This window comes from Bacillus sp. 105MF (genome assembly GCF_000374885.1).
In the GTDB taxonomy this organism is placed as follows: domain Bacteria; phylum Bacillota; class Bacilli; order Bacillales; family Bacillaceae_G; genus Bacillus_A; species Bacillus_A pseudomycoides.
Window position 1 is genome coordinate 68,982 of record NZ_KB895570.1, and the last position, 179,894, is coordinate 248,875.

Sequence of the window (179,894 nt, forward strand, 5' to 3'; positions counted from 1 at the left end):
CCTTGCTCGCCGTGAAGTCCTTGTTCGCCTTGAATACCTTGCTCGCCTTGAGGTCCTTGTTCGCCTTGAGGTCCTTGTTCGCCTTGAGGTCCTTGTTCGCCTTGAGGCCCTGGTTCGCCCTGAGGTCCCTGCTCGCCCTGAGGCCCCTGTTCGCCCTGAAACCCTTGTTCACCTTGAGATCCTTGTTCGCCTTGAGGTCCAGTCATTTCAATTGACGCAATTTGTAGTAAAGTAATTTGTAAATTTTCTATTTGCATGATGATTTTTTGGAACACAAGATGATTGATTCTAAATAATTTAGTGATATACAGTGAAAAGTTGAGTAGGTTTTGTAATTCAATATATGTTGCATTTGCTACAAAAGGTTGATTATCCAAAATAGTAATTAAATTTTCGACAATTGCAATGCCAGCTTCTCGCTGTGTAAGCGTTAAGTTTAAACGTTCCAGGAACCCCTTTATTATTTCTAATAAGGTTATAAGTTCTTTTGTGTTAGATTCTGTCGGATTGGAAAATACAGCTGGAATAATATTAGTTAGGTCACTTAAAGTATCGGAAAAAAGATTCGCGTATAATTTAGGAATAGGGGTATAATGGACTGTCGGAATACGATGAGGTTGTGTTGGAAAATACGGTTTTGAAATCTTTTTTTGGTTATCATTAAAATAAGACATTAAAATGCTCCTTTCTAATTGAGATGGTGAAAAACCTATCATAGTAGATGCAAGTTAAAGATAAAAAGGAATAGGGAAACGGGCAGTTTATGTGAAAAATAGTAAAAACGCCCATTTATAAGGCGTTTTCTTTTTGTTTTGCATATTGATAATACCTTTTTAATGAAATTTTTGATTTGAAACCAACGCGTTTCATGATTTCTTGCTCTGGGATGTGCTGTTTAATTAACCGTAAAATAAATGTATTTCGAAAGTGTTGGCCGGAAATGCCTTTCCGTAAATTTGCCCGTGCCACCTCAAGACGAATCATTTTTTGGACGGCTATTTCTGTTAGTGCTTTTGGAGCATCATTTTCGTACACCCACCGATATGTGTTACGGTTGAAATCGAATGCCACAAATAGCGGGTCATCACTATGGTATTTGGGACGAACTGGTTCAGGGATTTTTTTATAATAGTTATATAGTTGTTGTTTGTCGTCGTGAGTTAAATTAATGGTTCTTTCAACACCTGCTACTGCTGGAATGGAAATTGTATTCGTTTCAAAATGAACGTGATGCATATTTAATGATACAAGTTCTTGTAGGGATAAGCCGTAGTCAATGAGTAAATTTACAATAGAAATATTACGATCCATTAGTAATGGACGGACAGGGCGTTGTTTCTCTGATAATCCTTCTAATGAAGTCAGAGTATGTTTTAAGCGTTTTTCGTCCTCTTTTGAAATGAAATCTTCATCACGTAACGCGCGATTAGGTTGGATGACGAGTTTCATGTCCTTTAATGGGTTTGGGAGGTTTAAAAACTGATATAGTCTATTTAAGACAATAAAAACACGGTGCATTGTTTTTTCAGAATAATGCCGTTTCTTTTTTAAGTCGGAAAAATAATCTTCATAGTCTTTTGTACAAAGTGTAGCCCATATATTACTAGAGGAAAGTTTTTTATTTTTTTCTAACCAATGCCCAAAATCTTCAATATCATAGACGTAACGTTTAATGGTTGAAGGTTTTCTTCCTTTATTTAATAAAAAGGAAGAAAAAGCTTGTACCGTATCATGAATTTCCTTTGTTTCCATATTCCCACCACCCTGTTTTTTCTTATATTATAACAAATTTTTCTGAAAACAGTTATTTGTATGGGAAGTGGAAAAATTAATGATATTTTTTGGTGAGTCGATAAAAAGAGGTGATTGTATGGAACAATCAATGCGAAAGAAAAATAATAATCAAATTAATATTGTGTTAAATCACCGAAAAAAAATTTCAGTACCTGCTCCAGAAAAGAAATCGGTAATTTCAAGTGAAACGTCTACGAAGCATGAGATGCTGCAGCGGATTGAAGAAGAAATGGGTAAACTTGTTGGAATGGAAGATATAAAAAAAATCATAAAAGAAATTTATGCATGGATTTATGTAAATAAGAAAAGGCAAGAAATTGGCTTAAAGTCAGAAAAGCAAGTGCTTCATATGTTATTTAAAGGAAATCCAGGAACGGGGAAAACAACTGTTGCAAGAATGATTGGGAAATTATTATTTGAGATGAACATTTTATCAAAAGGGCATTTAGTCGAAGCGGAACGCGCGGATCTTGTGGGAGAATATATCGGGCATACAGCACAAAAAACAAGAGATTTAATAAAAAAAGCCATGGGTGGAATATTGTTCATTGATGAAGCATATTCGCTAGCGCGTGGTGGAGAGAAAGATTTTGGAAAAGAAGCGATCGATACGCTTGTCAAACATATGGAAGATAAGCAACATGGATTTGTTTTGATTTTAGCGGGATATTCAAGAGAGATGAATCATTTCCTTTCTTTAAATCCAGGTTTGCAATCGCGTTTTCCATTTATTATTGAGTTTGCGGATTATACAGTGAATCAGTTGCTTGAAATTGGGAAGAGAATGTATGATGAACGAGAATATCAATTATCAAAAGAGGCGGAATGGAAATTCCGTGATCATTTACATGCGGTGAAATATTCATCACAAATTACATCATTTAGTAATGGACGCTATGTCCGGAATATTGTTGAGAAATCCATTCGTACACAGGCAATGCGCTTATTGCAAGAGGATGCATACGATAAGTATGATTTAATTGGGATATCAAGTAGTGATTTAACGCTTGAAGAAGAGACGCACAGTTCATAAACTGTGCGTTTACTTTATTATGGAAGAGAAACGTAATGCATCGTATTCTATTTTGTATTTTTTGTTTTTGCTCGTTGTTCTAATTTGCTTTTTGGACTTGTATCAGCTACATCTGATGCAAGTCCTTGTGGATTAACGCTACTACTTTGTCCGCGATTGCGGTTGTTGTTTCCTTTTGCCATTCTTTATCACCTCTATTCTTCTTTAGCTTTTTGTTGATATGCCCTATGATATCGCTCCATCTTTTTGCTTTTTTCATGGGCGGATTTTGGGTCGAAGCTAATTTGGTTGACTGAGCTTTTTTGAGCGCCTTTGTTTACGTGGTTTGTCATTATGTTCACCTCGCTTTAAAGTTTAGTATGGACACTCTGAACAGAAAAAAACGTTGGAAAAGAAAAACCTCTTTACGTCATGTAAAGAGGTGAATTTACTATTTATGCAAGGAACGCTCTTTATTCTCTAAGCGTCTGTGCGGTAAATGCCATTTGTAATGAATGGAAATCATGCGGAAGCAAACAATAAAAATAAATAAGGTGTATAGAGCCCAGTCACTGACAATAATCTTGGCACCGATTAAAAATCCTGCTAAAATCGTCCAAAATGCATATACTTCTGCGCGAAGGACGAGAGGTTTGCGGCGTGCTAATAAATCACGAATGATACCACCGCCAATCCCTGTTAAAACAGCTGCAACAATTGTAGCGCTAATAGGTAAGTTGAGCTTTTGTGCATAAAGTGCTCCTTGTACAGCGAATGCTGATAAGCCGATAGCATCTGTGATGTTCTCCCATCTTTTCCAATGTTTAATTAATTTATTTGGAAATAGAAAGATAATCGTCATTGATAAAAGTGCAATTTGAAATAACATGTCTTGTTGCCAAAAAGCGCCGATTGGATAACCGATTAATAAATTACGAAGGGCACCTCCTCCAAAGGCAGTTGCCATCCCTAAAATATATACCCCGAAAATATCGTAATCTTCTTCCATTGCGACAATAGCTCCGCTGAGTGCGAAGGCAATTGTACCGATGATGCTAAAAATCTCCCATGCCATGAATTTTCTCCCTCGCTAACTAGATGAAATGTGCTTCCTCTGCTATTATATTAGAAGGTTTAATTTTCGAAAAGGGTGAGTGAACATATTTGATGGAAGAAAAAGAAAAAGTCATATTAGTTGGCTGTCAATTGCCGCAAGATGATGATGAACGGTTTATGCATTCCATGAAAGAACTCGCATCGCTAGCGAAGACGGCACGTGCAGAAGTTTTGGTATCTACAACGCAAAAACGTCCGAAATTTCACCCTGCTACTTACATAGGTAAGGGGAAATTAGAAGAACTTGCAGCGCTGACGGAAGAATTAGAACCAGCTGTTATTATATTTAATAATGAATTAACACCGAGCCAAATTCGTAATTTATCAGCTATGTTAGATGCGAGAGTAATCGATCGAACGCAACTAATATTGGATATTTTTGCTCAGCGTGCGAAATCAAGAGAAGGTAAGCTTCAAGTGGAATTAGCTCAGCTACAATACACGATGCCACGTCTTATGGGGCAAGGGCTAGCGCTATCGCGTCTTGGAGGCGGGATTGGTACGAGAGGTCCTGGTGAAACGAAGCTAGAAACAGATCGTCGTCACATTCGCTCTCGTATTGATGAGATTAAGAAGCAGTTAGCGATTGTTGTGGAGCACCGGAAAAGATATCGTGAGCGCCGAAAGGATAATCAAGTATTTCAAGTTTCGTTAATTGGGTATACAAATGCTGGGAAATCGACGTTATTTAACAGATTAACAGAAGCAGATACATTTGAAGAGAATTTGCTGTTTGCGACGTTAGATCCAACAACAAGAAAAATGCAATTGCCGTGTGGGTATACGGTGCTATTAACTGATACGGTGGGGTTTATTCAAGATTTACCAACATCATTGGTTGCTGCGTTTCGCTCTACACTGGAAGAAGCGAGGGAAGCGGATGTGATTTTACATGTCGTTGATTCTGCAGATCCAAATTATGTAGGTCATGAACAGACGGTGAAAAAATTACTACAAGACCTTGAAATTGACCACATTCCAATTATTACGGTTTACAATAAGAAGGATAGATTACATCAGAATTTTATTCCGTTTCCAAAAAATGATTTTCTTATGACAAGTGCTTTTGAAGAAACAGATTTATTAAGCTTGAAAGAATCGGTAGAAACGAAGATGATGGAAGAGATGGAATCGTATAAGGTCATGATTCCTCCGGGTGAAGGTAGATTACTAACGCTTTTAAAAACAGAAACGGTATTAACTGGGATGGAATTTAAAGAAGATGGATTCTTGTATGAGTGTACAGGTTATATCTTTGCTCATTCACCGCTGAATGGACAGTTAAAGAGATTTTTAGTGGAAAAAGGAGAAGAGAATAAAAATGTTTGATCGTTTGAAAAATGGAGAAAGAATCGCTCCTATTGTAAAAGAAGTAGAAGAACAAATTACCGGTGTACATAAACGTATTGATACAATAATTGAAAGTAATCAATTCCGTGTATTAGAAAGTTTTCGTAAACATAAAATTAGTGATTCACACTTTATTCCAACAACAGGTTATGGCTATGATGACATTGGTCGTGACACATTAGAAAAGGTGTATGCTGATGTATTTGGAGCAGAAGCAGGGCTTGTTCGTCCGCAAATTATTTCAGGTACACATGCGATTTCAACAGCTTTATTTGGTATTTTGCGCCCTGGTGACGAATTATTATATATAACAGGGAAGCCATATGACACGTTAGAAGAGATTGTTGGTGTGCGCGGGAAAGGTGTTGGTTCTTTTAAAGAATATAACATTGGTTATAATGCTGTACCGTTAACGGCGGAAGGACGCGTTGACTTTAAAGTTGTAGAAGCAGCTATTCAGGAAAATACGAAAATGATTGGTATTCAGCGTTCAAAAGGGTATGCGACTCGTCCGTCATTTACAATTGCAGAAATTAAAGAGATGATTTCTTTTGTAAAAGAGATTAAATCAGATGTTGTTGTATTTGTAGATAACTGCTACGGAGAATTTGTTGAAGAGTTAGAACCGTGCCATGTCGGGGCAGATTTAATGGCAGGGTCTCTAATTAAAAACCCGGGTGGTGGAATTGTAAAAACAGGTGGCTACATTGTTGGGAAAGAACAATATGTAGAAGCTTGTGCATATCGTTTAACATCTCCAGGTATTGGAGCAGAAGCAGGGGCATCTTTATATAGCTTACAAGAAATGTATCAAGGTTTCTTCTTAGCTCCTCATGTTGCTGGTCAAGCGTTAAAAGGGGCGGTCTTTACAGCTGCATTTTTAGAAAAGTTAGGAATGAATACATCACCAACTTGGAATGCTGCAAGAACAGATTTAATTCAGTCTGTTCAATTTGATGACAAAGAGCGTATGATTGCATTTTGCCAAGCAATTCAATACGCATCTCCAATTAATTCTCACTTTACACCGTATCCAAGCTATATGCCAGGTTATGAAGATGATGTCATTATGGCTGCAGGTACGTTTATTCAAGGTGCAAGTATTGAGCTATCAGCAGATGGTCCAATTCGTCCTCCGTATGTTGCCTATGTGCAAGGTGGATTAACTTATTCTCACGTGAAGATTGCGATTTGTTCTGCGATCGATGCGTTAATTGAAAAAAATCTATTAACAATTTCGTAAGGGAAAGCTGTCGATTTCGGCAGCTTTTTTGTATAGAAAAAGGTATTTATGCCATTTTAAAAAAGAATGAAAAAAATTCATAAAAAAATCATGTCAGAAAAGCTAACATCTGTTGACATCAAACATAACATGATATAAAATGAGAAACAGTTAAGGCGAAGGAGGAACTGAAACAATGAAAGAAGATAGACGTTCTGCCCCGCTGTTTCCTATTGGTATTGTAATGGATTTAACACAATTATCTGCTCGTCAAATTCGTTACTATGAAGAGCACAATTTAATTTTCCCAACCCGTACAAAGGGAAATCGTAGATTGTTTTCATTTAATGATGTAGATAAGTTGTTAGAAATTAAAGATTTGTTAGATCAAGGCTTAAATATGGCTGGTATTAAACAAGTGTTACAAATGAAAGAAAATCAAACAGAAGCAGTGAAAGTAAAAGAAGAAACGAAAGAAATTTCAAAATCCGAGCTTCGTAAAATTCTTCGAGATGAATTGCAACATACAGGTAGGTTCAATCGAACTTCATTACGGCAAGGTGATATTTCAAGGTTTTTTCACTAAAGATTACTGATTCTGAAGGTGTTTAGAGGGACTAAGGAGGAATATATAATGGCAAAGTACACAAAAGAAGATATTTTTCGTTTAGCGAAAGAAGAGAATGTAAAATATATCCGTCTACAATTTACGGATCTTTTAGGGATTATTAAAAACGTAGAGATTCCAGTTAGTCAGTTAACGAAAGCTCTAGATAACAAAATGATGTTTGATGGATCTTCAATTGAAGGATTTGTTCGTATTGAAGAGTCTGACATGTACTTATATCCAGACTTAGATACTTGGGTAGTATTCCCTTGGACTGCTGAAAAAGGTAAAGTAGCTCGTTTAATCTGCGATATCTACAATGCTGATGGCACTCCATTTGAAGGTGACCCACGTAACAATTTAAAACGTATGTTAAAAGAAATGGAAGCACTAGGATTTACAGAATTCAACCTTGGACCGGAACCGGAGTTCTTCTTATTCAAAGTTGATGAAAAAGGAAATCCAACATTAGAACTAAACGATAACGGTGGATACTTCGACCTTGCGCCGATGGATCTAGGGGAAAACTGTCGTCGTGATATCGTTCTTGAACTTGAAGAAATGGGTTTTGAAATTGAAGCATCTCACCATGAAGTTGCACCAGGACAGCACGAAATTGATTTTAAATATGCGAATGCACTTCGTTCATGTGATGACATTCAAACATTCAAACTTGTTGTAAAAACAATCGCTCGTAAACACGGTTTACACGCAACATTTATGCCGAAACCATTATTCGGAGTGAACGGTTCTGGTATGCACTGTAACTTATCTCTATTCAAAAATGGAGAAAACGTATTCTACGATCAAAATGGTGAATTACAATTAAGTGATGATGCGCGTCACTTTATCGCAGGTATTTTAAAACATGCCCCGGCATTTACAGCGGTAGCTAACCCAACTGTAAACTCTTACAAACGTTTAGTACCTGGATATGAAGCGCCTTGTTACGTAGCATGGTCTGCACAAAACCGTAGTCCATTAGTGCGTATTCCAGCATCTCGCGGTATCAGTACACGTGTAGAAGTACGTAGTGTTGACCCAGCTGCAAACCCATATTTAGTAATGGCAACATTATTAGCAGCAGGTCTTGACGGAATTAAAAATAAATTAACTCCGCCAGCTGCAGTGGATCGTAACATCTATGTAATGACTAAAGAAGAACGTGAAGAAGCAGGTATCGTTGACTTACCAGCAACATTAGCACAAGCGTTAGTTACACTACAATCTAACGAAATTGTATGTGGTGCATTAGGTGAACATTTACTTGAGCACTTCATCGAAGCGAAAGAAATTGAGTGGGATATGTTCCGCACGCAAGTTCACCAATGGGAACGCGATCAATATATGTCTCTTTACTAAGAGTCTCAAACCCTTGATACATAATGTGTTGAGGGTTTTTTGTATGCGTGGATAAAGGGAGAAGTATCAAGTGTTTTTAGCTTATGACCATATTTTGACCATATTTATTTCATGACCATACCATGACCTTTTTAAAGTAGGTTACGTTTCGCAAACGCTTCGTATTTATTAAGACTCTTTTTGTTCATCTCTTTTGAAATGTGGGCATATATGTCAGAAGTAATTTGAATTGAATCATGTCCTAATCTTTCTTGCACTTCTTTCATTGAATATCCGGCGTCTAACAAAAGAACGGCATGTGTATGACGTAAACCATGAATCGTGATATTTGTTACATTAGCTTTTTTTAAAATGCGAGTCATAGCTCTTTGTAAAGTAGACTTTGGATAAGGAAGTCCATTTTCACGTGCGAATACTAATGAAAGATCAGGGTATAACCCTCCTAATTTCAGTTTACATTTATTCTGTTCAAGTTTATGATTCTTTAAGATTTGGATTAAAAAATCTGCTAAGATTATCGTGCGGTAAGATGCTTTTGTTTTGGGTTTAGCGAATAGATTATCTAGGTTTTTATAATCATAAGTGAAGGTGTGACGGATACTTATTGTTCCTTCTTCTAAATCAATATCATCCCATCGTAAAGCCAGTGCCTCACCTTTGCGTATTCCTGTGTGAAGTAGTGTAAAGAACAACGAGAAATAATGAGGTTCTGTTTCTTTTAATTTTTGAACAAATGTATTCACTTCTTGTCCTTCTAAATGCTTGATTTTTTTGTCTTCAGTATCACTTTTAGCAATGACAATTCCGCGGAAAGGTGTTTGTTGAATAAGCTGCAAATCAACAGCTTTGAGCAAAGCTCCTTTTAAAGGTGCAGTGTAATTCTTAACACTATTTTCACTATACCCTTCTTCTAAGAGGTGATTCACGAATTTTTGACAGAGTGAAGGTGTAATATCGAATACCTTATACGATCCGAAAAACGGAACGATATGTTTGTTTATTGCTGTTTTGTGAAGATTGTATGTATGATTTCTAACCTTTCCTTTTTTGTAGGTTATAAGCCAATCATTCAAAAATGTAGAAATCATCACATTTTTATCTTCTATAAAAGTCCCGTTACTTAATTCTGTTTCAGCCTTCGCAGCATGAAGTTGAGCTTCTTTCTTTGTTTTAAAACCACGTTTTGTTGTTTGTTTTTTCTTTCCTGTTTTCGGATCAATAGTGGTGTAAATTTTGTAGAGCCATTTAGCTCCATCTTTTGTTTGGTATTTTTGGAAAGACGCCATGATTTTCCCTCCTTTATTTTTCTTTTAACCAAGAAACAGGTGTGTCTATATATCCTTCTATTTCGTATTTAATTTCTCCATCTTCTTCGTAAACTCGCGTAACGATAGGCAATTTTACAAGTTAATTTTCTTTTTGTTTCTGTCTTTTTTCTCTTTCAATCGCTAAATCAATAATCAAAACAACTTCCTCTTTTAATAAATTTTATAAAACTTTAAGAGTTCTATAGGAATGTTATTTTTATATGCTATACATTTTTTTGTATCACCTGGAATAATGGTATTTTTGTCTATTAATAAAAATGCAGCAAAGGTATTTGCTTCTATTTCTAATCTATCAACAGATAAAAAAGTATTTTTTCGTAAGAATAGAGTATTTACTTCTTCGTGAAGGACAGCATGTCCCAATTCGTGAGCACAAACTGTCCTTTGCATAGTTTCTGATAAATTATTATTAATAGCGATAAACTTATTTCCTTCTTCACATTTGTAAAAACCATTAATCTCTTCATGTAAATCATGAAAAAATACAATGATATTTAAACAATCAGCAAGCTCAAAGGGATTTTTCGTGTTATATTTTGTGCAAAGTTGTGTGACTAGATCTCTTATGACGAATTTCAATGTTTTCCCTCCTAATCTCGCATCAGTTATTGTCGTTATTACGATATTTCTTAGGAACGTATTTTTTATTGATTATTTTTGTTTGTTTCACGATGTACTCCATTGCATCTAATAATGATTCAACAGCTTCCTCACTCATAGGTTCACCAGAGAACATTAAGCCGTCTTCACCTTGAAGGTCTCTTTTTATTTCTTCCATTCTTTTTGCTATATCTTTCTCATCTTTTTGTGTTAATTGCTCTTTTGGTTGATCCGTAACAGCTCTACCTAATAAATAGTCGGTGGAGATTGAAAAGCAATCAGCTAATTTAGTTAGCACATCATGTGGAGGAAATCTTTCTTCGGATTCATAATAGCCTATCATTCTTTGGGAGACTCCGATCTTTTCAGCTAGTTGTTTTTGTGTTAAATTTTCTTTTTTTCTCAAAGATTTTATTCTAAGACCTATCATATTGTTCACCTCTCTAATTGAACTAATTGTTCACTTTTTTTAAAGTTTAGCACAAAATGTTCTTTTTTGTATCGACATAGAACAAAAAGTTCTACATTCTGTATTTAGAACATATAGTTCTTTTTTGGGGGTGATTACATGAAAAATAAAATAAGCTTCTCACAAGTAAACTTATATAAAGAAATTGCAATCTATTGTGGAGTTACTGAAAGATATATCCGAATGATTGATCGAAAAGAAAGGAATCCATCAATGGAAACAGCTAAGAAAATTGCAAAATTCTTTGATATGAACATTGATGATATTTTTTTTAGTAACAAATCGAACTTTAAGTTCTTTTTAGTTTCCTGTTGGGCTGAAAAAAATAATGGTAACAAGGAGGTTTCATAATGGGAAATTTAGCGGTAGTAAATGACGAAATACAAAATAATAAATTAGTTTTTGACAATAATGGAGAGGCTGTAACGGATAGTTTAACTGTTGCTGAAATGTTTGGAAAAGAGCATAAAAATGTAATTCGTGATATCGAGGTTCAATTAGAAAAGCTAGCGGAAGCTAATGAAATAAAATGGGGGATGCTCAACTTTGGGCAGACCCAATAGCAACATCCTCAAAATAAACAGTGGTATAAAAAATATCTTTTAACAGAAGATGCGTTCGTAATTGTTGCGATGTCATATGTGACTCCAGAAGCTATGAAAATAAAAGTAGAATTTCTGCGAGAATTTAAAAGGATGAAAGAACATATTGAAAAAAAGATGAAAATTCCTGGGGATACATTCGATCAAATAGAGTTGTTAGCGGCAGGAACTAGTAACTTGAATAAAAGAGTTTCTTCATTGGAACAGGTAGTTGAAAAGCAACTTACTGTTGATTATGGGCAACAACGAGTAATTGAAAAAGTAAAAGCTAAACGGATCTATTTCTTATGGGAAAACGGACATGTAGATAGAGACGTACATGATTCTACTCGTAAGTTATTCGGATTGCTAGGACGTAATTTGAAAGATGCATTCAATGTAAACAGTTATCGTGACATCTTGAAGAAAGATTTCAATGAAGCACTGAACTTTATTAACGGTTGGAGACCGATGGTTTAAGGGAGGATACCTAATGAACGGAACAGCAGTTGTAAATGTTGCTATTGACGAAGAATATGTTCGGAATCTAGCGGAACAAAAGGTTCAAAGTATTTTAGAAGGAATAGGGATCGGAACATGGAACGCTTAAAGCTAGAAACAAATCGTAAGTATGACTGGATAGCGGAAAACATTTTATTTAATCCAAGGTTCCAAAATGAAATGAAAGAAATTTCGAATAATAAAAGCAGTGGGCGTTGGATGTTCAAGGCGAAAGAAATGCGCGAGTTCTTAGAACCAAACTTTCATTATCTCAATGGAAGAGGTAATAACCAATGAATCTAACTATCAACTACAACAACGTAAAAGTAGCTGACTATCTTAAACTACTGGCTCATTACAAATTACCAAATAAAAAGTAGCGACGTCTCATTGAGAATCGGTTCGTGTGCTTAAACGCTCTTATTCGAAAAAGTGGCGAACATCATTGAATATGTGCAAAATGCATAAAAAAGAAACCCACGGCAATGGGTATCTTAGAAAAAACACTTTAATTTAGTATATCACGGAAAGTGAGTAAGTAGTACATGCAGATAAATCTAGTTCCTTATCAAGTACTGTTACCTCGGAAATTTTGGGAGCGAACAAATAGCAAAGAAGAGTTAAATCAGATGATTGAGCGATATTTCAGTGTTGGTTATCCACATTACGAGATTCAAGAAATCATTGGAAGTGAACAAGCATATGTGGCAGTTTGTGTAAGGAGGTAAACGAATGGCAACATTTCGGGTTAATAAAAACAAAAATTATACGACCATTAATAATACAGGTCTTCGAGATGAACGTTTGAGTTGGAAGGCAAAAGGAATATTAGCTTACATTTTATCATTGCCTGATGATTGGGTGTTTTACATGGAAGAAATAGCGACTCATGCGAAAGATAAAATTAGTAGCTTGTACTCAGGGATGAAGGAACTTAAAAAGTATGGTTATGTAAAAAGATTTCCTATAAAAGATGAAAAGGGAAAAATTCTTAAATGGGAAACGGTCATTTATGAAGTCCCACAAACAGAAAACACACATGTAGAAAATCCACATATAGAAAATCAAACACTACTAAATACTAAAGAACTAAGTACTAATAAACAAAATACTAAATTACAAAGTAGTAGTAATATCTTCTCATTCTATGAAAATAATTTTGGGGTTTTAAATCCATTCGTAGCCGATAGTATTACCCAATGGGCAAACGATACAAGCGAAGAACTTGTACAAGCAGCCATGGAACGGGCATTGAAACAACAGAAAAAATGGAACTACGCTGAGGGTATTTTAAAACAGTGGGTTAATAAAAATATTCGTACATTAGCAGATGTACATGCTTCGGAAGCTGAGTTTAAAAACAAAGGTAAAAAAGGAGTGAAGAGAGATGATCGCAACACCAATGCAAAAGGTAGCTCAATCCCTGGAATTGAAGGTGAATTACCATTCTGATCAATGCATGAAACACTCTTATGAAATAAGTGGTCAAAAAATTATTAAGCCTGTCCAGATGATCGAATATAAAGGACAAGTTGTTTGCCCGAGATGTGTAGTTGAACAAAACGACAAGATTTTAGAAGAGCAAGCGAATGCTCATTATAAAAAAGTTGATCGTTTACAGAAATTCAATATGTTAGAAAAAGCAAGTGTTATTACAAATAAGAAAATTCCACTTTCAAGGTTATCGGATTATAGAGTTGGATGTGCAGAAACAAAAAGTCATAAGCAGGCTATAGAAGAAACTTTAGAAGAGTTAAAGAACGGAAAGATCCAAAAGGTAGTATTCACAGGAAATCAAGGTACAGCAAAAAGCTTCTTAGCATACAGCATGCTTTACGAATTAAATCAGCATTTTTGGAAAATTAGTCAAGAAGAAGAAAATTACCATTTAATGAAAAGCTGCTTATACATTGAGTTAGAAGCAATCACGAGAATGATTATGGATTCATTTGATGATAAGAGCAGTAAGTACACACTTCAATATTTTGTTCAATTAATTTCTAAAGCAGATTTTGTAGTTTTAGATGATTTAGGGGCAGAAAGTGGCTCAACAAATTCGAATAAACAGGCTTCAGATTTTATACAACGGCTCCTATACGCGGTATCAAACGCTAGACAAGGAATGAGTACATTTACGACAACTAACTTTACCGGAAAACAGCTTTTTAATAAATATGATGCTAAAACAGGTAGTCGTTTATTAGGGTATTCAAGAGTATTGAAATTCACTACAGCAGATCAAAGGCTTGCAAATTTAGGATTCTAATAAGGAGGAATTAAAATGTGTGCATTATGCAACGGTATGGGAATTATTCGTAAAGAAACTTATCCAGGTGTAATTGAAACAAATGGTTGTAATTGTGAAGTGGCAATACAGCAGCAAGAAGTAAACCAAAAGCGCTGGGAAGCATGGTTAGTACGTTTTGAATCGATGGTCCAAAAAATTGAATCGGATAGAAACAAAAAAGCTAGTTAATAAGGGGGACTAATAATGAAAAATCCAGGTGTTGTAAGAAAAGTGGACGAACTAGGGCGTGTGGTAATTCCTGTTGAGTTACGCAGAATCTTAGGTATCGATACAGGATCGGCATTAGAGTTTCATGTCGATGGGGAAAATGTTGTTTTGAGAAAGCAAGAGAAGTCTTGCTTTGTAACTGGTGAAGTATCTGAAGATAACGTGGAATTGTTGAAAGGAAGAATATTTTTAAGTAGACAAGGCGCAAATGATTTAATGAAACTCATCATGTTGAACGGTGAGGAAAAAGGATGGCTTGGCAAATAAATCAAGTATTAATAGTTTAATAAGGAGCTGGGATGCAAATGGCTAAACAGTTAAATATTTTCGATGTAGAACCAGAAATTATTCAATTTGATATCTCAAAAGCTAATGTGAAAAAAGGGTCTGGAAGAGTTACATATACAGATGTGCGTGTCCAGATACCTAAGAATGCAAAAAGTACAGATGAGCTTCCTCGCACAACAAATGCTGATGATCGATATGAAATCTTTGAGAATTACACAATGGGAATATGGCGTTTCCAGAGAGCACGAGACAAATTATTTAACTGGGAAGCTGCTGAAGAGTTATGTAAAGCAGCAAGAAATCGTAAAGAAGCTATTCCAGTAAGGATTTATCTAGGAAGTGGATTTAAACCGAATGTTATTGAGTATATGAATTAGGAAAAGAGAGATGTACTTGTGAAAGCTGAGATTGATGTAACAAATAATAAAATCTACGTTGTAAAGGATGGACGTGTAATTGCTGTAGAGCCACCAGCTAGTGGATACGGTGAGCAAGTTGCTGTTTGGCAAAATGGGAAAGTTGATCGTGTGGATACTAAGTTTACTGAAAAGATAAAATAATCATTTTTAGAAGGTAGGTTCGCTTATGAGCGTATCAAGAAATCATGAAGCGATGAAGGAATTACGTTTGAAAATATACATCGCTTTAGAAGAAGCTAACTTCATTTGGGATGAGCGAGACATTATACGCTTTCGGGATATGTGGAAACAAAATATGAGTTTGCCAGAAATGGCTAAGGCATTAAGAAGGCATCAATCGGAAGTTGCGCTTCTTGTTATAGACCAAGCTGATAAGTATATGATTAAAAATCGTCCAATGGGATTAGGAATTTAAACACGAGAATATTACTGAACCTTGTATCATCGCTTCTACAGAATACTAAAAGAGCAGCTAGCAAAAGCTAACTGCTCAGCCCTCGGGGAAAGGGAGAAAGAAAATTACAAAGGTCACTGTGAATTCAAGCTGTATCAGCCCATTTATAGTATTGGACAGAATTTAGAATTTTATTCGGACAAACTCAAAAAGAGCAGCTAGCAAATGCTAACTGCTCAGCCCTTGGGGAAAGGGGAAAAGCCTAACATCACAGATGAGAATCTGGATGTAAGTATAGTATGATCGAGGTTTTGAATTTTATTCAAACAACCAAAAGAACAGCTAGCTAAAGCTAACTGCTCTCTCGGGATGGGAACTCAGATTGCTGGAGGCTCATTTAAATGGGTTATGGCTATCGCCTATATACATTATATGCAGAATATTGAGATTTATTCGAGGGGGGATGAGGAAATGATTAATGAATTGAAAGTAGGAAATGTATTACCATTTTGGGTACCAGTTAACTTAGGGTTTGCACAATCTATACAAAGAGCAGAAGGTGAGTATTTAGGGAAACACGATGGAATACATTTAATGACTCATTTCGATGAAGATTTGTGCATGTATGTTGTATCTGAATTGACTACTGGATTTGGAATCACTAATGGTTTCAAAAAATGGTTTGCTATCGAAAAAGCAAAAAGAAGAATAGATAAAAATAAAGATCGTGTTGATTTATGGATTAAAACAGTTAATGCGAAACATGGTGCATTGAATGAAGTGATTTCAACAAAATAATCCTTTTAATAGAAAGTGAGGTTTAGAGAAATGGCTAAATTAAAGAAAAAGAAAACCAGAAAAGCTATTGCTCGACGTGCGAAAGCTTTTGAAAAATATAGAGTTGAAAATGCATGGAGAAACATTTTTGTACAGGTTGGTATTTTAAAGTGAAAAGCAAATGAATATAGTCCGGCTAGAAAACTAGAGGACACCAATTTTTAGAGCAGCAATAAAGCTGTTTTAAGAAATGGTGTCCTCTTTATTTTTGAAAGGGGATGTGGGGAATGAAAGCATTAAAAGATCAATTACGTGAATGGAAAGAGCAATCGGATCAAACAAAAAAGAAAAAGAAGAAAAAAAGAAAAGAAAAATTAAGCACACGTGACATTGAGGATTTAATGGGGATTCGTGGACCACGTTATGAACGTAGACGTGGCGCATTAAGACAAAAATAATTAATAAATAAAAGGAGTGGTCTTACATGACTAAACAATTATCTTTCTTACCAAAAATCGATAGAACAGCAACACAAGAGAAACTAGAAGAGATTCTTGAGGAAGTACGTATTTATAGACAGTTTGGAATGATTCGCCAAGAAATGAAAGTCACCCCTTCTTATGAAGTAAGATATCATGGTCCTACAAATGTAGTTGGCAATCCTCTAGAAGATGTTGCATTAGCAAATGTTCAACAAAGCAAACGAGAAAAATGGTTAGAGAACATGTCTTTCCGCATTGACCAAGCATTAATTCGCTTCGGAAATAGTCGTGCAGGGCAAAACCAAAGAGATATTATTAAGAAGCGTTATTTAGAAGAAGATGATATGTGTGACTATATGGTTTATAACGAAATTGGTATGAGTGAGCGTACATATCGACGTTGGAAGTCTAAGGCGTTTTATAATCTTGCTTTTGCTCTTAGATTAGAAGTTTATGAGACAGAACAATCTGGAGGTGACGAATAATGAACTTTGTTCAGCCAATACGTGATCCAGAGCAAATCCAAAATCTAAAGGAGTACTTTAAGGAAAAGAGTGACCGTAATTACATTTTGTTTATTATGGGAATTAATACAGGATTAAGAATTAGTGACATTCTAAAGTTGAAGGTAGTAGATGTAAAAGGAAGTCATATATCTATGCGTGAAAAGAAAACAGGAAAGCAAAAGCGTATTCAAATCACAGCATCATTAAAAAGAGAACTTAAATGGTTTAATGAAGAAAGAGATGATGGCGAGTATTTATTGCAAAGTAGACAAGGGAAGAATCGCCCTATTGGTCGTAGCATGGCATATAAGATATTAAGTGGAGCAGCAGCAGAGTTTGGATTAGATGAGATAGGCACACATACATTAAGAAAGACCTATGGATATCACATGTACATGCAAACGAAGAACATAGCATTACTTATGGAGATATTCAATCATTCGTCTGAGAAAGTAACACTACGTTATATAGGTGTAAACCAAGATGCAATGGATAAAGCAATGACTAGGTTTAAAATCTAATCATTGTTTTTTCTTTTTTAATTTATACAGTTACTCATAATTTTTGTACTGTGTAACTCAAAAGAGAAAGTATTATGAATTCAATGATAGCAAGGGATCTCGCAATCGGGTCAGTTACACACAATATAAGATATGGGTAAGTCGTAGGAGATATTCTATCTCTAATATTTTAATGATAAAATATTAGGTGAGAAGGGGTGTGTTACTAATGGGGAAGAAACCAAGATATCTGAAGAAGAGGATTGAGGAGAAAAAGAGTGAACAGAACAAACACATAATTGATGTTACGATGGCATGGTATGAACAAAACAAACAAACAATTGATGTTGCGATGGCATGGCATGAACAAAACAAACAAGCAATTGATGTTGCGATGGCATGGCATGAACAAAACAAACAAGCAATTGATGTTGCGATGGCATGGCATGAACAAAACAAACAATTGATGTTGCGATGGTATGGCATGAACAAAATAGACAAACAATTGATATAGCAATGGCGTGGCATAAGCAAATCCAATCAATAATTGAGATGTGTGATAATATTGATTGGGATTTAATAGGTGAAGAAACCGCAGAACGAATAAAAGAAATTGATGGGATATTGAAAAAACATGAAGAAAATTATTGGTGTCTAGACTTTGAAATTCTTGATGCATTTGAAGGGAGTGAGATAACTCACGAACTTGTATCAGAATATGTAAGTAGAAATCTTGATGCGTACATAGAACAAATTATAAATGCTCCTATGTATGAACTACATGCAACTTTAATAAAGGAAACTTATGAAGCTTTTAAAGGGGGATACTATAAATTATGTGCTATGCCATTATTTGCTGCATTTGAACATGTTCTTGCAACTTGGGGTGATGGTAACGTAAATGCTGATTTGGTATCTGTTAGAAAAAAACCAAAAATATATAGTGTTAAAGCTGCAATTCAGCCTGAACAATATAGTGAGATAGAGGAAGAGCAATTTACTAAAGTTTTTGTCCTTTCGATAATTCGGATGTTACAAAGAACATTTGTTAGGGTTCCTGTTAAATTGTGCCAAGAACTTAATCGTAATTCAATAGCGCATGGCTTCCATGATTATGATTCTATAACTAAGATTGATATATTAAAGCTGTTTCAATTACTTAAATCCACATTAATAATAAGACATTTTGATACGGGTTTGGTAAAAAAATGATGGCAGAGTCGTGACCGCTTTTTGGCAGTAAATGTGCCGGTTGTTTTGGAATAGTCGTGTTATATTTGTATTGTGAGTAGTGGTGGAAAACATTAATCACGGGTTCCTGATATACTCGAAAATGGATTGCCATGACCGGTGGCAATGGTTGCAGATTGGATGGACGGTAGTTTCTTGATTTCTCATTCAATTGCAATTTAAGTTGTGTAAAAGGAGAGGGGCTTTTGCTCTTCTTCCAGTTACTTAATAATGTTGGTGTAGATGAACATAGTAACATTAAGTGATTGGAAGAAGAATAAAACTTCATTTACCGTATTTATAGTAATAATATAAGATTTTGACGAAAGGGCAACTGGTGCACGGTTGCTTTTTGTTTTATTATTTATGGTTTTCATTGTTTTAATTTGGAAGTGAATGATAAAATTGTGTTAAAACAATATGGAGGATAAGTAATGGATAATCAAAATAAAGATAAAACCTGATTTATTATCACACCAATTGGTGATGATCAATCTGATATAAGAAGAGCGGCTGAAGGGGTAATAGATGCTGTAATTGTTCCGGCCTTAGTTAATATGGGATTTGAGGAAAAGAATATTAATGTAGCTCATAGGATGCCGAGTCCTGGTTCGATAAATAGACAAGTCATTACGAGTGTTTTAGAATGTGATCTGGCTATAGCGAATCTTACAAATTTAAATCCAAATGTAATGTATGAACTTGCCATCAGACATGCTGCAAGAAAACCAGTCATTCAAATTTGTCAAAAGGGTACAAGGCTACCATTTGATATCACGGAGGAACGTACTATTTTCTATACTAATGATATGGCTGGGGTAATAGAATTAAGTGAAAATTTTAAAGGGATGATTATGGAAGCCATGGGTGAGGAAGAACCAGATAATCCTATTTATAGAGTAGTAGAAAGTAATACTATCATGAAGAATGTTGATGCCAGTGATCCGTCAAGATACATATTGGATCGTATGAGCTCATTAGAGAATAATTTTACTGATTTAATAAATAGTTTAAATTCTAATAATAAAAGACAGTCTAATGTCGAAAAAGATTATTTTAATAACAGAAATAAAGTTAGAATTCCTTTTGAAATGGAAGATAGAGTTGACGGACGTGAATCAATAAGAGAGTTGTTAGACAATGAGAAGAAAACAAATTCCGGGATTGCAATGTCTGCAACTTTTATTGGTGATTCAGGTGAAATTGAGATTAAAACTAAAGATTTTGAATATGTAGGAGAAGTTGTTGGAAAGTTATATAACCTAGTAGGTATTAGCAAACCAGAGCCGATTTTGCATAGAAGTTAGAGGGGAACTATTTTAAATGTCACATTATTAATGTGACATTTTTTATTTTGGAGGAGGATGAATGATGAGTATATTCCATTTGTTCATTGCATGTATGATTAGTAGTTTCACTACAATGTTTTTGTTAAAGTTGTTTAATAAAAATGCCAAGTAAACCGGAAGGAAGTGATGAGATGTTTTTACTTGAAGGTCTCATTGGATATTTCTTAGGTACGTTTGTTACTTTGCTAGTAATGTACTTTGGTTATCGTATTGGTGAGTAGAAAGAATGAGGACTAGGAAATGGCAAAGGAATACGCAAAGAAGTTTTATAAGTCAACAGTGTGGAAGAAGTGTAGGGATTCATATTTTAAATTTAAATATGGATTATGTGAGAGGTGTAAAGGGACGGGGAAGATTGTTCAGTACAAGGATCACAATAGGCAAAATAATAGTATTTCAAACTTAGAAGTAATGAGCTCCTCCGAACACACGAGAATGCATAATGAAAAAAAGAAATCATCAGATGTGAAAGGACAGGAAGAATATTGAGTGTAAAGGTTATAGCGCCAGTGGAAACAGCTTATTTTGTTGAAGTGGACGAGCTGTCGGATAGTAAAAGAGGCGTTGGTGGATTTGGTAGCACGGGAGCAAAGTAGTATCAAATTTGAATTTTATTCAGAATGAAAATTTAGTGAAAAAAAAGTAATAAAAAAGGAAAAACCCCTGGGGGACAGGGATTCACTAAGGGAGATATTGTTGTCGTGCAATGTCGAAATTCGGCATATTCAACAAATTAATATTATCACGAATTTTCAGGATAGAGTGGTAGTAGATGTGTCAAAAATGTGTATGGGTTTCATATAAAAGCGTTATCTTACAGAAAAAGAACAACTAGCAAAAGCTAATTGCTGTGCTTAATTTATGGCTGATTCCAAAAAAGTGACATACCAACAAAATATAAAATTATTAAAAGGAAAAGTGCTATGAAAATAATTAAAGAAATCTTTAGCCATAAATTTTTCATCAGTAGACCTCCTTTATTAAGAATATTAACATCTATCTAAAATTTGAACAAAATAGTTATTTAAATAAAAGAACCCCCGTTTATCTACGGGGCTTCTAAGGGTCATTGTCAAGTAATGACGTACTCGACTAATTAACCGTAACATGAACTTTTTGGGAATAATACTGGTAAATGCATCCAAATGATTAAGTGTTATTATTTTGAACAAAAACGTTACTTTAGTGGCAAATAAAAAAAGAGCACATTCATATGTGTGCTCTTAGAAAGGTAGGTTTCTCTGTGAGTAGGGATCTCCATACAACAACATATGCTTGTCACATTTAAATGTGTAAAAAATCAACAAAAACGCTATTTTATACAACAAAACAGCTAGCTCGATTGGCTAACTGCTTTGTTAGAAAGAAGCTCACGCTTAGCAAGTGATGAGTTGTAACTTTAAATTACAGCTATAGTATAAACCGGTGTGGAAATGTTATTCATGAATGAAAGGAACATGATAAAAACTTCATTTGAGAACAAAAACTTTGTCCCACTTCTGTTTAGGAGAACAGCTTTTAAAGCTATTCTCCTAAACAGAAGTGGGATAAAGCAGAGAGCCTCTCAAATGACAATTAATTAAGCCCTACAAAGGTAGTATGTACTTACATTGAAAATTTATACAAAAAAGCAGCTGGCTTAATAAACCAACTGCTCTATTGTTTCAATTACCTCATAAGGAGAAAAAATTTAGCGCAATTTCACGGGAATAGAATTCTGGCTGGTAGCCTATCCATAATATGCACGATATTTAAAGAAGTATTCACGAATTTTAGAGAACTTAATAAAAATTTCATTTTGTATAAATCAAGACCCTAGTCTCCTAGGGTAATGGGTATAACAGTTCGCTTTATTTGAACAATTATTATAATAACGCAATATTAAATTAATAACATCAAGTAAATGTTTCCAATAAAAGAGCAGCTAGCAAAAGCTAACTGCTCTACTCCAAGGGGGTTGGAGAAAGATTATTGTATCTGCAGTATTGACGGAATATTGAGTTTTATTCAAGTGAATCGAATTAGTATATGTATAAGTTGTAAGTTAAATGAAAAATAACATAGTTGCAGCATAGCAAGATAAAACTGAAATGATAGAAAACATGGTTTTAAGTTTTCGACGTTCTTTTTCATCTTTGGTAGCAAACGAAATATATTTTCGCATTCCAAATCCGAATATCCAAATGCCAAATGTTAATCCACATATCCCAACAAAAAATTGAGGATTTGGAAATGAAGTAGGAGTCGTAGCAGATAAAAGTACAGTTTTTATGGATAAATAACAAAATGTTGTTAAAAGAGAGCAATATATGATAGTGATAATCCATTTATTCATAATCGTTACCTCCTTTTATATAATAGTAAATTTATGTAAGTTAAAAATATTATATCATGAAGAACTTTTAATTGTATGTAATGAAAAACTCAACAAAATAATCCTTTTAATAGAAAGCGAGGAATAACAATGGGCTTAGGAAACCGAGGAATGGCATTTGAGATGCTTATTAATCTATCGAATGAAATGTACCAAAGGGAAGGAGTGGCGCTTATAAACAAGCGTCCGACTCCTGTGAAGGTGTTAAAAAGCGCGGGCGGGCGAGTACTAAATGGATTCTATGAATCTAAAAGCACAGTGGATTATGACGGCGTGTATAAAGGACGAGCTGTTGCATTTGAAGCGAAGTCAACACAGAGTCTCACGCGATTCGATTTAAGTAACATTGCGCAGCACCAGTTAGATTACCTGGAGAAAGCTGAGAAGATGGGAGCGGTGTGTTTCTTCCTTATAGAATTCAGTAAGGATCATACAGTGTTTCTTGTACCGGCATCAGTGATTCAATCTTATGTAAGGATGTCTCATCAACCGAATGGGAAGAAGTCTATACCAAGAGCAGACTTCGATATTTATGGATACTTAGTGGACCAGACAGAACGAGCACCAGTTGATTATTTACGATATGTTGGTGAATTAGCGGTTTAATGGATAACGGAACGATGATGAGTAGATGGTGGGGCTGCTTACTAGTCATCGTTCCCTTATTCAGAAGATAGGTATTAAAATTTCACATACCTTACAGGAAGTGAAAATAACAAAATTACAATAGGGGGATTCTAACTTGGGACAACAAAATTTAATCACTGAAGAAGACATTAGAACACTGGTTATCGAGGAATTACAGAAATATCGTGTTCTTAAGGTGCGTTTTCAAAATCAACAAGAAAGAACAGCATTCGGAGCAGAATTATTATTCCCTGAATTAAAGCCAAAACAAAACGATCAAGATAAAAAGTATATTCGTTATATTCAAGTAAAGAGGGTACTAGAAGAAGCGCTCGATGAGGATGAAAGTAGAATACTAGAAATGAAATATATGAATACAAAGGTACTAAATGATGATTATATTTACACAGTGCTTGGAATAAAACGAAGAACGTTTTATAGGAAGAAAAAGTCTGCTGTAATTAACTTTGCAGATGCGTTAGGGATGATATAAAATGGCACTTTTGGGATACCATATTGGGTACCTTTCGATAAGCAAATCAACGGTAATCTTAGTACTAGAAGGGGAACACAATCCCTTCTGGTGACTAAGCGTTCTACCAGAACAGAACGCACTCGGGCTACCGTATAGTGATGCTTCCATAGATCACCATGCACTTTGTTTGCGTAGGTAGCTAGCGGGGCGAGGAGTTAAGAGCACTCCTATATATTATTGTATTTATCATTCAGCTCAGGAGTCGTCCCCTGGGTTGATAATAAATATAATACTAGATGCCATGTTTATGATTTCCACATTTGAAAATGAAATGGGGTGGTTCATTTGATTGAATGACCATCACGTTCCCGGCACATTTCAAAACCAAAGTAATAAGTAATAAGAATAATAATGTATCGTTATTTGAGCACATTACACTTTCTAGTGATTACTGCGAATCTTCACTAGGCAGAGAGCTTCCGCTCTTTGTTTGAGCAAACATGAGGCAGTTCCCCCTCTGTCACCTCCACATGTTTGTTCACACAAGAAGCGGAAACTTCTTGATACAAATCATTTTCATGGGTTGAAAATGATGTCTACGGACGTAAAACGAGGAGAGCTTTCGCTCTTTTCTCGGTCACCGACGTAAAGCGCGTAGCTTAAATGATGATTGCGGTGATCGAGAAAAGAATGAGAGTAATCTTATTCTTGAAGAGATACTTTTGCCATTTGTTATCTCTCTTCCCCTTTAGGAGCTGTCACCTTTCGGTGATGGCTTTTTGTTTTGTAGGATATTCTTCTTTTCTGTCGAATAGATAAAGGGAAAGGGGAGGATCGTATGAGGGTATTTTTTAGGAATGAATCTGGAGAAATGATTCTTGATGCGAAGAATGAGGATGTAGCTAGTTTAATGGCTGTTTTGAAAGAAACTAAAAGTATTAAGATTGGCCTCTTTAATTATGATGTAAAGAAATATAAATTAGAGTATTATCGACATCCAAAAAATGAGGAAGCAGAAAGAGAATTAAACATTATATTGGAACGTAACTATAATGATAATAATTGATAGCATCCATAACGGGTTCTTGTTTCTTTGTTATATAGAAGTTACATAATAAGCATCTTTAAAGTATTAGGTATAGTTAGGATTGAACATCATATAATGATACAGAAAGGTCTTTTCTAACGTGTTAGTTACCTCACTGTGTATTATTAGCGCCTGGACGAGGGTGCTTTTTTTTATTGCACCTTTTGAGATGGACAAGCATATATTGTAGTGTAGGACAACCTCTCTCAGGTCCTATTCAATACTCATTGAACCCTCCTACACATTTGGGCATCTACTGATGATGTGGATGCTCTCTTTTTATGCACGATTTGAATAGGACAAGCATATACTGCTTATACCTCATTAACTTTAGTAATCTTGACTTTTGTTAATGAGATTCTCATAATCCTTTAAAGGGTGCTCGCGGAAACGGGTGCTCTTTTTTATTGAATAAAATGGACATTTGAATAGACAATCCTTCCTTAAAATAACCTTAATTAAATTATAGGTTTAAGAATATCCGGAAAACAAATGGTATAATTTTCTAAAACCACCTAAATAAAGTTGATTTTAGAAAAGGAGTAGAGGGGAAATGTTTCAGAAGTTCAAATTTTATTTAATCAGCCTTGTAATTAGTTCAATGTTAGGCGGAATTATCATAGGTGCTAATTTCTTGGTCCATAACATCTATTATTTAGTTGTAGGTAAAGAATTTCATTTTAATATGTGGTCTTCCATTATTATATTTAGTATCGTATTTATTTCAGGTTTCGCGTATATGTTGAAGAAGGGTCCAGATATACTTGTTAATAATTAAACCAATAGCAATTATCGTAGGCGCTGCCGTGATCGGTTTAGCGTCTTATTTTATTTTGCATAGAAAAAGGAACCATAATAGGCTCCTTAATTCGATTCAGAAGTTGTGTAGTTTTTCTTAATGATATCTTTTATGTTGATAATTAAGGATATAAGGAATCCCACAGCTAGGACACCGTTTACCCAGTAATATGTATTACCTGATGTAAATTTATTATAAAAGGAATCGACATTATAATATACTAGGAGCGCTGAAAAGACAGTAGAGAGTACTAACATACCAAAACTTTTCATGATGTTCACCTCAATTCTAAAAGTTGTGACTTTTAATACAATTATACATATAGATAAAGAGATTTACAAAAGTGATTAAAAATATAATAAGGAATTACCGCGAGGAGGAGTTAGAGAAATGAAACTAAGTAAACAAGAACAAACAGTTATTATCGATCAGTTAACAAATAATGTTATTGGTATGGATTTAGAACACATTGATCCTCAGAAATTAGAAAAGGCTGTAGCTATGCATAATGAAATAAGTGATGATATGACACCGAAGCAAACGAGAGAGGCGCTAATTAGTGTGTTAGATAAAACAATTGATGAATTCCTAAAAGCTTAAATATAAAAAAACTAATAGAGTCTATCGTGAGGTGGTGGTCGTGGCACGACAACGTAGCCCGGACAGAGATAAAGCATTTGAAATATATAAAGCAAGTAAAGGTGAGAGGCCATTAATTGATATTGCTGCTGAGTTAAACCTCAAGCCTTCGCAAATCAGAAAGTGGAAATCACAAGATAAATGGGATGAGCAATTTAATGGTAACGTTACTATTGCAAAAAGGAGCGTTACTAATGTTAAAAATCCCAAAACGAAAGAAAAATTAAAAGAGATTTTAGAGGATGAAGAGCTGACCGAAAAGGAACGGCTCTTTTGTTTATATTACGTAAAATACTTCAATGGTACGCAAGCTGCTATAAAGGCAGGATACACCAAAGAGAGTGCTCATGTTCAAAGTAGTCGATTATTAAGACGTGAACGAGTTGCTTCCTAAGCTATGACAGAATGGGAACTATTATGCTCTTCTTATTAAACGATAATGATGAGATTGTAGCTCAATTAGGGATGAAAGATGAATACTACTCCCACGCAATCACAAAAGCATACACTACCATAAATGACGGACCAGATGAGCGGACACTGATAGATGATACTGGTAGGACAAATGAGTCATTCACAGACTTTAGAGGTCATGTGATGTTAACCAGAGAGGGGAATGTCTGGACGGCTTATTCTGCTTTATACAAGAAAGAGACATACCAGGACTACGAAACTATCATTGAAACCTGGAGAGATACAAATAATTCTAATCCTGCTACTGCTGCAGTGGTAACGAAAGTAGCCGTAGGAGTATTTAAATACGGAGATTACAACCCACTAGACGCAACCTTTATAGAAGACTTGAAAGTGTACAAGAAGTTCAGTGTACCTGTAGATGCTACTCCTTATATTGTGGACCAGGGAGACAGTATTGTAATTGATACAGAGAGGGCTCTTGTAACGATAAACGGGAAGAACGCTATAAGTATTAAAGACCTATTCAGTGACTTTCCTGTCATAAAGAGAGGAGCAAATGAGGTTATTGTACGTCCTAAGGCTATAGGTACCGCAAAAATAACATATATGGAGAGATACAGATAATGAGAAAGCAAAGCGGAGATTTACACATAGTTGACTTTAAAACAAAGCTAGTAATAGGAGTTATACGCGCTCATGAATATGTAGAGGACAAAAGACACTGGGAAATTAAAAACTCCGTAGATATGTTAGACTTCAAAATACTCGAGAGCTCTCCTTATGAGCCTCTCTTGCAGCAACAAAATATCATCGTAAAAGAAACCCGTCCTGGTGTAATGACTCCTTATGTAATCACTGAGACGGAAAAAGACGCTGTATCTAAGACAGTTACAGTTTGTGCTAGTGGGGAATGGACCTTGCTTGCAGGGGAATCTTATATAGCTCCTCAAAAGATTCCTTCAATGAATGCTAGACAATATTTAGCTATGTCCTTAAACGGATCAGATTGGACTGTAGGTGACGTTGAAGCTACAGGGACTCATAGTATGACTATTACGGAGTTTATTTCACCTCTACAGTTTAATAACATGATTACTTCTGCTTTTGGAGGCTATGAACTTCAATACAGAGTTATTGTCCAGGGAGCATTTATTGTTAAGAAATATGCGGACCTGGTAGAAAAGCGAGGCAGATTCACTGCTAAGGAGATAAATGTAGGAAAAGACCTGCAGGGAATTGTTCGTAAAGAGAACTCAGAGGGAGTTATCACTACACTTATAGGCTATGTAACTGTAAAGGGAGCAGATGGAGAGGAAAAAGTTATCACTGTAGCAGATGCTAACGGAGGTATCCCCTACGTAGTAGATGAGGAAGCCTTTCAACGATGGAGCATAAATGGGAAGCATCGCTTTGGATTCTATACTCCAGAGACTGATAATCAGAATATGACTCCAGAGCGCCTGCTCGCTTTGACCAAGACGGCTCTTAAGAAGCGAATAGATACTAATGTAGTCTATGAAGTTGACGCCGTCTCACTGGCTAAATTAACAGGTCTGACTCATGAGACAATCAATGAAGGAGACACTGTATACATTAAAGACAAAACAATTAGTCCTCCTATCTTCTTAGAGGCTAGAGCTATTGCTGCAGATGAGTCTTATAAAGATCCTAGGCAGGACAAGTTTTACTTTGGTAACTATAGAGAGCTATTAAATCGAGATGACGCCTTACAGCGTGCTTATCAACGTATATTAGCTAGTTTACAAGACAAGGTACCTAGTGAGATGTTTAATCAATTACAGGAGAAAGTAAACAGTCAGACTGATGCTATCACTGAGGCAGGAAAGAAAGCAGATGAGGCTCACCAGGAATCACAAACTGCAAAGGACCTTGCTACACAGGTGCAAGATAACATAGATAAAATGCAGACGGCTATTATTGAAAGCCCTACTGCTCCTGCAGAAGACTTAGAAGCAGGTAAAACTTTATGGTTAGACTCTAGCGATCCGATTGCTAAGATATTAAAACTTTAGAATGGCACTGACTGGGAACCTCTTGTACCAGATACTGTAGGGATTACTACAGAGATTACAAACATCAAAGGTGAACTAGGTACAAAAGTATCTGAGAAGCAAATGCAGGAGTATATTGGTGAACTTGGAGCGGATAATCTCCTAATGAATACTCAGTTTGTAAAGCATACACTAGATAGCTTCGGGAATATCTCCTTATCAACTCCTTCTCTAGAGAGGTGGAACGCTGACAAAGACAGTACAGATAGAAAAATCACAGTAGATGAAACTCGCAGGTATGGGAACAGCAGATCTGTTAAGATTGAAACAACTCACACTGATACAAATATCTGGCATGGTATCTATCAAGATGTACCTGCTTATCAGAATCAAGGAAAGTTCCAATTCTCTGCTATGCTCTACACTACAGATAAATATAATATTTCCTTAGGAGCTGCATACAAAATAGAGTTCTTTAATGGGACAACTTCTGTAGGAACTTACAAGCAAGTTGAGTTCCAAGACTCATTAATTGATAATCAATGGGTTAGATTTACTATGGAGCATACAGCACCAGACGCTCCTATCACACATGCTCGTATAGAGATATGGATTAGAAGAGCAGGGACTGTCTGGGTATCAGAACCTCAATGTAACGTAGGAGAAAAGCTCCCTACTTACTTAGAGAACCCTAAAGACATCGTAAACTATGACGCTATGGTTAAAGAGGTTGCTGATCGTGTTACTAAGACGGAATACAATACTCGTAACACCTCTTACGATACACAGTTTCAACAAACTACACAGGAGATAAACTTGAGAGCAAAATCTACGGATGTATACTCTAAACAAGAGGCTAACGGGACATTTGGTAGTAAAGCTATTGTAGAGAGACACGAGACAGAGATTAAATTGAACTCACAGAATATCTCTCTTAAAGTTGACGCTAACAGAGTAATAGGAGCTATCAATCTTTCAAGTGAAGCCGCAGTAATTCAAGCTAAAAAGATTTACTTAGATGGTTACGTAGAAGCTAAACATATCCGCTCTGGTTCCCTTAAAGGCGTAGTAATTATGACAGAGGACCCGTCTAGCTCTAATAACCATATGAGACTAGAGAAGCAGAACCTTACTCTATATGGGACTGGAAGGTCACGTGGGTACCTAGGATTCGTACCTACCACAGATGGCTCCTTTACAGAGGCTCTTGTACTCGGAAATGATTACTCTGGAGCAGGTGGTAGCGTCAATGACTCGTTAGTAATAGATCATACGTCACCTAGTGCTACAAACTTCACAGATTCTGTAGCTAGTATAGGTCTTGCTTCTGGGAAGGACGCTAAGGGGAATATTCTTAAGAGTTCACATATCTCATTTACAAGATATGGTGGCACTAAAATGACTCTTAATTCCACTGGGAGTATAGATGTGGTTGCGAAGGATGATATTTATCTCAATGCAAGTAATTTAGGTGATGTTCGCATGAGAGGAGGAAATTATGATTTCCTATCTATAAGTGGCACGTTCACATTTAGAAAAGAACGTACGCAGATAACAAATGACTTCATATTAAGATTAGATGACACGGATGGATATGAAGCAGTTGCTACAACGTACCACAATATGCATATCAAGGTTCACATAGGAACAAGAAACAAAGAAGGGTTCTATTTTCTTGAGAGATATGATCCAGCTCAGGGGATATATACGATGTATGCAAACGTAAACTGTAATAATCTATGGGCGGCTTATGATGTATCTGGTGTTACTTGGACTCAGCGCTCAACTAGAGAGATAAAAGCAGACATCCAAGAAATCCAAAGCGATGAAGTAGACGCTTTAATGTTGTTGAAACCTAGTCAATATTTCTTGAATAAGGATGTAGAAGAGTACGGGATTGAATACTTGAGAGAACATTCTAGTGATTTCCTACAATATGGTTTCGTTGCAGAGGAAACTCCAGAGCAATTCCAAGGCAGAGACAAGAGATCTGTAGTACCTTACTCATTGATTACTGTAAACATTGCAGCTACTCAGCAGATTATGTTAAGACAGAACGAACAACAAAAAGAAATAAACTCTTTGAAAGAACAAAACATAGCTCAAGAGGAAAGAATATCCAAACTCGAGGCACTTGTACAACAATTATTAGCTAATTAAGTGAGAGAGCAGCAATAAGCTGGTCTTTTTTATTTTGGAAGGAGTGAAAACGATGCAAGAAATTATTGAGTTAAAGCAAGAGATCCAACAAATTAAATCAGATCAAAAAGATATAAAGAATGACATTCGAAACTTAGAGTCTCGTACTTTAGGGAACGAAAAAGACATCGTTAATATAAATAAGCAACTTGATAAAAGCAGTGCTAATACCACATGGATTCTCCGCATCATAATTGGTGCGATTGTAACTGCACTAATTGGATTGTTATTGAAAGGAGGTGTATAAGACTTGCCACTTACAAAAGAAAATATTTTAAAACATTTGCGCAACTGGAAAATATGGGTTGCGCTTTTTTCATGCTTTGGATTAATTTTATCAGTCTTTGGAATGACCGGATTCGAAGGTAACTTGGATAAGGTGGAAAAAGCTGTTTATGTATTGGGAATCGCTCTAGGTATTTGGACAGATCACGAAGATAAAGGAGAAGATGCTTAATGAAAAAATCAATTAAACTAGCTTCCTCTGTATTTATGACTCTATTGCTCCTGTTAAGTTTCACTACAGGGGCTTTTGCTGATAGAACACTTATTATTCCTGATTTACCAAAGCAACCATACCGTTATGGTGTTGGAGCTTACGAGGGCGTTGTGGCGCATAGTACAGCAACACCTGAAGCGCCAGCTATTAATATTCAAAAGTATGAAACTGGTACATGGAGAAATGCATTCGTACACTATGCAGTCGATTGGAACGAAACAATTCAAATTGCGGATACAAAGTACATTGCTTATGGCGGTGGACCTGGTGCGAATAAACGTTTTGTACACGTAGAGTTATGCGAGACGGCAGATTATGATAAATTCAAACGTTCATATGATAAATATGTGAAGTTACTGGCTAAAATTTTACGTGACCGCGGATTAACTGTAGAAAAAGGATTATGGACTCACTATGATGTAACAAAATACCTTGGCGGTACAGATCACGAAGACCCACTTGATTATTTACGTAGTCATGGCGTTTCTGAAGCTCAATTCCGTGCAGATGTGAAGCGTGCATACAATAACTCTAGTGTGGAAGTTTCTGTGCCTGAGAAGCCATCTAAACCTGCTGAAATTCCAACGGCTGTAACAGATGGTATCGCTTATATTGAAGGATACAACATTAACTTACGTAAAGGACCTGGTACAAGCTATTCTAAGATTCGTCAGTTAAACAAACCAGAATCATATGTTGTGTGGGCTCAAAAAGATGGATGGTTAAATCTTGGTGGTGAGCAATGGATTAAATACGATCCTTCTTATGTGAAGTTCGATAAGAAAAGCACAGTGGATTCATCTATTGTAGGTAAACGTGTTGTTTCTAAAGTGGACAACCTACGTTTCTATGATTCTTCATCTTGGCAGGATAAAGACGTTGCTGGTACTGTAGATACAGGGTTAGGATTCAAGTTTATTGATAAAGTGTCTGTAAATGGTTCACCACAGTATAAAGTGCAAAACGACAGAGATAATGTATATTACATTACAGCTAGTCCGTATTATGTACAAGTAAAATAAAACAGCCGATTCCTATGTGAAACGCACCCCAATTGTTAATTGTGTCTAACAATTGGGGTGCACTTCATATGAGTCGGTTTTTTATTTATGAAGCTTTATTCTCATTTAACATAGTTCCATACTGTACAGCTTTATTTGCATTCACTCTACCATTCTTCCAATAAGTTCCTGTTCCGGAGATTTTATCAGATGTGGCTTCAATAATTTGGCGAATTTGTAGGTTAGTGTAGCCTTGATTTGCTAATAATCCTGCAACTCCTGCCACCTGTGGGGTTGCCATAGATGTACCACTTAATGATCGGTACGTGTTGCCTTTATACGTAGAGTAGATACTGGAACCAGGAGCTGCTACATCCACCCAACTTCCATAATTTGAGAAATAAGATTTTTGGTCATTTTGATCTGTAGATGCAACTGCAATTACTTCATTGTAATAAGCAGGATAATTTGGCCTTGTATTTCCATCATTTCCTGCAGCTGCAACTATCACAGCGCCTTTATTCCAAGCGTATTGAATGGCTTGTTGTAATGCAGTTCCTCCATTAGAAGCTCCTAAACTTAAGCTAATGACTTTTGCTCCAGCATCGGCAGATTCTCTGATACCTTTTGCTACAGCATCAAGAGTCCCACTTCCTTGACTATCAAGTACTCGGACTGCATATATAGAGGATTGTGGAGCAACTCCTGCAATTCCAATATTATTGTTTGTAAGAGCACCTGCAATACCCGCACAGTGTGTACCATGACCATTTCCATCATCTGATTGACTATCATTATCTACATAATCGTGGCCGTATATAACTTTAGAGGATAAATCTGGATGATTACCTTGTACACCGGTATCGACAATAGCGATTTTGACAGCGGGAGCACTTCTCTGTGCATCCCATGCCTGAGGTGCTTGAATTTTTAGTAGCCCATATTGATTACTAAAATAGGGATCATTAGGAGTCCAAAATGCATGAAAATAATAGTTTGGCTCTGCATATTCTACATCAGGATTATTCTCATAAATTTTTATTTTATCTTTGACAGTACCTTTAGTAAATTTAATAACTTCAAACTTCAAGACATCATCTTTTGATACAACGTCAGCTCCTACTGATTTATGAAATTCTTGAGTTTTACTAAGAGACGTATTGTCTTTAAATTTTACAATAATTTGGTTCGGAACATATTCCTTGGATAAGGAGTCTGCATTCGATACAGAGGGGTTATAAAGGATGCAACCAAAAACCAAAGATAACACAAGTAAAAAAACACCAATTTTACTTTTCAATAGAAAATTCCTCCCTATTATTTTATCTTTGTTGATGCACATTTCTTTTCAACTATATAGTTAGGTCAAGCGATGTATGATTATTTTTTAAATTTCAGAAAATTCCTTCTAATAAAGCGAGCTATTAATGCAGAAGTTGTCCAAAGGATATTTCAATTACCAAGATGGTATTTTAAAGATAAATTTCAAAAGAAATCATGGTTTGGAATTATTTTCATTTCAAAAAGGTGTTTGGAAAAGTAAAGAAAGAATGAGAAAGTAACAGTGAACGGTTCACCACAATACAAAGTACACAACAGTAAAGGAACAACATACTATGTAACTGCAAATAAAGCCTATGTATATGTGAAGTAATATGAAAAGCCGGTCCCTATTAAAGGAGCCGGCTTATATATTTGTTCATTTCATTATGCTTCATATGCCATGCTATCAGGAAAGTCTTCGTTTTTTTTAAGACAACGCACAATTCTAGTACATGCACAATCAAAATAATATTTTCTCATTGTTTCTGAGTCTACTGAAGCTTGCTCTAAATCATAAAACATTCTTTCTTTTTTATTATAATACATTTTCCCTACCTTATCGGGTAATTCAGAAGGGTAGTATTGATAAACGACAATTTCTTCATTTTCAAATTCTTTAGTCATTAATAAACATACAGCCATATATATAAGCCTCCTAATTTATTCTTTATCTATTTTTGGTATATCCCATGGTCGACCGGATCTCACAGTAGCATCATGTGCTTCTCTATATGTTGTTTTAAATATTCCTTCAAATCTTGCCTCAAATACCTCATGACGAATTAAATCCATGTCTTCTTTTAAGAAATTACCGCTTTCAAGACGCTGCCATCCTTGAGCTATTGGATAATCGGGATTAAATCTATTATATCCTTCGATAAGAAGAGCACTGTCGATTCATCTATTGTAGGCAAACGCGTTGTTTCTAAAGTGGACAACCTACGTTTCTATGATTCTCCTTCTTGGCAGGATAAAGATGTAGCTGGCACAGTTGATGTAGGATTAGGATTTACCATTGACGCAAAAGTAACTGTCAATGGATTACCACAATACAAAGTTCACAACAGGAAAGGTAAGACATACTATGTAACAGCAAATGAAGCTTATGTATATGTAAAGTAATATGAAAAGCCGATCCTTATTAAAGGATTCGGCTTATACATTTTTCATTTCATTATACTCCATATTCCATTTTTTCCAAGAATTCTCCACCACTCTTGATACATTGCATTATTCTGCTACATGCACAATAAAAGTAATGTTCACTTGTTGCAGTTGATTTTACCGGAACTGGATCTATTTCATAAAACATTTCCTCTTTTTTATGAAAATACATTTTCCCAACTTTTTCTGGTGATTCTGATGGATAATATTGATATACAACTATTTCCTCATCTTCAAATTCTTTATTCATTGTAATATGAATTGCCATAATTTATCTCCTTTATTTTTGTTCCCTGTCTATTTCAGGTATTTTCCAAGGACGACCTGATCTTACTTATGTAAATTGGCTTAGATAATTAATAAGGTTGGCTCTTATGAGTCAGCTCTTTTTATTAGGGGGTGGGGGAGGTTTTCGGAATTTTGGTTCGCTAGGTGTCTGGGAAATCCGTGCAAAATTTAAAACTTCGGGGCTTGAAGTCGCTGATATATTCGTTGTATTTTTTACTCCTTTCGTTTTTTGAACATGAAAAAAGGTTAACGCCTTTTATATCAGCGTTAGCCTTCATTATTATTGTGATATATATTTGATTTATACTTTTGTTTATACATTGAATTTATTTAATGTTTTGTAGTTAGCTTTTATTATTTATTGATTTTATTAATGATATTATTTATCCTCTCAAACAGTGTATCTCTGACTACTTCAGTATAATTACTATAATTATCATTCTTGTCTATTATTATATCCATGACTTGCTTTAATTTCCCATCAACTATAATTGTTAATCCTTACACTTTTTCACCGGTTTTATCATTTTCGAATTCCTCATTTAATATAGTTACTACATTTTCATTACTCATTCTATCACCATCTTTATCCTTTTTAAATTATAGTAAAAATAGATTATTATTAAACTCATCTATCCAGTATTTCTTCGATTTAGGTATTAACTTAGTAAAATCTTCATATTTACCATTCCAATCTTTTGGTACATATTCTTCATATGATGCTGGCTCTGGAAACATTGAATATAGTATTTTATCATCAAAGTTAATTAGTAAAACCGGACTGAAATCTAATAAATCTTCTCCTTCAATTTTATTTTTAATATTTTCAAGTAATAAATAACTTAACTCCTCTTTAGTTGTTATATATTTATTAATCCTTGGTAAAAACACTTCTACATTTTCAGTATCTAATACTTTTATTCCATTTCTTTCTTCATCTTCGTCATTATCTTCAATGCTTATGTCTAAATTTTCATATGCATTATCTAACTTATTATAATCTAAAAACCATAATTCTTTATCTGTTACATACCATTTAAATTCATTATTATAGATGACTGCTACTATAATATTTTCTGCATAAAGTGGTTCTAATACCATAATATCCTCCTTTTATTATCGCTTTATAATCCTGCCATTCTTGGCATATTCTTCTATCCATTCAATCCAAGGTGCTGGCAATTCATAAGAAATTCCTGGCGTTGTTGGGTCAACTATTTTCGGTGCAGTTCTTCCTTGATTTCGTGGATTTGATTTATCTTTTTTTTGTTTTATTGCAGTTTCATCTATAAAATCATCTAACCATTTAGGTATATCAAATTCAACTATCTTTGCATTACTTTCTCTTTTATTTAAGAAATATTTTGCATGCTCATCATTACGTGTACTTACATTTAAATTAGCTTTCTTATTAGGTATTTTTACATTACCATTTTCATCTATAGTTATTCTAATTCTACTTGCATTTGGAGGGGTTCCACCTTGAACACGTCTATAAGTGACCATTTCCTCTTCAGCCGCTCTCTCGGCATTCTTAACACCCTCAACTGCCTTAGCGGTCATTTTCGCACCTTTACCAACCTTTGCAATCTTTCCAAAAGGTGTAAGACCAGCCACTGCCATTCCACCAGCTAAAAATCTGTCCCAAGTAGACAATTTTTCTTCAGTAGATGGATCAACACCTTCCCAAGCACGACGAACATCATATTCACCACTTATCTCACCAACTATATCCCTAGCTAACTTTTTACCATCAAACTCATCTTTTTCCTCCTACCGTTTTACCTTTACGAAGGTGGTCACATTAGCGAAAAGTGTTGTGAAGTTCGTTATCCATTCTCTCAAACTCTTTAGCTACCGAATGAATATTATCGACCGCTTGTTGAAAGGCGGCGGAAAATTGTTTCGTCAAATCTAACATTTGTTGATTTGCTTCTTGGGCTTGTGAGTTAACAGATAGCGTAGTACGTTTTGACTTTTTAATAGACTTATTTGTCGTACTTTGGATTGTATCCGAAGCATTTCTCATTTGAGTAGCGATTTGTTGTGCCGCTTGAAAATTACTTTGAAATTGTCCCATCGCTCAAATCCTTTCTATATTTCTATGAACGTATTAAGGAAGGGGAGCGCCTAGTATGTATGTCCATTACCTTACTGTTCTTCATAGGAACACTCCTGGAAAAAATACTGCGGATATAATTATAACAATAATTGGTTAAACTTCCCTCAAAAAAACACAGTTTATGCCACATGTGTTTCTCGTAGTTCTCAACAGGGGGACAAGAGTTAATGTAGAAAGCAGGGGTAAAGAAGGGGAAGGAAATTATAATAGAAGAAATATAAAAAAGTGCTAACAAGTTTGCAAATGAACTTGCTAACACTTATACGAAATAGGTATAAATTATCGCTGATATGTCACTTTGAAAATTCGCGTTCTATCATATAGAAGAGACTTATACAAACTACTTAAAACGTACATACTAAAATATGTCTCTTTATTAAGAGTTTTGAAGCCTTGATACTTAGGTATCAAGGCTTTTTATTTGTGGGTAATGATTCATTCCTCGACAAACGTTGATATTACACATCTGATAAGGTGAAACTTTTAAAAATTTTTCGCTCTAATTATAGAAATCACTTTAAACAATCAAATGAACGTATCGAATTCATTCGACTTGGGTGGAGAGGATGCTTTTTTCATGAGTTTTTCCCATAATTGTATGGACTTGCTCCATTCCGATGTAGCAGGATTGTTTTGATAAATAACATTTTCATAACTAAGAGTGAGTTTTTGCATATCAGTCGAATTGTAAAGGTTATCTACATGGATTGCATATTCTCTCAATGTTTGGCTTTCGTTGCGTGAGATGCCGGTTCTTTCCAGTTGTTTTAAAAGTGCATCATAAGCTTTTGCATAAACATCATCTCCTTTTCGGTATTTATAGGAGAGAATGATAAAAAATGCGAACCACTTTATTTTAGTAGTAAAGAGGGCATAGCCAGTTATGCTAATTGATATGATACAAAGGAACAAGTATCCCCATGAAAATCCTTTTTTGGAATCCATAATCTTTCCGTTAGAGAGGACTTCGGTATCTTCTATTAAATTTTTTTGTTTTGCTTCTGCATTTCGCTGTGGAGTTTGTTCGTTACTAGGTATCGTAGTTTCGCTATTTGGTGAAGTGGCAGTTGGAGCAGAAGTGTCGTGTGTAAAGTTATATGGGTTGCTGAAACCTTTTGTTGGCTCGAACGGGACCCACCCGTATTCTGGAAAGTATACTTCAACCCAAGAATGTGCATTGTTATTAGTGATTGTGTACATGTTTTCATACTCTGAATTCGTTGATTTGTTTTCAAGAGTGCCCCCGGTATATCCCTTTACCCAGCGTGCTGGAATCCCGATAGAGCGAAGTAAAACAATCATAGAAGTTGAAAAATTATTGCAGTATCCACTTTTTGTATCAAATATAAATTGATCTGCATAATCTTGATCCTTTCCAGGAACCTTAACATGTTCTGTTTCATATACAAAAGAATTATTTGCGAAGTAGCTTTCAACAGCTAATACTTGATCGTATCGATTGTTTTTATCTTTTGTAAGATTTACCGCTAAGTCTTTTACCCTCTTTGGTAATGAGTCGGGTAGTTGAGTATATTTTTTTATGAAATAAGAGCTTGCCTCTAGACTTTCAGCCGTTTTTACAGCTTTTAAGTTTTCGATAGAAAAATGAGGAGCCTTATAAGTCACCTTATATTTATTTAAGGTAGTAGAGGAGCCTTCTTTCATCATATCGATTTTTTCCGAAAAGGGATCTGCACGGAATGATATACCTGAAGCAGCCTCAACCGATACTAATCCCGCGGGATAAATAAGGTGAGGGGAGTCTTTTTGCATGGTGATAATCGCTTCGGCAGTTTCCGTTTTTGTATGCTGTTCATACCAACTCAATACGTTGTTTTTATTCTTAAAAGAAATTTTTTTTTGGTTATCAGAAATTTCCCAACCCTTTCCGGTATAAAAGTCTTTCGTTTCAACTCTCCAATATTGACTATTTTGTACTTGCGCTGTGAAAACAGCTGTGTCATCCCATTTAAAAGGACCGCCTAATTGAGAGTCATCTATACCGTAACCGACTTTGTTGATTGTTGACTCTTTATTTGCTGAAGGTATATCGAATTTTAAGAAAGTATCAACATTGGACCATTGAGGACCGGGTTTGGGAGCGAAATATCCAATAGTTATCGTAAATATAATAGATACCACAATTGGGATGAGCAATTGCGGTGTGGATTTGGTATGCTTTTGTAAGTTCTCGAACGCTTTTATACGTTCAATCTGGAGAAGGCTAAGCATGAAAAGACCCGTTATAATTGTACGAATAATCGCCTTGTTCATGTCATATAAGCCGAATATATCAAAAATTGTAATATAAATAACGGTTAACGTAAGAAATAAGAGTCCGCGTTTTTGGTGAATCAGCCAATAAAGGGTGAGGAAGCACGAAAACCAAAGAACTAAAAAAAATAAAAAGGTCTGAAAAGATTTGGAAAGATCCCACCAATTTGCTTGAAAGAGAAGGGGGATATTGTGAAAAAAATCAGATAAGAATTCTACCAACCAAGCAGGATGAATAAAAGGTCCCTTATAATCTACCGAATGAATCATAAATAAGATGACTAAAATCTTTATCGAAATTTGGAATCGCGTTTGAAAAAAAGAGAGAATGAAGCAAATTCCTATAAATCCTGTAAAGAGGTTCAATCTCACCATGTCTGTAATTTCTATAAGTGGTCGCAACCATTCTAATAAAATGAGAAAACCAAATAAATGCATTAGGAAACTACTGATATCCCATTTATTATTTAAAGGTAATATGGTCATTTGTTCACCTCAAAAAATACATTTGTATAATGATTCTCATAAACTGCTTTCACGAATACTTTTTGTTTTCTTAGCGTTTCGAGTAGGCTTAGTTCCAATTTTGAGAATTGATGTACTTTTTCCTTGACGACAAATATCATTAGCTTACTGCTTTTCAGTGATATACTGTCAGCAACTTTTTGAATATCGGGAGAAAGATTACTTGTTACAAGTATGAATGTTACTGGTTGATAGATTTTCTTTAACTCTATTTCTACAGTTTGAGAGAGCGGAAACATATTGTCTGCTTGTACTTTTGCTAAATGGTGAAAAATTTGTTGTAATTGTGTCTCACCATGACGTAAAGGAAGAACGGTTTGTTCTTTTCCGGCGGATATAAATGATGCTTGTGAATCTTGTTTTAGGATAGACCTCACGAGAGAAGCTGTAAACGTAACAACCAATTCGAACAGGGGAGAGGGGGTTCTGTCCATGAAAATCACGGCATCATGACTTCGTTGTTGTTCAAACTCTTTCGTCATAATCTTGTTTTTTCGAGCAGTTGCCTTCCAATAGATCCATGAAAAACGGTCACCAGGTTTATAGTCTCTGACACCAGATGAGACTGTTGCATCTCTTGCTACATTCACATTTGATGAGAGTGTTCCTTGTTCGAAATCGTTTTCTAATTGTCTATAAGTTATGTCTACATATTGGGGATAAACTAAAAATCTATCGGGAACTGAAAAGATTGTCTCTTTTTCGATAATCCCGAATACATCACCAGTTTTTACACGCACACTCGAAAAGGTGTGTTCTCCTCTTGGGATTGCGTCGATTACATATTGATATGAAATATTTCGCTTGAATCCTGGAAATAATAACACTTTTGCATTTTTTGATTGTTTGCGAGTTTTGAACTCCATGGGTAGCACTTCTTCTACAATTAAATAAAGCAAGGGGAAGGGGATTTTTCGTTTTATTGTAATAGTGCATAAGAACTGCTGTCCTGCTGTAAACTCTTTTTGATTTGTTATGCGTTTCACCTCGGCGTTCCACAAGGCACAAAAGGGTAACAATAATGAGTAAAGACCGAAAGGACTAAAGGTGTAAAATAGAAACCAGCTTACAAATTCTCCTTGTAACATGGTGTATACAAATGTTAAAGCGATGAATAAAGCAAGCAACGATAGCTTCCCGGCGTGACGACCATTTCGTAGTAGCTGTTTCATTAGGAGTTTTTCGCCTTTTGAGCCGGTACTGGAGTCCGGGCGATAATTTTTATGATAACGCTTTCTGGTGTTATTCCTTCAAATTTCGTCTCTATTTTTAAAATGAGTCTATGGGCTAAAACATATGGAGCTAAACATTTAACATCATCTGGAATGACAAAATCCCTGCCATTTATGAGCGCATAAGCTTGTGCAGCTTTCATCAAAGCAATGGAGCCACGGGGGCTAGCCCCTAGCTGTACGGAATTATAAGATCGGGTTTGATTAACGATTTTTACGATGTAGTGTTTGATGGCCTTGTCTGTATATATTGCCCGTACGTTTTGTTGTAAGTGTAGTAATTCTTCTATTGTAATAACGGCTTGTAAATGAGAGATAGGCTTTGTTTTTTCTGTCCGATTTAAAATTTCAAATTCTTCTTCCGGTGTGGGATAGCCCATTTTTAGCTTTAGTAAGAAACGGTCGAGCTGGGCCTCTGGTAAAGGATACGTTCCTTCATACTCAATTGGATTTTGTGTAGCTATTACAAAAAATGGCTTTGGTAAAGGTCTTGTTATACCATCTACTGTTAAATTGCCTTCCTCCATACTTTCAAGCAAGGCTGACTGCGTTTTTGGTGATGTACGGTTAATTTCATCAGCTAGCACGATATTTCCCATAATAGGTCCTGCCATAAATTCAAATTGATATTCTTTCGGATTATAAATAGAAACACCTGTTACATCTGATGGCAGTAAATCAGGAGTAAATTGAATCCGTTTGAAATTTGCATCGATGGATTTTGCAAGGGCTTGTACCATCATTGTTTTCCCGACACCTGGTACATCTTCTAATAGTACATGGCCTTCGGTTAAGAGAGCCGCTAAGGTAAGAATGATTTCCTTTCGCTTTCCGACAATCACTTTTTCAATATTATTGATTATCTTTTCTACAATTGGGTGCAAAGAATCGAGTTGCGTCATCGTACTCCTCCCAATTTCATTTTTATAGTTGATTCAATTTATTGTGAAAATTATGTTTCGTGTAAAATAAAATTTGCTTTTTTGATTTTTGTTGCAAGAAAAAACCAATCTACGGGGAAATTGAAGGGGATTTGAAGGGAATTTGGTTGAAATGGTTGGTATTGTTGAGGAAATTACCCCTTTTTGTCACTTTATATAATTTCTATGTCATTTAAGGAAATCCTACTCTACGTTTTTAAATTATTTTGTTTTGACTCTAGTCCTATGTGCATGAAATTTGTTTCCAGTGTAAAAATATTTCACTAGAAACATAGATTAACAATATTCTAGTAACTATGGGATTTAACAACTAATTGACAAGTTCAATAAAATTACACTTATCCCAACGTATTATTCAGAAGTATTATAGATTTTGAGGTTGAATATTTCATTTGTAAAATAGGGACAAGCAATTGTATGAGCTGTCCCTAACAAACATCACTCTGAGTAGTGTTTGTATTAAAAATTATTGTTTGTTTAATGTTCTATTAAGTTGGATAAAGGAATTTCCTGCTCATTTTGAGGCTCATTAAGGGGGTAAATTCTAGCTGTTTCATTATTTTCATCTACATTTTGAATATAAATCGGAACTCCATTATAGGTTACATTAGCCATAACCGGTGAAGATGCAATCTCTTGTGCTCGTTGTTTGTTCATGATAATGACCTCCTTTTGACTTATAACAGTAATAATATGTACTTTAAATTACTTAATTATTCTTATTACTCAACAGTAAGCACATAGGGAACTAATAGGTATTAATTTTGATTTTAAGCATATAAGTTTATAAAGTTTATCCTGATGGCCAAGGAGTGAGCAGAGTGAACAGGGTAGGAAAAGATGATTTTGTTTCAGGATTTGTACCTAATCATAATCATGGTTCTGTTGATTATACATCTGTTGAGGCGGGGCATGTACATCAATGCTTAGATGTAACCTCTCCACCAATTTCGGTACAGGACGGAGGACATATACACTATACAGAAGGATATGTAGTATTCGAAGATGGACATACACATTATTATAAGGCGCACTCAGGACCAGCTATTCCAGTTGGAAATGGAATGCATGTCCATTATTACGATTTTTATACAACAGAAGATAATGGACATAAACATCGTATTAAGGGAGTGGACCAGCCTGCGCCAGGTAATAAATAAAAAGATATTTTTTAAAAGGAAAACTCACGTCCTAATGAGATATGAGTTTTTTTATCTTTTCTTTACAAAATATTAGATTTACAGTTCTTAATGATGCAGTTTAAGTATGATGGGTATCGTCTATTCATATACATGGTGTAGTAGTGAAATTTTTACAAATGAGGTGGGATTTTAATGACTAACGGACAACAACCAATTCCTGATCATTTTGTCATGGATAAGCAAAGGGCTATGCTGCTTCCGCCCGAATTGAAAGCCGCACCTTCTGAATCATTAACAGAACAATTATTTATCGAAAGGTCCTTAACTGAAAATCGATTTTGGTTACGGATTATGAAGGAACATGCGCTTTTTCTTGGTGAAGGGTTTAATCGAAAAGATAAAAATCTAATTCAGCAAGTAGATCAGTTTTTTCAGCTTTTTGATCGACATCTACAAAAAGCATTCTCTATTCCTCAAACTGTTCAAGCAGTCAGGCAATTAAATGAAGAAAGTATTCAGCTAGTTTATGCGTTTCGTAATTATAAAAGAAATCTTTTAATTTTAATTATTAATTGTAAGGTAAGTGGTTTTAATTTTCCTTTATTAGTAGATCATGTTGCGCGAGAAGCGGAATATTTTATAAGAACGCTTCAGAAATTTAATGAAGGAAAAATGGATCCAATTCAAGATGCGATAATTAGTGAAAATGTGTTTTGGCTAAAAATTATGATGGAGCACTCTCGTTTTATTGCCTCTTTGCTTGATCAATCAGAGCGAAATTTAGTTCATACTGCTTTAAAATTTGGTGATGATTTTGAAATTCTTCTTAATCAAGCTAGGGATGTTGAATCGATGTTATATCAGAAGGAACCAACATATCCGATAATCGGAAAGCTAAATAAAGATAGTGAAAATGCCACAGTTGAATTGAGAAATTTCAAAAAGGCGGGATTGGAACTTATTCAAACATGCCAAATTCGAAATGTAATTAATCCATTACTAGCTGATCATGTTACAAGAGAAGCTGAGCATTTCTTATTTATGATTCATGTGTTGGAAGAAAGGTTGAAACAAAAACAAATGCAGCAATCGATGGAATGAGTGCTTTGTTATCATGATGGATACATACTAGAGTATTCATTTGTTAAAAAAATCCATTTGGTGGTTCGCTTTTTTATCATGCAACAACTCAGGTCATTTTCATCGTGAAAAGGTCGGTAATTCTTGTACTAAGGAATTATCGGCCTTTTCTACTCTTACATTACAAACCATGTATGAGAAATATTATTTTTTCTTTCTATATGGGAATTATAGATAAAAAAGGATGGTGAAAATATGACAATTGATCGAATTTGTACAATTGGACCGGCGAGTAATAATAAGGATACTTTGTCTCAGTTAATAAGAAATGGTATGAATATTATCCGCCTTAATTTATCGCATGGTTCCCATGAAAGCCATAAGGAAATAATTCAATTAGTAAAATCTTTAGATGATTCCATCAAAATTTTAGGGGATTTACAAGGACCCAAGATAAGATTGGGAGTTATTGAAGAAAATGGAGTTACTCTTCAAGCAGGAGATACTTTTACTTTATACATTCATTCTATTTCTGGAAACAAAGAAGAAGCAAGTGTTGATTATCCAGGGATTATTAATGACGTGAAAGTTGGAAATAGAATTCTTATTAATGATGGACAAGTTGAGTTAACGGTTGAAAAGATAAGCGAGGATAAAATAGAAACAAAAGTAAAGGTAGGTGGCGATATAGCTTCTCATAAGGGGGTGAATTTACCAGGTACAATCGTTAGCTTACCAGCTATTACAGAGAAGGATAAAAAAGATATTCAGTTTCTTTTAAGTGAGAACGTTGATTTTATTGCTTGCTCATTTGTTAGAAAACCTTCTCATATACAGGAAATTCGGAACTTTATCCGCCTAAAAAATGAAACTTCACCAAATCTAATTGCTAAGGTGGAAACGATGGAGGCCATCGAGAATTTTCAGGAGATATGTAAAGAAGTGGAGGGTATTATGATTGCCAGGGGCGATTTAGGCGTAGAATTACCGTACCAATTTATTCCGCTTTTACAAAAAATGATGATTCATGAGTGTAATCGCACAAATACATATGTGATTACGGCAACGCAAATGCTTCAATCCATGGTGGATTATTCTATTCCTACAAGAGCTGAGGTGACTGATGTATTTCAAGCTGTATTGGATGGAACGAATGCTGTTATGCTTTCTGCTGAAAGTGCATCAGGTGATCATCCGATTGAAAGTATTAAAACATTGCGTCTAGTTTCTGAGTTTGCTGAGCATGTAAAAAAAGATGCCCCCTTTGTTATGAAAGATGTGCTGGAATTATTACATAAATCCATTTAGTGTATAGAATTGTATGATATTATTTATCACGATTTCTCCATGTTTAGGTAAGGGGAATCGTGATTCTTTAATTTGTTTGGTATAAAGAAAAGAGAGGTGGAAAACGGTATTTTATTAAATACACAACAAACGGTACCTTGCAATAAACAATAGTGGATGGTATATTATGGGTAACGCAAGTACCTTGCATTGAGTGGTACTGATTGGAAAGGAGGATTATCTTTGAACGTCCAGTTTAAAAAAGGTGTGCTAGAACTTTGTGTACTGGCACTTGTCAAACGAAAAGATTGCTACGGTTATGAGCTCGTTCAGCAAATCTCCAATAAATTTTTAATATCGGAAGGGTCTGTATATCCGTTATTACGTCGATTAACAAAAGAGGGCTATTTTCAAACATATTTAAAAGAATCAACAGAAGGGCCACCGCGTAAATATTATCAATTAACAAATCAAGGTGAAGAACAACTCCATTTACTTGTAACGGATTGGCGTGATTTTGCTAGAGGGGTACAAGAAATTATTGAAGAGGTGTAATGAGATGAACAAAGAACAGTTTCTTCGAGATCTATCAGGACATCTTAGAAAGTTATCAGAAGAAGAAAGACAGGATATTTTATACCATTATGAGGAGCATTTTCAGTTTGGATTAGAGGAAGGGAAGACAGAGGTAGAAATTATAAAAGGACTCGGTTCGCCAAAAGCAATTGCGAAAGAGATGTTAGCGTTATATCGTTTTGATGAGATGAAAAAGGATCCATCTGCTTCGAATATAACAAGAGCTGTAATGGCGGCAATTGGTCTTAGTTTATTAAATTTTATTCTTGTATTAGGTCCTTTAGTCGCAATTATAAGTTTTATATTTGCACTTTGGGTTGGTGGGGTTGCTAGCGTTGTGGCACCACTATTTGTAGTAATTAAAATCCTAACTGGTACTTTTTTGTGGCTTGAGGTATTCGTTTCTATTACGTTTGTTGGTGTTGGATTATTGTTATGTATAGGTGCTTACTACTGTACAAAATGGTTTGAAAAATTTTGTGTGCGCTATGTCAATTGGAATCTCAAAATGATTAGAGGGGAATAGATGAGATGAAAAAGATATTATTAATAGCTGTCGCTTGTATCATTATTGGTGTTATTGGTATATCGCAAACATATTCAAAAACAGTAGATGCGGCGGAAGAGGGAGAAACTGAAAGAGTTATAAAAAATGAAGCAATTAAAAGTCTAGAAATTGATTTGGATGCTGAGGATGTTACAGTTCAAAAAGGGAATGATTCTTCTTTTCATATAAAACAATCAGGAAATACTACGAAGCAAAAAATAAGCATTGATGAAGAAGGAGATATATTAAAAGTTCAAGGTAAGATAAAAAAGGAATTTCATTAGATTTTTCATTTTTATCATTTGGGTTTAAATCGTCGGGGGTAACAATTGTTGTTCCAGAACGTGCTTATCAAGACATAAAAGTAAGTTCTTCTGCTGGTGAGATAACAGTAAATGATGTGAAGAGTGAACGCATAGAAGCAGCAACGCTTGGTGGAGATGTAGAAATAGAGCGGGTGACAGCGAAGAAAGTAGAAGGATCTTCAAAAGCGGGCGGAATTAAAATGAAAAAAGTAAGTGGGAAAGTTGTTGCGAAAACAACAAGTGGAGATGTGGACGTTATTGATCATGACTCTAAATATGATGTGGAAGCAAGCTCGACTGCAGGAGATGTTGATATTCGGCTACTTGAAAAGCCTCAAGATGCGACTGTAAGTGGGAAAACATTTGCTGGTGAAGTTAAGGTTTTCAAGGAGGAAGAAAGAAATGTAGTAGTAGGGAATGGGAGCGTAAAAATTAGCGGACAAACATCTGCAGGAGACGTGATAATTGAAGCGAATTAAAAAATAGACCAGTTTAACTGGTCTATTTTTTAATGTAAATCGCGATATACCCCGATTACTTTTCCAATAACAGAGACTTTATCTAAAATGATTGGCTCTAAAGAAGAGTTTTCGGGTTGTAAGCGGAAATGATCTTTTTCTTTGTAAAAACGTTTTACAGTTGCTTCATTATCTTCTGTTAAAGCAACAACGATTTCTCCATTGTATGCAGAATGTTGTTGGCGAACAACAACTAAGTCTCCATCCAGAATACCAGCTTCGATCATACTATCTCCAGAGATTCGTAGCATAAACACCTGGTCTGCTCCAGCAACAACGCTTGCAGGAAGTGGGAAGTGTTCTTCTACACTTTCAACTGCTGTAATTGGTAAACCAGCTGTAACTTTTCCGACAATTGGGACTTGAACAACTGATTGTGTGTCTGTTTCGATTCTTACTTCTCCTAAAATTTCAATAGCTCTTGGTTTTGTTGGATCACGTCGAATATAACCTTTTTCTTCTAGACGTGATAAATGTCCGTGCACCGTAGAACTAGAAGCAAGGCCAACCGCTTGACCGATTTCGCGTACGGAAGGTGGATAACCTTTTTCTTGTACTTTTAGTTTAATGAAGTCGAGAATGTCTTGCTGGCGTTTTGTTAACTTTTCCATGTTTTTTTACACCTCGTTTTCTTTCAATTTTCTTACTTATAAGTATAACATGCAAAAAAACATTCTACAAACATAAGTTCGAACAAAAGGGCGATTTGTGATACACTAAAGGAAAAATTGAAATGAGGAAGAAGGTTTTAAAATGAATGCAATCATTTATGCCCGTGTAAGCACAACGAAAGAAGCGCAGGAAACTTCATTATCACGCCAAAAAGATGAATTATTGCATTTAGCTGAGCGGTATCAAATGAATGTTATAAAGGTGATTGAGGAGAAGGCAAGCGGCTATACGATTGAACGAGACGGTATATTAGAAGTGTTAGATATGATTCGAGATGAACAGGTCGATGTGCTTCTCATTCAAGATGAAACGCGGCTTGGAAGAGGGAATGCAAAAATTGCTTTAATGCACTGTTTACATAAAGAAGGAATAAAAGTATATACACATACGCATAATGGTGAATTACAGCTTTCTGATTCGGATTCTATGGTACTAGATATTATTGGTATAGTTGAAGAGTATCAGAGAAAGATTCATAATTTGAAGATTAAACGTGGAATGCAGAGAGCGGTAGAAAGAGGGTTTCGTCCAGAAAAAAACTTAAAAAACCGACATTTAAGTACAGGACGTGAAAAGAAAGAAGTGCCGATTGAAGAAATTGTACGTCTGCGTCGCAATGAATTAACATTTGAGGAAATTGCAGCGACGCTTCGTGGTTTTGGACACGATGTATCTAAAGCAACAGTACATCGCAGATACGTGGAATACACGAAGCAATTGCTTGATAAACAAGACTAACTATTGTATGATAATAATCAGTTTTAAGTAGAAAGGGGATTCGAGATGCTAAGTCACGAACTCATTGAACGCATTAACTTCTTAGCGAAAAAAGCGAAAGCTGAAGGATTAACTGAAGAAGAACAACGTGAGCGCCAATCGCTCCGTGAACAATATTTAAAAGGATTTCGTCAAAATATGTTAAACGAATTAAAAGGCATTAAAGTCGTTAACGAAGAAGGTAAAGATATTACACCGACGAAATTAAAAGCATTGAAAAAACAAGATAATACAAAGTTAAATTAAGAGGTGGGCGCAGCCCATCTTTTTTGATTTTAATAGAATGGTTTATTTGGTAACTTTCCAATTACGATTGGTAGTCGCTTCAATTGTCCCACGCTCTAATATGTAATTTGCGATAAGTTCAGACATATCAATTGGTATGTCTTTTATGATGGGTTTATTTTGGTACATAAAATAATTTCCGCCACCACTTGCACGATAATTATTCATAACTACGTCATATTCTTGATCAAAGTGAATGGGAGATCCGTCATATTGTAAGGAAACTACTCGTTCACCAACTGGTTTTGAAATGTTTAATATGTATGAAACTCCTTCCCACATATCGTAATTGTAATGCTGTGGTTTTGGCGTAGTGTAAGCGGGGTTTACAATAATATCTCCTTCGTTATTTAATGTGAAATATTCAGCGGATAATTCAAGAGCATCTTTAATATCTTTTCCTGTAATACGTATGACCTTTAATGTGTTTGGATAAATATAATTTGATACAATATCTCTCATTGTAATTTGATTTGGAAAGCCAGAAGATTCATTATGAAATAGGCTTGTACAAGAAATATGGACTCCAGCTACCTCCATTTGTACTTTGTTTATAAATTCAATAAAAGGATTGTCTTGTAAACGTGTTTGTATCGGAGTGTGAATTTGCATGTCACCAATAATGGTGCCGATTGGTTGATCTAGCCATTGTTGCGTTTGATTTTCGTAGTCAGATACAAGTGAAAGTGCTTTTTCGTCTGTTTGAACGTCTTTGACAGATAACAGTTCCGATTGACACTTTTTAATGATCCTTCGATCTTTATTTTGTTCTAACTCTACTCGAACTTTTCCTAATGAATGGCCATTAGATCCGGGTTGTACAACGGTTACACCATTTACTTTCGTATTTGCAATAGAGCGATGTTGGTGACCTGTTAGTAATATATCAATACCATCTATTTCTTGGCACATCGCATATCCTTGATTCTCACCGGTTAAAATTTCTGTTGGTTCTCCAGATTGTAAATCCCTTTCAAAGCCACCATGATATGCTACGACTAATAAGTCAGGTTGCTCTTGGTTATGGATGAGAGAAACCCATTTTTTTGTTGTTTCTAGTGCATCTTCAAATAGTAAATCTTTAATATGAGGTGGCTGCTCCCAATTTGGGATGTAATGTGTTGTAACTCCCAAGATAGCGACTTTTATATTAGGATGTATGTGTTTAATAATATAGGGTTTCCCAAAGTAAGGATCTTTTGTATGTTTATTTAAAATATTTGCAGATAGATAAGGCATATTCGCGTTTAATATAGCTTTGTTTAATACATCCATTCCATAGTTGAATTCGTGATTTCCGATAACGGCCGCATCATATCCAATGTAATTCGCGATAAGTGACATTGGGTTCTTTTTATGCTGTATATATTTAGCGTAGTAATAGGTGAATGGAGTTCCTTGTATAAAATCGCCGTTATCGATCACAATTACATGTTCATGTTGGTTACGCTCTTGGGTGATACGTGTTGCAAGTTTGGCTAATCCTATTTCTGCTGGCTCGTTATTTCGATAATGAATTGGATAAATCGTACCGTGTATATCGCTTGTTAGTAGAATGTTTATATGAACAATGTTGTTCTTATTCAAGCTTATCAACCTTCTTTTTTTGTTATCTTATGATAAATCATAACAAATAATCTAGGTTTATTTTTTGTCAAATGTTTAGAAAATATAAAAATATATAATGAAGAAAATGAAAATGTTTTTGGAGTATCGTATGATGACAGGAGAAGGAGGCGAATACTATGGCTTTGCAACATGAATTTGTATTTGTTTCAAATGAAAAAGGAGAGCTAAGTTCTGAAGATTTTTCTTGGCATGACAGGGAGTTTTTTTATAAAGATGGAACGGTTGTTGAAGAATGCGTGATATTCAGTGATGAAATTGTTTTGTATGTGTCAGATTTTTTACAGTGGATTCCAACATATAATCCTTTTAAGAAAGAGAAAGGGTTTGGTATCCATTATTATGGTATTACAAAAATCGAGAAAGAGGGAGCAGAAATAGCGATCAACCTATTTCGCTCATTAGTCAATCTCCTTTCATTGGGACCTGAAAAAATAGAACTCACAGGCTCATTTCAATGGACGGTAGAGTGTGATACGGATGGAGAGTATGAACACATTAGTTTTAATCGAGATATTCTTTGTACAGAGTTAGAGTCTTTAATTAGACTACTCTATAAAGTGGAAGCGGGAGAAGGACACCTTTTGCATTTTGGAATTTAATTTTTTATCGAGCGTAGTGCTCAGATATAACAAATGTTAATTTTTTCTAAATAAAGCTAAAATAAAAGAAATAGCAATTGCTATGAATAAAGAAATACTGGCGATAAGTAACAAGAGGATTGCAATGAGACTATATAAATAACCTAATCCTTCACTCGTTATCATTATACCTCGATCAAAATATAGTATGCTGAACGTGCCAATGGAGAGAATAAGCATGACAACACCTGGGAGGTATTTATAAGGTGACTTTAATTTTACTGAAAGGTAAATAGAACTAATTGTAATAAGGGAAAAAACAATTAAAAAGGTGTAGGAAACCACCTGTTCACTTATCATTTCTCCTCCCGCAGTTTTTATTTGATATATACGACGAAAATTAATATATATTCATTTCTATTATATATGTTGTGAATAAATGGTAAATAGAGGAGTGGTATGGAGGGGGGAGAATATTTGCTAAAGATTTTTATGAGCCACGTATGAAAATACAGATAATTCCCTTTATTATCAATAAATGAATAATGAAAAAGTATAGCAGATTGAAACCCTATACATTGTGAAATTTAGTATGTTTTTTGAACAAATTCGAAAAAACATCAACATATTTGTCGATACATGTTGTATAATCTTGCGTGGGAAGCTATCATATAAATGTGTAAAACGTTTACTAATATAAGCGAAGGGAAGAATAGCATGTCACATTCAATCGAACAACTTTCTATCAACACGATTCGCACATTATCCATTGATGCGATTGAAAAAGCAAACTCTGGTCACCCAGGAATGCCAATGGGTGCAGCACCAATGGCTTATACATTATGGACGCAATTTATGAAACATAATCCAAATAACCCAACGTGGTTTAACCGCGATCGTTTCGTATTATCTGCAGGCCATGGTTCAATGTTATTATACAGCCTACTTCATCTATCTGGTTACGACGTAACAATGGATGATTTAAAGAATTTCCGTCAATGGGGAAGCAAAACTCCAGGACATCCTGAGTATGGTCACACAGCAGGCGTAGATGCAACAACTGGTCCACTTGGACAAGGTATTTCGACAGCTGTTGGTATGGCAATGGCTGAGAGACATTTAGCAGCGAAGTATAACCGTGATGCATACAATGTAGTTGACCATTATACATACGCAATTTGCGGTGATGGCGATTTAATGGAAGGCGTTTCTGCTGAAGCATCTTCATTAGCTGCTCACTTAGGATTAGGTCGACTTGTTGTATTATACGATTCTAATGATATTTCATTAGATGGCGATTTAAATCGTTCATTCTCTGAAAGTGTAGAAGATCGTTATAAAGCATATGGTTGGCAAGTAATCCGTGTTGAGGATGGAAACGATGTTGCAGCAATTGCGAAAGCAATTGAGGAAGCGAAAGCTGACGAAAAACGCCCAACGCTAATCGAAGTAAGAACAACAATCGGTTTCGGTTCTCCAAACAAATCAGGAAAATCAGCTTCACACGGTTCTCCACTAGGTGTAGACGAAACAAAATTAACAAAAGAAGCGTATGCTTGGACAGCTGAACAAGACTTCCATGTATCAGAAGAAGTATATGATAACTTCCGTAAAACGGTACAAGATGTTGGCGAAACAGCTCAAGCTGAGTGGAACACAATGCTTGGTGAATACGCACAAGCATATCCAGAATTAGCAAATGAATTACAAACAGCGATGAAGGGTCTTCTTCCAGAAGGTTGGGATCAAAACTTACCAACTTATGAATTAGGATCAAAAACAGCAACTCGTTCTTCTTCAGGTACTGTAATTAACGCGATTGCAGAAGCGGTACCATCATTCTTTGGTGGATCTGCAGACCTTGCTGGTTCTAACAAAACATACATGAATAACGAAAAAGACTTTACAAGAGCTGACTACAGCGGTAAAAATATTTGGTACGGTGTACGTGAGTTCGCAATGGGTGCAGCAATGAACGGTATCGCACTTCATGGCGGCTTAAAAACTTACGGTGGTACGTTCTTCGTATTCTCTGATTACTTACGTCCAGCAATCCGTCTTGCAGCATTAATGCAATTGCCTGTAACATATGTGTTTACACATGACAGTATCGCTGTTGGTGAAGATGGTCCAACACATGAACCGGTCGAGCAGTTAGCGGCGCTTCGTGCAATGCCAAATGTATCTGTTATTCGTCCTGCTGACGGTAACGAATCTGTTGCAGCTTGGAAGTTAGCTTTAGGGTCTACAAACACACCAACTGCATTAATTTTAACTCGTCAAGATCTTCCAACATTAGAAGGTGCAAAAGACGATACGTATGAAAAAGTTGCAAAAGGAGCGTATGTAATTTCTGCAAGCAAGAAAGAAATTGCTGATGTAATCTTACTTGCAACTGGTTCTGAAGTAAGCTTAGCGATTGAAGCGCAAAAAGCATTAGCAGAAGATGGTGTTGATGCAGCTGTTGTCAGCATGCCATCTATGGATCGCTTTGAAGCGCAATCTGCTGAATATAAAGAATCTGTATTACCAAAAGCAGTAACAAAACGTTTCGCAATTGAAATGGGTGCGACTTTCGGATGGCACCGTTACGTTGGTCTTGAAGGAGATGTACTAGGTATCGATACATTCGGTGCTTCTGCTCCTGGTGAAAAGATCATGGAAGAGTATGGATTCACTGTAGAAAATGTTGTTCGTAAAGTAAAAGAAATGCTTTAATGGTTTGTGAAAAATCTCTCCGGCATGGAGAGATTTTTCTATGTAAATGAGTTTATTCGACAGAAAAAGTTTTTTCTTTCTCCGTAGTCAGACAATCATTGCATATTTTCTTCTATATAATGAAGAGAAAAGGTTGTCCAGAGCGGGAGGGAAAGTATGAAAACGTATGAATTGTATTTAATTCAAGAAGATGTTGCGAAGGCATACTTTGGTCGGGAGTATTTGTTTTTCGATTTATTTGCTCGATTTTCAGAATCTGATTCCCTTTCGGAAAAGAAAGTGTTATATAAGCAGATGATGTATATTACGACACCATTACAAGTAATGAGAATTCACCATAAATTAGAACAGGTTTTACGTAGTTTTGGGAAGTATAATAGAACACATCATACGCACATGCTTTATACTGGGGCAGAATACGGCGAAATAACGGTGAAATCACAATATATTCAAATGAGTACATCCGGAAATGTGTCGATGGAAACGACTTTCTTTGAGGTTCTCAGGAAATGCGAATTGACATTTTTAGCAATGGATTATGAAAATAAAAAGTATGGTTGGTTAAATCCTCTGAAACAAGCACGAACATATGTGTAAAAAATGTCGAATACAATCTTGTCTTATTGAAAAGGTTTTAGTACACTGTAAGGTAGACAACATGAAGGAGGAAAATATATGTCAATTTGGGTAGTTGTTCTAGTGGGCGTATTAGCACTAGTAGCAGGCGTGGCGTTAGGATTTTTCATCGCCCGCAAATATATGATGAATTACTTGCAAAAAAATCCACCAATCAATGAACAAATGTTAAAAATGATGATGATGCAAATGGGACAAAAACCATCCCAAAAGAAAATCAATCAAATGATGAGCGCAATGAACAAACAACAAATGAAATAAGCGCTAAAGGGGGCACTCGATAAGAGTGTCCTTTTCTTTTGGAAAACTTTAGTGTTTAAAACTTTTAAAAATTCTGTATTTTTGATAAACTGAAAACATCGCTCATTTCAAGGGAGGGGGATATAATGAAGGTATTTTTTAATTTAGCGTGGTTTTTTAAACAAGAAAAACGGGCGTACATAACGGGAATTATTTTGTTATTTGGTGTAGCACTTCTTGAGCTTGTTACACCAAAAGTAATTGGAGTTGTTGTAGACCAAATTAATAACCAAACGCTAACATCTGAAAAGTTGTTACAATGGGTTGTTCTTTTAGTAGTTGTCGGGATTACAATGTATATATTACGTTACATATGGCGTATTATGATTTTTGGGTCTTCTTTAAAGCTCGCGCGCCAATTACGAAAGAAATTATATGAACATTTTACAAACATGAGTCCATCTTTTTATCAATCACATCGTACAGGGGACTTAATGGCCCATGCAACGAATGATATTCAAGCAATCCAACAGACAGCTGGAGCGGGCGTTTTGACGCTTGTTGATTCGTTAGCCGTAGGTGGATGCGTGCTAGTGGCTATGGGGTTTACGATTAGTTGGAAGTTAACATTGTTAAGTTTAATCCCAATGCCGATTGTAGCGATTTCAACTAATTATTATGGTACTTTATTACACAGACGTTTTCATAAAGCACAGCAAGCGTTTTCTGAGATCAATGATAAAGTACAAGAAAGTATGAGTGGAATGAAGGTGATTCGCTCAATTGGTCAAGAAAAGGAAGATTTACAAGCATTTCGAAAAAAGTCAGAAGATGTTGTGCATAAAAATATGTTAGTTGCGCGTATCGATTCATTATTTGATCCAACAATTTCTTTTATTGTCGGTTTTTCATTCTTAATCGCTGTGTGCTATGGATCACTATTAGTTGTTCGCGGAGAACTGACAGTTGGTGAGTTAATTACATTTACAACATATTTAGGGACGCTTGTTTGGCCGATGCTCGCATTTGGTTGGCTATTTAATATTATGGAACGTGGTCATGCTTCATATGACCGTGTGGAAAAAATATTATCTCAAACTTCAGATGTTGTGAACAAAGATGGAGCGGTAGATAAAGAGGCAAGCGGTGATATAACGTTTGCAATTGATACATTTTCCTATAAGAAAAATGAAACTCTCCATTTAGAAGATATTCATTTCACACTGAAAAAGGGTGAAACATTAGGTATTGTTGGCCGCACTGGTGCAGGGAAAACGACATTGTTAAAATGTTTAATCAGGGAATATGATCATTTTAATGGATCGCTGCAAGTTGGTGGGAAAGATATTCGTGATATGACGCTGCATGGCGTTCGATCTGCTATTTCGTATGTTCCTCAAGACCATTTCCTATTTTCAGCAAGTATAGGGGAAAATATTGCATTTGGAAAGGCTGATGCTACATATAAAGAAATTGCATGTGCTGCTGATATTGCTTGTATTCATGATGATATTGTTCAATTTCCAGTAGGATACGATACGGTAGTAGGGGAACGAGGAGTGTCTTTATCAGGTGGGCAAAAACAAAGGATTTCTATTGCACGTGCTTTACTAACGAATGCTGAAATTTTAATTTTAGATGATTGTTTATCAGCAGTTGATGCAAAGACAGAAGAAACAATTTTAACAGCGCTGAAACGAGAAAGAGAGCAAAAAACAACGATTATTACAGCACATCGGTTAAGTGCCATTCAACATGCAAATCTTATTCTTGTTGTTGATGAAGGGAAAATTGTAGAGCGTGGTACACATGAACAACTAATGAGGCAAGAAGGTTGGTATAAAGAGATGTATGAAAGTCAGCAGTTAGAAGCGTTAGTTGAGAAGGGAGGCATATAATGGCTGAGAAAAAAAGAAGCGATTTATGGCGATTACTTTCTTATATGAAACCATATAAAGGCTTATTGTCACTAGCATTTCTATTTCTAGTTGGTGCAACTGTTACAGAAATGATGGGTCCGTTTTTAATTAAACAGTTTCTTGATGAACATTTAGTTCCCCGTAACTTTGAACAATCAGCACTTGTAACCTTATTTGTTGTATATATGATTGCTCATTTATTAAAGGTTTTATTTACGTATTTAAATTTATTATATTTCCAAAATATAGCTTTCAAAATTGTGCAAGATATGCGAGTGGAAGTGTATGAACATGTACAACGGTTGTCATTAAGCTTTTTTGACCGTACACCAATTGGTACCCTCGTATCTCGTATAACAAATGATACAGAAGCAATTAAAGATTTCTATGTGAGTGTGTTATCAACATTTGTAAAAAATGTAGTATTTTTAATTGGAATTTTAGTGGCTATGTTTTTACTTAATGTGAAACTTACATTGTTTTCTCTTTTATTAATACCAATTATGTTGACGATTATGACCATGTATCGCAGGAAAAGCTCTGTTTTTTATTTAGAACTTCGCAATCAATTAAGTATTTTAAATGCAAAGCTTAATGAATCGATTCAAGGGATGAACATTGTGCAAGTGTTTCGTCAAGAAAAACGGATGCGAAAAGAATTTGAAGAAGTGAATAATAAGCATTACAGTGCTGGGCGCCGTACGTTAAAATTAGATGCATTGTTTTTACGACCGGCAACAGATCTTGTTCATATTGTGGCGATTGCATTGGTGCTCGCATTATTTGGAATTGACGCTTTGAATAGTCCAGTTGAAGTTGGGGTATTATATGCTTTTGTTAACTATATTCATCGTTTTTTCCAACCTGTAAATGAAATGATGATGAAATTATCTTTCTTCCAACAAGCACTTGTTTCTTCATCACGTGTCTTTCATTTGATGGATGAAAAAGATTTAGCGCCTATTCAACAAGGGAATAGAGAGCCGAAAGTACATGAAGGAGAAATTGAATTTAAAGATGTTACATTTTCATACGACGGAAAACGTGATGTTTTAAAAAATGTATCTTTTCATGTAAAACCTGGGCAAACAGTTGCTTTTGTTGGGCATACCGGAAGTGGGAAAAGTACAATTATGAACTTGTTGATGCGGTTTTATGATATTAAAGCGGGTCATATTTTAATAGACGGTGTAAACTTAGAAAAGTTTGAAGAGAAGGAAATTCGAAAGAGAATTGGGCTCGTATTGCAAGATGCCTTCTTGTTTGCCGGAAATGTGAAACAAAACATTCGCATGTATAATGAAAGTATTACGGATGAAGAAATAAAAGAAGCAGCACGTTTTGTTCAAGCAAATACGTTTATTGAAAAGTTACCAGAACAGTATGATACAGAAGTAGTAGAAAGGGGAGCGGCATTCTCAAGTGGACAAAGGCAACTCATCGCGTTTGCTAGAACGATTGCGACAAATCCGAAAGTATTGGTATTAGATGAAGCAACGGCCAATATTGATACAGAAACGGAAGAGGCCATTCAAACAGCGTTGCAGCGTATGCGAAAAGGTAGAACAACAATTGCGATTGCACATCGCTTATCTACTATTCAAGATTCTGACCAAATCTTTGTTATGCATGATGGAGAAATTATAGAAAGAGGAACACATCAAGAGTTACTGAGTAAGCAAGGGTTATATTACAATATGTATTTACTTCAGAATAAAGGAAGCCTTCAGAAAGCCTTGTAGTATTAAGGTTTTGAAGGCCTCTTTTTTATTCTTTTAAAAATGATCACATTGCTGTAATTTCTGTTACGCCTCACATACTGAATTGGTAATGATATTCTGTTCTTTCAATACATACACCAACTTCTAAATCATCTCCAACTAATATAAAATCTTCATCATACAAATTATAACTTCTTTTTCTAGTGGGTTTTCTTAACTCAGTATTATTACCGATAAAATCTGTAAGTTTTTTGTTGAGAAACATTTGTACTATTGATGAATGAAAGGAATTAAGGAGCATAGGAAGAATATCGTTTATAAAGAATAAGACGATGCTATCAAATTATCATACTTATTAATGGAATAAATATGAATCTTAGAAACTTTAGAAGAAAATGAGATTTGGAAATAATAGCAGTTATTGTATTGCAACAGCATAGCAATCTATAAACTCTGCGTCATCTTTCTAAAAAAGGAGGGAGTATTATGCAAGCGATGTTTAAAAGATGTATGGTGTTGATTGCTGCATTCATTTTACTGGTTACTTCTGTTGGTGGTATTGCAACTGCTGAGACCAATGCTACGCCAATTTATAGGGAGATGCTTCCACCGAAAGAAACATTCAATCCAGGAGATTGGTTTTTAGGTGAGAAGCCTTTAAATTATGATGAAAATAGGCCACCTATTGTTTTTGTGCAAGGGAGAAATGGAAGTGCGGATAGTTGGTATGGAAAAACAGTTTATCACGATGCAAACGATATGTATGATTATGCTTATCGTGCAGGATATCAAACTGTGTTTGTTCAACTATATGATGCAGCTGGGAAGGGATCTGCAAGTCAGTGGGATAATGGCAAATTGTTGGCTGCAAAGCTAGAAGAGATTTATAATCATTTTGGTAAAAAAGTGAATATTGTGGCTCATAGTAAAGGTGGAATTGACACTCAAGCAGCACTCATTCAATATGGTGCGAATCGTTTTGTAGGAAAAGTCATTACACTGGCTTCGCCGCATTATGGATCAAATTTAGCAGACTTATCGTATAGTTGGTGGGCTGGTTGGCTGGCTTCATTACTTGGACAAAGAGACGATGGCACTTATTCTTTACAAACAGGTGAAATGGCACAATTTCGTTCTGTAATAGATAACAATCCAAATGTTAAATTAAATCGTTACTATACAGTTGCAGGTACAAGTTGGGGACCGGCTTTCTCTGCTCTATCTTTAGGTGGGCTATACCTTTCCGCGTATGGCTCCAATGATGGATTAGTGAATGAATGGAGTGCAAAATTACCTTATGGAACACACTTATTTACCGATTCTAGATTTGATCATGATGATATACGAAAAGGTTCGGCGGTGTTTTCTCGAATTGAACCGTATTTACGTACTTCTACCGCCACGTTCGTTCCTTATACTTCAAATAATAATGCTAGAGAACTTGTTAATGATTTAAATACTACTTCTAATCAAACCGTTTTAGGTGGAGAACTAATACAGAATAAATGGATTGATCAAACGTTTGCTGTAGATACAAAAACAGAGGGCGTTGTCTCGGTGTTAACAGCATCTTCAGAAGTGAAAATACAACTTATTTCTCCGTCGGGAAAAGTATATACAAACGAAGATAGTAAGGTCACGATAGGAGATGAAACTTCCTACTTTAAGGGTGCGTCTATTCGGACATTTAAAATAAATCGAATGGAAATAGGGGAATGGCATGTTAAACTAATGACAGCACATGCAAAAGATGCTTATATGATTGTTAGTGATTATAAACAAAAAGCACCGTTTACTTTGAAAATGCCAGGGAAAATCAAAGCTGATAAAGTTGAATTTCAATTGAAACAATCTACTAAAGAACTAGGAAAACAAGAGGATCTTTCTTTCACTGTCCGAGTTGTTGATCGAGAAGGGAATTTAGTATCGCAATCGAATCAGTTGCAAAGGTTAGATGAGGCTGCATTCACAGGCCTTTTGAATCATATTAAAAAGTCAGATGTATATAATGTGACGATTGATATTAAAGGTATTAACTCAGAAGGTAAAGCTTATACTCGTACGATTGTACGTTCGGTGTATATTGAAAAATAAAAAGTATGGAGGTATTACAGTTTAAAGCGTATTTTATGATTCAATTATTGAGTATATTCTTTTCAAAAAGATATAGAAATATGGAAAGGAAATGGATTATAGTAAATAATCAGGTCTAAATGTAGTAAGGCAAAGAATTATAAATTAAAATATATATTTACTTCAAAATATAAGAGGTCTTCAGGAAAAACTGCGAGAACAAGGTTTTCCTGAAGGCTTTTTTATACTATCATATCTGATTATCGATATTTTTACTCTACTTTTAAAAATTCAATATGTATTCTATCAACTTCAATTTCAACATATTTGTTAAACCATTTGCTATATTCCGAGAGATACCCATCGCTATCTGTGAAAAGTATATCCAAATTTTACAGAGAGTTATTTTAATACGTAGTATAATAGAATAAAATTGATTTTAAAAGTTTAGGTAATATTTTACTAAGCCATAAAGGAGAAAAAAGATGGAATATGTACTTATATGTGCAATTTTAGCTTTATTAGCTGGAGTATTTGTACTGTTTTATAAGAATAAACAGTTAGAATCAGAAAACCAACAAGTGGAATTTGAAAAGACAAAGTCAATAGAAAACTATCAGAGTGAGATGGCTGCAGCTGTAGCGGATTATGAAGAAAAGCAGGAGACATTAAAAAACATAGAGCGTAAAAAGTACAATAATTTAAAAGAGAGTGCAGCTAGAGAAGTAGAAAACATGAGAGTGATGAAGAATCAATTAGCGATGCAGCATAGTAAAGAGCGTAGTGAAATGCAACAGAAACACAGTAATGAGATACATATGTTACAAGATCTAATTACAGAATTAAGAGCGTATTCTAGAAATGGTGAAGAAATGAATACGCATGAAATATTACATTATATGAAACGGGGATTTGTTCAGGAAGGAATCATAACTGAAGACGAACTACATATTATTCCAAATATATTTCTTCCCAAAGTACATAGTAGAAGAGGAAATAAAATGGGGAATACTCGAGTTGATCATATATTGTTATCGACAACCGGAATATATGTAATTGAGACAACAGAATGGCAAGGAAGAATGATACACGGATTGACGAAAGAAAATGCAGGGGTATATTCATTTATGATTGATGAGATTGGTAAGTATCAAAATGAATATGAGAAGGAAGAGACATTTGTTTTTATGAAAAAGGGAGATTCAATGACTCTAATGGTAGAAAACGTAGGAAACCCCGTTTATAAAGCAAAACATCTTTCAACAATTGTATATGATTACTTGAAAGAGGTTCATTCGCAAGCTCTAAAAGAAGAAGTTAAGCCCACTGTATATTTCGGCAATGAGACAAATGGAAGTGGAAATGAAATGATCGATCTTTCCAATGAAGTACTTCCGAGGTTGAAGGATAGAGAGCAACTTGTTACGTATTTTAGAAAGGAAAGATTGGAAGGGAAAGTACTATATACAGTGCAAGAATTACAAGGGATAAAAGAAATGATTGAATGTATGGGAGAAGTGAAGTTGTAAAAAACCTGATGTGATAAAGGTGATTTTTCATTGGGAGCGTATAGAGATTTTTTATTACGGGCAACATTGTATGTTTATGTTTTTTTATATTTGTTTATATGTATCGCTTTCATATTCATCATTAGCATGACTCATTCGTCTTATAATACTGTGAGTATTTTAGTGGTATCAATTCCGTTTATTCTTTTACTGGCTCTTCAGTGGATCGTTTTTCATTTTTCTGGTGGTAATAATAAGGGCATATTTAAAAGTATTACAATTGTGGGAGCGATATTATTCAGTATTTGTATCGTACAACTAGGTGTAAATGAGTATAATTCAAAGTTTCAAACAGATAGATGGCTAAAAGATGAACGGAAACGAGTATATATGATAGATGATCTTCTAACGAAACATAAACTAGTGGGAAAACCTAAGAAAGAGATTGTACAATTGTTAGGAAAACCAACTGAGACAAGGCGTTTTGAGGAAATGAATCAAACTATTTATTACCTTGGAGATGAAAGAGGGTTTATTCCTATAGATAGTGAATGGCTCATTCTTCAATTTGATAATGATGATAAGGTGGTAGAGCATAGGTTATATAAAGATTGAAATGAAAAGCAGAAGATCATTATGAGTTATGGTCTTCTGTTTTTTTGTTAATGAATGTAAAAAAGTGAAAAATGGGATTTCTTGTCTATGTGAATTGGGAAAATTTCATTATACTTTAAACTAGTTTTGTAATATAGAAGTTTATTAGATTACTAAATAACTTTTATTATGTTAGAAAAGGAGGGAAGTTAACACGAAATGATTCAATATATAACGCGTTAAACAAGTATCATGAAAAAAAGGAATTTATAATGTTTTAGCAATGTTAATTGCACTTTAAGTTGTAAGGGTGCCAACTTCTTCATTTGCAGCCCCAGTAGAAAAAACAGTAGCAATATCGACGGATGAATAAGCGTTAAAAAGCATTGAGGAACATATGAAAGAGTATATGGAAGGCGAGGTTAGCCGAGGAGATAATCAAGTGGTTGAAAGTGAAGTGTAAGGAGAATTTCTCGTACATATTATAAAATCAACTCCTTTATACGATTCTGTTGATTTGCAGCATGTAACAGGTGCAGAGCTTTCTGAACCAGTAGTCCAAGCTTCAAAATTCAGTGAAAACAAAGAAGTTAGATGGGAAATCAACTGCCCGTAAAAGTCTCATTGGTGAGAGCTGAAGAAAAGTATCCGCTGATTAAAGTTTCACTTTATTGGTCAGAGGGACGCTGGAAAGTTAGAATTTTCTAAAAATAAATGGAATTAAAATAGGGAATGATATACAATTGATTTATTTAATATGAAGATAACACGAAAAGAGGATATACATATGGAAGATTTACAAACACTCGGTTCATTCTTTTTAGGCCTAGGTACAATGTTTGCGGGGCTAGGGGTATTGCTTGCAGGTATTGGTGTGTATACAAAATTTTCACGTGAATCAAACTGATGAAAGCATCCGTACAGGATGCTTTTTTATTTTTTTTTCAATATGCTACAAAAAGGAATCGTATATTCTTTATGGAATAAGGAATGAAAATGGCAGGGGGAGTGTATATATGGATGCATTGGAACAATTTCATAATCTTACATGCCAGATTCATGACAAGATATTACTGATATAAGGTAACAAGAATGAAAAGGAGGTAAGACGGTGAAAAAAATACCAACTGAAGCCTTGAGTAAGGAATTGATGGAAAGAGAAGGGGTTATATCTATTACAGTTAAAGAATTTGAAAAAATTGAAGTCGCTGGAGTGGTAGTATCTGGGCCAGCAGTCATTTTAATTAATCAAGATTAACAGAGTACATATAATGAATATAGAAAAATAGTGAAAAGCATCCTATGTGGATGCTTTTTTATTTGCTAAAAAAGAAATATATAAGATAATAGAGCCATTGGAGGGGAAAGAAAGTGGCTATTATTATTACAATGTTTCTAATGGGGATTTTATTAGGGTTTGTTGGAGCAGGTGGAGCTGGGTTTATTATTGCAGTGCACACTCTCGTATTTCATGTGCCAATTCACATAGCGCTCGCGACATCATTAACAGCAATGGCATTTACAACACTTTCTGGAGTGATAAGTCATTATCGAGAAAGAAATGTTGTCATGAAAATTGGCTGTGTTGTAGGAGGATTTGGTGCGCTTGGATCATATGTTGGATCTAAAATTGGTGCTGGGATTCCTGCACAGCTCCTTCATTGGTTTACGGCTGGTATGTTATTTTTATCAGCGATATGCATGTTAGTTCGTTTGTTTTTTGTGCAAAATCAAAAAGAGTGGTCTGCTAGTTTATCAGATCAGTTATCTCCATATGTATTAGGAAAAGGAGCTATGTTAGGAATTGCAACTGGGATATTAGCAGGAGCATTTGGAATTGGTTCAGCACCTTTCATTCAACTAGGATTAATGGTATTACTAGGCTTATCAATTCATCAGTCAGTAGGGACTACAATGCTTGTTATTTTACCAATTGCAATTGGTGGAGGAGTTGGATATACTTCAGCAGGATATTTAGATTACATGTTATTAGTACAAGTTTTAATGGGAACAATGCTCGGGGCATATATAGGCGCGAAGTTTACAAATTATGCACCTCGTATTATTTTGAGGTTTTCGATGATCATGACACCTGTTTTAGCTGGATGTATGTTATTAATGGAATAAGAAATAAAGTACTGGGGGGAAGAGGTGTGTCTGCTCATTTTCATAAATTGTTATGTGTAGGTTTTTGGATTGCATTACTTATATCAGGAATATATCCAAAGGATTCTTTTACATGGGTTTTAGAGGTCGCACCTGCAGCTATTTTAGTACTCATTTTAATGATTACATATCGACGTTTTCGATTTACAACGTTCACATACGTATGGATTTGGATTCATATGTTGATATTGCTCATTGGAGGCCATTATACATATGCAGAAGTACCATTATTCAATTGGCTACGCGATGCTTATGATTTAGAAAGAAATTACTATGATCGTGTTGGGCATTTTATGCAAGGCTTTGTTCCAGCATTATTAACACGAGAAGTACTTATAAAGGTAGTTGAGATTCAAAAAAAAGGATGGCTAGAACTACTTGTAATATCAGTTTGTTTAGCATTTAGTGCATTATATGAGTTGTTAGAGTTTGCAGTTGCAAAATTAACGGGGACAGGAGCAGAAGCATTCCTTGGAACACAAGGAGATGTTTGGGACACACAGTGGGATATGACACTTGCATTAATTGGGGCGATGTTGGCAATGCTATTATTTCGTAATGTTAAAAATATAAAAGGATGGATTAATATGTTTTACGTATGAATTATGTAAGTAATTCATATTTCCCATATAAAAGGATTTACTATAATATAATGAGTGTAGCGTCCGAGTATTCGACGCATTACTAGTATTATATCCCTATCCCTTTTCTAAAAATGCGAACAAGTTTTGCCCTATTCTATTCAATGTTTGATTGTATAGAAATATATTGTTCGATGCCCATTATGGAGCGTACATAATGGGGAAATCCCGATCCTTAAAGAGGATGCCCCTAATCTTCATGTGAAAATATGATCGGATGAAGAAAGCTGACCAATGTATGGTCAGCTTTCTTTTTTGTGTAAAAATAATTCTTCTGTAATTTCGGTTTGTAATAGCAGTGTTTTTCCAAAGCGGCGTTTGCATTCATCTCTTACTTTTTGAATGGCAAGTGTATGAGAAGTGGCAGACACGGTGACAGTTGCTTGACGAGATTTTCGGTTTTCTTCACAAAAGACACACTCCACAACATATTTAGAAATCATACTCTCATCCTTCCGCTTGAATTTCTAGGAATGAGTTGTCTTTGAAGTTGATATAATCTTTCGTTACAAATTCAGCATTTTCCTCTATTTTCAAGGAGAAGAACAGGATAAGAAAGAATATTAGGTATGGGAGGAGAGACACATGAAAAGATGGATTGGAACAGCAGCTATATGTGTGAATGAAAAAAATGAAATCTTGATGGTATTACAGGGGAAGAAAGAGGAACCGAAAAGGTGGTCAGTACCAAGTGGTGGACAAGAAGAAGGAGAAACATTAGAAGAGTGTTGTATCCGAGAAGTTGTTGTTTTTATTTTTAGAAAATTCGATAATTAAATTGATTTCAGTTTGAATTTTTGTTAAATTGATAGTTAATTAAGGATACTAACATATTACAAGTAAAGTTGAGGCGAGTTATGGTACAATCCATTGATCGAGCAATAAGTATTATTAAGTTATTGAATTCTATAAATGACAAAGAATATTGGGCTATTTCTGATATAGCTGATAGAACACATCTCCCAGTTAGTACAGTACATAGGTTACTTAACTCTCTAATGGAGCATGGATTAGTTACGCAAGTTTCAGAAACAAAACAGTATACAACTGGACCAATGTGGATGGAAATAGGGTTACGTCAATTAGAGAAGGTAGACTACAGATCTGTTGCAAGAGAAGTGATGAAGCGTTTGGCCTTTGAAGTTGAAGAAAGTGTTTACTTGAACATTCCAAATGGAACACATTCTATTATTATTGAAAGAATGGATAGCCCTTTAAAAATTCGAGTTATCGATAACTTAGGGGAACAGATTCCTCTTTCGATTGGCGCCGCAAATAAAACGATGCTTGCCAATATGAAAACAAATGAAATGGAATATATCGTAGAACAGTTACTTTCTTCTTTACCAGAACAAAAGCAAATGCTTTTTGATCAACTCGCAATGATAAGAAATGAAGGATATGCTGTGAGTTATGGTGAGAAAACAGAAGGAACAGCTTCAGTAGCTGCATCTATTATAGGATTTAATCATAAAGTAGTAGGAGCACTAAGTATTGGATTAATTAATCATCGTATTAACGATGATCGACTATCTTTTCTTATTAGTAAGGTCAAACAAGCGGCTAATGAAATATCAATAAAAATCGGCAGAACATCGGAATAATAATTTTGATAGTCTGTCGTCATTTTTTTATTCATATAGTGGAAATGAATTTCATTATGTGGAAAAACAGGGGGATTTATATGTCAAAATGGCAATCAAAAGAACAATTGGTTCAATTATTAAGCGATCTTGTTGAAATTCCTAGTATTACTGGCTCGGAAGCTGAGATTATATTGCCAGATTTTGTTGTTGGCCAACTTACGGATCTAGATTATTTCAAACAAAATTCCAATCATGTGCAAAAAAATCCGACGAGGGATGGACGATATTTTGTTACTGCTCTAATAAAGAAAAATAATAATACAAAAAATACAGTAATTCTTGTTAGTCACTTTGATGTTGTAGATGTGCAAGATTATGGGGTTTGGAAAGCGGATGCATTTAGCCCTAAAAAATTAACATCTATGTTTTATTCTCATAAAGATGAGCTACCGAATCATGTACGTGAAGATATAGAAAAAGGGGATTGGCTATTTGGTAGAGGAACAATGGATATGAAATGTGGTCTAGCTTTGCAAATGGCAATGGTTGAGCAAGCTTGTGAAGGGAAGTTTGACGGAAATGTCCTTTTATTAGCTGTTCCAGATGAAGAAGTGAACTCTGTAGGAATGAGAGCTGCTGTTCCAAGATTATTAGATTTAGCAAAAGAACATAACCTAGAATATAAAACGGTTTTAAATTCAGAGCCTATGTTTACGCGTCATCCTGGTGATCAAAATAAGTATATTTACACAGGTTCTATTGGTAAGGTGTTACCTGGTTTCCTTTGTTATGGAAAGGAAACACATGTAGGCGAACCTTTTGCGGGATTAAATGCTAATTATATGGCTTCATTATTAACAGCTGAATTAGAATTGAATACGGAACTTTGTGATATTGTAGAAGGCGAAGCGAGCCCTCCACCAACTAATTTGTTTCAAAGAGACTTAAAGGAGGATTATTCTGTACAAATTCCTCATCGTGCAGTCACATTGTTTAATTTATTTTTACTAGAAAAAACGATGACAGATGTAATTTCGTTGTTACATCAAAAAGTAACGAAAGTAGCAGAAAAAATCGAAGACTCGTATGAGAAGCAAGCGTATCGTTTTTCTAAGTATAATCCGTTCATACCGCCTAATCTCAAAGTAAATGTATTAACGTATGAAGAGCTTATCGCTTATGCAATTGAACAACATGGGCAAGAAAAAATAGCTGATATTCAATCTACTGTTATAAAAAATAGAGAAGATAAAGATGATCGTGCGGTAACAATTGATTTAGTTGATAAATTAGCTATTTTATGTAAAGAAAAGGCACCAATGATTGTGCTTTTCTTTGCCCCACCGTACTATCCAGCTGTGAGTTCACGTCACAATCCTTTAATTAAAGAAGTAGTTGGGGAAATGGAAAGATATGCTCACTACAATCATGGAATTACATTTGAAAATCAAAATTATTTTGGAGGAATTTCAGATTTAAGCTATGTAGGCTTACAGTATCCAGTTGATTCAATGAGCTCACTTGTAGAAAATATGCCATTATGGGATAAAGGCTATTCAATTCCGCTCCAGGAGTTAGAAGAGTTTGATGTTCCGGTATTAAATATGGGACCAGTAGGAAAAGATGCACATCAATGGACAGAACGTCTGGACATAAATTACGCATTTGAAACGCTATTAGATATGTTGCCTATATGTATTGAAAAATTACTTGTTTCAAATAAAATTACACAGTCATAGTTATGTTTGTGTAGGAGAGAAGGGAATTAAGAAAAGGATAGAAATTGTAGCGTTATACTACAGTTCCTATTCTTTTTCTTGTAATGATTTATTTTTATTCAAAGCCCGATTGATCGGGATAAATAAAATAAGAGTATAGTGTTGTTTAATGTAACCAGGATAAGAAAAGTGGTACAATGACTAAACTTGCGCCAGCTGTTAGAAGCATGGATAAACTTGCAATTGTACCTTCCACTGGTCCGATTTCGAATGCTTTTGAAGTACCTGTACCGTTTGCACTAGTACCTAGCATAATACCTTTCGCGATGGCGGTTTTAATACGGCATATGCGAATAAGAGAAGGGCCTAAGAGTGCTCCAGTTAGTGCTGTAAGTACAACGAATACGGCTGTTAATTGTGACATACCGCCAATCATTTCTGAGATTGCCATGGCAATTGGTGTTGTGACAATGTGCGGTGCTAAGCTATGTTCTAGTGATGAATCAATGTGAAAAGCATCTGCTAGAAGAGCTGAAGTAATAACAGATAATAATGAACCGACAATGACGTTAATTAAAATTGCACTCGCATGTTTTTTTAATAAATCAAAGTATTTATAGATGGGCCATGCAAAAGCTACGGTTGCTGGTTTTAATAGTTCAGTTAACCAATGGCCACCAGAATCGTATGTTTCATAAGATGTATCTAGTCCAAGTAATAACACGATTAAAACAATTGGACAAACGAGAAGGGGTGAAAGTATACTCCAATTCCAGCGCTGATATAGTTTCTTAGAAATCCAATATGTTAATAGTGTTAATGGTAAACAAAAAAAGCCGATCATTGTGCTGATCCTTTCCGCTTTAATAGCAGTTCTGTTAAGATTCCAGTGACGAGTGTTACACAAAGGGTACTAATCATGATAATCAAAATGAGATCGATACCATATTGTGATAATGTATCTTTGTAGCGGATAACAGCGACGGCAGAAGGAATAAAAAATAAAATAAGTTCTTTTAATAAAAAATCCGCTCCGTCTTGAATCCACTCTTTTTTCACCAAGTTAAATTTTAATGACATTAATAATAAAAAAATTCCGATAATACTTCCTGGAATTAGGAGGTGTGCCTGCTTTGCGATCCATTCACCTGTCCAAGCGAAACAAAATAATAGTAAGATTTGTCCGCTTAATTTCCACCATTTCATACAGTAACACCTCTTTCGATTTTTTTCATAAAAATTGTAAAAAGAATTAACAATTTCTACTATACGTCCTTTCAAAATATTTGTCTAATATATAAATTATATGTTATTAATTTATTATACATATTAATCGAAAAGGGGATCTCAAATGGAATTACGGCATTTGCAATATTTTGTTGTTCTAGCAGAAGAGCTACATTTTGGACGAGCAGCTGCTCGCTTACAAATGACACAGCCACCGCTAAGTCAACAAATTCAGCAATTAGAGAAAGAGATGGGAGTTACATTATTTTCAAGAACGAAGCGGAAAGTTGAGATGACAGAAGCAGGAGAGATGTTTTTAAAAGAAGTGAAAAAAGCATTTGATCAAATTGAGAAGGCAGTAGAAGTCGCGCAAAGTGCACAAAGGGGAGAAGTTGGATCACTTTCAATTGGATTTGTAGGGGCAGCGATATATGATATTTTACCGTCTATTGTTAGGGAGTATCGAAAGAAGTTTCCAAGAGTATCTGTTGCACTGCATGAATTATCGACACCGGATCAAGTTCATGCGCTTCATGATAATCGTATTGATGTTGGATTTTTACGTCCACCAATTAATACACAATTGCTAGAATTAGAACCAATTCAAAAGCTTTCGTGTACACTATGTTTACCAAAAGCGCATCCATTAGCAGAGAAAGAAGAAATTCATATTGAAGATTTGCAAGATGAACCATTTGTATTTATAACAAGACCTGTTTGGCCTGCGTTATACGATACAATTTTATCGTTATGCAGGAATGCTGGATTCAGTCCACACATTGTGCAAGAGGCAACAGAGTATCAAACCGTTATGGGACTTGTAGCTGCAGGAATTGGTATAACCGTTATTCCGGTATCGGCAAATAAGTTATATAAAACAGAAGTGGTGTACAAGGCAATATTTGATTCTAAATTTGTAGCTGAAATGTCAGTGGCATATCGGAAAACAAATAGTAATCCTGAGCTGTTAGAGTTTTTAAAAATTGCGAGAGAAAAAAAACGAATTGAAGTTGAAAATGATAAGTAAGGTGACAGAAATGTGATAAAAGAGGAGATGCTATTGTGATGCATCTCCTCTTTTTATTTCAATAATGAATAAGTAGACATGTTCATTTTCTTGAATTAATCGTTGGCGTGAGCTTTCATCTTCTATAGAGAGTGAAGATATATGATTTTTATTTGTTTTTATCCAAGCAGCAAGAACTGTTCTTTTATTATATTTTATTTTTTTAGAGCTGCTAATTTCTTCAAATGCAGACCCATTAATATTAGGTAAGCTATTTTCAGAAACAGTCATTGAACTATCGTCAATACCCATGAACCATTGCCAAGTCTCGTTGTTCGTATGTTGAAACATTTGTTGACCAACGGCTAATCTTATTTTTTTGTCTTTAAAGTCGAAAGAAGAAAACCCACCCATATCTTTTACCTTTTCTCCATTCTGGTAAATTAGATTTTTATGGGAATCTTCCTGTTTCAGTGTAACCTTAGACATAAAGTCATTTTTCTGCGACTTAAGACCTAGTAGAGACTCCGATTGTAGTTCGATGTTAAAAAAGTCATATTTTTATACACTAGTAGTATGGAATACTGGACGTTAAGAAGTAAGGTAGGGGAATCAATTATGTCTTTATTTCGGTTAGCAAAGAAAAATATACAAAACTATGCTGCCCAACGATTAAAGCAATTTATATGGATTGCAATGAGTACAATGCTATATTTTTTCATTATATCTATCCGATCTAATGAAGCGGTAGTAGAAAAAATACAGCATATACCGTCTTTGTTAGCTACACTATATTATGGGGAAGTACTGTTGTTTTTTGTATGCACTGCTGTTACATACCAAATGACAAAAAGATTTTTAAAAAATAGGAAACAAGAATTACTGTTGTATGAAACTGCCGGTATGAAAAAAAGAAAAATATTTTGTTTGTTATGTCAGGAGCAGTTTTTGATTTACGGTGGAGCGATTCTTTTTGGTTTTATTCATGGGATGCTGTTTTTGAAATTATTTACAGTGATTTTTATAAAGTTAATAGGAGTTCATGGAATAAATAGCGCACCGATTACGTTATACGCAGTATCAGTAACGACAGTGTTGATCGTTATAATCATCTTATTATCAATATGGCAATGTTATAAATTTATTCAAGAATTTAAATATGAACAATTAAATAAAGTCGAGGAAAAGGCATGAGGCATCATGTCTTTTTGTTCGTTTTACAGCAGAAAATAATCATGATACAGTGTAAAGAACTGAAAAAAGTGTTAGAGAGAAAGGTTGTATAAAATGGTAAATAAACAATCTATAGTGAGAGTAGAACAACTAACAAAGCGAATCGGCTCAAAGACATTAGTAGAAAATATAAGTTTTGAAGTAAAGAAAGGCGAAGTTGTTGGTTTATTAGGGCCAAACGGTGCCGGGAAAACAACATTAATGCGAATGATGGTTGGTATGATTCGCATGACGGAAGGTGAAGTCTGGATAGATGGTCAATCTGTAAAACAGCAATTTGAAAGTACAGCTGCAAAAATTGGTGCTGTAATCGAAAATCCAGAATTCTATCCTTTTTTAAGTGGTTATGAAAATTTGACATATTTTGGGCGTATGAATAGTAACGTTACAGAAGATCGCATTGATGAAGTTGTCCAATTACTAGGTATGGGACAGGTTATTGACCGAAAAGTAAAAGCATATTCACTTGGTATGAGGCAACGCTTAGGAATTGCACAAGCACTTATACATAACCCGGATGTACTTATTTTAGATGAACCAACAAACGGGTTAGATCCAAATGGTATCCATGAGATGCGTATGTACATAAAGAAAATTGCACATGAACAAGGAAAGGCAGTTCTTGTATCGAGTCATTTATTATCTGAAGTTGAATTAATGTGTGATCGCGTCATTATCATTCAACATGGAGAATATGTAACGACGCAAAGTATTCAACGAGATGGAAGTTTGGAAATGGAGACGATTCATATACGTGTTGATGATGTGAAGCGGGCAGCGGATCTTTTAACGTATGATGCCGTAATTCAAGATAATGAATTAATTCTTACTGTGGAAAATGAAGAAATTCCAAATGTGATTCGTACATTAACAGAAAAAAGTATTCGTATTTATCGTGTTTATGAAGAAAGAAAAACATTAGAAGAGAAGTTTTTAGAATTAACAGGAGGCAAGGATATTGTTTAATTTAGTTTATAACGAACTGTATAAAATCTTTAAGCGAAAGCGAACAATGATACCGTTTGTTGTTATTGCAATTTTAGTTATTGGTTTAGGATGGGTTTCTGTTAAATACTTTCCGTCTTTATCAGGAGATTGGAAAACAGAGTATACGGAGCGAACGGCAGAAATTGAAAAGAAACTTGGAAGTACGAAACAGGATATTATAAATCAAAAATCAGGAGATGAGCTCGTTAAAGAGTATCAGCTTAAAATGAAGCACTTAGATACGAATACACCACCTGCAGATGCTTCACCTCTAACTTTTATGAGAGATACCGGATTAATTATTTTTCCGATTTTATTACCATTTATTCTTGTATATGCTAGTACAATTTTTGCAAATGAGTACAACTGGGGAACTTATAAATTCTTAATGATTCGCCCGGCGAATCGATTTAAAATTTTAACAGCGAAATATGTTGCGATTGTTATTTTTTCTGGATTACTATTTATATTTAATATGCTTTTCTCACTGTTATGTGGGTTTGTTATTTATAAGTTTCAACAGCCAGCATGGACGGAATTTATTGTACAAAATGGTAGTATTATTGAGCGGAATATCTTTGGTGATGTGAGCCAGTATTATCTATTAGAATGGCTACCAACTCTTGTGTATGCAGCGCTTGCTTTTATGATTTCTGTTCTAACAAGATCAAGTGGGGGTGCAATAGGTATTTCTTTATTTGTGGCATTATCTGGTGGAATCATTTTAATGCCAGCATCTAGATATGAATGGATGAAATTTTTGTTACCGGCAAATACAGATTTATATGGAATATTACAACATGGAAGCTTAGTTTCAGGGATAACATTCCCATTTGCCTCTTGTATTCTGATGATTTATTTACTTGTTTTCCTAGGTATTTCCTATACTGTATTTTCAAAGCGCGATTTAACATAATAATAGATGGAAAAGCCGTTAAGAAGAATGATCTTAACGGCTTTTTTATCGTAATTTGTTAATAGCTTCTTGAGCTAATAAAGCAAAATATTGTGCGCTTATAGGTAATGCTCCTTCATCTAATGTAAAAGCAGGGTGATGCCATTCTTGTGTCCCAGCTGTTCCCATAAAGACGAATGAACCAGGTATGTTTTGTTGATAAAATGAAAAATCTTCTCCTGCCATAGAAGGTTTTGGTGAAATAATTTGGAGGCCCATTACTTGAGCAATATGGGTAGATAATTCTGTAAGTTTTATATCGTTATGAACGGCAGGAGGACCTGGATACCAATGCAATTTCGTTTCAACACCTAGTGCATCAGAAACCCCTTTAATAATACGTTCCATCAGTTCTGGTATTCTTTGGCGTGTTTCAGGTTGGAATGTACGAACGGTTCCTTCTAAAGTTGCTTTTTCAGGGATAACGTTCCATGTATTTCCTGAATGAATGTTTGTTACACTCACGACAGCGTTATGAAAAGAGCTTACATTTCGGCTTACAATTGTTTGTAGTGCCATAACAATTTGAGAAGAGGCAACAATTGGATCAACACCAGCATCAGGTACAGCTGCATGTGTTCCAACTCCATGTATTTCAATCTCAAAACGATCAACGCCGGCCATAAGTGGTCCATCTTTTATACCAATTGTACCAACTGGTAAATCGGGCTTATTGTGCATACCAAAAATGGCTTGTACGTTTTCTAAATGACCAGCTTCTATTACTTTGCATGCTCCGTCTCCGCTTTCTTCAGCAGCTTGGAATATGAATCTAACAGTTCCGTTAAGTGAAGATTCATTTTCTTTTAATAAGTAGGCAGCGCCGAGAATAGATGCTGTGTGAAAATCATGTCCACATGCATGCATTTTACCAGGATTTTTAGAAGCATAAGATAAATTAGTTTCTTCATGTATAGGAAGAGCATCAATATCAGCACGGAGCACAATAATTGGTCCATTCTTATCACCGGAAACTTCTGCGATTACGCCAGTTTTTAAATTAGAACTAATAATTGTGATGTTAGCTTCGTTTAACCAGTTCTGTATCGCTTTTGTTGTTTCTGTTTCTTCATAAGATAGTTCTGGATATTGATGTAAATGACGGCGGATGGAGATTAGCTTCTCTGTTAATTGATTTGTGATGGGTTTCATCTATTTTGCCTTCTTTCTCAGGATAAACTTCAATTTATATTTTAAGTATATAAAAATAAAAAATCTATTCATTAGTAATTATATAGGAGTTTAGTGTTTTTAATGAATCTGTAAGAGAAAAATATCCCTTAAATTAATTTTGAAATTTTTCACATGTTATTATTTACAAGGAATTCATAAATACAAGATATACTAAAAAAGAGGTTTCTCAAATGAGAAGCCTCTTTTCGCTTATGCAGCAACTTTCTTATGTGTATGATGTTTTCGATATCGTCCGCGCATTGCATATGCAATTTGTGGAATTGCAATACCAACCAAGATAAGTGATACACCAAGCCATTGAGAAGAGAGTACCGCTTCTTTTAAAACGAATACAGACATAATTGTTGTAACAGGTAATTCGGCTGCACCAAGAATAGTGGCTAAGCCGGAACCGATTTTTGGAATTCCGATTGTAAAGGCGATTGATGGAATAACAATACTGAATGTTCCTAATCCTAAACCGTATTTCCAAAGTCCTTGTGAAATAGCCCCATTAAAAATAAATGTTGGTGGGAATACTACCATTACTAAAGTTAAAGCACCAGCCATTAAGAGGACGCCTCTTGGTAATGAGGGCACTTCGACAGCGACCTTACCACTTACAAAAATGTAGGTTGCAAATGTAACAGCAGATAGTAAACCTAATATGATTCCAGTTGTATCGAAGTCACCTGCTGATTTTTCTAATAATCCGCTCGATAAGAATGTACCCGCAAGTAAAAAGAGAACAGAAATGACTTTTTCTCTTGACGGTAATGTTTTTGTTGCTACAGCTTCAATGATAATGCCAACCCACACGAATTGGAATAATAGTATAATGGCAATAGATGCCGGTACAGTTTTCAGTGAAGCATAATAAAAGATACCGGTAAAACTAGCTGATGTTCCAGCGACAAATAAAATAAGCATTTGTTTAAGTGGAACGCGGTGTCTAGAAAAAAGAAGAGTAATTCCAAGTAAAATAAACCAACCGAACAAATATTGACTACCAATTACTTCTCCAAGTGAAAAACCTTCTGCGTATGCAAGTTTAACAAAGATAGCTAAAATTCCATAGCTACATGCTCCTAATAAAACTAAAAGAGAATAACGAAGCATGAAAATTCCTCCCATCCTATATATTAAGTTGTTCCAAAACGGACATATATAACTAGATGGAAGTATACAAAATTAAAAATGAAGGGTCAAATGAAAGAAAAGTGTGACATTTTATAGCGTAATAATAAAAGTATGATATTTATGCATAATCTTGAAATTTATAATTATAGAAGTATTGTAAGATAGGGAACGAGTTGTATAAAGTTATCATTTGAAAAAAATATTTTTCACAGGAAATACCTAGCGTATAGGGGGAAAGTATACAAATGATTTGTTGTTTAGAAAAAGCTTTGAAATGTTAATGAATGACAGAATATATTTATAATAGAAGGAAAATGAAACCGCTTCAGAAAGAATATATAAATCCATTTTGATTTTTCGACATATAAGCCATGGTTATGGATAACAAAAGGTGACTGCTACTTGTTTTCTCTTTTTGTTTTCACTTGGCATGGGGCAGGAAAAGGATCGGACCGCTTCTATGCATGGCGGGATGCTCTCTCCCACCTGAAAAGAAGGATTTTATTTCGGCTTTTTAATTTGTATTTATATAGCAGTGTGCAGCTATTTTTTCTTATTAAAATGTTGTAAATAGTGAATTCATGAATTGTACATAGTATTTTCTTTCATTTTTGCTACAATATTGTAGAAGAGAGGAGTGAAACGATGCAAGATATTAATATTTTTTTAGCGTTTGGTGCGGGATTCTTATCATTTATTTCCCCTTGTTGCTTACCGCTTTATCCAGCATTTTTATCTTACATAACGGGAATGTCAGTTTCTGAATTAAAAGAAGAAAATGCGATGCTTCGTAAAAGAAGTATGATACATACGGCGTTTTTCTTACTTGGATTTTCAATTGTCTTTATCGCAATTGGTTTTGGTACGAGTTTTATCGGATCATTTTTCCAAGATTATAAAGATTTAATCAGACAGTTAGGGGCACTATTCATCATTGTATTTGGACTTGTAATTGTGGGGGTATTTAAACCAAAGTTTTTAATGCAAGATCGAAAATTTACATTTAAAAGTCGTCCTAGTGGTTATATTGGATCTATTTTAATTGGCTTGGCATTTGCTGCTGGCTGGACACCTTGTACAGGACCCATTTTAGTAGCTGTAATTGGACTGGCTACTACGAATCCAGAATCAGCAATGCTATATATGATTGCTTACATACTTGGGTTTGCAATACCATTTTTTATACTTTCATTTTTTATTACGAAAATGTCTTGGATTAAACGACATAGTGGGACGTTTGTGAAAGTAGGCGGATATATCATGATTGTTATGGGTATATTCTTATACTTTAATTGGATGACAAAAATTATAGCGTATTTCTCAAGTTTATTTGGTGGTTTCACCGGTTTTTAGTATTATCCTGTGAAAATGTTGGAAATACTAACAGAAAAGCATATAATGAAACTAGATTTTCATATTGCCACAAAAAAGGATGAGAAAGTATGAACATAGTTCTTTTGTCGAGTATTGTTGCCGTTTGTATGGCTGTTGGTGCGATGTTCATTCGTTTAAAAGCAGCGAAGAAACCTGCAACATTGAAAAAAATCATTCTCCCACCATTTTTTATGAGTACGGGAGCATTGATGTACATTTTTCCGGAATTTCGCCTAACGCCAGCAGAAATGTTAGAAGCAATCGGTGTAGGTTTGTTTTTCTCAATTTTTCTTATTAAAACATCTAAATTTGAAGTGCGTGGACAAGAAATTTATTTAAAACGCTCCAAAGCTTTCGTATTTATTTTAATTGGTTTGCTCGTGGTACGTATTGTCTTTAAAACATATTTAAGTCAATCGCTTGATTTAGGGCAACTAAGTGGTATGTTCTTCTTACTTGCTTTTGCAATGATTGTATCTTGGAGAATCGCAATGTATCGCTCATTCACGAAATTGCAAAAGGAAATGGAAAAAGAAGATGGATTTTATAATGAGAAAGATATGAAATTAACGTAAAAAACCTCAAGATTCCTTGAGGTTTTTTATTATGTTAACCGAGAAGATCCCCTCCTCTAAACGAAGTGAAGGTAGGGGTAGGTCAATTAGCCAGCAGTGATTGATAACGGGAATAGTCAATTTGCTTTTCTTGTAATTTTTTAATTAAAAACTTATGATCTCGTTTTGGAGTTGCTACAATATATCCTTTAATAATTAAATCTTCAGTTATTTTTGTGGCTTTTTCTTTTAACGCTAGCTCTCCGATTTTACCAGCAATTTTAGATCTTGCGACATCGCGGAAAAGTTCAGGGACCGGACTTACAAGTTCTTCTAATAATTGTTTTTGCTCATCATCCCATAAATGCCGTGTGTGATCGATATAGTGTTGTTCCCAATCTAAAATAGACATGCCGTCTTCTTTCGGTAGACGTTTCAAGAATTTTCGGAACATGAAATATCCACCAATAGACATAAAGCCTAGTAAAATAACAGTCCAAGTAACAATAAACCAACTAAACCATCCTTCGAGCAAGTGTATACCCCCTTTACGATAGCAGTTTTCCTTTACTAGTATTATAATCGGTGAAATTGATAGAAAGCAAGAACGCTTGGCCATTTTGACCAAGCGTTCTGAATTAAACGAAGTATAGTTGTTCAACACGTAATAGGTCATTATCATCTTCTAAATATTCAATAATAAGTGTGCCGACTTTACGATCTTTATCTTCAGTTGTGAAAATAGAGTAAGAAGTAAAACGTTTTGTTGATAGGCCGCTAATATGTGTAGGAAGAGAAATGTAGTCGTTATCGCGGAAAAACTCCATGAGTTCAACATCTTCAAATTGTTTTCGATCTACTGCTTGATTTGTGTAGCGACGTTGTAGTTGTTTTAAAGATTCGTTCCAAGAAATTACTTTTGTATCGTATACCATTTGTTCTATCTCCTTACTATATGTAATTATTCAGAACGTATGTTCCAATCTAGTATACCCTGTTTCTAATAAAAGGGAAAGCAAAAAATAATGTAAGCTTGGATTTCCAAGCTTACATAAAAGGCGTCCATAATCATCTCTGTTTTTTATTATAAGCTAGATAGAAATAGGAAACAAGGTAGGGAGTATTTTGTTGATAGTTTATAAAATTCCGTTTATTGTAAAAAAGAAGTTTATTTTAGATTGAAGCGAAAATAAAAGAAATTCAGAATGCGCGAGGGCGTATTGTGATATTTGATCGTGGTTCAGAAGATATTGAATTTTATACAATATATTTTCCGAAATTGATAGGGATGGATTGGGATATCGAAAACGAACTAAAAGATGAATTGTATAAATTAAGAAGATGCCGTTCAGATGCGATTTTTTATTTGGATGTTTCTAAAAAGATATTGCAAGAGAGAAAGAAGAATGATAATACGAGAAGACGCAGTACGTTTGAAAAACAGCTAGAATTAGCAGAAATAGAAAAACAATGGTATAAACAATTCCCGGTTATATATGTGAATACTGATGAAGCGACAGTAGAGGAAACAGAGAGATATTTTATGAAATGGGTGAAGGAGAAAAGCATATGAAGAAATTGCTCTTAAACAAGGGCTTTAATATAGAGTGAAAGGTCATATTAATTCAACGCTTCTAATGGTATTCTAGTAAATTCATGTGAGGAGATGGAGGCCATTATGATACTAAAAAAGTCAATCTCCTATTGGAGATCGACTTTAAAGCTTTTCTTTAAGAAAAGCACCTGTTTAGCTTAATAACTAAGACTTTATTGCATCTATAATTAACGATGGAAAAACAAGTTTATCCCCTTGATTTCGTGGATCATATTTTTTTGAACGAAAAATAACCCCATCGGCTCCATCCCACTCATTGTAATGAAAATTCCCCTCTTCATCACAATATTCAAGTAATTTCACTTCGAATCCAACAGTTTCAAACATTTTCCTTAAAGTTTCATAATTATGAACTATTTTATGACTAGCTGCGGGATGGTCTTTAGGTCCAGGTCCCCCAACTTGTACACCCTCTTGGTATTCTTCATCTGGGAAAAATGCATCAGGAACGGCGCATCGAATATAACCACCATGATTTAAAAATTCATAACATACTTTCGCCGCTTCTATGCCTTCTTCATATGATAAATGTTCCCATACATGCTCCGCTAAAATTACCGCTAAAGAATTAGGATCAAACCTTTTTATCCAATCTTCCCTTTTTAATAAATTCAATTCTTCCTCATTCGTATGTAACCAGCCAGGATTATTATTATATTCCCCTGCACCAATTACCAGCTTAATTTTCTTTTGTTTTATAGCCAACAGTTTCACCTCTTGTATTTTTGTCTATTGTTATATTTATAATATGTAATTTTCTTCTTAGGGTATCGCCATATCAACATCAACCTAAGATAAATTTGAAGAATTTGTTACAAAGTAGATTCAAGCTTATTTTGTACACCGATAAATAGCAAGTGTTTTTGGATCACGCCATACTCCGCCATGAAGAGATAATTCATTTTCTATTTCAATGGTCAGCCATTCTTTCATTTCTGAATGAAGATGAATGTCATCAGGTATGTTTAAAGATGGAAACATACTAGAGATATAGTTAACGATAGGTGTAGCATGATGAAATAGAAGTGCATTATGAATAACTGTTTCTTCCACAGTTTGAAAAACAGATTGTAATAATTGTTTTCCGTTTTCTAAACAAAATGGAGAAGCTGATGGTGATTTTTCGGGTAAATCGAATGCGACTAACATTTTGTTACACATCTCATCCATACGGGGTAATGAGATTTTGGAATTTGTCGTGGCTAGGAATCTGCCTTCAGGAAAAATTACTTTATGGAATCTTTGAATTGTTTTTTCAACATCCGTCATGTGATACAGCATATGTCTTGCGATGATCCAATCATAAGAATCAGCTGGGAAAGGAAGTTTGGTAGCGTCTCCAAGTTTCCATTCAATATTTACATGTTGCTGTGCTGCATTCATAGCAGCTTCTCGCAGCATAGTTGTAGATTGATCCAGACCAGTGAGATGTCCCTTATGACCGTTTTTTTGTAGCAGTGCAAGGAATTTCCCGTTAGCGCATCCAACCTCTAATATCTTTTCTGTTCCTTGTAATTGTAAATGCTCAATTACAACTGCATCTAAGTCTACTCGTTTTTCTTCATATTTTTTATGGGTATCAATCCGTGTTTGAAGATGATTACTTACAGCGTATTGTCTTTTTACGTCATTCATTTTTTCTGATTCCACCTTTATGCAAAATTGCTGAATAGCATGTGTTAAAACATCTGTTTTATTTAGGCCTTCATAATGAAGTGTTGCTTCAAATCTTTCTAGTAATCTTTCGTCAATTCGAAAGTGAATATCTTTTCTCTTAACCAATTTTGGGTCCCCCTTACAGCTGTTAGTGAGACTATAGCACGCTTTGGGATTTTCTGTAAATGAAGTGTGTACACAATGGTAACAGAGTATTGAAAAAAATTATTCAAATAATCGTTTAAACTATTGACGATTAAACCGTTTTCATATATTCTTAAATTAGGTAATATTCAAACAATTCACAAGAAATGAGAGAGTCACATGCTTCTTCAAGGAACACATCGAATTGGTCGTATGGCCATGTTGTTGGCGCTTGCGGACGAGAATGAAAGCCCTGTATTATCCATTCCAAAAGGTTGGAAATATTGTACTGGGAAAGTTGGTTCTATGAATTCGCAAAAGGTTGTCGCAGCAATGGAAACAGCGGCTAAAAGCAACCAAGTTATTGAAACAGACGTTTACAGAGAAACGCATGCACTTTATCATGCAATCATGGAAGCATTGTACGGAGTGACGAGAGGTCAAATTCAGTTAGCAGACGTTCTTCGTACGGTAGGTCTTCGGTTTGCAATTGTGCGCGGTACACCATACGACGGGAAAAAAGAAGGCGAATGGCTTGCTGTTGCACTTTATGGAACGATAGGTGCGCCTGTAAAAGGATCTGAGCATGAGGCGATTGGTTTAGGAATTAATCACATATGATTTGCCCATAGTCTATTAGTTAGAAGGGGGCCTTGCTTTTTGGGACAGAAGTCTGTCTTAAAAAGGTAAGGTCCCCTTTTGCTCTTTTAAGGAGGAAAAAGGATGATTACGTTAACAGGACATTCATTGACAGTAGAAGAAATGAAACGTTTGTTGTTTGAAGGGGAAGGGGTAACAGCTTGCCCAAACAGCATGAAAAAAGTGGCTGAGTGCCGTGAAGTTGTAGAAAAAATCGTAGAGGATGGAAAAGTTGTTTACGGTATTACAACTGGGTTTGGAAAGTTTAGTGATGTACTCATTCAGAAAGATGATGTAAAGGCACTTCAACATAACTTAATTCAATCACATGCATGCGGAATTGGCGATCCATTCCCTGAAGAAGTATCGCGAGGAATGTTGATTTTACGCGCTAATACGATGTTAAAAGGTGTATCTGGTGTTCGTCCACTTGTTGTAAATAGGCTGTTAGAGTTTGTAAATCGTAAAATTCATCCAGTTGTCCCGCAGCAAGGTTCATTAGGCGCGAGCGGTGATTTAGCTCCATTATCCCATCTTGCTCTTGTTCTATTGGGAGAAGGTGAAGTGTTCTATAAGGGGAAACGCGTTCATGCGATGGTAGCTCTGACAGAAGAAGGACTAGAGCCAATCGAATTAGAAGCGAAAGAAGGGCTTGCGTTAATCAATGGTACGCAAGCGATGACAGCGCAAGGAATCCTTTCTTATATCGAAGCTGAAGCGATTGCTTATCAATCAGAATTAATTGCTTCAATGACAATTGAAGGATTGCGCGGCATTATCGATGCATTTGATGAAAATGTGCATAAAGCACGTGGATATAAAGAACAAGTGGAAGTTGCAAAGCGTATTCGCGATGTACTTCAAGATAGTAAACTTGTAACAAGGCAAGGGGAGCTTCGTGTACAAGATGCATACTCACTTCGCTGTATCCCGCAGGTACACGGTGCTTCTTGGCAAGTTTTAAATTATGTTAAAGAAAAATTAGAAATTGAAATGAACGCAGCAACAGATAATCCACTTATTTTTGATGGAGGAGAAAAAGTAATTTCTGGTGGGAACTTCCACGGACAACCAATTGCGTTTGCAATGGACTTTTTGAAGGTCGGGATGGCAGAACTTGCGAATATTTCTGAACGCCGTATTGAACGTCTTGTGAACCCGCAATTAAATGATTTACCACCATTTTTAAGTCCGGAGCCAGGACTCCAGTCTGGTGCAATGATTATGCAATATGCGGCAGCTTCACTTGTTTCAGAAAATAAAACGCTAGCTCATCCAGCAAGTGTTGATTCGATTCCATCATCAGCTAACCAAGAAGATCATGTAAGTATGGGAACAATTGCTTCACGTCATGCACATCAAATCATTCAAAATGTAAGACGCGTTCTTGCAATTGAAATGATTTGTGCAATGCAAGCGGCGGAATATCGTGGTATTGAAGAGATGAGTACAGTAACGAAAGCGTTTTATCACCAAGGACGTCAGCAAGTACCGTCAATTACAAATGACCGTATTTTCTCAACAGATATTGAAAATATTGCACATTGGTTAAAAACAAGTCGCTTTACGAAGGAACGAATGGATGTAAATGCAGCATTATAAAAAGGGAAAAGGGAGAGATTAAAATGGAAAACGTAAAACAAACAATTCGCGCGCCAAGAGGAACAGAATTACAAACTAAGGGCTGGATTCAAGAAGCAGCCCTCCGTATGTTAATGAATAATTTAGATCCTGAAGTAGCTGAAAAGCCAGAAGAATTAGTTGTATATGGCGGCATTGGTCGTGCAGCTCGTAACTGGGATAGCTATCATGCAATTGTTGATTCGTTAAAAACATTAGAGAGTGATGAAACATTACTTGTTCAATCTGGTAAACCAGTTGCAATTTTTAAATCACATGAAGATGCACCACGCGTTCTTCTAGCAAATTCAAACTTAGTACCAAAGTGGGCAAATTGGGATCACTTCCGTGAACTTGAGAAAAAGGGTCTTATGATGTATGGACAAATGACAGCTGGTAGCTGGATTTATATTGGCACACAAGGAATTTTACAAGGAACATATGAAACGTTTGGAGAGGCAGCACGCCAACATTTTGGTGGCTCATTAAAAGGTACATTAACACTTACAGCTGGTTTAGGTGGTATGGGTGGTGCACAACCTCTTGCTGTTACGATGAACGGTGGGGTAGTCATTGCTATTGATGTAGATAAGCGCAGCATCGATCGCCGTATTGAAAAAAGGTATTGTGATATGTACACAGAATCTTTAGAAGAGGCACTAGCTGTTGCGAAAGAATATAAAGAGAAGAAAGAACCAATTTCAATTGGACTATTAGGAAATGCCGCAGAAATTTTACCAGAGCTTGTGAAACGTGATATTACACCAGACTTAGTGACAGATCAAACGTCTGCACATGATCCATTAAATGGTTATGTTCCAGTAAGCTATTCATTAGAAGAAGCGGCAAAACTTCGTGAAGAAGACCCAGAACGCTACGTACAATTATCAAAAGAAAGCATGAAAAAACATGTAGAAGCAATGCTTGCAATGCAACAAAAAGGTGCAATTACATTTGATTATGGTAATAACATTCGCCAAGTTGCTTTCGATGAAGGGTTAAAAAATGCATTTGATTTCCCAGGATTCGTTCCAGCGTTTATTCGTCCATTATTCTGTGAAGGAAAAGGACCATTCCGCTGGGTGGCACTTTCTGGCGATCCAGAAGATATTTATAAAACAGATGAAGTAATTTTACGTGAATTTGCTGATAATGAGCATTTATGTAACTGGATTCGTATGGCACGTCAGCAAGTTGAGTTCCAAGGTCTTCCATCACGTATTTGTTGGCTTGGTTACGGAGAGCGTGCAAAATTCGGGCGTATTATCAATGAAATGGTTGCAAACGGTGAATTATCAGCACCAATCGTTATCGGTCGTGACCATTTAGATTGTGGATCTGTAGCTTCACCGAACCGTGAAACAGAAGCAATGAAAGATGGCAGTGATGCAGTAGCGGATTGGCCAATTTTAAATGCATTAATCAATAGTGTTAATGGTGCAAGCTGGGTATCTGTTCACCACGGTGGTGGCGTTGGTATGGGGTATTCACTTCACGCTGGAATGGTTATTGTTGCAGACGGAACAGAAGAAGCGGGAAAACGCATTGAACGCGTATTAACTTCTGATCCTGGAATGGGAGTTGTTCGCCACGTTGACGCAGGGTATGACTTAGCTGTTGAAACAGCAAAAGAAAAAGGCGTTAACATTCCAATGATGAAATAAGGAGGAAGAAACATGCTGGACATTTTACTAACGAATATCGGTCAATTGCTAACAATGGATCAAGAAGATGGCTTGTTAAGACAGGAAGCGATGAACACGCTTCCTGTTATCGAAAAAGGTGCAGTGGGTATTGAAAATGGTATTGTTACTTTCATTGGCACAGCGGAAGAAGCAAAAGGGTTGCAAGCAAAAGAAACCATCGATTGCGAAGGGAAAATGGTTTCTCCAGGGCTTGTTGATCCGCATACGCACCTTGTATTTGGTGGATCTCGTGAAAATGAAATTGCTCTTAAATTACAGGGAGTGCCGTATTTAGAAATTTTAGAGCAAGGCGGCGGTATTCTTTCAACTGTGAATGCAACAAAACAAGCGTCGAAAGAAGAGCTCGTACAAAAGGCGAAGTTTCATTTAGATCGCATGTTGTCATTTGGTGTTACGACAGTGGAAGCAAAGAGTGGCTATGGATTGGACGATGAAACAGAGTGGAAACAATTAGAAGCGACGGCACAATTGCAAAAAGAGCATCCAATTGATTTAGTTTCAACATTCTTAGGAGCACATGCAGTTCCAAAAGAGTATAAAGGAAAATCAAAAGAGTTTTTACAATGGATGTTAGAGTTATTACCAGAGATGAAAGAAAAACAATTAGCTGAGTTTGTTGATATTTTCTGTGAAACAGGGGTATTCTCTGTAGAAGAATCGAAAGACTTTTTATTAAAAGCAAAAGAACTTGGATTTGATGTGAAGATTCATGCAGATGAAATTGATCCACTTGGCGGTGCAGAAGCTGCAGCAGAAATTGGTGCGGCATCAGCGGACCATTTAGTTGGAGCATCAGATAAAGGGATTGAAATGCTAGCGAATTCCAATACAGTTGCAACGTTACTCCCAGGAACGACTTTCTACTTAAATAAAGAAAGCTTTGCACGTGGGCGTAAAATGATTGATGAAGGTGTAGCGGTTGCGTTAGCGACAGATTTTAATCCAGGTAGTTGCCCAACTGAAAATATTCAACTTATTATGAGCATTGCGATGTTGAAATTGAAAATGACACCAGAAGAAGTCTGGAATGCTGTAACAGTTAACTCAGCGTATGCGATCAATCGCGGCGATGTTGCTGGGAAAATTCGTGTTGGACGTAAGGCTGACCTAGTTTTATGGGATGCATATAATTATGCGTATGTACCATATCATTATGGTGTGAGTCATGTAAATACAGTATGGAAGAATGGTAATCTTGCATATACAAGAGGTGACAAAACGTGGAGCAAGGCCACTATTTAAAGAAAAATGCAAAGTTTATTGATCGTGAAGTAACGAAATGGAGTGATATGATTAAAGGCTGGGAAGAGGGAGAAGAAATCTTTGGTGCAGCATTAATTGGCGCACCGCTTTCTAAGCCGTCTATTAGTCATTCTGGTGCATGTTTTGCACCGAAAATCATTCGCGCAATGCTAGATGCATATAGCACATATGCGATTACAGAAGAGCACGATATGAAAGAAAGTGTCTTGTATGATTGTGGTGATATTACCATGCATGTTACAGACATAAAAGAAAGTCATGCTCGTATTGCTAAAACGCTCGGCAGTTTGACGAAATTGAATCCACAAATGGTACCAATTATTCTTGGAGGAGATCATTCCATTAGTTTTCCTAGTATAAGTGGTTTTGCAAGTAGTAAAGGGAAAGTTGGCATTATTCAATTCGATGCGCATCATGATTTGCGTAATTTAGAAGACGGAGGACCGTCTAATGGAACACCATTTCGTAGCTTACTAGAGAATGATGTGATTGCAGGAAAACAGCTTGTTCAAATTGGTATTCGTAATTTTTCCAATGCTCGTACGTATCATGAGTATGCAAAAGAACATGGTGTCACAGTATATACAATGAAACATGTTCGCGAGGTAGCGATTAAAGATATCATTACAGAAAGCATTGAGATTTTACGTAGACAAGGAGTTACAGCTATTTATGTTTCTGTCGATATGGACGTATTAGATCAAGCATTTGCCCCAGGTTGTCCAGCAATTGGCCCAGGTGGTATGGATAGTACGACTTTACTCGATGCGATTACGACACTTGGTCAAGAACCACTTGTTCAGGGTATGGACATTGTAGAAATTGACCCAACACTTGATTTTCGGGATATGACGAGTCGTGTAGCTGCACAAGTTATTATGAGTTTCCTATTAGCAAGGGAAACGGTTAGTAAGCAGGTTAGTATATAGGAAAAAAAGTCTTTCCTAATCTGTAATATTAAAGATAAGTGATAGCATATGAAGGTTTTTAAAGCTAATATCTTGTCTATCCTGTTGAACATTATATTAAAATGGTACATCACTCTTATATGTAGTGGTGTACTTTTTATTTTATAAGATTTCTAAATGACCTCATTTCCTATAATAGTAACACAAACTAGTTAAGTATTTATAAGAACTCTTGCAAGGGTGGGAATAAAAGCATGTCAAAAAATAGGAGTACCACACAAGAAAAGATACAAGAGTAAACTGGTTTTGTATAAGGAAAAACGAATCTACGTTTTAACCGAGATTTCAGAATGCAAGTAGACAAAGAACAATAATCACCATATACATCCCCTGATTAATATAATGCATTATTTAGGTGGTGAATTAGAGTTTTGAACCCGAAATGCATAGAGGTTTCTGATGAAGGAATTGTAGAATAAAAAGGATAGTGTTTTTCGCAAATTGAACTTTGTTTTGCTAGTAATGGGAAGTTGTTTTTATTGAATTATTATTATTATTTCTCAATCTTATTTTTCAAGAGGAAATAAGTTGACGCGAAAAATAATTTTGTGATAATATAAAAATTTTGCTAAAAAAATAAATGTATGTTAAGCTTGAGAAGGTTACCATATATGGAGGTGGATTATTTGTTTCAAATTGGCGATAACATTGTTTATCCAATGCAAGGAGCAGGTATAATTAAAGCCATAGAAGAAAAGGAAATCTCAGGAGAAAAACAACAGTATTATGTCATAAAAATGTCGGCCAGTAATATGGAAGTAATGATTCCTACGGGAAAAATATTGAGTTCAAATATACGACCAGTTACGGATATAACGGCATTAACACACATCATAGATATTTTTCAGCATGGAGAATCAGATAGATTACTTACGTGGAAACAAAGGTATAAAGTGAACACAGATAAAATAAAAACGGGTAAAATACAAGAAGGTGCTGAAGTTGTACGTGATTTAATGCGTATGCAGAAAGAAAAAGCACTTAATGCAAGCGAAAAGAAAATGTTAGATAACGCACATGAATTTTTGATTAGTGAACTGGGATTGATTAAAGGTATCACAGAAAATCAAATGAAAAGCTTTTGTTAAGGTTCATTATAGATAATGTATTACATCCCAAAAAAAGATTTTGAATTTTTTGGGAATATAATTATAAAGAATCAATCATTTCAAAGACATTCAACTCTTTCAAACCACTTTTAGAGCATTAACCTCTTTTGTTATTTCTACAATCTAATCCATTTTTATTTTTTAATTTCTTTTACGAATGTTCGAAATTTTATTAAATAACTCGATAAAATAGTTGCTTGATTTTTGTAATCCTGATTCACACTGGCACGGACAAGGAGCCGTAAGGATGAAAGAGAGGTAGGGCTTTCATTGTTTTAGGTATATATAAGTTATTATTTCTAGAAGAATAATTAATCAATCTCACTTCTATCGTTAAGAATTTTTCACATCTGAGGAGATAGTAATTATTTAATCTTCTTTGCGTAAAAAAGATAAATAAATTGCTAGCGTCATATGGTCAACTATAAAAATGGTTTCCTAATTAGGAAACCATTTTTAATTTTATCTACATAACAATAATCAATTGAGAAGTAAAAAAGGAGTACAGCTATGGAGAAATAGGTATTATCGATGTTTAATATACGGATATTCTACAATAGGGGCGTGTAAATTGACGTTGTTATATAGGAGGAACTATGATGCGTGTATAGTTAGTTTTTTAATGATTTATTGAAATAATATTGAATTAAGGGGGAAACAGGATGGCAAGTTCAAATAGTAAAACAGCAAGTATATATGAAGGCACGAATATAAACAATTGGGGATCTTTTCAAAATATTGAAGAGACAAAGCTGTTTGATCCAATTCAAATGAGTGCTTGGTCTCTTCGGAATCGCGTGGCAATGGCACCGATGACTCGTTGTTTTGCTAATGATGAAACAGGAGTAGTTGGAGCTGACGTAGTCCAGTATTACCGTAAACGTGCGGCAGATGGTGTTGGTCTAATTATTACAGAAGGAATTATAATTAGCCCAAGAGCGAAGGGGAATCCAGGTGTCCCAGGTATTTATACAGGGGAGCAAATTGATTCTTGGAAGTTAGTAACAGATGCAGTACATAAAGAAGGTGGAACAATTATTGCGCAAATATGGCATGTAGGACGTATGAGCCATCATGAACTAACAGGTGGATTCTTACCACAAGCACCTTCTGCGATTGCTGCTCAAGGAAATGTCCCACGTTTTCGGAAGCCTTTTGATAAGCCAGAAGCGATGACGATAGAAGAAATTCAAGAGACTATCGAACAGTATGCGCAAGCTGCTAGGAATGCGATAGAAGCAGGCTTCGATGGGGTAGAAATTCATGGGGCACATGGGTATTTAATTGATCAATTTGCTTATGAATTTGCGAATCATCGAAAGGATCAATATGGCGGAGACTTAAAACAAAGGTTAACGTTTATGAAAGAAGTATTACAAGCTGTTATAAGCGCAGTTGGTGCAGATAAAACACTTATTCGTTTTTCTGCATTTAAAGGTGATAATCCTAGCTATATGTGGGAAGATCCTGAAGAGGCAATTCAAACTTTCGTAGAGATGTTCCATGAAGTAGGACTAAAGATGATCCACCCTTCCACAATGAATTATACGCAAGTTATAGCTGACGGAAAAAACTTACATCAATTAGTTCGTAAATATTGGAATGGTATAATTGTAGGAGTGGGGAATTTAAATCCAAAAGAGGCAGAAGAAGCACTACAAGAAGGAACAATTGATGTAGCAGCATTTGGTAGACCATTGATTTCTAATCCGGATTTTGTTCACCGTGTTAAACGCGGGGAAAGTTTAGAGGAATACGATGCAAAACAGCATCTTGCTACATTGATATGAATAATAATAAAAGAAGAGCACATAAGGTGTTCTTCTTTTATTATGTAAGCAAAAAATATAAGAGAATGGCATGATAGGGGGGAAGCGAAAATGAATGAAACGCTACTCGTTATTATTAGTATATTACTATTGTTAATCTTGCTGTTCATTATCTTTTTTATGGCTACATTTTTTATTAAGAAACGAACACATCATTCTATATTGAAACTCCATCCGTATCTAGGAAGGATGCGTTTTTTACTGGAGAAGATAGGGCCTGAATTTCGGCAATATTGGTTTGATAATGATACAGATGGAAAACCTTTTTCACGTTATGATTTTCAAAGTGTAATGTTTTTAGCAAAATATCGATCTGAAGTTCTAGGTTTTGGCTCGAAACGGGATTTTGATGCATCTGGATATTATATTGCAAACACTCTATTTCCAGTTCTTACAGAAGAACTCAATGTGGACATTTCTGAAGAGCGTGCTGCAAAAAAATATGTAATTCATAAAGAAGGTGTGTTTTCTAGAAAAGAAAAATTAACTGCAGATGAAACAAATCTTTGGCTATATGAGGAAGATGATGCAATTGTAGTTGGAGAGAATCGTAAATTTCCATGGAAAATATATGGAATGTTTGGGGCATCTGCTACTTCTTATGGTGCAATTGGTGAAAATTATATTTTATCTACAGGATATGGATCAAAAATGGCAGGGGGGTCATGGATTAATACAGGTGAGGGTGGTGTAATTCCAGAGCATATACAAACAGGTGCAAATATTATTGCTCAAATCGGTCCAGGTTTATTTGGATATCGTGATGAAGAGGGGAATTTTTCAATGGATGAGTTCGTAGTTAAAGCTAAAGAACCGAATATTAAAGCATTCGAACTGAAATTTGGGCAAGGTGCAAAAATACGCGGTGGACATTTAGAGGGACAAAAAGTGAATCGGAAAATAGCTGCTGTTCGAAAAGTAAAAGAAGGGGAAACGATAAATTCGCCAAATCGTTTTGCGTTTTTACATCATGCTAAAGACGCCTTACGTTTTATTCATGATTTGCAAGAAAAAGGTGGTAAACCAGTTGGAATGAAAATAGTTATCGGGCAACAAAAACCGCTAGAAGAGTTATTACAAACGATGAAGGAATTAAATGTTTATCCAGATTTTATTACAATTGATGGCTCGGAAGGAGGTTCTGGTGCCACTTATAAATCGATGGCAGATAGTATGGGGATACCACTTATACCAGCACTCATTACGTTTGTTGATACAGCCTGTCGTTTTGATGTTCGAGATAAGTTGAAAGTTTTTGCATCAGGAAAATTAGTAACACCTGATAAAGTAGCAATAGCCTTAGCAATTGGTGCCGATGCAGTAAATTCTGCGCGCGGATTTATGATGGCAAGTGGGTGTATTATGGCACTTCAGTGTCATTCCGGACAATGTCCTTCGGGGGTTGCGACAACGAATCCACATTATCAAAAAGCATTAGACCACAATGAAAAAAAGTGGCGCGTGATGAATTATATTGTGAGCATGAGATATAGTTTGTTTGCGTTATCAGCAGCGGCAGGGGTGAAAAGTCCACGGCATTTAACAAGGGATCACATTGTATTTAAAGATGAAACAGGTAGAGTTATTCCGTTATCGAAATTATTTCCAGTAGTAGGTGAAAAGTGAGAGAAATAGCGCGAAACATTAAATCGTTGGTGCTGTGGCAGTCATTGCTTGGGTATAAATTCCAAGTCTAAAAGAAATGATGTATGAAATGGTACCAGGATTTTCTTCAAGTTTACTAGCTATGATAATAGTCAGCTTGCTAACAAACGAATTTGAAAAAGTTGTACATCACGAATTTGATGAGATGTAAACAATACTGGAGCAAGCGACAGAATAAAATATTAGTAAATTACTATAAAAAGAGTAAATAGAAAGATCTATTTACTCTTTTTCCATTTCGTTATTATTTGGCAGCGGTGAAATGGGTAATCGAATATCTACAGTTGTTCCTTTATTTAACTCACTTGAGATTTGAAGTTTACCGTAATGTTCTTCGATTATTTTGTAGCACATCATTAAGCCTAATCCAGTTCCTTTTTCTTTCAAACTATAAAAAGGTTCTCCTAAACGAGAAATACGATCTTCTGGAATACCACACCCTTCATCTATAATACGGATTAAAATGAAATTCTCATCTACTTGCTTTGTTTGGATGAAAATATTTCCTCCGCGAGGCATGGCTTCAATCGCATTTTTAAGTACATTAATAAAGACTTGCTTTAGTTGATTACCATCACATTGAATTTCTGGCATAGTCGAAAGATGATCCATAATAATATGTGTACTATGCATGATGGCGGTAGGTAAAATAAAGGTTACTACTTCTTCAATTAATGATTGGATTTGGTGAGAATGAATAGATAACACTTGTGGCTTAGACATTGCCATAAATTGACTTGTAATGGATTCCATTTGTGAAATTTCGCTTAGCATAACATCTATATACCATTTGTTTTGTTCGCTAATATCGGGTTGCAATAATGTTAAGAATCCCTTTAAGGCCGTTAACGGGTTGCGGATTTCATGAGCGATTCCTGCTGTTAGTTGTCCGACTACTGCTAATTTTTCAGATTTTCGTAGTAATTTTTCTGTTTTCTTTAATTCAGTAACATCCCTGCCCATAACAATAAGGCCTTTTCGTGAGCCGTCAGGATGGAAGAGTGGAACTTTTGAAAGATCCAAGATAAGGTTGGACGTACTTTTATGAATAATAAATTCTTCGCCATGAATAATTTTCTTTTGTTGCCATGCGAGTTCATCAATTTGTTCACAATGTAAAAATGCTTCGCGGTACGCTTCATTATATTGAACGAGTTCACTATCTTTTTTTCCGTGATAAGGAACATCATGAAAATCAAAGCAAGAAAGTGCGTAATCATTTGCTTCAAGCCAGCGCCCTTCATGATCTTTAAAGATGACAAAGGCAGGCATTGAGTCCATCAATGTGCGCAATCGTTTTTCGCTCTCTTTTAACATTTTTTCGATTCTTTCAGATTTCTCGAGTGGCTTCATAATTGCATATACACCTGAGAGATGCTTTTGAATAAAAATAGGGACTAATTTTGTAACTACATCTATTTGATATCCATCTTTATGGTGGATAGAAAGTATGTATTCCTCTTGATTATCAGCTGTAGTATTTTTTATAAATTGCAGTACTTGATCAGAAATATGTGCTTCTATAATAGAAGTAATTGTTTTTCTTTCTAATTCCTCTGAAGTATATCCCAATATTTTTTTCGCAGAGGGATTAATATGTAATATGATTCCTTGTAAGTTCAATGAAATAATACCATCAGGATTATGTTCAAAAAGAGATGCGTACATTTCTGTTAAAGTACAATTTTGAATATGATTTCGCAAACGGCGGGGTATAGCCGAATGACGACTTTTTTGAATAGATGAGAACTTTTTCCGACTCATAATTTTTCCTCCGTGCAACTAGCATCTAAAACAGATTCAATACCTATTATAAATATAATATATGAAAAACATTATATATTTCTATAAAAAACAAATTTACAGAATAATATGTATTTTCATTCTTTTTGATTAAGTTGTTATTAAAACACCTTCTTCATTATAGAACAAATGATATGCCTGTGGCTGTTAAGTAAATCTTATGGAGTTTTATAAAATTTATATAAGTTATTTTTAAAGCAGTATACTATAAAATGAAAATATAAAGGAGGAGAGAGATGTGGCAGGTGATATTCAAGGGATTGACCATGTACAAGTAGCAGCACCTGTAGGGTGTGAAGAAGAGGCAAGAGACTTTTATGGATATAAAATAGGTTTAGAAGAAATTCCGAAACCAGAAGAATTAAGAAAACGTGGCGGTTGTTGGTTTCGTTGTGGAAATCAAGAAATTCATATAGGAGTTGAACAAACTTTTTCTCCGGCTAAAAAAGCGCATCCAGCTTTTTATGTTCAGGGGATCGATGAATTTAAGGAAAAACTAATCGGGCAAGGGATTCAAGTCATAGATGATTATGCTCGTCCAGATATAATTAGATTTTATGTTTCAGATCCATTTGGGAATAGACTAGAATTTATGGAGAATAAATAAAAAACTAGGTGGAACTTCACCTAGTTTTTTAACCTCTCCTAAATAACCCTAATACTTCAACAGTCTCCGTAATATTAACGAATGCTTGTGGATCAATTTCAGAAATGGCTAGTTTCATACCAGCAAGCTCTTCACGTGAAACAACAGTCATAAGTACACGTTTTTTCTCACTTGAATACGCACCTTCACCATCAAGAAGTGTAATTCCTCGCACAACAGTTGAAAGGAGTTTCTTTTTCATTTCTTCAGCTTGATTTGTTACAATCATAAGTGTAACTTTACGATGTTTCGTATGAATAGCATCAATTACTTTACCTGTTACATAGATTGAAAGTAAACTCGTTAATGCTACATCCCAATCAAAGAAAAATCCAGCAATGACAACAACGACTGTATTTAAAATAATGAGGAGTCCACCAAGTTTAATATCTTTTTTGCGAGATAGTAGCATACCGATAATATCAAATCCACCTGTGGAACCATGACAATTAAAGACAAGGCCAATTCCTGCCCCTGCAATTACGCCGCCAAATATGGAAGAAAGAAGGGGGTCTTTTGCGACGATTTGTACTGGAATCCAGTATAATGCTGCAGATAATACTACAACAGAGACAACTGTATTAAAAATTACTTTTTTTCCAAGACCTATGTACCCTAAAATAAGAATAGGTAAGTTTAATGCAAAGTTAATAATTCCTGTGTTTACAGGGGTTACAATTCCTAAGATAATAGCAATTCCACCAATTCCACTACTCAAAATCTTGTGGGGGATAAGGAAAAGATTAAAGGCAACTGCAATAATGATAGAACCAATGATAACTCCAAGAAATCTGACCATCTTTTTCCCGTCCTTCCCTAAAAAATCATATTATTTCAAGATTATATATGAAATTGAAAGTATTAGGGGAAAACAGTTTATTTTGGGAAGTTAGACTGATTCGAAAAATCAAATTATTTTTACATATTTCATTAAAGGGGTGTAAAAATATGAAAATTCAAATGTATCAACAGAAAAGTCCTTTGAAGCAGGAGTGTGAGGATTCGTTTTTTTGTAATGAAGGATTGAAAATCTATGGTGTATGCGATGGTGCAACGCCACTTGTCCCGTTTCAAGATGAAGAGGGGCATAATGGAGCATATCTAGCTTCAAACGTGTTTGCAAGTCATTTTACATCGCTAAAAGAAGTGACAAGTTTGCAAAAAGCAATTGCAAGCGTAAACGAAGTGTTACAAGAAAAAATGATAGATTATGAGATTGATATAACAAAGAAAGATCATGTATGGTGTACATGTATTGCTGTAGTTCGTATAAAGGATAGATGCATTCAATATGCTCAACTTGGTGACTGTATGATTGTTGTTACATTGCGTGATGAAACCATAAAGGTGTTAACAAAAGATACAGTGAAAGGAATTAGTGCACGAGCGAAAAGAAAGCGTGAAGAAGATAGGAAAAAGGGACTTCTTGTACCGGAAGAATATATATTTAATGACATTAGGCAGCAACTAAAATATAATCGTTATCTTGCCAATATGCCAAATGGGTATTCAGTAGCAAATGGGATGTCGGAAGCAATTACTTGGATCCAACAAGGAGAATTTCCACTTTCTGAAATGAAAGGAATATTTATTTGTTCGGATGGATTATTTCACCCAGACTGGTCACTTGAGCAAACAGTACAATATGTAAGCATGCATGGTATAAAAGAATATGTTTCTATAATAGAAGAATTAGAAGAACAAAAACGGATTCGACCAGATGATAAAACGATAATCATGATTGAGTTGTAAAGGAGGATCCTGAATGGAATTTAAGCAAGCAAAACTGACGTTTCAAGATGAATTGCAGCCTTTACAAAACGTAACAAAACTCATCATTCATCACACTGCTGAAGATGGATGGGATGTGTATAAAACACATGAATTCCATCAAAAGGTACGAGGATGGAGTGGCATCGGATATAATTATTTTATTGAAGAAGATGGGACGGTGTTTGAAGGTAGAGGATTATACATTGGAGCCCATGCAAAAGGATATAATAGCAAAACGATAGGGATTTGTATGACAGGTAATTTTGATAAATATGATCCGACTTTAGCGCAAATCGATTCTTTACATTCACTATGTAAGTGGTTTATGAAGAAGTTTTCTATATGTGAAGAACATATACTTGGTCATCGGGAATTAGAAGGTGTCACAAAAACTTGCCCAGGAACACGTTTTTCTATGGTAGAGTTAAGGAAAACATTATCTCAAATATAGAGGAGAAGAGGATTCATGATGAATGTAAAAATACCAAATGAAAAGAAAGATGAGCTTGTAGAACAAATTCAGAAGTTTTTTGAAGAGGAAGACTTAGATACAATCGGACGTTTTCAAGCAGAGCGTTTAATAGAAGAAATGATAAAATTACTTGGACCATATGCATATAACCAAGCGATTGGAGATGCGAGAAAGTTAATTACAGATAAGTTGTCGAACATAGAAGAGGATTTATACGTGCTAGAAAAACAGGATGGTAAATAAAACGGGCCTTAAATAGGCTCGTTTTATTTATGTTCATGTACTTTCTCTGTTACATTACCCACAGTATGCTTCATGGTGCCTTTTATCTTATCCCATTTACCTGTAGCTTGTAATTCCTTATTGTCAGTTACTTTCCCAACAACTTCTTTTACTTCACCTTTTACTGTATTAAAGGAAGGCCCGGAAATAATTTTTGATGAAAATGCAGTCGCATTTTCAAATTGCTTGATATCTACTTGCACTGGATTTTTTTCCATTGTTTGCAAAGCTAATAATCTAGCGGATAACATGTTGATTTCTGCTTGTTCGATTACTTTTGCTGAATGAAGTGTAATAGTTCAATATTTTACCTCCAAAAAATAATGTAATATGTATTTACAATGTATGAATACGACCCTAAGGTTATTTTTCCTTTTAAAATTTAGGAGAAGTAGGATTTTTTTATGGAAGGAAATTGGAAGATTGCTGTCGAAAGGAGTAGAAACAGAACGAAGGTGGTGCTCTCATGCGAAAGAAAGAGATACATACATGCTCTTATTGTGGCTCTAGCAATATTGGGGAAGGTGAGTTTGTTGGATATGCGCAAATAAGAAAAAAAGAAACGATGTTTACGTCTTCTCCAGTAGATGCTTATATTTGTACGGATTGTGGAAGTATACTTTTGTTGAAAGTGCGAAATTATCAAAAGTTCAAGCAGAAACCAATATAAATAGAAGAAAAGCATTCATATCCAATGCCTTATACAAATCGATTAATATTATGTCTGATACATATACGAGATATTCTTGATATATTCGAATATAATTCAAAAAAATAATTAAAAATGATGTATTTGTAAAAAGAACATGTCGTGATATGAAGAGGTATGCGATTTTGTGTGATACATATGTTCAAAAAGACAGAGAGTGGTTTATAAAGGAGTCACTCTCTGTTTTCTATGAGAGGTGTGTGCTAGAAGAAATATTTCTTCGGAAATAATTCAGAAAATACAGGAAAATAAAACTTATAAGTGCGAAAGTTTGGTATAATGTCTAAAAATGAAAACGCTTTAATGGGAGGTTGGGAGAAATATGATGATGAATGTACCATTAACAATTAGTTCAATGATAGAAAGGGCAGAAAAGTTGTTTCCAAAAAAAGAAATTGTTTCGCGTACACATGATACTATAACAACTTTAACATACAAGCAATTAGGAGAAAGAACAAGGAGACTCTCTAGTGCGTTACAGAAATTAGGGATAAAAGAGGGAGAACGAGTTGGGACTTTAGCGTGGAATCATCATCGTCATGTGGAAGCGTATTTTGCTATTCCGAGTATTGGATCTGTCTTGCACACTATTAATATTCGTTTATCTGCACAGCATATTTCCTATATTATTGGACATGCGGAAGATCGCATTTTACTCGTTGATGAAGATCTCGTACCCCTCGTTGAAAAAATTCAAAGTGAATTATTGACTGTACAAGCATACATCATTATGACCGACAAAAAAGAACTTCCAGAAACTTCACTAGAGCCGGTCTATCACTACGAACAGCTTCTTACAGAAGGGGATCCTGATTTCCAATTCTTAAAAGATATTGATGAAAACACACCGGCAGGTATGTGTTATACGTCAGCGACAACAGGTAACCCAAAAGGTGTTGTATATACACATCGTAGTACGGTACTTCATTGTATGACTCTAGGATTAGCAGATACAGCTGCATTATCTGAAAGTGATGCAGCAATGGCAATTGTTCCAATGTTTCATGTGAATGCTTGGGGATTACCTTTTGCAGCAACGTGGTTTGGATCAAAACAAGTTTTACCTGGTCCGATGTTTACACCGAAAATATTACTTGAAATGATCCAGGATGAAAAAGTGACGTTGGCTGCTGGTGTACCAACGATTTGGCTTGGTGTTTTACAAGAATTAGAAAATAATAACTATGATTTATCAAGTATGAAGCGGATTTTATGTGGGGGTGCTGCTGCACCTAAAAGTGTGATAGCTGCATTCGAACAAAAACATAGTGTTCCTTTTGTGCATGCATACGGTATGACGGAAACAAGTCCACTTGTGACACTTGCACGGTTAAAAAGCTATGAAACAGATTTATCCTATGAAGAGCAACTGGAAATTCGATCAAAGCAAGGATATCTTGTACCAGGCGTTGAAATGAAAGTAGTGGGAGTAAATGGGGAAGTGAAATGGGACGGAGCTGAAATGGGAGAATTATGTTTACGAGCACCATGGATAGCTGCAAGTTACTATAATGACGAACGCACTATAGAAGGTTTCCGTGATGGTTGGTTATATACAGGGGATGTTGTTACAGTTGATGAGGAGGGCTGCGTTAAAATTGTTGATCGCGCAAAAGATGTTATTAAAAGTGGGGGTGAGTGGATTTCATCTGTAGATTTAGAAAATGCTTTAATGGCACATGAGGCTATATTTGAAGCTGCAGTTGTCGCAGTACCTCATCCTCAGTGGCAGGAGAGACCTGTTGCATGTGTTGTGCAAAAACAAAATAGTTCTGTAACGAAAGAAGAATTATATGAATTTTTACGACCGCAGTTTGCGAAGTGGTGGTTGCCGGATGATATCGTTTTTATGGAGGAGATCCCTAAAACATCAGTTGGTAAATTTTTGAAACAAGAGTTACGAAAAGAATTAGAGCATTTGCATAAAGATATCGAAAAGTAATTAAGAAAAGGCTCATAAACTTGGGTACAAACCAATTCTTCGGTTTGTTCATAGTGCTGTTATTGGTGTAAATCAGCATTTACCAGGGGGTGGACCTATATTTGCTGTGCAAAAGTTATTGCAAGATCAGAACTTATCAATAGACGATGTTGATTATATTGAAATGAATGAGGCCTTTGCTGCTAAGATCGTGGCCTGTGCGCAAGAATTACAAATTTCCTATGAAAAGTTAAATGTAAACGGTGGAGCAATTACACTCGGTCATCCTTACGGTGCATCAGGAGCTATGCTTGCGACTCGTTTATTCCATTAGTATGTTTCTTGTTAAAGGCGGACGCATAGAAATCACTTCTTTCTTCCATAATTTTCTTTAATTATAAAACGTACGTTCTTTTTGTGGAAGGGGTTTAGCTAATAATCTAGAATTATATAGCTTGGAAGTCATATGTATAGAATGAAAAGAGGAGACTATATGAATCATTTGTTACAAGTTCGAGTAACTGGAATTTTGATTGAGAAAGAAAACCTTTTAATTGTAAAACAAAAAGTTTCTGATCGAAATTGGTCTTTACCAGGCGGAAGAGTAGAGGGGGGAGAAATGTTAGAAGAAGCTATGATTTGAGAAATGAGAGAAGAGACGGGATTGGAAACTAGAATTAAGGAATTACTATATATTTGTGATAAACCGGATGTTACGCCATCACTAGTACATATTACGTTTTTACTTGAAAGGGTGTCGGGAGAAATAAAGCTACCGTCTAATGAATTCGATCATAATCCAATCCATGATGTGAAGATGGTACCAATAACAGAATTACGAAATTATCATTTTTCTGAGACATTTATAGGACTTATTGAAAAAGGATTTCCTAATGCAGGAACTTATCAAGGATTGAAACAAAATATTGGCTTGTAAGTAGATAAAAATCTAAAGGATAGCAACAGGCTATCCTTTAGATTGTACTTTAAAATGTTTCTTGTGATAAATGAATAAGATGAGCTAGAAATTCTTCACCCGTAATAATTGCTTTTCCTCCGCCGCGAGCGCTTTTTTGATTACCGCCGCCTTTTCCTTCAATAGTAGGAAGAGCATTTTTCAAAATTGTATTCATGTTTGCTGTTACCGCTTTCCCGCATGCAAGAACGCATTGTAATTTTTCTTCATTTCCGGTAACTAGGTATGTAATAGAGTTTTCATTTTGTTCGGTAATGATAGCTGATAATTTCGTGATTTCCTGCATGGAACGATGTGTAAAGACTTTAGAAATGAGTGTTCCAGCATGTATGTCTATGGATTGTTGCAACAATTTATTTGCTTCTACGAAAAGTAGTTTTTCGTTCATAGTTTGTAGTGCTTTTTCGTTTTCTTTTTGAGAAGTAAGAAGCTGGGTTACTTTATTTGGAATATCATTTTCACTACTATTTAACTGTTTGGAAACGTCTTTAATAATTTGTTGATGACGCTCCATTAACCTGAGTACACGCCATCCTGCAACCAATGTTAAACGGATACCACCTTTATTCCGCTCCCACCCTATTATATGAATTGGCCCCACTTCACCTGTATATTTTGGGTGTGTGCCACCACAACCGTTGTAATCGTAGTTTTCAATGATTACAACGCGAATATTTTCTGTAATTGTTGGTTCTTTTCGGAGAGGTAACTGTTTTGCTTCCTCTAAGTTCATCCATTTAATATGGATAGGATGATTTTCAAAGACAATCTGATTTGCAATTTGGAGTGCGCTAGTAGCTGTTTCTATCGAAAGTTCAGGTGTATCTAAATCAATTGTTATCGTTTCTTTTCCAAGATGAAAACCAATTGTGGGAATGTCAAAATGATCCCAAAATGCAGCGGATAGAATATGCTGAGCTGTATGTTGTTGCATATGATCAAAACGACGCTGCCAATTAATTTTACCCGTTACCTCTTTTGTATATAATTCACTTGATATAAAATGACGGATTTCGCCCTCAACTTCCTCAACATTGACGACGGAAGCTTCATTTAATGTTCCTGTATCATGTGGTTGCCCACCGCCAGTTGGGTAAAATGCTGTTTCTGTCAAAGTAACATATAATTTTTCTTCGCTATCATAGGCCTGTTTAATAATTTGTGCTGTAAATGTTTGCTGATAGGCATCGATGTAATATAATTTTTGGTTCACTTTCGTACTCCTTTCTATCTCACTAGTTTCATTGTAAAACAATCTAAATAAGTTTCCTAATATTTCAGAAGAAAAAATCTCTTTTTTAGAATTTTCTTGCTATAATAAGAAAAAGGGAATATACGGGGGTGGATGAAATGCTGTATGAAAATGGCGTAGACAAATTGATTCGTCTCAATACAAATATTTCTGAACTATATCGAGAATTACATGGAATGACTCGGACTTTAATGGAGTGTAATCGAGAAAGTATAATATTCGATCGGTTATATGTGAAAGAGTTATTATGGAAAAAAGAAGATGTGTCCGCTATGTATGATCAGCTTCTCGTTCAGCTTTGTATCAATGAATGCTTTGATTTAAAAAGTGTCATCACTGGTGAATACAAATATACGTATGAGGAAGTGGAAAATGCGGTTCTTGAATTTAATGAAAAGTATGATGTGAACATCCTAATCAAAGACGTTTGCAAAGAGTTACAGTTTACATATGGTATTGACATGGAATTATCTAGGATAGCCAAGGTGTAATCATATTTACTATAAAAACAGGGAGAAGAAAGCTGTTAGTTTGCTTTCTTTTTCTATGCATATGCATGAAATAGGGTTAGAAGCTTAATTTTACCCCGCATTAACGGACAGTAATCCTCCCTATCTCAAGGTTCAGAGAGAAGAAAGGAAGATAGGTAGGGGATAACTGCTCGTAAAAGCTCGAGTGGTGAAGGCTTTCCATCAGTGGGAGATGAAGAAAACCCACACTGATGGAAGTTTCACTTTATATAAAATAAAGAAAAAACAGGGTAGGAAAAATTAGTAACAAACTTTTTCCACTCTGTTTTTATATAACGTTTTAATTAAAAAAAAGAACTTTTTTCTCATGTTCATTTGCAACTTCAGTTTTTGAAATGTGTATGGCAAGAAAGCCATTTTCTAAACAGGCTAGCATTTTTTTATAGATGATGTTAGCAGGTAAAGAAATTGTTCGTTGCAAGGACGAGTTCTTATGAAATATATGAATTGCTAGGCCTGTCTCCATCTTGTTTATAAGTACATCTTGTTCTGACACATTAGGGATATCAGTTTCTAAAATATACTCTTGCTCCGTTTCGCAAAGATCAATGTGAATGTGATTAGGGAAACTGAAGTTGTCGTATGAATCAGAGCAAAACTGATCCATCCATTCTTCAAAACCATCAACATGAAAAAGACAGTTTTTCTTTTTCTTGCCCATGTAAGACACCCTCCGTAAAGTCTCAATTCATATTATAATATGCATTAAGAAATTAGAGGTGAAAAACAAACTAGAAAATATGTTGAGTGGTTTGTTGTAAATAGCTTAAGTGAGAAGGACAATGCATGCGCATTGTCCTTCTTTTACATATCGTGATGCGCGTGATTTTTTTGTCTTGAATGATTTCGGTTTTTTACTTTATGTGACCCACTTAGCGGCTCAGGTTGCCCAGAAGGCTGTCCTTTTTTTGTGTTTTGACGAATAGACTTGCTATTGTTTTTTTCCATGTTGTGTTGCACCTCCTTCTTGTATTTAGAATGAGAGAACTTTGTAAATTTATACGAGAATGTTTTTATGAAAAAAGGTAAAGCTAAGTGAGACTAACTATAACAGAAAGGGGAAAGCGTATGCCGTATCATAAAGATAAACAGCAAGCTTTTCAAGCCGCACAACAAGGAGTCGTACAAGCGGAAAATTTATACAACAATATTGTAAAAAATGATCCGAATTATGGTCAGGATTTAAAGCATTTACGCCAAGAAGTTCAAGAGGCATATGAACAAATTCAAAATGCATTGGAAGTAGCATCTGAAACACAACGTCCACAACTTGAGCAGTATGAAAGTAATTTGCAAAACATTATACGAGATGTGGATCTGCTAGGCGATTGAACAGGTTGTATGAGTTCAACAACCTGTTCAAGTTTGGAGTCGATATGTTGAAAAGAAAAATTTCTGTAATAATCATTTGTTTGGTTTGTGTAGTACATATATTTCAAGTGGACAAAGTAGAAGCAAAAATGCTGATGAGAAAAGAATTAGAGCCTACGGGTTATGTAACGTGGGAGGTACCAAATAACGAGAAGATAATTGCAATTACATTTGATGATGGTCCGGATCCTACGTATACTCCGCAGGTGTTAAAGCTATTACACCAATATAAAGCTGAGGCAACTTTTTTTATGATTGGTTTTCGGATTCAGCGGAATCCGTATTTAGTTAAGCAGGTGCTAAAGGAAGGACATGAGATTGGAAATCATACGATGAATCATTTATATGCTAGAAGTGCATCTGATGAAAGATTAAAAGATGATATTTTAGCGGGGAAAAAGTATTTACAAAAGTGGGTAAAGGAGCCGCTACTTTTCCGTCCACCAGGTGGATATATTAACGATGCAGTTTTTACAACGGCAAAAGAAGCGGGTTATCAAACCGTTTTATGGTCTTGGCATCAAGATCCAAAAGATTGGACAAATCCAGGAACTGAGTCCATTGTGAATCATGTTGTGAAAAATGCGAAGAGCGGAGATATTGTGTTACTGCATGACGGAGGAAATGATCGTAGTCAAACGGTAGCTGCATTAGAAAAAATCCTGTCGGCCCTTCAAAAGGAAGGGTATCGATTTGTAAAAGTTTCGGAATTGTTACGTTATAAACATTAAATAAAAATCCCAAAAGGAGTACCTTTTGGGATTTTTCATTACTGATTCTTTTTACGTTTTTTATTATTTTGACGCTGAGCTGGTGTTAGTGGCTCGTTTGCGAATTCTTCATTATAGCCAGTTCCTTGTCCTTGTGCGGATGCAGCATTCATTCCTGAAATTACATGATTTGCTTTACGTTTACCCATTTATTTTCACCTCTACAATGTTTTCTTTATAAAAATACTGAGCTGTTCATTACATGTATGAACAGAGAAGAAAAGCTCTAAAAAGAAAGCTTTACTTTATGGTAATAGTATTCATAAGGAGAGCGAAGACTATTCAAAATTCCAGAGATAAAGAAAACTTATGATAAACTATAAGTTTCTTATTATTTACTTATTTAGAAAGTTGTAATAAGATATTATCGTAAGGTATTGAAAAGTTTGTCTACATTTTATATTCAGACAACTCAGTCATGTTTAACAGGGGGGAAACATAATGGTCAAACATAATCCATTTCAATCTCGTGAAACATTTGAAGTAGATGGAAAAACGTATCATTATTATCAATTGAAAGCGCTTGAAAACGCAGGGGTTGGCAACGTATCACAATTACCGTATTCAATTAAAGTTTTGCTTGAATCTGTACTTCGTCAAGTTGATGGACGTGTAATTACAGAAGAGCATGTTACAAATTTAGCGAAGTGGGGAACGAAAGGTGTTCAAGATATCGATGTTCCATTTAAACCATCTCGCGTAATTTTACAAGACTTCACAGGTGTTCCAGCTGTCGTTGATTTGGCTTCACTTCGAAAAGCAATGGCGGACATGGGTGGAGATCCTGATAAAATTAATCCGGAAATTACTGTAGACCTTGTAATCGATCACTCTGTACAGGTTGATAGAGCGGGTACAGCAGACGCGCTTGAATTCAACATGGACTTAGAGTTTAAACGTAATGAAGAACGTTATAAATTTTTAAGCTGGGCACAAAAATCGTTTGATAACTATCGTGCAGTGCCACCAGCAACAGGTATTGTACACCAAGTAAACCTTGAGTATTTAGCACCAGTTGTTCATGCGGTGAAAAATGCTGAAGGTGAATTAGTTGCATACCCAGATTCATTAGTGGGAACAGACTCTCATACTACAATGATTAATGGTATCGGTGTCCTTGGATGGGGCGTTGGTGGTATTGAGGCAGAAGCAGGGATGCTTGGACAACCTTCATACTTCCCAGTACCAGAAGTAATCGGTGTTAAATTAACTGGTACACTTCCAAGTGGTACAACAGCAACAGACGTTGCGTTAAAAGTAACACAAGTGTTACGTCAGAAAGGTGTAGTTGGTAAATTTGTTGAGTTCTTTGGTAGCGGACTACAAAGCATGCCTTTAGCTGACCGTGCAACAATTTCAAACATGGCACCAGAATACGGTGCAACTTGTGGATTCTTCCCAATTGATGAAATTTCATTAGATTACTTACGTTTAACAGGAAGAGACGAAGAACAAATTCGCATTGTTGAAGAATACTGTAAAGCAAACGGTTTATTCTATACAGCAGACAGCAAAGATCCAATTTATACAGATCTTGTTGAAATTGATTTAAATACAATTGAATCTAACCTTTCAGGACCAAAACGTCCACAAGATTTAATCCCTCTTTCAAACATGAAAGATGAGTTCCATAAAGCGGTTGTGGCACCAGTTGGAACGCAAGGACTTGGGTTCAATGAACAAGAATTTGATAAAGAAGTGAAAGTTGCATTAAAAGATCAAGAAGTAACGATGAAAACAGGTGCAATTGCAATCGCTGCGATTACAAGCTGTACAAATACATCTAACCCATATGTATTAATTGGTGCAGGCTTAGTTGCGAAAAAAGCAATTGAAAAAGGACTTAAAGTACCTAGTTATGTAAAAACATCATTAGCACCAGGATCTAAAGTAGTAACGGAATACTTAGATAAATCAGGCCTAACAACTTATTTAGATCAATTAGGATTCCAAACAGTTGGTTACGGATGTACAACTTGTATTGGTAACTCTGGCCCATTAGAACCAGAATTAGAAGAAGCAATTGCGGCAAATGACCTATTAGTAACATCTGTTTTATCTGGTAACCGTAACTTTGAAGGTCGTATTCATCCGCTTGTAAAAGCGAACTACTTAGCATCACCACCACTTGTTGTGGCGTATGCACTTGCTGGTACAGTGGATATCGACTTGAAAAATGATGCAATCGGTAAAGATGCAAACGGTAACCCGATTTACTTTAACGACATTTGGCCATCAGCTAAAGAAATTGAAGAAGTGGTTCAAAGCGTCGTAACGTCTGAATTGTTCAAAAAAGAATATGCACAAGTATTTAACAGCAATGAACGCTGGAATGAAATTCAAACTTCAAATGAAGCGTTATATACTTGGGATAATGACTCAACATACATTCAAAATCCACCGTTCTTTGAAGGATTATCAAAAGAACCAGGTGAAGTAGAAACACTTTCAGGTTTACGCGTAGTTGGTAAATTTGGTGACTCTGTAACAACAGACCATATTTCACCAGCAGGTTCAATTGGTAAACATACACCAGCAGGCCGCTATTTATTAGAAAATGGTGTACAGCCAGTTGACTTTAACTCTTATGGTTCTCGCCGTGGTAATCATGAAGTTATGATGCGTGGTACATTCGCAAATATCCGTATCAAAAACCAAATCGCACCAGGAACAGAAGGTGGATATACAACTTACTGGCCAACTGGTGAAGTAACATCTATCTATGATGCTGCGATGAAATATAAAGAAGATGGCACTGGACTTCTTGTAGTTGCTGGTAAAGATTACGGTATGGGAAGTTCTCGTGACTGGGCTGCGAAAGGTACAAACCTTTTAGGTATTAAAGCAGTAATCGCAGAAAGCTTCGAGCGTATTCACCGTAGTAACCTTGTATTAATGGGTGTATTACCGTTACAATTTAAAGAAGGCGAAAGTACTGAAACATTAGGTCTTGTTGGTAACGAATCATTTGAAATTCAAATTGATAAAACAGTTAAACCACGCGATCTTGTAAAAGTAGTTGCAATTGACCCAGAAGGAAACGAAAAACAATTTGAAGTAGTAGCACGTTTCGATAGTGAAGTAGAAATTGACTACTACCGTCATGGTGGTATCTTACAAATGGTGCTTCGTGAGAAAATTGAAGAGTCTAAGGTGTCAAACTAAGTAAAATGTTGTAGTAAACGAGAAAAGTAAATAGTTTCAATCAAAATTAGGAAGCTGACTGATGTTAGCTTCCTAATTTTATGTAAAAAGAAAGGAAAGGGATGCAATCATATGGTTGCATCTCTTTCCTTTTCTTATATAAAGAACTGGAGGTATAACAATGAAAGAATATAAAAGAAATGTTGATAAAATAGGTTTATTTTTTTACAAACAGGGATTAGAGTAATACCCCTGTTTGTACATACACAGTTTTCATTCTGCTTTATTTAGTTGATATTCATATGTAGAAGAGTTTTCAGTATTAAATTCTTTCACTAATGTGACTATATTTGTTTCTGGATTATATTTAAATATTTTAATGGTATGCTTATCGCCACTTTCAGGATCATTTTCCTGTAAAGCAAATGTATTTTCTGCAATTTGCGTCATATTACTAGTTGGTATATTAACTGGAGAAGAGTCGTGGTTGGTAGAAACTTCAACAATCTTTCCTCTGTCAAAAAATATAAGGACTAAAATTAAGATGACAAAACATATGCGCATATAGCGTAGTTCTTTACTAATTGGATGCTCTCCCATAGCATTTATCCTTACTATGATTATTATAAACTAGAGATTGTTGTAATTGAGTAGAAGCTAATAATGCCAAGTGTAGTGAATAAAATAAACGATATCAAAGCTGTATAAATGCAAACACGGCCGATTTTTCTTCTTTCAGGATCTTTACTAAATAGGGATATAATCCATCCGATAATACCAATAGGATAAAATATGAAACTAAAAATATAGAGAACAGCTTTTTCAAATGAGTGCATAAGAAACCTCCTTTTTAAAAGGAAGGTATTTGCACAAAACAGTACAAACATCTTCTTTATTGTAATTTTTTTCGTCTTATAATTATTACTGTGATATAGGAAAGAATGGAGTAGAAAGTGCCGTACAGTATCCAAGCATCGAAGTTGAGGGAAACGACACGTAAATCCTATCCAGATACGATAATGAAAAAAATAGGTGGAATAAGAAAAGAAATAAGAACAGGAATCCATTTGAATTTATAGAATAAGGCTCCAAAAGCAATAGATAACAATGATAAAATAACAAAAATAAAAGTAATGGGATAGGTGAGTAATTGTAGAATGAATATCACCTCATATGTTTATATTTTTGCGTAAACGTATTTGATGAGAGAGCTTAGTTACAACTAGCCCTGTCATATAAAGAAAAGTTAGAATGAGAACTGTACTAATGATAGGAGACTTTTGAAATGCGTATAACAACCTATCAATATAATAAATTTGATTTACATCTGTAATTGATTTTGGTGAAAAGACTAAATATTTCTCCCAATTCTTTTCCACAGCAATTATCGCACCTGTAGAATGTGTGACAAGTAATGTGTAAAGAAAAATAGGAAGAACAATCATGAGTTGTAAACCGATTAATCCTGTTTTATGTTTTCTCCAGTATAACCAGCGAGTTATCATAATTCCTATTAAATAGACAATTGATAATACAAAAATTGTCGTAAAAACTGGATTATACTTAAAGGCATACAACAGTTTGTCAATTTCATAAATTTGATTGGAGTCTTCTGCTGTTTGGGGAGTGAAGACGATATGTTGTTTCCAGTCCTCTGAAATACTTAAGTAGCTAGCAGTCCAGCTTGTAATAAACAATGAGAAAAATAAGATGGGGAGAATGATAACATATTGTAACCAATGTAAAACGGTTTTATTCATAAATAATGACACCCTTTCCAAATTATAACTATTATAATTATATGATAAAAAGAAACGGTTTTCATTGTTATTAAGAATATTCTATTTATTTATCAGGAGAATATTTCCAAGGTTGTCCGTATAAGCTAAAATAAAGTATAAATACTATTGTTATTTTTAAGTGATATATAAAATGAGATAAGCGATAAGGATGATGTATATGTGGCGAAAGCTTACCATTGTTGTAGTGTTGCTTTGTTTAGCGAGCTATGCAGTTTATGAACAGCTCGGAAAGAATGAGAAACAAGTAAGGGAAGAACCAGTGAAAAGCGAAGCGGCGATGAAAGAAGTCATTGCAAAAAATGGGATTGAGGTAGGCAAGATTGCACCGGATTTTGAGCTATCAAAATTAGATGGCACAAAAGTAAAATTATCGGATTTTAAGGGGAAGAAAGTTATTTTAAATTTCTGGGCAACGTGGTGTGGACCTTGTCAGCAAGAAATGCCGGATATGGAAGCTTTCTATAAGAAGCATAAAGATGATGTAGAAATCCTTGCTGTAAATTATACGGTTTCTGAACGTGCTAACGGAGAAGAAAAAGTGAAAAAGTTTGCAGAAGAGAAGGGATTGACATTCCCTATTTTACTTGATAAAGATATAAATGTTACAACAATGTATAAAGTAATTACCATTCCAACTTCTTATTTTGTGGATACAAAAGGTGTGATTCAAGATAAATTTATCGGACCGATGACGCAAAAAGAAATGGAGAAGAGAATTACGAAAATAAAATAATGAAAGAGGACAGAATTGGCTATTTGTCATTTCTGTCTTTTCTTTTTCATTAAGCAGCTTGTTCGTGATATGATGAAAGAAATTTCATCGAAAATAATGATTGGAGAGCGTATATTGTGGGGAATTTACCATTGACAGGAGACTATGTTGTTATTGATTTTGAAACGACAGGATTTAATCCTTATAATGATCGAATAATTCAAGTGGCAGCGGTTCGGTATCGTAATCATGAGCTGGCAGATCAATTTGTTTCTTTTGTAAATCCAGAGCGATTTATTCCTAATCGAATTACGAGTTTAACAGGGATTACAAATTATCGCGTTTCGGATGCTCCAACGATTCAGGAAGTTTTGCCGTTATTTTTAGCGTTTTTAGGAGAAGATACCATTGTTGCTCATAATGCTTCGTTTGATATGCGTTTTTTAAAGAGTAATGCAAATATGCTTAGATTGCCAGAACCTAAAAATATAGTAATTGATACCGTCTTTTTAGCGAAAAGATATATGAAGCATGCCCCGAACCATAAGTTAGAAACTTTAAAAAGAATGCTCGGAATTTGTTTAAGTTCTCATAATGCACTTGACGACTGTATCACATGTGCAGCTGTGTATCAAAAATGTGCTGCTATTCAAGAAGAAGGACAAAAGAAAACAAAAAAAGAAACGGTTGAAGAAGACGAAGTGTACACACTAATAAAAGAAATGCTTGTAAAGCATAATCGCGATATAGAATGGATTCGCAATGTGAGTGTTGGAAGTTATCTAGATATAAAGGCTTTTTATCCGATTATAAGGGTGAAGGTAAAAGGGCGAAAAAAATATGTTTTAACTGAAAAGACAGAACAAGAAATATTAGGGATATATCCTACTTTAAAATGTGAGCCGGCTTTAAAAAGTGAAATAGGGACAACTAGAATTATGATTGAAAGCATAGAGGACTTTACAAAATTAGAAAATTATATTTTAGAGAGTTATGATGCAGTCATGCAAGCGCTGAATGAGTACAAAGAAATGAAAGATAATGCGGATGAAGAAATTAAAAAGTATTTAAGTATAACGAAATGATAAAGTGAAACTTTAATCAGTGGGGGAATTCTTCATCTCCTACTTAAGTTGTTTCATTTTACTGAATTTTGAGAGGATATTACTTGTTTGTGAATAGCAGGATAAAATGCTTGGAAATCCATTAGTTGTTTAAGAACAGCTAATGGACTTTTTTGTTAACAAAAGACTTTTCTTTGACAAAACATAAAATTTTCTTACAAATCTGATTAAAGAGTTTTTCATTTGCTCATACTAACTATAGTAAGAAAGAGAAGGAGAAAGGATGAGCAGCATGAGAAGAAATCGTCGAAGAACGTTTGAAGAACTTGTGAAGGAAAATAAGCGGCAACTACTAAACGATCGTGATGCAATTGAACGGATTGAGGAACGAATCGAGAAGCGTTATGAAATGCAATTTTTTAAGCAGGCTGAATAATTCTTATCACTAGTATGATACTAGTGATAAGGAGGCGATAAGAATGGGAAATCCAAAGAAGAATTCCAAAGATTTTACACCAGATCATATTGGAACACAGTCGAAAAAAGCCGGTGGAAACAAAGGGAAGCAAATGCAAGACCAAACAGGGAAACAACCGATTGTTGATAACGGTTAAAAAAAGGAGAATGTTTTCATTCTCCTTTTTTTATGTGTATACATAATCTAATTCGTTTTTGGAAAACTAACATGGTATGTATATTTCAACTAGGAGGGAAATCGTATGACAGAGCAATATAAAGCGAATCCAGATGATAGAAGTGATAATGTAGAAAAACTACAAGAAATGGTACAAAATACGATTGATAACTTTAATGAGGCAAAAGAAACTGCAGAGGTTTCGAATGAAAAAGATCGCGCTGCAATTGAAGCGAAAAATCAACGCCGTTTAGAAAGTATTGATTCATTGAAAAGTGAAATAAAAGATGAATCTGAATATGATGCGTAAAAAAGGCTGACAGTTGTCAGCCTTTTTTTGTAATCGAGAAATTTTCCACAAGTAAACGCCAATTTTGCGGGAAAGGAAGCCCGATTTTCCAATAGCTAATCCCGCGAATGCCTTGTTCTTTTACTAAATTAAACTTACTCTGAACAGACCTGGCATCTTCAAACCATACTTCATGCTGTACACCATTTTCATCAAAGTAATTAAAGTGTGGTGCTTGTGCTGTAAAATCATAACGAATTGGAACATTATATTTACGAGCAAGTGCAACGGCTGCGACAGAGCTAATTGCTTTTGCTGGTGGATTTCCTTCTTTAAAGGGAAGCTTCCAGTCGAATCCATATAAATTTTGTCCCATCATAATTTTTCGCGGGGGCATTTGAGATTTTGCATATTGGATTACCTGTTTTACAGGGCCAATAGGAGAAACTGCCATGGGTGGTCCACCTTGCCATCCCCAGTCATATGTCATAATCACGACAAAATCAACAATTTCCCCCTGGGCTTTGTAATCGTGTGCTTCGAAAAATTTTCCTTTTTGCTTCGAACTTGTTTTTGGAACAAGTGTTGTGCTTAACGTATATCCTTCAGGTAGTCGTGTTTTTACATTTCGTAAAAATCGGTTATATGCTTCGCGATCTTCGGGTGCAACATTTTCAAAGTCAAAATGAATATCACGCATATTATATTTTTTAGCTGTTTGGAGGATATTTGTAATGAATTTATTTTGAATAGTAGCGTTTCTTAGAAGAACAGAGGCTAATTCAGAGCTAAAATTTCCATTTTCAATATTTGTAATAACGAGCATTGGGATTGTTTGACCTTGTACTGCAATTTGAGCAATTCTTGCGGTTTCAGTCGGCTCTTTTAACGTTCCATCACGCAATGCTTCAAAGCTAAAGTAAGCTAGATATGTGAGATAAGGATTGATGGCCCGCGTAGCATTCACTAAACTTTCTTTAATTGGAATGGTAGAAGGTTGTAAGTAGGCAATAGATTCTATCGTTCGTTTAGAGCCCTTTGGTACATATAGTTGTTGACCAACATGAAGAATGGATTTTAATGATAGATTGTTAACTTTTGCTAAGCTAGCAAGAGGAACGTTATATGTTTGAGAAATTCGATAAAGACTGTCTCCGGGTTGTACATAATAATTATTACCTCTCGTATTTACAATCAGTGCCTGACCGACAACAAGTGTCTCAGCTGGATTAAGTCCGTTGTCTTTTACAATTTCTTCGGGCGTAGAGCCATATTTTGACGCTAAGCTATATACGCTATCACCACTACGAACGGTTACAATTTGAATCATATATTCGCTCCTTTCAGTTAAAAAGATCCACCGTTTCTATTTTATTTTTGATTTCACTGTATTATGATTAAATGTATGTGAGGAAACAGAAGTGAGAAGGAGATAAAGATATGTTTGTAGCAGAACACGAAATTGAGATCCGCTATGCGGAAACAGATCAAATGGGCGTTGTTTACCATTCGAATTATTTAGTATGGCTTGAATTAGGGCGTACAAGATTGATACAAGAATTAGGATTTTCATATATTGAAATGGAGAAAGAAGGGGTTATTTCTCCCGTATTAGATTTGCAAATTTCATATCGGAAAGCAATGCGTTATGGAGAGAAAGCAATTGTGAAAACATGGATTGATTCAGTTAGTCCCCTTCGCGTTATATATGGATATGAAATTTATAACGGTGATGGAGATCTTTGTATTACAGCTACAACAACAAATATTTGTGCGAAAAAAGAAGGTTTTCGTCCTGTGTCCTTTAAGAAACTATATCCAGAGTGGTATGCGAAATATGAGGAAATTAAGAAAAAATGAAAAAGCGTGGCAAAAGCCACGCTTTTTTATTTTTCGTAATTAAATTGAGGGAAGTCATCACCGTCGTTAAAGGTAACGGATAAGTCATGTCCATCAAAGAACCATTCATCATCACCTTCAACGAAGAAAGTAATGCCGTCTTCTTGAATTTGAACAGCAGGATGTGCAGGATCGTCTTTACGGATTCCTAAAGAAAGTCCTTTTTGAACAGTACTGCAACCGCCATATTGTACGAAAAAGCGAAGTGTATCGCCAGATTGTAAGTTTAATTCATCTTTATACCAATTTACTGCTTCTTTTGTTACGGAAAGATTCATGTATAGTTCCTCCAAGTTATGTTGCCTTTTCTTTAGTATAAAAAATAACGCAAAAAGACGCTATTAATATGCTTTGCGTTTTCTTTTTGCGTTATGTGGGTCACAACCTTACTTTTGTTTCTTTGTCAAATTTGCTTTTGGTTCAGTTTTATTTATAATTCGTCCAATATTTGCACGGTGTCTATAAATAACCATACCAGCTAATAAACACATCGCAACAATGAAGATTTTATCCCCGTCAATAATTGATGCAATAACAGCTACGATAGCTGTTACCATAGAAGAAAGCGATACGTATCTCGTTGTAAATAGAAGGGTGAAAAAGATAACAGCTAATATTGCAAAAATAACTGGCGCATAGCATAAGAGTACTCCAGCAGAAGTTGCAACTGCTTTTCCGCCGCGGAATTTTGCAAAGATTGGGTATACATGTCCAAGAACTGCAGCTAATCCAAACCAAAGGGGATGGATATCTAAGGCGAAAATTAACGGCAGAGCTGTCGCTAACGTTCCCTTTAAAATGTCAGCAATTGTAACGATAAAACCTGCTTTTTTCCCTAGCGTCCGAAATGTATTCGTTCCTCCTAAATTACCGCTACCATGCTCGCGAATGTCGATTCCGTAACCAATTTTTCCAACAACAAGTGCAAATGGAATCGAGCCAAGTAAATAGGCAACGATAAATAAAAGATATGTAATAAGCATAAGTTCAGTCTCCTTTATTCAAATGTGTTGATAAAGGGTAAAAAGAGTTTTTCCCATATATTGTACCATACATTTGTAAAGAGCACATTTCTTTTTTGTAAATGAAAAATTCAAAGTTTCTTAAAAAAACTTTCACAAGAATGTTATATTTCTCACAGATCTACTATAACTATATGTTGTATCATTTTGTTAGTGAATTAACAAGATGTTGTTGGAGGTTTGAAAAATGATGAAACAAAGTGCACGTGGAGAAGAATTAATGAAGATTTTTGAAACAATTGTCCACGGGAATGAGCAAGATTTAATGCAAGAAAATGCAAATGTCGATGGGCGGTCTCCTATGGGGATGATGGGAACATTTGCATCTGAGAGTGCAAAATATTATGCAATGGAACACTTACTTTCTGAACAAGTAAAAAAAGCAATAGATCAAAATATATTATACCCACATGATTTAGATTTTTATGCGACAGGTACAACAACATGTTCGCAGATTCCTTTAGCGCAACTGCTTGAAAAAGGATTTCATACCGGGCATGGGCATATGAGGCAACCACAAGATATTAAAAGTGCATTGGCACTTTCTTCGATTATTTTCCAAGCGAATCAAAACATGCAGCACGGTGGTCAATCAGCTGCGTTATTTGACATTGATTTAGCACCGTATGTGAGAAAAACATTTGAGAAAAATAAGAAAAGATTAGAAACGTATCCATTAACAAAAGAGCAAGTAGAAGAGTTTGCGTGGAAAGAAACAGAGAATGATACGTATCAAGCTTGTGAAGCTTTTATTCATAATTCCAATAGTATGCATAGCAGAGGCGGTGGGCAAGTTCCGTTTATTTCTATTAACTACGGAACGGACACGTCGAAAGAAGGAAGATTGTTAATTAGACAATTATTACGGGCGACGCAAGCTGGATTAGGAAAAGGTGAAACACCCATTTTCCCTATTCAAATCTTTAAACTAAAAAAAGGTGTGAATTTTGAAGAAAGTGATCCGAACTATGATTTATTTGAATTGGCGTTAGAGACGACAGCAGAACGATTATTCCCGAACTTTTCATTTTTAGATGCGCCATTTAATGCAGTTCATTATGATGGTCGCCCAGAAAGCGAAGTATGTTATATGGGCTGTCGTACGCGTGTTATGTCTAATATTCATGGGGAAGAGACCGCGATTGGAAGAGGGAATTTATCGTTTACTTCTATTAACTTAGTAAAATTAGCATTGATTAGCGGTTCAAAAGAAGCATTTTTTGAAGCTTTAAATTATTATATAGATCTTGGTATTCGTCAACTATTAGAAAGATTTGCTTACCAATGTACGAAAAAGGCAAGAGATTTTCACTTTTTATATTCGCAAGGAGTATGGCGGGGCGGAGAAAAACTGCATCCTGAAGATTCTGTTGCTGAGATTTTAAAACAAGGAACATTAAGTATTGGTTTTATTGGCCTTGCAGAATGTTTAGTTGTTTTAACAGGAAAACATCATGGAGAAGATAAAGAATCATGGAATCTTGGATATGAGATTGTTACCTTTATGAGACAGAAAATGGATGCAGCAACGGAAGAACATCAATTGAATTTCTCTTTAATTGCAACGCCTGCAGAAGGACTATCAGGTAAGTTTGTTAAAAAAGATCGAGAAGAATTTGGAATGATTAGCGGTATAACAAATCATAATTATTATACAAATTCATTTCATATTCCGGTGTATTATAACATCCAAGCGATAGATAAAATACGTTTAGAAGGGCCATTTCATACGCTTTGTAATGGCGGACATATAACGTATATTGAATTAGATGGAGCGGCGGTTCATAACCAAAAAGCATTAAAACAAATTGTGCAGGCAATGGCAGAGTATGGAGTTGGATATGGCTCCATTAATCACCCTGTGGATCGTTGTAAATGCTGTGGCTATCATGGTGTCATCAAAAATGAATGTCCAAGTTGTGGAAACGAGGATGAGAATGATATCGAAAGAATTCGCCGTATAACAGGATATCTTGTAGGTGATATGTCTAAATGGAATAGTGCAAAGCGCAGTGAAGAAGCGGATCGGGTGAAACATAAATGAGAGTAATGAATATTATTCATGATAGTGTAGTAGATGGTGACGGATTGCGGACAGTCGTGTTTTTTGCGGGCTGTCCGCATCGTTGTTTAGGATGTCATAATCCTAAGTCATGGAATATTTGTAATGGAACTGAAATGACCGTAGAAGAAATTGTGAAAGAGATTGCCAAAAACCCGCTTACTGATGTAACATTTTCAGGTGGAGATCCATTTTTTCAAGCTGCTGAAGTGAAGAAGGTAGCAAATGCGGTGAAGGCTTTGAAAAAAAACTTATGGATTTACACAGGTTATACATTAGAAGAGATACAGAGTTCTCAAAATAATGATATGATAGAGTTGTTACACTATGGGGATGTTCTGGTCGATGGAAGGTTTGAACTTCAAAAAAGAGACTTGACACTTCCGTTTCGCGGAAGCTCCAATCAACGTATTATTCGATTGAAAGAGTAAAAAGGCGGGATAGGTCAGATGAACAAAACAGTATTACTTGTTGAAGACGAAAGAAGGCTACGCGAAATTGTTAGTGATTATTTTCGTAATGAAGGTTTTGAAGTGATAGAAGCTGAAGATGGAAAACAAGCGTTAGAATTATTTGCTGAACATACAATTGATTTAATTATGTTAGATATCATGTTGCCAGAGATAGATGGTTGGTCTGTTTGTCGTCGTATTAGAAAAGAGTCAGCGGTACCAATTATTATGCTTACAGCTCGTTCTGACGAGGATGATACATTGTTAGGTTTTGAACTTGGGGCTGATGAATATGTAACAAAGCCTTTTAGTCCTAAAGTACTAGTAGCTAGGGCGAAAACTTTATTAAAGCGTGCTGATGGGGCAGTAGGCTTTGCAGAAGAGAATGCACTTTCTATGGCTGGAATCGATGTGAATCGTCTTTCGCGTACGGTATCGGTAAACGGAGAAGAAATTATATTAACGCATAAAGAATTTGAACTTCTTGTTTATTTAATGGAGAATAAAGGAATCGTATTATCACGCCAGCATTTATTAGATCAACTTTGGGGATATGATTATTATGGTGATGATCGTACTGTAGATACACATATAAAAAAATTGCGAAATAAGTTAGGGGATAAAGCAAAACATATCGGAACTGTTATTCGAGTTGGATATAAGTTTGAGGAATAGTTTTTAAATACTATGTAATAAAAAAAACGATAGAAAAGCTTTCCTTTTGGTTGGAAGAGAGAATCCGCCCATGGATAGAAGCGGTCGGTACCTTTTTTAGCCCCATGCCGAGTGAAAACAGAGGGAGAAAACGAGTGGAGATCTCTTTTTGTTTTCGTAGCAGCAACTTATAGGTTGAAAATATAGTACATTTACACTCTCTTTTGTAGATGGAAATGTACAAATTACAGATTTTTTGTCTACAATAATGAATAAAAGTATTTTTTTAATTGGATTTCACGATGAGTTCACAAGAAGGACACAAAATGTGACTATACTAAAAATACGAATTCAGCAGAGAGGGGATATCAATTATGGGATATTATGACGGACCAAATATGAATGAAGAGCATAGTGAAACGAGAGAAGTAAAAAAATCAGGTAGTAAAAAAGGTTACTTTTTTACAGGTTTAGTTGGAGCAGTTATCGGAGCTGTTTCCATTAGTTTTGCAGCACCGTATATGCCATGGACAAATGGAAATGGGACGGCGTTAACTTCTAATTCAAAAGTAGAGGGAACTGTGGTTCCTGTTGCAAATAAAGTAAAGGGTGAAACGGATTTACCTGGTATGATTGAAGGGGCGAAAGAAGTAGTTGTAGGTGTTATCAATATGCAACAGAACATAGATCCATTTGCAATGGAGCAAGCAGGGCAGGAACAAACAGCTGGAACAGGATCTGGTGTAATTTATAAAAAAGCTGGGAATAAAGCTCTCATTGTAACAAATAATCATGTGGTAGACGGAGCAAACAAACTGGCAGTGAAACTAAGTGATGGTAAAACAGTAGATGCAAAATTAGTTGGGAAAGATCCATGGTTAGATTTAGCTGTTGTAGAGATTGATGGATCTAATATTAATAAAGTAGCCACACTTGGTGATTCCAGTAAAATTCGCGCTGGTGAATCGGCTATTGCAATTGGGAATCCATTAGGTTTTGATGGTAGTGTAACAGAAGGGATTATTAGTAGTAAAGAACGCGAAATTCCAGTGGATATTAATGGTGACAAACAGCCGGATTGGCAAGCACAAGTGATTCAAACAGATGCAGCAATTAACCCAGGGAACAGTGGTGGCGCATTATTCAATCAAAATGGTCAAGTCATCGGTATTAACTCTAGTAAGATTGCACAGCAAGAAGTAGAGGGTATTGGCTTTGCTATCCCAATTAATGTGGCAAAACCAGTCATTGAATCTCTTGAAAAAGATGGAACAGTAAAACGTCCAGCGATGGGAGTAGGAGTTGCATCTCTTGAGGATTACCCACCGTATGCATTAGGACAATTAAAATTACCAAAAGATGTTACAAAGGGTGTTCTCTTAAGCAAAATTTATCCCGTCTCACCAGCTGAAAAAGCAGGACTTCAGCAGTATGACGTTGTTGTAGCATTAGATGGCCAAACAGTAGAAAACTCACTTCAATTCCGTAAATATTTATATGAAAAGAAAAAAGTTGGCGATAAAATTGAAGTAACATTCTATCGAAATGGTGAAAAAATGACGAAGACAGCTACTTTAGCAGATAACTCTTCTGCTAAGAATTAATAAAGAAAGTCTCTTTCGTATTGAAAGAGACTTTCTTTATCGGCTATACTAAAAGAATAGGAGGGATTTAATATGACAATTGAAAACCCAACTCGTACGGAAATTGGTGAAGTATTGAAAAATAGCAAAACAATTGCGGTTGTTGGATTATCTAACAAACCAGAACGTACATCCTATATGGTTTCAAAAGCAATGCAGGATGCAGGGTATCGTATTATCCCAGTAAACCCAGTCGTAGATGAGGTACTGGGAGAAAAAGCTGTTCCGTCATTAAAAGATATTAAGGAGCATGTCGATATCGTAAATGTATTCCGTCGTTCTGAATTTTTAATGGACGTCGCAAAGGAATTTGTGGAGATTGATGCGGATGTTTTTTGGGCACAATTAGGAGTACAAGATGAAGATACATATAAATTTTTAAAGGAAAAGGGATATACTGTTATTATGGATCGTTGTATAAAAGTAGAACATGCAATGACGAGGTAGTATAGACATTGTAAACGAAAGATCGATTCAGCTCGGGAGAATACTTGAAGACTGGGTAGATGAACGAGGTGTTCATCATGAGATTTTTTAAAGGCTGTTTTTGGGGATTGCTACTTGTTATCCCATTTTGGATAATTGTCATTTGGTTAATTGCCAAATGGTGGAGTGTGTAATTGGAATACATATCCATTTTTCGTTGACAAACGATTATTTTTCTGAAATAGTAGCCTAGAGGAATCCTTGTGAAAAAACAAGGATTTTTCTATTGAAAATAGTATATAAAAGACATAACATAACTTGCCAAAAGGATGGTTAAGGCGTTATTCTATAATAGAAACATATGTTCTGATTTGATTAGGAAAGGGGCAAGGAGTTTGGCAAAGCATCAGTTTCAATATAATGAAGATGCCATTCAAGTGCTTGAAGGTCTTGAAGCCGTTCGAAAACGCCCGGGTATGTATATCGGGAGCACGGACAGCCGTGGATTGCATCATTTAGTATACGAAATAGTAGATAACTCAGTTGATGAAGCATTAGCGGGGTTTGGCGACGAAATTTCTGTCGTAATACATAAGGATAATAGTATTAGTGTTATTGATAAAGGGCGCGGGATGCCTACGGGAATGCATAAACTTGGAAAACCTACACCTGAAGTGATTTTAACTGTACTTCATGCAGGGGGGAAGTTTGGACAAGGAGGTTATAAAACGAGTGGCGGTTTACACGGTGTTGGTGCATCTGTTGTAAATGCATTATCAGAATGGCTCGTTGTAACCATTAAACGCGATGGGTATATATATGAACAACGTTTTGAAAATGGTGGTGTTCCTGCAACGACACTAGAGAAAATTGGAAAAACAAAACAATCTGGAACAACGATGCATTTTAAACCAGATCCATCAATTTTCAGTACAACAAATTATAATTATGAAACGTTATGTGAGAGATTACGTGAATCTGCATTTCTGTTAAAAGGTATGAAAATCACTATAAGAGATGAACGAAATGATTTAGAAGATGTTTTTCATTATGAAACAGGAATTGAAGCATTTGTTTCTTACTTAAACGAAGAAAAGGACTCTATACATCCAGTTGTTTACTTCACTGGTGAACAAAATGGGATTGAAGCAGAACTTGCATTTCAATTTAACGATGGCTATTCAGAAAATATTCTTTCATTCGTAAACAATGTACGTACGAAAGATGGGGGGACACATGAGGCAGGATTTAAAACAGCGATGACACGTGTCTTTAATGAATATGCTCGTAAAGTCTCTTTGCTAAAAGAAAAAGATAAAAACCTAGAAGGTACAGATATTCGCGAAGGGTTAGCGGCGATTGTTTCTGTACGTGTACCGGAGGATTTATTGCAATTTGAAGGTCAAACAAAAGGTAAGCTTGGTACAAGTGAAGGACGTTCATCTGTCGATGCAATTGTTTCGGAACATTTAGCATACTTTTTAGAAGAAAATCCAGATGTAGCAACACTTCTTGTGAGAAAAGCAATTAAAGCAGCACAAGCCCGTGAAGCAGCGCGTAAGGCTAGAGAAGAAGCTCGTACTGGTAAGAAGAAAAAACGTTCAGAAGGAACGTTGAGTGGGAAGTTAACACCTGCGCAATCACGTAATCCACAGAAGAACGAACTATATTTAGTAGAGGGTGACTCTGCTGGTGGCTCTGCAAAGCAAGGGCGTGATCGCCGTTTCCAAGCTGTCTTGCCACTGCGAGGTAAAGTCATTAACACGGAAAAAGCAAAGCTTGCTGATATTTTCAAAAATGAAGAAATCAATACAATTATTTATGCAATTGGTGGCGGCGTTGGAAATGAATTTACTGTCGAAGATATCAACTATGATAAAGTCGTAATTATGACCGATGCTGATACGGATGGCGCACATATTCAAGTGTTACTACTTACGTTTTTCTACCGCTATATGAAGCCGTTAATTGAAGCTGGTAAAGTATTTATTGCTCTTCCACCTTTATATAAAGTAAGTAAAGGAAAAGGGAAAAGCGAAGTCATTGAATATGCATGGTCAGATGAAGAATTAGATGGCGTAACGAAAAAGGTCGGTAAAGGATATATGTTGCAGCGCTATAAAGGTCTTGGCGAAATGAACGCGGATCAATTATGGGAAACAACAATGAATCCAGAAACGCGTACGCTAATTCGCGTAAAAATTGATGATGCAGCAAGAGCAGAACGCCGCGTGACGACATTGATGGGTGATAAAGTAGAACCACGTCGGAAATGGATTGAGCGTAATGTACAGTTTGGTATGCAAGAAGAAGGTAATATTTTAGAGAATGAAATGATTATGGAGACGGAGGTGGAATAACATGCAGGCAGAGAAGTTTCATGACCTCCCGCTTGAAGACGTGTTAGGTGACCGCTTTGCACGTTATAGTAAATATATTATTCAAGATCGCGCGCTACCAGATGCTCGTGATGGTTTAAAGCCAGTACAACGTCGGATTTTATATTCAATGTATGTAGAAGGAAACGTACATGATAAACCATTTCGTAAATCAGCTAAAACAGTTGGTAATGTTATTGGTAACTATCATCCACACGGTGATTCTTCTGTATATGAAGCGATGGTACGTTTAAGCCAAGATTGGAAAGTACGTAACGTATTAGTTGAAATGCACGGAAATAATGGTAGTGTTGACGGTGATCCAGCGGCAGCAATGCGTTATACAGAAGCTCGTTTATCGCCAATTGCATCTGAGTTACTCCGTGATATTGATAAAGAGACAGTAGAATTTGTATCAAACTTTGACGATACAAGTGAAGAACCTGTTGTATTACCAGCAATGTTCCCGAATTTATTGGTAAACGGTTCAACAGGGATTTCAGCTGGATATGCAACAGAAATTCCACCGCATCACCTTGGAGAAGTAATTGATGCAACAATGATGCGTATCGATAAGCCAAATAGTTCCGTAGATGATTTATTAACAGTTATAAAAGGACCTGATTTCCCAACAGGTGGCATTATTCAAGGGCTTGATGGAATTAAAAAAGCATATGAAACAGGAAAAGGGAAAATCATCATTCGTGGAAAAGCGGAAGTTGAAACGATTCGCGGTGGCAAACAGCAAATTGTCATTACAGAAATTCCATACGAAGTCAATAAAGCAAACCTTGTAAAGAAAATGGATGAACTACGTCTAGATAAAAAGCTAGATGGAATTGCGGAAGTACGTGATGAGACAGATCGTACAGGTCTTCGTATTGTTGTGGAACTAAAAAAAGAAGCAAACGCAGAAGGTATTTTAAATTACTTATATAAAAATACTGATTTACAAGTTCCATATAACTTCAATATGGTGGCTATAAATAATCGTCGTCCAACATTAATGACGTTACCCAAGATTTTAGATGCGTACATTGGGCATCAAAAAGAAGTTGTTACACGTCGTTCGGAATATGAGTTGCGAAAAGCTGAAAATCGTCAACATATTGTGGCAGGTTTAATGAAAGCATTATCGATTTTAGATGAGGTAATTGAAACAATTCGAGCATCTAAAGATAAGCGTAATGCAAAAGATAATTTAAGTGCAAAATTTGGATTCACAGAAGCGCAGGCAGAAGCAATTGTATCCTTGCAACTGTATCGTTTAACAAATACAGATATTACAGCACTAGAAAAAGAAGCGGAAGAACTAGAGAAGAAAATTACAGAATTACAAGCGATTTTACAAAGTGAGAAAAAGCTCCTTCAGGTCATTAAAGCAGATCTAAAGAGAGTAAAGAAAACGTATAGCGATAATCGCCGTGCTGTTATTGAAGAGGAAATTGAAGAAATTAAAATTGATGTGGAAGTTATGATTCCACAGGAGGATGTCATCGTTACTGTAACGAAAGAAGGTTATGTGAAGCGAACTGGTTGGCGCTCACATAATGCATCGAACGGGAAAGACTTCGGTATGAAAGAGGGCGACATCTTACTCGAGCGTTTCGATACAAATACAACAGAAATAGTTCTCTTATTTACGAATAAAGGAAATTATATTTATCTTCCAGTATACGAAATGCCGGACATTCGTTGGAAAGATTTAGGTCAGCATGTGGCAAATATCGTTTCACTTGATAGGGACGAGACATTAATTTGGGCAACCGTTGTACCGAATTTCGAGGAAGAAAAGCGATTTATTGTGTTTGTTACACGAAATGGTATGATTAAGAAAACGGAATTAAATCAGTATAAAGTTCAGCGCTATTCAAGAGCGTTTGTAGCCGTAAACTTGAAAAAAGATGATGAAGTTGTCGATATCTTCGCAACAGATGGAACAAGTGATATTGTTCTTGCAACACATGGTGCATATGCACTTATTTTTAATGAAGAAGAAGTAAGCCCAGTTGGTGTAAGAGCAGCTGGGGTAAAAGGGATTAATTTAAAAGAAGATGATTATGTTGCTTCTGGTAGACCGTTAAATAGTGAAAAAGATCAATTGATTCTCGTAACGCAGCGCGGTGCAGTTAAGCGATTAAAAGCTTCCGAAATTGAGAAATCAACAAGGGCGAAGCGAGGCCTTGTTATCTTCAAAGAGTTAAAACGTAATCCGTACCGTATTGTCGGTATTGAAATTGTTCGTGATGATGAACTTGTTTATATGAAAACAGAAAAACAGATTGTAGAAGAAATAGATCCAAAAGCATTTCGTAATAAAGACCGGTATAGTAACGGTAGTTTAGTACTAGATGTTACTGATACGGGTGAAGTGGTTGAGACGTGGACGAAGAAACGGATATAGTGAATAAACGATAGTAAGTATTTCAATTAAATATACTTATCTTATTAGTGAAACCCATGTTCTATATAGAACATGGGTTTCTTGGAGTAGTAGGGCTTTAAATTCACCACTATTCTAATTTTTTTAGTTTTTTCATGAAAGTAAACCAAAAAGAATTAGGATGAAAAATAAGGGGGATTATGTATTGATAGAAACGGGGGACAGTACGTCATCATCATATTAAGACGATAAGAAACTCTCGAAAATATATTGTTTCAAGTTATAATCTTTTGTTAAAATCTTAGACTGTTGCGAAGCACAAAAAAGCACTATTCTTTCTGTGAAAATATACAGAAAGAATAGTGCTTTTTTATATTATTTTTAAAATCCCTGTTGCACGCAATAAATATCTTTAATTTTAGCTATAATCTCATCAACAGCGTATAAAATTTCTTCTTCACTTAAATATGGACTAATGGATATACGAATAGAACTATTGGCTTCTTCTTTGGATAATCCAATCTCTTGTAATACATATGACGGTTCTAAACTGTTTGAATTACAAGCAGATCCTGAAGAAATAGAAACAGTTCTCATACCTGCTATAAGTGTTTCTGAACTAATATTTGGGATCATTATATTTATGATATGAGGTATGCTATTTTCCATACATACATTTATGCGAGAAAGGGCTATTTCTTGTTGAATTTGATTTATAACAATTGTTCTTAATTTCAGTGCTTTTTCATAATTCTCTTTTAGTTCTAATATAGCTATATCACTAGCTACGCCCATGCCAGCTATTAGTGAAGTGGGTAATGTTCCACTCCGTAAATATGTTTGTTCACCACCAAACAATAAAGGACGAAAATATTCCTGTTTGTGCTGATTTACATATAAAATGCCTATACCTTTTGGTCCGTAAATTTTATGTCCAGATAAAGATAAAGCATCTATGTCCAATTTTTTCACATCTATTGGTATTTTTCCAAAAGCTTGAACAGCATCTACATGTATCAATGTTTTATATTTTCTGCATAAAGCAGAAATCTCATTGATTGGTTGAATTGTTCCCACCTCAGAATTAACATATGCAAAACTAACAACTCTTGTATCATCATCTAATAAGCGACTCAATGAATCTAAGCAAATGGTTCCATCACGTTTAATGTCCACATATTTTACGATAATACCTCTTCTTTGTAACTCTTTTCCAACCTCTAAAATCGATTTATGGTCTATAGGTGAGAGAATTACATTTACGGGTTCTTTTTCATGATAATCAATTGCTCCTAACAACGCCAAGTTGTTACTTTCTGTTGCACCCGAAGTAAATATTATTTCTTCTTTATGAGCACCAATAGAAATTGCAATCTTACTTTTCGCTTGATACACCGCATACTGTGCTTTTTTTCCCATCACATGCTGAGATGAAGGGTTTGCAAATTCTGTTTTCATGTACTTTTCTACAACTTCGATCACTTTATTATGACATGGAGTAGTAGCAGCATAATCTAAGTACACCTGTCTCATAAGCATTGCCCTCCTTTATCACGAAGAAAACACAGAAAAATTAACGGTTTTTTCATAGATTTCTTCTTTTGACATTTCGCCACTTCCACCAGGATCCGCAACAATCACTTTCATCCCTGTTAAATTATATAGATTAAGAGCGATTTCAATACCTGTACGTACAGGTTGGTAACACTCTCCAGGTGCGAATAATAACAATGCTCTATAACCTGCCTTATGTACCTCAGCTATCATTTCTGTAATTTCTCCTGCACATCCAGTTACACCACAACTAATTAATGTTTTATAATTTCCATCCTCATCTACAAATGATACTTCGGATTGATTTTCTCGATCGTTTAACATTCTCTTTTCTAATTTTCCTTCTTTTACTAGCTTACTAGCGCTTTTTTGAAATCTATATTTAAGCCAAGTTTCAGGGAAAAAAATCGGATTTTTTCGGTTAGGCAAGATACTCTGTTGATTAAAGTATTTACTCTTTTCTAAACTTGTAACGTAAGCTTCTGGAATTTCTGTATATCTCTCATAAAACTCTTTGCGAAGATCACTAACACTTGCATTTGTAGATGGAACGTATTGCCAATCATTAATTAACAATAGGTATTTAATGTCTTTAAATTGTTCATAAAATTGCTCGCCTAATTGAATTCCGATATTCCAAGTGTATAAAGGGAATATACCTACCCTACGTGAAATCCTCTCTTTCATCATATCTGTTTTCTGTTCTTCGATAATTCCAGGAGTTAAGCTATTTGTTTCTTCATTAAAAAAGAGCATAAAATGCCCTGACATAATTACTAATTCTTCTTGAGTAGTATTTTTTAATTCTTCACTGATTAACTTGATCATTTCTTCTTCTGATGCAACTAATTGATGAATTCCTTTCTTTTTTACATTCATTGAATTCGACATAAGTTACCTCCTTAAAATGTATGGAGGCAGTGCTTGGATTTGAACCAAGGAATTAGGTTTTGCAGACCTATGCCTTACCACTTGGCGACACTGCCATCATATAAAGTTTAGATACTAATTTGAAACTTGTTTATCATGTTGTTCATAGTATCATCCTTAAAAAATAACCGTCAATAATATTCTGAATATAATTATTTTTCTCAACATCAAAATGAATCCCTAGAAAATTTATTGAAAATATAAGCATTCAAATAAAATAAAGAGATATACAAGATATTTTAAAATAATAGTGTTTTTGAAGAATAAGAAACATAGCCATAAAATACTTTTTTTTAGTCTATGGTTGATTATTCGGTATAAATTTCTCAAAAGATAATCAGTTTTTTATTTTGCAAATATAAGATGCTACATGCTATTGTTAGTTATGATTTTTAGAAATTCTTGTTTTCTAAAAGAGCTGATTCATTATAAACGAGTTTTCAGCCAAAGGGTAATTAACCATGAAATCATCATACATACAAGATCTTTCAACTCATAAAGGCTTAAGAGCTTATGCTATGTAACCAGTTGAATATCAAAATAATAACAAGCAACATGCTAAATAAAGCTATTAATACTAACAATTTAGTGAGAAAGGAATCCAATATGTCCAAACAAACAATTGCTTATATTCAAATGTCATTTGCAATGGTTGCAATTGGAAGCTTCGTTATTGTTAATAAGTACATTATTAAAGAACTTCCTATATTTATTGCTTCTGAGCTTAGATTACTAATTGCTTGCTTAATATTACTTCCTTTATTTTTATATAAAGGTGAAAAAATGCCTAAACTAGTAAAAAAGGATTACATCATATTTTTTCTTCAAAGTTTTATAGGGGTGTTTTTATTTAGTGTTTGCACATTATATGGTTTAAGACAAACAACAGCTTTAGATAGCGGCATTATTATGAGTTGTACGCCTGCAATAATGGCTTTAATCTCTTATTATTTTCTAAAAGAAAGATTAGGAATGAATAAAATAGGAGGGATTCTTTTAACTATTTTAGGTACATTGTCTATCAATGTTTTTGGTCAGGTATTAAATTTTAATGTAGGCTCGCACCCATTAATAGGAAATATGTTAATCTTCTGTGCTGTTATTGGAGAAGCGATTTTCTTTTCCTTTGGAAAATTAATTTCTACACCTTTAAGACCTTTAACGATGACAACAATTATGAGTTTGACAGGTGCGGTATTATTTTTGCCTTCTGCAATATATCAATCTTTACATTTTAACTTTTTAACTGTATCTCCATTGGCGTGGCTACTCGTATTATATACAGGAGTTGTAATTACTGTATTAGCTGTTCTATTAATGAATCAAGGGTTAGAAGTGGTATCAGCGGGGACAGCGGCAGTATTTACTGCTTTAATGCCTATAAGCACAGTAATTTTATCAGCCTTTATATTACATGAACCTCTCTTCTGGTATCATATTTTTGGAATGACATTGGTTATTTTGGGTATTTTTGTTATTACTAACTCTTCGAGTGAAAGTAAAGAAATGTTTGAAAGAAGCAGGCAAGAAAATATGTAACAATAAATTTTCTCAATATAAGATTGCATATATTGTTGATTTCAATATTCAAAAAAACACATTGTTAATTTACAATAATTTAAGAACTATAGAACAGTAATAAATGTGTTAACTATATTCTGTAATAAAGGAGTCCATAAATGAAAAAAGTATATCCCTTTTTAATGACTGTATCTGTATGTATATTTATATCTGCTTGTTCCAATCAAACAAATTCTGAAAAAGAGGTAGAATCTGATAATAAAAAAGCTCCAATAGCTGAAACTAATGTAAAAGCTAAGCCTTATACAGAACCATTAACACAAGTAGGACAAAAAGCAAAGCATCCACTTGGAACAGTGATTCTAAAGCAATTAAGTGAGCCTAATACAATGATAGAAGCAGGGCCTCTTCATATTCAAGTAGAAAGAATTAAGGTAATTCAGAGTACAGAAGTAAGTGAAATTGGGAAATACAACTTAAAAGAACGAGAATTAGGTACAGAGCAAATGAATGCAATACAATTTACAACCACTTTAGAAAATACTTCAGATCAAGTACTTGATTTGGAACAAGGGCCTTTTAAAACACTTGTTTTAAGTAATGGTGAACAAGTAGATGTATATAAAATGAATGCGGATCCAAAAAGTCGAAGCTTAAATGCGAAGGAAAAAATGAAGTTTACACTTATCTGTTTCTTATCTCAAGCTCCAAATGATGTTAAATTCGTAAAAGTAATTACTGATGCGATACGAGATCAGCAAACAAAAAATGAAGTGAGCACAGTAACTACTACTGAGATTACTATGTAAAAAAGAAAACAGCCTGATGAGGCTGTTTTCTTGTGTTTTCCAATTAAAAAGCGCAGTATCCAACAACTGGTTTAGAAGAACCAGTTTTAATGAAATAGTCAGGAGCAAAGCCTTGATCTAACTCACCACCATAGCCATTATCATCTACAAAATCCCAAACCTTACTTCCCATATAAGATTCGCCATTCACATAGCAAAATAACCAAAGTTGAGTGCCATCTGGAATGTTTGATTCGGTCCGTGTGCCATTTATTGTTGGAGTTGTGCGAAGATCTAGCCCAGAACCTGTTTTTTGTACCGGATAAAAAGCAGCTTCCGTTACCGATTGACTTGCAAATAAAACCGAACCTGCTACCGCTACTGAAGCAATTGATAATGCAACTTTTTTAAACATACGTGTTACCTCCTAATAAATTATATTTTATTGCAGATGGGGAATCCCCCTCATACCTATCAAATAAAAATCATCCTTTATTCAAGATTGGTAAGCATGAGGGAGAGCCCCTTTACTCCCCTATAAATTAATAGAATGTATGGTTAAAAATAAAAAATAAAGCTAATGTTTGTTTCTTTATCAATACTCTAGTTATGAGTTTGAAAAAATAGCGTTTTTGGTAAAATAAAAACTCTTATTTGTTGTTTTCAAACCATGTTTGAAACGTTTGTAAAGACTGTTCGCCTAATATACGATTCATTTCCTTTCCATCTTTGTAAGAAATAATTGTAGGTGTTCCTTTTATTTGAAACATATCCCAACCTTGTTTATATTCTTCTAGATTCAAAACTTGCATATCAATATTCATATTTTTTGTCATAGGAACTACAATTGGTGAAATCCTTTGGCAATGCGGACAGGTCGTTTTGTAGAAATAAACTATTTTTGTTTTGTGATTTGATAGATCTTGTTGCAATTGTTCGGGGGTAATTTGATTTTTATAATAATTTACCTCCTCAGTACTTATGGTTTTTTCACTTTTTGTTCCTTTATTGGTTAGAACAAAAATAAGTGTAAATATTGATAAAATAGTAATAATGAAAAAAAGAATTTTTTTCATATACAGTTTCTCTCCTTGCTTATTTTCATAAGAATAAAGCCACAAATAATAATAAGAAGAAAGGCTATTAGAGCGAGAAATGGGATTGTAATAAATCCGAACCAATCTAAATAATCCCCTGTGCAAGGTATTCTCCCACATGATGTTCCGTTTTCAGATAAAAATGGGATTTTTTGAAGGGAATAGTGATAGGCAGCTATACATGCGCCAATGATAGCGAGAGTCAAACTATAAATCCCAATTCTATAATCTTTTCGTATAATAGCTGTTCCTAGTAAAAGAACTAGTGGATACATGAGAATACGTTGATACCAGCATAATGTACAGGGCTCATATTTCATTATTTCAGACAGATACAAACTCCCGAGGGTTGCAATAAAGGAAACCGACCAGCTACTAAACAATATGTATTCTAGTTTTTTTTCTGTATTGTTCATGACTTCACCCTTCCTTTTTTAGAGATGGAAATAATGAAATAAATCCTCTAAGAAAATAGAAGATAAAAAATAAATTTTAAAAATAGTTAGCTCAAGAGTTATTATAAATTATGTTTTTGTTTTGTATATTGAGAAAATTTTGATTTTATAAAATCTTATAGAAGAATAAAGTAAATAAGGTGAGATGAATTGAAAGTGGGCGTATGCTTTTTGGGGAATGCCTATGCCTATCAAGCAAATGTTTTATAGTACTCTCAAAACGGAAATTTCTTCTCTACAGTCATTTATAAGAATTCAGCTTGTCTTGTTATTTAAGTAACGGCTAATAATCAGTGGGGTATGAAGAAATCCCCACTGATTAAAGCTTTACTTTATTTTTACCGATCTAAGAATGAGCAAATGGTTATGTAAATAAAATAAAACTTGATATAATAACTATGAAATCGTTCTCAAATATGGAGGAAATATATGAAAAAAATAGGAGTAGGGATTGTAGGATTTGGATTTTCAAGTACAACATTTCACATCCCTTTATTACAAACGATTGATGAATATGATATTCGCGCTATTGTATCTTCGAAAGAAGAAGTAGTAAAGCAGGCATTACCAACTGTGCAAGTTGTTAACACAATTGAAGAATTGGTAGAACGAGAAGATATTGATCTTGTTGTTATTACGTCACCAAATACAACGCATTTTCCATTTGTAAAAGAAGCTATTGTACATGGAAAACATGTAGTTGTAGAAAAGCCATTTGTTGTTTCAGTTGAAGAGGGTGAAGAACTTATTAGATTGGCGAAAGAGCATAATGTCTTTGTTAGTGTTTATCATAATCGCCGCTTTGATAATGATTTTTTAACAATAAAGAAATTAATTGAGGAAAAACAAATTGGAAATGTGTATACATATGAAGCTCATTTTGATCGCTTCCGTCCTCATGTACGTGATCGCTGGCGTGAAAATAACTTACCAGGATCGGGGATTTTATACGATCTAGGATCGCATTTAATTGACCAGGCATTACATTTATTCGGAAAACCAGATGCTGTTAGTGCGGATATAGTAAAGCAACGACCTGGGGCAGAAACGGATGATTATTTCCATATTGTACTTTACTATGGAATCAAGCGTGTCATTTTACATAGTAGTAGTTATGTGAAACATGCAGGCCCTCATTTTAATGTTCATGGGGATAAAGGCTCAATTGTTAAATATGGTATGGATTCACAAGAAGACCAATTAAAAGCTGGTATGAAGCCAGGTGATATAGGATATGGAGAAGATAGTGAAAGTAATTTTGCTGTTTTAGAAACAGAAGAAGAAGTGAAGCATATTTCAACAGAAGTGGGATGCTATGAAATGTATTATAAAGGAATTCGAGATAGTATAGTAAATGGTATGCAACCTCCTGTAACAGCTGAAGAGGGTTTACAGGTGATTCAACTTATTCAATTGGCAATTGAAAGTAGTGCAACAGGTAGAGTTATCTCACTATAAGTTAAAAAGACACGATTTCGTGTCTTTTTTTTGGATTTTAGGATTGGAATATATGTGTTTGTTGTGGGATATAATTTTTCTCTTCGAATGAAATATAAACAATTCAAATTACTAATCTAATTTTCCCGAGTGACATTTTCAGGGTTGGAAAGCCCATAAAAAAACATCGTAATGATATCTTTTATATGTTTTTCACGATCGTCCTCCAAGAGTTGTACACCGTAATCTTCGCCGAACTTACTAAACATTTGAATGTATAGTAATATCATTTCTTTTGAAAGATTGGGATTAATTTCATTTTGGCGTTGTGCATTTTCTAATATCTCTAAAAACCAAGGCAGGACTGTTTCATTTTGGTAACGATATATAAATTCGCGAAGCTCTGGATCTTTTTGGATTACTTGCAACAGCATGTCAGGGTGAAATAAACTACCACTTTCCATTTTACGTCGCATCATCTTATGAAACATCTCTTGAAATGTCATATTTTCAGCTGCTATCTCTTGATAGAATTGAAACTCAGTCGTCGCAAATTCGTGAATAAGCTCTCGGAAAAGCGCATCTTTACTACCAAAATGATTATAAATGGTAACTTGAGATACTTTTGCTTTTTTTGCGATGTCCTCTATTTTTACTTCATTAAATCCACGCTCTGAAAATAATGATAACGCAGCGTCTTTAATGGCGCGTTTTTTCTTTTCTTTTACTTTTTCAAAACCGTTCAATACAATCACCTCATTTAAAATATACAAGAAAATAGAGATGAAAACAATATTTTTGAAATATGAACATAAAAATATTTCAAAAAGTTGTTGCCAATTTAAATAGAGAGGAGTACAATAATTTTGAAATATAAAATACGAAATATTTCAAAAAATGAGGTGGAATAATGATTTCAGTCCAAAATGTCACAAAAAAATTTTCAAATGGAAAAGGATTATTTGATATTACTTTTCAAGTAAAAGAAGGTGAAGTTTTCGGTTACCTAGGGCCAAATGGTGCAGGGAAATCAACAACGATTCGTAATTTAATGGGATTTATAAAGCCAACTGCTGGTCATGCAGAAATTTTCGGTCTAGACTGCTGGAACGAAGCTGCAAAAATTCAAAGGGAAGTTGGTTATTTACCAGGGGAAATTTCCTTTATAGAAGGAATGAATGGATTAGAATTTTTAAAACTTATGCAAGGTATGCGCGGATTGAAAGATGTAAAGAGACGTAATGAGCTTATTGAAAGATTACAATTTGATGTGAAAACACCAATTCGGAAAATGTCTAAAGGGATGAAACAAAAAGTAGGAATTGTAGCTGCATTTATGCATGATCCAGAAGTGTTAATTTTGGATGAACCAACGTCAGGATTAGATCCACTCATGCAGCAAACTTTTATTGATTTAATACTAGAGGAAAAACAAAAAGGAAAGACAATCCTTATGTCATCCCATATTTTCACAGAAATTGAGCGGACATGTGACCGGGTAGCTATTATTAAGGATGGTCGCCTTGTAACGGTGGAAAATATTCATGATTTACAAGGCATGAGAAGACAGGTAATGGATGTAACGGTTTCATCTCAAGTGGAAATGCGTTCTTTACAAAAGGAAAATTTACACTTTGAAGCGGTGAAGGGGAATACAGTGTCCATTATTGTACAGGGGAATTATCAGGAAGTATTACAAACGCTTGCTAGGTATAATGTGAAAGCACTTCAAACGAGGGCGATGGATTTAGAACATTTATTTATGCATTATTATGATGCGAAGGAGGGTGTGAAACATGAATAAACAGCTGTTTTTAGCTAGCTTTAAAGAAAATCAAAAAAGCATATGGAGTTATTCAATTGGTGCGGCTCTTTATTTGTGGTTATTAATTTGGATATTTCCATCGCTCGTATCTGCGAAAGGATTAAATGAAATGATAGATGCTATGCCAGATAGTGTGAAAAAGATTGTTGGCATGGAAAATTCGATTCAAAATGTAAGTGATTTTTTAGCAGGTGAATACTATGGCATGTTGTTTCTAATTATATTGACAATTTTTAGTGTAACGGTTGCTACACATGTAATGGCTTGTTATGTAGATAAAGGGGCGATGGCTTATTTGTTGGCAACACCGGTATCTAGAGTGAAAATTGCAATAACACAAGGGGTAGTTCTTATTCTAGGATTGCTGATTATTATACTTGCGACGTATGGAGCTGGTGTATTAGGAGCAGAGTGGCTCTTGAAAGATAACAATTTAAATCAAGAAGTATTCTTCAAAATGAATTTAGTTGGGGGGCTGTTATTTTTCGTAGTCAGTGCCTATTCATTTTTATTCTCTTGTATATGTAACGATGAAAGAAAAGCTCTTAGTCTTTCTGCCAGTGTTACAATTTTGTTTTATTTACTAGATATGGTAGGGAAATTAAGTGATAAGCTAGAATGGATGAGAAATATATCATTATTTACGTTGTTCCGTCCAAAAGAAATTGTGGCAGGGACATATAACATATGGCCGGTAAGTATTGGATTAATTTTTGGTGCGATTTGTATCTTTGTAGTAGCGATTGTATTGTTCAAAAAGAGAGATTTACCGCTATAGATAAATAGAGTTGAAAAGATAGTTAGTTCCTTTATGAACTAACTATCTTTTTTTATTTCTGGAAAATTATAAAAAAAGTGAACCTTTTTCCCCACTAAACCATCTAATAAGTGTAAAGTTTTATTGGAAGATATAAAGTGAAACTTTAATTAGTAGGGGGGGTCTTCATCCCCAATTGATTATTAGCCGCCCCACCTAACTTCTTTGCTTTCGCTGGATTTTGAGGTGGTGGGTCTTACTGCCCCGCAAATAGCGGGATAAAACGGGAGGATAGACAGTGAAAGTAATACCTGTATATAAAATAATGGTAAAAGAAGAGAGTAATGTTTCTTTAGCTAAAAACGGTGATCATGAAGCATTTGTCTCTTTAATACATACACATAAAGTTCAGCTCTATCGTATAGCCAAAGCAATGCTATATGATGAGAATGACGTAGAAGATGCGATACAAACAACAATTCTAAAGGCTTATGAAAATATAAAAAAGCTTAAAAATGAAGAGTTTTTCCAAACATGGTGCATTCGAATACTGATGAATCAGTGTAATGAAATGATACGATCACGAAAAAAGGTAATTGCGATAGAAGGAAATAATGATTATATGATAGCATTTGATTCTTATGAAGATATAGATCTTCATAATGCAATTCAGTCTTTAAATGAAGAATTAAAAGCTGTAACAGTACTCTACTATTATGAAGATATGAATCAAGAAAATATTGCGGCATTATTAGAAATACCAAAAGGAACTGTTAAATCAAGGTTGTCACGGGCAAGAGAACAACTGCAGAAGCAATTACGAATGGAATAGGAGGTGTATGTGTTGGATAAGGATGAATTATTTGATGAAAAACTGAAAAAGCGAATAGACCGAGAGAAAACAATGTTACCGGAGCAGTTGAATCGGAAAATTAATGATACATTACATAATCTCCCGGTTAAGAAGAAGTCTTATAGAGTTCAAGCTATGGCTGTTAGTGTGGCAATAATGGCATTGTCAATTGTTTCTATGTTTGAATTTTCTGTGCAAAGTTTTGCGCAAAAAGGTGGAGTATTTGAATATGTAACGAAAAAGGCATTTTCAGATTATGAAAATGAGGAAGAAACAAAATCTAATGTAAATTATCCTGAAAAAGAAAAAATTCACAAAAAAATGCTGGATTCAATCGATCATTTTAAAAATGTTAAGGGGCAATTTGAAGAGTACTCTAGTTCATCTCGCTTAATTACTACTTATAAGTACGCAATTGATACAAGGAATCAGAGAGGGATTTCTTCTAAAGAGGATCGTCAGTCAAAAAAAATGACAGTTTTATATAACCAAGGGAAAAAACAAGAATTTAATGATAAAGATTATACACATAAAGAAGTGAGATGGAAGTCAGAACCTAAAAATATAGAGTTATTAAAACTAACACCTACTGAAAGAGCATTTAATAAAGTGGGGGAGAAAAAGCGGTATGATGATGAATATGTCGGACTAGCAAAATATAGTATTCAATCGGAGTTTGCAAATTTGTTAATTCGATATAAAGATTGGAATTTTAAAGAAACAAAGTATCTTGGATTAGACTGTTATAAAATAGAGGGCGTTATAAACATAGAGATGCCTTTAAGTACATCTGAAGACTTACGAGGAAAATTCGAAATGATTGTAGAAAAAAATACGGGGATTATGTTGAATTTTCTTAGTTTTCATAATGGAATGATCCAGTATTCTATTACTACGGAAAAGATACAAATAAACAAAGGGATTGATGAGAACGTATTTCAAAAAGATGTTTCTTCATACGAAAAAATTGAAAAATGTATTGAATAAATAATGATCTTGTTATTTTGATAGTTTTTAATTCGTATAGAATAATAAATATCGGGGGAACTAATATGGAGAAGAATTTACCTTCACGTGAAAAAAAGAATAAGAAAAAATATAAAAAAGGAAAAGTGATAGGGATATTTGTAGGGGTGTTGTTAGCTGTTGGAATAGGATATGGTGCGTATCTGTATAATAAAACTTCAAATGCGGTACAAAAAGCTTCTCTCAGTCTAGCACGTGGTGAGAAATCTGATTTGCGTGAGGAAGTTGTAAAGCCAATAACAAATAATGTTTCTCTTTTAATTATGGGCATTGATGAAAATCAAGAGCGTCAAAAAGAATATAATGGTGCATTTCATACAGATGCATTATTACTAGCTACTTTTAATAAGGATGATAAGACAGTCAAGTTAATAAGCATACCACGTGATACATATACATATGTTCCAATCGAAAAGAAAAAGGATAAAATAACACATGCATATGGTAGGGGCTTTGTAAAGAACGGAAAGGATGGAGGACCGCAAGCGTCTGTTGAAGCGGTAGAAAAATTATTACATGTACCAGTTGATTATTTTGTGAAATTCAATTTTAATTCATTTATAAAAATTGTTGATGATTTGGGTGGTATTGAAATAGATGTTCCAATTGAGTTTTCTGAACAAAATAGTAAAGATGAACCGGAGGCTATTCATTTAAAAAAAGGAATGCAAACATTAACTGGTGAACAAGCACTTGCTCTTGCAAGAACACGTCATATCGATAGTGATGCTATGAGAGGACAGCGTCAGCAGCTTGTCATTGAAGCGATCTTAACAAAATTAAAAAGTGCAGGATCTGTTACGAAAATAGGAAAGATGATTGATGCTGTAGATGGTGAGTTTAAGACAAACTTAACTTTGGCTGATATGCTGTCGTTTTATAAATATGGATTAAATGCTTCAATTGAGAAAATTCAATTAGCTGGAGATGATTTGTATTTACCGAATGGGCCGAAAGGTGAACGAGTCTATTATTATAATCCAGATACAAAGAGTTTGAGAGAACTTAGTAATATACTTCGAATACATCTTGGATTAAGTGAACAGCAAATTAAAAAAGAAGATGGGGAGAGTTAAAGTATATGAAAAACATAATATAAAATATTTTTTAGTAAAGCAGATCATTATAAATATCTGCTTTTTTGTTTGAATGATACAGTGAAGGTTTTTACCTCGATCTTTCGCTTGGTCAACAATTAACAATAATAGCTATTTTGTTAGTTACTTTAAAAGGGGAAGCTGCTGTAACTGGCGAGGGCTTTATGCATTGGCATCAACTTTATCAGCGATGCATGTTATTCCGTTAGAAGGATTAGCTCGTCTATTAGGGGGGGATCGTTTTATCCCGCATTAACGGGCAGTAAGACCCACACCTCAAAATTTGGCAAAAGCAAAGAAGTTAGGTGGGGGATGAACTGCCCGTAAAAGCCCGATTGGTTCAACTAATAATCAGTGGGGATGAAGAAAACCCCCACTGATTAAAGTTTCACTTTATGTCAGAAACGCGCGCTATCGTAAATTTAATTGGTAATGGTATTGCAACTGTAGTTGTTGCGAAAAGCGAAAATGAATTTAATGAGGGGAAAGATAAACAGATGCTAATAGGTATGCAAAAAGAAAAAATAGCCGGATAAAAAGGTCAGTAAAGCTGACTTTTTTTATTTTGTTAAGAAAGGATTTACTAGAATTATACATTATTTATTAACAATAATTCAGAAGAGTTTTCTTTACAATTGGAATAAATAGAAGAAAAATCAAATGCATATAGTAATACAAGAAAATTCTATATCAACGTAATAGAATGTTTATGAATATTACTGTAATAAAATAATTTTTACAAAATTTTTAATAATAATACTTTACAAAAAACAAAAAATTAGTAGAATAATAGTTAATAGGAATCTTTTGATAAGAATATAAAGAAAAACAGAATTATCAGAAATTTCTTAATCTAGAAACGTACAGGAAATTAGGGAGGGTACAAAAAATGAAAAAGAAAAAGATGAAGAAATTAACAGCAGTCGTAGCACCAGTTTTAGCAATGAGTATGGCATTAACTGCATGTTCTACAGGTGGGGACAAAAAAACAAGTACGAATTCAAGCGGAAGTGATAGCAAATCGGATGTTAAATTAGCAGCAAAGCAAGTGCTGAATCGTACAGAAACAAACGAAATTCCAACAATGGATACTTCGAAATCAACAGATACTCTTGGATCACAAATTTTAGGGAATACGATGGAAGGGTTATATCGCCTTGATAAAGATAATAAGCCAATCCCAGCTGCAGCTGAATCAAGTACGAAAAGTGAGGATGGCAAAAAATATACATTTAAACTTCGTAAAGACGCAAAATGGTCAAACGGTGACCCAGTAACAGCAAAAGATTTCGTGTTTGCATGGCAACGTTTGTTAGATCCAAAGACAGCTGCAGAGTACTCATTTATTGCTTATTATATTAAAAATGCAGAAGCAATTAACAAAGGAAAAGCGGAAGTGTCTACACTAGGTGCAAAAGCGATAGATGATTACACACTCGAAGTTGAACTAGAAAGCGCAGTTCCATACTTCTTAAACTTAACGGCATTCCCATCGTACTATCCACTAAATGAAAAGTTTGTAAAAGAAAAAGGGGATAAATTCGGTTTAGAATCGGACACTGTAGTTTATAATGGACCGTTTGTTCTAACTGATTGGAAGCATGAAGAAGGCTGGAAGCTGAAGAAAAATGATAATTACTGGGACAAAAAGAGTGTAAAGTTAGACGAAGTTAACTATAGTGTTGTAAAGGATATGGCAACTCGTGTAAATCTATATGATAGTGGCCAAATTGACTTTACTTTATTAAGTGGGGAGTTTGTTGATAAATATAGAAATAAAAAAGATGAGTTTGGAACATATTCGGAACCAAGTACGTTCTACTTACGTTTAAATGAAAAACGTGGAGGCCAAGATACACCACTAAAGAGCAAAAAATTACGTGAAGCAATTGCGTTATCAATTAATAAAAAGGATTTAGCGAATGTAATTTTAAATGATGGCTCTAAACCTGCTGATTACTTAGTACCAAAAGGATTAGCGAATGGACCTGATGGTAAGGATTTCCAAGAAGCGTTTAAAAATGGTCTGAAAAATGACCCTAAAAAAGCAGCGGCAGCTTGGGAAGAAGCGAAGAAAGAGCTTGGTAAAGATCAAGTAACACTTGAGTTCTTGAACTATGATACAAGTAATGCGAAAAAAGTTGGAGAATATGTAAAAGACCAAATTGAGAAAAACTTAAAAGGTGTAACCGTTAATATTAAAATGCAGCCGTTTAAACAAAAATTAAAATTAGAATCTGAACAAGATTATGATTTCTCATATGCTGGCTGGAATCCAGACTATGCGGACCCAATGACATATTTAGATATGTTTGAATCAACAAATTCTCAAAACCAAATGAGCTATTCAAATCCAAAATATGATGAAATCATCAAAAAAGGAAAGACAGAGTTAATGGCGGATGCGAAGAAACGTTGGGAAGAGTTAGGAAAGGCAGAAAAACTGTTGCTTGAAGAAGATGTAGCGCTTGTACCATTATTCCAAAGTGCTAAATCGTATGTAATGAAACCAAATGTAAAAGGTGTCGTAAAACATAACATCAGTCCAGAATACAGCTTCAAGTGGGCTTACGTAACAGAAGAAAATAGTAAGTAATAGACAGATAGAAAAGCATTTCTAAAGGTAGGGTATCTACTTTTAGAGGTGCTTTTTTTCTATGTAATGAATCTTGTTTAAAGAGACTTCAGATATTAGAAGGGATGTTTGATGCAAAGTTTATATATGAATAATTTTTATATTAATTTAAATAAATGATAGGAAGGGTATTGCTGTCATATAGTGAATGGAGAGATTTTGTAAAGTAGTGTGACTAAAATATACCATCATTATAGTAGAAAATATTTTCGAGATTTAAAAAAATAACTTTACAAAACATAAAAAAATAGTAGAATATTAACTAATAAGAATCTTCTGATAATACAAATATATCAGAAATCTATCGAGGGTATCATCGTACATATAATTAGGGAGGGTACACAATGAAAAAGAAAAAGTTGAAGAAGTTAACAGCGGTTGTGGCACCAGTTTTAGCAATGAGTATGGCATTATCGGCATGCTCGGGATCAGGTGGGGATAAGAAGACAAGTACAACGTCTAATAGTGGTGAAGAGAAAAAATCTGATATTAAATATGCAGCAAAACAAGTATTAAATCGTACAGAAAATCAGGAAATTCCAACAATGGATACTTCAAAATCAACAGATACACTTGGTTCGCAAATTTTAGGGAACACGATGGAAGGGCTATATCGCCTTGATAAAGATAATAAACCAATCCCAGCTGCAGCTGAATCTAGCACGAAAAGTGAGGATGGTAAAAAATATACATTTAAGCTTCGTAAAGATGCAAAATGGTCAAATGGTGATCCAGTAACAGCGAAAGATTTCGTGTTTGCATGGCAGCGCTTACTTGATAAAAACACAGCTTCTGAATATGCGTTTATTGCTTACTATATTAAAAATGCAGAAGCAATTAATAAAGGAGAAGCAGACCTATCTACATTAGGTGCTAAAGCGGTTGATGATTATACCCTTGAAGTGGAATTAGAAAAACCAGTTCCATACTTCTTAAATTTAACAGCATTCCCATCGTATTACCCGTTAAATGAAAAGTTTGTGAAAGAAAAAGGAAATAAATTCGGTTTAGAGGCGGATACCGTTTTATATAATGGACCATTCGTAATGTCTGAATGGAAGCATGAGCAAGGTTGGAAGTTGAAGAAAAACGATAATTATTGGGATAAAAAGAGTGTGAAACTAGAGGAAATTAACTATAGTGTTGTAAAAGACGTAGCTACAAAAGTGAACTTATATGATACTGACGCAATTGACTTTACATTATTATCAGGAGAGTTTGTTGATAAATATAAACCGAAGAAAGATGAATATGGTGAGTATGCAGAATCAAGCACTTTCTTCTTACGTTTGAATGAAAAACGTGGTGGCCAAGATACGCCGCTGAAAAATAAAAAGTTACGTGAAGCAATTGCATTGTCAATTGATAAAAAAGGTTTAGCAAATGTTATCTTAAACAACGGTTCTAAAGCAACGGATCAATTAGTACCAAAAGGACTAGCAACTGGTCCAGACGGTAAAGATTTCACAGAAACATTTAAAAATGGTTTAAAGCAAGATACGAAAAAAGCAGCTGCAGCATGGGAAGAAGCGAAAAAAGAACTTGGTAAAGACCAAGTGGCAATTGAATTGTTAAGTTATGATGATGGAACAGCGAAAAAAGTTGCTGATTATGTAAAAGACCAAATTGAGAAAAATTTAAAAGGTGTAACAATTAATACGAAAATCCAGCCGTTTAAACAAAAGTTAAAACTAGAGACAGCGCAAGACTATGAAATCTCTTACGCAGGTTGGAGCCCAGACTATGCAGATCCAATGACATTTATCGATATGTTTGAAACAAAGAGCCCTTATAACCAAATGAGCTACTCAAATCCAAAATATGATGAAATGGTTAAAAAAGCAGGAAATGAATTAATGTCTGATCCGAAGAAACGTTGGGAAGAGTTAGGAAAAGCAGAAAAATTATTGCTTGAAGAAGATGTAGCGATGGTGCCACTATATCAAACAGGTAGAGCATATGTAATGAAACCAAATGTAAAAGGAATTGTAAAACATAATATCAGCCCAGAGTACAGCTTCAAGTGGGCGTATGTAGAGGAAAAAGGCGGAAAATAATATGAAATTAGAAAAGAGCCTCCGGAAGTAGGTCAACTACTTTTGGAGGTGCTTTTTCATGGAAAGAATCTTGTTCATAATTTGTTTTATTGCTAAAAGGATAAAAATTTAAATTGATTCAGAATGGCAGTGAGGAATTAAAGGGAATTCTTAAATGTATATTATTTATCCCTCTATTAAAGGGCAATAAGACTCCTACCTCAAAAGTTAGTGAAAGCAAAGAAATTAGGTGGGGGATCAACTATCTCTAAAAGCCCGATTAGTGAGGTCTAATAATCAGTGGGGGATGAAAAACCCACACTGATTAAAGTTTCACTTTATAGAGAGAAAGGAGGTTATATATAATTCGAAAAAATAGAGATGAATAAGAAAGCTTTAGTGCTCATATAGTAGATGGGGAGAATCTTGTAATTGTGCTATTAAAAAGCGAATCATTATTATAGAAAAACTATTTTCAGAATTTTGAAAAATAACTTTACAAACTCGAAAAAAATAGTAGAATATTAATTAATAAGAATTTTCTGATAATATCATAAGTATTAGAAAATCTCTCAAATTTATCATCGTACATATAATTTAGGGAGGGTACACAAATGAAAAAGATCAAGAAACTAACAGCGGTTGTGGCACCGGTTTTAGCAGTAAGTATGGCGTTATCGGCATGCTCGGGGTCAGGTGGGGATAAGAAGACAAATACAACGTCTAATAGTGGTGAAGAGAAGAAATCTGATATTAAATATGCAGCAAAACAAGTACTAAATCGTACAGAAACAAACGAAATTCCAACGATGGATACTTCTAAAAATACAGATACTCTTGGGTCACAAATTTTAGGGAATACAATGGAAGGGTTATATCGCCTTGATAAAGATAATAAGCCAATCCCAGCTGTGGCAGAATCAAGTACGAAAAGTGGGGATGGAAAAAAGTATACATTTAAACTTCGTAAAGATGCAAAATGGTCTAATGGAGATCCGGTAACAGCAAAAGATTTCGTATTTGCATGGCAACGGTTAGTAGATCCAAAGACAGCTTCTGAATACGCATTTATTGCTTATTATATTAAAAATGCAGAAGCAATTAACCAAGGAAAAGCAGAAGTATCTACATTAGGTGCAAAAGCAGTAGATGATTATACACTTGAAGTTGAGCTGGAAACCGCAGTTCCATATTTCTTGAACTTAACGGCATTTGTATCGTATTACCCACTAAATGAAAAGTTTGTAAAAGAAAAAGGAGATAAATACGGTTTAGAATCTGATACGGTAGTTTATAATGGACCGTTTGTTTTAACTGACTGGAAGCATGAAGAAGGTTGGAAGTTAAAGAAAAATGATAATTATTGGGATAAAAAGAATGTGAAACTAGAAGAAATTAACTATAGTGTTGTAAAAGATATGGCAACTCGTGTAAATCTATATGACAGTGGTCAAATTGACTTTACACTATTATCAGGAGAATTTGTTGATAAATATAAATCGAAGAAGGATGAATTTGGAACATATTCGGAACCAAGTACATTCTACTTACGCTTGAATCAAAAACGTGCTGGTCAAGATACACCATTAAAGAGCAAAAAATTGCGTGAAGCAATTGCGTTGTCAATTAATAAAAAGGATTTAGCAAATGTAATTTTAAATGATGGTTCCAAACCTGCCGATTTCTTAGTTGCAAAAGGATTAGCGAATGGACCGGACGGTAAAGATTTCCAAGAAACGTTTAAAAACGGTTTAAAACAAGATACGAAAAAAGCAGCGGCGGCTTGGGAAGCAGCGAAGAAAGAGCTTGGTAAAGATCAAGTGACACTTGAATTTTTAAACTATGATACGAGTAATGCAAAAAAAGTTGGTGAGTATGTAAAAGATCAAATTGAGAAAAATTTAAAAGGTGTAACAGTTAATATTAAAATGCAGCCATTTAAACAAAAATTAAAATTAGAATCTGAGCAAGATTATGATTTCTCATATGGTGGTTGGAACCCAGACTATGCAGATCCAATGACATATTTAGATATGTTTGAATCAACAAACTCTCAAAACCAAATGAGCTATTCAAATCCAAAATATGATGAAATCATCAAAAAAGGAAAAACAGAGTTAATGGCAGATGCGAAGAAGCGTTGGGAAGAGTTAGGAAAGGCAGAAAAACTGTTGCTTGAAGAAGATGTAGCGCTTGTACCATTACATCAAAATGCTAGATCGTATGTAATGAGACCAAATGTAAAAGGAATTGTAAAACATAATATCAGCCCAGAGTATAGCTTTAAGTGGGCATATGTAACAGAGAAAGATAGCAAGTAATAAAAAAAGCATTTCCAATGGTAATTACTTTACCTTGGAAATGCTTTTTTTATGAGTAATGTGGAGCTACTTTGAGAAAATAGTACGTTATTTTTGCACAGTACATTACGTTTATGCATATAGGTATTCTAGAAAAAAGAAGGAGAATCTTATGAAACGGAATGTATACATTGACTTTTTAGCTTATTACGGAATTGGAAGCGCACATCCTGGTGGTTTTACATTAACAAAACAGTTATTGGCACAGTTACCATTATACCGTGAAGCAAATGTGCTTGAAATAGGATGCGGAACAGGGCGTACAGCAGCTTATATGAAAAAACAATATGGTTATAACGTCACAGCAGTTGAAAATAATGAAATTATGATTCAAAAAGCAAAAAATAGATGGTCACAAGAACAATTATCCATTGAACTGATTAAAGGAACTGCTGAACAGTTGCCGTTTTTAAATGAGAAGTTTGATCTTGTATTAGGTGAATCTGTACTTGCTTTTACAAACAAAGAACAGGTGATTCCTGAATGTTATCGTGTCTTGCAAAAGAACGGGAAACTTGTTGTCATTGAAATGATAATTGAGAAGCACTTAACAAAAGAAGAAGAGGAGAAAATACTACAATTTTACGGAATAAAGGAGTTACACACAGAAAAGGAATGGATCGATTTATTTCAAACGACAAACTACAAAAGGATAATGATTGTAGGTGGAGGAACGATTGCCGAAACGATTGCAGGACAAATGGAACAGCCAGAATGGAACCTGTCACATTTTATTCCGGCTGAATTGTACGATGCATGGGTGCAGCACGAGCAGGTATTGCAAATGTATCAACATATTTTAGGGCACCGTGTATTTATTTGTGAAAAATAAAAAGCAGATTAAAAAATCTGCTTCATTTATCCTACTATTTGTGGGCAGTAATATTCTCACCTCAAAATTTAGCAAAAGCACAGAAGTTAGGTGAGAGATAACCTACCCGTAAAGGCCCGATTGATGAGGGCTGATTAAAGTTTCACTTTATTCGCGTATGATAGGATAACTGTATTCCATTATTTTTGAAAAGGAGTTGACTAAAAATATAGTCGGCTTCTTTGTATATTAGATGAAAAATAATGCAGCTAAAGCAATACCAAAAATAAATCCGAAACCTAATTCAACGGCACCACTTCCGCAAAATCCTCCTCTACAGCCTCCATCAAAGCCACAGCCTCCATCAAAACCAAAGCCTCCATCAAAACCAAAGCCTCTATCAAAACCAAAGCCACAATGGTTACATTGACCTAAACCACCACAAAAATCACAGCCACCACCTGCATATGCATCATGGTAACCAAATCCTGTATCAAAAGATGATCTATAGGGTTCAATCCAAACAGAATCATTTGTCACATCAACAATCTTACCGATATGAACATAACCATCTACATCTTCAATACGTACAACTTTACCAAAATAACGATGACAAGTATTGTAACATTTTTGACAATGCATGTTCTTGCCTCCTTCCATATACAGTAATACGATATGTCATCGGGACAAGTGCGGCTTGTACGATTTACCTAAGTTTCATAATTGTTACGAGAAAGGGGGAATATATGGTGAAAGTGTATGAAAAAGGAGTGGGAAGTATGGAACCTAAAGATCAATTTCAAACATATGAAGTTCCTTGGAATGAATTTACGAATGCCCTTCGTAGTGAAATGGAAAAGCAAGTAGGAGCAGATATTATTGACCAAGTCGTTTGTGATTTAAAGGATGGGTTTGAAGTGTATACATATATACAAGGAGATTTAGATTTTGAATATAAAGAAGAACTTGAACGAAAACTTGGGAGTGATGGGAAAATTCCTAATTTATTAACTGTTATGTTATTAGCAAGTATTTATCATACAAGCGAAGAGAATATTCGTCTGCATGCGGATCGTAAAGACAATCCTATTGTTGAAGTATATGTGAAACAATAAAACACGCTGTTATAGGCGTGTTTTTATTTGTATGGAAAAATGTAAGGAAATTCACACTTTAAGGAGAGGGGATATTGTGATTGCTTTTTCAACAGCGCATCGTATTCCTCATACCATTGCTACAGAAACTTTACAATATTCTTTTTTACGTGAAGATGGTAAGGAAGTTTCATATCTGTTTACGATGACTGTAGAAGTGATAGAAGAGGATATTTAGAAAGCTTTATGCGTAGCAAAAATGACAAGTGGAAGTAGGGAATATTTAAAAAAACACCGTATTCAAAGGTGAAAAGTTATTTTTAATAGAAGAGAAAATCAAACTTTTTTATAGGGATTTTTTGTATGAAGAGTCTGTTTTGATTAATTCGCTTTCAAAACAAGATCGTTACTGAAAAGGAGGTTATCATTCCAGTAATTTAGTTTACATAATGACATTATAATGATCTACATATCCCAAAATACAAGTCATATATCTTGTTTCTTTTCATAAATTTAAACATAGGAATTTGTCTACAAAGGTGGCGAAGCCTCATCATGAAGATTCGAATTTGTGCCACATTCATCTTTTTTCTATTATTGTGTTTGAATCCTTTTTCAACTTTTGCAAAAGGAGAGGAGGCAAAAGAAAGGGTCGTTTCACTTGTATATGATGATTCTGGCAGCATGAGAAATAACGATCGCTGGAAATATGCCAACTATGCTTTGCAAAGTTTAGTTGCATTATTAGATGAAAAAGATAGATTTTCATATGTTCCAATGAGTCGTCCTACTGAAGCGTTAAATATCACACTAACAAATGAAAAAAGACAAACAGAAATTGATCAAATTGGAGCGTGGAAGAATTATTTAAATACGCCGTTTAGCGCAGTAGAGACCGCAATGCAATCTATTAAAAAGGAAGCGGACATAAATGGAAAACGTGAATTTTGGCTTATTGTATTAACTGACGGGGCATTTAATGAATTAGAAAAAGAAAAGACCGGCGGTAAAGAACAAATCACGCAGAAACTGGAACAGTTTAAAAAAGAAATGGAAGCGAAAAAAATATCATTGCATCCAGTTTTAATAACAATGGAAGAAAACTTAGGACAGCAAGAGCAACAACAGATGAATACGTTTAAAGAAATTTGGAAGCAAGAAATAAATGGTATCGTTATGCCAACGAGTGGAGAAGATGGAGTCATTCAAAGTGTAAATCAAGCTGCTGCCTTGGTTGCGAATCGAGATCCGTTTTCTTCTGTTGAATCTGTCGTGAAAACGACTATATCGGGTAACAAATTAGAGATTACTACACCGTTCCCATTAAAACGAATGACACTGGTACAACAATCTTCTACTGCATCGCGATATCGGATAGACCAACTTGCCAAACCATTAGCAGTACAATCTTCCTTTTCAATTCATGCACCAGGAGAATCAAAATTATATGGTGGTATTACCCATATTGGCGCTACGAATCATGAAATAATTAAATCAGGGACATACACGTTAGAAATTGATAGTGGTATTGTGAAAGAAGGATTGAAAGTACTTGTTGAACCAGCGCTTGACTATACCATTGCTACTTATGATAAAGAGGATAAAGCGAAAAAAAACGTTGAGAAAATGTATGAGGGAACGAAAGCAGTGATTGAAGCGAAACCGACGGATTTACCAATACAATCTTCGTATTTCCAAGCAGAAGTAGAACTAGATGGAAAGCTGTATCCGATGAAATGGGATGATAAAGCACATGTGTTTTACTATGAATTACAAATTAAAAACCAATTTGTACGTGGGAAAGTTCATATGAATATAAAAGGGTTTTACAGGCAAACGAGAGAATTCCGAATTGATCCGATACCAAAGGCAAAATTATCTTTGCAAGTCATTACGAAAGATTATAAAGAAAAGGTGACGAATTTAGACAAGAGTAAACCATTTGTCCTGCAGCCATTACTGAATGGTGAACCAATGACAGAAGTGGAGGTAAAAAAGCTACTGCAATCTACTGGTGTCACATCTCATCAATCGATTAACTACGAATTGCGGCAACATGACAATCAAATTTATGTGTATCCTCGTCCTTACTACTCCGATACATTCAATTTTACAGATACCGGCACCATAGAAGCTACCATCACTATAAACGATTCAAAGTTACAAGAAGTGAAGAAAACGATTTCGTTTCATATTCAAAATGCACCATTTTGGGAACGGTATGCGCTAATTTTTCAATTTGTAATCCCGTTTGCCTTACTGCTTTTGCTTGTTGTGATTCTTATTTTAGGGTGGATTGTCCGGCCAAGGTTTCATCGTAAAGCAATGTTATATTACGAATGGGATCAAGAAGTAGCAAAAGATTGGCTCTATCAATCTGAACCAGAATTATTAAGAAACAAGTGGTGGAAACATTATTTTGGTATTCCATTTCGAGCAGAACGAAAGACGGTACAATCAGTAACTTTTATAGCAAAAAAAGGTTCGAAGTCTATATTTGTAGCAAAGGAATCACAAGTGATTGGTATGATTATTGACGGTATGTTTATAACAGAGGAAGAGGCCGGAAATGAGCATAAGACATTATATCCGAACGAGATTTTACTAATTGATCGTGGGTATGGAAAAGAAATTTATCGATATGAATGTGAATAATAGGAAGTTCAAATAGGAAGGTGGTTCACATGACATTACAAGTTCCAACAATTTTAATTGGCTTAGGTGGAATCGGGAGTACCGTTACACACCAAATATATGAGAAATTGCCAGAGGAACGACGTAAAAAGGTAGCGATGCATGTCTTTGATACAGATGTGAATACATTAAGTAAATTTGAGCATATTCGTAAGTTCAAGACACAAACGAGCTCTAGTAAAACGCCGCGAGAATATATTGCAGGGGATCCAACGATTCCGGAATGGTTTCCAATGGACCCTACTATTCTAGATAAGCCGTTAACTGAAGGAGCTGGTCAACTGCGTGTGATTTCACGCTTAGCTCTTCGGGCAGCGATGAAAGAAGATAAATTGACTGCTTTTTGGCAAGAAATCGAAAAGATTTTTCCTGTCACAAGTGATCAAACAGAGTATGGTGTTCGAGTTATTATCGTTACATCGTTAGCTGGTGGTACCGGTTCGGGTATGTTCTTACAAATTGCGTTGTACCTACGTGAAATGCTTCGGAAAAAACTGCAGCATCATAACATTTTAATACGCGGTGCGTTTTTAATGCCGGATGCACTTGTTAAGACACGTACCATTAGTGCGAAAGAATTTGAAACTGTTCAGGCAAATGGTTATGCGTCATTAAAAGAACTTCATGCGATTACACTTGGCTCAACGGGTGAATTATCAAAGCGGGGCGGTGTAACAATTGAACTAGAGTATCGTCCAGATCAAGTGGATGAAGACGGAAGAACGAATCATACAATTAAAGAGCATCATTTACCATATAATTATTGTTTCTTATATGATTATGAAAATTTACACGGTCATCATTTACACAATCTATCAGATTACATGGAACAAATGACAAACACGATTTATTTACAGCTATTTAGTCCGATGTCCACAAGTCATTTTGCACAAGAAGATAATCAGATTCAGCAATTGGCAGAATCGAATGGAAAAGCACGTTATTGTGGTGCTGGAACTGCAAAGCTTATTTATCCATATGAACATGTGCTAAAATACTGTGCCTTGAAATGGGCTGTGCAAGGATTAGATGAATCCTGGCTACATTTAGATCAATTGTTTCAAGAGAAAAAACAGCGGTATGAACAAGATGTTCGTCGTGGTATGCAGCGTGAGAAGCCAGAGCGGGGAAAGAGTTATTTAGAAGATTTAGAGCATCTTGCCACTCGCCCAGAGCAAGCACATATTTTCTATAGACAAATGTACAATGAAACACGCGAAGGTGCAGAAGGTGGTAAGGTAGGCGTTGCGAAATCCAAGTTATTTTTAGAAGCGGTTGAAAGTTATGTACAGCGTACTGTACAAAAAGATGAAGAATTAAATAGGTTGCAGCATGAGTGTAAAATATCTGCCGCAAAGCTTAAAATGATGGAGCAAATGAAGGGTGAAGTGGCAAGAGTTGATCATGCTGTTAGGTTGTATGCCTATGCGATACCAAGCCGTGTGCATGAGCACGTGACGACACTTTTATATGACATGATAGAATCAGATCGATATACACCGAGTGGATCAGAGGGACAGTCATACCAACTAAATACATGGTTTTTAAAGAAAACAGAAGCTGTTCATCCAGTGGCTGCTCGTTTTATGCTATATGAAATTCGGAAACAATTAGTAGAGAAAATGAATCGTTTACATGAGAATAATGAACAGAAGCGTAATTTAATTCAAAACTATGATAAGAAATTTAATGTAAGCAATATTGATGGTACAGTTACAGCAGTGCGACGTGTTGAGCTGGCGCAACAACAAGGCTGGTTTGGAAAAATGTTCTATAATCAGCAGCGTACGTTCCGAAAAGAATTTGAAGATATAGTCACGCAATATGTGCATAAGTTGAATGAATATCGTAAAGAAATGTTACTGGAACTCGTTTATCAATCGCTATATCAGGCAGTAAATAAAATGATCCAACACTGGGAAAGATTCTTTGATAATTTACAAGAAACACGTGAAAATTTGCTGTTTGAAATTCAAAAACGCAGCAAAGAATTTGAAGGGAAAACAAATCCAACGAATGTATATGTGTTAGCAGATGAAAAGCTACAAGAAAAAATATGGCAAGATATGCAGCAGCATTTAAACTTAGGTGTGCTTCCAAAGGATATATCAGCAGAGATGTATATGAGCTTGTATGCGGAATATTGCCGCGATGCACAAGCAGAGGAAAGTCAATCGAAGAAAGTAGAGGATTTTTATCGGGAGCATATTTTAACGTATTGTTATAACGAGCTCCAAGTCCGATATCGTGACAAATTAGAACTCAATATTATTGAAGCATTGCGAAAAGAAGCTGATTTTAAAAAGCGTGATCGTAATGAATATGTGAGAGAAAAAATTGAAGATCTCTTCCATCTAGCAAGCCCATTTATCCCGAAGGTAGCCCATCATCGAGAGTTACAATATTGGGGTATACATCCATCACTAAAACAGGAACTACAGGAAGAACTATTGCAAGAAATGTTTCAAGAAAAAGATACAGTGAATGAAGCATTTTCACCATTTGAAGTAATTTGTTACCGAGCTCATTATGGATTATCATTACAAGATTTTCCTAAGCTTTCATCTGGACATCTTGCAAATGGTTTTATGAATGATAAAGGAGATTATTTTCAGTCTTATTATCGACGTGTGAATAAATTGAATATTAAAAAATCTAATTTAACACCACATTTAGATAAATATTGGCACTTACCAGCCTTCATGCCCGATTTAAATGCAACGCAAACGAAGCTAGATTATGATAAATGTAATCGTGCTCTTCTTTATGCATATATGTACCGGTGGATTAGTCTTGTCGCTGTCGATGGTCAATTTGTATATCAATATAATGGTGTAGGGCGAAGCTTTTTAATTCAGTCAATGGGGAAAAACATTTCAAGTGAAAGCTATAAATTACATCGAGCATTACTTCATAATCCGTTTATTTATGAAAATATTTTGTCCCGTTTTGAAGAAGAGCAGGAAAAAGCAATGCTCCAAGGCGGACATTTGTATACACAGGCCTTTGTATTAGGGGCTCAGGATGTGAGATGGCTTAGAAAAGAGCACGTTCATAATATTTTAGACATTATTTTAATGTACGACCGGGAGGCAAAATACGATCCAACGTTAGAAGAAACATCAGATGAATTATTGCGATTACTTCTTGATGAAATCGAGTTGTATTTCCAAAATTATTATGGAACAGGTGCAGATATGGTTGCGAAGAAAGAGAAAGAAATGTTTGTAAAACAACTATGGGACCGTTCGTATGCGAAAGGGTATGTTGATCCAAATAGTGCGCCTTATAAAAAATGGCAGCACTTATTACATGTTCAAGATGAAGAACAAGATACAAAAACGAATGTGTAGGGGAAAGATAGGGAACCCTTAAGTATGGAAATACTATTTATGAAAAGAGGGGTTCTAGGTGCCATTTTTAGGAAGTGTGTATCAAATATTTGGATTATATCCGGAGATTTATCATGCGATGATTTCTGTGGAAATGCAGGAAGAAGAATTACGTAATGAGCATGTGGAAAAGAGAAATGAAATAGAAATGGAAGATTAAGAAAAAACCATGCAGATTTTTATCTGCATGGTTTTTAATGATTCGTTTTCGGAGTACTAGTAATGAATTTCATTCGGAATACAAAAATAAAGTAACCAATACACCCTCCAATAAATGCAGGACAGATCCAGCCTAAACCTGCATCGTATAAAGGAAGAATTTTAGAAAAAGTAACATTAATTGCTTGAATAGGTATATTTGCTGCATTTAGTCCATCAAACAAACTAACGACAAAAGTTAGGAGTAAGCTCCATTGATATACCTCTGTTCTACCTTTAAATATAGGGTGTAGAATTGTTAAAACAATTAGCATAATTGCTAGTGGATATATCGCTGTAAGTACCGGAACAGAAACCGCAATTAATTCTGTCAAACCAAGATTTGCAATCAATGCGCTAAAAATAGAAAGCATAACAGCAAATGTTTTATAAGATATTTTCGGGAATACTTTATGGAAGTATGAAGAGCATGCTGTTACAAGTCCAACGCTTGTTGTTAAACATGCAACAGTAATCATTAAGCCTAACAATAAATTTCCTAAAGAACTAAAATAATAATTAGCTACTTTAGCTAATACTTCTCCTCCATTTGTTAAGTGCCCTAGTTTAGATACGCTAGCGGCTCCCATATAAGAAAGGGAAGTATAGACAATTGTTAATACAATTGCTGCAATACCAGCAGCCTTCGCACAAACGCTCACTATTTCTTTTTTATCATAAGTACCCTTCTCTTTTATAGCATTGATAATAATAATACCGAATACAAAAGATGCAAGTGTATCCATTGTTAAGTAGCCTTCTTGGAAACCTTTAAAAAAAGAATTGTTCACGAATTCTTTTGTAGGTGCCTGAATAGGGCCGATTGGTTGGACAAACGCTGCAACTACTAAAATCCCGATGAATGTAAGTTTGATAGGTGTTAAAAGTTTCCCAACAACATCTACAATTTTCGTTGGATTAAATGAGAACCAACATGTAATACTAAAGAAAATGATTGTGAAAATAAGTAATGCAACCGTTTCTGTTCCGTCAGATAAAAATGGTTTTACACCTATTTCAAAAGAAACACTTCCAGCTCTAGGGAGTGCAAATAACGGACCAATTGCTAAATAAAGAATAAATGTGTACACAGCACTGAACCAAGGATGAACACGATTCGCTAATGTTTGTAAATCATCACTATCAGAAATGCCAAATGCTAGAACGCCTAGCAAAGGAAGACCTACTCCTGTAATTAAAAATCCAGCAGTAGCAATCCACACATTATGCCCAGCTGCTTGTCCTAACATAGCTGGGAAAATTAAATTTCCAGCACCAAAAAACAGTGCAAATAACATAAGGCCGATTACAAGGACACGAGAAAAGGGTACTTTATTTGCCAACTTAAAACCTCCATTGAAATAATTCTTTAAAATACCATAATGCCACATAGAAAATTCTGAATTTTAAAATTGTTATATTCACAACGTTTTTTATTATACTCATATGAAATTTATATAGCAACCAAAAAAAAAATTTTTGAATTAATAATAAAAAGTAAATTTATGATATGAAATTTATATCATGCAAATAATAGAGTTAAGATACAATCAAGTGACTATGGTTTTTATTTCACAAAAATAATTTCAATTATGAAATAGTTGAGCGCACATGTGTCTTGTAGGGGGTAATGAATAAAACATTAATATTAGAAAAATGAATCAAGGGATATTCCTGGTAATAATTGAGATTTAATAATTTGGATTTGTAAAATAACAATCTTTATTACATAATTATCCATTCTAGAGTAATTGATCTTATTATTGACAATTGAATTAATTATATGATAAATTCAATCCTGTTTCTTAGTGATGCATCATTTGAAAGAATATCGTATAGATAATTTCAAATGTGCATTTCGAAAAATTCTGTTTTTTCGAAATGCAAAGTTTAGAAATAAGTAAAAATTATAGCTATTGAAAAATAATAATTATAAAAACTTTAAAAAGGAAAAGAAGAAGTTGTACTTAGTAAGGGATTATATTGAAAACGAGGTTTCTATTAATGAGTCTACTAATTAAAAAGGAAATGAATGAAGAAAAGAAAAGGGTATTGAACCAAACGTTAGGAGCATTTGATTTAACTCTTTTAGGAATCGGGGCAATTATTGGAACTGGTATTTTTGTATTAACAGGTATTGTGGCAGCGAAACATGCTGGCCCGGCAATTGTTCTATCTTTTGTATTGGCTGCAATTGTTTGTGCATGTGTGGCATTTTGTTATGCTGAATTTGCTTCTACTGTTCCAGTATCCGGTAGTGTATATTCTTATACATATATTACATTAGGAGAAATTTTTGCTTTTATAGTTGGTTGGTGTGTCATGTTAGAGTATTTATTAGCGACCTCTGCGGTAGCAGCTGGGTGGTCCGCTTATTTTCAATCATTACTTCTAGGATTTCATATTAAAATTCCTACTCTTTTTGCCTCGGCACCGGGCATGGGGAAAGGTGGAATCATTGATTTACCTGCAGTTTTTATTGTTTTAGTTGTTACATTTTTATTAAGTCGTGGTGCGAAAGAAAGTGCGCGTATTAACAATATAATGGTTATTATTAAACTTGCTGTTATTTTAGGATTTATTATTGTAGGTGGACAATATGTGAAACCAGAGAATTGGCAACCATTTCTTCCGTTTGGATTTCACGGTGTTATTGGAGGAGCGGCTACTGTATTTTTTGCCTTTTTAGGTTTTGATGCAGTTGCTACAGCAGCTGAAGAAGTGAAACGCCCACAACGCAATGTTCCAATTGGTCTTCTTGTATCGTTATGTATTTGTACAATTCTTTATATTGGTGTTTCATTTATTTTAACAGGAATGGTACCATTTACTGAATTGAATGTAGCTGATCCAGTTGCATATGCATTGCGTGTTGTAGGAGAGGATAAAATTGCAGGTTTGTTATCAGTAGGAGCCATTGCTGGTTTAACTACAGTTCTTTTGGTAGCCATGTTTGCTTTTGTACGGGTATCTTACTCAATGAGTCGAGATGGATTACTTCCAAAGAAGCTTTCAAGTGTGCATAAACGTTTTCAAACACCATTCCTTAATACGTGGATTACAGGAATGCTCGCAGCACTTTTAGCGGGGCTTGTAGATTTGAATTTATTGGCGAATTTAGTGAATGTGGGAACGATAACAGCTTTTATATTTGTATGTATTTCGGTAATTGTACTGCGTAAAACAAACCCAAATATTGAAAGACCATTTCGTGCACCGTTGGTTCCTTTTTTACCGATAATGTCAATAATAAGTTGTATGTATTTAGCTTTAAATCTTTCTAAAGTAACTTTAATCAGTTTTATGGTTTGGGTTATGATAGGTATTTTGGTTTATTTTGTGTATGCTAAAAAGCATAGTAATGTAAGAAAAAGAAATGGCGCATAAAGTGTAATAACCATCCCCTAAGGTGGGGTGTTGGCCATCATCAATTTAGCTTTACTGCCTGCGAATAGCGGATAAATAATTAAAATAACAGCTGTAGGCTGAAAAGATAGCTTGTTTACAAGTAATTCTTTACTGTCTACAGCGATTTTTATTTGTATATAAATAAAAACCCCATTATTGTAGAAAGAATTAAATTTAAAAAAGAAAGTGATGTGAGAATTAATAATGTTCGTAAAATGTATGTATATATTGTGTATTAGTGTCATTGCTTTTTCGATGATGGGACTTGATAAACGTAAAGCAGTGAAAAAACAATGGCGTACCCCTGAGAGTACATTGTTTTTAATGTCTGCAGCAGGAGGAGCAATCGGAACGTGGATTGGAATGTATGTTTTTCACCATAAAACTCATAAAAATAAATTTAAAATGGGTATACCGCTTCTTGTTGCTATAACTTCATATGTTTTATGGGTAATTTAGGTTTACTTGGTTAGTTAGAGTTCGTGCAACAAATTAGGTTCCTATGAGGAGTCTAAAAGGAATTTAGCTGTTTTCTGCTAGGTTCTGAAGTATGTCATATTAAAAATAAGTAAGTTTTTTGAAAAAGGAATTTCATTGTCGAAAAAGATAGGGAGAGAATATTTGTAAAGGTTTAAAGATACACCTTATAATGAAGGGAAAAAGAGAAGAGGAGAAAAGGGAAGATGGAGAGTCAAAAAGCACTGCAAAAGCAAGGGATTTTATACGCAGCTGGTGCTTATATGATGTGGGGAGTTCTTCCGATTTACTGGAAATGGGTGGGGGAAGTTCCTGCAGAAGAGATATTAGCACATCGTATTGTTTGGGCATTTGTTTTTATGTTACTAATTTTGGGAGTATCGAGACGATTGGGGCAATTTCAGAGTGAGCTTGTGAGTCTTTTTAAACGACCTAAATTATTAATTTCATTAACGATCGCTTCCGTTTTAATTAGTGGGAATTGGTTTGTGTACATATGGGCTGTGAATCAGAATCATATCATTGAAGCGAGTCTTGGTTATTATATTAATCCTCTTGTAAGTATTTTACTTGGTACAGTTGTTTTGAAAGAAAAACTTAACTTTTGGCAATATGTTGCAGTTGGTTTAGCAGGAATAGGTGTTATTATTTTAGCGTTTCGATACGGTTCAATTCCATGGATTGCTCTTTCACTGGCATTTACATTTGGGTTATATGGGTTAACCAAGAAATTGCTGAATTATGATGTAATGATAGGACTTACGATGGAAACAATGATTGTGACGCCTCTTGCATTCATTTATTTAGTTATGATTGGTGAGCATGGTTTTGGTTCGTTTGGCTCTATTTCGTTTACTTCAACGCTAATTTTAATGGGAGCAGGGATTGTTACTGCATTACCACTTTTTTATTTTGCAAAAGGAGCACAACTTATTCCGCTATATATGATTGGATTTTTACAATATATTTCTCCGACTATTAATCTTATTTTAGGAGTTTTTGTGTTCCATGAGCATTTTACATCGGCTCATATGACAGCATTTTTCTTTATTTGGGTTGCATTATTGATATTTTCGGTGGCAAAAACAAAGTTTTTGCTTCGTAAGCAACCGAAATTTCTTAAAAATAAATCAGCAAAAGTATCATAAAGCGTAGTATTTTCTACGCTTTTTTCTTTATACTTATAGTATGGAATTTCCATTACCGAAAGTAGGGAGCTGGAAATATGGAAACAATTTTACATAATGATCCGCTTATGGCAGCTGTAATTGCCTGGTTTTTGGCGCAATTAACGAAAGTTATTTTTAAGTTAGTAAAGACAAAAGAGTTCGACTTTGCACAGTTTTTTGCTTCTGGTGGAATGCCAAGCTCTCATTCTTCAACAGTTACAGCGTTAGCAACAGGTGTTGGGATGGTGGAAGGAATCACGAGTGCAGTGTTTGCTATAGCAGTCATTTTTGCTATTATTGTCATGTACGATGCTTCAGGAGTAAGGCTCGCGGTAAGTAAACAGGCGAAGATTTTAAATGATTTTTTTCATGGCAGACAAACCGAATATAAAAAGCTGAATGAGCTTGTTGGACACACGCCTTATCAAGTGGTTGTCGGAGCTATTTTAGGAATTGTTGTTGGAATTGGATATTGTTTATGAGCAGAATGTATATTTACATGTTCTGCTTTTATATGTTTTATACATAATTGCGTGTGAAGTGGAATATCGTATACGGATTTAGAAAGGGTAGGTGAAAAGGGTGTTATTATATGAAAAAGTGAGTCAAGAAGTCGAGCGGAAAGTTACTGCACTTCGAACGATGCAATATCAAGATGGGGCTTGGCGTTTTTGTTTTGAAGGTTCTCCATTAACGGATTGTCATATGATTTTGTTATTAATATTATTAGGACAAAATAGTGAGATGGAGCCATTTGTTACTCGAGTTGCATCTCTTCAAACAACTGAAGGAACCTGGAAGCTATATGAAGATGAATCTGTTGGCAATTTGTCTACTACAATTAATGCATATGTCGCTTTACTTGCTTCTGGAAGGTATACGAAAGAAGATATAAATATGAAGCGTGCAGAAGCATTTATTCGGAGGCAGGGTGGGATTACAAAGGCTCACTTTATGACGAAGTTTTTATTAGCGCTCCATGGAGGATATGAATATCCTTCTTTATTTCACTTCCCAACGCCCATGTTATTTTTACCTGAAGATTCCCCGCTTAGTATATTTGAGCTAAGTAGTTCCGCACGTATTCACCTTATTCCGATGATGATTTGTATGAATAAACGATTTACTGTGTCCAAAACGATTCTTCCTAATTTAGATTATATTTCAGGTGGGAGTAAAAACCAGTGGTTCCGTGAAGAACGTTCACCATTGTTTCAAACGCTTCTTGGTGATGTGAAAAAGTTTTTATCTTATCCGTTATCTTTACAACATAAGGGATATAAAGAAGCAGAGCGTTTTATGATTAAGCGGATTGAAACAAATGGAACACTATACAGTTATGCGAGTGCTACATTTTATATGATTTATGCATTGCTTGCACTTGGGCATTCGATTCAGTCACAGCTTATTTCCAATGCAGTATTAGGGTTGAAATCTTATATATGGAATATGAACAAGGGGACACATCTTCAAAATTCACCATCTACAGTGTGGGATACAGCTTTACTAAGTTATTCGTTGCAAGAAGCAGGTGTACCACATGATAACCAAATGATTCAAAAAGTGACAGATTATTTGTTGCAAAAACAACATAAAGAGAAAAAAGATTGGAGTGTGCATGCTCCAATACTTGACGCTGGAGGTTGGGGCTTTTCAGATATTAATACGACAATTCCTGATATTGATGATACGACAGCTACACTTAGAGCGTTAGCGCGAAGTAGGAAAGGGAATCAAAAAGTAGAAGAAGCTTGGAAAAAAGGAATTGAATGGGTGAGGGGATTACAAAATATTGATGGGGGCTGGGCTGCTTTTGAAAGAGGTGTAACGAATCGTTTACTGGCCGATTTACCTCTTGATAACGCAGGAGACATGACTACGGACCCATCTACGTCAGATATTACAGGTAGGGTGTTGGAGTTTTTTGGAACATATGCTCCGCACCAGCTAAAAGATGACCAAAAGGATCGAGCAATTAAATGGTTAATGCAAGCACAGGAGAAGAATGGATCATGGTATGGAAAATGGGGAGTGTGCTACATATACGGTACTTGGGCAGTCCTCACAGGTTTACGTGCTGTAGGAGTTCCATCTAATCATACAGCTTTACAAAAAGCAGCTACATGGTTAGAGCGTATTCAACATAACGATGGAGGTTGGGGAGAGTCTTGCAGGAGTAGCATAGAAAAGCATTTTATTTCGTTACCGTTTAGTACACCATCACAAACGGCATGGGCACTCGATGCACTTATTACTTTTTGTGATACGGAAACACCTGTCATTCGAAAAGGGATTTCTTATTTACTTGCACATCTAAATCAGAATCAGGATTATCCTACAGGCATAGGGCTACCAGATGGTTTTTATATTCGCTACCATAGCTACCATCATATATTTCCAATCCTTACTTTTGCGCATTATATCAAAAAATATATGAAATAAACCGAGAAATGATCTCGGTTTATTTCATTTTGTATGGGTAGTAGTAGGTCCCAATTGCAAAAGGATAAGGGCGAGATAGCGCCTTATTTTTGTTTAGACTGGCGTTTTTGACGTGCATCGGCGGCGTCAGCACGTGCATTTGCTTCTAAGTCATCATGATCAGCAAGTTCACGAGAGAACTCTACATCGATGCCATCAGAAGTTTTGCTATACCCTAGGTTCTTTTTGTTCATTCGACACAATCTCCTTGTGTTTATGCTATGTTGCAAGTTTAGTTTGACACAAATAGACTTTTTTATACAAAAAGGATTTGGAAAGCATAAAGCCGAAATATACAGTATAAGTAATAGAAATGGGGGATAGGGATGGATTTTTTACATGGGAAAACAGCTGTTGTAACAGGAGCAGCGCAAGGGATTGGGAAAGAAATTGCTTGTACTTTTGCAAAGTTAGGTGCAAAGGTGTTAATCAGTGATGTAAATGAGAAGAAATTAAAAGAAACAGCAAGAGAATTTTTAGACCAAGGATATGAAGTAAGTTTATACGCATGTGATGTGAGTAATCAAAGTGAAGCGAAATCGTTAGTCGAATACGCAGTTCAAACATTTGGAGAATTACATGTTTTAGTGAATAATGCAGGGATTACAAGAGATGCGATGTTACATAAAATGGAGAAATCAGCTTGGGAGCAAGTAATGCAAGTAAATTTAACAGGTGTGTTTTATTGTATGCAACCGGCACTTCTTTACATGAGGCAGCAACAATTTGGACGTATCATCAATATTTCTTCGATTAGTAGGGAAGGTAATATTGGGCAAGCAAATTATGCTGCAACGAAAGCGGGCGTCATTGGATTAACAAAAACGGCAGCAAAAGAAGTGGGCGGATTTGGTATTACTTGTAATGCCATTTGTCCCGGTTTTATGGATACAGATATGACAAAAACAATACCAGATAAAGTGAAAGAGAAGATGGTTGGTGCAATCCCAGTTGGAAGAATTGGAATGCCACAAGATATCGCGAATGCAGCGGCCTTTTTCGCTTCAGAGTATGCTTCTTATATTACAGGCGAGGTATTAAATGTGAGTGGTGGCTTGCAAGTGTAAGAGATAGTTCCATATTTTCAAATATGTTACGGAATAAAATAATTGGATTTTCTAAAAAATTTGTTACATAATAAGTAGAGCCTGACCAACTTTGGTCAGGCCCTTTCATTTAGTTTAGGTTCACCCAAACACTCTTCACTTCTGTATAGTTATTTAATGCATAAGAACCCATTTCACGGCCAAGGCCAGATTGCTTAAATCCACCAAATGGAGAAGCTGCATCAAATACGTTGTAACAGTTTACCCATACTGTACCAGCACGAACTTTACTTGCAATGTAATGTGCACTCTTTACATTTTCTGTCCATACACCAGCGGCTAAGCCAAATGATGACTTGTTTGCACGTTCAATTACTTCGTCAATATCATTAAACGGCAATGCAGAGATGACAGGACCAAAAATTTCTTCTTTTGCAATTGTCATTTCATCATTTACGTCCGCAAATACAGTTGGAGCGACGAAATAACCTTGCTCGTATGGTTTGTTTCCACCAACAAGTACTTCTGCGCCTTCTTCGATCCCTTTTTCAATGTATCCCATAACGCGTTTTTGTTGTTCTTCAGAAACAAGAGGTCCAATTGTAGTTTGTGGATCTAGACCTGCACCTTGTGTTAATTTTTTTGAATATAGAACAAGGTCAGCCATAACATTATCATACATTTTCTTTGGAATAAATAAACGTGACCCTGCACAGCATACTTGACCTTGGTTAAACATAACACCGGAAAGTGCTGCTGGGATTGCTCGAGATAAATCAGCATCTGGTAAAATAATATTCGGTGATTTACCTCCAAGTTCTAATGTAACTCGTTTTAATGTTTCAGATGCTTGTCTCATAATTTGTTTACCAACCGGAGTAGAACCCGTAAATGCAATTTTATCAACGAGAGGATGATTGACAAGAGCTTGTCCAGCTGTCTCGCCAAATCCTGGTACGATGTTGACAACGCCTTTTGGGAATCCAGCCTCTTCAAATAATTCAGCTAAGTATAGAGCGGAAAGAGGTGTTTGTTCTGCTGGCTTCAATACGATTGTACAACCAGTTGCAAGAGCAGCCCCCATTTTCCACATTGCCATAAGGAGTGGGAAGTTCCACGGAATAATTTGCCCAACAACACCAACAGCTTCATGGCGTGTATAGTTAAAATATTCACCAGAGACTGGGATTGTTTGACCGACAATTTTTGTAGCCCAGCCAGCGTAATAACGCATATGTTCAATTGCAAGCGGAATATCTGCTGCTAATGTTTCACGGATTGGTTTACCGTTATCTAATGTTTCAAGTTGTGCCAGTTCTTCTTTATGTTCTTCCATTAAATCAGCAAGCTTGTACATAAGACGGCTTCGTTCAGCGCTACTCATACGTGACCAAGGACCTTCATCGAAGGCCTGTCTTGCAGCCATTACGGCTTTATGAATGTCTTCGCGACCAGCTTCTGAAACAATCGCAAGTGTTTCACCAGTTGCTGGGTTTGGAGTTTTAAATGTCTTTCCAGAAGCGCTTTCAACAAAAGCTCCATTCACATATAATTTTTTTGTTCCTTGAAGAAATTTCTCTACTTTTTCATGAAGATTTACAGCTAGTTGACTCATTGTATAACCCCCTTGAAAATATAATGTAAACGCAGTACGAGACGGCGTTTATTCCTGTAACAAAGTTGTAAAGAAACTAGATGGAAGACCTCTAATTTTAATCATAAATAACGAAGACTGAAAATTCAAATTTCATTTACGTTACAATTGTAAAAATTATGTAATACGGAGTTGGATTCTATATATTTGCAAAAAATCCTTCTAGTTTTTCTTTTCTAGTAGGAAAAACTAGAAAAACAATGTTACAATTATACATCGTGAGAGGAGGGAGAAAATGAAGGATTATCATGATGATCCACGCTTTCGAATTGCCCATAGAGAGGCGTTAATGGGTCTTGGACTTGCTTTTATCAATTTTATAATATGGTATGGATTTGCCTATGGGCTTGGGAGTAAAGATCCAAGTGAATATACATATGTATTAGGTTTTCCGGCATGGTTTTTTTATAGTTGTATAGTCGGTTTTGGTGTAGTAGTTATACTTCTTATTTTAATCGTGCGTTTTGCATTTCAAGATATTTCGCTCGATGAGGAAGAAAAAAGTGAGGAATGATAAATGAATTGGTACGTAATAATCCCAATGATAATTTCTTTTATCGTTGTATTTTTAATTGGTGTATATGCATCAAGACGTGTACAAGCAACCGCTCATAATAAATTTTTACAAGAATATTTTCTTGGAGGACGTGAGCTTGGCGGTCTATTATTAGCTATGACAATGATTGCTACGTACGGTAGTGCGAGTAGTTTTATCGGTGGACCTGGAATTGCATACAATATGGGGCTTGGATGGGTATTATTATCAGCAATCCAGGTTGTAACGGGTTACATTGTCTTGACGGTAATTGGTAAAAAGTTTGCAATCATTGCAAGAAAGATGGAAGCAATTACGCTTATTGATTATTTAAAAGGAAGATATAATCATAAAGCAGTGGTCATTCTTTCAGCAGTATGTATTATTATCTTTTTATTTTCAGCAACAGTTGCTCAGTGGGTTGGAGGCGGAAGGTTAATTGAATCGTTAACAGGTCTTTCGTATGCAACGGCTTTATTTCTTTTTACATTCTCTGTACTTGTATACGTTTTAATTGGTGGATTCCGCGCAGTTGCTTTATCTGATACATTGCTCGGCATTATTATGTTAGCAGGTACGACAATTATTTTAATTGCAACAGTGATTGCTGGTGGCGGGATTGAAAAGATTATGCAAGAACTGGTTCGAATTAATCCCAATTTAATTACACCATTTGGTGCAGATGGCAGTTTAACGAAAACGTATGTGACATCATTTTGGATATTAATTGGTGTTGGTGTTGTTGGATTACCGCAAATTAGCGTGCGTGCGATGTCTTATAAAAATTCAAAAGCGATGCATCAAGCTTTAATTATCGGGACAATTGTTGTTGGTACAATTATGATTGGTATGCACTTAACAGGTGTATTTGCACGCGTGGTGCTTCCAGGCGTAACTGTACCAGACAAAGTAATGCCACTTCTTGCGATGGAAGTATTGCCACCTTGGCTTGCTGGAATCTTTTTGGCTGCCCCAATGGCGGCAATTATGTCAACGGTAAACTCACTTTTACTACTGGTGAGTTCATCCATTATTAAAGATATATATGTGAACTATATAAATGAAAATGCGGCGGATACAACAATAAAAAAAGGAAGTCTATGGATTACGGGTATCATTGGTTTACTTGTATATGCCGCAGCTATTAAACCGCCAGATTTCTTAATATGGTTAAACTTATTTTCCTTTGGTGGCTTAGAAGCAGCATTTATTTGGCCTATTGTTTTAGGGCTATATTGGAAGAGAGGGAATGCAGTTGGCGCGCTTGCATCCATTCTGGTTGGTGTGAGTTCTTATATGCTATTTCACCTTTGTTTTCCAAATCCGTTTGGTATACATACAGTTGTGTTTCCGATTTGTTTTGCTTTCATTGCGTATGTAATAGGTAGTATGCTAACGTCAAGTAAAACGGCATGAAGATATATGTGTGAATGGCATATATAAAATGGGTATGTTCTACAGTTTTTAATCAAAAAATAGAAAAGATGTTTGGATTTGAAGAGTTTATAATCTAATTAAATAAATTTGTTATAAAAATAGAGCTCGTATTGCATTTATAAGAGCTCTACTTTTTATAATTAAAAACTTAATTATGATGCAAATTTATGTGTAGGATAGGTTGGATAGTTATTTTTATGTTTATGGAAAAGTTTTCGAAAAACAAATCCGTCTAGACCAACACGTCCAGCGTTATGTACTGCAACTAAAATCAGTATAGACAATAGTATCATATTTGGATTTGTACTTATAGTTCCACTTAAAAGAAAAGCAGTATTCATGATTAATCCGAAAAATGCTGCGGTTTTCGTAAGCCCTCCTAAAAGAAGACCAAGCCCAACTAAAATTTCTCCCCATTGTACGAGAAAGCTAAATAAATCAGCATGTGGAAGAGCAAAGTGTTGTAGAAAATCAGCCCACCAACCTTGTACAGCTGGATGATCTCCACTCGCTTTGGCAATTGCATCTTTTAAAAAACCGCTTGCGTCAAATGATTGACCGAAAAACTTCCCTAATCCAGCAGATAACCAAGCGTATCCTAAATATAAACGAAGGGGTAATAGAATAAATAAAGCTTTTTTGTTATTACGTAAAAAATCAATAAACATAATAAATTCCTCCGATACATAATAAAATGTATTTACAAGTTTATTATGTATTTTTGTGAATCGAATCACAATGAACGAAATTTGAACAAATGGTTCAATCCAGTGGTTGTTTGAATAATTCATCGTTTGTTCAAAAAGCAGTGTGTGAATACAGTGTGATTTTAATTTATGGCGTATATGGTTTAAAAAATAGTTAACATGTATTTTGGTTTATACCATAATAAGAGGTGAAGGGATGGGTGGGAAGTGCCATGAAAAAGGTGCTTTTTTTGGGAGATCCAGGTATTGATGATTCTTTAGCCATTATGTATGGGCTATTACATCCTGAGATTGAAATCGTTGGGATTGTAACTGGATATGGAAATGTAACACAAGAGCAAGCAACGAGCAATGCTGCGTATTTAATGCAACTAGCAGGCAGAGAGGATATACCAATTATAAATGGAGCAAAAATGCCATTGTCAGGTGAATTTACAACATATTATCCGGAAATTCATGGAGCGGAAGGATTAGGGCCAATTCGCCCTCCAAAAACGATTCAACCAAATATTAAATCGTTTTGTGCAATCTTTGACATAATCCAGCGTTATAAAAAAGAAATTATTATTGTTGATACGGGAAGATCAACAAGTTTAGCAACGGCGTTTATATTAGGAAAAGATATAATGAAAGATGTAAAAGAATATTACTGTATGGGTGGAGCATTTCTTGTTCCAGGGAATGTTACCCCTGTAGCAGAGGCGAATTTTCATGGAGATGCACTTGCTGCAAATTTAGTCATGCAGTATGCAAAAAACGTAACATTAATCCCTCTAAATGTTACAAGTGAATCAATCGTTACACCTGAAACTGTGCATTATATAAAAAAACATTCACAAACTGCATTTAACAAATTAATTGAACCTATATTTCAATATTATTATAAGGCATATAAGAAAATAAATCCGAAAATTACCGGAAGCCCCATTCATGATGTGCTTACGATGATGGCAGTTGTAAATCCTTCTATGATTGAATATGTATATCGGAAAGTAGAAGTTGATTTAGAAGGTAGTGCAAAGGGGGAAAGTATCGCTGATTTTCGGCCACAACCCGATGCGAAAGCTCTTAAAAATTGGGTGCGAATTGGGTGGAAATTAAATTATAAGAAATTTGTTGAAAATTTTGTTCGAATTATGACATAGACATAATAGGAGATGACGAGTTAAAATAATAGAGACGATTATTTAGACAATCGTCTCTATTGTTTTGTTTATAACTATATATAAAAGATAAAAGATAAAAGATAAAAGATAAAAGATGTAAATTAGGAGAGGGAATTCACTTGAGAAAAGTTATAATATGTGCGGGAATCATTGGTGTATTCGTAGTACTTATATCCGGTAACTTTTTAGTAAAAAAAGTTTGGAGCTCTAATAATGATGATGCTCAATTTATTGCCTCATTTGTTGAAGAACATAAAGATGAAAAAAATAGTGCCCTACTTATAAAGCGAAATGATAAAGTTGTTTATTCTGTGAATCCAGATGTCGTGTTACCAGTTGCGAGCACGATGAAGTTAATTGTTGCACTTGAATTTACGAAACAAGTTGTAGATGGGAGAATTGACCCAAATAGTTATGTGTCAATTGATGATGTAAATCGTTACTATATTCCAAATACAGATGGTGGTGCGCAGGATCGTTGGCAAAAGTATTTAATGAAAACTGGTAAAATGGATGGAAATGCAATTTCTTTAGAAGAAGTTGCGAAAGGGATGATGAAATTTAGTTCAAATGCAAATACAGAATATTTAATGGATCGACTTGGACTAGATTATATTAACCAAAATTTACAAAACCTATCACTTCCTTCACATCAACCGTTATTTCCTATTGTTTCTTCTCTATACATTCCGGGATATTTGCATAAGGAACTGCATATTCCAAAATCTAAATTAGAGAAAAAGTTAAAAGAAATGTCTTCAGAAGAATATCGTCGTTATGCCATGTTAATACATGAACGGTTAAAAGAGAAAGGACCGTTATTACAAAAAGAAATTCCGCTCTATTTAGAAGGAAAATATGAAAAAATATGGTCAGATAAGTTGCCAGCTGCATCCGCAAATGATTATATGGTGCTTCTGGAAAAAGCGAATCATAAAAAAGGATTTACAAAGGCTGGAGAAAATGAGTGGGCAAATCTTGTTGAAACGGACATGAAAGCAAAGAAGTATCGTAAGTCATTCCGGCATGCTGGACAAAAAAATGGGTATACCCCATGGACATTAGCAAAAGCAGCTTATGCCACTGATAAACTTGGGAATTGTACAGAAATTGTATTTTTAGCAAATCAATTGGATGAAGATGATAGTACAGAGCTTCGTAAGCACTTACTGAATTTACAGTTCCAGGTGTTAAAAAGTGAAAAATATGATGCCACTGTTATTAAATAAACCCGATGCGTGAAGCATCGGGTTTATTTTTATCCCGCTATTTGTGGGCAGTAAGACCCCACTGATGGAAGTTTCACTTTATACAAGCACCTTTTCAAAAGCTCAGGGTATGATGATTATTGACACTCCCACCCCTAAAGGGGCAAGCTGGCTAATGCCAGTGGGATTCTTGCTACCAAAGGCGAAGTTCATTTCTGATATCGCTGACGTGCAAGATTGCGGTGTGCCATCACCACTCTCACGACAGACCATATAGGTTCGTGAGCTACGGTACTGTGACCATACCATACAGCTAGTTGCGTGTTCAAATGTTTTAGCGTCTTGTTCTTGACGACACATATAGTTTTACCGATAGCGTGAATTAGACTATCGAACCTCATACTATATTCTGCTTTCAATGAACACATAAGCGTTTTAAAGACTTGTTCTTGTCTATAGTTGAATTATACCTAAAAAACAAGTGTTTTTATACGAAAAAGCGATACTTTCATCCCATGCCTAAAGGCGGACTAAAGTCCTGCATGGGCTTTCCCGTATCGCGAAATCTGTAATAACTGGGCGAAAGGGGAAAAGGTGATGAAACAAAATAAGGAGGAATTTATAAAGAGTGAGGGCGCTGATTTCCCTGGGGAAACCTATGCAAATTGTGTGCTACAGCATGTGTTTCAATTTCAGCGAGATTACTTGTTGCAAGAGATGTTTATGATTCATCGTGCTCATATTATCATGCTTATTGAGCAAAAATTAATGAAACAAAAAGATGCAAAAGTTATTTTAACAGCGTTAGAAAAAGTGGCACAAATTCCAAAGAGTCAATTACTGTATGAGAAGGAGCATGAAGATCTCTTTTTTTTAGTGGAGCATTTAATTGGGCAAGAAGCAAATCATAATTTTGTAAGTAATATGCATATTGGCAGGAGCCGGAATGATATGGGGGTTGCGATGTATCGGATGAGTTTGCGTCGCTATTTACTCCGTTATATAGAGCATTTTCTTCTTTTACAAGAAAGTGTGTTGGAAGTTGCGAATGAACATATGGAAACAATCATGCCTGCTTATACGCACACACAACCTGCCCAGCCGACAACATTCGGTCATTATATGTTAGCAATATATGATACAATGCATCGGGATTTAGAACGTGTTTGGAAGGTATATCATCATGTCAATCAATCTCCTTTGGGTGCAGCTGCTCTATCTACTACAAGCTTTCCTATAAATAGACAGCAGGTTGCAAAGTTGCTCGGTTTTTCAAGTGTTATTGAAAATTCATATGACGCTATTGCAAGCGCAGACTATTTATTAGAAACAAGCGCGACACTTATGGTAGCGATGACGAATAGCAGTAGATGGCTCCATGATTTCTTACTACTAGCAACAAAAGAATACAATGGGATTACTGTTGCAAACCCATACGTACAAATCAGCAGTATAATGCCGCAAAAACGGAACCCTGTTTCCATTGAACATGCTCGTGCTCTCGCTAGCAGTGCACTTGGAGAAACTTTCACTGTATTTCAAATGATTCATAATACACCGTTTGGAGATATTGTTGATACAGAAGATGATTTGCAACCTTATTTGTATGAAGGAATCGAAAAGGCAATTCGTGTGTTTTGTATGATGAATGCAGTAATTCGAACGATGAAGGTGGAAGATGAAGTTTTAAGAACTCGCTCGTTTCAACATGCAATTACAATAACAGATTTTGCAGACGCATTAACAAAAAATTATAAGATTCCTTTTCGGCGTGCTCATCGTGCTGCAAGTGATATTGCAACAATGTCTATACAGCAGAAAAAAGAGTTACATGAACTGAATTTCACAGAAGTAAACATATATTTACAAGAAAACTTTCATGTAATACTTTCAGAAAAAGAATGGGATGATATTATATCACCAGAATCATTTGTTGAAAAACGGACTGTATATGGTGGGCCGAGCAAAAAAGAAATGGTACGTATGATTCAAAAGAGGAGAGAGTGTTTTAAGAACGAAGAAATTACATTCGAAAGGGAAAAGCAACGGATCTCACAAGCTGAAAAAGAAGTAATGACGATAGTCTGGAATATTATTGAATCGTAAAAGCAGGATTTAATGAATGAATCGCCAATATTCTATTTAAATATAAAAATATAAATCCAAATAAACCCCTTCTTTTTAGGTGGGAGAGAGCATACGGCCATGCATAGAAACGGTCAGATCCTTTTTCTGCCTCATGCCAAGGTAAAACAGAGAGAGAAAATGAGTGTAAGTCACCTTTTCTTCTTCGTATCAACGACTTATATGTCGAAAAATCAAAAGGGATTTATATAGAAAGAAGAGATTGTCGATGATTCAATTACAGGTATATAAAGATGTTTCTTACTTTAAGAAGGAAGTCACCTCCATTTTGGAAATGAATGAGCAAGAAAATAATTTATTATTAGGGGTGTTACAGTCTACGGAGAATCCGTTGTTTATGGCAATAGCAAAGCAAAATGAAAAAATTGCTCTCATACTTCTTCAAACTGAGAAAAAGCAAATGATTGTTGCTAAATCCGAGATTTCGCAAGAGGCTATAGAGGGAATAGCGAAACAATTAACAAAGGTGTATCCAGATATACCGGGATTGATTGGTGAAAAGCGAGTGGTGAAACAATTAGCTGAAGAGATTGCAAAATTAGAACAAAAGAAGCTTTCTATTCGTATGAATCAAGGTGTGTATGAATTAAAAAAAGTAAAGAAGAAATGGGGTGAATATGGAGTTTTCCGGCGAGTAAACAGCGTTGAACTACCATTAATTGAAAAGTGGGTGCACCAATTTTGTGAAGATGTTCATTTGCCCACTACGGAAGAAAAAGCAAAACAAACTGCAAACACATTAGTAAGTACAAATCGGTTGTTTGGATGGGAAGTAGATGGGAGATTAGTTTCAGTAGCTGCAATTACAAGGCCTACTAAGAGTAATATTACAATCAATTTTGTATATACACCAAAAGAAGAACGTAAACAAGGGTACGCTTCTAATTGTGTAGCTACCCTTAATCAGCTCATGTTAGACCGAGGTTATAAAACAACTACTTTATATACAGACTTAGCAAATCCAACGTCGAATAAGATTTACCAAGAGATAGGATATGAACCAATAATGGAATCTGTATTAATATTTTTAGAACCGATAAGATAAAAGGCTCGCTTATATGCGAGCCTTTTGCTATGAAACTATTTTTCATCAATGCGAATTACGCCGCCAGATTCGAAATGGGGTGTATCTAAGAGATGGATAACCGCTTTAGCGACATATTCAGGGGAGAGTAATTTTCCTTCTTCTTTTAAAGCGATAAATCGATCTAAGTTAGTAAAATCTTCTTTTTCTGTTTGCCGAATTTGTTGCTGCATGTCTGTGTCAACAACACCTGGGGCAAAAGCAATTGTTTTTACTGGATATTCTTTTTCAGCTTCCTCTATAGCGACACATTGTGTAAACATGTTCACGCCAGCTTTCGTTGTACAATATGCTCCCCATCCAAAGTATGGTTTTTGGCCGGCTCCTGAAGAAATGTTAATAATACGTTTGTCCACGTTCCAATTTTTCGTATGTTTCATAAACGAAGAAGTAAGGATCATCGGTGCAATTAAATTAATTTGTACATTTGCAATCAAAAGTTCACTTTCTGATTTTTCAATCGGTTTCATTGGTGCGAGGGTACCGGCATTATTAATCAAATGGATAGACGATACGTTTTCTTTTTCAATGGATGAAAAGATTGTTTCAAAATGAGTTTCTAGATTATGTACATCTTGGAGATCGATTGAGTGAAATGTTAAAGGAATATCTTTTTGTTTTGCTTTTTCAATAAGCTTTTCATTTTGTCTTCTAGAAATACAAATGAGTCGTGTATTTTCCTCTAATAATTGTGTAGCGATTGCCTCGCCTAATCCTTGTGAAGTACCTGTTACAATGACGTAGCGCATTTCTTTAAAACCCCTCCCATATTAAATGTAATAAGTGGTGTTGATAAGGTGTTTTATCTACATGTTATAGTATAGAGCATCTTATATAAAGAAATAAATCTCCTCATATGAGGAGATTTATTGTTTATTTTAAGGAAAGTAATCTTTTGAATAAAATGTTGTTTTCAAGATGTACATGCTGGAATAAATCAGATTCAAAATCTTCTAGACGATTATAAACCATACGATATGTGCGGCATGCATGCTCTGGAGGAGTAAAATCATTTGTAATGATTCGTAATTCTTTTATAAGATCGCCAGCTCCATCATGCTCTTGTTCTAATTCTTCAAGCCTTTCAATTGCCAAAATTAAATTTTCTTGAGTTGAATTTTGTTCGTATTTTTTGATAAGCGGGAATACAAGAGTTTCTTCTTTTATTATATGTTGTTCAAGTTCTAATTTTAATTCATGAAAAAGTCGGTGAACGGTACTTAAATGCGACTCTGTTTGACCATGTACGCGAAATACTTTTGTTACATATGGGCTCAGCTGTGGCAATTCTTCTTGAATATATCGATGATGTTTTTGGATAATATGGTCAATTAGTATAGAAAAATTAGCCTCACTCCAGTTTGTAGATTCATTATTTTTTGATTTATATAAAATATATTGTTTATTTAATAGCTTTAAAAGTTCATCAGGAGAAATTTCTTTTGTTTGTGTCGCTATTTCAATTGTTTTGTCCCCGCCACAACAAAAATCAATACGATGTTTTTTAAACAAATCACTTGCTTGTGGAAAAGTGGTAACTATTTCACCAACAATAGATGTTTTAGTAAAAGGTGTAGCCATATGAATCACTCCTCTGTTCATTTGTATGCTTTTAGCATAATGGATAAGAAAAGAGATCGAAGTGATTATAATCACAAATATAATGTAGAATTCATGAATGTTTTGTACATGCGGGGAGGAGTTGTTCAATCTGTTTGAAAAAGTAATGGTGGTGATTCTTCTTTTGAAAATGATATCGAATAAGCCTTGCTGAATTTCTTGCAACAAATGAAAAAAGAGTTGGAAATGCTCATGTTACAATAAACTAAGGTGGTGAGGAAATGAAACATAAAATGGGATTATATAATGGGCCATTTCAATCTATTCAATCTGGAAAAAAGGTATTTGAAGTACGCTTATATGATAAAAAGCGTCAGAATATACAAAAAGACGATAAAATCGAATTTACAAATCTAACAACAAAAGAAACAATTTGTGTAAAAGTAACTGAGTTAAAATGTTATCAAACATTTCAACAGATGTATGAAGACATTGATAAAGAGTTGCTGGACTGTGCAAACTGGAGTGTAGAAGAAATGCTAGCAAGTACATATGAAATATATACGAAAGAACAAGAGAAAAGGTGGGGAACAATTGCTATTGGGGTTGAAGTAATAGCATGATTCGAAATCGTAGCTCACTCATTTTGATACAAGAAAACAAGGTTGCTCTTATAAAACGTGTTCGAAAGAATGAAGTGTATTTTGTCTTTCCGGGTGGAGGGATTGAAGAGTATGAAACACCGAAAGAAGCGACAATACGTGAGGCTTATGAAGAATTAGGCGTGCATGTTGAAGTTCAAAAATTTGTTACGAAGTATGAGTATAAAGGCACTCAGTATTTTTATGAAGCTCGTATCATTGGTGGTGTTTTTGGTACAGGAAAAGGTGAAGAATTTACAAAGAGTGATAGGGGACAATACATTCCAGTTTGGATTCCTGTAAAAGAGCTATTAAATTTAAATATCAAGCCATATGAAGTAGCGAAAATGATATTTCATTGTTACAAAAACGTGAAGTCTGACGACATACAATAAAAACCATTGACATACATACCTGAATTCAGTATTGTATTCAGGTATGTGTTCAAAATCAGGAGGTTTTTATGAGTAATCAAACTACACATCATGTAAAAATGACAACAGCGGATCCATCTGGAATTGGTCTATTTGGATTAGCAATGGTAACACTTGTAGCATCATCACAAAAGCTAGGATTAACTGATGGCGTTTCATTTGTATTACCATGGGCAATCTTTTTAGGAGGATTTGCACAACTTTTTGCTTGCGTTCACGATGCAAAGCATAATAATACGTTCGGTACAACTGCTTTTGGTGCGTATGGTCTATTTTGGTTAGGTGTTGGGACATCATGGTTAATTCAACTTGGTGTATTTGGCGAAAAACTGGCACAAGCTGTAGATCCAAAGCAACTTGGTGTTGCATTTATTGGGTACCTAATTTTTACAATTTTCATGACTATTGGAGCAATGGAAACACATAAAGTATTATTTATGATTTTTGTACTTATTGATTTCTTATTTATCGGTCTTTCATTTAGTACTTTAGGTGTTATGCCACATGCTATGCATAATTTAGCAGCGTATTCTGAACTATGTATTTCATTACTATCTTTCTATGGTTCAGCAGCTGCTGTATTAAATACACATTTCGGAAAAGTTGTATTACCAGTAGGAAAGCCATTTGGCATTTTTAAAAAATAAGAGTAGAGGAGCACGAATGACAAGAAGAGTCATTCGTGCTTTTTTTATAGCGTGCCCAGTTAAGCTAAGTATTGCTTACTGGTGAAAGTCTAGGTAAGAACCAACTCGCCTAGTAGCTGATAGGCAACTAGTGGAGAAATTCTAAAGTTGAAGCCCTGGGAGAAAAATGTTGTGTAAAATGTACAAAAAATAGAGAATTCAGCTTTACTTTTATTATATCGATATGATATAGTGATTATAAACCATTTTACTTTTAATAATATAGAGATTTAAATGAGCTGTAACTTCAGAAGAGGATAGCAATGTTAAATCTCCTCTGCGGTTGCAGTTTTTTAATGTCGTTATTATTGTTGTAAAGTGGTCGAAAATGAATATGTACATATAGGTACATTGTAGGAGGATTTTTTCATGCAAAACGGTAAAGTAAAATGGTTTAACTCAGAAAAAGGTTTCGGATTCATCGAAGTTGAAGGCGGAGAAGACGTATTCGTTCATTTCTCAGCTATCCAAGGCGAAGGATTCAAAACTTTAGAAGAAGGTCAAGAAGTTACTTTCGAAGTAGAACAAGGTAACCGTGGACCACAAGCTACTAACGTAGTTAAGAAGTAATTGAATTGAAAAGAGAAGGGCTTGCCCTTCTCTTTTTTTATTGTGCTTGATTCATTTCATTCTTTCGAATGTATGTTTATCCCGCTATTCGCGTGCAATAATACTCTCACCTCAACATTCGACGAAAACAAAGAAGCTAGACGAGAGATAAAGCAAACCTCGCTGATTAAAGCTTTACTCTATATACAAAAAAATTTAGTTATTTTTGTCTGAATATTCAAAAAGTAATCCCGGGATCTTTTTTATAAATTTTGTTTTGTGTATTTGTACAGTGGGGAATATATAATTAAAAATATAATCAGATAAGGAAGAGGGATATGACTTGAATGAACCTAAATATTATATTGTCTTTGATGTTGAACGGAATTTTCGACCTTATAAATCGCAAGATCCCTTGGAAGTGGTTGATATTGGGGCAATCAAGGTAGAAGCAAGTACAGTGCGTATAATAGGACAATTTTCTTCACTTGTTAAACCAACCGCACCTCTAACCCGCCATACAACAAAATTAACAGGCATTACAAAGCAAGATTTAAAAGAGGTAGAAGTGTTTCCAGAGGTAATGGAGCGATTTCTTCAATTTGCTGGGGATGATTATATGTTTATAACATGGGGAAAGGAAGACTATAAATTTCTTGCGCAAGATTGTAAGCTACATCATATAGAATGCCCTAATATAGAGAATGAGAGAAAATTTGATTTGCAAAAATTTGTATTTCAAGCATATGATCAATTATTTATACATACACCAAGTTTAAAATTTGCGGTGGAACAATTTTCTTTAGAATGGGAAGGAAAGCAGCACCGTGCCTTTGCAGACGCTAAGAACACCTTGAATATCTTTCTTAAAGTATTCAAGGAAAAGGATATTTATAAGCGGTATAAACGAAATGAAGAACTCGTACTTGTAAAGAATGGTTTATTAACTGAAAAAGCAAAAAAGAAAATGAAAAGATGGGTATTTAAAGAATTAAAGAAAAAAGAACACAGTCCATTTACTTGGGATGATTTTCAAAATAGCAAGACATGGGGGAATATAACGGAACGATATTATATTGATAATAACACAATACGACTTTTACAAAATTATTTTACTATGGCTGTAAAGAAAGGTGAGCAGCAGTTGCGAGTGTTAGAAGAGATAAATAACAAAATAAATGATGCATAGTCAAAAGTTAAAAGTGTTCGTGTAAATGAATATATAAAGAATTGTTTTTTTGTTAGGCTTCTTTAATTAGAATAACAATGATTATATACACGTATTTTTTGAGGTGAATAGATGAAAAAATTGTACTTAGTAATAAGTGTGCTTCTAAATTTTATTTTTGGTTTTCTTTTTGGGGGGGGAATAACCGTTTATTTAATCAATTGTCTATTTAATGGTTGCTCAGATATGGTAGAAGAAGAATGGGCGGATATGGTTATGGGGTTAGTTATTACTTTGATAATAGGTGGTATTCTTTTTCCGATGATTATATTTACGAACAGAAAGTTTTTACATGCTGTGAAGATGAGAAAAAACATTATTTTCTTGTCATTTCCCCTTTTTTTATTCTAGGTACTTTTTTTAGTTTTTCTTTAAGATCGAACCATATCGGTCCATTTTAAAGAAAGTGCGGCATTTCTCGTGATTATTCCCCTCTCATCAGTTGTTCTTACGGACAATTCTCCTTGAGCTGTCTCCCTTAAATTCTGATATATTTTATTGTAGTTTAAAGATAACTGCTTTTCTTCAGTTCTAGTAGTTATACAAACAATAGCCTGATAGGATATATTGAAGAAATGTCATCTTTTTGAATTCTAATAGTAGGTTTTCGTGTCCGGATATGTATAGTAACCAAGGTAGAGGCAAAGGGATGTGAGTAAAAATAAAAGAGCGCTACAGAATAGTGCTCAATAAAAACCATAATATGGAAGAGGGGGTGTAATTGTAAAATAAAACTGGTCTGTGAATGACCCCTCCTTAACACTCTTACGAGTTGTTTGAAGAAGGGACTTCCTGTTTCATAGAGCGTTGCTGCTTGGGAATCTAAGCAGTCTTACATACTCACCACAGGCGTCGTTTATACTGTTTGGACACAACCTTGCCCTACAGTTTCATTCTCGGTCGTTCTCATAAGTAATCGCTCTAATCCTTTTCGCAAAATGTTGAGACTTGCATTATAATCTCTGTCTAACACTGTTCCACACTTTGTACAAATATGTGTCCGAATCGAAAGTGATTTTTCCACACGATTCCCGCAGCTAGAACAATCTTGTGATGTGTACGCTGGGTCTACTCTCACAAGTAAACCGCCAAATTTCTCACACTTATATAAAAGCATCTTACGAAAAGCGCCCCAGCCTGCATTAGAGATCGACTTCGAAACTTTTCGATTCCGAACCATCTTTCGAATATCCAGATTTTCTATACAAATCACCGAATACATTTGCGTGAGATGATAACTTAATTTGTGTAAGAAATCTTTTCTTTGATTCGCTACCTTTTCATGAAGGATCTGAATTCGTTCTACTTGCTTCTTATAGTTCGCAGAGTCCTTCTTTTTCTTCGAAAGGTTACGCTGTGCTTTCCGCAGTTGTTTTTCTTTTTGCAGAAGAAATCTTGGATTTTCAAATACCGTTCTATTTGAAAGAACAGCGTATTGATTCAGTCCTACATCTATACCAATTGCATTTTC

The 179,894-nt window shown here is 35.1% G+C and carries 184 protein-coding genes, 1 tRNA gene and 16 pseudogenes; 140 read left to right on the forward strand and 61 right to left on the reverse strand.

Annotation, left to right across the window (positions count from 1 at the left end; genetic code table 11):
• A partial coding sequence (locus tag C564_RS0110035; RefSeq protein WP_018765228.1) for a collagen-like repeat preface domain-containing protein occupies positions 1-674 on the reverse strand: 674 nt, incomplete at its 3' end.
• 115 nt (positions 675-789) lie between these two features.
• Complete coding sequence (locus C564_RS0110040) at positions 790-1,752, reverse strand: tyrosine-type recombinase/integrase (RefSeq protein WP_018765229.1); 963 nt, start codon at positions 1,750-1,752, stop codon at positions 790-792.
• Between the two features lie 118 nt (positions 1,753-1,870).
• On the opposite strand from C564_RS0110040, the gene spoVK reads away from it, so the two are divergent.
• On the forward strand, positions 1,871-2,827 hold the full coding sequence (gene spoVK, locus C564_RS0110045; protein WP_018765230.1) for a stage V sporulation protein K: 957 nt from the start codon (positions 1,871-1,873) through the stop codon (positions 2,825-2,827).
• A gap of 47 nt (positions 2,828-2,874) precedes the next feature.
• Here the strand turns inward: spoVK and C564_RS38030 are convergent, their stop codons facing one another.
• Positions 2,875-3,009, reverse strand: a complete 135-nt coding sequence (locus C564_RS38030; protein ID WP_001051869.1) for a hypothetical protein — start codon at positions 3,007-3,009, stop codon at positions 2,875-2,877.
• Between the two features lie 248 nt (positions 3,010-3,257).
• Positions 3,258-3,881 (reverse strand): trimeric intracellular cation channel family protein, encoded by a 624-nt coding sequence (locus tag C564_RS0110060; protein WP_003203441.1) that lies wholly within the window; start codon positions 3,879-3,881, stop codon positions 3,258-3,260.
• A gap of 92 nt (positions 3,882-3,973) precedes the next feature.
• Here C564_RS0110060 and hflX point away from each other — a divergent pair, with 92 nt between their 5' ends.
• From hflX to glnA, 4 genes are all read left to right on the forward strand, one after another.
• A complete protein-coding gene (hflX, locus tag C564_RS0110065) occupies positions 3,974-5,251 on the forward strand; it encodes a GTPase HflX (protein WP_003208040.1) in 1,278 nt (425 codons plus the stop codon).
• On the forward strand, positions 5,244-6,515 hold the full coding sequence (locus C564_RS0110070) for a methionine gamma-lyase family protein (protein ID WP_018765231.1): 1,272 nt from the start codon (positions 5,244-5,246) through the stop codon (positions 6,513-6,515). The genes hflX and C564_RS0110070 overlap by 8 nt, the downstream gene beginning before the upstream one ends.
• A 175-nt stretch (positions 6,516-6,690) precedes the next feature.
• Positions 6,691-7,080 (forward strand): transcriptional repressor GlnR, encoded by a 390-nt coding sequence (glnR, locus tag C564_RS0110075; protein WP_002014475.1) that lies wholly within the window; start codon positions 6,691-6,693, stop codon positions 7,078-7,080.
• Positions 7,081-7,128: 48 nt separating this feature from the next.
• Complete coding sequence (gene glnA / locus C564_RS0110080; protein ID WP_003203448.1) at positions 7,129-8,463, forward strand: type I glutamate--ammonia ligase; 1,335 nt, start codon at positions 7,129-7,131, stop codon at positions 8,461-8,463.
• Positions 8,464-8,594: 131 nt separating this feature from the next.
• On the opposite strand, the gene C564_RS0110085 is transcribed toward glnA, so the two are convergent.
• The 3 genes from C564_RS0110085 to C564_RS0110095 all read right to left on the reverse strand — a co-directional run bounded on the left by C564_RS0110085 (position 8,595) and on the right by C564_RS0110095 (position 10,821).
• Positions 8,595-9,749, reverse strand: coding sequence for a tyrosine-type recombinase/integrase (locus C564_RS0110085; protein ID WP_018765232.1), 1,155 nt, complete (start codon positions 9,747-9,749; stop codon positions 8,595-8,597).
• Between the two features lie 192 nt (positions 9,750-9,941).
• A complete protein-coding gene (locus C564_RS0110090) occupies positions 9,942-10,370 on the reverse strand; it encodes an ImmA/IrrE family metallo-endopeptidase (protein WP_018765233.1) in 429 nt (142 codons plus the stop codon).
• Positions 10,371-10,392: 22 nt separating this feature from the next.
• Entirely contained in the window at positions 10,393-10,821 is a 429-nt protein-coding gene (locus C564_RS0110095; RefSeq protein ID WP_018765234.1) for a helix-turn-helix domain-containing protein, read from the reverse strand.
• A 138-nt stretch (positions 10,822-10,959) separates the two neighbouring features.
• Between C564_RS0110095 and C564_RS0110100 the strand changes: the two genes are divergently transcribed.
• The 21 genes and pseudogenes from C564_RS0110100 to C564_RS36135 all read left to right on the forward strand — a co-directional run.
• Complete coding sequence (locus C564_RS0110100) at positions 10,960-11,211, forward strand: helix-turn-helix transcriptional regulator (RefSeq protein ID WP_018765235.1); 252 nt, start codon at positions 10,960-10,962, stop codon at positions 11,209-11,211.
• Positions 11,211-11,921 (forward strand): annotated as a pseudogene (locus C564_RS33385) (Rha family transcriptional regulator). Before C564_RS0110100 ends, C564_RS33385 begins: the two are co-directional and overlap by 1 nt.
• Before the next feature lie 117 nt (positions 11,922-12,038).
• Positions 12,039-12,239 (forward strand): DUF771 domain-containing protein, encoded by a 201-nt coding sequence (locus tag C564_RS34105; RefSeq protein WP_018765239.1) that lies wholly within the window; start codon positions 12,039-12,041, stop codon positions 12,237-12,239.
• Positions 12,240-12,487: 248 nt separating this feature from the next.
• A complete protein-coding gene (locus tag C564_RS31890; protein ID WP_018765240.1) occupies positions 12,488-12,670 on the forward strand; it encodes a hypothetical protein in 183 nt (60 codons plus the stop codon).
• Positions 12,671-12,674: 4 nt separating this feature from the next.
• A complete protein-coding gene (locus C564_RS0110125) occupies positions 12,675-13,394 on the forward strand; it encodes a DnaD domain protein (protein WP_018765241.1) in 720 nt (239 codons plus the stop codon).
• Positions 13,333-14,208, forward strand: coding sequence for an ATP-binding protein (locus C564_RS0110130; protein ID WP_051107062.1), 876 nt, complete (start codon positions 13,333-13,335; stop codon positions 14,206-14,208). Before C564_RS0110125 ends, C564_RS0110130 begins: the two co-directional genes overlap by 62 nt.
• A 15-nt stretch (positions 14,209-14,223) precedes the next feature.
• Complete coding sequence (locus C564_RS0110135) at positions 14,224-14,418, forward strand: hypothetical protein (RefSeq protein ID WP_018765243.1); 195 nt, start codon at positions 14,224-14,226, stop codon at positions 14,416-14,418.
• A gap of 15 nt (positions 14,419-14,433) precedes the next feature.
• Positions 14,434-14,724: an AbrB/MazE/SpoVT family DNA-binding domain-containing protein gene (locus C564_RS0110140; protein ID WP_018765244.1), complete on the forward strand. Its 291-nt coding sequence runs from the start codon at positions 14,434-14,436 to the stop codon at positions 14,722-14,724.
• A 38-nt stretch (positions 14,725-14,762) separates the two neighbouring features.
• Positions 14,763-15,122, forward strand: a complete 360-nt coding sequence (locus C564_RS0110145) for a hypothetical protein (RefSeq protein ID WP_018765245.1) — start codon at positions 14,763-14,765, stop codon at positions 15,120-15,122.
• 18 nt (positions 15,123-15,140) lie between these two features.
• A complete protein-coding gene (locus tag C564_RS34600) occupies positions 15,141-15,305 on the forward strand; it encodes a DUF3954 domain-containing protein (protein WP_018765246.1) in 165 nt (54 codons plus the stop codon).
• A gap of 25 nt (positions 15,306-15,330) precedes the next feature.
• The gene (locus C564_RS0110155; RefSeq protein ID WP_018765247.1) at positions 15,331-15,579 is read left to right on the forward strand and encodes a hypothetical protein; all 249 of its coding nucleotides are present in this window, start codon (positions 15,331-15,333) and stop codon (positions 15,577-15,579) included.
• Positions 15,580-16,029: 450 nt separating this feature from the next.
• Entirely contained in the window at positions 16,030-16,356 is a 327-nt protein-coding gene (locus C564_RS0110160; protein WP_018765248.1) for a hypothetical protein, read from the forward strand.
• 30 nt (positions 16,357-16,386) lie between these two features.
• Positions 16,387-16,509: a DUF3983 domain-containing protein gene (locus tag C564_RS34605; RefSeq protein ID WP_018765249.1), complete on the forward strand. Its 123-nt coding sequence runs from the start codon at positions 16,387-16,389 to the stop codon at positions 16,507-16,509.
• A 113-nt stretch (positions 16,510-16,622) separates the two neighbouring features.
• Positions 16,623-16,793, forward strand: coding sequence for a hypothetical protein (locus C564_RS36725; RefSeq protein ID WP_018765250.1), 171 nt, complete (start codon positions 16,623-16,625; stop codon positions 16,791-16,793).
• 26 nt (positions 16,794-16,819) lie between these two features.
• The gene (locus C564_RS0110175) at positions 16,820-17,302 is read left to right on the forward strand and encodes an ArpU family phage packaging/lysis transcriptional regulator (protein WP_018765251.1); all 483 of its coding nucleotides are present in this window, start codon (positions 16,820-16,822) and stop codon (positions 17,300-17,302) included.
• Positions 17,302-17,844 (forward strand): site-specific integrase, encoded by a 543-nt coding sequence (locus C564_RS0110180; protein ID WP_018765252.1) that lies wholly within the window; start codon positions 17,302-17,304, stop codon positions 17,842-17,844. Before C564_RS0110175 ends, C564_RS0110180 begins: the two co-directional genes overlap by 1 nt.
• Positions 17,845-18,052: 208 nt before the next feature.
• Positions 18,053-18,337: a hypothetical protein gene (locus tag C564_RS37355; RefSeq protein WP_018765253.1), complete on the forward strand. Its 285-nt coding sequence runs from the start codon at positions 18,053-18,055 to the stop codon at positions 18,335-18,337.
• Entirely contained in the window at positions 18,298-19,035 is a 738-nt protein-coding gene (locus C564_RS0110190; RefSeq protein WP_018765254.1) for a hypothetical protein, read from the forward strand. The genes C564_RS37355 and C564_RS0110190 overlap by 40 nt, the downstream gene beginning before the upstream one ends.
• 614 nt (positions 19,036-19,649) lie before the next feature.
• On the forward strand, positions 19,650-20,360 hold the full coding sequence (locus tag C564_RS33395; protein ID WP_231382314.1) for a hypothetical protein: 711 nt from the start codon (positions 19,650-19,652) through the stop codon (positions 20,358-20,360).
• A 282-nt stretch (positions 20,361-20,642) separates the two neighbouring features.
• Positions 20,643-20,891 (forward strand): HNH endonuclease, encoded by a 249-nt coding sequence (locus tag C564_RS0110210; protein ID WP_018765258.1) that lies wholly within the window; start codon positions 20,643-20,645, stop codon positions 20,889-20,891.
• 5 nt (positions 20,892-20,896) lie between these two features.
• Positions 20,897-20,998: pseudogene (locus C564_RS36135) on the forward strand (dUTP diphosphatase); the annotation flags it as partial.
• Between the two features lie 1,448 nt (positions 20,999-22,446).
• Here the strand turns inward: C564_RS36135 and C564_RS0110225 are convergent.
• On the reverse strand, positions 22,447-22,737 hold the full coding sequence (locus tag C564_RS0110225) for a hypothetical protein (RefSeq protein ID WP_018765261.1): 291 nt from the start codon (positions 22,735-22,737) through the stop codon (positions 22,447-22,449).
• Between the two features lie 129 nt (positions 22,738-22,866).
• On the opposite strand from C564_RS0110225, the pseudogene C564_RS0110230 reads away from it, so the two are divergent.
• The 4 genes and pseudogenes from C564_RS0110230 to C564_RS0110245 all read left to right on the forward strand — a co-directional run.
• Positions 22,867-23,370, forward strand: a pseudogene (locus C564_RS0110230) (Holliday junction resolvase RecU); the annotation flags it as partial.
• A gap of 148 nt (positions 23,371-23,518) precedes the next feature.
• Positions 23,519-23,896 (forward strand): hypothetical protein, encoded by a 378-nt coding sequence (locus C564_RS0110235; RefSeq protein ID WP_018765263.1) that lies wholly within the window; start codon positions 23,519-23,521, stop codon positions 23,894-23,896.
• Positions 23,897-24,716: 820 nt separating this feature from the next.
• The gene (locus C564_RS0110240) at positions 24,717-24,944 is read left to right on the forward strand and encodes a hypothetical protein (protein ID WP_018765264.1); all 228 of its coding nucleotides are present in this window, start codon (positions 24,717-24,719) and stop codon (positions 24,942-24,944) included.
• Positions 24,945-25,518: 574 nt separating this feature from the next.
• Entirely contained in the window at positions 25,519-25,743 is a 225-nt protein-coding gene (locus tag C564_RS0110245; protein WP_018765265.1) for a hypothetical protein, read from the forward strand.
• An 86-nt stretch (positions 25,744-25,829) separates the two neighbouring features.
• Here C564_RS0110245 and C564_RS34620 read toward each other — a convergent pair whose 3' ends face one another.
• A complete protein-coding gene (locus C564_RS34620; RefSeq protein WP_081621464.1) occupies positions 25,830-26,036 on the reverse strand; it encodes a hypothetical protein in 207 nt (68 codons plus the stop codon).
• A 118-nt stretch (positions 26,037-26,154) separates the two neighbouring features.
• On the opposite strand from C564_RS34620, the gene C564_RS0110250 reads away from it, so the two are divergent.
• From C564_RS0110250 to C564_RS0110275, 8 genes and pseudogenes are all read left to right on the forward strand, one after another.
• On the forward strand, positions 26,155-26,364 hold the full coding sequence (locus C564_RS0110250; RefSeq protein ID WP_018765266.1) for a hypothetical protein: 210 nt from the start codon (positions 26,155-26,157) through the stop codon (positions 26,362-26,364).
• 40 nt (positions 26,365-26,404) lie between these two features.
• Positions 26,405-26,794: pseudogene (locus C564_RS33400) on the forward strand (phage terminase small subunit-related protein); the annotation flags it as partial.
• Between the two features lie 26 nt (positions 26,795-26,820).
• On the forward strand, positions 26,821-27,444 hold the full coding sequence (locus C564_RS31915; protein ID WP_018765268.1) for a phage distal tail protein: 624 nt from the start codon (positions 26,821-26,823) through the stop codon (positions 27,442-27,444).
• Complete coding sequence (locus tag C564_RS37360) at positions 27,444-28,853, forward strand: phage tail spike protein (protein WP_018765269.1); 1,410 nt, start codon at positions 27,444-27,446, stop codon at positions 28,851-28,853. The genes C564_RS31915 and C564_RS37360 overlap by 1 nt, the downstream gene beginning before the upstream one ends.
• Positions 28,854-29,246: 393 nt before the next feature.
• Entirely contained in the window at positions 29,247-30,992 is a 1,746-nt protein-coding gene (locus C564_RS37365; RefSeq protein ID WP_231382315.1) for a hypothetical protein, read from the forward strand.
• Positions 30,993-31,044: 52 nt separating this feature from the next.
• Positions 31,045-31,278, forward strand: a complete 234-nt coding sequence (locus C564_RS0110265) for a hemolysin XhlA family protein (RefSeq protein ID WP_018765271.1) — start codon at positions 31,045-31,047, stop codon at positions 31,276-31,278.
• A gap of 3 nt (positions 31,279-31,281) precedes the next feature.
• Complete coding sequence (locus C564_RS0110270) at positions 31,282-31,488, forward strand: hypothetical protein (RefSeq protein WP_018765272.1); 207 nt, start codon at positions 31,282-31,284, stop codon at positions 31,486-31,488.
• Positions 31,488-32,552, forward strand: coding sequence for an N-acetylmuramoyl-L-alanine amidase (locus tag C564_RS0110275; RefSeq protein WP_018765273.1), 1,065 nt, complete (start codon positions 31,488-31,490; stop codon positions 32,550-32,552). Before C564_RS0110270 ends, C564_RS0110275 begins: the two co-directional genes overlap by 1 nt.
• A gap of 85 nt (positions 32,553-32,637) precedes the next feature.
• Here the strand turns inward: C564_RS0110275 and C564_RS0110280 are convergent, their stop codons facing one another.
• Positions 32,638-33,831 (reverse strand): S8 family peptidase, encoded by a 1,194-nt coding sequence (locus C564_RS0110280; RefSeq protein WP_018765274.1) that lies wholly within the window; start codon positions 33,829-33,831, stop codon positions 32,638-32,640.
• 255 nt (positions 33,832-34,086) lie between these two features.
• Between C564_RS0110280 and C564_RS36730 the strand changes: the two are divergent.
• Positions 34,087-34,185: pseudogene (locus C564_RS36730) on the forward strand (N-acetylmuramoyl-L-alanine amidase); the annotation flags it as partial.
• A gap of 53 nt (positions 34,186-34,238) precedes the next feature.
• Here C564_RS36730 and C564_RS0110285 read toward each other — a convergent pair.
• Complete coding sequence (locus tag C564_RS0110285) at positions 34,239-34,496, reverse strand: hypothetical protein (RefSeq protein WP_018765275.1); 258 nt, start codon at positions 34,494-34,496, stop codon at positions 34,239-34,241.
• 228 nt (positions 34,497-34,724) lie between these two features.
• On the opposite strand from C564_RS0110285, the pseudogene C564_RS0110295 reads away from it, so the two are divergent.
• Positions 34,725-34,976, forward strand: a pseudogene (locus C564_RS0110295) (N-acetylmuramoyl-L-alanine amidase); the annotation flags it as partial.
• Positions 34,977-35,028: 52 nt separating this feature from the next.
• Here the strand turns inward: C564_RS0110295 and C564_RS0110300 are convergent.
• The 8 genes and pseudogenes from C564_RS0110300 to C564_RS0110340 all read right to left on the reverse strand — a co-directional run bounded on the left by C564_RS0110300 (position 35,029) and on the right by C564_RS0110340 (position 43,057).
• Entirely contained in the window at positions 35,029-35,286 is a 258-nt protein-coding gene (locus C564_RS0110300; protein WP_018765278.1) for a hypothetical protein, read from the reverse strand.
• Between the two features lie 620 nt (positions 35,287-35,906).
• Positions 35,907-36,407, reverse strand: a complete 501-nt coding sequence (locus tag C564_RS0110310) for a hypothetical protein (protein WP_018765280.1) — start codon at positions 36,405-36,407, stop codon at positions 35,907-35,909.
• Between the two features lie 15 nt (positions 36,408-36,422).
• Positions 36,423-37,076 (reverse strand): annotated as a pseudogene (locus C564_RS34110) (pre-toxin TG domain-containing protein); the annotation flags it as partial.
• Positions 37,077-37,110: 34 nt separating this feature from the next.
• Entirely contained in the window at positions 37,111-37,386 is a 276-nt protein-coding gene (locus tag C564_RS0110320) for a TIGR04197 family type VII secretion effector (protein WP_018765282.1), read from the reverse strand.
• 567 nt (positions 37,387-37,953) lie between these two features.
• Positions 37,954-40,188: a DUF4129 domain-containing transglutaminase family protein gene (locus C564_RS0110325; RefSeq protein WP_018765283.1), complete on the reverse strand. Its 2,235-nt coding sequence runs from the start codon at positions 40,186-40,188 to the stop codon at positions 37,954-37,956.
• Complete coding sequence (locus C564_RS0110330) at positions 40,185-41,399, reverse strand: DUF58 domain-containing protein (RefSeq protein WP_018765284.1); 1,215 nt, start codon at positions 41,397-41,399, stop codon at positions 40,185-40,187. The genes C564_RS0110325 and C564_RS0110330 overlap by 4 nt, the downstream gene beginning before the upstream one ends.
• Positions 41,399-42,361 (reverse strand): AAA family ATPase, encoded by a 963-nt coding sequence (locus C564_RS0110335; protein WP_003199256.1) that lies wholly within the window; start codon positions 42,359-42,361, stop codon positions 41,399-41,401. Before C564_RS0110335 ends, C564_RS0110330 begins: the two co-directional genes overlap by 1 nt.
• Before the next feature lie 516 nt (positions 42,362-42,877).
• Positions 42,878-43,057, reverse strand: a complete 180-nt coding sequence (locus C564_RS0110340; RefSeq protein ID WP_003199254.1) for a small acid-soluble spore protein H — start codon at positions 43,055-43,057, stop codon at positions 42,878-42,880.
• A 164-nt stretch (positions 43,058-43,221) separates the two neighbouring features.
• Here C564_RS0110340 and C564_RS0110345 point away from each other — a divergent pair, with 164 nt between their 5' ends.
• From C564_RS0110345 to C564_RS33410, 6 genes and pseudogenes are all read left to right on the forward strand, one after another.
• The gene (locus C564_RS0110345) at positions 43,222-43,560 is read left to right on the forward strand and encodes a YmaF family protein (RefSeq protein WP_018765285.1); all 339 of its coding nucleotides are present in this window, start codon (positions 43,222-43,224) and stop codon (positions 43,558-43,560) included.
• Between the two features lie 174 nt (positions 43,561-43,734).
• On the forward strand, positions 43,735-44,643 hold the full coding sequence (locus C564_RS0110350) for a DUF2935 domain-containing protein (protein WP_018765286.1): 909 nt from the start codon (positions 43,735-43,737) through the stop codon (positions 44,641-44,643).
• Positions 44,644-44,877: 234 nt separating this feature from the next.
• Positions 44,878-45,930, forward strand: coding sequence for a pyruvate kinase (locus C564_RS0110355; protein ID WP_003199240.1), 1,053 nt, complete (start codon positions 44,878-44,880; stop codon positions 45,928-45,930).
• 222 nt (positions 45,931-46,152) lie between these two features.
• Positions 46,153-46,464, forward strand: a complete 312-nt coding sequence (locus tag C564_RS0110360) for a PadR family transcriptional regulator (RefSeq protein WP_003199239.1) — start codon at positions 46,153-46,155, stop codon at positions 46,462-46,464.
• A 4-nt stretch (positions 46,465-46,468) separates the two neighbouring features.
• The gene (locus C564_RS0110365) at positions 46,469-47,011 is read left to right on the forward strand and encodes a DUF1700 domain-containing protein (RefSeq protein ID WP_018765287.1); all 543 of its coding nucleotides are present in this window, start codon (positions 46,469-46,471) and stop codon (positions 47,009-47,011) included.
• A gap of 5 nt (positions 47,012-47,016) precedes the next feature.
• Positions 47,017-47,816, forward strand: a pseudogene (locus C564_RS33410) (DUF4097 family beta strand repeat-containing protein).
• A 29-nt stretch (positions 47,817-47,845) separates the two neighbouring features.
• Here C564_RS33410 and lexA read toward each other — a convergent pair.
• Entirely contained in the window at positions 47,846-48,466 is a 621-nt protein-coding gene (gene lexA / locus C564_RS0110375; protein ID WP_003199232.1) for a transcriptional repressor LexA, read from the reverse strand.
• A 142-nt stretch (positions 48,467-48,608) separates the two neighbouring features.
• Here lexA and C564_RS0110380 point away from each other — a divergent pair, with 142 nt between their 5' ends.
• Positions 48,609-49,265: a YneB family resolvase-like protein gene (locus C564_RS0110380; RefSeq protein WP_003199230.1), complete on the forward strand. Its 657-nt coding sequence runs from the start codon at positions 48,609-48,611 to the stop codon at positions 49,263-49,265.
• A gap of 45 nt (positions 49,266-49,310) precedes the next feature.
• Positions 49,311-49,550, forward strand: coding sequence for a DUF896 domain-containing protein (locus C564_RS0110385; protein ID WP_003199228.1), 240 nt, complete (start codon positions 49,311-49,313; stop codon positions 49,548-49,550).
• A gap of 42 nt (positions 49,551-49,592) precedes the next feature.
• Here C564_RS0110385 and C564_RS0110390 read toward each other — a convergent pair whose 3' ends face one another.
• The gene (locus C564_RS0110390) at positions 49,593-51,176 is read right to left on the reverse strand and encodes a bifunctional metallophosphatase/5'-nucleotidase (protein WP_018765288.1); all 1,584 of its coding nucleotides are present in this window, start codon (positions 51,174-51,176) and stop codon (positions 49,593-49,595) included.
• A 158-nt stretch (positions 51,177-51,334) separates the two neighbouring features.
• On the opposite strand from C564_RS0110390, the gene C564_RS0110395 reads away from it, so the two are divergent.
• Entirely contained in the window at positions 51,335-51,817 is a 483-nt protein-coding gene (locus C564_RS0110395; protein WP_018765289.1) for a hypothetical protein, read from the forward strand.
• A gap of 36 nt (positions 51,818-51,853) precedes the next feature.
• On the opposite strand, the gene C564_RS0110400 is transcribed toward C564_RS0110395, so the two are convergent.
• On the reverse strand, positions 51,854-52,156 hold the full coding sequence (locus C564_RS0110400) for a hypothetical protein (protein WP_018765290.1): 303 nt from the start codon (positions 52,154-52,156) through the stop codon (positions 51,854-51,856).
• 357 nt (positions 52,157-52,513) lie between these two features.
• Between C564_RS0110400 and tkt the strand changes: the two genes are divergently transcribed.
• The 5 genes from tkt (at position 52,514) to C564_RS0110425 (ending at position 59,051) form a co-directional block, all read left to right on the forward strand.
• Positions 52,514-54,514, forward strand: coding sequence for a transketolase (tkt, locus tag C564_RS0110405; RefSeq protein WP_003199219.1), 2,001 nt, complete (start codon positions 52,514-52,516; stop codon positions 54,512-54,514).
• 156 nt (positions 54,515-54,670) lie between these two features.
• Entirely contained in the window at positions 54,671-55,111 is a 441-nt protein-coding gene (gene sirA / locus C564_RS0110410) for a sporulation inhibitor of replication protein SirA (protein ID WP_003199216.1), read from the forward strand.
• Positions 55,112-55,189: 78 nt separating this feature from the next.
• Positions 55,190-55,411, forward strand: a complete 222-nt coding sequence (locus C564_RS0110415; protein ID WP_003199214.1) for a YneF family protein — start codon at positions 55,190-55,192, stop codon at positions 55,409-55,411.
• A 125-nt stretch (positions 55,412-55,536) separates the two neighbouring features.
• Complete coding sequence (locus C564_RS0110420) at positions 55,537-57,288, forward strand: ABC transporter transmembrane domain-containing protein (RefSeq protein WP_018765291.1); 1,752 nt, start codon at positions 55,537-55,539, stop codon at positions 57,286-57,288.
• Positions 57,288-59,051, forward strand: coding sequence for an ABC transporter ATP-binding protein (locus tag C564_RS0110425; protein ID WP_018765292.1), 1,764 nt, complete (start codon positions 57,288-57,290; stop codon positions 59,049-59,051). The genes C564_RS0110420 and C564_RS0110425 overlap by 1 nt, the downstream gene beginning before the upstream one ends.
• A 70-nt stretch (positions 59,052-59,121) precedes the next feature.
• Here the strand turns inward: C564_RS0110425 and C564_RS38410 are convergent.
• Positions 59,122-59,202 (reverse strand): annotated as a pseudogene (locus C564_RS38410) (YxiF family protein); the annotation flags it as partial.
• Between the two features lie 314 nt (positions 59,203-59,516).
• Here C564_RS38410 and C564_RS0110435 point away from each other — a divergent pair.
• From C564_RS0110435 to C564_RS0110465, 6 genes are all read left to right on the forward strand, one after another.
• On the forward strand, positions 59,517-61,124 hold the full coding sequence (locus C564_RS0110435) for an esterase/lipase family protein (RefSeq protein ID WP_018765294.1): 1,608 nt from the start codon (positions 59,517-59,519) through the stop codon (positions 61,122-61,124).
• Positions 61,125-61,588: 464 nt separating this feature from the next.
• On the forward strand, positions 61,589-62,632 hold the full coding sequence (locus tag C564_RS0110440) for a nuclease-related domain-containing protein (protein ID WP_018765295.1): 1,044 nt from the start codon (positions 61,589-61,591) through the stop codon (positions 62,630-62,632).
• Positions 62,633-62,662: 30 nt separating this feature from the next.
• Positions 62,663-63,226 carry a hypothetical protein gene (locus C564_RS0110445; protein ID WP_018765296.1) on the forward strand — a complete coding sequence of 188 codons (564 nt, stop codon included), beginning with the start codon at positions 62,663-62,665 and terminating at the stop codon, positions 63,224-63,226.
• Between the two features lie 1,090 nt (positions 63,227-64,316).
• Positions 64,317-64,463: a BC1881 family protein gene (locus C564_RS36140; RefSeq protein WP_003199195.1), complete on the forward strand. Its 147-nt coding sequence runs from the start codon at positions 64,317-64,319 to the stop codon at positions 64,461-64,463.
• 113 nt (positions 64,464-64,576) lie between these two features.
• Positions 64,577-65,332 (forward strand): sulfite exporter TauE/SafE family protein, encoded by a 756-nt coding sequence (locus C564_RS0110460; RefSeq protein WP_018765297.1) that lies wholly within the window; start codon positions 64,577-64,579, stop codon positions 65,330-65,332.
• A gap of 26 nt (positions 65,333-65,358) precedes the next feature.
• Positions 65,359-65,973 carry a DUF2238 domain-containing protein gene (locus C564_RS0110465; protein ID WP_018765298.1) on the forward strand — a complete coding sequence of 205 codons (615 nt, stop codon included), beginning with the start codon at positions 65,359-65,361 and terminating at the stop codon, positions 65,971-65,973.
• A gap of 281 nt (positions 65,974-66,254) precedes the next feature.
• On the opposite strand, the gene C564_RS0110470 is transcribed toward C564_RS0110465, so the two are convergent.
• On the reverse strand, positions 66,255-66,455 hold the full coding sequence (locus C564_RS0110470) for a DUF3903 domain-containing protein (protein WP_016115767.1): 201 nt from the start codon (positions 66,453-66,455) through the stop codon (positions 66,255-66,257).
• Between the two features lie 142 nt (positions 66,456-66,597).
• Between C564_RS0110470 and C564_RS0110475 the strand changes: the two are divergent.
• From C564_RS0110475 to C564_RS0110485, 3 genes and pseudogenes are all read left to right on the forward strand, one after another.
• Positions 66,598-66,756: pseudogene (locus C564_RS0110475) on the forward strand (NUDIX hydrolase); the annotation flags it as partial.
• A 113-nt stretch (positions 66,757-66,869) separates the two neighbouring features.
• A complete protein-coding gene (locus C564_RS0110480; RefSeq protein ID WP_018765299.1) occupies positions 66,870-67,616 on the forward strand; it encodes an IclR family transcriptional regulator in 747 nt (248 codons plus the stop codon).
• A gap of 80 nt (positions 67,617-67,696) precedes the next feature.
• Positions 67,697-69,337 carry a M20/M25/M40 family metallo-hydrolase gene (locus tag C564_RS0110485; protein ID WP_018765300.1) on the forward strand — a complete coding sequence of 547 codons (1,641 nt, stop codon included), beginning with the start codon at positions 67,697-67,699 and terminating at the stop codon, positions 69,335-69,337.
• Positions 69,338-69,482: 145 nt separating this feature from the next.
• On the opposite strand, the gene C564_RS0110490 is transcribed toward C564_RS0110485, so the two are convergent.
• Positions 69,483-70,160: an LrgB family protein gene (locus C564_RS0110490; RefSeq protein ID WP_018765301.1), complete on the reverse strand. Its 678-nt coding sequence runs from the start codon at positions 70,158-70,160 to the stop codon at positions 69,483-69,485.
• Positions 70,157-70,522: a CidA/LrgA family holin-like protein gene (locus C564_RS0110495; protein ID WP_018765302.1), complete on the reverse strand. Its 366-nt coding sequence runs from the start codon at positions 70,520-70,522 to the stop codon at positions 70,157-70,159. Before C564_RS0110495 ends, C564_RS0110490 begins: the two co-directional genes overlap by 4 nt.
• A 145-nt stretch (positions 70,523-70,667) precedes the next feature.
• Between C564_RS0110495 and alsR the strand changes: the two genes are divergently transcribed.
• Positions 70,668-71,570, forward strand: coding sequence for an acetoin biosynthesis transcriptional regulator AlsR (gene alsR / locus C564_RS0110500; RefSeq protein ID WP_018765303.1), 903 nt, complete (start codon positions 70,668-70,670; stop codon positions 71,568-71,570).
• Positions 71,571-71,600: 30 nt separating this feature from the next.
• On the opposite strand, the gene C564_RS0110505 is transcribed toward alsR, so the two are convergent.
• Entirely contained in the window at positions 71,601-72,038 is a 438-nt protein-coding gene (locus tag C564_RS0110505; protein ID WP_003199180.1) for a hypothetical protein, read from the reverse strand.
• A gap of 129 nt (positions 72,039-72,167) precedes the next feature.
• On the opposite strand from C564_RS0110505, the gene C564_RS0110510 reads away from it, so the two are divergent.
• The 3 genes from C564_RS0110510 to C564_RS0110520 all read left to right on the forward strand — a co-directional run bounded on the left by C564_RS0110510 (position 72,168) and on the right by C564_RS0110520 (position 74,685).
• Positions 72,168-72,743 (forward strand): ABC transporter permease, encoded by a 576-nt coding sequence (locus tag C564_RS0110510; protein WP_018765304.1) that lies wholly within the window; start codon positions 72,168-72,170, stop codon positions 72,741-72,743.
• Between the two features lie 93 nt (positions 72,744-72,836).
• A complete protein-coding gene (locus tag C564_RS0110515) occupies positions 72,837-73,748 on the forward strand; it encodes an ABC transporter ATP-binding protein (RefSeq protein ID WP_003199178.1) in 912 nt (303 codons plus the stop codon).
• Positions 73,741-74,685, forward strand: coding sequence for an ABC transporter permease (locus C564_RS0110520; protein ID WP_018765305.1), 945 nt, complete (start codon positions 73,741-73,743; stop codon positions 74,683-74,685). Before C564_RS0110515 ends, C564_RS0110520 begins: the two co-directional genes overlap by 8 nt.
• A gap of 45 nt (positions 74,686-74,730) precedes the next feature.
• Here C564_RS0110520 and C564_RS0110525 read toward each other — a convergent pair whose 3' ends face one another.
• The gene (locus C564_RS0110525) at positions 74,731-75,876 is read right to left on the reverse strand and encodes a M20 peptidase aminoacylase family protein (RefSeq protein ID WP_018765306.1); all 1,146 of its coding nucleotides are present in this window, start codon (positions 75,874-75,876) and stop codon (positions 74,731-74,733) included.
• Positions 75,877-76,107: 231 nt separating this feature from the next.
• Positions 76,108-77,016, reverse strand: a complete 909-nt coding sequence (locus C564_RS0110530) for an EamA family transporter (protein ID WP_018765307.1) — start codon at positions 77,014-77,016, stop codon at positions 76,108-76,110.
• 666 nt (positions 77,017-77,682) lie between these two features.
• On the opposite strand from C564_RS0110530, the gene C564_RS0110535 reads away from it, so the two are divergent.
• Positions 77,683-78,390, forward strand: coding sequence for a cytochrome c biogenesis CcdA family protein (locus tag C564_RS0110535; protein ID WP_003199170.1), 708 nt, complete (start codon positions 77,683-77,685; stop codon positions 78,388-78,390).
• Positions 78,391-78,479: 89 nt separating this feature from the next.
• Entirely contained in the window at positions 78,480-78,986 is a 507-nt protein-coding gene (locus C564_RS0110540; RefSeq protein WP_018765308.1) for a CcdC family protein, read from the forward strand.
• Positions 78,987-79,068: 82 nt separating this feature from the next.
• On the opposite strand, the gene C564_RS0110545 is transcribed toward C564_RS0110540, so the two are convergent.
• Positions 79,069-79,500: a DUF2621 domain-containing protein gene (locus C564_RS0110545; protein ID WP_018765309.1), complete on the reverse strand. Its 432-nt coding sequence runs from the start codon at positions 79,498-79,500 to the stop codon at positions 79,069-79,071.
• 103 nt (positions 79,501-79,603) lie between these two features.
• A complete protein-coding gene (locus tag C564_RS0110550) occupies positions 79,604-79,900 on the reverse strand; it encodes a hypothetical protein (RefSeq protein WP_003199164.1) in 297 nt (98 codons plus the stop codon).
• 242 nt (positions 79,901-80,142) lie between these two features.
• On the opposite strand from C564_RS0110550, the pseudogene C564_RS33415 reads away from it, so the two are divergent.
• A pseudogene (locus C564_RS33415) lies at positions 80,143-80,538 on the forward strand (ATP-binding protein); the annotation flags it as partial.
• A gap of 186 nt (positions 80,539-80,724) precedes the next feature.
• On the opposite strand, the gene C564_RS0110560 reads toward C564_RS33415, so the two are convergent.
• Together C564_RS0110560 and C564_RS0110565 are read right to left on the reverse strand one after the other, a co-directional pair.
• Complete coding sequence (locus C564_RS0110560) at positions 80,725-81,285, reverse strand: class I SAM-dependent methyltransferase (RefSeq protein WP_018765311.1); 561 nt, start codon at positions 81,283-81,285, stop codon at positions 80,725-80,727.
• Between the two features lie 126 nt (positions 81,286-81,411).
• Positions 81,412-82,362 carry a class I SAM-dependent methyltransferase gene (locus C564_RS0110565; RefSeq protein WP_018765312.1) on the reverse strand — a complete coding sequence of 317 codons (951 nt, stop codon included), beginning with the start codon at positions 82,360-82,362 and terminating at the stop codon, positions 81,412-81,414.
• A 198-nt stretch (positions 82,363-82,560) separates the two neighbouring features.
• On the opposite strand from C564_RS0110565, the gene hutP reads away from it, so the two are divergent.
• The 9 genes and pseudogenes from hutP to C564_RS37370 form a co-directional block, all read left to right on the forward strand.
• A complete protein-coding gene (hutP, locus tag C564_RS0110570; protein ID WP_003199156.1) occupies positions 82,561-83,001 on the forward strand; it encodes a hut operon transcriptional regulator HutP in 441 nt (146 codons plus the stop codon).
• Positions 83,002-83,103: 102 nt separating this feature from the next.
• Complete coding sequence (hutH, locus tag C564_RS0110575) at positions 83,104-84,621, forward strand: histidine ammonia-lyase (protein ID WP_003207972.1); 1,518 nt, start codon at positions 83,104-83,106, stop codon at positions 84,619-84,621.
• 23 nt (positions 84,622-84,644) lie between these two features.
• Positions 84,645-86,303: a urocanate hydratase gene (hutU, locus tag C564_RS0110580; RefSeq protein WP_018765313.1), complete on the forward strand. Its 1,659-nt coding sequence runs from the start codon at positions 84,645-84,647 to the stop codon at positions 86,301-86,303.
• Positions 86,304-86,315: 12 nt separating this feature from the next.
• Entirely contained in the window at positions 86,316-87,587 is a 1,272-nt protein-coding gene (gene hutI / locus C564_RS0110585; protein WP_003199152.1) for an imidazolonepropionase, read from the forward strand.
• Complete coding sequence (hutG, locus tag C564_RS0110590; protein ID WP_018765314.1) at positions 87,566-88,537, forward strand: formimidoylglutamase; 972 nt, start codon at positions 87,566-87,568, stop codon at positions 88,535-88,537. Before hutI ends, hutG begins: the two co-directional genes overlap by 22 nt.
• Positions 88,538-89,202: 665 nt before the next feature.
• Positions 89,203-89,664, forward strand: coding sequence for a CarD family transcriptional regulator (locus C564_RS0110595; RefSeq protein WP_170957047.1), 462 nt, complete (start codon positions 89,203-89,205; stop codon positions 89,662-89,664).
• A gap of 683 nt (positions 89,665-90,347) precedes the next feature.
• Positions 90,348-91,475 carry an alkene reductase gene (locus C564_RS0110600; protein WP_018765315.1) on the forward strand — a complete coding sequence of 376 codons (1,128 nt, stop codon included), beginning with the start codon at positions 90,348-90,350 and terminating at the stop codon, positions 91,473-91,475.
• A 90-nt stretch (positions 91,476-91,565) separates the two neighbouring features.
• Positions 91,566-93,140 carry an FMN-binding glutamate synthase family protein gene (locus tag C564_RS0110605; protein WP_003199143.1) on the forward strand — a complete coding sequence of 525 codons (1,575 nt, stop codon included), beginning with the start codon at positions 91,566-91,568 and terminating at the stop codon, positions 93,138-93,140.
• Between the two features lie 22 nt (positions 93,141-93,162).
• A pseudogene (locus C564_RS37370) lies at positions 93,163-93,330 on the forward strand (sodium:proline symporter); the annotation flags it as partial.
• A gap of 71 nt (positions 93,331-93,401) precedes the next feature.
• Here C564_RS37370 and C564_RS0110610 read toward each other — a convergent pair.
• A complete protein-coding gene (locus C564_RS0110610) occupies positions 93,402-94,943 on the reverse strand; it encodes a BA3702 family sensor histidine kinase (protein WP_018765316.1) in 1,542 nt (513 codons plus the stop codon).
• A 277-nt stretch (positions 94,944-95,220) separates the two neighbouring features.
• On the opposite strand from C564_RS0110610, the gene C564_RS0110615 reads away from it, so the two are divergent.
• Positions 95,221-95,589, forward strand: coding sequence for a VOC family protein (locus tag C564_RS0110615; protein ID WP_018765317.1), 369 nt, complete (start codon positions 95,221-95,223; stop codon positions 95,587-95,589).
• A gap of 28 nt (positions 95,590-95,617) precedes the next feature.
• Here C564_RS0110615 and C564_RS0110620 read toward each other — a convergent pair whose 3' ends face one another.
• A complete protein-coding gene (locus C564_RS0110620) occupies positions 95,618-96,427 on the reverse strand; it encodes a YitT family protein (protein WP_018765318.1) in 810 nt (269 codons plus the stop codon).
• Positions 96,428-96,576: 149 nt separating this feature from the next.
• Between C564_RS0110620 and C564_RS0110625 the strand changes: the two genes are divergently transcribed.
• Genes C564_RS0110625 through C564_RS0110635 form a run of 3 tightly spaced genes read left to right on the forward strand, consistent with a single transcriptional unit; the run spans position 96,577 to position 98,116 of the window.
• Positions 96,577-97,380, forward strand: a complete 804-nt coding sequence (locus C564_RS0110625; RefSeq protein WP_018765319.1) for a protein phosphatase 2C domain-containing protein — start codon at positions 96,577-96,579, stop codon at positions 97,378-97,380.
• Between the two features lie 13 nt (positions 97,381-97,393).
• Positions 97,394-97,852 (forward strand): peptidoglycan recognition protein family protein, encoded by a 459-nt coding sequence (locus C564_RS0110630; protein ID WP_006095633.1) that lies wholly within the window; start codon positions 97,394-97,396, stop codon positions 97,850-97,852.
• A gap of 15 nt (positions 97,853-97,867) precedes the next feature.
• Positions 97,868-98,116, forward strand: a complete 249-nt coding sequence (locus tag C564_RS0110635) for a DUF2164 domain-containing protein (protein WP_018765320.1) — start codon at positions 97,868-97,870, stop codon at positions 98,114-98,116.
• Positions 98,117-98,139: 23 nt separating this feature from the next.
• On the opposite strand, the gene C564_RS34635 is transcribed toward C564_RS0110635, so the two are convergent.
• Positions 98,140-98,307 carry a CsbD family protein gene (locus tag C564_RS34635; RefSeq protein WP_026008527.1) on the reverse strand — a complete coding sequence of 56 codons (168 nt, stop codon included), beginning with the start codon at positions 98,305-98,307 and terminating at the stop codon, positions 98,140-98,142.
• A gap of 314 nt (positions 98,308-98,621) precedes the next feature.
• Between C564_RS34635 and C564_RS0110645 the strand changes: the two genes are divergently transcribed.
• The 4 genes and pseudogenes from C564_RS0110645 (at position 98,622) to C564_RS33420 (ending at position 101,722) form a co-directional block, all read left to right on the forward strand.
• A complete protein-coding gene (locus C564_RS0110645; protein ID WP_003199126.1) occupies positions 98,622-98,825 on the forward strand; it encodes a hypothetical protein in 204 nt (67 codons plus the stop codon).
• A gap of 361 nt (positions 98,826-99,186) precedes the next feature.
• On the forward strand, positions 99,187-100,806 hold the full coding sequence (locus C564_RS0110650) for a long-chain fatty acid--CoA ligase (RefSeq protein WP_018765322.1): 1,620 nt from the start codon (positions 99,187-99,189) through the stop codon (positions 100,804-100,806).
• Between the two features lie 7 nt (positions 100,807-100,813).
• Positions 100,814-101,116, forward strand: a pseudogene (locus C564_RS0110655) (acetyl-CoA C-acyltransferase); the annotation flags it as partial.
• A 162-nt stretch (positions 101,117-101,278) separates the two neighbouring features.
• Positions 101,279-101,722 (forward strand): annotated as a pseudogene (locus C564_RS33420) (NUDIX hydrolase).
• 49 nt (positions 101,723-101,771) lie between these two features.
• Here C564_RS33420 and C564_RS0110665 read toward each other — a convergent pair.
• Positions 101,772-102,992, reverse strand: a complete 1,221-nt coding sequence (locus tag C564_RS0110665; RefSeq protein WP_155896282.1) for an alanyl-tRNA editing protein — start codon at positions 102,990-102,992, stop codon at positions 101,772-101,774.
• Between the two features lie 119 nt (positions 102,993-103,111).
• Between C564_RS0110665 and C564_RS0110670 the strand changes: the two genes are divergently transcribed.
• Positions 103,112-103,504 carry a hypothetical protein gene (locus tag C564_RS0110670; RefSeq protein WP_018765327.1) on the forward strand — a complete coding sequence of 131 codons (393 nt, stop codon included), beginning with the start codon at positions 103,112-103,114 and terminating at the stop codon, positions 103,502-103,504.
• A gap of 319 nt (positions 103,505-103,823) precedes the next feature.
• On the opposite strand, the gene C564_RS0110675 is transcribed toward C564_RS0110670, so the two are convergent.
• Both C564_RS0110675 and C564_RS0110680 read right to left on the reverse strand, forming a co-directional pair.
• Entirely contained in the window at positions 103,824-104,204 is a 381-nt protein-coding gene (locus C564_RS0110675; protein ID WP_003199106.1) for an Hsp20 family protein, read from the reverse strand.
• 143 nt (positions 104,205-104,347) lie between these two features.
• Positions 104,348-104,491, reverse strand: coding sequence for a small acid-soluble spore protein P (locus C564_RS0110680; RefSeq protein WP_000414451.1), 144 nt, complete (start codon positions 104,489-104,491; stop codon positions 104,348-104,350).
• A gap of 120 nt (positions 104,492-104,611) precedes the next feature.
• Between C564_RS0110680 and C564_RS0110685 the strand changes: the two genes are divergently transcribed.
• Both C564_RS0110685 and C564_RS0110690 read left to right on the forward strand, forming a co-directional pair.
• Positions 104,612-104,875: a hypothetical protein gene (locus tag C564_RS0110685; RefSeq protein ID WP_003199104.1), complete on the forward strand. Its 264-nt coding sequence runs from the start codon at positions 104,612-104,614 to the stop codon at positions 104,873-104,875.
• 44 nt (positions 104,876-104,919) lie between these two features.
• The gene (locus tag C564_RS0110690; RefSeq protein ID WP_026008528.1) at positions 104,920-105,645 is read left to right on the forward strand and encodes a polysaccharide deacetylase family protein; all 726 of its coding nucleotides are present in this window, start codon (positions 104,920-104,922) and stop codon (positions 105,643-105,645) included.
• Positions 105,646-105,683: 38 nt separating this feature from the next.
• Here C564_RS0110690 and sspO read toward each other — a convergent pair whose 3' ends face one another.
• Positions 105,684-105,833: a small acid-soluble spore protein O gene (gene sspO / locus C564_RS0110695; protein ID WP_003199101.1), complete on the reverse strand. Its 150-nt coding sequence runs from the start codon at positions 105,831-105,833 to the stop codon at positions 105,684-105,686.
• Between the two features lie 292 nt (positions 105,834-106,125).
• Between sspO and acnA the strand changes: the two genes are divergently transcribed.
• Positions 106,126-108,849, forward strand: coding sequence for an aconitate hydratase AcnA (gene acnA, locus C564_RS0110700; RefSeq protein ID WP_018765329.1), 2,724 nt, complete (start codon positions 106,126-106,128; stop codon positions 108,847-108,849).
• A 252-nt stretch (positions 108,850-109,101) separates the two neighbouring features.
• Here the strand turns inward: acnA and C564_RS0110705 are convergent, their stop codons facing one another.
• From C564_RS0110705 to C564_RS0110715, 3 genes are all read right to left on the reverse strand, one after another.
• A complete protein-coding gene (locus tag C564_RS0110705) occupies positions 109,102-109,428 on the reverse strand; it encodes a YmzC family protein (protein ID WP_018765330.1) in 327 nt (108 codons plus the stop codon).
• A 23-nt stretch (positions 109,429-109,451) separates the two neighbouring features.
• Positions 109,452-109,664, reverse strand: coding sequence for a hypothetical protein (locus tag C564_RS0110710; RefSeq protein ID WP_003199097.1), 213 nt, complete (start codon positions 109,662-109,664; stop codon positions 109,452-109,454).
• 333 nt (positions 109,665-109,997) lie between these two features.
• Entirely contained in the window at positions 109,998-110,588 is a 591-nt protein-coding gene (locus C564_RS0110715; protein ID WP_003199092.1) for a YjdJ family protein, read from the reverse strand.
• Between the two features lie 199 nt (positions 110,589-110,787).
• Here C564_RS0110715 and C564_RS0110720 point away from each other — a divergent pair, with 199 nt between their 5' ends.
• The 5 genes from C564_RS0110720 to tlp all read left to right on the forward strand — a co-directional run bounded on the left by C564_RS0110720 (position 110,788) and on the right by tlp (position 113,350).
• Positions 110,788-111,363 carry a peroxiredoxin family protein gene (locus C564_RS0110720; RefSeq protein WP_018765331.1) on the forward strand — a complete coding sequence of 192 codons (576 nt, stop codon included), beginning with the start codon at positions 110,788-110,790 and terminating at the stop codon, positions 111,361-111,363.
• Positions 111,364-111,479: 116 nt separating this feature from the next.
• Positions 111,480-112,427, forward strand: a complete 948-nt coding sequence (locus C564_RS0110725; protein ID WP_003207950.1) for a 3'-5' exonuclease — start codon at positions 111,480-111,482, stop codon at positions 112,425-112,427.
• Positions 112,428-112,698: 271 nt separating this feature from the next.
• Positions 112,699-112,842: an FbpB family small basic protein gene (locus tag C564_RS34640; protein WP_003199083.1), complete on the forward strand. Its 144-nt coding sequence runs from the start codon at positions 112,699-112,701 to the stop codon at positions 112,840-112,842.
• A 43-nt stretch (positions 112,843-112,885) separates the two neighbouring features.
• Positions 112,886-113,020, forward strand: a complete 135-nt coding sequence (gene sspN, locus C564_RS0110735; protein ID WP_003199081.1) for an acid-soluble spore protein SspN — start codon at positions 112,886-112,888, stop codon at positions 113,018-113,020.
• Between the two features lie 105 nt (positions 113,021-113,125).
• Entirely contained in the window at positions 113,126-113,350 is a 225-nt protein-coding gene (tlp, locus tag C564_RS0110740; RefSeq protein ID WP_003199079.1) for a small acid-soluble spore protein Tlp, read from the forward strand.
• 16 nt (positions 113,351-113,366) lie between these two features.
• On the opposite strand, the gene C564_RS0110745 is transcribed toward tlp, so the two are convergent.
• Complete coding sequence (locus C564_RS0110745) at positions 113,367-114,659, reverse strand: glycosyl hydrolase family 18 protein (RefSeq protein WP_018765332.1); 1,293 nt, start codon at positions 114,657-114,659, stop codon at positions 113,367-113,369.
• Positions 114,660-114,769: 110 nt separating this feature from the next.
• On the opposite strand from C564_RS0110745, the gene C564_RS0110750 reads away from it, so the two are divergent.
• Entirely contained in the window at positions 114,770-115,189 is a 420-nt protein-coding gene (locus tag C564_RS0110750; RefSeq protein WP_018765333.1) for an acyl-CoA thioesterase, read from the forward strand.
• Positions 115,190-115,215: 26 nt separating this feature from the next.
• On the opposite strand, the gene C564_RS0110755 is transcribed toward C564_RS0110750, so the two are convergent.
• Positions 115,216-115,506, reverse strand: a complete 291-nt coding sequence (locus tag C564_RS0110755) for a HesB/YadR/YfhF family protein (RefSeq protein WP_003207946.1) — start codon at positions 115,504-115,506, stop codon at positions 115,216-115,218.
• A gap of 108 nt (positions 115,507-115,614) precedes the next feature.
• A complete protein-coding gene (gene plsY / locus C564_RS0110760) occupies positions 115,615-116,211 on the reverse strand; it encodes a glycerol-3-phosphate 1-O-acyltransferase PlsY (RefSeq protein ID WP_003199069.1) in 597 nt (198 codons plus the stop codon).
• Between the two features lie 226 nt (positions 116,212-116,437).
• Between plsY and C564_RS0110765 the strand changes: the two genes are divergently transcribed.
• The 7 genes from C564_RS0110765 to parC all read left to right on the forward strand — a co-directional run bounded on the left by C564_RS0110765 (position 116,438) and on the right by parC (position 126,269).
• Positions 116,438-118,294 (forward strand): anaerobic ribonucleoside triphosphate reductase, encoded by a 1,857-nt coding sequence (locus tag C564_RS0110765; protein ID WP_018765334.1) that lies wholly within the window; start codon positions 116,438-116,440, stop codon positions 118,292-118,294.
• Entirely contained in the window at positions 118,291-118,743 is a 453-nt protein-coding gene (gene nrdG / locus C564_RS0110770; RefSeq protein WP_018765335.1) for an anaerobic ribonucleoside-triphosphate reductase activating protein, read from the forward strand. Before C564_RS0110765 ends, nrdG begins: the two co-directional genes overlap by 4 nt.
• Positions 118,744-118,761: 18 nt before the next feature.
• Entirely contained in the window at positions 118,762-119,439 is a 678-nt protein-coding gene (locus C564_RS0110775) for a response regulator transcription factor (RefSeq protein WP_018765336.1), read from the forward strand.
• A gap of 353 nt (positions 119,440-119,792) precedes the next feature.
• Positions 119,793-121,022, forward strand: a complete 1,230-nt coding sequence (locus C564_RS0110780) for a S1C family serine protease (RefSeq protein WP_018765337.1) — start codon at positions 119,793-119,795, stop codon at positions 121,020-121,022.
• 72 nt (positions 121,023-121,094) lie between these two features.
• Entirely contained in the window at positions 121,095-121,508 is a 414-nt protein-coding gene (locus C564_RS0110785; RefSeq protein ID WP_003207948.1) for a CoA-binding protein, read from the forward strand.
• A 374-nt stretch (positions 121,509-121,882) separates the two neighbouring features.
• Positions 121,883-123,847, forward strand: a complete 1,965-nt coding sequence (gene parE / locus C564_RS0110790) for a DNA topoisomerase IV subunit B (protein ID WP_003199055.1) — start codon at positions 121,883-121,885, stop codon at positions 123,845-123,847.
• Between the two features lies 1 nt (position 123,848).
• On the forward strand, positions 123,849-126,269 hold the full coding sequence (gene parC / locus C564_RS0110795; RefSeq protein ID WP_003199054.1) for a DNA topoisomerase IV subunit A: 2,421 nt from the start codon (positions 123,849-123,851) through the stop codon (positions 126,267-126,269).
• A 360-nt stretch (positions 126,270-126,629) separates the two neighbouring features.
• Here the strand turns inward: parC and C564_RS0110800 are convergent, their stop codons facing one another.
• The 3 genes from C564_RS0110800 to C564_RS0110810 all read right to left on the reverse strand — a co-directional run bounded on the left by C564_RS0110800 (position 126,630) and on the right by C564_RS0110810 (position 128,788).
• Positions 126,630-127,781 (reverse strand): cysteine desulfurase family protein, encoded by a 1,152-nt coding sequence (locus C564_RS0110800; protein ID WP_018765338.1) that lies wholly within the window; start codon positions 127,779-127,781, stop codon positions 126,630-126,632.
• Positions 127,782-127,799: 18 nt separating this feature from the next.
• Positions 127,800-128,693 (reverse strand): LPD16 domain-containing protein, encoded by an 894-nt coding sequence (locus tag C564_RS0110805; protein ID WP_018765339.1) that lies wholly within the window; start codon positions 128,691-128,693, stop codon positions 127,800-127,802.
• Between the two features lie 21 nt (positions 128,694-128,714).
• A tRNA-Cys gene (locus tag C564_RS0110810) sits at positions 128,715-128,788 on the reverse strand.
• A 550-nt stretch (positions 128,789-129,338) separates the two neighbouring features.
• On the opposite strand from C564_RS0110810, the gene C564_RS0110815 reads away from it, so the two are divergent.
• Both C564_RS0110815 and C564_RS0110820 read left to right on the forward strand, forming a co-directional pair.
• The gene (locus tag C564_RS0110815; protein ID WP_018765340.1) at positions 129,339-130,271 is read left to right on the forward strand and encodes a DMT family transporter; all 933 of its coding nucleotides are present in this window, start codon (positions 129,339-129,341) and stop codon (positions 130,269-130,271) included.
• 140 nt (positions 130,272-130,411) lie between these two features.
• Positions 130,412-131,062, forward strand: coding sequence for a hypothetical protein (locus tag C564_RS0110820; RefSeq protein WP_018765341.1), 651 nt, complete (start codon positions 130,412-130,414; stop codon positions 131,060-131,062).
• A 43-nt stretch (positions 131,063-131,105) separates the two neighbouring features.
• Here C564_RS0110820 and C564_RS0110825 read toward each other — a convergent pair whose 3' ends face one another.
• From C564_RS0110825 to C564_RS0110835, 3 genes are all read right to left on the reverse strand, one after another.
• A complete protein-coding gene (locus tag C564_RS0110825) occupies positions 131,106-131,456 on the reverse strand; it encodes a hypothetical protein (protein WP_003199046.1) in 351 nt (116 codons plus the stop codon).
• A 235-nt stretch (positions 131,457-131,691) separates the two neighbouring features.
• The gene (locus C564_RS0110830; RefSeq protein ID WP_018765342.1) at positions 131,692-132,117 is read right to left on the reverse strand and encodes a thioredoxin family protein; all 426 of its coding nucleotides are present in this window, start codon (positions 132,115-132,117) and stop codon (positions 131,692-131,694) included.
• A complete protein-coding gene (locus tag C564_RS0110835; RefSeq protein WP_018765343.1) occupies positions 132,114-132,554 on the reverse strand; it encodes a disulfide oxidoreductase in 441 nt (146 codons plus the stop codon). The genes C564_RS0110830 and C564_RS0110835 overlap by 4 nt, the downstream gene beginning before the upstream one ends.
• A gap of 468 nt (positions 132,555-133,022) precedes the next feature.
• On the opposite strand from C564_RS0110835, the gene C564_RS0110840 reads away from it, so the two are divergent.
• Positions 133,023-134,051, forward strand: coding sequence for an oxidoreductase (locus tag C564_RS0110840; protein ID WP_018765344.1), 1,029 nt, complete (start codon positions 133,023-133,025; stop codon positions 134,049-134,051).
• A gap of 116 nt (positions 134,052-134,167) precedes the next feature.
• Here the strand turns inward: C564_RS0110840 and C564_RS0110845 are convergent, their stop codons facing one another.
• Complete coding sequence (locus tag C564_RS0110845; protein WP_080547229.1) at positions 134,168-134,803, reverse strand: TetR/AcrR family transcriptional regulator; 636 nt, start codon at positions 134,801-134,803, stop codon at positions 134,168-134,170.
• A 137-nt stretch (positions 134,804-134,940) separates the two neighbouring features.
• Between C564_RS0110845 and C564_RS0110850 the strand changes: the two genes are divergently transcribed.
• The 11 genes and pseudogenes from C564_RS0110850 to C564_RS0110895 all read left to right on the forward strand — a co-directional run bounded on the left by C564_RS0110850 (position 134,941) and on the right by C564_RS0110895 (position 147,451).
• Positions 134,941-135,834 carry an ABC transporter ATP-binding protein gene (locus C564_RS0110850; RefSeq protein WP_018765346.1) on the forward strand — a complete coding sequence of 298 codons (894 nt, stop codon included), beginning with the start codon at positions 134,941-134,943 and terminating at the stop codon, positions 135,832-135,834.
• Positions 135,827-136,633 carry an ABC transporter permease subunit gene (locus tag C564_RS0110855; protein WP_018765347.1) on the forward strand — a complete coding sequence of 269 codons (807 nt, stop codon included), beginning with the start codon at positions 135,827-135,829 and terminating at the stop codon, positions 136,631-136,633. The genes C564_RS0110850 and C564_RS0110855 overlap by 8 nt, the downstream gene beginning before the upstream one ends.
• Before the next feature lie 277 nt (positions 136,634-136,910).
• Positions 136,911-137,444, forward strand: coding sequence for an RNA polymerase sigma factor (locus C564_RS0110860; RefSeq protein ID WP_018765348.1), 534 nt, complete (start codon positions 136,911-136,913; stop codon positions 137,442-137,444).
• A gap of 12 nt (positions 137,445-137,456) precedes the next feature.
• Positions 137,457-138,456, forward strand: a pseudogene (locus C564_RS0110865) (anti-sigma factor).
• A 61-nt stretch (positions 138,457-138,517) separates the two neighbouring features.
• Positions 138,518-139,567, forward strand: coding sequence for an LCP family protein (locus C564_RS0110870; protein WP_018765350.1), 1,050 nt, complete (start codon positions 138,518-138,520; stop codon positions 139,565-139,567).
• 89 nt (positions 139,568-139,656) lie between these two features.
• Positions 139,657-139,835, forward strand: a pseudogene (locus tag C564_RS37375) (cation:dicarboxylate symporter family transporter); the annotation flags it as partial.
• Positions 139,836-139,983: 148 nt separating this feature from the next.
• Positions 139,984-140,124, forward strand: coding sequence for a hypothetical protein (locus C564_RS34650; protein WP_006095580.1), 141 nt, complete (start codon positions 139,984-139,986; stop codon positions 140,122-140,124).
• A gap of 353 nt (positions 140,125-140,477) precedes the next feature.
• Positions 140,478-142,184, forward strand: a complete 1,707-nt coding sequence (locus C564_RS0110880) for a peptide ABC transporter substrate-binding protein (RefSeq protein WP_018765351.1) — start codon at positions 140,478-140,480, stop codon at positions 142,182-142,184.
• Between the two features lie 383 nt (positions 142,185-142,567).
• Positions 142,568-144,280, forward strand: coding sequence for a peptide ABC transporter substrate-binding protein (locus C564_RS0110885; protein WP_018765352.1), 1,713 nt, complete (start codon positions 142,568-142,570; stop codon positions 144,278-144,280).
• Between the two features lie 593 nt (positions 144,281-144,873).
• Positions 144,874-146,580 (forward strand): peptide ABC transporter substrate-binding protein, encoded by a 1,707-nt coding sequence (locus C564_RS0110890; RefSeq protein ID WP_003199023.1) that lies wholly within the window; start codon positions 144,874-144,876, stop codon positions 146,578-146,580.
• A 151-nt stretch (positions 146,581-146,731) separates the two neighbouring features.
• Positions 146,732-147,451: a class I SAM-dependent methyltransferase gene (locus C564_RS0110895; protein WP_018765353.1), complete on the forward strand. Its 720-nt coding sequence runs from the start codon at positions 146,732-146,734 to the stop codon at positions 147,449-147,451.
• A 228-nt stretch (positions 147,452-147,679) separates the two neighbouring features.
• Here C564_RS0110895 and C564_RS0110900 read toward each other — a convergent pair whose 3' ends face one another.
• Positions 147,680-148,072: a hypothetical protein gene (locus C564_RS0110900; RefSeq protein WP_018765354.1), complete on the reverse strand. Its 393-nt coding sequence runs from the start codon at positions 148,070-148,072 to the stop codon at positions 147,680-147,682.
• 137 nt (positions 148,073-148,209) lie between these two features.
• Here C564_RS0110900 and C564_RS0110905 point away from each other — a divergent pair, with 137 nt between their 5' ends.
• The 5 genes from C564_RS0110905 (at position 148,210) to C564_RS0110925 (ending at position 154,770) form a co-directional block, all read left to right on the forward strand.
• On the forward strand, positions 148,210-148,545 hold the full coding sequence (locus C564_RS0110905) for a hypothetical protein (RefSeq protein ID WP_026008529.1): 336 nt from the start codon (positions 148,210-148,212) through the stop codon (positions 148,543-148,545).
• Positions 148,546-148,576: 31 nt separating this feature from the next.
• Positions 148,577-148,762 (forward strand): hypothetical protein, encoded by a 186-nt coding sequence (locus C564_RS36145; protein ID WP_003199012.1) that lies wholly within the window; start codon positions 148,577-148,579, stop codon positions 148,760-148,762.
• Between the two features lie 317 nt (positions 148,763-149,079).
• On the forward strand, positions 149,080-151,179 hold the full coding sequence (locus C564_RS0110915; RefSeq protein ID WP_018765356.1) for a vWA domain-containing protein: 2,100 nt from the start codon (positions 149,080-149,082) through the stop codon (positions 151,177-151,179).
• A gap of 29 nt (positions 151,180-151,208) precedes the next feature.
• Positions 151,209-154,571, forward strand: a complete 3,363-nt coding sequence (locus C564_RS0110920) for a tubulin-like doman-containing protein (RefSeq protein WP_018765357.1) — start codon at positions 151,209-151,211, stop codon at positions 154,569-154,571.
• Positions 154,572-154,629: 58 nt separating this feature from the next.
• Positions 154,630-154,770 (forward strand): hypothetical protein, encoded by a 141-nt coding sequence (locus C564_RS0110925; RefSeq protein ID WP_003199007.1) that lies wholly within the window; start codon positions 154,630-154,632, stop codon positions 154,768-154,770.
• Positions 154,771-154,804: 34 nt separating this feature from the next.
• On the opposite strand, the gene brnQ is transcribed toward C564_RS0110925, so the two are convergent.
• The gene (gene brnQ / locus C564_RS0110930) at positions 154,805-156,151 is read right to left on the reverse strand and encodes a branched-chain amino acid transport system II carrier protein (protein ID WP_018765358.1); all 1,347 of its coding nucleotides are present in this window, start codon (positions 156,149-156,151) and stop codon (positions 154,805-154,807) included.
• 661 nt (positions 156,152-156,812) lie between these two features.
• On the opposite strand from brnQ, the gene C564_RS0110935 reads away from it, so the two are divergent.
• From C564_RS0110935 to C564_RS0110955, 5 genes are all read left to right on the forward strand, one after another.
• On the forward strand, positions 156,813-158,195 hold the full coding sequence (locus tag C564_RS0110935) for an APC family permease (RefSeq protein WP_003207911.1): 1,383 nt from the start codon (positions 156,813-156,815) through the stop codon (positions 158,193-158,195).
• Positions 158,196-158,420: 225 nt separating this feature from the next.
• Positions 158,421-158,675, forward strand: a complete 255-nt coding sequence (locus C564_RS0110940) for a DUF1294 domain-containing protein (RefSeq protein WP_018765359.1) — start codon at positions 158,421-158,423, stop codon at positions 158,673-158,675.
• Positions 158,676-158,899: 224 nt separating this feature from the next.
• Positions 158,900-159,841: an EamA family transporter RarD gene (rarD, locus tag C564_RS0110945; protein WP_018765360.1), complete on the forward strand. Its 942-nt coding sequence runs from the start codon at positions 158,900-158,902 to the stop codon at positions 159,839-159,841.
• A 77-nt stretch (positions 159,842-159,918) separates the two neighbouring features.
• On the forward strand, positions 159,919-160,344 hold the full coding sequence (locus tag C564_RS0110950; protein WP_018765361.1) for a divergent PAP2 family protein: 426 nt from the start codon (positions 159,919-159,921) through the stop codon (positions 160,342-160,344).
• A 100-nt stretch (positions 160,345-160,444) separates the two neighbouring features.
• Positions 160,445-162,304 (forward strand): terpene cyclase/mutase family protein, encoded by a 1,860-nt coding sequence (locus tag C564_RS0110955; protein WP_018765362.1) that lies wholly within the window; start codon positions 160,445-160,447, stop codon positions 162,302-162,304.
• A gap of 83 nt (positions 162,305-162,387) precedes the next feature.
• On the opposite strand, the gene C564_RS0110960 is transcribed toward C564_RS0110955, so the two are convergent.
• Positions 162,388-162,537: a YfhD family protein gene (locus C564_RS0110960; protein ID WP_003198992.1), complete on the reverse strand. Its 150-nt coding sequence runs from the start codon at positions 162,535-162,537 to the stop codon at positions 162,388-162,390.
• Between the two features lie 132 nt (positions 162,538-162,669).
• On the opposite strand from C564_RS0110960, the gene fabG reads away from it, so the two are divergent.
• Positions 162,670-163,410: a 3-oxoacyl-ACP reductase FabG gene (fabG, locus tag C564_RS0110965; RefSeq protein ID WP_003198990.1), complete on the forward strand. Its 741-nt coding sequence runs from the start codon at positions 162,670-162,672 to the stop codon at positions 163,408-163,410.
• Positions 163,411-163,519: 109 nt separating this feature from the next.
• Here the strand turns inward: fabG and C564_RS0110970 are convergent, their stop codons facing one another.
• Positions 163,520-165,004, reverse strand: a complete 1,485-nt coding sequence (locus C564_RS0110970) for an aldehyde dehydrogenase family protein (protein ID WP_018765363.1) — start codon at positions 165,002-165,004, stop codon at positions 163,520-163,522.
• A 274-nt stretch (positions 165,005-165,278) separates the two neighbouring features.
• Here C564_RS0110970 and C564_RS0110975 point away from each other — a divergent pair, with 274 nt between their 5' ends.
• Both C564_RS0110975 and panF read left to right on the forward strand, forming a co-directional pair.
• Positions 165,279-165,557 (forward strand): YhdT family protein, encoded by a 279-nt coding sequence (locus C564_RS0110975; protein WP_018765364.1) that lies wholly within the window; start codon positions 165,279-165,281, stop codon positions 165,555-165,557.
• A 3-nt stretch (positions 165,558-165,560) separates the two neighbouring features.
• Complete coding sequence (gene panF, locus C564_RS0110980) at positions 165,561-166,994, forward strand: sodium/pantothenate symporter (RefSeq protein ID WP_018765365.1); 1,434 nt, start codon at positions 165,561-165,563, stop codon at positions 166,992-166,994.
• A 173-nt stretch (positions 166,995-167,167) separates the two neighbouring features.
• Here the strand turns inward: panF and C564_RS0110985 are convergent, their stop codons facing one another.
• Positions 167,168-167,683, reverse strand: coding sequence for a DoxX family membrane protein (locus C564_RS0110985; protein WP_018765366.1), 516 nt, complete (start codon positions 167,681-167,683; stop codon positions 167,168-167,170).
• Between the two features lie 251 nt (positions 167,684-167,934).
• On the opposite strand from C564_RS0110985, the gene C564_RS0110990 reads away from it, so the two are divergent.
• From C564_RS0110990 to C564_RS0111005, 4 genes are all read left to right on the forward strand, one after another.
• Positions 167,935-168,867, forward strand: coding sequence for a nucleoside hydrolase (locus C564_RS0110990; protein ID WP_026008530.1), 933 nt, complete (start codon positions 167,935-167,937; stop codon positions 168,865-168,867).
• A 140-nt stretch (positions 168,868-169,007) separates the two neighbouring features.
• Complete coding sequence (locus tag C564_RS0110995) at positions 169,008-170,117, forward strand: serine hydrolase (RefSeq protein WP_003198980.1); 1,110 nt, start codon at positions 169,008-169,010, stop codon at positions 170,115-170,117.
• Between the two features lie 576 nt (positions 170,118-170,693).
• Positions 170,694-172,202 carry an argininosuccinate lyase gene (gene argH / locus C564_RS0111000; RefSeq protein ID WP_018765368.1) on the forward strand — a complete coding sequence of 503 codons (1,509 nt, stop codon included), beginning with the start codon at positions 170,694-170,696 and terminating at the stop codon, positions 172,200-172,202.
• 247 nt (positions 172,203-172,449) lie between these two features.
• Entirely contained in the window at positions 172,450-173,286 is an 837-nt protein-coding gene (locus C564_RS0111005) for a GNAT family N-acetyltransferase (protein ID WP_018765369.1), read from the forward strand.
• Between the two features lie 35 nt (positions 173,287-173,321).
• Here the strand turns inward: C564_RS0111005 and C564_RS0111010 are convergent, their stop codons facing one another.
• Both C564_RS0111010 and ric read right to left on the reverse strand, forming a co-directional pair.
• The gene (locus C564_RS0111010; protein WP_003198974.1) at positions 173,322-174,074 is read right to left on the reverse strand and encodes a (S)-benzoin forming benzil reductase; all 753 of its coding nucleotides are present in this window, start codon (positions 174,072-174,074) and stop codon (positions 173,322-173,324) included.
• A 124-nt stretch (positions 174,075-174,198) separates the two neighbouring features.
• Entirely contained in the window at positions 174,199-174,906 is a 708-nt protein-coding gene (ric, locus tag C564_RS0111015) for an iron-sulfur cluster repair di-iron protein (protein WP_018765370.1), read from the reverse strand.
• Between the two features lie 260 nt (positions 174,907-175,166).
• Here ric and C564_RS0111025 point away from each other — a divergent pair, with 260 nt between their 5' ends.
• The 5 genes from C564_RS0111025 (at position 175,167) to C564_RS0111045 (ending at position 178,384) form a co-directional block, all read left to right on the forward strand.
• Positions 175,167-175,508, forward strand: a complete 342-nt coding sequence (locus C564_RS0111025; protein ID WP_018765372.1) for an ASCH domain-containing protein — start codon at positions 175,167-175,169, stop codon at positions 175,506-175,508.
• On the forward strand, positions 175,505-175,921 hold the full coding sequence (locus C564_RS0111030) for an NUDIX hydrolase (RefSeq protein ID WP_018765373.1): 417 nt from the start codon (positions 175,505-175,507) through the stop codon (positions 175,919-175,921). Before C564_RS0111025 ends, C564_RS0111030 begins: the two co-directional genes overlap by 4 nt.
• Before the next feature lie 68 nt (positions 175,922-175,989).
• A complete protein-coding gene (locus tag C564_RS0111035) occupies positions 175,990-176,607 on the forward strand; it encodes an acetate uptake transporter (protein ID WP_016115669.1) in 618 nt (205 codons plus the stop codon).
• A 408-nt stretch (positions 176,608-177,015) separates the two neighbouring features.
• Positions 177,016-177,216 (forward strand): cold shock-like protein CspB, encoded by a 201-nt coding sequence (gene cspB, locus C564_RS0111040; RefSeq protein WP_003198964.1) that lies wholly within the window; start codon positions 177,016-177,018, stop codon positions 177,214-177,216.
• 322 nt (positions 177,217-177,538) lie between these two features.
• Positions 177,539-178,384 (forward strand): exonuclease, encoded by an 846-nt coding sequence (locus tag C564_RS0111045; protein ID WP_018765374.1) that lies wholly within the window; start codon positions 177,539-177,541, stop codon positions 178,382-178,384.
• Between the two features lie 895 nt (positions 178,385-179,279).
• Here C564_RS0111045 and C564_RS31970 read toward each other — a convergent pair.
• The coding region (locus C564_RS31970; RefSeq protein ID WP_018765376.1) for an RNA-guided endonuclease InsQ/TnpB family protein at positions 179,280-179,894 on the reverse strand (615 nt) is incomplete at its 5' end.

Excerpts from the sequence above, each read along its gene's own strand:
- C564_RS0110085 (WP_018765232.1), bottom strand. The coding sequence starts at position 9,749 with ATGGCGTCTTTCCAAAAATACCAAACAAAAGATGGAGCTAAATGGCTC.
- hutH (WP_003207972.1), top strand. The coding sequence starts at position 83,104 with ATGATTACGTTAACAGGACATTCATTGACAGTAGAAGAAATGAAACGT.
- C564_RS0111030 (WP_018765373.1), top strand. The coding sequence starts at position 175,505 with ATGATTCGAAATCGTAGCTCACTCATTTTGATACAAGAAAACAAGGTT.
- C564_RS0110685 (WP_003199104.1), top strand. The coding sequence starts at position 104,612 with ATGCCGTATCATAAAGATAAACAGCAAGCTTTTCAAGCCGCACAACAA.
- C564_RS0110530 (WP_018765307.1), bottom strand. The coding sequence starts at position 77,016 with ATGCTTCGTTATTCTCTTTTAGTTTTATTAGGAGCATGTAGCTATGGA.
- C564_RS0110125 (WP_018765241.1), top strand. The coding sequence starts at position 12,675 with ATGGCAACATTTCGGGTTAATAAAAACAAAAATTATACGACCATTAAT.
- sspN (WP_003199081.1), top strand. The coding sequence starts at position 112,886 with ATGGGAAATCCAAAGAAGAATTCCAAAGATTTTACACCAGATCATATT.
- C564_RS0110650 (WP_018765322.1), top strand. The coding sequence starts at position 99,187 with ATGATGATGAATGTACCATTAACAATTAGTTCAATGATAGAAAGGGCA.
- C564_RS0110285 (WP_018765275.1), bottom strand. The coding sequence starts at position 34,496 with ATGGCTGTATGTTTATTAATGACTAAAGAATTTGAAAATGAAGAAATT.
- C564_RS0110775 (WP_018765336.1), top strand. The coding sequence starts at position 118,762 with ATGAACAAAACAGTATTACTTGTTGAAGACGAAAGAAGGCTACGCGAA.
- C564_RS0110350 (WP_018765286.1), top strand. The coding sequence starts at position 43,735 with ATGACTAACGGACAACAACCAATTCCTGATCATTTTGTCATGGATAAG.
- C564_RS0110040 (WP_018765229.1), bottom strand. The coding sequence starts at position 1,752 with ATGGAAACAAAGGAAATTCATGATACGGTACAAGCTTTTTCTTCCTTT.
- C564_RS0110970 (WP_018765363.1), bottom strand. The coding sequence starts at position 165,004 with ATGAGTCAACTAGCTGTAAATCTTCATGAAAAAGTAGAGAAATTTCTT.
- C564_RS0110395 (WP_018765289.1), top strand. The coding sequence starts at position 51,335 with ATGGCTTTGCAACATGAATTTGTATTTGTTTCAAATGAAAAAGGAGAG.
- C564_RS0110610 (WP_018765316.1), bottom strand. The coding sequence starts at position 94,943 with ATGAGTCGGAAAAAGTTCTCATCTATTCAAAAAAGTCGTCATTCGGCT.
- C564_RS0110325 (WP_018765283.1), bottom strand. The coding sequence starts at position 40,188 with ATGACCATATTACCTTTAAATAATAAATGGGATATCAGTAGTTTCCTA.
- C564_RS0110140 (WP_018765244.1), top strand. The coding sequence starts at position 14,434 with ATGAAAAATCCAGGTGTTGTAAGAAAAGTGGACGAACTAGGGCGTGTG.
- C564_RS0110705 (WP_018765330.1), bottom strand. The coding sequence starts at position 109,428 with ATGGGAGAGCATCCAATTAGTAAAGAACTACGCTATATGCGCATATGT.
- C564_RS0110600 (WP_018765315.1), top strand. The coding sequence starts at position 90,348 with ATGGCAAGTTCAAATAGTAAAACAGCAAGTATATATGAAGGCACGAAT.
- C564_RS0110100 (WP_018765235.1), top strand. The coding sequence starts at position 10,960 with ATGAAAAATAAAATAAGCTTCTCACAAGTAAACTTATATAAAGAAATT.
- C564_RS0110400 (WP_018765290.1), bottom strand. The coding sequence starts at position 52,156 with ATGATAAGTGAACAGGTGGTTTCCTACACCTTTTTAATTGTTTTTTCC.
- C564_RS0110830 (WP_018765342.1), bottom strand. The coding sequence starts at position 132,117 with ATGAAAAAAATTCTTTTTTTCATTATTACTATTTTATCAATATTTACA.
- C564_RS0110415 (WP_003199214.1), top strand. The coding sequence starts at position 55,190 with ATGTCAATTTGGGTAGTTGTTCTAGTGGGCGTATTAGCACTAGTAGCA.
- C564_RS37360 (WP_018765269.1), top strand. The coding sequence starts at position 27,444 with ATGAGAAAGCAAAGCGGAGATTTACACATAGTTGACTTTAAAACAAAG.
- hutU (WP_018765313.1), top strand. The coding sequence starts at position 84,645 with ATGGAAAACGTAAAACAAACAATTCGCGCGCCAAGAGGAACAGAATTA.
- C564_RS0110800 (WP_018765338.1), bottom strand. The coding sequence starts at position 127,781 with ATGAGACAGGTGTACTTAGATTATGCTGCTACTACTCCATGTCATAAT.
- C564_RS0110815 (WP_018765340.1), top strand. The coding sequence starts at position 129,339 with ATGTCCAAACAAACAATTGCTTATATTCAAATGTCATTTGCAATGGTT.
- C564_RS34620 (WP_081621464.1), bottom strand. The coding sequence starts at position 26,036 with ATGAAAAGTTTTGGTATGTTAGTACTCTCTACTGTCTTTTCAGCGCTC.
- C564_RS0110365 (WP_018765287.1), top strand. The coding sequence starts at position 46,469 with ATGAACAAAGAACAGTTTCTTCGAGATCTATCAGGACATCTTAGAAAG.
- C564_RS0110435 (WP_018765294.1), top strand. The coding sequence starts at position 59,517 with ATGCAAGCGATGTTTAAAAGATGTATGGTGTTGATTGCTGCATTCATT.
- cspB (WP_003198964.1), top strand. The coding sequence starts at position 177,016 with ATGCAAAACGGTAAAGTAAAATGGTTTAACTCAGAAAAAGGTTTCGGA.
- C564_RS0110245 (WP_018765265.1), top strand. The coding sequence starts at position 25,519 with ATGTTTCAGAAGTTCAAATTTTATTTAATCAGCCTTGTAATTAGTTCA.
- C564_RS33395 (WP_231382314.1), top strand. The coding sequence starts at position 19,650 with ATGCCGAGTCCTGGTTCGATAAATAGACAAGTCATTACGAGTGTTTTA.
- C564_RS0110680 (WP_000414451.1), bottom strand. The coding sequence starts at position 104,491 with ATGGAAAAAAACAATAGCAAGTCTATTCGTCAAAACACAAAAAAAGGA.
- C564_RS0110620 (WP_018765318.1), bottom strand. The coding sequence starts at position 96,427 with ATGGTCAGATTTCTTGGAGTTATCATTGGTTCTATCATTATTGCAGTT.
- panF (WP_018765365.1), top strand. The coding sequence starts at position 165,561 with ATGAATTGGTACGTAATAATCCCAATGATAATTTCTTTTATCGTTGTA.
- C564_RS0110780 (WP_018765337.1), top strand. The coding sequence starts at position 119,793 with ATGGGATATTATGACGGACCAAATATGAATGAAGAGCATAGTGAAACG.
- acnA (WP_018765329.1), top strand. The coding sequence starts at position 106,126 with ATGGTCAAACATAATCCATTTCAATCTCGTGAAACATTTGAAGTAGAT.
- C564_RS34605 (WP_018765249.1), top strand. The coding sequence starts at position 16,387 with ATGGCTAAATTAAAGAAAAAGAAAACCAGAAAAGCTATTGCTCGACGT.
- C564_RS0110960 (WP_003198992.1), bottom strand. The coding sequence starts at position 162,537 with ATGAACAAAAAGAACCTAGGGTATAGCAAAACTTCTGATGGCATCGAT.
- C564_RS0110190 (WP_018765254.1), top strand. The coding sequence starts at position 18,298 with ATGGTATGGCATGAACAAAATAGACAAACAATTGATATAGCAATGGCG.
- C564_RS0110490 (WP_018765301.1), bottom strand. The coding sequence starts at position 70,160 with ATGATCGGCTTTTTTTGTTTACCATTAACACTATTAACATATTGGATT.
- C564_RS0110300 (WP_018765278.1), bottom strand. The coding sequence starts at position 35,286 with ATGGCAATTCATATTACAATGAATAAAGAATTTGAAGATGAGGAAATA.
- C564_RS0110885 (WP_018765352.1), top strand. The coding sequence starts at position 142,568 with ATGAAAAAGAAAAAGTTGAAGAAGTTAACAGCGGTTGTGGCACCAGTT.
- glnA (WP_003203448.1), top strand. The coding sequence starts at position 7,129 with ATGGCAAAGTACACAAAAGAAGATATTTTTCGTTTAGCGAAAGAAGAG.
- C564_RS0110440 (WP_018765295.1), top strand. The coding sequence starts at position 61,589 with ATGGAATATGTACTTATATGTGCAATTTTAGCTTTATTAGCTGGAGTA.
- sspO (WP_003199101.1), bottom strand. The coding sequence starts at position 105,833 with ATGGGTAAACGTAAAGCAAATCATGTAATTTCAGGAATGAATGCTGCA.
- C564_RS0110420 (WP_018765291.1), top strand. The coding sequence starts at position 55,537 with ATGAAGGTATTTTTTAATTTAGCGTGGTTTTTTAAACAAGAAAAACGG.
- C564_RS0110840 (WP_018765344.1), top strand. The coding sequence starts at position 133,023 with ATGAAAAAAATAGGAGTAGGGATTGTAGGATTTGGATTTTCAAGTACA.
- C564_RS0110310 (WP_018765280.1), bottom strand. The coding sequence starts at position 36,407 with ATGGTATTAGAACCACTTTATGCAGAAAATATTATAGTAGCAGTCATC.
- C564_RS0110805 (WP_018765339.1), bottom strand. The coding sequence starts at position 128,693 with ATGTCGAATTCAATGAATGTAAAAAAGAAAGGAATTCATCAATTAGTT.
- C564_RS0110070 (WP_018765231.1), top strand. The coding sequence starts at position 5,244 with ATGTTTGATCGTTTGAAAAATGGAGAAAGAATCGCTCCTATTGTAAAA.
- C564_RS0110745 (WP_018765332.1), bottom strand. The coding sequence starts at position 114,659 with ATGATTCAAATTGTAACCGTTCGTAGTGGTGATAGCGTATATAGCTTA.
- C564_RS0110540 (WP_018765308.1), top strand. The coding sequence starts at position 78,480 with ATGAACATAGTTCTTTTGTCGAGTATTGTTGCCGTTTGTATGGCTGTT.
- C564_RS0111035 (WP_016115669.1), top strand. The coding sequence starts at position 175,990 with ATGAGTAATCAAACTACACATCATGTAAAAATGACAACAGCGGATCCA.
- spoVK (WP_018765230.1), top strand. The coding sequence starts at position 1,871 with ATGGAACAATCAATGCGAAAGAAAAATAATAATCAAATTAATATTGTG.
- C564_RS0110835 (WP_018765343.1), bottom strand. The coding sequence starts at position 132,554 with ATGAACAATACAGAAAAAAAACTAGAATACATATTGTTTAGTAGCTGG.
- C564_RS0110095 (WP_018765234.1), bottom strand. The coding sequence starts at position 10,821 with ATGATAGGTCTTAGAATAAAATCTTTGAGAAAAAAAGAAAATTTAACA.
- C564_RS0110250 (WP_018765266.1), top strand. The coding sequence starts at position 26,155 with ATGAAACTAAGTAAACAAGAACAAACAGTTATTATCGATCAGTTAACA.
- C564_RS0111010 (WP_003198974.1), bottom strand. The coding sequence starts at position 174,074 with ATGCGCTACGTCATTGTAACAGGTACTTCACAAGGATTAGGCGAGGCA.
- C564_RS0110630 (WP_006095633.1), top strand. The coding sequence starts at position 97,394 with ATGGAATTTAAGCAAGCAAAACTGACGTTTCAAGATGAATTGCAGCCT.
- tlp (WP_003199079.1), top strand. The coding sequence starts at position 113,126 with ATGACAGAGCAATATAAAGCGAATCCAGATGATAGAAGTGATAATGTA.
- C564_RS31915 (WP_018765268.1), top strand. The coding sequence starts at position 26,821 with ATGCTCTTCTTATTAAACGATAATGATGAGATTGTAGCTCAATTAGGG.
- C564_RS0110950 (WP_018765361.1), top strand. The coding sequence starts at position 159,919 with ATGGAAACAATTTTACATAATGATCCGCTTATGGCAGCTGTAATTGCC.
- C564_RS0110535 (WP_003199170.1), top strand. The coding sequence starts at position 77,683 with ATGCAAGATATTAATATTTTTTTAGCGTTTGGTGCGGGATTCTTATCA.
- C564_RS0110825 (WP_003199046.1), bottom strand. The coding sequence starts at position 131,456 with ATGTTTAAAAAAGTTGCATTATCAATTGCTTCAGTAGCGGTAGCAGGT.
- plsY (WP_003199069.1), bottom strand. The coding sequence starts at position 116,211 with ATGCTTATTACATATCTTTTATTTATCGTTGCCTATTTACTTGGCTCG.
- C564_RS0110145 (WP_018765245.1), top strand. The coding sequence starts at position 14,763 with ATGGCTAAACAGTTAAATATTTTCGATGTAGAACCAGAAATTATTCAA.
- C564_RS0110755 (WP_003207946.1), bottom strand. The coding sequence starts at position 115,506 with ATGAATCTTTCCGTAACAAAAGAAGCAGTAAATTGGTATAAAGATGAA.
- C564_RS0110470 (WP_016115767.1), bottom strand. The coding sequence starts at position 66,455 with ATGATTTCTAAATATGTTGTGGAGTGTGTCTTTTGTGAAGAAAACCGA.
- C564_RS0110720 (WP_018765331.1), top strand. The coding sequence starts at position 110,788 with ATGTGGCGAAAGCTTACCATTGTTGTAGTGTTGCTTTGTTTAGCGAGC.
- C564_RS0110485 (WP_018765300.1), top strand. The coding sequence starts at position 67,697 with ATGTCAAAATGGCAATCAAAAGAACAATTGGTTCAATTATTAAGCGAT.
- C564_RS0110710 (WP_003199097.1), bottom strand. The coding sequence starts at position 109,664 with ATGCACTCATTTGAAAAAGCTGTTCTCTATATTTTTAGTTTCATATTT.
- C564_RS37365 (WP_231382315.1), top strand. The coding sequence starts at position 29,247 with ATGCTCTACACTACAGATAAATATAATATTTCCTTAGGAGCTGCATAC.
- C564_RS0110380 (WP_003199230.1), top strand. The coding sequence starts at position 48,609 with ATGAATGCAATCATTTATGCCCGTGTAAGCACAACGAAAGAAGCGCAG.
- hflX (WP_003208040.1), top strand. The coding sequence starts at position 3,974 with ATGGAAGAAAAAGAAAAAGTCATATTAGTTGGCTGTCAATTGCCGCAA.
- lexA (WP_003199232.1), bottom strand. The coding sequence starts at position 48,466 with ATGGAAAAGTTAACAAAACGCCAGCAAGACATTCTCGACTTCATTAAA.
- C564_RS0110135 (WP_018765243.1), top strand. The coding sequence starts at position 14,224 with ATGTGTGCATTATGCAACGGTATGGGAATTATTCGTAAAGAAACTTAT.
- glnR (WP_002014475.1), top strand. The coding sequence starts at position 6,691 with ATGAAAGAAGATAGACGTTCTGCCCCGCTGTTTCCTATTGGTATTGTA.
- C564_RS0110550 (WP_003199164.1), bottom strand. The coding sequence starts at position 79,900 with ATGGTATACGATACAAAAGTAATTTCTTGGAACGAATCTTTAAAACAA.
- rarD (WP_018765360.1), top strand. The coding sequence starts at position 158,900 with ATGGAGAGTCAAAAAGCACTGCAAAAGCAAGGGATTTTATACGCAGCT.
- C564_RS34650 (WP_006095580.1), top strand. The coding sequence starts at position 139,984 with ATGTCAGAAACGCGCGCTATCGTAAATTTAATTGGTAATGGTATTGCA.
- parC (WP_003199054.1), top strand. The coding sequence starts at position 123,849 with ATGCAGGCAGAGAAGTTTCATGACCTCCCGCTTGAAGACGTGTTAGGT.
- C564_RS0110785 (WP_003207948.1), top strand. The coding sequence starts at position 121,095 with ATGACAATTGAAAACCCAACTCGTACGGAAATTGGTGAAGTATTGAAA.
- C564_RS0110750 (WP_018765333.1), top strand. The coding sequence starts at position 114,770 with ATGTTTGTAGCAGAACACGAAATTGAGATCCGCTATGCGGAAACAGAT.
- C564_RS0110355 (WP_003199240.1), top strand. The coding sequence starts at position 44,878 with ATGACAATTGATCGAATTTGTACAATTGGACCGGCGAGTAATAATAAG.
- C564_RS0110855 (WP_018765347.1), top strand. The coding sequence starts at position 135,827 with ATGAATAAACAGCTGTTTTTAGCTAGCTTTAAAGAAAATCAAAAAAGC.
- C564_RS0110935 (WP_003207911.1), top strand. The coding sequence starts at position 156,813 with ATGAGTCTACTAATTAAAAAGGAAATGAATGAAGAAAAGAAAAGGGTA.
- nrdG (WP_018765335.1), top strand. The coding sequence starts at position 118,291 with ATGAGAGTAATGAATATTATTCATGATAGTGTAGTAGATGGTGACGGA.
- C564_RS0110820 (WP_018765341.1), top strand. The coding sequence starts at position 130,412 with ATGAAAAAAGTATATCCCTTTTTAATGACTGTATCTGTATGTATATTT.
- C564_RS0110920 (WP_018765357.1), top strand. The coding sequence starts at position 151,209 with ATGACATTACAAGTTCCAACAATTTTAATTGGCTTAGGTGGAATCGGG.
- C564_RS0110690 (WP_026008528.1), top strand. The coding sequence starts at position 104,920 with ATGTTGAAAAGAAAAATTTCTGTAATAATCATTTGTTTGGTTTGTGTA.
- C564_RS0110975 (WP_018765364.1), top strand. The coding sequence starts at position 165,279 with ATGAAGGATTATCATGATGATCCACGCTTTCGAATTGCCCATAGAGAG.
- C564_RS0110605 (WP_003199143.1), top strand. The coding sequence starts at position 91,566 with ATGAATGAAACGCTACTCGTTATTATTAGTATATTACTATTGTTAATC.
- C564_RS0110240 (WP_018765264.1), top strand. The coding sequence starts at position 24,717 with ATGAGGGTATTTTTTAGGAATGAATCTGGAGAAATGATTCTTGATGCG.
- C564_RS0110940 (WP_018765359.1), top strand. The coding sequence starts at position 158,421 with ATGTTCGTAAAATGTATGTATATATTGTGTATTAGTGTCATTGCTTTT.
- C564_RS37355 (WP_018765253.1), top strand. The coding sequence starts at position 18,053 with ATGGGGAAGAAACCAAGATATCTGAAGAAGAGGATTGAGGAGAAAAAG.
- C564_RS0110385 (WP_003199228.1), top strand. The coding sequence starts at position 49,311 with ATGCTAAGTCACGAACTCATTGAACGCATTAACTTCTTAGCGAAAAAA.
- C564_RS0110765 (WP_018765334.1), top strand. The coding sequence starts at position 116,438 with ATGATGAAACAAAGTGCACGTGGAGAAGAATTAATGAAGATTTTTGAA.
- C564_RS0110715 (WP_003199092.1), bottom strand. The coding sequence starts at position 110,588 with ATGAATAAAACCGTTTTACATTGGTTACAATATGTTATCATTCTCCCC.
- C564_RS0111005 (WP_018765369.1), top strand. The coding sequence starts at position 172,450 with ATGATTCAATTACAGGTATATAAAGATGTTTCTTACTTTAAGAAGGAA.
- tkt (WP_003199219.1), top strand. The coding sequence starts at position 52,514 with ATGTCACATTCAATCGAACAACTTTCTATCAACACGATTCGCACATTA.
- C564_RS0110670 (WP_018765327.1), top strand. The coding sequence starts at position 103,112 with ATGCTGTATGAAAATGGCGTAGACAAATTGATTCGTCTCAATACAAAT.
- C564_RS0110515 (WP_003199178.1), top strand. The coding sequence starts at position 72,837 with ATGGTAAATAAACAATCTATAGTGAGAGTAGAACAACTAACAAAGCGA.
- hutI (WP_003199152.1), top strand. The coding sequence starts at position 86,316 with ATGCTGGACATTTTACTAACGAATATCGGTCAATTGCTAACAATGGAT.
- C564_RS0110990 (WP_026008530.1), top strand. The coding sequence starts at position 167,935 with ATGAAAAAGGTGCTTTTTTTGGGAGATCCAGGTATTGATGATTCTTTA.
- C564_RS0110895 (WP_018765353.1), top strand. The coding sequence starts at position 146,732 with ATGAAACGGAATGTATACATTGACTTTTTAGCTTATTACGGAATTGGA.
- C564_RS0110180 (WP_018765252.1), top strand. The coding sequence starts at position 17,302 with ATGAACTTTGTTCAGCCAATACGTGATCCAGAGCAAATCCAAAATCTA.
- C564_RS0110635 (WP_018765320.1), top strand. The coding sequence starts at position 97,868 with ATGATGAATGTAAAAATACCAAATGAAAAGAAAGATGAGCTTGTAGAA.
- C564_RS0110210 (WP_018765258.1), top strand. The coding sequence starts at position 20,643 with ATGGCAAAGGAATACGCAAAGAAGTTTTATAAGTCAACAGTGTGGAAG.
- C564_RS0110915 (WP_018765356.1), top strand. The coding sequence starts at position 149,080 with ATGAAGATTCGAATTTGTGCCACATTCATCTTTTTTCTATTATTGTGT.
- C564_RS0110275 (WP_018765273.1), top strand. The coding sequence starts at position 31,488 with ATGAAAAAATCAATTAAACTAGCTTCCTCTGTATTTATGACTCTATTG.
- sirA (WP_003199216.1), top strand. The coding sequence starts at position 54,671 with ATGAAAACGTATGAATTGTATTTAATTCAAGAAGATGTTGCGAAGGCA.
- C564_RS31890 (WP_018765240.1), top strand. The coding sequence starts at position 12,488 with ATGCAGATAAATCTAGTTCCTTATCAAGTACTGTTACCTCGGAAATTT.
- C564_RS0110335 (WP_003199256.1), bottom strand. The coding sequence starts at position 42,361 with ATGACGCAACTCGATTCTTTGCACCCAATTGTAGAAAAGATAATCAAT.
- C564_RS0110675 (WP_003199106.1), bottom strand. The coding sequence starts at position 104,204 with ATGGGCAAGAAAAAGAAAAACTGTCTTTTTCATGTTGATGGTTTTGAA.
- C564_RS38030 (WP_001051869.1), bottom strand. The coding sequence starts at position 3,009 with ATGGCAAAAGGAAACAACAACCGCAATCGCGGACAAAGTAGTAGCGTT.
- fabG (WP_003198990.1), top strand. The coding sequence starts at position 162,670 with ATGGATTTTTTACATGGGAAAACAGCTGTTGTAACAGGAGCAGCGCAA.
- C564_RS36725 (WP_018765250.1), top strand. The coding sequence starts at position 16,623 with ATGAAAGCATTAAAAGATCAATTACGTGAATGGAAAGAGCAATCGGAT.
- C564_RS0110505 (WP_003199180.1), bottom strand. The coding sequence starts at position 72,038 with ATGTCTAAGGTTACACTGAAACAGGAAGATTCCCATAAAAATCTAATT.
- C564_RS0110850 (WP_018765346.1), top strand. The coding sequence starts at position 134,941 with ATGATTTCAGTCCAAAATGTCACAAAAAAATTTTCAAATGGAAAAGGA.
- C564_RS0110265 (WP_018765271.1), top strand. The coding sequence starts at position 31,045 with ATGCAAGAAATTATTGAGTTAAAGCAAGAGATCCAACAAATTAAATCA.
- C564_RS0110525 (WP_018765306.1), bottom strand. The coding sequence starts at position 75,876 with ATGAAACCCATCACAAATCAATTAACAGAGAAGCTAATCTCCATCCGC.
- C564_RS0110425 (WP_018765292.1), top strand. The coding sequence starts at position 57,288 with ATGGCTGAGAAAAAAAGAAGCGATTTATGGCGATTACTTTCTTATATG.
- C564_RS0110225 (WP_018765261.1), bottom strand. The coding sequence starts at position 22,737 with ATGAATAAATGGATTATCACTATCATATATTGCTCTCTTTTAACAACA.
- C564_RS0110495 (WP_018765302.1), bottom strand. The coding sequence starts at position 70,522 with ATGAAATGGTGGAAATTAAGCGGACAAATCTTACTATTATTTTGTTTC.
- C564_RS0110645 (WP_003199126.1), top strand. The coding sequence starts at position 98,622 with ATGCGAAAGAAAGAGATACATACATGCTCTTATTGTGGCTCTAGCAAT.
- hutP (WP_003199156.1), top strand. The coding sequence starts at position 82,561 with ATGCTTCTTCAAGGAACACATCGAATTGGTCGTATGGCCATGTTGTTG.
- alsR (WP_018765303.1), top strand. The coding sequence starts at position 70,668 with ATGGAATTACGGCATTTGCAATATTTTGTTGTTCTAGCAGAAGAGCTA.
- C564_RS0110175 (WP_018765251.1), top strand. The coding sequence starts at position 16,820 with ATGACTAAACAATTATCTTTCTTACCAAAAATCGATAGAACAGCAACA.
- C564_RS0110060 (WP_003203441.1), bottom strand. The coding sequence starts at position 3,881 with ATGGCATGGGAGATTTTTAGCATCATCGGTACAATTGCCTTCGCACTC.
- C564_RS34105 (WP_018765239.1), top strand. The coding sequence starts at position 12,039 with ATGGAACGCTTAAAGCTAGAAACAAATCGTAAGTATGACTGGATAGCG.
- C564_RS34640 (WP_003199083.1), top strand. The coding sequence starts at position 112,699 with ATGAGAAGAAATCGTCGAAGAACGTTTGAAGAACTTGTGAAGGAAAAT.
- C564_RS36145 (WP_003199012.1), top strand. The coding sequence starts at position 148,577 with ATGGAAAAATGTAAGGAAATTCACACTTTAAGGAGAGGGGATATTGTG.
- C564_RS0110510 (WP_018765304.1), top strand. The coding sequence starts at position 72,168 with ATGTCTTTATTTCGGTTAGCAAAGAAAAATATACAAAACTATGCTGCC.
- C564_RS0110890 (WP_003199023.1), top strand. The coding sequence starts at position 144,874 with ATGAAAAAGATCAAGAAACTAACAGCGGTTGTGGCACCGGTTTTAGCA.
- C564_RS0110160 (WP_018765248.1), top strand. The coding sequence starts at position 16,030 with ATGATTAATGAATTGAAAGTAGGAAATGTATTACCATTTTGGGTACCA.
- C564_RS0110900 (WP_018765354.1), bottom strand. The coding sequence starts at position 148,072 with ATGCATTGTCAAAAATGTTACAATACTTGTCATCGTTATTTTGGTAAA.
- C564_RS0110870 (WP_018765350.1), top strand. The coding sequence starts at position 138,518 with ATGGAGAAGAATTTACCTTCACGTGAAAAAAAGAATAAGAAAAAATAT.
- C564_RS0110155 (WP_018765247.1), top strand. The coding sequence starts at position 15,331 with ATGAGCGTATCAAGAAATCATGAAGCGATGAAGGAATTACGTTTGAAA.
- C564_RS0110625 (WP_018765319.1), top strand. The coding sequence starts at position 96,577 with ATGAAAATTCAAATGTATCAACAGAAAAGTCCTTTGAAGCAGGAGTGT.
- C564_RS0110905 (WP_026008529.1), top strand. The coding sequence starts at position 148,210 with ATGGAACCTAAAGATCAATTTCAAACATATGAAGTTCCTTGGAATGAA.
- C564_RS0110985 (WP_018765366.1), bottom strand. The coding sequence starts at position 167,683 with ATGTTTATTGATTTTTTACGTAATAACAAAAAAGCTTTATTTATTCTA.
- C564_RS0110330 (WP_018765284.1), bottom strand. The coding sequence starts at position 41,399 with ATGAAACAGCTACTACGAAATGGTCGTCACGCCGGGAAGCTATCGTTG.
- C564_RS0110480 (WP_018765299.1), top strand. The coding sequence starts at position 66,870 with ATGGTACAATCCATTGATCGAGCAATAAGTATTATTAAGTTATTGAAT.
- C564_RS0110340 (WP_003199254.1), bottom strand. The coding sequence starts at position 43,057 with ATGAACAAACAACGAGCACAAGAGATTGCATCTTCACCGGTTATGGCT.
- ric (WP_018765370.1), bottom strand. The coding sequence starts at position 174,906 with ATGGCTACACCTTTTACTAAAACATCTATTGTTGGTGAAATAGTTACC.
- argH (WP_018765368.1), top strand. The coding sequence starts at position 170,694 with ATGAAACAAAATAAGGAGGAATTTATAAAGAGTGAGGGCGCTGATTTC.
- C564_RS0110320 (WP_018765282.1), bottom strand. The coding sequence starts at position 37,386 with ATGGGACAATTTCAAAGTAATTTTCAAGCGGCACAACAAATCGCTACT.
- C564_RS0110880 (WP_018765351.1), top strand. The coding sequence starts at position 140,478 with ATGAAAAAGAAAAAGATGAAGAAATTAACAGCAGTCGTAGCACCAGTT.
- C564_RS0111025 (WP_018765372.1), top strand. The coding sequence starts at position 175,167 with ATGAAACATAAAATGGGATTATATAATGGGCCATTTCAATCTATTCAA.